This window comes from Streptomyces rubiginosohelvolus (assembly GCF_014649875.1).
In the GTDB taxonomy this organism is placed as follows: domain Bacteria; phylum Actinomycetota; class Actinomycetes; order Streptomycetales; family Streptomycetaceae; genus Streptomyces; species Streptomyces rubiginosohelvolus.
The window spans coordinates 285,259-515,944 of sequence record NZ_BMTW01000002.1 but is presented as its reverse complement, the minus strand read 5'-3'; the positions used below and the strand labels follow the sequence as shown (position 1 = coordinate 515,944).

At 72.0% G+C, this 230,686-nt stretch carries 195 protein-coding genes, 3 pseudogenes and 1 riboswitch (2 of these 199 running past the window's edge); of the genes and pseudogenes, 119 read left to right on the top strand and 79 right to left on the bottom strand.

Features of this window, described 5'->3' with window-relative positions; translation table 11 throughout:
* Together IE134_RS09585 and IE134_RS09580 are read right to left on the bottom strand one after the other, a co-directional pair.
* Positions 1–1,081, bottom strand: partial view of a trypsin-like serine peptidase gene (locus tag IE134_RS09585; RefSeq protein ID WP_030715974.1) — the 5' portion only. 92 nt of this gene lie to the left of the window's left edge; the window shows 1,081 of its 1,173 coding nt (coding positions 1–1,081); its start codon is at positions 1,079–1,081; its stop codon lies beyond the left edge, outside the window.
* A gap of 185 nt (positions 1,082–1,266) precedes the next feature.
* Entirely contained in the window at positions 1,267–2,433 is a 1,167-nt protein-coding gene (locus tag IE134_RS09580) for a trypsin-like serine peptidase (protein WP_126931587.1), read from the bottom strand.
* A gap of 355 nt (positions 2,434–2,788) precedes the next feature.
* Here IE134_RS09580 and IE134_RS09575 point away from each other — a divergent pair, with 355 nt between their 5' ends.
* The 5 genes from IE134_RS09575 to IE134_RS09555 all read left to right on the top strand — a co-directional run bounded on the left by IE134_RS09575 (position 2,789) and on the right by IE134_RS09555 (position 10,953).
* Positions 2,789–4,183: a diaminobutyrate--2-oxoglutarate transaminase family protein gene (locus IE134_RS09575; RefSeq protein ID WP_189430177.1), complete on the top strand. Its 1,395-nt coding sequence runs from the start codon at positions 2,789–2,791 to the stop codon at positions 4,181–4,183.
* A 28-nt stretch (positions 4,184–4,211) separates the two neighbouring features.
* On the top strand, positions 4,212–6,107 hold the full coding sequence (locus IE134_RS09570) for an IucA/IucC family protein (protein WP_030715982.1): 1,896 nt from the start codon (positions 4,212–4,214) through the stop codon (positions 6,105–6,107).
* 110 nt (positions 6,108–6,217) lie between these two features.
* Positions 6,218–6,943: a GNAT family N-acetyltransferase gene (locus IE134_RS09565; RefSeq protein WP_098016591.1), complete on the top strand. Its 726-nt coding sequence runs from the start codon at positions 6,218–6,220 to the stop codon at positions 6,941–6,943.
* Between the two features lie 60 nt (positions 6,944–7,003).
* Positions 7,004–8,944: an IucA/IucC family protein gene (locus IE134_RS09560; RefSeq protein WP_030715996.1), complete on the top strand. Its 1,941-nt coding sequence runs from the start codon at positions 7,004–7,006 to the stop codon at positions 8,942–8,944.
* A 38-nt stretch (positions 8,945–8,982) separates the two neighbouring features.
* Positions 8,983–10,953, top strand: a complete 1,971-nt coding sequence (locus IE134_RS09555) for an ATP-dependent DNA helicase (protein ID WP_006128058.1) — start codon at positions 8,983–8,985, stop codon at positions 10,951–10,953.
* A 124-nt stretch (positions 10,954–11,077) separates the two neighbouring features.
* On the opposite strand, the gene lexA is transcribed toward IE134_RS09555, so the two are convergent.
* Positions 11,078–11,875 carry a transcriptional repressor LexA gene (gene lexA / locus IE134_RS09550; protein WP_010072358.1) on the bottom strand — a complete coding sequence of 266 codons (798 nt, stop codon included), beginning with the start codon at positions 11,873–11,875 and terminating at the stop codon, positions 11,078–11,080.
* 543 nt (positions 11,876–12,418) lie between these two features.
* Between lexA and nrdR the strand changes: the two genes are divergently transcribed.
* The gene (gene nrdR, locus IE134_RS09545) at positions 12,419–12,931 is read left to right on the top strand and encodes a transcriptional regulator NrdR (RefSeq protein ID WP_030577138.1); all 513 of its coding nucleotides are present in this window, start codon (positions 12,419–12,421) and stop codon (positions 12,929–12,931) included.
* Between the two features lie 166 nt (positions 12,932–13,097).
* Complete coding sequence (locus tag IE134_RS09540; RefSeq protein WP_030715999.1) at positions 13,098–15,995, top strand: vitamin B12-dependent ribonucleotide reductase; 2,898 nt, start codon at positions 13,098–13,100, stop codon at positions 15,993–15,995.
* Between the two features lie 122 nt (positions 15,996–16,117).
* On the opposite strand, the gene IE134_RS09535 is transcribed toward IE134_RS09540, so the two are convergent.
* Together IE134_RS09535 and IE134_RS09530 are read right to left on the bottom strand one after the other, a co-directional pair.
* Positions 16,118–16,654, bottom strand: coding sequence for a TerD family protein (locus tag IE134_RS09535; RefSeq protein ID WP_030716002.1), 537 nt, complete (start codon positions 16,652–16,654; stop codon positions 16,118–16,120).
* A gap of 161 nt (positions 16,655–16,815) precedes the next feature.
* Complete coding sequence (locus tag IE134_RS09530) at positions 16,816–17,772, bottom strand: DUF1152 domain-containing protein (RefSeq protein WP_030716005.1); 957 nt, start codon at positions 17,770–17,772, stop codon at positions 16,816–16,818.
* Between the two features lie 88 nt (positions 17,773–17,860).
* Between IE134_RS09530 and IE134_RS09525 the strand changes: the two genes are divergently transcribed.
* From IE134_RS09525 to IE134_RS34605, 6 genes and pseudogenes are all read left to right on the top strand, one after another.
* Positions 17,861–18,466 (top strand): YdbC family protein, encoded by a 606-nt coding sequence (locus IE134_RS09525; RefSeq protein ID WP_030716015.1) that lies wholly within the window; start codon positions 17,861–17,863, stop codon positions 18,464–18,466.
* Between the two features lie 65 nt (positions 18,467–18,531).
* Positions 18,532–19,191: a histidine phosphatase family protein gene (locus IE134_RS09520; RefSeq protein WP_032789555.1), complete on the top strand. Its 660-nt coding sequence runs from the start codon at positions 18,532–18,534 to the stop codon at positions 19,189–19,191.
* A gap of 12 nt (positions 19,192–19,203) precedes the next feature.
* Positions 19,204–20,112 (top strand): ADP-ribosylglycohydrolase family protein, encoded by a 909-nt coding sequence (locus IE134_RS09515; protein WP_097985244.1) that lies wholly within the window; start codon positions 19,204–19,206, stop codon positions 20,110–20,112.
* Positions 20,113–20,302: 190 nt separating this feature from the next.
* Positions 20,303–22,060: a DUF4153 domain-containing protein gene (locus IE134_RS09510; RefSeq protein WP_189430176.1), complete on the top strand. Its 1,758-nt coding sequence runs from the start codon at positions 20,303–20,305 to the stop codon at positions 22,058–22,060.
* 186 nt (positions 22,061–22,246) lie between these two features.
* On the top strand, positions 22,247–22,957 hold the full coding sequence (gene rnhB / locus IE134_RS09505; protein ID WP_030716026.1) for a ribonuclease HII: 711 nt from the start codon (positions 22,247–22,249) through the stop codon (positions 22,955–22,957).
* A 62-nt stretch (positions 22,958–23,019) separates the two neighbouring features.
* Positions 23,020–23,671 (top strand): annotated as a pseudogene (locus IE134_RS34605) (hypothetical protein).
* Positions 23,672–23,814: 143 nt separating this feature from the next.
* Here the strand turns inward: IE134_RS34605 and IE134_RS09495 are convergent.
* Positions 23,815–24,462 carry a hypothetical protein gene (locus IE134_RS09495; protein ID WP_189430175.1) on the bottom strand — a complete coding sequence of 216 codons (648 nt, stop codon included), beginning with the start codon at positions 24,460–24,462 and terminating at the stop codon, positions 23,815–23,817.
* Positions 24,463–24,678: 216 nt separating this feature from the next.
* Entirely contained in the window at positions 24,679–26,850 is a 2,172-nt protein-coding gene (locus IE134_RS09490) for a RecQ family ATP-dependent DNA helicase (RefSeq protein WP_189430173.1), read from the bottom strand.
* Between the two features lie 110 nt (positions 26,851–26,960).
* Here IE134_RS09490 and IE134_RS09485 point away from each other — a divergent pair, with 110 nt between their 5' ends.
* The 6 genes from IE134_RS09485 to IE134_RS09460 all read left to right on the top strand — a co-directional run bounded on the left by IE134_RS09485 (position 26,961) and on the right by IE134_RS09460 (position 35,046).
* On the top strand, positions 26,961–28,355 hold the full coding sequence (locus IE134_RS09485) for a DUF4192 domain-containing protein (protein ID WP_189430172.1): 1,395 nt from the start codon (positions 26,961–26,963) through the stop codon (positions 28,353–28,355).
* Positions 28,356–28,490: 135 nt separating this feature from the next.
* Positions 28,491–29,249 (top strand): NUDIX hydrolase, encoded by a 759-nt coding sequence (locus IE134_RS09480; protein ID WP_010063447.1) that lies wholly within the window; start codon positions 28,491–28,493, stop codon positions 29,247–29,249.
* 145 nt (positions 29,250–29,394) lie between these two features.
* Positions 29,395–31,128 carry an ATP-binding cassette domain-containing protein gene (locus tag IE134_RS09475; RefSeq protein WP_030716037.1) on the top strand — a complete coding sequence of 578 codons (1,734 nt, stop codon included), beginning with the start codon at positions 29,395–29,397 and terminating at the stop codon, positions 31,126–31,128.
* A gap of 181 nt (positions 31,129–31,309) precedes the next feature.
* Positions 31,310–32,176: a FadR/GntR family transcriptional regulator gene (locus IE134_RS09470; protein WP_308431880.1), complete on the top strand. Its 867-nt coding sequence runs from the start codon at positions 31,310–31,312 to the stop codon at positions 32,174–32,176.
* A 325-nt stretch (positions 32,177–32,501) separates the two neighbouring features.
* Complete coding sequence (locus tag IE134_RS09465; RefSeq protein WP_189430170.1) at positions 32,502–34,049, top strand: RNA polymerase sigma factor; 1,548 nt, start codon at positions 32,502–32,504, stop codon at positions 34,047–34,049.
* A gap of 166 nt (positions 34,050–34,215) precedes the next feature.
* A complete protein-coding gene (locus IE134_RS09460; RefSeq protein WP_097887278.1) occupies positions 34,216–35,046 on the top strand; it encodes a S1 family peptidase in 831 nt (276 codons plus the stop codon).
* 129 nt (positions 35,047–35,175) lie between these two features.
* On the opposite strand, the gene IE134_RS09455 is transcribed toward IE134_RS09460, so the two are convergent.
* Positions 35,176–35,409 (bottom strand): DUF7455 domain-containing protein, encoded by a 234-nt coding sequence (locus IE134_RS09455; protein ID WP_006128079.1) that lies wholly within the window; start codon positions 35,407–35,409, stop codon positions 35,176–35,178.
* Between the two features lie 447 nt (positions 35,410–35,856).
* On the opposite strand from IE134_RS09455, the gene IE134_RS09450 reads away from it, so the two are divergent.
* From IE134_RS09450 to IE134_RS09440, 3 genes are all read left to right on the top strand, one after another.
* A complete protein-coding gene (locus IE134_RS09450; RefSeq protein ID WP_098016586.1) occupies positions 35,857–37,983 on the top strand; it encodes a DNA gyrase/topoisomerase IV subunit B in 2,127 nt (708 codons plus the stop codon).
* A 245-nt stretch (positions 37,984–38,228) separates the two neighbouring features.
* A complete protein-coding gene (locus IE134_RS09445) occupies positions 38,229–38,672 on the top strand; it encodes a DUF485 domain-containing protein (RefSeq protein ID WP_030716054.1) in 444 nt (147 codons plus the stop codon).
* Positions 38,669–40,261, top strand: coding sequence for a monocarboxylic acid transporter (locus IE134_RS09440; protein WP_098016585.1), 1,593 nt, complete (start codon positions 38,669–38,671; stop codon positions 40,259–40,261). The genes IE134_RS09445 and IE134_RS09440 overlap by 4 nt, the downstream gene beginning before the upstream one ends.
* A 20-nt stretch (positions 40,262–40,281) precedes the next feature.
* Here the strand turns inward: IE134_RS09440 and IE134_RS09435 are convergent, their stop codons facing one another.
* Together IE134_RS09435 and IE134_RS09430 are read right to left on the bottom strand one after the other, a co-directional pair.
* Positions 40,282–40,956 (bottom strand): response regulator, encoded by a 675-nt coding sequence (locus tag IE134_RS09435; RefSeq protein ID WP_030716059.1) that lies wholly within the window; start codon positions 40,954–40,956, stop codon positions 40,282–40,284.
* Positions 40,953–42,638 (bottom strand): ATP-binding protein, encoded by a 1,686-nt coding sequence (locus IE134_RS09430; protein WP_030716062.1) that lies wholly within the window; start codon positions 42,636–42,638, stop codon positions 40,953–40,955. Before IE134_RS09430 ends, IE134_RS09435 begins: the two co-directional genes overlap by 4 nt.
* A 218-nt stretch (positions 42,639–42,856) precedes the next feature.
* On the opposite strand from IE134_RS09430, the gene IE134_RS09425 reads away from it, so the two are divergent.
* Positions 42,857–43,876: a LacI family DNA-binding transcriptional regulator gene (locus IE134_RS09425; RefSeq protein ID WP_189430169.1), complete on the top strand. Its 1,020-nt coding sequence runs from the start codon at positions 42,857–42,859 to the stop codon at positions 43,874–43,876.
* Between the two features lie 7 nt (positions 43,877–43,883).
* On the opposite strand, the gene IE134_RS09420 is transcribed toward IE134_RS09425, so the two are convergent.
* A complete protein-coding gene (locus IE134_RS09420; RefSeq protein WP_189430168.1) occupies positions 43,884–45,173 on the bottom strand; it encodes a citrate synthase in 1,290 nt (429 codons plus the stop codon).
* 111 nt (positions 45,174–45,284) lie between these two features.
* Here IE134_RS09420 and IE134_RS09415 point away from each other — a divergent pair, with 111 nt between their 5' ends.
* Both IE134_RS09415 and IE134_RS09410 read left to right on the top strand, forming a co-directional pair.
* Positions 45,285–46,439, top strand: a complete 1,155-nt coding sequence (locus IE134_RS09415) for a citrate synthase/methylcitrate synthase (protein WP_189430167.1) — start codon at positions 45,285–45,287, stop codon at positions 46,437–46,439.
* 23 nt (positions 46,440–46,462) lie between these two features.
* Positions 46,463–47,605, top strand: coding sequence for a CobW family GTP-binding protein (locus IE134_RS09410; RefSeq protein ID WP_189430166.1), 1,143 nt, complete (start codon positions 46,463–46,465; stop codon positions 47,603–47,605).
* Positions 47,606–47,690: 85 nt separating this feature from the next.
* Here the strand turns inward: IE134_RS09410 and IE134_RS09405 are convergent, their stop codons facing one another.
* Complete coding sequence (locus IE134_RS09405; protein WP_030716079.1) at positions 47,691–50,147, bottom strand: DNA gyrase/topoisomerase IV subunit A; 2,457 nt, start codon at positions 50,145–50,147, stop codon at positions 47,691–47,693.
* A 292-nt stretch (positions 50,148–50,439) separates the two neighbouring features.
* On the opposite strand from IE134_RS09405, the gene IE134_RS09400 reads away from it, so the two are divergent.
* From IE134_RS09400 to IE134_RS09385, 4 genes are all read left to right on the top strand, one after another.
* A complete protein-coding gene (locus IE134_RS09400; protein WP_030716083.1) occupies positions 50,440–51,804 on the top strand; it encodes a M16 family metallopeptidase in 1,365 nt (454 codons plus the stop codon).
* Between the two features lie 26 nt (positions 51,805–51,830).
* Entirely contained in the window at positions 51,831–53,201 is a 1,371-nt protein-coding gene (locus tag IE134_RS09395; protein WP_030716086.1) for a M16 family metallopeptidase, read from the top strand.
* Between the two features lie 245 nt (positions 53,202–53,446).
* Positions 53,447–53,613: riboswitch (cyclic di-AMP (ydaO/yuaA leader) on the top strand.
* A 14-nt stretch (positions 53,614–53,627) separates the two neighbouring features.
* Positions 53,628–54,443: a M23 family metallopeptidase gene (locus tag IE134_RS09390; protein ID WP_030716089.1), complete on the top strand. Its 816-nt coding sequence runs from the start codon at positions 53,628–53,630 to the stop codon at positions 54,441–54,443.
* Between the two features lie 180 nt (positions 54,444–54,623).
* Complete coding sequence (locus IE134_RS09385; protein ID WP_030716092.1) at positions 54,624–55,331, top strand: GntR family transcriptional regulator; 708 nt, start codon at positions 54,624–54,626, stop codon at positions 55,329–55,331.
* 184 nt (positions 55,332–55,515) lie between these two features.
* On the opposite strand, the gene IE134_RS09380 is transcribed toward IE134_RS09385, so the two are convergent.
* Entirely contained in the window at positions 55,516–55,797 is a 282-nt protein-coding gene (locus tag IE134_RS09380; protein WP_007449776.1) for an HPr family phosphocarrier protein, read from the bottom strand.
* A 96-nt stretch (positions 55,798–55,893) separates the two neighbouring features.
* On the opposite strand from IE134_RS09380, the gene IE134_RS09375 reads away from it, so the two are divergent.
* The 4 genes from IE134_RS09375 (at position 55,894) to IE134_RS09360 (ending at position 61,428) form a co-directional block, all read left to right on the top strand.
* Positions 55,894–58,884: a bifunctional acetate--CoA ligase family protein/GNAT family N-acetyltransferase gene (locus IE134_RS09375; protein WP_030716097.1), complete on the top strand. Its 2,991-nt coding sequence runs from the start codon at positions 55,894–55,896 to the stop codon at positions 58,882–58,884.
* Between the two features lie 65 nt (positions 58,885–58,949).
* Positions 58,950–59,546 (top strand): DUF5998 family protein, encoded by a 597-nt coding sequence (locus tag IE134_RS09370; protein WP_006128099.1) that lies wholly within the window; start codon positions 58,950–58,952, stop codon positions 59,544–59,546.
* The gene (locus IE134_RS09365) at positions 59,546–60,733 is read left to right on the top strand and encodes an alkaline phosphatase family protein (protein WP_189430164.1); all 1,188 of its coding nucleotides are present in this window, start codon (positions 59,546–59,548) and stop codon (positions 60,731–60,733) included. The genes IE134_RS09370 and IE134_RS09365 overlap by 1 nt, the downstream gene beginning before the upstream one ends.
* A 44-nt stretch (positions 60,734–60,777) precedes the next feature.
* On the top strand, positions 60,778–61,428 hold the full coding sequence (locus IE134_RS09360) for a thymidine kinase (protein WP_030716103.1): 651 nt from the start codon (positions 60,778–60,780) through the stop codon (positions 61,426–61,428).
* A gap of 72 nt (positions 61,429–61,500) precedes the next feature.
* Here the strand turns inward: IE134_RS09360 and IE134_RS09355 are convergent, their stop codons facing one another.
* A complete protein-coding gene (locus tag IE134_RS09355) occupies positions 61,501–62,283 on the bottom strand; it encodes a VOC family protein (protein WP_030716106.1) in 783 nt (260 codons plus the stop codon).
* Positions 62,284–62,519: 236 nt separating this feature from the next.
* Here IE134_RS09355 and IE134_RS09350 point away from each other — a divergent pair, with 236 nt between their 5' ends.
* Positions 62,520–63,350 (top strand): sulfurtransferase, encoded by an 831-nt coding sequence (locus IE134_RS09350; RefSeq protein ID WP_098893964.1) that lies wholly within the window; start codon positions 62,520–62,522, stop codon positions 63,348–63,350.
* 114 nt (positions 63,351–63,464) lie between these two features.
* Here IE134_RS09350 and sepH read toward each other — a convergent pair whose 3' ends face one another.
* Entirely contained in the window at positions 63,465–64,562 is a 1,098-nt protein-coding gene (gene sepH / locus IE134_RS09345) for a septation protein SepH (protein ID WP_097985267.1), read from the bottom strand.
* Positions 64,563–65,051: 489 nt separating this feature from the next.
* On the opposite strand from sepH, the gene IE134_RS09340 reads away from it, so the two are divergent.
* The gene (locus IE134_RS09340; RefSeq protein ID WP_030716113.1) at positions 65,052–66,128 is read left to right on the top strand and encodes a hypothetical protein; all 1,077 of its coding nucleotides are present in this window, start codon (positions 65,052–65,054) and stop codon (positions 66,126–66,128) included.
* Positions 66,129–66,219: 91 nt separating this feature from the next.
* Here IE134_RS09340 and IE134_RS09335 read toward each other — a convergent pair whose 3' ends face one another.
* Both IE134_RS09335 and IE134_RS09330 read right to left on the bottom strand, forming a co-directional pair.
* On the bottom strand, positions 66,220–67,539 hold the full coding sequence (locus IE134_RS09335; RefSeq protein ID WP_098893966.1) for a D-arabinono-1,4-lactone oxidase: 1,320 nt from the start codon (positions 67,537–67,539) through the stop codon (positions 66,220–66,222).
* The gene (locus tag IE134_RS09330; RefSeq protein WP_030716118.1) at positions 67,499–68,743 is read right to left on the bottom strand and encodes an MFS transporter; all 1,245 of its coding nucleotides are present in this window, start codon (positions 68,741–68,743) and stop codon (positions 67,499–67,501) included. The genes IE134_RS09335 and IE134_RS09330 overlap by 41 nt, the downstream gene beginning before the upstream one ends.
* 197 nt (positions 68,744–68,940) lie before the next feature.
* Between IE134_RS09330 and IE134_RS09325 the strand changes: the two genes are divergently transcribed.
* Positions 68,941–70,068, top strand: coding sequence for a ferrochelatase (locus tag IE134_RS09325; RefSeq protein ID WP_030716120.1), 1,128 nt, complete (start codon positions 68,941–68,943; stop codon positions 70,066–70,068).
* A 45-nt stretch (positions 70,069–70,113) separates the two neighbouring features.
* Complete coding sequence (locus IE134_RS09320; protein WP_030716122.1) at positions 70,114–70,914, top strand: inositol monophosphatase family protein; 801 nt, start codon at positions 70,114–70,116, stop codon at positions 70,912–70,914.
* A 91-nt stretch (positions 70,915–71,005) separates the two neighbouring features.
* Here IE134_RS09320 and IE134_RS09315 read toward each other — a convergent pair whose 3' ends face one another.
* Positions 71,006–71,179 (bottom strand): hypothetical protein, encoded by a 174-nt coding sequence (locus IE134_RS09315; protein WP_010063409.1) that lies wholly within the window; start codon positions 71,177–71,179, stop codon positions 71,006–71,008.
* 382 nt (positions 71,180–71,561) lie between these two features.
* On the opposite strand from IE134_RS09315, the gene IE134_RS09310 reads away from it, so the two are divergent.
* From IE134_RS09310 to IE134_RS09295, 4 genes are all read left to right on the top strand, one after another.
* Positions 71,562–72,215, top strand: a complete 654-nt coding sequence (locus IE134_RS09310; protein WP_010063408.1) for a response regulator transcription factor — start codon at positions 71,562–71,564, stop codon at positions 72,213–72,215.
* A gap of 5 nt (positions 72,216–72,220) precedes the next feature.
* Positions 72,221–73,462, top strand: coding sequence for a sensor histidine kinase (locus IE134_RS09305; protein WP_098016578.1), 1,242 nt, complete (start codon positions 72,221–72,223; stop codon positions 73,460–73,462).
* Between the two features lie 403 nt (positions 73,463–73,865).
* Positions 73,866–74,162, top strand: a complete 297-nt coding sequence (locus IE134_RS09300) for a DUF4193 domain-containing protein (protein ID WP_003965732.1) — start codon at positions 73,866–73,868, stop codon at positions 74,160–74,162.
* Between the two features lie 13 nt (positions 74,163–74,175).
* Positions 74,176–75,138 (top strand): hypothetical protein, encoded by a 963-nt coding sequence (locus IE134_RS09295; protein WP_030716126.1) that lies wholly within the window; start codon positions 74,176–74,178, stop codon positions 75,136–75,138.
* Between the two features lie 27 nt (positions 75,139–75,165).
* On the opposite strand, the gene IE134_RS09290 is transcribed toward IE134_RS09295, so the two are convergent.
* On the bottom strand, positions 75,166–75,624 hold the full coding sequence (locus tag IE134_RS09290; RefSeq protein ID WP_010063403.1) for a DUF3093 domain-containing protein: 459 nt from the start codon (positions 75,622–75,624) through the stop codon (positions 75,166–75,168).
* Positions 75,625–75,682: 58 nt separating this feature from the next.
* Here IE134_RS09290 and IE134_RS09285 point away from each other — a divergent pair, with 58 nt between their 5' ends.
* From IE134_RS09285 to IE134_RS09250, 8 genes are all read left to right on the top strand, one after another.
* Positions 75,683–76,267: a PaaI family thioesterase gene (locus tag IE134_RS09285; protein ID WP_029182603.1), complete on the top strand. Its 585-nt coding sequence runs from the start codon at positions 75,683–75,685 to the stop codon at positions 76,265–76,267.
* A complete protein-coding gene (gene dut / locus IE134_RS09280) occupies positions 76,264–76,794 on the top strand; it encodes a dUTP diphosphatase (RefSeq protein ID WP_030716130.1) in 531 nt (176 codons plus the stop codon). The genes IE134_RS09285 and dut overlap by 4 nt, the downstream gene beginning before the upstream one ends.
* 1 nt (position 76,795) lies before the next feature.
* Positions 76,796–77,569, top strand: coding sequence for a DUF3710 domain-containing protein (locus tag IE134_RS09275; protein WP_030716133.1), 774 nt, complete (start codon positions 76,796–76,798; stop codon positions 77,567–77,569).
* 178 nt (positions 77,570–77,747) lie between these two features.
* Positions 77,748–78,482: an ABC transporter ATP-binding protein gene (locus IE134_RS09270; RefSeq protein WP_032767664.1), complete on the top strand. Its 735-nt coding sequence runs from the start codon at positions 77,748–77,750 to the stop codon at positions 78,480–78,482.
* A 182-nt stretch (positions 78,483–78,664) separates the two neighbouring features.
* On the top strand, positions 78,665–81,208 hold the full coding sequence (locus IE134_RS09265) for a DUF4118 domain-containing protein (RefSeq protein WP_098016577.1): 2,544 nt from the start codon (positions 78,665–78,667) through the stop codon (positions 81,206–81,208).
* A gap of 112 nt (positions 81,209–81,320) precedes the next feature.
* Positions 81,321–82,016 (top strand): response regulator, encoded by a 696-nt coding sequence (locus IE134_RS09260; protein ID WP_030716139.1) that lies wholly within the window; start codon positions 81,321–81,323, stop codon positions 82,014–82,016.
* 76 nt (positions 82,017–82,092) lie between these two features.
* Positions 82,093–82,518 (top strand): OB-fold nucleic acid binding domain-containing protein, encoded by a 426-nt coding sequence (locus tag IE134_RS09255; RefSeq protein ID WP_179255748.1) that lies wholly within the window; start codon positions 82,093–82,095, stop codon positions 82,516–82,518.
* A gap of 3 nt (positions 82,519–82,521) precedes the next feature.
* Complete coding sequence (locus IE134_RS09250; protein ID WP_189430162.1) at positions 82,522–83,313, top strand: DUF3159 domain-containing protein; 792 nt, start codon at positions 82,522–82,524, stop codon at positions 83,311–83,313.
* 72 nt (positions 83,314–83,385) lie between these two features.
* On the opposite strand, the gene IE134_RS09245 is transcribed toward IE134_RS09250, so the two are convergent.
* Positions 83,386–84,063: a potassium channel family protein gene (locus tag IE134_RS09245; RefSeq protein ID WP_010059597.1), complete on the bottom strand. Its 678-nt coding sequence runs from the start codon at positions 84,061–84,063 to the stop codon at positions 83,386–83,388.
* On the bottom strand, positions 84,063–84,731 hold the full coding sequence (locus IE134_RS09240) for a potassium channel family protein (RefSeq protein ID WP_010059595.1): 669 nt from the start codon (positions 84,729–84,731) through the stop codon (positions 84,063–84,065). Before IE134_RS09240 ends, IE134_RS09245 begins: the two co-directional genes overlap by 1 nt.
* A gap of 322 nt (positions 84,732–85,053) precedes the next feature.
* On the opposite strand from IE134_RS09240, the gene IE134_RS09235 reads away from it, so the two are divergent.
* Entirely contained in the window at positions 85,054–87,090 is a 2,037-nt protein-coding gene (locus IE134_RS09235; protein ID WP_030716145.1) for an APC family permease, read from the top strand.
* Between the two features lie 153 nt (positions 87,091–87,243).
* On the top strand, positions 87,244–88,572 hold the full coding sequence (locus IE134_RS09230) for a class I SAM-dependent RNA methyltransferase (protein WP_030716148.1): 1,329 nt from the start codon (positions 87,244–87,246) through the stop codon (positions 88,570–88,572).
* Between the two features lie 284 nt (positions 88,573–88,856).
* Here the strand turns inward: IE134_RS09230 and IE134_RS09225 are convergent, their stop codons facing one another.
* Positions 88,857–89,156 (bottom strand): hypothetical protein, encoded by a 300-nt coding sequence (locus IE134_RS09225; protein ID WP_229823450.1) that lies wholly within the window; start codon positions 89,154–89,156, stop codon positions 88,857–88,859.
* Positions 89,157–90,247: 1,091 nt separating this feature from the next.
* On the opposite strand from IE134_RS09225, the gene IE134_RS09220 reads away from it, so the two are divergent.
* Together IE134_RS09220 and IE134_RS09215 are read left to right on the top strand one after the other, a co-directional pair.
* Positions 90,248–90,745 (top strand): hypothetical protein, encoded by a 498-nt coding sequence (locus IE134_RS09220; RefSeq protein WP_229823449.1) that lies wholly within the window; start codon positions 90,248–90,250, stop codon positions 90,743–90,745.
* A 241-nt stretch (positions 90,746–90,986) separates the two neighbouring features.
* Complete coding sequence (locus IE134_RS09215) at positions 90,987–93,116, top strand: DUF2075 domain-containing protein (protein ID WP_229823470.1); 2,130 nt, start codon at positions 90,987–90,989, stop codon at positions 93,114–93,116.
* Between the two features lie 56 nt (positions 93,117–93,172).
* On the opposite strand, the gene IE134_RS34055 is transcribed toward IE134_RS09215, so the two are convergent.
* Entirely contained in the window at positions 93,173–93,301 is a 129-nt protein-coding gene (locus IE134_RS34055; RefSeq protein WP_229823447.1) for a DUF6408 family protein, read from the bottom strand.
* A gap of 257 nt (positions 93,302–93,558) precedes the next feature.
* Positions 93,559–95,430, bottom strand: a complete 1,872-nt coding sequence (locus IE134_RS09210) for a DUF2075 domain-containing protein (RefSeq protein WP_189430160.1) — start codon at positions 95,428–95,430, stop codon at positions 93,559–93,561.
* A 555-nt stretch (positions 95,431–95,985) separates the two neighbouring features.
* On the opposite strand from IE134_RS09210, the gene IE134_RS09205 reads away from it, so the two are divergent.
* Positions 95,986–96,282 carry a hypothetical protein gene (locus IE134_RS09205; RefSeq protein WP_098016576.1) on the top strand — a complete coding sequence of 99 codons (297 nt, stop codon included), beginning with the start codon at positions 95,986–95,988 and terminating at the stop codon, positions 96,280–96,282.
* A 63-nt stretch (positions 96,283–96,345) separates the two neighbouring features.
* Here IE134_RS09205 and IE134_RS09200 read toward each other — a convergent pair whose 3' ends face one another.
* From IE134_RS09200 to aztA, 3 genes are all read right to left on the bottom strand, one after another.
* Complete coding sequence (locus tag IE134_RS09200; protein ID WP_189430158.1) at positions 96,346–97,191, bottom strand: helix-turn-helix transcriptional regulator; 846 nt, start codon at positions 97,189–97,191, stop codon at positions 96,346–96,348.
* A 57-nt stretch (positions 97,192–97,248) separates the two neighbouring features.
* Entirely contained in the window at positions 97,249–98,004 is a 756-nt protein-coding gene (locus IE134_RS09195; protein WP_030716160.1) for an SDR family NAD(P)-dependent oxidoreductase, read from the bottom strand.
* 141 nt (positions 98,005–98,145) lie between these two features.
* Entirely contained in the window at positions 98,146–98,889 is a 744-nt protein-coding gene (gene aztA, locus IE134_RS09190) for a zinc ABC transporter ATP-binding protein AztA (protein ID WP_179887927.1), read from the bottom strand.
* Between the two features lie 14 nt (positions 98,890–98,903).
* On the opposite strand from aztA, the gene aztB reads away from it, so the two are divergent.
* From aztB to aztD, 4 genes are all read left to right on the top strand, one after another.
* The gene (gene aztB / locus IE134_RS09185) at positions 98,904–99,800 is read left to right on the top strand and encodes a zinc ABC transporter permease AztB (RefSeq protein WP_030716166.1); all 897 of its coding nucleotides are present in this window, start codon (positions 98,904–98,906) and stop codon (positions 99,798–99,800) included.
* 11 nt (positions 99,801–99,811) lie between these two features.
* Positions 99,812–101,050, top strand: a complete 1,239-nt coding sequence (locus tag IE134_RS09180; RefSeq protein WP_189430156.1) for a hypothetical protein — start codon at positions 99,812–99,814, stop codon at positions 101,048–101,050.
* Positions 101,047–102,006: a zinc ABC transporter substrate-binding protein AztC gene (aztC, locus tag IE134_RS09175; RefSeq protein WP_098016572.1), complete on the top strand. Its 960-nt coding sequence runs from the start codon at positions 101,047–101,049 to the stop codon at positions 102,004–102,006. Before IE134_RS09180 ends, aztC begins: the two co-directional genes overlap by 4 nt.
* A gap of 95 nt (positions 102,007–102,101) precedes the next feature.
* On the top strand, positions 102,102–103,313 hold the full coding sequence (gene aztD / locus IE134_RS09170) for a zinc metallochaperone AztD (protein ID WP_189430219.1): 1,212 nt from the start codon (positions 102,102–102,104) through the stop codon (positions 103,311–103,313).
* 30 nt (positions 103,314–103,343) lie between these two features.
* On the opposite strand, the pseudogene IE134_RS09165 reads toward aztD, so the two are convergent.
* The 3 genes and pseudogenes from IE134_RS09165 to IE134_RS09155 all read right to left on the bottom strand — a co-directional run.
* Positions 103,344–103,664: pseudogene (locus tag IE134_RS09165) on the bottom strand (NlpC/P60 family protein); the annotation flags it as partial.
* A gap of 3 nt (positions 103,665–103,667) precedes the next feature.
* Positions 103,668–104,822 carry an agmatine deiminase family protein gene (locus IE134_RS09160; protein ID WP_189430154.1) on the bottom strand — a complete coding sequence of 385 codons (1,155 nt, stop codon included), beginning with the start codon at positions 104,820–104,822 and terminating at the stop codon, positions 103,668–103,670.
* A 98-nt stretch (positions 104,823–104,920) separates the two neighbouring features.
* Complete coding sequence (locus IE134_RS09155; RefSeq protein ID WP_189430152.1) at positions 104,921–105,550, bottom strand: TetR/AcrR family transcriptional regulator; 630 nt, start codon at positions 105,548–105,550, stop codon at positions 104,921–104,923.
* 175 nt (positions 105,551–105,725) lie between these two features.
* On the opposite strand from IE134_RS09155, the gene IE134_RS09150 reads away from it, so the two are divergent.
* From IE134_RS09150 to IE134_RS09130, 5 genes and pseudogenes are all read left to right on the top strand, one after another.
* Positions 105,726–106,319 (top strand): serine/threonine-protein kinase, encoded by a 594-nt coding sequence (locus IE134_RS09150; RefSeq protein ID WP_098893978.1) that lies wholly within the window; start codon positions 105,726–105,728, stop codon positions 106,317–106,319.
* Between the two features lie 16 nt (positions 106,320–106,335).
* Positions 106,336–106,638 carry a hypothetical protein gene (locus IE134_RS09145; protein ID WP_189430150.1) on the top strand — a complete coding sequence of 101 codons (303 nt, stop codon included), beginning with the start codon at positions 106,336–106,338 and terminating at the stop codon, positions 106,636–106,638.
* Positions 106,639–106,738: 100 nt separating this feature from the next.
* Complete coding sequence (locus IE134_RS09140) at positions 106,739–107,320, top strand: TetR/AcrR family transcriptional regulator (RefSeq protein ID WP_126931614.1); 582 nt, start codon at positions 106,739–106,741, stop codon at positions 107,318–107,320.
* Between the two features lie 217 nt (positions 107,321–107,537).
* Positions 107,538–108,248, top strand: coding sequence for an urease subunit gamma (gene ureA, locus IE134_RS09135; protein ID WP_126931615.1), 711 nt, complete (start codon positions 107,538–107,540; stop codon positions 108,246–108,248).
* Positions 108,245–109,420: pseudogene (locus tag IE134_RS09130) on the top strand (urease subunit alpha); the annotation flags it as partial. The gene ureA and the pseudogene IE134_RS09130, both read left to right, overlap by 4 nt.
* 38 nt (positions 109,421–109,458) lie before the next feature.
* Here IE134_RS09130 and IE134_RS09125 read toward each other — a convergent pair.
* Positions 109,459–110,112, bottom strand: a complete 654-nt coding sequence (locus IE134_RS09125) for a TetR/AcrR family transcriptional regulator (RefSeq protein WP_098893980.1) — start codon at positions 110,110–110,112, stop codon at positions 109,459–109,461.
* Between the two features lie 161 nt (positions 110,113–110,273).
* Between IE134_RS09125 and IE134_RS09120 the strand changes: the two genes are divergently transcribed.
* Genes IE134_RS09120 through IE134_RS09090 form a run of 7 tightly spaced genes read left to right on the top strand, consistent with a single transcriptional unit; the run spans position 110,274 to position 117,794 of the window.
* Positions 110,274–111,671 (top strand): MFS transporter, encoded by a 1,398-nt coding sequence (locus IE134_RS09120; RefSeq protein WP_189430148.1) that lies wholly within the window; start codon positions 110,274–110,276, stop codon positions 111,669–111,671.
* Entirely contained in the window at positions 111,668–112,924 is a 1,257-nt protein-coding gene (locus IE134_RS09115; protein ID WP_189430146.1) for an FAD-dependent monooxygenase, read from the top strand. Before IE134_RS09120 ends, IE134_RS09115 begins: the two co-directional genes overlap by 4 nt.
* 39 nt (positions 112,925–112,963) lie before the next feature.
* The gene (locus IE134_RS09110; RefSeq protein ID WP_189430217.1) at positions 112,964–114,124 is read left to right on the top strand and encodes an NAD(P)/FAD-dependent oxidoreductase; all 1,161 of its coding nucleotides are present in this window, start codon (positions 112,964–112,966) and stop codon (positions 114,122–114,124) included.
* Complete coding sequence (locus tag IE134_RS09105) at positions 114,121–114,411, top strand: (2Fe-2S)-binding protein (RefSeq protein WP_050513710.1); 291 nt, start codon at positions 114,121–114,123, stop codon at positions 114,409–114,411. The genes IE134_RS09110 and IE134_RS09105 overlap by 4 nt, the downstream gene beginning before the upstream one ends.
* Positions 114,404–115,867 (top strand): FAD/NAD(P)-dependent oxidoreductase, encoded by a 1,464-nt coding sequence (locus IE134_RS09100; RefSeq protein WP_189430144.1) that lies wholly within the window; start codon positions 114,404–114,406, stop codon positions 115,865–115,867. The genes IE134_RS09105 and IE134_RS09100 overlap by 8 nt, the downstream gene beginning before the upstream one ends.
* Positions 115,868–115,876: 9 nt before the next feature.
* Entirely contained in the window at positions 115,877–116,791 is a 915-nt protein-coding gene (locus IE134_RS09095) for a dihydrodipicolinate synthase family protein (RefSeq protein WP_030716228.1), read from the top strand.
* A 1-nt stretch (position 116,792) separates the two neighbouring features.
* Positions 116,793–117,794: a proline racemase family protein gene (locus IE134_RS09090; protein ID WP_189430142.1), complete on the top strand. Its 1,002-nt coding sequence runs from the start codon at positions 116,793–116,795 to the stop codon at positions 117,792–117,794.
* 60 nt (positions 117,795–117,854) lie between these two features.
* On the opposite strand, the gene IE134_RS09085 is transcribed toward IE134_RS09090, so the two are convergent.
* Entirely contained in the window at positions 117,855–118,565 is a 711-nt protein-coding gene (locus IE134_RS09085) for a GntR family transcriptional regulator (protein ID WP_030716233.1), read from the bottom strand.
* Positions 118,566–118,944: 379 nt separating this feature from the next.
* On the opposite strand from IE134_RS09085, the gene IE134_RS09080 reads away from it, so the two are divergent.
* Both IE134_RS09080 and IE134_RS09075 read left to right on the top strand, forming a co-directional pair.
* Positions 118,945–121,179 carry a collagenase gene (locus tag IE134_RS09080; protein ID WP_229823468.1) on the top strand — a complete coding sequence of 745 codons (2,235 nt, stop codon included), beginning with the start codon at positions 118,945–118,947 and terminating at the stop codon, positions 121,177–121,179.
* A gap of 137 nt (positions 121,180–121,316) precedes the next feature.
* Positions 121,317–122,375 (top strand): vWA domain-containing protein, encoded by a 1,059-nt coding sequence (locus IE134_RS09075; protein ID WP_030716237.1) that lies wholly within the window; start codon positions 121,317–121,319, stop codon positions 122,373–122,375.
* 20 nt (positions 122,376–122,395) lie between these two features.
* Here the strand turns inward: IE134_RS09075 and IE134_RS09070 are convergent, their stop codons facing one another.
* Positions 122,396–123,043, bottom strand: a complete 648-nt coding sequence (locus IE134_RS09070; protein WP_030716246.1) for a LysE family translocator — start codon at positions 123,041–123,043, stop codon at positions 122,396–122,398.
* Between the two features lie 169 nt (positions 123,044–123,212).
* Here IE134_RS09070 and IE134_RS09065 point away from each other — a divergent pair, with 169 nt between their 5' ends.
* Positions 123,213–124,556: an aminotransferase-like domain-containing protein gene (locus IE134_RS09065; protein ID WP_189430140.1), complete on the top strand. Its 1,344-nt coding sequence runs from the start codon at positions 123,213–123,215 to the stop codon at positions 124,554–124,556.
* Positions 124,557–124,584: 28 nt separating this feature from the next.
* Here IE134_RS09065 and IE134_RS09060 read toward each other — a convergent pair whose 3' ends face one another.
* On the bottom strand, positions 124,585–126,102 hold the full coding sequence (locus IE134_RS09060; protein WP_098893989.1) for a cryptochrome/photolyase family protein: 1,518 nt from the start codon (positions 126,100–126,102) through the stop codon (positions 124,585–124,587).
* Positions 126,103–126,229: 127 nt separating this feature from the next.
* Complete coding sequence (locus IE134_RS09055) at positions 126,230–126,664, bottom strand: hypothetical protein (protein ID WP_030716253.1); 435 nt, start codon at positions 126,662–126,664, stop codon at positions 126,230–126,232.
* A gap of 115 nt (positions 126,665–126,779) precedes the next feature.
* Here IE134_RS09055 and IE134_RS09050 point away from each other — a divergent pair, with 115 nt between their 5' ends.
* Complete coding sequence (locus tag IE134_RS09050) at positions 126,780–127,595, top strand: helix-turn-helix domain-containing protein (RefSeq protein WP_030716258.1); 816 nt, start codon at positions 126,780–126,782, stop codon at positions 127,593–127,595.
* Positions 127,596–127,628: 33 nt separating this feature from the next.
* Here the strand turns inward: IE134_RS09050 and IE134_RS09045 are convergent, their stop codons facing one another.
* Complete coding sequence (locus tag IE134_RS09045) at positions 127,629–127,847, bottom strand: hypothetical protein (RefSeq protein WP_030716261.1); 219 nt, start codon at positions 127,845–127,847, stop codon at positions 127,629–127,631.
* A 158-nt stretch (positions 127,848–128,005) separates the two neighbouring features.
* Here IE134_RS09045 and IE134_RS09040 point away from each other — a divergent pair, with 158 nt between their 5' ends.
* The 3 genes from IE134_RS09040 to IE134_RS09030 all read left to right on the top strand — a co-directional run bounded on the left by IE134_RS09040 (position 128,006) and on the right by IE134_RS09030 (position 131,389).
* A complete protein-coding gene (locus IE134_RS09040; RefSeq protein WP_030716264.1) occupies positions 128,006–128,971 on the top strand; it encodes a DUF8832 domain-containing protein in 966 nt (321 codons plus the stop codon).
* Between the two features lie 76 nt (positions 128,972–129,047).
* Complete coding sequence (locus IE134_RS09035; RefSeq protein ID WP_030716267.1) at positions 129,048–130,028, top strand: LLM class F420-dependent oxidoreductase; 981 nt, start codon at positions 129,048–129,050, stop codon at positions 130,026–130,028.
* Positions 130,029–130,153: 125 nt separating this feature from the next.
* On the top strand, positions 130,154–131,389 hold the full coding sequence (locus IE134_RS09030; RefSeq protein ID WP_189430138.1) for a serine hydrolase domain-containing protein: 1,236 nt from the start codon (positions 130,154–130,156) through the stop codon (positions 131,387–131,389).
* Positions 131,390–131,402: 13 nt separating this feature from the next.
* On the opposite strand, the gene IE134_RS09025 is transcribed toward IE134_RS09030, so the two are convergent.
* The gene (locus tag IE134_RS09025; protein WP_030716274.1) at positions 131,403–131,894 is read right to left on the bottom strand and encodes a MarR family winged helix-turn-helix transcriptional regulator; all 492 of its coding nucleotides are present in this window, start codon (positions 131,892–131,894) and stop codon (positions 131,403–131,405) included.
* A 123-nt stretch (positions 131,895–132,017) separates the two neighbouring features.
* On the opposite strand from IE134_RS09025, the gene IE134_RS09020 reads away from it, so the two are divergent.
* Positions 132,018–132,824 carry a cyclase family protein gene (locus IE134_RS09020; protein WP_050513711.1) on the top strand — a complete coding sequence of 269 codons (807 nt, stop codon included), beginning with the start codon at positions 132,018–132,020 and terminating at the stop codon, positions 132,822–132,824.
* A gap of 97 nt (positions 132,825–132,921) precedes the next feature.
* Complete coding sequence (locus IE134_RS09015; RefSeq protein ID WP_050513712.1) at positions 132,922–133,827, top strand: class I SAM-dependent methyltransferase; 906 nt, start codon at positions 132,922–132,924, stop codon at positions 133,825–133,827.
* 69 nt (positions 133,828–133,896) lie between these two features.
* On the opposite strand, the gene IE134_RS09010 is transcribed toward IE134_RS09015, so the two are convergent.
* Positions 133,897–135,105: a cytochrome P450 gene (locus IE134_RS09010; protein ID WP_030716284.1), complete on the bottom strand. Its 1,209-nt coding sequence runs from the start codon at positions 135,103–135,105 to the stop codon at positions 133,897–133,899.
* Positions 135,106–135,164: 59 nt separating this feature from the next.
* On the bottom strand, positions 135,165–136,364 hold the full coding sequence (locus IE134_RS09005; protein ID WP_098893994.1) for an acyltransferase family protein: 1,200 nt from the start codon (positions 136,362–136,364) through the stop codon (positions 135,165–135,167).
* 222 nt (positions 136,365–136,586) lie between these two features.
* On the opposite strand from IE134_RS09005, the gene IE134_RS09000 reads away from it, so the two are divergent.
* Both IE134_RS09000 and IE134_RS08995 read left to right on the top strand, forming a co-directional pair.
* Positions 136,587–138,125 (top strand): MFS transporter, encoded by a 1,539-nt coding sequence (locus tag IE134_RS09000; protein WP_078614431.1) that lies wholly within the window; start codon positions 136,587–136,589, stop codon positions 138,123–138,125.
* Entirely contained in the window at positions 138,122–139,201 is a 1,080-nt protein-coding gene (locus tag IE134_RS08995) for a GDSL-type esterase/lipase family protein (protein ID WP_050513715.1), read from the top strand. The genes IE134_RS09000 and IE134_RS08995 overlap by 4 nt, the downstream gene beginning before the upstream one ends.
* A gap of 111 nt (positions 139,202–139,312) precedes the next feature.
* On the opposite strand, the gene IE134_RS08990 is transcribed toward IE134_RS08995, so the two are convergent.
* On the bottom strand, positions 139,313–139,726 hold the full coding sequence (locus IE134_RS08990; protein WP_050513716.1) for a DUF6841 family protein: 414 nt from the start codon (positions 139,724–139,726) through the stop codon (positions 139,313–139,315).
* Positions 139,727–139,761: 35 nt separating this feature from the next.
* Positions 139,762–140,448 carry a response regulator transcription factor gene (locus IE134_RS34530; RefSeq protein WP_050513717.1) on the bottom strand — a complete coding sequence of 229 codons (687 nt, stop codon included), beginning with the start codon at positions 140,446–140,448 and terminating at the stop codon, positions 139,762–139,764.
* Positions 140,449–140,721: 273 nt separating this feature from the next.
* Between IE134_RS34530 and IE134_RS08980 the strand changes: the two genes are divergently transcribed.
* From IE134_RS08980 to IE134_RS08965, 4 genes are read left to right on the top strand one after another with little or no spacing between them, the layout of a single operon-like run.
* On the top strand, positions 140,722–142,365 hold the full coding sequence (locus IE134_RS08980; protein WP_229823445.1) for an HAL/PAL/TAL family ammonia-lyase: 1,644 nt from the start codon (positions 140,722–140,724) through the stop codon (positions 142,363–142,365).
* Positions 142,349–143,800 (top strand): phenylacetate--CoA ligase family protein, encoded by a 1,452-nt coding sequence (locus IE134_RS08975; protein ID WP_030716305.1) that lies wholly within the window; start codon positions 142,349–142,351, stop codon positions 143,798–143,800. Before IE134_RS08980 ends, IE134_RS08975 begins: the two co-directional genes overlap by 17 nt.
* Positions 143,801–143,816: 16 nt before the next feature.
* Positions 143,817–145,649 (top strand): asparagine synthase (glutamine-hydrolyzing), encoded by a 1,833-nt coding sequence (asnB, locus tag IE134_RS08970; RefSeq protein WP_098893996.1) that lies wholly within the window; start codon positions 143,817–143,819, stop codon positions 145,647–145,649.
* Positions 145,553–146,743, top strand: coding sequence for a 3-deoxy-7-phosphoheptulonate synthase (locus IE134_RS08965; RefSeq protein WP_078614437.1), 1,191 nt, complete (start codon positions 145,553–145,555; stop codon positions 146,741–146,743). Before asnB ends, IE134_RS08965 begins: the two co-directional genes overlap by 97 nt.
* A 3-nt stretch (positions 146,744–146,746) precedes the next feature.
* Here IE134_RS08965 and IE134_RS08960 read toward each other — a convergent pair whose 3' ends face one another.
* The 7 genes from IE134_RS08960 to IE134_RS08930 form a co-directional block, all read right to left on the bottom strand.
* A complete protein-coding gene (locus IE134_RS08960; protein ID WP_030716320.1) occupies positions 146,747–147,046 on the bottom strand; it encodes an ArsR/SmtB family transcription factor in 300 nt (99 codons plus the stop codon).
* Between the two features lie 114 nt (positions 147,047–147,160).
* The gene (locus IE134_RS08955; protein WP_030716330.1) at positions 147,161–147,808 is read right to left on the bottom strand and encodes a nitroreductase family protein; all 648 of its coding nucleotides are present in this window, start codon (positions 147,806–147,808) and stop codon (positions 147,161–147,163) included.
* A gap of 63 nt (positions 147,809–147,871) precedes the next feature.
* The gene (locus IE134_RS08950; protein WP_189430134.1) at positions 147,872–149,587 is read right to left on the bottom strand and encodes a dipeptide ABC transporter ATP-binding protein; all 1,716 of its coding nucleotides are present in this window, start codon (positions 149,585–149,587) and stop codon (positions 147,872–147,874) included.
* Positions 149,584–150,459 carry an ABC transporter permease gene (locus IE134_RS08945; protein ID WP_032768947.1) on the bottom strand — a complete coding sequence of 292 codons (876 nt, stop codon included), beginning with the start codon at positions 150,457–150,459 and terminating at the stop codon, positions 149,584–149,586. Before IE134_RS08945 ends, IE134_RS08950 begins: the two co-directional genes overlap by 4 nt.
* A complete protein-coding gene (locus tag IE134_RS08940; RefSeq protein WP_098016557.1) occupies positions 150,456–151,403 on the bottom strand; it encodes an ABC transporter permease in 948 nt (315 codons plus the stop codon). Before IE134_RS08940 ends, IE134_RS08945 begins: the two co-directional genes overlap by 4 nt.
* Positions 151,400–153,046 (bottom strand): ABC transporter substrate-binding protein, encoded by a 1,647-nt coding sequence (locus tag IE134_RS08935; protein ID WP_229823439.1) that lies wholly within the window; start codon positions 153,044–153,046, stop codon positions 151,400–151,402. Before IE134_RS08935 ends, IE134_RS08940 begins: the two co-directional genes overlap by 4 nt.
* A gap of 145 nt (positions 153,047–153,191) precedes the next feature.
* A complete protein-coding gene (locus IE134_RS08930; protein WP_126931627.1) occupies positions 153,192–153,827 on the bottom strand; it encodes a response regulator transcription factor in 636 nt (211 codons plus the stop codon).
* 311 nt (positions 153,828–154,138) lie between these two features.
* On the opposite strand from IE134_RS08930, the gene IE134_RS08925 reads away from it, so the two are divergent.
* The 3 genes from IE134_RS08925 to IE134_RS08915 are packed head-to-tail and all read left to right on the top strand — an operon-like array spanning position 154,139 to position 157,343.
* Positions 154,139–155,191: an iron-siderophore ABC transporter substrate-binding protein gene (locus tag IE134_RS08925; RefSeq protein ID WP_030716345.1), complete on the top strand. Its 1,053-nt coding sequence runs from the start codon at positions 154,139–154,141 to the stop codon at positions 155,189–155,191.
* 50 nt (positions 155,192–155,241) lie between these two features.
* A complete protein-coding gene (locus IE134_RS08920; RefSeq protein WP_097880340.1) occupies positions 155,242–156,279 on the top strand; it encodes a FecCD family ABC transporter permease in 1,038 nt (345 codons plus the stop codon).
* Positions 156,276–157,343, top strand: a complete 1,068-nt coding sequence (locus IE134_RS08915) for a FecCD family ABC transporter permease (protein ID WP_030716351.1) — start codon at positions 156,276–156,278, stop codon at positions 157,341–157,343. The genes IE134_RS08920 and IE134_RS08915 overlap by 4 nt, the downstream gene beginning before the upstream one ends.
* A 100-nt stretch (positions 157,344–157,443) precedes the next feature.
* On the opposite strand, the gene IE134_RS08910 is transcribed toward IE134_RS08915, so the two are convergent.
* On the bottom strand, positions 157,444–157,896 hold the full coding sequence (locus tag IE134_RS08910; protein ID WP_030716356.1) for a PPOX class F420-dependent oxidoreductase: 453 nt from the start codon (positions 157,894–157,896) through the stop codon (positions 157,444–157,446).
* Positions 157,897–158,000: 104 nt separating this feature from the next.
* Here IE134_RS08910 and IE134_RS08905 point away from each other — a divergent pair, with 104 nt between their 5' ends.
* Positions 158,001–158,564 carry a hypothetical protein gene (locus tag IE134_RS08905; RefSeq protein WP_189430130.1) on the top strand — a complete coding sequence of 188 codons (564 nt, stop codon included), beginning with the start codon at positions 158,001–158,003 and terminating at the stop codon, positions 158,562–158,564.
* Between the two features lie 72 nt (positions 158,565–158,636).
* On the opposite strand, the gene IE134_RS08900 is transcribed toward IE134_RS08905, so the two are convergent.
* A complete protein-coding gene (locus IE134_RS08900; RefSeq protein ID WP_189430128.1) occupies positions 158,637–159,305 on the bottom strand; it encodes a DedA family protein in 669 nt (222 codons plus the stop codon).
* A 26-nt stretch (positions 159,306–159,331) separates the two neighbouring features.
* Positions 159,332–160,219, bottom strand: coding sequence for an SIS domain-containing protein (locus IE134_RS08895; protein WP_032786753.1), 888 nt, complete (start codon positions 160,217–160,219; stop codon positions 159,332–159,334).
* 246 nt (positions 160,220–160,465) lie between these two features.
* On the opposite strand from IE134_RS08895, the gene IE134_RS08890 reads away from it, so the two are divergent.
* The 11 genes from IE134_RS08890 (at position 160,466) to IE134_RS08840 (ending at position 173,302) form a co-directional block, all read left to right on the top strand.
* Entirely contained in the window at positions 160,466–161,263 is a 798-nt protein-coding gene (locus IE134_RS08890) for a DeoR/GlpR family DNA-binding transcription regulator (protein WP_030716372.1), read from the top strand.
* Between the two features lie 167 nt (positions 161,264–161,430).
* Complete coding sequence (locus tag IE134_RS08885) at positions 161,431–161,835, top strand: cell division protein SepF (protein WP_006128240.1); 405 nt, start codon at positions 161,431–161,433, stop codon at positions 161,833–161,835.
* A 171-nt stretch (positions 161,836–162,006) separates the two neighbouring features.
* On the top strand, positions 162,007–162,366 hold the full coding sequence (locus IE134_RS08880) for a nucleotide pyrophosphohydrolase (RefSeq protein ID WP_098894001.1): 360 nt from the start codon (positions 162,007–162,009) through the stop codon (positions 162,364–162,366).
* Positions 162,367–162,490: 124 nt separating this feature from the next.
* On the top strand, positions 162,491–163,006 hold the full coding sequence (locus IE134_RS08875) for a DUF6099 family protein (protein WP_098894002.1): 516 nt from the start codon (positions 162,491–162,493) through the stop codon (positions 163,004–163,006).
* 122 nt (positions 163,007–163,128) lie between these two features.
* The gene (locus IE134_RS08870) at positions 163,129–164,052 is read left to right on the top strand and encodes an LLM class F420-dependent oxidoreductase (protein ID WP_030716378.1); all 924 of its coding nucleotides are present in this window, start codon (positions 163,129–163,131) and stop codon (positions 164,050–164,052) included.
* 54 nt (positions 164,053–164,106) lie between these two features.
* Positions 164,107–165,057: a homocysteine S-methyltransferase gene (gene mmuM, locus IE134_RS08865; protein ID WP_098894003.1), complete on the top strand. Its 951-nt coding sequence runs from the start codon at positions 164,107–164,109 to the stop codon at positions 165,055–165,057.
* A 56-nt stretch (positions 165,058–165,113) separates the two neighbouring features.
* Positions 165,114–166,607, top strand: a complete 1,494-nt coding sequence (locus IE134_RS08860; protein WP_098894004.1) for a 3' terminal RNA ribose 2'-O-methyltransferase Hen1 — start codon at positions 165,114–165,116, stop codon at positions 166,605–166,607.
* Positions 166,604–169,189: a polynucleotide kinase-phosphatase gene (locus IE134_RS08855; protein ID WP_189430126.1), complete on the top strand. Its 2,586-nt coding sequence runs from the start codon at positions 166,604–166,606 to the stop codon at positions 169,187–169,189. Before IE134_RS08860 ends, IE134_RS08855 begins: the two co-directional genes overlap by 4 nt.
* A gap of 63 nt (positions 169,190–169,252) precedes the next feature.
* Positions 169,253–170,488, top strand: a complete 1,236-nt coding sequence (locus IE134_RS08850; protein ID WP_030716389.1) for an arginine deiminase — start codon at positions 169,253–169,255, stop codon at positions 170,486–170,488.
* 114 nt (positions 170,489–170,602) lie between these two features.
* Entirely contained in the window at positions 170,603–171,607 is a 1,005-nt protein-coding gene (gene argF / locus IE134_RS08845; RefSeq protein WP_189430125.1) for an ornithine carbamoyltransferase, read from the top strand.
* A 207-nt stretch (positions 171,608–171,814) separates the two neighbouring features.
* On the top strand, positions 171,815–173,302 hold the full coding sequence (locus IE134_RS08840; protein WP_189430123.1) for an amino acid permease: 1,488 nt from the start codon (positions 171,815–171,817) through the stop codon (positions 173,300–173,302).
* Here the strand turns inward: IE134_RS08840 and IE134_RS08835 are convergent.
* Positions 173,253–173,702, bottom strand: coding sequence for an ATP-binding protein (locus tag IE134_RS08835; RefSeq protein ID WP_007452262.1), 450 nt, complete (start codon positions 173,700–173,702; stop codon positions 173,253–173,255). The genes IE134_RS08840 and IE134_RS08835 overlap by 50 nt on opposite strands.
* 297 nt (positions 173,703–173,999) lie before the next feature.
* Between IE134_RS08835 and IE134_RS08830 the strand changes: the two genes are divergently transcribed.
* Both IE134_RS08830 and IE134_RS08825 read left to right on the top strand, forming a co-directional pair.
* Positions 174,000–174,827: an enoyl-CoA hydratase family protein gene (locus IE134_RS08830; RefSeq protein WP_189430121.1), complete on the top strand. Its 828-nt coding sequence runs from the start codon at positions 174,000–174,002 to the stop codon at positions 174,825–174,827.
* Positions 174,812–177,115: a bifunctional salicylyl-CoA 5-hydroxylase/oxidoreductase gene (locus IE134_RS08825; RefSeq protein WP_189430119.1), complete on the top strand. Its 2,304-nt coding sequence runs from the start codon at positions 174,812–174,814 to the stop codon at positions 177,113–177,115. Before IE134_RS08830 ends, IE134_RS08825 begins: the two co-directional genes overlap by 16 nt.
* Here IE134_RS08825 and IE134_RS08820 read toward each other — a convergent pair.
* From IE134_RS08820 to IE134_RS08805, 4 genes are all read right to left on the bottom strand, one after another.
* Entirely contained in the window at positions 177,102–177,542 is a 441-nt protein-coding gene (locus tag IE134_RS08820) for a hypothetical protein (protein ID WP_098894008.1), read from the bottom strand. The two genes, IE134_RS08825 and IE134_RS08820, sit on opposite strands and share 14 nt — an antisense overlap.
* Entirely contained in the window at positions 177,539–178,369 is an 831-nt protein-coding gene (locus tag IE134_RS08815; protein ID WP_098016546.1) for a GNAT family N-acetyltransferase, read from the bottom strand. The genes IE134_RS08820 and IE134_RS08815 overlap by 4 nt, the downstream gene beginning before the upstream one ends.
* Positions 178,370–178,431: 62 nt before the next feature.
* Positions 178,432–179,250, bottom strand: a complete 819-nt coding sequence (locus IE134_RS08810; protein ID WP_098894009.1) for a PaaX family transcriptional regulator — start codon at positions 179,248–179,250, stop codon at positions 178,432–178,434.
* A 9-nt stretch (positions 179,251–179,259) separates the two neighbouring features.
* Positions 179,260–180,972 (bottom strand): AMP-binding protein, encoded by a 1,713-nt coding sequence (locus tag IE134_RS08805; RefSeq protein WP_098016544.1) that lies wholly within the window; start codon positions 180,970–180,972, stop codon positions 179,260–179,262.
* A gap of 150 nt (positions 180,973–181,122) precedes the next feature.
* Here IE134_RS08805 and IE134_RS08800 point away from each other — a divergent pair, with 150 nt between their 5' ends.
* The 9 genes from IE134_RS08800 to mnhG all read left to right on the top strand — a co-directional run bounded on the left by IE134_RS08800 (position 181,123) and on the right by mnhG (position 189,840).
* Complete coding sequence (locus tag IE134_RS08800) at positions 181,123–182,307, top strand: acyl-CoA dehydrogenase family protein (RefSeq protein WP_030716421.1); 1,185 nt, start codon at positions 181,123–181,125, stop codon at positions 182,305–182,307.
* Complete coding sequence (locus IE134_RS08795; RefSeq protein WP_030716423.1) at positions 182,304–182,705, top strand: RidA family protein; 402 nt, start codon at positions 182,304–182,306, stop codon at positions 182,703–182,705. Before IE134_RS08800 ends, IE134_RS08795 begins: the two co-directional genes overlap by 4 nt.
* 85 nt (positions 182,706–182,790) lie before the next feature.
* Positions 182,791–183,222 carry a (4Fe-4S)-binding protein gene (locus IE134_RS08790; protein WP_098016543.1) on the top strand — a complete coding sequence of 144 codons (432 nt, stop codon included), beginning with the start codon at positions 182,791–182,793 and terminating at the stop codon, positions 183,220–183,222.
* A gap of 140 nt (positions 183,223–183,362) precedes the next feature.
* Positions 183,363–186,266 (top strand): Na+/H+ antiporter subunit A, encoded by a 2,904-nt coding sequence (locus IE134_RS08785; protein ID WP_030716428.1) that lies wholly within the window; start codon positions 183,363–183,365, stop codon positions 186,264–186,266.
* Positions 186,263–186,880, top strand: coding sequence for a Na(+)/H(+) antiporter subunit C (locus IE134_RS08780; RefSeq protein ID WP_098894010.1), 618 nt, complete (start codon positions 186,263–186,265; stop codon positions 186,878–186,880). The genes IE134_RS08785 and IE134_RS08780 overlap by 4 nt, the downstream gene beginning before the upstream one ends.
* On the top strand, positions 186,877–188,529 hold the full coding sequence (locus tag IE134_RS08775) for a Na+/H+ antiporter subunit D (protein WP_030716435.1): 1,653 nt from the start codon (positions 186,877–186,879) through the stop codon (positions 188,527–188,529). Before IE134_RS08780 ends, IE134_RS08775 begins: the two co-directional genes overlap by 4 nt.
* Positions 188,526–189,155, top strand: a complete 630-nt coding sequence (locus tag IE134_RS08770; protein WP_030716447.1) for a Na+/H+ antiporter subunit E — start codon at positions 188,526–188,528, stop codon at positions 189,153–189,155. Before IE134_RS08775 ends, IE134_RS08770 begins: the two co-directional genes overlap by 4 nt.
* Complete coding sequence (locus IE134_RS08765; protein ID WP_098894012.1) at positions 189,152–189,490, top strand: MrpF/PhaF family protein; 339 nt, start codon at positions 189,152–189,154, stop codon at positions 189,488–189,490. The genes IE134_RS08770 and IE134_RS08765 overlap by 4 nt, the downstream gene beginning before the upstream one ends.
* The gene (gene mnhG, locus IE134_RS08760) at positions 189,487–189,840 is read left to right on the top strand and encodes a monovalent cation/H(+) antiporter subunit G (RefSeq protein WP_098016540.1); all 354 of its coding nucleotides are present in this window, start codon (positions 189,487–189,489) and stop codon (positions 189,838–189,840) included. Before IE134_RS08765 ends, mnhG begins: the two co-directional genes overlap by 4 nt.
* Positions 189,841–189,858: 18 nt before the next feature.
* Here mnhG and IE134_RS08755 read toward each other — a convergent pair whose 3' ends face one another.
* Entirely contained in the window at positions 189,859–190,227 is a 369-nt protein-coding gene (locus IE134_RS08755) for a nuclear transport factor 2 family protein (RefSeq protein ID WP_189430117.1), read from the bottom strand.
* A gap of 165 nt (positions 190,228–190,392) precedes the next feature.
* Between IE134_RS08755 and IE134_RS08750 the strand changes: the two genes are divergently transcribed.
* Complete coding sequence (locus IE134_RS08750; RefSeq protein WP_126931634.1) at positions 190,393–191,130, top strand: CDP-alcohol phosphatidyltransferase family protein; 738 nt, start codon at positions 190,393–190,395, stop codon at positions 191,128–191,130.
* Here the strand turns inward: IE134_RS08750 and IE134_RS08745 are convergent.
* Positions 191,099–191,548, bottom strand: coding sequence for an FAD synthase family protein (locus IE134_RS08745; protein ID WP_010059498.1), 450 nt, complete (start codon positions 191,546–191,548; stop codon positions 191,099–191,101). The two genes, IE134_RS08750 and IE134_RS08745, sit on opposite strands and share 32 nt — an antisense overlap.
* Positions 191,549–191,699: 151 nt before the next feature.
* Here IE134_RS08745 and IE134_RS08740 point away from each other — a divergent pair, with 151 nt between their 5' ends.
* From IE134_RS08740 to IE134_RS08730, 3 genes are read left to right on the top strand one after another with little or no spacing between them, the layout of a single operon-like run.
* Positions 191,700–192,962: a glycosyltransferase gene (locus tag IE134_RS08740; protein ID WP_126931635.1), complete on the top strand. Its 1,263-nt coding sequence runs from the start codon at positions 191,700–191,702 to the stop codon at positions 192,960–192,962.
* Positions 192,959–194,650, top strand: coding sequence for an LPS biosynthesis protein (locus IE134_RS08735; RefSeq protein ID WP_030716464.1), 1,692 nt, complete (start codon positions 192,959–192,961; stop codon positions 194,648–194,650). Before IE134_RS08740 ends, IE134_RS08735 begins: the two co-directional genes overlap by 4 nt.
* The gene (locus IE134_RS08730) at positions 194,647–195,897 is read left to right on the top strand and encodes an MATE family efflux transporter (protein ID WP_030716466.1); all 1,251 of its coding nucleotides are present in this window, start codon (positions 194,647–194,649) and stop codon (positions 195,895–195,897) included. The genes IE134_RS08735 and IE134_RS08730 overlap by 4 nt, the downstream gene beginning before the upstream one ends.
* Positions 195,898–195,957: 60 nt before the next feature.
* Here IE134_RS08730 and IE134_RS08725 read toward each other — a convergent pair whose 3' ends face one another.
* Both IE134_RS08725 and IE134_RS08720 read right to left on the bottom strand, forming a co-directional pair.
* Positions 195,958–196,749 (bottom strand): hypothetical protein, encoded by a 792-nt coding sequence (locus tag IE134_RS08725; protein ID WP_098894016.1) that lies wholly within the window; start codon positions 196,747–196,749, stop codon positions 195,958–195,960.
* Between the two features lie 161 nt (positions 196,750–196,910).
* Positions 196,911–198,443 carry a hypothetical protein gene (locus tag IE134_RS08720; protein ID WP_030716472.1) on the bottom strand — a complete coding sequence of 511 codons (1,533 nt, stop codon included), beginning with the start codon at positions 198,441–198,443 and terminating at the stop codon, positions 196,911–196,913.
* A 112-nt stretch (positions 198,444–198,555) separates the two neighbouring features.
* Between IE134_RS08720 and IE134_RS08715 the strand changes: the two genes are divergently transcribed.
* Complete coding sequence (locus IE134_RS08715) at positions 198,556–199,719, top strand: glycosyltransferase (RefSeq protein ID WP_189430115.1); 1,164 nt, start codon at positions 198,556–198,558, stop codon at positions 199,717–199,719.
* Between the two features lie 9 nt (positions 199,720–199,728).
* On the opposite strand, the gene IE134_RS08710 is transcribed toward IE134_RS08715, so the two are convergent.
* From IE134_RS08710 to gmd, 4 genes are all read right to left on the bottom strand, one after another.
* Positions 199,729–200,571 carry a glycosyltransferase family 2 protein gene (locus IE134_RS08710; protein ID WP_030716474.1) on the bottom strand — a complete coding sequence of 281 codons (843 nt, stop codon included), beginning with the start codon at positions 200,569–200,571 and terminating at the stop codon, positions 199,729–199,731.
* Positions 200,568–201,299 (bottom strand): Rv1352/Rv1906c domain-containing protein, encoded by a 732-nt coding sequence (locus IE134_RS08705; protein WP_030716475.1) that lies wholly within the window; start codon positions 201,297–201,299, stop codon positions 200,568–200,570. Before IE134_RS08705 ends, IE134_RS08710 begins: the two co-directional genes overlap by 4 nt.
* A 3-nt stretch (positions 201,300–201,302) precedes the next feature.
* The gene (locus tag IE134_RS08700; RefSeq protein ID WP_098020673.1) at positions 201,303–203,561 is read right to left on the bottom strand and encodes a LamG domain-containing protein; all 2,259 of its coding nucleotides are present in this window, start codon (positions 203,559–203,561) and stop codon (positions 201,303–201,305) included.
* Positions 203,562–203,989: 428 nt separating this feature from the next.
* Positions 203,990–205,003, bottom strand: coding sequence for a GDP-mannose 4,6-dehydratase (gene gmd, locus IE134_RS08695; protein ID WP_010059488.1), 1,014 nt, complete (start codon positions 205,001–205,003; stop codon positions 203,990–203,992).
* 114 nt (positions 205,004–205,117) lie between these two features.
* Here gmd and IE134_RS08690 point away from each other — a divergent pair, with 114 nt between their 5' ends.
* The gene (locus IE134_RS08690; RefSeq protein WP_098896216.1) at positions 205,118–206,101 is read left to right on the top strand and encodes a GDP-L-fucose synthase family protein; all 984 of its coding nucleotides are present in this window, start codon (positions 205,118–205,120) and stop codon (positions 206,099–206,101) included.
* A gap of 72 nt (positions 206,102–206,173) precedes the next feature.
* Here IE134_RS08690 and IE134_RS08685 read toward each other — a convergent pair whose 3' ends face one another.
* The 8 genes from IE134_RS08685 to IE134_RS08650 all read right to left on the bottom strand — a co-directional run bounded on the left by IE134_RS08685 (position 206,174) and on the right by IE134_RS08650 (position 219,267).
* The gene (locus IE134_RS08685) at positions 206,174–207,733 is read right to left on the bottom strand and encodes an exopolysaccharide biosynthesis polyprenyl glycosylphosphotransferase (RefSeq protein WP_189430114.1); all 1,560 of its coding nucleotides are present in this window, start codon (positions 207,731–207,733) and stop codon (positions 206,174–206,176) included.
* 379 nt (positions 207,734–208,112) lie between these two features.
* Positions 208,113–210,365 (bottom strand): DUF8696 domain-containing protein, encoded by a 2,253-nt coding sequence (locus IE134_RS08680; protein ID WP_189430113.1) that lies wholly within the window; start codon positions 210,363–210,365, stop codon positions 208,113–208,115.
* An 85-nt stretch (positions 210,366–210,450) separates the two neighbouring features.
* Positions 210,451–210,987, bottom strand: coding sequence for a hypothetical protein (locus tag IE134_RS08675; protein ID WP_189430112.1), 537 nt, complete (start codon positions 210,985–210,987; stop codon positions 210,451–210,453).
* Between the two features lie 146 nt (positions 210,988–211,133).
* On the bottom strand, positions 211,134–213,866 hold the full coding sequence (locus tag IE134_RS08670; RefSeq protein WP_189430111.1) for a SpoIIE family protein phosphatase: 2,733 nt from the start codon (positions 213,864–213,866) through the stop codon (positions 211,134–211,136).
* 96 nt (positions 213,867–213,962) lie between these two features.
* Positions 213,963–214,592 carry an alpha-ketoglutarate-dependent dioxygenase AlkB gene (locus IE134_RS08665; protein WP_098896072.1) on the bottom strand — a complete coding sequence of 210 codons (630 nt, stop codon included), beginning with the start codon at positions 214,590–214,592 and terminating at the stop codon, positions 213,963–213,965.
* Between the two features lie 39 nt (positions 214,593–214,631).
* The gene (locus IE134_RS08660) at positions 214,632–216,209 is read right to left on the bottom strand and encodes a GMC family oxidoreductase (protein WP_098020394.1); all 1,578 of its coding nucleotides are present in this window, start codon (positions 216,207–216,209) and stop codon (positions 214,632–214,634) included.
* Between the two features lie 14 nt (positions 216,210–216,223).
* Entirely contained in the window at positions 216,224–217,801 is a 1,578-nt protein-coding gene (locus IE134_RS08655) for an APC family permease (protein WP_097986980.1), read from the bottom strand.
* Complete coding sequence (locus IE134_RS08650) at positions 217,798–219,267, bottom strand: aldehyde dehydrogenase family protein (RefSeq protein WP_030716505.1); 1,470 nt, start codon at positions 219,265–219,267, stop codon at positions 217,798–217,800. The genes IE134_RS08655 and IE134_RS08650 overlap by 4 nt, the downstream gene beginning before the upstream one ends.
* 466 nt (positions 219,268–219,733) lie before the next feature.
* Between IE134_RS08650 and IE134_RS08645 the strand changes: the two genes are divergently transcribed.
* Positions 219,734–220,951 (top strand): FAD-dependent monooxygenase, encoded by a 1,218-nt coding sequence (locus tag IE134_RS08645; RefSeq protein ID WP_098020397.1) that lies wholly within the window; start codon positions 219,734–219,736, stop codon positions 220,949–220,951.
* 15 nt (positions 220,952–220,966) lie between these two features.
* Here the strand turns inward: IE134_RS08645 and IE134_RS08640 are convergent, their stop codons facing one another.
* From IE134_RS08640 to IE134_RS08615, 6 genes are all read right to left on the bottom strand, one after another.
* Entirely contained in the window at positions 220,967–221,695 is a 729-nt protein-coding gene (locus IE134_RS08640) for an ABC transporter ATP-binding protein (protein WP_030716511.1), read from the bottom strand.
* A gap of 10 nt (positions 221,696–221,705) precedes the next feature.
* Entirely contained in the window at positions 221,706–222,554 is an 849-nt protein-coding gene (locus IE134_RS08635; protein ID WP_189430110.1) for an ABC transporter ATP-binding protein, read from the bottom strand.
* Complete coding sequence (locus IE134_RS08630; protein WP_189430109.1) at positions 222,551–224,635, bottom strand: branched-chain amino acid ABC transporter permease; 2,085 nt, start codon at positions 224,633–224,635, stop codon at positions 222,551–222,553. Before IE134_RS08630 ends, IE134_RS08635 begins: the two co-directional genes overlap by 4 nt.
* Position 224,636: 1 nt before the next feature.
* Positions 224,637–225,848 (bottom strand): ABC transporter substrate-binding protein, encoded by a 1,212-nt coding sequence (locus IE134_RS08625; RefSeq protein WP_030716520.1) that lies wholly within the window; start codon positions 225,846–225,848, stop codon positions 224,637–224,639.
* A 65-nt stretch (positions 225,849–225,913) separates the two neighbouring features.
* Positions 225,914–226,318: a roadblock/LC7 domain-containing protein gene (locus IE134_RS08620; RefSeq protein WP_030716522.1), complete on the bottom strand. Its 405-nt coding sequence runs from the start codon at positions 226,316–226,318 to the stop codon at positions 225,914–225,916.
* Positions 226,315–228,825: a sensor histidine kinase gene (locus tag IE134_RS08615; protein WP_189430108.1), complete on the bottom strand. Its 2,511-nt coding sequence runs from the start codon at positions 228,823–228,825 to the stop codon at positions 226,315–226,317. Before IE134_RS08615 ends, IE134_RS08620 begins: the two co-directional genes overlap by 4 nt.
* A 410-nt stretch (positions 228,826–229,235) precedes the next feature.
* Here IE134_RS08615 and IE134_RS08610 point away from each other — a divergent pair, with 410 nt between their 5' ends.
* Positions 229,236–229,862, top strand: a complete 627-nt coding sequence (locus tag IE134_RS08610; protein WP_097883517.1) for a TetR/AcrR family transcriptional regulator — start codon at positions 229,236–229,238, stop codon at positions 229,860–229,862.
* 105 nt (positions 229,863–229,967) lie between these two features.
* Here the strand turns inward: IE134_RS08610 and IE134_RS08605 are convergent, their stop codons facing one another.
* Positions 229,968–230,686, bottom strand: the end of a protein-coding gene (locus IE134_RS08605) for an ABC transporter ATP-binding protein (protein ID WP_229823436.1). Its footprint extends 739 nt past the window's final position; the window shows 719 of its 1,458 coding nt (coding positions 740–1,458); the start codon falls outside the window, past its right edge; the stop codon is at positions 229,968–229,970.

Sequence of the window (230,686 nt, the reverse complement as noted above, 5' to 3'; positions counted from 1 at the left end):
GTCCGATCGAGGTGTTGGAGACCAGCATCGACTTCCCGTCCGGCCCGGCGACGAACCAGCCGCCACCGGAGGAGCCGCCCGTCATGGTGCAGCCGATCCGGTACATGGTCGGGGTCCCCGGGGCGATCGAGAGCCGGCCGGGACGGTCGACGCACTGGTGCATCAGCAGACCGTCGTACGGCGGACCCGCCGGGTAGCCCCAGGCGCCCATGCCGCTGATCTGCTGGATCTCCGGAGCGTCGAAGGAGACCGGCAGCGCGTTGCCCACCGTCTCCTCGAGGGACTTCGTCCCGTTCTCCGGCTTCACATGCAGGACCGCGTAGTCGTACGGGGCACCGGCGCCGCCCGTCGGGCCGCCGCCGGAGATCCACTCGCCGGAGGACGCGGCCCAGTCCGCCCAGTAGGTGCCGTACGGGGCGATCTCCTGCGGCTGAGCGGTCCGCAGTTGCGCCGCGTTCTTGCCCTGGTCGTTGTACGAGGGCACGAAGACGATGTTGCGGTACCAGCCGCCGCCCGCGCCCGCGTGCACACAGTGTCCGGCGGTCCACACGAGGTTGGACTTCCCGGGGTTCTTCGGGTCCTTCACGACCGTGCCCGAGCACACCATGGAGCCCTTGGGGGAGTCGAAGAAGACCTTGCCGACCGGGGCGGCGTACCGGTGGTAGGGCAGCTTCTCCGGCTTGGCCTGCACCGGAGCGGGCTCCGGGTCGCTGACGTCCTGACCGGCGGAGAGGTCACCGGCCGCCATCGTCTTGGCGGGCTCCTCCGCCGACGCCATCCGCTCCGGCTTCCACAAGCCGTCGATGACCGGGTTGACGAAGTCCTCGGCCTTGCGGAGCCAGCCGTCCTTGTCCCAGTTCTTCCACTCGCCCTTCTTCCACTTCTCCGGGTCCACCCCGTGCTTCTCCAGGGCGTCGCCCAGATCGCCGGGAAGACCGGCGGCCGGGTCCTTCTCCGCCGCCCCGCCGGTGGCCGACGGCTTGGCGGCCGCGGAGTCCTCCTCGGGACCGCAGGCCGTGGCCGTCAGTGTGAGCGCCGCGACGAGGCCGGTGGCGGCCAGCAGCGGACGTATCGATCGCATGGAAGAGATCCCCCTGAACAGCTGATGCGTGCGATGGCGCGCGACCTCGCCCGGGCGCAGGCGCGGTGGTGTGCGGTCGCGGTCGCACATTCTGTCATGTGCTTGTCATGCGGCATGCCGGAGTCGGCCGCCGGTCGCACGCGGCCCCCGGCAGTCGACTGCCGGGGGCCGCTGACGCGCAGGCCCTACTGGCCCGCGTACTTCTCGCTCACCGCGCGGTAGATGCCCTCGGCCTCCTTGCCGAGCCGCGGACCGGCCAGCCAGCCCGCCGTGACCGGGCCGATCGAGGTGTTCGAGACCAGGGCGGGCTTGCCGTCCTGACCCGCCGCGACCCAGCCGCCGCCGGAGGAACCACCGGTCATCGTGCAGCCGATGCGGTACATCGTGGGCTGCTCCCGGAAGACCGACAGCCGGCCCGGCTTGTCCTCGCACTGGAGCAGCTTCTGACCGTCGTACGGCGGCGCGGCCGGGTAGCCCGTGGCCGTCATCTCGGCGATCTTCGGCACGGCCGGAGCGTTGAACTCGACCGGCAGCGCCGAACCGACCGTCTCCTCCAGCGACTTGCCGCCCGCGCCCTTCTCCGGCGTCACGTGCAGCACCGCGAAGTCGTACGGCGCGCCCTGGCCGCCGGTCGCGGCGCCCTGCTCGATCCACTGCTCGGAGGTCTGGGCCCACTGGCCCCACCACACACCGTAGGGAGCGATCTTCTCCTTGGGCGCGGTCTCCAGCTGGGCCAGTGACAGGCCGTCGTTGTTGTACGCCGGGACGAAGGCGATGTTGCGGTACCAGCCGCCCTTCTTGCCCGCGTGCACACAGTGTCCGGCGGTCCACACCATGTTGGACTTGCCGGGGTTCGCCGGGTCCTTCACCACGGTCGCGGAACAGACCATCGAGCCCTGCGGGCCGTCGAAGAGCAGCTTCCCGGACTCCGGGGCGTTGTCGTGGTACGGCGTCGCGACACCGGCGGCCCGGACCGGGGCCGGCGTCGGGTCCGTCACGCCGTCGTCGCCCGAGATGTCGTTGTCGACCGGGTTCTCCGGGGGCTTGTCGGCGTCCCGCATCCGGTCCGGGTCCCACAGGCCCTCGATGATCGGGTTGACGAAGTCCTTGGCCTCACGCAGCCACTTGTCCTTGTCCCAGTTCTTCCACTCCCCGTCCCGCCACTGGTCGGGGTCGATCCCGTGCTCCTTGAGGCGGTCCTTCAGGTCGTCCGGGATGGCGACCTTGCCGTCGGCCTGGCCGGCCGAAGCGCTGGGCGTACCGCCCGCGTTGTCCTCCTCCGGACCGCACGCGGTGGCGGTGAGCGCCAGCACGGCGGCGACGGCGGTCGCGGCGAGCGTGGAGGAGGGCATGCGCCGTGCGCGCCTCCCGCGGCGTGCGGTATCGGTCGGGCGAATGGGTCGCATCTCGTGATCCCCCTGGGACTTCGTCACTCGGTACTCGTGCTGCATTGCGGACACTTCGGGCGCCGGAGCAGGTGCTTCCGCGCCGCTGTGCGGCCCCCACTATGCCGGTGCCGATGGTGACGGTACGCGGCAGGTCCACGGTTCCGTCGCCGCGAGGATGTTCCGATTTACCCGTGATCCATCGCGGCCGGCGTCGTTGGTACGTACGGGGGACACCAGGACAGCGTTCACGGCCTCGGTGCGTCCGCGCGAGATCGTACCGACGTGCAACGCAACTGTTACCGCAGGAGGATCAAGAGCCGTGTCCGTGACCGAACCCGCACCGGTGGCGCCGCCCTCCGCGCACGAGGGCATCCTCCGCCGCCAGTCCCTGCGCGAATCGGCGGCCCGCACCTACGCCCGGTCCCTGCCGATCGTCCCGGTGCGCGCCCGCGGGCTCACCATCGAGGGCGCGGACGGCCGGCGGTATCTGGACTGCCTGTCGGGCGCGGGGACCCTGGCGCTCGGCCACAACCACCCGGTCGTGCTCGAAGCCATCCGGAAGGTCATCGACTCGGGTGCCCCCCTGCATGTGCTGGACCTCGCCACCCCGGTCAAGGACGCCTTCACCACCGAGCTGTTCGCCACCCTGCCCCGGCAGTTCGCCGACAACGCCCGCATCCAGTTCTGCGGTCCCGCCGGCACGGACGCCGTCGAGGCGGCGTTCAAGCTGGTCCGCTCCGCGACCGGGCGCTCCGGCCTGCTGACCTTCACCGGCGCCTACCACGGCATGACCGCCGGAGCCCTGGAAGCCTCCGGCGGCGCCACCGACGTACGGGTCACCCGGCTTCCCTTCCCGCAGGACTACCGCTGCCCTTTCGGCACCGGCGGCGAGCACGGAGCCATGCTCGCCGCCCGCTGGACCGAACACCTGCTGGACGACCGCAAGGGCGGGGTGCCGGCCCCCGCCGGGATGATCGTGGAGCCGGTCCAGGGCGAGGGTGGCGTCAACCCCGCCCCCGACGCCTGGCTGCGCCGCATGCGCCGGATCACCGAGGAGCGGTCCATCCCGCTCATCGCCGACGAGGTCCAGACCGGGGTCGGCAGGACCGGCGCGTTCTGGGCCGTCGAGCACAGCGGCATCGTTCCCGACGTCATGGTCCTCTCCAAGGCGATCGGCGGCTCCCTGCCCCTCGCCGTGATCGTCTACCGCGCTGAGCTGGATCTTTGGCAGCCGGGCGCGCACGCGGGTACGTTTCGTGGCAACCAGCTCGCCATGGCGGCGGGCGCGGCCACGCTCGCGTACGTCAGGGAGAATCAACTGGCGGACCGCGCAGCGGTCCTGGGGGCCCGGATGCTCGCCCGTCTCGGAGAACTGAGGGCGCATCACCCGGGAATCGGTGACGTACGGGGGCGTGGACTGATGATCGGCCTGGAGCTGGTGGATCCCGAGAGCGCGCCCCTGCCCGCCGAAGCCGGCGACCACGCCCCGGCCCCGCCGCCCGACCCGGCCCTCGCCCTCGCCGTCCAGCAGGAATGCCTGCGACGCGGCCTCATCGTCGAACTCGGCGGCCGGCACGGCGCCGTGGTCCGCCTCCTGCCGCCCCTCACCCTCACCGACGAGCAGGCGACCGCCGTCGTCGACCGTCTCGCCGACGCGCTGGCAGCCGCGACACGCTCCCCGCACCGTCGGACCACCGCCGGGCCGACCACCTGACCCCGGAATCCCCACAAGGAAGAACGCCGTGAACCCCACCCCCGCGCCCGAGGCCGACGGCCCCGGTAACCCCCAGCACCGAGGGCAGGACGGACCGGCCGCCCCCGGCACGGTCGAGGCGACGACCGTGCCCCGCCAGAAAACCCCGCACGACGCCGACCCCGCCGCGTACGCACCGGGGCCGGACCTCGCGGCCCGGGGCCCGGGCTTCGACGCCCTCGACGACCCGGACCCGCTGCGGGCCGCCGACGCGGCGGGCACCGAAAGCCTGCTGCGCTGCTGGACCCGGGAGAACGACCTGCCCCGCCCCGACGGCGACACCCTGCGCATCGCCTTCCCCGCCAGCGGCACCGCCCTCCTCGTCCCCGTGCACTACTGGTCCGCCACCGGGGCCCACCGCTTCGGCGCGCCCGCCCTGGAGAACGCGCCCGCCGGCGCCCCGCCCGCCGACGCCGCCACCGTCGCCGTCCTCATCGGCCGCGAGGGCGGCGAGAGCGGCGCGGGCGATCTGGTCGCCCGGGTCGCCGACTCCGTACGCCACACCGCCGGCTTCATCGAGCAGCGGCGGCGCAGCCCGGCCGACCCCGCCGATGCGGACCTCTTCCTCACCGCCGAACAGTCCCTGCTGCTCGGCCACCCCCTCCACCCCACGCCCAAGAGCCGCGAGGGCCTCTCCGAATCGGAGTCCCGCCGCTATTCACCCGAGCTCCACGGCTCCTTCCCGCTGCACTGGTTCGCCGTCGACCGGTCGCTGGCCGCCACCGACTCCGCCTGGAGCGACGGCGGTCCCGCCACCGCCGAGGAGCTGCTCGCCCCGCACGCCGCAGGGCTGAAGACGCCTCCCGGCACCGTCGCCGTGCCCGTCCACCCCTGGCAGGCCGCCGACCTGATCCACCGCCCCCAGGTCCGCGCCCTCGCCGAGACCGGCCTGCTCCACGACCTCGGCCCGCACGGCGACCCCTGGCACCCCACCTCCTCCATCCGCACCGTGCACCGGCCCGGGGCGCGGGTCATGCTCAAGCTCTCCCTCGGCGTACGCATCACCAACTCCCGCCGGGAGAACCTCCGCAAGGAACTGCACCGGGGCGTCGAGGTCCACCGCCTCCTGTCCACCGGCCTCGCCGAGCACTGGCAGCGGGAGCACCCCGGCTTCGACATCGTCCGCGACCCCGCCTGGCTCGCCGTCGACGACCCCGAGGGGACGCCTGTCAGCGGGCTCGACGTGATGCTCCGCCACAATCCCTTCGGCCCGGGCGACGACGCCGCCTGCATCGCCGGACTCACCGCGCAGCGGCCCCGGCCCGGGCGCCCCGGAATGCACTCACGGCTCGCGGAGGTCGTCTCCGGCCTGCGCGCCCGCACCGGCCTGACCGGCACCGACGTCTCCGCCGAATGGTTCCGGCGCTATCTGCACCACGTCGTGCGCCCCGTCCTCTGGCTCGACGCCCACGGCGGCGTCGCCCTCGAAGCCCACCAGCAGAACACCCTCGTCCTCCTCGACCCGGACGGCTGGCCCGTCGGCGGCCGCTACCGGGACAACCAGGGCTACTACTTCCGCGACTCCCGCCGCGCCGAGCTGGACCGGCGGCTCCCCGGCATCGGCACCGTCAGCGACACCTTCGTCTCCGACCCGGTCACCGACGAGCGGTTCGCCTATTACCTCGGCATCAACAACGTCCTCGGTCTCATCGGGGCGTTCGGGTCGCAGCGCCTCGCGGATGAACAGCAACTCCTCACCGTTCTGCGCCAATTCCTCACCGAGGTCGCGGAACTCGGCTCACCCCTCCCCGCGTATCTCCTGGAGAACCGCCAACTGCGCTGCAAGGCCAACCTGCTGACCCGGCTGCACGGCCTCGACGAGCTGGTCGGACCGGTCGACACCCAGTCCGTCTACGTCACCATCGCCAACCCGCTCCACAGCTGAACCGCCGCGCCAGAGAGACTCCGAGCGCAACCCGCACCAGAGAGACTCCGACCGCACCCGCACCGGAGAAGCTCACCGACCGCACCCGGTCCAGAGAGGAGAGCGCCACCGTGCCTCCCGCCGACGCCCCAGCGGAACCCGGCACCGCACCCGACGGCGGGAGCACCGGAGCCGAGGACACCCTCGACCTGAAGCTCACCGAGGAGCTCCTCGCGCTGATCGCCGAGGAGCGCAATGCCGGGACGCGGCGGGCCACCGTCCCCGGTGACCTGCTGGGCGACCCGGGCTCCTGGCCGCCCGCGCGGACCACGGCGGGGGAGTTCGCCCTCCTTCCCGTCCGGCTGGAGCGCGACCTCCCCGTCATCAGCCGCTGGATGAACGACCCCGCCGTGGCGGCCTTCTGGGAGCTCGCCGGACCCGAGTCCGTCACCGCCGACCACATCCGGCCCCAGCTCGAAGGGGACGGGCGCAGCATCCCCTGTCTCGGCGTGCTCGACGGCACCCCGATGAGCTACTGGGAGATCTACCGCGCCGACCTCGACCCCCTGGCCCGCCACTACCCCGCCCGCCCCCACGACACCGGTGTCCACCTCCTCCTGGGGGGCGTGCGGAACCGGGGCCGGGGCGTGGGCACCACCCTGCTCCGCGCCGTCGCCGACCTCGTCCTGGACAACCTTCCGCAGTGCGGACGGGTCGTCGCCGAACCGGACCTGCGCAACACCCCGTCCGTATCCGCGTTCCTCAGCGCCGGCTTCCGCTTCTCCGCCGAAGTGGACCTCCCCGACAAGCGCGCCGCGCTGATGATCCGCGACCGAACGTACCGAGCCCAGCTGTGACGTGCTCTCCGCACCGCCCCAACCGCTCGAACCTCATAGGTTCCCTCCGGAGGAGTCCCCGTGCCGATATCTCCCACGAGCCGTGACGCAGCCGCGTCCCCGCAGCTGTTCAGCCCTCCGGAGCTGAACCGGCAGATCTGGGACCGGGCCGCAGCGAGGCTCCTCGCCAAGATGCTCGGTGAGTTCGCCTACGAGAAGATCATCGAGCCGGTTCCGGTGCCCGGGGCCGGCGGGCGCCACCGGCTGACCCTCGACGACGGGGGAGTGCTCGCCTTCACCGCCCGGCGCGGCGTCTACGGCAGCTGGCGCGTCGACCCCGAGTCGATCGAGATCACCGCGCAGCCCCAGACCGCCCAGGCCGACGGCTCGCCCGCCGCGCGGGCCGACGGACAGTCCAACGGCTCGGTAGCGGCCCCGCGCGACGCGCAGTCCAACGGCTCGCCCGCCGCCTCCCGCCCGTTCCGTGACCCGCTGACCTTCCTCACCCGGGCCCGTGACCTCCTCGGCATCGACGGCACGACGCTGGGCCACCTCATCCGCGAGCTGACTCTGACGCTGTCCGCCGACGCCCGGCTCGACCACACCGCGTTCACCGCGGACCGGCTCGCCGCCCTGGACTACGCGGAGCTGGAAGGCCACCAGACCGGCCACCCCTGGCTGGTGGCGAGCAAGGGGAGGCTCGGGTTCTCCGCCGCCGACGCCGCCCGCTTCACCCCCGAGACCCGCAGCCCGCTCCGGCTGCCGTGGATCGCGGTCAGCACCCGCATCGCGCAGTTCCGGGGCGTCGGCCGCGTCTCCACCCCCGACCAGCTGTACGCCGGAGAGCTCGCCCCGGACGTCCGGGACGCCTTCGCCGACGTACTGCGGGCCCGGGGACACGACCCGGAGGACTACTTCTACCTCCCCGTGCACCCCTGGCAGTGGGACGAGTGGATCGTGCCGCTCTTCGCCCCGGCCATCGCCGCCGGCGACATCGTGGCCCTGCACACCGACGGCGACGCCCGCCTCCCGCAGCAGTCCATCCGCACGTTCGCCAACGTGGACCGGCCCGAACGGCACACGGTGAAGCTCCCGCTCTCCATCCTCAACACCCTGGTCTGGCGCGGCCTGCCGACCGAGCGGACCCTCGCCGCCCCCGCCGTCACCGCCTGGGTCCAGGGGCTGTGCGAGGGCGACCCCTTCCTGCGCGAGACCTGCCGGGTCATCCTCCTCGGAGAGGTCGCCTCCGTCGCCGTCGAACATCCGCTGTACGACCACCTCCCCGGAGCGCCCTACCAGTACAAGGAACTCCTCGGCGCGATCTGGCGGGAGCCCCTGCCGCCCCGCCTCGCCCCGGGCGAACGCGCCCGCACGCTCGCCTCCCTCATCCATACGGATCCGGCGGGCCGCGCGTTCACCGCGGAGCTGGTCGAGCGCTCCGGCCTCTCCCCGGAGACCTGGCTGAAGCGCCTCTTCGCCGCCCTGCTGCCGCCGCTCCTGCACTTCCTCTACCGCTACGGCACCGTGTTCTCCCCGCACGGCGAGAACGCCATCGTCGTGTTCGACGAGAACGACGTGCCCGTACGGCTCGCCATCAAGGACTTCGTCGACGACGTCAACGTCAGCGCCCGCCCGCTGCCGGAACACGCCTCCATGCCCGACGAGGTGCGCGCCGTCCTCCTCACCGAGGAGCCGTCCTTCCTCACCCAGTTCATCCACTCCGGCCTCTTCGTCGGCGTCTTCCGCTATCTCTCACCCCTGTGCGAGGAGCAGCTCGGCGTCTCCGAGGACACCTTCTGGTCACTCGTCCGGGCGGAGATCGTGCGTCACCACGCCCGCTTCCCGGAGCTGAAGGAGCGGTTCGAGCTGTTCGACATGCTCACCCCCGAGATCGAACGCCTTTGCCTCAACCGCAACCGCCTGCATGTCGACGGCTATCGGGACCGGGCCAGCCGTCCGCACGCGGCGATCCACGGCACGGTTCCCAACCCGCTGCACCCCTCCGCCCGCGTCCGGGAGTGACCGTCGTTGTCAGTGGTGCGCCGTAGGCTGGTCGGGCTATGACGAAGCCATCCCTCCCCGAGCTCCTGCACGCCGCCGTCACCGCCGTCGGCGGTACGGAACGGCCCGGCCAGGTCACCATGGCCGAAGCCGTCGCCGAGGCCGTCGACGACCAATCCCACCTGCTCGTCCAGGCCGGCACCGGTACGGGCAAGTCGCTCGGCTATCTTGTGCCGGCCCTGGCGCACGGGGAGCGGGTCGTCGTGGCCACGGCCACCCTCGCCCTCCAGCGACAGCTCGTGGAGCGCGACCTTCCGCGTACGGTCGAGTCCCTGCATCCGCTGCTGCGGCGGCGCCCGCAGTTCGCCATGCTCAAGGGCCGGTCGAACTACCTCTGCCTGCACCGGCTCCACGAAGGGGTGCCGCAGGACGAGGAGGAGGGGCTCTTCGACCAGTTCGAGGCGGCGGCCCCGTCCAGCAAGCTGGGGCAGGACCTACTGCGGCTGCGGGACTGGTCGGACGAGACGGAGACGGGCGACCGGGACGACCTCACGCCCGGTGTCTCGGACCGGGCCTGGGGTCAGGTCTCGGTCTCCTCGCGGGAGTGCCTCGGCGCGACGAAGTGCGCGTACGGCGCGGAGTGCTTCGCCGAGGCGGCCCGCGAGCGGGCCAAGCTCGCGGATGTCGTCGTCACCAACCACGCGCTGCTCGCGATCGACGCCATCGAGGGCGCGCCGGTGCTGCCGTCGCACGAGGTGCTGATCGTCGACGAGGCCCATGAGCTGGTCTCCCGGGTCACCGGCGTCGCCACCGGCGAGCTGACCCCCGCCCAGGTCAACCGGGCGGTCCGCCGCGCGGCGAAGCTGGTCAACGAGAAGGCGGCCGACGCCCTCCAGACCGCGGCCGAGGGGTTCGAGCGGGTCATGGAGCTGGCGCTGCCCGGACGGCTCGAAGAGGTGCCCGAGGACCTCGGATACGCGCTGATGGCGCTGCGCGACGCGGCGCGCACGGTGATCTCCGCGATCGGCGCCACCCGGGACAAGTCGGTCGAGGACGAGAACGCCGTCCGCAAGCAGGCCCTGGCCTCGGTCGAGTCGATCCACGGCGTCGCCGAGCGCATCACCCAGGGCTCCGAGTACGACGTCGTCTGGTACGAGCAGCACGACCGGTTCGGCGCGTCCGTCCGGGTCGCGCCGCTCTCCGTGTCGGGGCTGCTGCGCGAGAAGCTGTTCGCCGAGCGGTCCGTGGTGCTGACCTCGGCCACCCTCAAGCTCGGCGGCGATTTCAACGGCGTGGGCGCGTCGCTCGGACTGGCCCCCGAGGGCACGGCGGGCGAGGACGTCCCGCAGTGGAAGGGGCTGGACGTCGGCTCCCCGTTCGACTATCCGAAGCAGGGCATCCTCTATGTCGCCCGGCATCTGAACACCCCGGGGCGCGAGGGATCGCGTACGGACATGCTGGACGAGCTCGCCGAGCTGGTGGAGGCGGCCGGCGGCCGGACGCTGGGCCTTTTCTCCTCCATGCGGGGAGCCAAGGCGGCGGCCGAGGAGCTGCGGGGGCGCCTGGACAAGCCGATCCTGCTCCAGGGCGAGGAGACGCTCGGCGAGCTGATCAAGAACTTCGCGGCCGACCCGGAGACCTGCCTCTTCGGCACGCTGTCGCTCTGGCAGGGCGTGGATGTCCCGGGGCCGAGCTGTCAGCTGGTGGTCATGGACCGGATTCCGTTCCCCCGGCCCGACGATCCGCTGATGAGCGCCCGGCAGAAGGCGGTCGAGGAGGCGGGCGGCAACGGCTTCATGGCCGTGGCGGCGACGCACGCCGCCCTGCTGATGGCCCAGGGCGCGGGCCGGCTGGTCCGGGCGACGGGTGACAAGGGCGTGGTCGCCGTGCTGGACCCCAGGCTCGCCAACGCGCGGTACGGGAGCTATCTGCGCGCCTCGCTGCCGGACTTCTGGTACACCACCGACCGGAACCAGGCGCGCCGCTCGCTGGCCGCCATCGACGCCAAGGCCAAGGCGGACGGGGCGTAGACGGACAGGCCCTGCCGCAGGCTGTGACGTCCCGGGGCATGGCAAAGCCCCGGGACCGACGTCATGATCGACGTGCTAGGGAGTCCCGGGGCCGCAAGCCCTCCCGCCCGACGCTGCCGAGTCCTCAGACGCGGCGCAGCACCGCCACCACCTTGCCCAGGATGGTCGCCTCGTCGCCGGGGATCGGCTGGTACGCGGCGTTGTGAGGCAGCAGCCATACGTGACCGTCCTCCCGGCGGAAGCGCTTGACCGTCGCCTCGCCGTCGAGCATGGCGGCGACGATGTCCCCGTTCTCCGCGACGGGCTGGCGGCGGACGGTGACCCAGTCGCCGTCACAGATCGCGGCCTCGATCATCGAGTCGCCGACGACCTTCAGGACGAACAGCTCACCGTCGCCGACGAGCTGGCGGGGGAGGGGGAAGACGTCCTCGACGGACTCCTCCGCGAGGATCGGACCACCGGCGGCGATCCGGCCCACCAGCGGCACGTAGGACGCGGCGGGCTTGCCGGTCGTGTCGGTGGGCTGGGTGCTGGGCTGGTCCGAACCGCGCACCTCGTACGCGCGGGGGCGGTGCGGGTCCCGGCGGAGAAAGCCCTTGCGCTCCAGGGCCATCAGCTGGTGGGCGACGGACGAGGTGCTGGAGAGGCCCACCGCCTGACCGATCTCCCGCATGGACGGCGGGTATCCCCGCCGCTGCACGGAGTCGCGGATGACCTCGATGACCCGCCGCTGCCGGTCCGTGAGCCCCGAGCTGTCCGCCCGGATGCCGGGAGGCCTGCCGGGCATGGAACGCCCGGGGCGTGCGGGCTCGGGCCCGTCCGTGTTCGTGACTGAGTCATTCATGGCATGCACCGGCTCAAGTCGGCTCTGGGAGCGGTGGTCCCGGGCGGTGATGGTGGCGCTGTCTGCGGTGGTGGTCACGTCGGCCCCTCTCGAATGTTCTCCCTAGCTGGACAACGGTAGTAGCTTTCGAAAGGTTGCGCCAAACACACGTTCGAGTGAAAAACGAATAAAGGGGTGCCGCAGTGCTGCCGGCAGGTGTATGGGTGCCGTGACGAAGGGTCGTGCGGCGGCCTTCTCACGGCACCGGCCCCAGTCTTTCATCCGGACCTGTGCGCAGACATCCGGACCTGTGACCGGAGTCTTTCATCCGGGCCCGGGCACCGAAGCCCCGGCGGCCCGACGGCCCCGCGTTTCCCGTACCCTCTTCTCTGGCTTCTCCGGCCCATGTTCCCCGCTGTTCCCCGCGCGGCCTCCCGGCGAGGTCCGGCGCGCGACACGCGATGGGGTCGAAAACGCGACCCAACCCTAGATCTAGTGGTTGGATTGCCTCAGTCGCCCAGAAGTTGTGGTCTCGGTTCAATCGCGCCGTGGTCATCGCCTATGCTGGGGACTGCTTCCAGGGGCCCGGACAAGGCCCTGAAGAGGCTATTCAGTCGTGCGTGTGAAGGAGGGTTGGGAGCCATGCACTGCCCCTTCTGCCGGCACCCCGACAGCAGAGTCGTCGACAGTCGCACCACCGACGACGGGACGTCGATCCGTCGCCGCCGCCAGTGCCCCGACTGCTCCCGCCGCTTCACCACGGTGGAGACCTGCTCGCTGATGGTGGTCAAGCGCAGCGGCGTGACCGAACCCTTCAGCCGCACCAAGGTCATCTCCGGCGTCCGCAAGGCATGCCAGGGACGGCCCGTCACGGAGGACGCCCTCGCCAAACTCGGCCAGCGGGTCGAGGAGGCGGTGCGCGCCACCGGCAGCGCCGAACTGACCACCCACGACGTGGGACTGGCCATCCTCGGCCCCCTGCAGGAACTCGACCTTGTCGCATACCTGCGCTTCGCGTCCGTGTACCGGGCGTTCGATTCCCTGGAAGACTTCGAGGCCGCCATCGTGGAACTGCGTGCGCAGCGGCCTTCTGCGGAGGACTGCGGGAGCGGCGAGACCCTTGAGGTCCCCGCGCCCGCCATTGCCGCCGACTGAGCGGTACGCGCCCGTCACGGTCCGGAGTCACCTCCACCGACCGGCGGCCGGGCGAACCAAGACCTGTTCCCGTGGCCCGAGTGCGGCCCACGGGGCAACGGACACACATTGTGCCTGGGAAGATCTGGGCACTTCAGGGCGTTTTCGCCCACATATGGGAGGCGGCATGACAGAGACGGCGAGCGGCCCGGCACGAGGTTCCCGCACCAAGGGCGCCAAGGCGAGCAAGGGTCTGCGTATCGAGCGCATCCACACCAACCCCGGCGTGCACCCGTACGACGAGGTGACGTGGGAGCGCCGTGACGTCGTCATGACCAACTGGCGCGACGGCTCGATCAACTTCGAGCAGCGTGGCGTCGAGTTCCCCGACTTCTGGTCGGTGAACGCGGTCAACATCGTCACCAGCAAGTACTTCCGCGGGGCCGTCGGCACCCCGCAGCGCGAGACCGGCCTCAAGCAGCTGATCGACCGGATCGTGAAGACGTACCGGAAGGCCGGCGAGGACAACAGCTACTTCGCCTCTCCCGCGGACGCCGAGATCTTCGAGCACGAGCTGGCCTACGCTCTCCTGCACCAGGTTTTCAGCTTCAACTCCCCGGTCTGGTTCAACGTCGGCACGCCCCAGCCGCAGCAGGTCTCCGCCTGCTTCATCCTGGCCGTCGACGACTCCATGGAGTCGATCCTCGACTGGTACAAGGAAGAGGGCATGATCTTCAAGGGCGGCTCCGGCGCCGGCCTGAACCTCTCCCGTATCCGCTCCTCCAAGGAGCTCCTCTCCTCCGGCGGCAACGCCTCGGGACCGGTCTCGTTCATGCGCGGCGCCGACGCGTCCGCCGGAACGATCAAGTCGGGCGGCGCCACCCGCCGTGCGGCCAAGATGGTCATCCTCGACGTCGACCACCCCGACATCGAGGACTTCATCGAGACCAAGGTGAAGGAAGAGGAGAAGATCCGCGCCCTGCGCGACGCGGGCTTCGACATGGACCTGGGCGGCGACGACATCACGTCCGTCCAGTACCAGAACGCCAACAACTCGGTCCGCGTGAACGACGAGTTCATGAAGGCCGTCGAGGCGGGCGGCAAGTTCGGGCTGCGCGCCCGGATGACCGGCGACGTCATCGAAGAGGTCGAGGCCAAGTCCCTCTTCCGCAAGATGGCCGAGGCAGCCTGGGCCTGCGCCGACCCGGGCATCCAGTACGACGACACCATCAACGCCTGGCACACCTGCCCGGAGTCCGGCCGGATCAACGGCTCGAACCCGTGCAGCGAGTACATGCACCTGGACAACACCTCGTGCAACCTCGCCTCGCTGAACCTGATGAAGTTCCTCAAGGACGACGGCCTGGGCAACCAGTCCTTCGAGTCCGAGCGCTTCGCCAAGGTCGTCGAGCTGGTCATCACCGCGATGGACATCTCGATCTGCTTCGCCGACTTCCCCACGCAGAAGATCGGCGAGAACACCCGCGCCTTCCGCCAGCTCGGCATCGGTTACGCCAACCTCGGCGCCCTCCTGATGGCGACCGGCCACGCGTACGACAGCGACGGCGGCCGCGCGCTCGCCGGCGCCATCACCTCGCTGATGACCGGCACCTCCTACCGGCGCTCCGCCGAACTGGCCGCGGTCGTCGGCCCGTACGACGGCTACGCCCGCAACGCCGAGCCGCACCAGCGCGTCATGAAGCAGCACGCCGACGCCAACGCCAAGGCCGTCCACATCGACGACCTCGACTCCCCGGTCTGGGCCGCCGCGACGGAGGCCTGGCAGGACGTGATCCGGCTCGGCGCGAAGAACGGCTTCCGCAACGCGCAGGCCTCGGTCATCGCGCCCACCGGCACCATCGGTCTCGCGATGTCCTGCGACACCACCGGTCTGGAGCCCGACCTCGCCCTGGTCAAGTTCAAGAAGCTGGTCGGCGGCGGCTCGATGCAGATCGTCAACGGCACGGTGCCGCAGGCGCTGCGCCGCCTCGGCTACCAGCCCGAGCAGATCGAGGCGATCGTCGCCCACATCGCCGACAACGGCAACGTGGTCGACGCCCCCGGCCTGAAGACCGAGCACTACGAGGTCTTCGACTGCGCGATGGGCGAGCGCTCCATCTCCGCGATGGGCCACGTCCGGATGATGGCCGCGATCCAGCCGTGGATCTCCGGCGCACTGTCCAAGACGGTCAACCTGCCGGAGACGGCGACCGTCGAGGACGTCGAAGAGGTCTACTTCGAGGCGTGGAAGATGGGCGTCAAGGCGCTCGCGATCTACCGCGACAACTGCAAGGTCGGCCAGCCCCTCTCCGCCAAGACCAAGGAGAAGGAGAAGGAAGAGGTCACCGCGAAGGCCGAGGAGACCATCCGCGAGGCGGTCGAGAAGGTCGTCGAGTACCGCCCGGTCCGCAAGCGTCTCCCCAAGGGCCGTCCCGGCATCACCACGTCGTTCACGGTGGGCGGCGCCGAGGGCTACATGACCGCCAACTCCTACCCGGACGACGGTCTCGGCGAGGTCTTCCTGAAGATGTCCAAGCAGGGCTCGACCCTCGCGGGCATGATGGACGCCTTCTCCATCGCCGTCTCGGTCGGTCTGCAGTACGGCGTCCCGCTGGAGACGTACGTCTCGAAGTTCACCAACATGCGCTTCGAGCCGGCCGGTATGACGGACGACCCGGACGTGCGGATGGCGCAGTCGATCGTCGACTACATCTTCCGCCGCCTGGCGCTGGACTTCCTGCCCTTCGAGACCCGCTCGGCCCTCGGCATCCACTCCGCCGAGGAGCGCCAGCGCCACCTGGACACCGGCAGCTACGAGCCGACGTTCGAGGCGGACGGCCTGGACGCGGACAGCCTGGCCCAGTCGGCCCCGCTCCGCGCCGAGCCCCTGAAGGCGGTCCCGGCTCCCGCGGAGCCCGCCGCGAAGGCGGCGCCGAAGACCGCGCACACCTCGGCCGAACTGGTCGAGATGCAGCTCGGCATCAGCGCCGACGCCCCGCTCTGCTTCTCCTGCGGTACGAAGATGCAGCGCGCCGGCTCCTGCTACATCTGCGAGGGCTGCGGCTCGACGAGCGGCTGCAGCTGACCGGACGCGGAAGCGTGTGCGGAACCGCGTAGCGCTTGACTGACCCGCGGCTCACGAAGGGGACCGGCCACCGGCCGGTCCCCTTCGGCACGCCACCCCGGGTTGTCCGGAACTGACCGTTGTCAGCCTTCCGCGGCCCGGCTTCCCATCGCCGCGGCGAACGTGTCGGGCTCCCCGTCGTAACCGCGTACCACCGACCGGAAGCCCCAGAGGCCCGAGCCATCCCGGGTGAACTCCCCGACCACCGCCGCGGTGGCCCATGCCACGTCGGAGAAGTCGTTCGCCGCCAGCTTCGTGTAGCCCTCGGCGATCTCCATCGCCGTACTCCCTATGGCGCCGAAGGTCTTGTGACCGTCGCGCTGCTGGATGGCGACTCCGACGACCACCCGCCCGTACCGCTCGGCCAGCCGGTTCAGCTCGATGGTCATGACCTCGTCGAAGCCGAAGCCCTGGCCGGTCCGGCTGTCCCGGTTCAGCGTGATGGTGCCGTCCGGGGAGCGGCTGTCGAAGTGGACCAGGTAGGCGGGGGCGCCGTACGGATCGTCGGCCGGGTAGGTCGCCGCGATGATGTCGAGGTCGTTGGCCGCCGCCCCGTGCGGGCTGGGGTCCCATTTGACCCGCACTTCGACCTTCTCGATGTCCTTGTTCGGAGTGCTCAAGAAACTCCCCTCCCGGCCGACGGCCCACGGGCCGTTCTCATGACCCGATACACGACTGACCCGATCATGTACGGAACGGGCCGCTGAACCAACTGCCCCGGATTCGGACGGCGGATTCGGGCCATCCGACGGCCGCGTGTACTCCTGATCTCGCCCGCACCTCAGTGGGGGATCCTGCGCGGCGGACGCTGCCGTACCTCCTCGCGGAACACCTCGATCGCACTGCTGACCTGACGCATCAGGTGCGTGTTCTCGATCCGGTCCAGATAGAGGCACTGGGCGGCCAGCCCGTCGAGTTCGAAGGCGAAGTAGAGGGCCATCAGCGGGTTGACGAAAAGCTCGCTCCCTTTGGTGCGCGAGGTGAACTGCGCGTCCCCGAACTCCCCTCGTACGGCTGCCGCTATGGAGCCGTTGACGATGCTGGGGTGGTCCGGCGTCTGTTCCTGGGCATGGGCGACCGCGTCGAGGAACAGGGCGCCCTCCCGGCTCGTACGTGGTACGGAGAACGCCCCCAGATACGCGCCCGCGCGCTCCAGTGCCGCGATGTTCTCCAGGACCAGGCCGTGGCTGACCCCGTGGTAGGCGTCGACCCCGAACCCGATGGACACGACGAGACGTTCGGGCCCCTCGATCCCGGCGAGCGCGGCGACGCTGGTGAGGTCCTCCTCCGGGGTGCCGAGCCCCGACTCGTCCCCGCGCATCAGGATGTCCGTACCGCCGTCCACGAGGACGACCGCGTCGATGTCGTACCGCTCGATCAGCGCCCGGTACGCGGCGCGCAGCGGCTGGACCCCGACCCGGGCCAGCGCGTGCACCGTGTTCGGGTAGCCGTGCAGGGTGAGCCAGCGGGCGAGGGCGCGCTCGGGGAAGTACGGCTGGTGCGGAGAGGTGTCCGGGGTGATCACCGCCAGATCGGGGGCGGCCCAGGACTCCAGCGGAAGGCCTTCGACCGCGCTGAAGGTGAGGTTGGCGAGCTGGACCTCCTTGCCCTGGTGCATCAGCGAGAGCGCCAACGGCAGCCCGGCGTAGATGTCGAAACCTCCTCCCGCTCCCGCGACGAGGATGCGCCGGGCGGAGGCGAGCCGGTCGAACAGGGGATGGGCGTGCAGCGTCGTCATGGTGATCATTGTGGGAGCGGAACGACCGGTTCGGGTGCACTCCCCGGGACCGTGACGCGTGCCACGTTCCGCGCCGTACGATGGCGCGGTGCTGGTGAAGTGGATTCGCTGTTCCGTGGTGGACCGTCATGGTTTCGAGCGGGGGCAGCGGAAGTGGGCGGGGCTGCTCGGCGAGCCGGGGTTCAGAGGACAGAGCGGCGGGTGGAGCCGAACACGCCCCGATGTCGCCCACGTCTTCGCCTTCTGGGAGAACCGCGTCTTCTACGACTCCTTCATGGCCCGCGGGCACGACCGGCTGGCGGCCGGGCAGTCGGGCATGTTCCGCGATATGCAGGTCACGCTCTTCGAGCGCCGCTTCGACGTGAAGACGGGCTTCGAGCCCCACTTCGCGGAGGCCGACGTCGTACGGGTCGCACACAGCCGGGTCCACGAGGAGCGCGCCGAGCACTTCGTACTGATGCAGCAGCAGGTATGGAACCCCGCCATGGCCGGATCGCCCGGCATGCTGCGCGGCGTGTTCGGCGAGGCGCCGGGCAACGAGTTCCTGGCGTTGTCCCTGTGGAAGTCGAGCGCCGAGCGCGGCAAGTACCGCGCGGCGGGGGCCGAGCGGCTTGCGGCCCGCGCGCAGACCGAGACGGACGTGATCGCGCTGACGGGAGACGTCGTGGAGCTGGAACCGTCCTGGACGGTGTGACCCGCGCGGTCCTCTCCTGCCGCCCCGACCGATCGTGCGGGTCCGATCCGTTCTAGGCTCGGGACATGGCACGACCGCAGCGCATCGTCCTCGTCCGGCACGGCGAGTCCGAGGGCAACGCCGACGACACGGTGTACGAGCGGGAGCCCGACCACGCGCTCCGGCTCACCGCCACCGGTCTGCGGCAGGCCCGGGAGACCGGCCAGGAGCTGCGCGAGCAGTTCGGCGACGAGCGGGTGAGCGTCTACATCTCGCCCTACCGCCGCACCCACGAGACGTTCCGGGCCTTCGATCTCGACCCGGCACGCGTCCGGGTCCGCGAGGAGCCCCGGCTGCGCGAGCAGGACTGGGGCAACTGGCAGGACCGGGACGACGTACGGCTGCAGAAGGCCTACCGGGACGCCTATGGGCACTTCTTCTACCGCTTCGCCCAGGGCGAGTCCGGCGCCGACGTCTACGACCGGGTCGGGGCGTTTCTGGAGAGCCTGCACCGGAGCTTCGAGGAGTCGGACCACCCGGAGAACGTCCTGCTCGTCACCCACGGACTGACGATGCGGCTGTTCTGCATGCGCTGGTTCCACTGGTCGGTCGCGGAGTTCGAGTCGCTGTCCAATCCGGGCAACGGCGAGACGCGGACCCTGCTGCTGGGCGAGAACGGCCGCTACACCCTCGACCGGCCCTTTCAGCACTGGCGGACCCCCGAACCGTACGGCCGTACCGGTTAGAGTGGCTGTGCGATGACCGCTGATTCTGCTTCCGCGCGGCGCTTCGAACGCGCCCTGGCCAGCCTGCGTGGGCTGTCCGTGGGAGACGCCCTGGGCTCCCAGTTCTTCGTTCCGGCCAACTACCCCCTGCTGAAACAGCGGGCCCTGCCGCCCGGGCCCTGGCAGTGGACCGACGACACCGAGATGGCCTGCTCGGTCCTGGCCGTGCTCGCCGAGCACGGCCGTATCGACCAGGACGCGCTCGCCCGCTCCTTCGCGGAGCACCACGACTTCGACCGCGGCTACGGCCCCGCCGTCAACCGGCTCCTCCGGCTCGTACGGGAGGGCGGCGACTGGCGGGAGCTGTCCTCGGCGCTGTTCAAGGGCCAGGGCTCATGGGGCAACGGTTCGGCGATGCGCATCGCCCCGCTCGGCGCCTGGTACGCGGACGACCCGGAGCAGGCGACGCACCAGGCGGAGATCTCGTCGTACACCACCCACCAGCACCGTGAGGCCGTCGTCGGCGCGATGGCCGTGGCCGCCGCCGCGTCGCTCGCCGCCGCCCCCGGCGGGCCGCCGCGCCCCGAGGACCTCCTCGACGGCGTCATCGCGCTCGTGCCCCGCAGCGCGGTCGGCGCGGGGCTGCGCCGGGCCCGCGACATGCTGGACTACCAGGACGCCGGAACGGTCGCCGCGGTCCTCGGCAACGGCCGCCGGACCAGCGCCCACGACACCGTGCCGTTCGCGCTCTGGTCGGCCGCCAGGAGCCTCGGGAACTACGAGGAAGCGTTCTGGGTGACGGCCCAGGCGGGCGGCGACGTCGACACGACGTGCGCCATCGTCGGCGGTGTCGTCGCGTCCGGTGAGACCGGAGCACCACCCTCCGGCTGGCTGGAGCAGACGGAGGAGCCGCCGGGGTGGCTGACCCCGTCCCTGCGCTGACCCTCCGGCTGTTCCGCCTCTCTGTCACGGTCCTGCCACAGGATCACTCTGCGTGTCTGCGAACGAGAGTTCGGGACTACTCTTTCGGCCACGCCGCCCCTGGTTGATCTTGAGGGCGCGCGCCGAATGAGACACCGGGCCGGGCGTACGGCTGTGGGCCGCGCCCGGAACCGGTGGGGGGAGGGGTCCCATGTCCGATCAGCCGTCCGAGGCGTCCAGACCGCCGGGGCAGTCACCGGAAGCCGGTACGCAACAGCAACCGCAACAACAACAACCGGAACCGCAATCACCGGCGCCCGCCGCGCCCGCCGCAACCGCCGTGGCCGACCAGGCCGTCAAGGCCACCGTGACCGCCGGTGCACCGCCAGCCGGCCCCGGCAATCCCTGGCAGTACGGTGCGGGGGCGCCCGGAGCCAGGAACAGTCCGGGCGACGGAGCGACAGCCCGGCTCCGGCCACCCGCTCCGCCCCTGATCCGTCCCGCCGTGCTCTGGTCGGTCCTGGCCACCGCCGTCGTGAGTGCGCTCTTCCTGGGCGATGGACTCGGGGTGAACCTGCTGATCGTGGCGGTGCCCGCCGCGCTGGCGGCGTTCTTCGCCGCACGGTCGGCGGGCCGTCGGCTGCGGCCCTGGACCGCGACCTGGGCGGTCGGGGGCCTCGCGCTGCTCGCCGTGCCCGCGCTCCGGGACGCGGGCTGGCCCACGTTCCTCGCCGTGGTGTCCGCCTTCGCGCTCGGCTCGCTGGCACTGCACGGCAGCCGCAGCTGGCTGGGCGTACTGATCGGCTCGCTGGGCCTGTTCGACTCGGCCGTCCCCGGCATCATCTGGGGCGTACGGGGGATACGTGCCCGCGCCGACGGCTCCCGGGCGCGCTGGGGGGCGGGCCTGCGCACCACGGCGGTGGCCGTCGTGCTGCTGGTGGTCTTCGGGACGCTCTTCGCGAGCGCGGACGCGGCCTTCGCCGATCTGCTGGGCGACCTCATGCCCGACGTCTCGCTCGGCGAGGGCCCCTGGCGGATCTTCCTGTTCGCGCTCGGTCTGGCCGGTGCGCTCGCCGCCGCGTACGCCGCCGCGGCCCCGGTGCGCTGGGACGGGATCACCGTGTCGTCCGGCAAGCCGCGGGGACGGGTCGAGTGGGCCCTTCCGCTGATCGTGCTCAACCTGCTCTTCGCCGCGTTCATCGCCCTCCAGCTCGTCGTCCTCCTCGGGGGCTACGAGAAGGTGCGGGCGGAGACCGGGCTCGACCACGCCGAGTACGCCCGCCAGGGCTTCTGGCAGCTGCTCTGGGCGACCCTGCTCACCCTCCTCGTCATCGCCCTGGCCCTGCGCTGGGCCCCGCGCGGCGGTAGCCGGGACCGGACGCTGGTGCGCGCCGTCCTCGGCACCCTCTGCGTGCTCACCCTCGTCGTCGTCGCCTCCGCGCTGCGCCGCATGGACCTGTACGTCGACGAGTACGGCCTCACGAGGCTCCGGATATCCGTGGCCGCCATGGAACTCTGGCTCGGGGTGGTGCTGGTCCTGATCCTGGCGGCCGGGGTCTTCGGGGCCCGGTTCCTGCCCCGGGCCATCGCGGTGAGCGCGGCGGCCGGGGTCCTGGCCTTCGGGCTGATCTCGCCGGACGGACTGATCGCCGAGCAGAACGTCCAGCGCTTCGAAGCCCGCGAGTCCGCCGGCATCGACATCGATTACGTCAAGGACCTCTCCGCCGACGCCGTACCGGCCCTGGACCGGCTCCCCGAACCGGAACGCTCCTGTGCGCTGCGGATCATCCAGCGCGAGGTTCTCCACACCGACACCCCCTGGTACGCGACCAGCTGGGGAGAGGCGCGGGCGAAGGAGATCCTGGAGAAGCGCCCGGTGCGGGGCGACGGCCGGGACTGCTACCGCCTGGGCACGGACGGGTTCCGCGACGGCTACGAGCCGGACGACGACGGCTACGAACCGTACTGAGCAACGGCCTTCCGAGCGGCGGCGCCGCTCCGAGCCGCCACACCCTCCGAGCCCGAGGGCCCTTTGAACGCAGCTGTGTTCAAAGGGCCTTCGGTCCTGTACACCCGCCCTCGATGGCTGATTCGCAGTACGCACGGTGCCCCGGGGTGTTGCTGCCGTGGCTCTCGGCGTACGCTGGCTGGCGCCATGCCGTACGAACCACCCACGCACACCGTCGAGCGCTCGATTCGCGCTACCACCGGTGCCAGGACCGTCGCCGGTGTCGATGAGGTCGGACGCGGAGCGTGGGCCGGACCCGTCACCGTGTGTGCGGCGATCACCGGCCTGCGCCGACCGCCCGAAGGTCTCACCGATTCCAAGCTGTTGACCCCGCGGCGGCGCGCCGAGCTCGAACCCGTGCTGCGGAACTGGGTCACCGCCTACGCCCTCGGCGACGCCTCGCCGCAGGAGATCGACGACCTCGGAATGACCGCCGCGCTCCGGCTCGCCGCCGTGCGCGCCCTGGAAGGTCTTCCGGTCCGTCCCGACGCGGTGATACTTGACGGCAAACACGACTACCTGGGCGTTCCCTGGAAGGTCCGCACCGTGATCAAGGGCGATCAGTCCTGTATCGCGGTCGCGGCGGCCTCGGTGATCGCCAAGGTTCACCGGGACCGGATGATGGCCGAGCTCGGTGCCGCGTCCGAGGACTGCGGCGACTTCGCCTTCGACGCCAACGCGGGGTATCCCTCGCCCGTGCACCGGGCCGCGCTGGAGGAGCGGGGGCCCACGGCCCACCACCGCCTCTCCTGGTCGTACCTGGACGGGCTGCCCCGGTGGCAGCACCTGAAGAAGGTCCGTATTTCCGCCGAGGCGGCCGCACTCGAAAGCGGGGGCCAGCTCGGCTTCGAATTCTGATCGCGCGCACGCGCCCTTTCGACCACGCCGACGACATCGGCGTTCACCCCAGACCACTTTTCCTGCCTCTGATCTCCGAGGAGCCTCAGATTCCCGAGAGCGCCCAGGGTCCCCGCGTCACTCCGGCCGCCGGCCGCACCGCGCCGACCCTCCGTCCCGTACCCGGTCCGCGTTCAGCGGCCACCCCGCGTCCCGGTCGTCCGGGCCCCGGCCCCGCGCGCCCCGCGCCCCCGGCGCAGCGCGCCCCCGGCGCAGCGCGCCCACCCCACCCCTGCGGCTCCGGCGCCGGCCCCCGCCCGTCCGAAGCCGGCCGAGAACGGTTCCGCACCGCAGATCCAGCTGATCCCGGCCCCGGTGGCCGGTGCGCTGGACGCGGCCGAGGAAGCCGTCGACCTGCTGCTGGAGTCCGGTCGCGCACCGGGCGACATCCTGGTGCTCACCACCGGCGAACAGCACCCGTGGGCCGCCCACGAGCTGTCCTTCGGCGAAGCCGCGTACTGGGCCCAGCACGACGCGGGCGACGACGTCTTCTTCGCCGACGTCTCCGCGGCCGACCGGGCTGCGTCCCGGCCCGTGGTCGTCGTCGCGGTCAACGGTGACGCCGACGGGACCGTGGCGCGCACCCTGCCTGCCGCACGTGATCGCGCGGGCGTGCTGCTGATCGTCTGCGGAGACCCGCAGACGATCAACTCCGCACTCGGCGCCGGGGTCTGACCGGTGTCCCGGCCGCCCGCACGGGCGGCCGGGACCGTCATGGCCGGTCCTCCGGCCGTGACCGGGCCGGCCGGTTGACGATCATCCGTGACCGGGCCGCCCGGTTGAGGATCAGCGCCGTCCGGCAGGCGGTCGGCGTCCGCTCAGCGGGCCGCCGTGCGACGCAGCGCCTCCACCGCTCCGCCGCCCGACCGGGTCGGGGCGCTCCGGTGTTGGTGGGCGGAGACGGTGTCGGCCAGGAGAGAGGGCTCCGACAGCGAACTGGGCCGCCGCCCGCCCCTTCCCTCGCCGAGCACCTGCCAGCCCCCGCGGGTCAGCGTGATGTACGCGCCGCAGCGCAGCCCGTGCAGGGTGCAGGCGTCCCGGAGGCCCCACATCCACGCACCGTCCTCCTCGGTCCACCGTTCGTCGCCGTCGCGGCAGTACAGAAGGACGGCCGTACGGACCGGCGTACGGCGGCGCAGATCGTGCGGGATCACCCGCCGCAACTGCGCCAGCAGGGCGTTGCGGAACTCCCAGCCGTCCGCGGCCAGCGTCGACCGGCGGGCGAACGAGGCGCTCGCCGTGAGCCGTTCCTCATGGTCGAGGACCGCGACCACCGCGGTGGCCGGAGTCGGCCGGTGACGGGAGTGCAGGCCGCTGACGACCTCTCGGGGGCTGCGCAGCAGGGGGATCCCCGCCGAGGCCCACTCCGCCGGTTCGAGCATGCGGGCAAGGCGGTTGACGGAGTCGGCGGAAACCGAGGACGCCGATGTCGACGTGGCTGAGGACGGGGCGAATCCGAAGGTCACGGTCCTCCCTTCGCTACGCGCCCACAGTGCGGGCAGGGGTCGGGTGAGGGCGCGCCGCGGCACAGCCCTTCCGGGCCCGACGAGAACTGTGCGGGGGCGCTCCCAATTCTCCCTGGCCTACCGGCAGGCGGCAACGAGCAATTACTGCGGCTGACGGGAATCAGCCGGAATGACACTGATATCCCTGCCCAGACCCGCCCGGGATGACTCCCCCTGTCACCCTTGAACCGCGAGGACCAGCGGAAACACTCCCTGGGCTCCGGCCCGCCGCAGCAGGCGCCCCGCGACGGCCAGGGTCCAGCCGGTGTCCGACAGGTCGTCCACCAGCAGGACGGGGCCGTCGGCCGCCGCCAACGCCGCCGCCAGATCCGGCTCCACGACCAGGGACTCGTGCAGCGCCCGCACCCGCTGCGCGCTGTTGGTCTGGGACATCCGCACGTCCTCGGAGCCCGGCGCGTAGGAGACCGTCCCGAGCAGGGGCATCCGGCCGATCTCGGAGATCCGCCAGCCGAGTGACTGGACCAGCTGCGGCCTGCGGCGTGAGGCGACGGTCACCACACCGACCGGCCGGGGAGCCGCGTCCGCCGATCCGGAGGCCCAACCGCCCGGCCCCTTCGCCCAGTCGGCGAGCACGGTGACCACGGCGTCCGTGACATCGTCCGGCACCGGAGTATCCGGAGCCTGCGCCGCCAGCATCGGGCGCAGTCGGTTGCCCCAGCCGATGTCGGAGAGCCGGCCCAGCGCCCGTCCGGCGAAGGACAGCTCGCCCGCGGGGATACGCCCCTTGAGATCGACGCCCACCGCGGGCAGGCCGGTGGGCCACATCTTGCGGGGATCCACCTCGACACCGGGCCGGCCCAGCTCGTGGCGGGCTCCGTCCAGGGCGGCGGTGGAGACCTTGTCGTCGAAGCGGGCGCCCGCGCAGTTGTCACAGCGTCCGCAGGGCGCCGCCTCCTCGTCGTCCAGACGCAGCCGCAGGAACTCCATCCGGCACGCCGTCGTCGAGGCGTAGTCGCGCATCGCCTGCTGCTCGGCCTCCCGCTGCCGGGCGACCCAGGCGTAACGCTCGGCGTCGTAGACCCAAGGGGCGCCCGTGGAGATCCAGCCGCCCTTGACGCGCTTCACCGCACCGTCGACGTCCAGCACCTTGAGCATCGTCTCCAGCCTGGTCCGGCGCAGATCGACCAAGGGCTCCAGGGCGGGGAGCGAGACCGGCCGCTCCGCCTGGGCCAGCACGTCCAGGGTGCGGCGCACCTGCTCCTCGGGAGGGAAGGCGACGGAGGCGAAATACTGCCAGATCGCCTCGTCCTCCTTGCCGGGGAGCAGCAGTACCTCGGCGTGCTCGACACCGCGCCCCGCACGCCCGACCTGCTGGTAGTAGGCGATGGGGGAGGAGGGCGAGCCCAGGTGCACGACGAAGCCGAGGTCGGGCTTGTCGAATCCCATGCCCAGCGCGGATGTGGCGACCAGGGCCTTGACCCGGTTCGCCAGGAGATCGTCCTCGGCCTGCTGCCGGTCGGCGTTCTCGGTCCGCCCGGTGTAGGAGGCGACCGCGTGCCCGTTCTGGCGCAGATAGGCGGTGATCTCCTCGGCCGCCGCCACGGTCAGTGTGTAGATGATTCCGGAGCCGGGAAGCTCGCCGAGATGGTCGCCCAGCCAGGCCAGCCGGTGCGCGGCATGGGGGAGTTGCAGCACGCTCAGGCTCAGGCTCTCCCGGTCGAGCGGCCCCCGCAGGACCAGCGCGTCCGTGCCGGCGCCGGTGCCCAGCTGCTCCGCGACGTCCGCGGTCACCCGGGCGTTGGCCGTGGCGGTGGTGGCGAGCACCGGGACCCCGGTCGGCAGATCGGCGAGCATGGTCCGCAGCCGCCGGTAGTCGGGCCGGAAATCGTGCCCCCAGTCGGAGATGCAGTGGGCCTCGTCGACCACCAGGAGCCCGGTCGCCGCCGCGAGCTTCGGCAGCACCTGGTCGCGGAAGTCGGGGTTGTTGAGCCGCTCCGGGCTCACCAGCAGGACATCCACCTCACCCGCCGCCACCTCGGCCTGGACGCTCTCCCACTCCTCGGTGTTGGACGAATTGATCGTGCGGGCGCTGATCCCGGCCCGGGCCGCCGCCGCGACCTGGTTGCGCATCAGCGCCAGCAGCGGTGAGACGATCACGGTCGGGCCGCTGCCCTGGGCGCGGAGCAGCGAGGTCGCCACGAAGTAGACGGCGGACTTGCCCCAGCCGGTGCGCTGCACGACCAGAGCCCTGCGCTTGTCGGCGACGAGCGCCTCGATGGCCACCCACTGGTCCTCGCGCAGCACGGCCTTACCGCTGTCGTCGCCCACCAGGCGGGCGAGGACGGAGTCGGCCGAAGCCCTGAGCGCTGCACGGTCTGCGTTGGTCATGCCCCCATGCAACCCGATGACTACGACAAACCGCGAACGACGGCGCGAGCCTGTGGATAACGTTATCCACAGGGGTCGCGGGATTCGGCGGCTCGCGGGACCGTCGAGCCATGAGCAAGCACCACGAATCCACCGGCCCCGCCGGGGAGCAGCAGATCACCCTGCGCGGCCCCGCCGACCTCGCCGACGCCCTCCCTTATCTCATGGGCTTCTACCCCGACGACAGCGTCGTGATGGTGGCCCTGCACGGCGGCCAGGGCCGTTTCGGCGGCCGGCTCCGCCTCGGAATTCCGCAGGCGCCCGGCGAATGGGGGCCGGTCGCCGACCAGCTGGCGGAGTGCCTGGTCTCGGGAAGCGAGCGGCGCGAAGGGCGGCCCGACGCGATCGTGATCTTCCTCTGCCAGGACTCCCCGGACGGTTCGAGCGGCCGGCTGACCATGGAGCGGCTCAGGCCGTTCGCGCAACGTCTACGGACAGCGTGCGGGGCACTCGACGTCCCCGTCCTCGAAGCGCTCTGCATCTCCGACGGCCGTTACTGGTCCTACTGCTGTCCCGACCCGCGGTGCTGCCCCGACCAGGGAAATCCCCTGGCCATGCCCGGTACGACGGTGATGGCCGCGGCCGCCACCTACGCGGGCGTCCATGTGCGGGGCACGCTGCGAGACATGGAGGCGCGGCTCCAGCCCTGGCGGACTCCGGCAGCCGTACGGGCGCAGGAGATGGCCCTGGACACGACCGGACCGGCGCTGCTGCCGAGGCTTCTCGACGAGCGGGCCAGGCGGGAGGTCGCGACGGAGACCCTCGGACTGGCGCGCCGGCTCATGGACCGGATCGAGGAGGCACAGCCCGCGCCACCCGCACTCTCGGACGCCGGGGACGACCAGTTGATCGGTTCCGACGAGGCCGCCGCCGTCATCCTCGGGCTCCAGGACCGCGAGACCCGGGACAAGGCCGCAGCCTGGATGGAGGGGCCGGAAGCCCAGTCCGCCCTCCGGCTGTGGCGGACGCTGGCACGGCGCTGCGTCGGACCGTACAGGGAGCACGCCGCGGCTCCGCTCACTCTGGCCGGCTGGGTCTCCTGGTCCACGGGCGACGAGCCGGGCGCCCGGGTCGCCCTGTCGCTGGCGCTGCGCGCCGATCCGGACTACACGTTCGCCCAACTGCTGCACCGGGCCTGCAACGAAGGGCTCGATCCGGAGGCCCTGCGCCGTTGTCTGCGGGAGGCGGCCGACGCCGACGAGGAGCAGCCGGGCGCCGACGCCGAAGCGGGGGAGGCGGTGGTGGGGTCCGCCACCGACCGGGGCGCCGCCCCTCTGCACGTCCGCAAGGTCCGCCCGCTGCCCGAGGGCGGACGGCGGCGGGCGCGCGCTCTCCGGCCTCCGGGCGCCGAGCGGCGGAAGGCGTCACCCGGCTCGACCCGTCCCCGGGTCCCGGCGGCCGGGCGGCGGACGCACGAGGCCCGGCGGTACGGCCGACGCGGCAGCAGGGCGAGGCGGCATGACTGACCGTCCCGTCGACGGGCCGCTCCTGCCACGCCGTGGTGCTCCCCGCCCCGGCGATTCCGGAACAGCGGCACCCGGACTGATCACGAGCATGCTGAAGGGAGTGTTTATCGTCAGGCAGACGACTATGATCGCGGCATGCCGCCCTACGACCCGTCGACCTTCCCGCCCTTCGCAGTCACCGTCGACCTGGTCGTGCTCACCGTGCGCCGTCACGCGCTCTGCGCGCTGGTCGTCCGTCGCGGAGAGACCCCGTTCCAGGGCCGATGGGCGCTGCCCGGCGGTTTCGTCAGGCTGGACGAGGACCTGGGCTCCGCGGCAGCGCGCGAACTCGTCGAGGAAACAGGCCTCTGCGCGCACGATCCGGCGAAACCGGCCGTGGGCAACGGCGCACATCTGGAGCAGCTGGCCACCTACGGCGATCCGGCGCGCGACCCCCGGATGCGGGTGGTCAGCGTGGCCCACCTCGCCCTCGCACCGGACCTGCCCGCGCCCCGGGCCGGCGGCGACGCCAACAGCGCGCGCTGGGCGCCGGTCGAGGATCTGCTGCACCCCGGCACCGGGCGGGAGGGCGAGCAGGCGGCGCCGCTGGCCTTCGATCACGCGCGGATCCTGGCCGACGGGGTGGAGCGGGCCCGTTCCAAGATCGAATACTCCTCGCTGGCCACGGCGTTCTGCCCGCCCGAGTTCACGGTCGGCGAGCTGCGCCGCGTTTACGAAGCCGTGTGGGGTGTGGTCCTCGACCCCCGTAACTTCCACCGCAAGGTCACCGGGACGCCGGGATTCCTGGTGCCGTCCGGCGGGACGACCACACGCCAGGGCGGACGGCCCGCGCAGCTCTTCCGGGCCGGGGCGGCCACGGTGCTCAACCCGCCGATGCTGCGCCCCGAGGTCTGAGCCCTCGGACGTTCCCCCGCGCCGGTCCCGCGGAGCGCCCGTCGAACCGCCCCTGCGCCAAAAGTCTGAAATGTCGCGTTATGTTGCTGCGGTACCCCCTTGCCGCCGAGCGGTCTCACCGTCCGCGAGAGACGCGAGAGAAGCGATGCTTCAGGCCATCGGACTCACCAGCACCCCCCGTCGCGACGCTCCGCCCGCCGTGAACGATCTGACCTTCGAAGCTCCTCCCGGCCGGGTCACGGCCCTGCTGGGCGCCCCCGGCTCGGGCAGGACCACGGCCCTGCGGCTGATGCTCGAACTGGACGCCGGGCGGGGCGTCGCCTACTTCCGGGGGCGGCCGCTGCACCGCATCGCCCACCCGGCGCGGGAAGTGGGCGTGCTGCTCGGCGACGTACCGGGCCATCCCTCCCGGACCGCCCGGGGCCAGCTCCGGATGCTCTGCGCGGCCGCGGGCGTGCCCGCCACCCGGGCCGACGAGGTGCTGGAGGTCGTCGGTCTCGCCGGGCTCGGGGACCAGCGCCTGGGGACCCTCTCGGTGGGGATGGACCGCCGCCTCGGCCTCGCCTCCGCGCTGCTGGGAGACCCGCACACCCTGATCCTGGACGAACCGGCGGACGGGCTGTCCCCACGGGAGAACAGCTGGCTGTACGGGCTGCTGCGCGCGCACGCGGCCCAGGGCGGCACGGTCCTCTACACCACCGGCGACCCCAAGGAGGCGGCCCGCACCGCCGATCGCGTCGTCACCATCGGCGGCGGGTGCCTCGTCGCCGACCAGGACGTCGCCGACTTCGCCCGCACCCGGCTCCGGGCCCGCGTCGCCGTCCGCACCCCGCACGCGGCCCGGCTGGCGGCCGTGGTCAGCCGGGAGGCCCGGGCGGCGCAGCGCTCCGTCGAGGTGGTCGAGGAGGCGAGCGGCCGGCTGACGGTGTACGGCAGCACCTGCGCGGAGATCGGCGACACCGCCTACCGGCACGGCGTCCCCGTGCACCGGCTCGCCGACGAGATCGGAGACACCGGACCCGCCGACCCGGCGCCCGGGGGAGCGGAGCGGGACGACGCGGCCGCCGCCCTGTCCGAGCTGCCGCCCCCGATCCGGGTGCGCCCCGCGCGCGGCCCGCTGCGCCCCCTCCGGTACGAACTGCGACGCTCCCTCGGCGTCCGGAAAACGACCATGATCATGGCGGCCGTTCTGGTCGTGTCGGCTGCGATGTCCGTCCTGCTCGCCCGTACCGACGGCACCGCCCTTCCCCGCGTGCTCGCCGCCTGGCCCGCTCTGCTGCCGCTGCCTCCCGCCGCGCTCGGCGCGGGCCTGCTCGGGGCGCTGTCCTTCGGGGACGAGTTCCGCTATCCCGCGCTCGCCGCCGCTCGTGGCACCGTGCCCCGGAGACTCGGGCTGCTGCTGGCCAAGCTCACCGTGACCGCGGGCTTCGCCCTGCTGCTCGCGGCCCTCACCGTGGTGGGCGGAGCGCAAAGTCTCCGGCTCGTGTACGGACCGGACTTGATCGAGATCCCTTCGAACGCCTTCGCGCTGGGAGCGAGTTGGACCGGTCTGACGGTCGGCTGCGCCTGGGCGGGGCTGCTGGCCGCCGGTGTCTTCCGGGTGGCCGGTGCGGGTATCGCCGCGGTGCTGGCCGTACCGGTGCTCGTCGTTCCGCTGGTGCAGAAGATCTTCGCGGTGCCGTCCGCGCGTTCGGTTGCCGGACTCCCGGGCCGGCTGCGTGAACTGGCCGGGTGGCAGCTGCCGCAGGAGGCGGACCACTGGATCCTCGCCGTCGCGCGGGTGGTTGCGCAGCCCGTCGGGACCGCGCTCACCCTGTCGTTGTCGGCCCTGATCTGCGCGTATCTGTTCACCAGCCTTCGAGGAAAGGCGCGTTGGTGATCGCCGCCGCCCCGCGCCGGGGAGAGGGGTCCGCAACTCCCTGAAAAATGACTGGTTTGTGCGGATATGGCGTCAATTGCGGAGCGGGCGCCGATCACCCTTTCGTGTGCTTTTCACCAAAGACCTCAAGGGGTGAGCGAGCCGCGCCGACAAAGGATGCGTGAGTACCCTTGCGCACACCATGATGACCGCCGCCCGCACCGCCGATTCCGGCCTGGCCGGCTCGGGCGAACTCGACCGCTATCCCTATCCGGAGGCGCCGGCCGGCGAGCGTGCCGCGACCCGGGCCTGGGGCGGCGCCGATTCCGAGCTGGGACGGGCGAGCCGACGGGGCTCGGCCAGCCGGGGGCGCGGTCTCCACGGCCAACTCGTCCAGCAGCTGGGCCAGATGATCGTTTCCGGTGACCTCGGCGCGGACCGCCCCCTCGTACCCGAGGAGATCGGCCAGCGATTCGAGGTCTCCCGCACCGTCGTCCGTGAATCCCTGCGCGTCCTCGAAGCCAAGGGGCTGGTCAGCGCCCGTCCCAACGTGGGGACGCGGGTCCGCCCGGTCAGCGACTGGAACCTGCTGGATCCCGACATCATCGAATGGCGTGCCTTCGGCCCCCAGCGGGACGACCAGCGTCGTGAGCTGGCCGAGCTCCGCTGGACCATCGAGCCGCTCGCGGCCCGCCTCGCGGCCGGGCACGGCCGGGACGACATTCAGCAGCGGCTCGCCGACATGGTCGAGATCATGGGGCACGCCACGGGCCAGGGGGACGCGATCACCTTCTCCCGCGCCGATGCCGAGTTCCACGCGCTGCTCATCCAGGCCGCGGGCAACCGGATGCTCGAGCACCTTTCCGGCATCGTCTCGGCCGCCCTCCATGTCTCCGGCGGTCCCGTCACCGGCTGTGACCGTCCCGGCGAGACCTCCCTCGCTCACCATGCGCGCATCGCCGACGCCCTGGCATCGGGCGACGCCGGGGCCGCCGAGACCGCCATGCGTCAACTGCTCGTCGTCCATCCCGACGTCGAACGAGTGGTTCCCGCGCCGCGCGAGCACTGAACCGGCCGGGGTGACGGGACCGCGGGCCCGATGCCGCCGGGCCGCACAGGTTCGGCGGCACAATGGAAGGGGATGCAACCTTTGGTCCCGTACGCCGCAAATGGGGTGTGACTCGGGCCACGCGGATTGGCCGTAACACTCCTCGAAGCAGCGCGATGACTTAAGAGGTGAGCGCAGCGGAAGGAATACAGCAGCCCTGGGGCGCGCTGTTTCAGTTCTGAGGCCAAGCCCGCGCCGTCGACGACATTCCCAGTCGGCGGTCGTCGGTTCCAGCCCCCTCCAGGGCAGGGCCGGAAGCCGTTTCCATCGTTCCGAGAGGTTGTTCGTGTCGGCCAGCACATCCCGTACGCTCCCGCCGGAGATCGCCGAGTCCGAATCTGTGATGGCGCTCATCGAGCGGGGAAAGGCTGATGGGCAGATCGCCGGCGATGACGTGCGTCGGGCCTTCGAGGCTGACCAGATTCCGCCAACCCAGTGGAAGAACGTTCTGCGCAGCCTCAACCAGATCCTCGAGGAAGAGGGTGTGACGCTGATGGTCAGTGCCGCGGAGTCGCCGAAGCGCGCCCGCAAGAGCGTCGCAGCGAAGAGCCCGGTCAAGCGCACCGCCACCAAGACCGTCGCGGCGAAGACCACCGTGACCAGGACCGTCGCGGCCACCTCCGCCCCGGCGGCCGAGAGTGCGGACGCGGTGGCCGACGACGCCGTCGTGGCCGCTCCGGCGAAGAAGGCGGCGGCCAAGAAGACCGCCGCGAAGAAGACAGCCGTGAAGAAGACGGCGGCCAAGAAGACCGCCGCCAAGAAGTCCGGCAAGCAGGACGACGAACTCCTCGACGGCGATGAGCCGGTCGAGGAGGTCAAGGTCGGCAAGGGCGAGGAAGAGGAGGGCGAGGGCGAGAACAAGGGCTTCGTCCTCTCCGACGACGACGAGGACGACGCACCTGCCCAGCAGGTCGCCGTCGCCGGCGCCACCGCCGACCCGGTCAAGGACTACCTGAAGCAGATCGGCAAGGTTCCCCTCCTCAACGCCGAGCAGGAGGTCGAGCTCGCCAAGCGCATCGAGGCCGGTCTCTTCGCCGAGGACAAGCTGGCGAACGCCGACAAGCTCGCCCCGAAGCTCAAGCGCGAGCTGGAGATCATCGCCGAGGACGGCCGCCGGGCCAAGAACCACCTTCTGGAGGCCAACCTCCGTCTGGTGGTCTCCCTGGCCAAGCGCTACACCGGCCGCGGCATGCTCTTCCTGGACCTGATCCAGGAGGGCAACCTCGGTCTGATCCGCGCGGTCGAGAAGTTCGACTACACCAAGGGCTACAAGTTCTCCACGTACGCCACCTGGTGGATCCGTCAGGCGATCACCCGCGCGATGGCCGACCAGGCCCGCACCATCCGTATCCCGGTGCACATGGTCGAGGTCATCAACAAGCTCGCGCGTGTGCAGCGCCAGATGCTCCAGGACCTGGGCCGCGAGCCCACCCCGGAGGAGCTGGCCAAGGAACTCGACATGACTCCCGAGAAGGTCATCGAGGTCCAGAAGTACGGCCGCGAGCCGATCTCGCTGCACACCCCGCTCGGCGAGGACGGCGACAGCGAGTTCGGTGACCTGATCGAGGACTCCGAGGCGGTCGTCCCGGCCGACGCGGTGAGCTTCACGCTCCTCCAGGAGCAGCTCCACTCGGTGCTCGACACGCTCTCCGAGCGTGAGGCCGGCGTGGTCTCGATGCGCTTCGGCCTCACCGACGGTCAGCCGAAGACGCTCGACGAGATCGGCAAGGTCTACGGCGTGACGCGTGAGCGCATCCGTCAGATCGAGTCGAAGACGATGTCGAAGCTCCGGCACCCGTCGCGTTCCCAGGTCCTCCGCGACTACCTGGACTAGAGCGCGGAAGGCGGCTCGCCGAAGGGCGGAACGCCGAAGATTCACCGGCCGAGGGCCCGGAACCCCCCAGGGGATCCGGGCCCTCCGGCGTGTCTCCGGGGCCGGACACGGACTGCCTGGATCACGCTGGGTGAAACGGTTTGTCGTCTCAGTGTCAGGAGCCTCCATGCCCCGTCCCGTCGTCCGTGCCCTGACCGGGGCGCTCGCCCTGACCGCCGCCGCGGCCGTGCTGCCGCTCGCCGCGCCCTCCGAGGCGGTCGCGGAGAGCATCATCGTCGGCGGACAGCCCGCCCCCGTGGCGGACAGCCCCTGGGTCGTGGCGCTGTCGAGCCGGGACCGGTTCGGAGGCGCGCGCTCCGGGCAGTTCTGCGGCGGTGTGGCCGTGGCGCCCACGAAGATCCTGACGGCCGCCCACTGTCTGAGTGACGAGGCGCTCGGCGGACCGGCGAAGCGGGTGAAGGACCTCCTCGTCATCGCCGGCCGGGAGCGGCTGAGCGATTCCGGCGGCCGGGAGATCCCGGTCCGGCGCATCTGGGTGAACCCGGCCTACGACCCGGTCTCCAACGCGGGCGACCTCGCGGTGCTGACCCTGTCCCGCGCCCTGCCGAAGGGCGCGACCATTCCGATGGCCCGGAGCGGGGACGCCGCCTACCGGGCCGGGACCGCCGCGGACGTCTACGGCTGGGGCGATACGACGGGCAGCGGCACCTACGCCTCCGTGCTGCGCTCCGCCCGGGTCCAGGTCCTGCCGGACGGTGACTGCGCCCGGGCCTACCCGGGCGGCCGGGAGGGTACGTACAAGGCTTCGGCGATGCTCTGTGCGGGCGAGCCCGCGGGGGGCCGGGACGCGTGCCAGGGCGACAGCGGCGGGCCGCTGGTGGCCCGTGGGCGGCTCATCGGCCTGGTGTCCTGGGGCAGCGGCTGCGGGCGTCCGGGCAGCCCCGGGGTGTACACCCGGGGCTCCGCCGCGCTGGAATGGGCCGCAGGCCGCATCTGAGCGGCTCCGGGCCGTCTCGGAGCCGTATGGCCCGGTGACCGGCCACGAGAACGGGCGGCTCCCCCCGGTGGGGGAGCCGCCCGTCGGCCGGTCCTGGACCAGCCCCTGGCTCGTCGTGGATGCGAGGTGTCAGTGTTGGTCCTCGTCGGCAGCAGCCGTCTGTACGGCGGTGAGCCGATCCGTCTCATCCTGTATTTCCGCGGCGATCTTCTTGAGTTCCGGCTCGAACTTGCGCCCGTGGTGGGCGCAGAAGAGCAGTTCACCGCCGCTGATCAGGACGACGCGCAGATATGCCTGGGCGCCGCAACGGTCACAGCGGTCTGCTGCGGTCAGCGGGCTCGCGGGGGTCAGAACAGTAGTCACGTCGCCTCTTCTCTAGCTCGACGAGCTGTCGTACCAGGGTCAACATCCAACCAGGCCGAAAACGTTCCCGCTCGTGGCTTTTCTTCGAAACTTCTTCTCGGTGTGGCTGTCTGTTGCCGGTTGGCGGCGAATGTGCCGTATGCGGAGCGCTACGGTTTCGCATTGCTTGTCTTGGGGGTGGGTCCCGCCGGCCGGCTTGCCGGTTTGTTCATGAGGACGTGCCCGGAGCCTAAATGGTTCATGCGTCGAAGGGAACGTGATGTGCACGTCACTCCAACGAATGATCGAACATCCATGCGAGCCCGGATGAGGCTCGACTAGCATGAGGATTCCCCGAGGGTGGCGTTACAACCGCTCTACCAGGCCTCTGTAGGCTCTCAGCGGCAACCGACGCCCAGCCCGATACCCACGGGGGCCCCAGATGAAATTCAGCGAGGAGCGAACCGCGTGACCGCCGAAACGTCCGTGCCGTCCACCGCGATGCTGGCCGCAGCAGGAGGCGACCGGGACAGCTCCAACTACACCGCGCGGCACCTTCTCGTCCTCGAAGGCCTCGAGGCGGTCCGCAAGCGCCCCGGCATGTACATCGGGTCCACCGACAGCCGTGGCCTGATGCACTGCCTCTGGGAGATCATCGACAACTCCGTCGACGAGGCCCTCGGCGGCTACTGCGACCAGATCGAGGTCATCCTCCACGACGACGCCTCCGTCGAGGTCCGGGACAACGGCCGTGGCATCCCCGTCGACGTCGAGCCCAAGACGGGCCTCTCCGGCGTCGAGGTCGTCATGACCAAGCTGCACGCCGGAGGCAAGTTCGGCGGCGGCTCCTACGCCGCCTCGGGCGGTCTCCACGGCGTCGGCGCCTCCGTGGTCAACGCCCTCTCCTCCCGCCTGGACGTCGAGGTCGACCGCAGCAGCGCGACCCACTCCATCAGCTTCCGGCGCGGCGTCCCCGGCATGTTCACCGAGCAGGGGCCGGACAGCCCGTTCGATCCGGCCAACGGCCTGCGCAAGGGCAAGCGCGTCCCCAAGACCCGTACCGGTACCCGGGTGCGGTACTGGGCGGACCGGCAGATCTTCCTCAAGGACGCCAAGCTCAACCTGGAGACGCTCCACCAGCGGGCCCGCCAGACCGCCTTCCTCGTCCCCGGCCTCACGATCATCGTCCGCGACGAGCGGGGCATCGATGGCGAGGGCAAGACGGAGGAGACGTTCCGCTTCGACGGCGGCATCAGCGAGTTCTGCGAGTACCTGGCCCAGGACAAGGCCGTCTGCGACGTCCAGCGCCTCAGCGGCACGGGCACCTTCAAGGAGACCGTCCCGGTCCTCGACGACCGCGGCCACATGACCGCCACCGAGGTCACCCGTGAGCTCGCCGTCGACATCGCCCTGCGCTGGGGCACCGGCTACGACACGACCGTACGGTCGTTCGTGAACATCATCGCCACCCCCAAGGGCGGCACCCATGTCAGCGGGTTCGAGCGCTCGCTGACCAAGACGGTGAACGAGGCGCTGCGCTCCGCCAAGATGCTGCGGGTCGCCGAGGACGACATCGTCAAGGACGACGCCCTCGAAGGCCTCACCGCCGTCGTGACCGTACGGCTCGCGGAGCCGCAGTTCGAGGGGCAGACCAAGGAGGTGCTCGGCACCTCGGCGGCCAACCGGATCGTCGCGGGCGTGGTCGCCAAGGAGCTCAAGGCGTTCCTGACCTCGACGAAGCGGGACGCCAAGGCGCAGGCCCGGGCGGTGCTGGAGAAGGCCGTGGCCGCCGCCCGCACCCGGATCGCGGCCCGGCAGCACAAGGACGCCCAGCGCCGCAAGACCGCGCTGGAGTCCTCCTCGCTGCCCGCCAAGCTCGCCGACTGCCGCAGCGACGACGTCGACCGCAGCGAGCTGTTCATCGTCGAGGGTGACTCGGCGCTCGGCACCGCGAAGCTGGCCCGGAACAGCGAGTTCCAGGCGCTGCTGCCGATCCGCGGCAAGATCCTCAACGTCCAGAAGTCGTCCGTCTCCGACATGCTGAAGAACGCCGAGTGCGGCGCGATCATCCAGGTCATAGGAGCCGGTTCCGGGCGGACCTTCGACATCGACGCCGCCCGCTACGGCAAGGTCATCATGATGACCGACGCCGATGTCGACGGCTCCCACATCCGCACCCTGCTGCTCACCCTCTTCCAGCGCTACATGCGCCCGATGGTCGAGGCGGGACGGGTCTTCGCCGCGGTGCCCCCGCTGCACCGGATCGAGCTGGTCCAGCCCAAGAAGGGCCAGGACAAGTACGTCTACACCTACTCCGACAACGAACTGCGCCAGACCCTCCTGGAGTTCCAGCGCAAGAACGTGCGGATCAAGGAATCGATCCAGCGCTACAAGGGGCTCGGCGAGATGGACGCCGACCAGCTGGCCGAGACGACGATGGACCCGCGCCACCGCACGCTGCGGCGCATCAACATCGGCGACCTGGAATCCTCCGAGCAGGTCTTCGACCTGCTGATGGGCAACGAGGTCGCGCCCCGCAAGGAGTTCATCACCAGCTCCGCCGCCACCCTGGACCGCTCGCGCATCGACGCCTGACCCCAAGGTCCCGTCGCACGGCCCTCGCTCCGGTTCCGCCGGCGCGGGGGCCGCGTGCGTTTCCCGGGGCCTTGTCGGGGAAGCGCGCAGCAGTCCCGGATATCTGTCACCTGAAGGGGTGAAGTCGGGCGAATGACGCGCCCGGGATCCTCCCGAACCGCCCATCGTTGGCCGTGCGGCCGAAAAGGTCCGCGGATCAGGGGAGTTGTTCGGTGGAGAAGGAAGCAGGGCCTCAGACCGCGGGAGTGCGGCTCGACGACCCGTGGGACGACGTGCCGGCCCCCGGCCGGGGCGACCAGGACGGTACGGGAGGTGCCGCGGCCCTCGACGCGTCCGGTGCGGCGGAGCCGGACCCCCGGCCCAGCGCGGCCGACATCTATCTGGAGGTGCACCGCAGCGACGCCTTCCGCGAGGTGCGCCGCCGCTACCGCCGCTTCGTGGCCCCCGCCGCCCTCGCCTTCCTGCTCTGGTATCTCGCCTACGTCGTCGCAGCGACCACCGCTCCCGCTCTGATGGCCCGCCCGGTCGCCGGAGCGGTGAACGTAGCGATGGTGGCCGGTCTCGGCCAGTTCCTCACCACGTTCCTGCTCACCTGGGCGTACGCACGGCACGCGCGGCTGCGCAGGGACCGGGCGGCGCTCGATCTGCGCTGGGACACCCAGGAGATGACGAGAGGGCTCGGACGGTGAAAGGAGACCACCAGACCCTCGCCCTGCTGCTGTTCAGCGCGTTCATCGCGGTGACGCTCTTCATCACCACCTGGGTCGGCCGCAACCGGCAGGGCTCCGCCGAGGAGTTCTACGCCGGCGGACGCCTGTTCTCGCCCATGGAGAACGGATTCGCCATCGCCGGGGACTACATGTCGGCAGCCTCCTTCCTCGGCATCTCCGGGCTGATCGCCCTCTTCGGCTACGACGGCATGCTCTATTCCGTCGGCTTCCTCGTCGCCTGGCTGGTCGTTCTGCTGCTCGTCGCCGAACTCGTCCGCAACTGCGGCCGGTTCACGCTGGCCGACGTGGTCGCCGCGCGGATGGCGGAGCGCCCGGTGCGTACCGCCGTCGGCACCTCGTCCGTCACCGTCTCCGTGCTGTATCTGGTCGCCCAGATGGTCGGCGCGGGCAGCCTGGTGGCCCTGCTGCTCGGCGGTACGAGCGACGCGGCCCGGTCCTGGACCGTCGTCGGGGTCGGCGCGCTCATGGTGATCTACGTGTCCTTCGGCGGTATGCGCGCCACCACCTGGATCCAGATCGTCAAGGCCGTCCTGCTGATGGCCGGAGCCGTCGCGCTCACCGTGCTCGTCCTGGTCCACTTCCACGGGAACATCAACAGCCTGCTCAACACCGCGGCCGAACGCAGCGGCCACGGCAAGGACTTCCTCGCCCCCGGCCTGCGGTACGGAGGGGACTGGACCTCGCGTTTCGACTTCATCAGCCTGGGCGTGGCCCTGGTCCTCGGCACGGCGGGGCTGCCGCACATCCTGTCGCGCTTCTACACCGTGCCCACCGCCCGCGCCGCGCGCCGGTCCGTCGTCTGGTCCATCGGCCTGATCGGCAGCTTCTACCTGATGACGATCGTGCTCGGGTTCGGCGCCGCCGCACTCGTCGGCTCCGCCGAGGTCCGTGCGTCGAACGCGGCGGGCAACACCGCGATCCCGCTGCTGGCCCTCGATCTGGGCGGCGGCGAGGGCTCCACCGGTGGAACGATTCTCTTCGCCGTGGTCGCCGCCATCGCCTTCGCCACCATCCTGGCCGTCGTCGCGGGCATCACGCTCGCCTCGTCCGCCTCGGTCGCCCACGACCTCTACGCCTCGCTCCGCCGCCCCGGGCGCAAGAAGCGCAGCGAGGTCGCCGTGGCGCGTACCGCCGCCGCCGGGATCGGTGCGGTCGCGATCGGTCTCGGGCTGCTCGCCCAGGACCTCAACGTGGCGTTTCTCGTCGGCCTCGCCTTCGCCGTGGCCGCTTCGGCGAACCTCCCGGTCCTGCTCTACTCGCTGTTCTGGCGCAACTTCACCACCCGGGGCGCGGTCTGGGCGGTGTACGGCGGCCTGGTCCCGGCGGTCGTCCTGGTGCTGGTCTCACCCGTCGTCTCGGGCAGCCCGACATCCCTCTTCCCCGGCGTCGACTTCCAGCTCTTCCCCCTGGAGAACCCGGGCCTGGTCTCGATCCCGCTCGGCTTCTTGGCCGGCTGGATCGGTACGGTCATCTCGCCCGAGCCGCCCGACGAGGCCAAGCACGCCGAGGCCGAGGTGCGGGCGCTGACGGGGGCCGGGGCGGCATAGGGCGTGGGCGGGCCGTGGGCTCAGCCCGCGGCCCAGGCGTACCGGTGTTCCGGGCGGCCCGTCTCGCCGTACCGCAGCGTCAGCCGGACCTTGCCGGTGCGCTCAAGCAGCTTCAGATAGCGCTGGGCCGTCTGCCGGCTCATCCCCGCACTGTCGGCGATCTCCTGCGCGGACAGCGGGCCGTCGGCGCCGCGCAGGGCCCCCCGGACGAGTTCGGCCGTGGTGGGGGAATGGCCCTTGGGGAGGGCCGGCTCGCCCGTCGCCCACAGCGCGCCGAAGAGCCGGTCCACCTCAGCCTGCTCGGCCTCCCCGCCCCCGTCGAGCGTCTGCCGCAGCGCCGCGTACGCCTCCAGCTTCGCGCGCAGACCGGCGTACGTGAACGGCTTCACCAGGTACTGGAGCGCACCGTGCCGCATCGCGTCCTGCACGGTGGCGACGTCCCGGGCGGCCGTCACCATGATCACGTCGACCTGATGGCCGAGGCGGCGCAGCTCCCGCACGACGGCGAGGCCGTTGCGGTCGGGCAGATAGTGGTCCAGCAGGATCAGGTCGACCGGGACCTCCTCGACCGTCGCCAGTGCCCCGGCCGCCGAGTGGGCCTGGGCGGCCACCCGGAAGCCGGGGACCTTGGCGACGTACGCAGCGTTGATCTGCGCCACCCGCACGTCGTCGTCGACGATCAGGACCTCGATCACCGCTGCTCTCCCGTCGTCGCCGGTTGCGTGGGGTGCGGCGGACGGTCTTCCGGGGAGCCCGCGGGGGGCTCCGCCAGCGCCTCCGGCAGCACGACCGTGAACACCGCGCCGCCGCCGTCCGCCCCGGACACCGTCACACTGCCTCCCTGGCGCTCCGCGAGCCGTCGTACGAGGGCGAGCCCGAGGCCGCGCTTGCCGTGCGCCGGGACGTCCTTGGTGGACCAGCCCTCCGTGAAGATCGACGCGTGCTGGTCCTGCGGGACGCCGGGGCCGCTGTCGCGCACCCCCAGGATCACCGTACGGCCCTCGGTCCGCAGGCCGACCTCGATCCGCGCCCCGTCCGATCCGGCCGCCGCGTCCGTGGCGTTGTCGACGAGGTTGCCCACCACCGTCACCAGACCCCGGGGATCGACCACCCGGTCCGGTAGCAGCGTGCCGGGAGCCAGTCGCAGCGAGACACCGCGCTCGGCGGCGACCGTCGTCTTGCCGACGAGGAGGGCGGCCAGCAGCGGGTCCTGGACCTTCTCGGTGACCTGCTCGGCCGTCGCCCGGTGCACGCCCACCACCTCGGTCACGAACTCCATCGCGTCCTCGTGCATCTCCAGCTCCAGCAGCCCCAGCAGGGTGTGCAGCCGGTTCGCGTGCTCGTGGTCCTGGGCGCGCAGGGCGTCGATCAGCCCCGTGGTGGAGTCGAGCTCGCGGCCGAGGTGCTCCAGCTCGGTCCGGTCGCGCAGGGTCACCACGGCTCCGCCGTCGTCCGTGGGCATCCGGTTGGCCAGCAGCACCCGGCTGCCCCGTACCGCCAGCAGGTCGTCGCCGACCACCCGCCCGGCCAGCACGTCCGTGGTCCTCCCGTCGCCCAGCACCTCCTCCAGCGGCCGGCCCGCCGCTTCCGGGCCCAGCCCCAGCAGCCGCTGCGCCTCGTCGTTCAGCAGCCGGACGCGGCCGGCCCCGTCGAGGGCGACGACCCCCTCGCGGATGCCGTGCAGCATGGCCTCGCGTTCGGTCAGCAGCGCGGAGATGTCGGAGAACGCCAGGTCATGGGTCTGCCGCTGCAAGCGCCGGGAGATCAGATACGCGGCGAGCGCACCGACGGCCAGGGCCCCGCCCGCGTACGCGAGCAGCCCCGGGATCGCCGCGAGGAGCCGGGCGCGGACACTGTCGTACGCGATACCCACCGACACCGCGCCGATCACCTCGCCGGACGGGCCGAACAACGGCACCTTGCCCCGCGCCGAGCGGCCGAGGGTGCCGCTGTCGATCTCCATCACCTCCCGGCCGCGCAGCGCCTCACCGGGGTCGGTGGAGACGACCGCGCCGATCCGGTGGGTGTCGGGGTGCGACCAGCGCACCCCGCGCTGGTTCATGACGACGACGTACTCCGCGCCGGTCGCCCGCCTCACCCGCTCGGCGGCCGACTGGACCGGGCCCCCGTCCGACGGGTCCGTGCTGCTCAGGTGCTCCACGATGTCCGGGTCGGCGGCGGTGGACTGGGCGATGGCCAGGGCGCGGCGCATCGCCTGGTCGTCCAGCTGGTCGCTGAGCGGGGCCAGGAAGAGGCCGGTGACCAGGATCGTCACACCGGTGATGATGGCCAGCTGCATCAGCAGGACCTGGGAGAAGACCCGCTGAGGCCAGCCGAACCGGCGCGGTCCCCGGCCGGGGGTCGGTGGGGCGTTCATCAGAGAGACGGTAAGGGCCGGGCGGCCGGGGCGGAAATCTCGTCGCTCGGCGCCCGGGAATTCGAGGGTTCGAACCGCGCGGCTCTTGCCTCCGGCCGCCGCGTCTGTGAGCGTTTCAGCGGCGCCTCCGTGAGGGATTCAGCGCTGCTTCCGTGAGAGGTCCCGGGAGTTCGCCATCAACGCAATCTTCTTGCGTTTCTTGCGCTAATCTTGCGTTCATGACGCGACGACTTGCTCAAGTGGCCCAGAAGGTGGGAGTCAGCGAGGCGACGGTCAGCCGGGTGCTGAACGGCAAGCCGGGCGTCTCCGACGCCACCAGGCAGGCCGTCCTCTCCGCGCTGGACGTCCTCGGCTACGAGCGCCCGACCCAGCTGCGCGGCGAACGCGCCCGGCTGGTCGGCCTGGTCCTGCCGGAGCTGCAGAACCCGATCTTCCCGGCCTTCGCCGAGGTGGTCGGCGGCGCGCTCGCCCAGCAGGGGCTGACCCCGGTGCTCTGCACCCAGACCAAGGGCGGCGTCTCCGAGGCCGACTACGTCGAGCTGCTCCTCCAGCAGCAGGTCTCCGGCGTGGTCTTCGCGGGCGGCCTCTACCACCAGGCCGACGCCCCGCACGACCACTACAAGGTGCTCGCCGACCGCAAGATCCCCGTAGTTCTGATCAACGCGGCCATCGAACACCTCGGCTTCCCCGGCGTCTCCTGCGACGATTCCGTCGCGGTCGAGCAGGCCTGGCGTCACCTCGTCTCGCTCGGCCACGACCGCATCGGACTCGTCCTCGGACCGTCCGACCACGTGCCGTCGCAGCGCAAGCTCGCCGCCGCCCGGGTGCTCGCCGAGGAGGCCGGAACGAGCATCCCCGACGAGTGGGTGGCCCGGGCCATGTTCTCGCTGGAGGGCGGGCAGGCCGCCGCGACGCGGCTGCTGGAGCGCGGTGTCACCGGCATCATCTGCGCCAGCGACCCGCTCGCGCTGGGCGCCGTGCGCGCCGTCCGCCGCCGGGGGCTCTCGGTGCCCGGCGACGTGTCGATCGTCGGCTACGACGACTCGGCCTTCATGAACTGCACCGAGCCGCCCCTCACCACCGTCCGCCAGCCCATCGAGGCCATGGGGCGCGCGGCCGTGGAGCTGCTCTCGGTGCAGATCGGCGGGCGGGCCGTGCCCTCGGACGAGCTGCTCTTCGAGCCGGAGCTGGTGGTGCGCGGATCCACCGCCCAGCCGCCGCGCGAGAATTCCCTGTGATCCGTAGCTAATTTGCGCTGCCCGGCCCTTGGTCCGGACCTGATCCGTCCCGGGGGAGGGGCTGGGGCGGCCGGGGCCCGGAGTACTGCCCGCTCGGCCGGATCCGCAGCGGGCGCTCCCCGTACTCCTCCAGCGCGTGGGCGATCCAGCCCGCCGTACGGGACACCGCGAACACGGTCTCGCCCGCGTCCGCCGCCATCCCCCGGGAGACCGACAGGACGGCCAGCGCCAGGTCGATGTTGGCGTGCAGCGGAGCGTGCCGCGCCGTCGTCGCCACCACCTCACGGGCCGCCGCCAGCGCCCCGGCCGCCTGCGGCACCTCCGCCAGCAGCTCGAACAGGACGGTCGCCCGGGGGTCCTCGCCCCGGTAGATCCGGTGGCCCAGGCCGGGCACCCGCCGCCCGGTCCGCAGATGGTCGGCGACCACGGGGACCGCGCTGCCCCGGTCCACCGCTTCCCGGAGCAGCCGGTGCGCCAGGCCGCTCGCCGCACCGTGCAGCGGCCCCTCCAGCACGCCGAGGCCCGCCGAGACCACGGCGTACGGATGGGCCCGAGCGGAGGCGGCGACCCGGGCGGCCAGGGTGGAGGCCGCCAGGTCGTGGTCGACCAGCAGCGCCAGGGCCGCGTCCAGCACGGCGAGGGACGGGGCATCGGCCGACTCCGCGGTGAGCCGCGACCACAGCTCCGCCGCCAGCGAATCCCCTTCGGCCGCCGGACCGCCCAGCACGGGCAACGCGCCCACCAGCGTCGGAATCAGGCCGCGCGCACTGTTCAATACCGCCGCCGGCGACAGGTCGAACCGCAGCGGATCCGTGGCCGCGGCAGCCGTCACCGCCACCCGCAGCCGGTCCGTCGACCCGCTGTGCGCGGGCAGCGCCTCGACCGCCCTGCGGGTCGCCGTGAGGGTCCCGTCGGGTGCGGCGAACCGGGCGCCGGGCCGTAGCTCCCCCGTCCACAGCCACTCGGCGACCTCCTCGTAGCCGTAGCGCCGGGCCAGCTCCGTCGCGTCGACCCCGCGGAAGTAGCAGCGGTCGTCCTCGATGAGCGTGATGCCGGTCCGGAAGGCGAGGTCACCCCCGGCCGGAGACGGGTCACGGCGGCCCGAACGCCGCGCCAGCGCCCGGACCTCCTCGGCGTCGAACGTGCTGCCCCGCCCTCCGGCGGCCCGCACGCTGCTGAGCTGACCCCGGCTGACGTAGGCGTACACCGTCTCCGGCTTCACGCCCAGCAGCTCGGCCGCCTGCCGGGTGGTGAGCCGGGGCGCGTCGTGCTGCTCGGGCTCTGGTTGATCCGTCATGGAAACCACCGTATCCACTCTGCACATGCATTGATTCAATCAACATTGACAGATCTCAAGTCAAGCATGGACAGTCGAATCAATGTTGCATGCACGGAGGAGAGAGCAGCCATGACCACCACCCCTGTCGTCCCCGCCGTCCCCCGTGGCCTCGCTGGTGTCGTCGTCACCGACACCGCCCTCGGTGACGTCCGCGGCCGCGAAGGCTTCTACCACTACCGCCAGTACTCGGCGATCGAGCTGGCGCAGACCCGCGGCTTCGAGGACGTGTGGTACCTGATGTTCCACGGGGAGCTGCCCGACCGGGCCGAGGCCGCCGACTTCGCCGCCCGTACGGCGAGCCTGCGCACGCTCCCCGCCGATGTGACCGAGGCCCTGCCCGCCATCGCCCGCGCGAGCGCCGTCTCGGGCCCCCTCGCGGGACTGCGCACCGCGCTCTCCCTGCTCGGCGCCTCGGCCGGCTTCCGCCCGGTGTACGACATCGACGCCGGGCGCCGACGCGAGGACGCACTCGCCGTCTGCGCGGCCGTGCCCACGATCCTGACCGCTCTCCACCGCCTCGGCCAGGGCCTGGAGCCGGTCGCACCCCGCGCCGACCTGCCGCACGCCGCGAACTACCTGTACATGCTGACCGGTTCGGAGCCCGGACCCGACCAGGCCAGGGCGGTCGAGCAGTACCTCGTCTCGACCGTCGACCACGGCTTCAACGCCTCCACCTTCACCGCCCGCGTCGTCGCCTCCACCGGAGCCGACCTGGCCGCCTGCCTGGTGGCAGCGGTCGGCGCGCTCTCCGGACCGCTGCACGGCGGAGCCCCCAGCCGGGCCCTGGACACCCTGGACGCCATCGGCACCCCCGACCGGATCGACGGCTGGATCCGCGAACAGGTCCTGGCCGGCCGCCGCATCATGGGCTTCGGCCACCCCGTCTACCGCACCGAGGACCCGCGCTCCCGGATGCTCAAGTCGATCGCCCAGAGCTTCGGCGGCCCCCTCGTCGACTTCGCCGTCGAGGTGGAGGCCCATGTCGAGGCGATCCTCGCCGAGCTCAAGCCGGGCCGGGAGCTGCACACCAACGTGGAGTTCTACGCCGGGGTGGTCATGGAGCTGTGCGGGCTGCCGCGCGCGATGTTCACCCCCACCTTCTGTGCGGCGCGGGTGATCGGCTGGAGCGCCAATATCCTGGAGCAGGCGGAGGACTCGAAGATCATCCGCCCGGCGGCCCGCTACGTCGGCGCACCCCCGCCGCAGCCGGTCCCGGCACTCTGACGACGTTCCCAGGAAGGCTCCCGTTGACCCCGCCCCGTATCCCGCAGATCCCGGTCGTCGTCCTGGCGGGCTTCCTCGGCTCCGGCAAGACCACGCTCCTGAACCATCTGCTCCGCAACCGGGCGGGCACCCGGATCGGCGTGATCGTCAACGACTTCGGGGCCATCGAGATCGACGCCATGACCGTCTCGGGGCAGGTCGGCTCGACGGTCTCGCTGGGCAACGGCTGCCTGTGCTGCGCCGTGGACGCGAGTGAACTCGACACCTTCCTGGAGTCCCTGACCCGGCCGTCCGCCCGGCTGGACGTGATCGTCATCGAGGCGAGCGGACTGGCCGAACCCCAGGAACTCGTCCGCATGCTGCTGGCCAGCGACAACCCGCACATCCTGTACGGGGGTCTCGTCGAGGTCGTCGACGCGGCGGAGTTCGACGCCACCCGCCGACGGCACCCCGAGCTCGACCGCCATCTGGCCGTCGCCGACCTCGTCGTCCTGAACAAGACCGACCGGGTGGGGGAGGCCGAACGGGAGCGGCTGCGGGCGACGGTCGCGGAGCTGAGCGGCCCCGCCGCCGTGATCTCCGCCGAGCACGGGCGGATCGACCCCGAGCTGCTCTTCGACCCCGCGCTGCGGCCGGACGGCGAGGAGATGGCGGGGCAGCTGAGCTTCGAGGACCTGCTGCGTCAGGAGGAGTGCGACGAGCACGAGGAGTGCGACGGGCACGGGCACGCCGACCACCTCCACGCGGCGTACGAGAGCGTCGACTTCACCGCCGACGTGCCGATGGACCCGCGCCGCTTCATGGCCTTCCTCGACTCCCGGCCCGAAGGGCTCTACCGGATCAAGGGGTTCGTCGACTTCGGCGCGGGGGACCGCGACAACACCTACGCGCTGCATGCGGTCGGCCGGTTCCTGCGCTTCGTGCCCCGGCCGTGGGCGCGCGGCGAACAGCGGCTCACCCAGCTGGTCATGATCGGCGCGGGCATCGACGCCGCAGCGCTGCACGAGGGGCTGGCCGCCTGCCGCGCGGAGCCGGGGCCCGACGCACCGGACATCGAACGTGCCATGTGGGGCGTGCTCCGCTACGCACCGGAGCCCGCCCGTGAAGGGGATGCGGAGGCCGACGAGGCGGAGGTCGACGTACCGGAAACGGCCGCAGAGGTGTAACCGGGAAGCGGCCGCGGAGGCGTAACCAGAAAGCGGCCACGGAGGCGTCATGCCCGCGCGGCCGCTCCCCGTCGTCCGGCAGCGGTCAGTACAGCGGCGGTCCCGCGATCACGGCCACCTTCTCCAGCAGCGGTGTGCCCGAACCGTCCCGCCTCGGGTCCGGCTCCGGGAGCTTCGCCGGGGTGCCGTTCTTCTGGGCGGCCCGGGCCGGGACGGGGCCCGCCCAGGCGAACACCAGGACGTCCTCGCCCTTCAGGAACCGCTGGCAGCGCACCCCGCCGGTCGCCCGGCCCTTGCGCGGATACTGGTCGAACGGGGTGAGCTTGGACGTCAGCACCGAATCGTCCAGCGTGCCGTGCGAGCCGGCCACCGTGAACACGACCGCCTCGGCCGCCGGGTCCACCGCCGTGAACGACAGCACTTCGGCCCCGGCCGCCAGCTTGACGCCCGCCATGCCTCCGGCGGGCCGCCCCTGCGGACGCACCGAAGCCGCCGGGTAGCGGAGCAACTGGGCGTCGGAGGTGATGAACACCAGGTCCTCCTCGCCCGTCCGCAGCTCCGTCGCGCCCACGATGCGGTCACCGTCCTTGAGGGTGATGACCTCCAACTCGTCCTTGTTGGCCGGGTAGTCCGGCACGACGCGCTTCACCACGCCCTGGAGCGTGCCGATCGCGAGACCCGGCGAGTCCTCGGCCAGCGTCGTGAGGCAGATCAGCTCCTCGTCCGCCTCCAGCGTGAGGAACTCGGAGATCTGCGCCCCGCCCGAGAGATTCGGCTCCGCGTGCGTGTCCGGCAGCTGCGGCAGGTCGATCACCGAGAGCCGCAGCAGCCGGCCGGTCGACGTGACCGCCCCGACGTCGCCGCGGGCCGTCGCCGCCACCGCCGACACGATCACGTCGTGCTTGGTCCGCCGGGCGTCCTCGGAGATCTCGACCGGCTCCGCGTTCGCCGTACGGGCCAGCAGGCCGGTCGAGGAGAGCAGCACCCGGCACGGGTCGTCCGCCACCTCCAGCGGCACGGACGCGATCTGTGAACCGGCCGACTCCAGCAGCACCGTGCGCCGGTCCGTGCCGAACTTCTTCGCCACGGCCGCCAGCTCCGAGGAGACCAGCTTGCGCAGCTCCGCGTCCGACTCCAGGATCGCGGTCAGCGCCTCGATCTCGCCGTTCAGCTTGTCGCGCTCGCTCTCCAGCTCGATCCGGTCGAAGCGGGTGAGGCGCCGCAGCGGGGTGTCCAGGATGTACTGCGTCTGGATCTCGCTCAGCGAGAAGTGCGCCATCAGGCGCTCCTTCGCCTGGGCGGAGTTGTCGCTGTCCCGGATGATCCGGATGACCTCGTCGATGTCGAGGAGGGCGACGATCAGACCCTCGACCAGGTGCAGCCGGTCGCGCCGCTTGGTGCGGCGGAACTCGCTGCGCCGGCGCACGACCTCGAACCGGTGGTCGAGATAGACCTCCAGCAGCTCCTTGAGGCCCAGGGTGAGCGGCTGGCCGTCGACCAGCGCCACGTTGTTGATGCCGAAGGACTCCTCCATCGGCGTCAGCTTGTAGAGCTGCTCCAGCACCGCTTCCGGCACGAAGCCGTTCTTCACCTCGATGACGAGGCGCAGCCCGTGCGCCCGGTCGGTGAGGTCCTTGACGTCGGCGATGCCCTGGAGCTTCTTCGCCGAGACCAGGTCCTTGATCTTGGCGATCACCTTCTCCGGGCCGACGGTGAAGGGCAGTTCGGTGACGACGAGGCCCTTGCGGCGGGCGGTCACGTTCTCCACGGAGACGGTGGCGCGGATCTTGAACGTGCCGCGGCCCGCGGTGTACGCGTCCTTGATGCCGGTGAGCCCGACGATGCGGCCGCCGGTGGGCAGGTCGGGGCCCGGGACGAAGCGCATCAGCGTCTCGACGTCGGCGCCCGGGTGCTTGATCAGGTGCCGGGCGGCGGCGATGACCTCGCCCAGATTGTGCGGGGGCATGTTGGTGGCCATGCCCACGGCGATCCCGGAGACCCCGTTGACCAGGAGGTTGGGGTAGGCGGCGGGGAGGACGACCGGCTCGCGCTCCTGGCCGTCGTAGTTCGACTGGAAATCGACGGTGTCCTCGTCGATCGCCTCGGTCATCAACGACGTGGCGTCAGCCATCCGGCACTCGGTGTACCGCATGGCGGCCGGCGGGTCGTCGTTGCCCAGGGAGCCGAAGTTGCCGTGGCCGTCGACCAGGGGGAGGCGCATCGAGAACGGCTGGGCCATGCGGACCAGGGCGTCGTAGATCGAGGCGTCGCCGTGCGGGTGCAGCTTGCCCATGACCTCGCCGACGACCCGGGCGCACTTCACATAGCCGCGGTCGGGGCGCAGTCCCATCTCGTTCATCTGGGACACGATGCGGCGGTGCACCGGCTTCATGCCGTCGCGGGCGTCGGGCAGGGCCCTGGAGTAGATCACCGAGTACGCGTACTCGAGGAAGGAGCCCTGCATTTCGTCGACGACGTCGATGTCGAGGATCTTCTCCTCGAAGTCGTCCGGCGGCGGGGTCTTCGTGCTACGGCGGGCCATCGCGGCTGCGACTCCTTCACGGATTCTGTTCGGGCGACCTGAGCTTGTTCGGGACAACACGTGCTGCTGACGCGGTCCATTGTGGACCGCCCCACTGACAACGCCGACCTCGACCCGTCCGAAGGCCTGTCCGAAGGACGGTCCGAACCCGCCCGGGCGGCACGCCGTCGAGGGTGTTCGCGACACCATCGACGGAAACATCCACCGAACGGGAACTTCGCCAGGTGCCGGTGCGCTTGCTTAGAGTGGCAGGTCTGGCAGGAAGTCCAGTATCGCGATCGAAGGGACGTACATGCCCATGGGTCACACGGCCACCGCACAGGCCGGCTCCGGCGGCTTGACAGCGACCGAGCACCGCCTGGCCAACGGCCTGCGTGTGGTGCTCTCCGAGGACCATCTGACCCCGGTCGCCGCGGTCTGCCTCTGGTACGACGTCGGTTCGCGCCACGAGGTCAAGGGACGCACCGGCCTGGCTCACCTCTTCGAGCACCTGATGTTCCAGGGCTCGGGCCAGGTCAAGGGGAACGGTCACTTCGAGCTCGTCCAGGGGGCCGGCGGCTCGCTCAACGGAACGACCAGCTTCGAGCGGACCAACTACTTCGAGACCATGCCCACCCATCAGGTGGAGCTCGCCCTGTGGCTCGAAGCCGACCGGATGGGCTCCCTCCTCGCCGCGCTCGACGAGGAGTCCATGGAGAACCAGCGTGACGTCGTCAAGAACGAGCGCCGTCAGCGCTACGACAACGTGCCCTACGGCACCGCGTTCGAGAAGCTGACCGCCCTCTCCTACCCCGAGGGCCACCCCTACCACCACACCCCGATCGGCTCCATGGCCGACCTGGACGCGGCCACGCTGGAGGACGCCCGCGCGTTCTTCCGTACGTACTACGCGCCCAACAACGCGGTGCTGTCGGTGGTCGGCGACATCGATCCCGAGCAGACCCTCGCCTGGATCGAGAAGTACTTCGGCTCCATCCCTTCGCACGACGGCAAGCAGCCGCCGCGCGACGGGACGCTGCCCGAGATCATCGGCGAGCAGCTGCGCGAAGTGGTCCACGAGGAGGTCCCCGCTCGCGCCCTGATGGCCGCCTACCGCCTCCCGCACGACGGCACCCGCGCCTGCGACGCCGCGGACCTGGCGCTGACCGTGCTGGGCGGCGGCGAGTCCTCCCGGCTGCACAACCGCCTGGTCCGCCGCGACCGTACGGCGGTTGCGGCGGGCTTCGGCCTGCTGCGGCTCGCCGGGGCGCCCTCGCTGGGCTGGCTGGACGTGAAGACGTCCGGCGGCGTCGAGGTGGAGACGATCGAGGCCGCCGTCGACGAGGAGCTGGCCCGGTTCGCCGCCGAGGGGCCCACCCCCGAGGAAATGGAGCGGGCCCAGGCGCAGTTGGAGCGCGAGTGGCTCGACCGGCTCGGCACGGTCGCCGGCCGCGCCGACGAACTGTGCCGTTACGCCGTCCTGTTCGGCGACCCGCAGCTCGCCCTGACCGCCGTGGGCCGCGTCCTGGACGTCACCGCGGAGGAGGTGCGCGCGGCGGCCGCGGCGGCCCTGCGCCCCGACAACCGGGCCGTGCTGGTCTACGAGCCCATCGAGCCGGCCGACGAGGCCGCCGAGGGCGAAGAGGGCACCGACGCGCACGAGGGGGCGGCCAAGTGAGCGACGCCGCCGTGACTGGAGTAGCCATGGAGTTCCACCCGCAGCCCACGCCCGGCACGGCCCGCCCCTGGGCCTTCCCGGCACCCGAGCGCGGCGCTCTGCCCAACGGGCTGACCGTGCTGCGCTGCCACCGCCCCGGCCAGCAGGTCGTCGCCGTGGAGATCTTCCTGGACGCGCCGCTGGAGGCCGAGCCCGAGGGCCTCGACGGCGTGGCCACGATCATGTCGCGGGCGCTCTCCGAGGGCACCGACAAGCGCAGCGCCGAGGAGTTCGCCGCCGAGCTGGAGCGCTGCGGCGCCACGCTCGACGCGCACGCCGACCACCCGGGCGTCCGGGTCTCCCTGGAGGTCCCGGCCTCCCGGCTGGCCAAGGCGCTCGGACTGGTCGCCGAGGCGCTGCGGGCCCCGGCCTTCGCCGAGAGCGAGATCGAGCGCCTGGTGGGCAACCGCCTCGACGAGATCCCGCACGAGCAGGCCAACCCGTCCCGGCGCGCCGCCAAGCAGCTCTCCAAGGAGCTGTTCCCGGCCACCGCCCGGATGTCCCGCCCGCGCCTGGGCACCGAGGAGACGGTCCGGCGGATCGACCAGGCCGCCGTGCGCGCCTTCTTCGACGCCCACATCCGTCCGTCCACCGCGACGGCCGTGATCGTCGGCGACCTGACCGACATCGATCTGGACGCGCTGCTCGCGGAGACCCTCGGCGACTGGTCGGGCAACACCGCCCAGGCCCGCCCGGTGCCGCCCATCACCGCGGACGACACCGGCCGCGTGGTCATCGTGGACCGCCCCGGCGCGGTCCAGACCCAGCTGCTGATCGGCCGTATCGGCGCGGACCGGCACGAGCGCGTCTGGCCCGCGCAGGTGCTCGGCACGTACTGCCTGGGCGGCACGCTCACCTCCCGGCTGGACCGGGTGCTGCGCGAGGAGAAGGGCTACACCTACGGCGTACGCGCCTTCGCCCAGGTGCTGCGCTCCTCCGGCCCCGACTCGGGCGGCGCGGCGATGCTCGCGATCAGCGGCTCGGTGGACACCGAGTCCACCGGACCGGCCCTGGACGACCTCTGGAAGGTCCTGCGGACGCTGGCCGCCGAGGGGCTGACCGACGCCGAGCGCGAGACGGCCGTGCAGAACCTGGTGGGCGTCGCCCCGCTGAAGTTCGAGACCGCCGCCTCCGTCGCGAGCACGCTGGCCGACCAGGTCGAGCAGCACCTCCCCGACGACTACCAGGCCCACCTCTACGCCCGGCTCGCCGAGACGGGCACCGTGGAGGCGACCGCCGCCGTGGTCAACGCCTTCCCGGTCGACCGGCTGGTCACGGTCCTCGTGGGGGACGCCTCGCGGATCGCCGAGCCGGTGAAGGCCCTCGGTATCGGAGAGGTGACCGTCGTCACCGGCTGACACCGCCTGCGGAGCGCACGGCCGCCACCGCGCGACCACTGCCGCGAACAGGACCCCGGCGAAAGAGATTTCGTCGGGGTCCTGTGCTTTTGCCTGCTTGGTCCGCTTCACACCCTTTGGGGTAGTGGTTGCCTGTCTGCCCTGTGGGATGCGCGACAAATCGCCTTGTCCGTTTGGTGATGGGAAGTCGCCCCGCCTAGCGTCGGCCCGGCTGTCCGTCACCCGTATGCCGCAGCCGCGGCGCCGGGCAGTCATCGCCGAGTCCCCGTCAGGCGCGAGCCTGGGGAGCCGGGGACCCACGCAGTCCCTGGGGTGAATCGGAGGCCCGTGCCGCGAACCGGCGCGGGGATCCGTAGGAGACCTTCCTGCTCCGAACCCGTCAGCTAACCCGGTAGGCGAGAAGGAAGGAAAGGAACCAGCCCCTCCATGGCGTTCACCCGTGCCACCGGGAAGCACCGTGCCCCGAGCCGCCTCACGCGGCGGAGCGCCCAGGCCGCCGGCATCGCGGCCCTGGCCACCACCGGAGTCCTCGGCTCGCTGTCCTCCCCGGCCCTCGCCGCGGACTCCGAGGCCGCCAAGGTCGCCGACACCGGCCTCACCCAGGCCATCTCCCTCGACACCACCCTCGCCGAGCAGATCGACGCCCAGGCCCACGCCCAGCAGCGGCAGGCCGACGCGGTCGCGAAGGCGAAGGCCAAGGCAGCCGCCGAGGCCCGCGAGAAGGCCGCCAAGGCCAAGGCGAAGGCCGAGGCCGAGCGCAAGGCCGAGGCCCGCGCCAAGGAGGTCCGCGAGGAAAAGGCCCGCGCCGCCCGCGCCGCCGAGCGCGCCCGGCTGAACGCCTTCCACCTCCCGGTCGCCGGCTCCCACGTCACCACCGGCTACAACACCGGCGGCTCCCTCTGGTCCTCCGGCAGCCACTCCGGCGTGGACTTCCAGGCCGCCTCCGGCAGTTCCGTCGTCGCGGTCGGCGCCGGCACGGTCGTCGAGGCCGGCTGGGGCGGCGCGTACGGCAACAACATCGTGCTCCGGATGGCGGACGGCACCTACACCCAGTACGGCCACCTCTCCTCGATCGGCGTCTCCGTCGGCCAGAGCGTCTCCTCCGGCCAGCAGATCGGCCTCTCCGGTTCCACCGGCAACTCCACCGGCCCGCACCTGCACTTCGAGGCCCGCACCACCCCCGACTACGGCTCCGACATGGACCCCGTCGCCTACCTGCGCTCCCACGGTCTGAACGTCTGACCCCACCCCGCGCGAGTCACCGTCCGAAGGCCCCGGCGCCCGCCGGGGCCTTCGGCAATTCCCGCGTGAAGATATCCATGGATTCCGACCTGCCATCGGAAATTCCAGCGGATTGTCATAGAGTCACGGAACAGACGTCGGGCGGCCGCGTTTCGCGGGGATCAAGGCGGAGGTTCGGATATGCGCATTCCCGCGCATTCGGTATGCACGGCGATCCGTGACGACATCGTCTCCGGTGTCTACGAGCGCGGCAGCCGCCTCACCGAGGAGTTGCTGGCCCGCCGCTACGGGGTCTCCCGCGTCCCGGTCCGCGAGGCGCTGCGCACGCTGGAGTCCGAGGGGTTCGTGGTCACCCGCAGGCACGCCGGCGCCTGTGTCGCCGAGCCCACCGTCCAGGAGGCCGCCGACCTTCTGGAGGTGCGGATGCTCCTGGAGCCGCTGGGCGCGGCCCGCGCCGCCCAGCGCCGTACCGAAGCCCATCTCAAGGTGCTCCGAGGTCTGGTCAGGCTGGGCCAGGAGCGGGCCCGCCGGGGCGAGGGCGAGGATCTGCGCTCGCTGGGCGGCTGGTTCCACGAGACCCTCGCCCAGGCCTCCGGCAGCCCCGGGCTCATCGCGCTGCTGACCCAGCTCCGGCACAAGATCGCCTGGATGTACGCGGTCGAGCAGCCGGCCCGCCCGGTCGAATCCTGGGCCGAGCGCGGCGCGATCGTGGACGCCGTGGCGCGCGGCGACGCGGAACGGGCGAGGGCGCTCACCGCCCAGCACGCGGAACGCTCCACCGCCGAGCACCGGCTCCGCCGCCCGGATCTCCCGGGGCGTCGCGCCGCCCCGGTTCCCCCGGTGAGAAGTTCGCAACATGGCGTAAACACGGCGAGTGTCCGGCATTAACAAAAGCGCCGTATACAAAGAGAAGTAATTTCGGAGCGCTATTTCACGCTGCCCGCATTATCAAGGTGCGGATCTTTCCCGGGTCTTTCCCGATTCCCGGAAACGGAAGAGCCGTGACCTGTGAAGGGATCACGGGTCACGGCTCTCGCGCGGGTCGTATCCGGACGGACCGGAGACGGAGGGGTCAGACGGTCTCCGGAAGCTCTTCCAGGCCCTCGGCGACCAGCTTCGCCAGCCGGTCCAGAGCGGCCTCGGCGTCGTCCGCGTCGGACGCGAGCACGATCTCCTCGCCACCCTGCGCGCCCAGACCGAGCACGGCCAGCATGGAGGCGGCGTTCACCGGGTTGCCGTCGGCCTTGGCGATCGTCACCGGGACGCCGGAGGCCGTGGCGGCACGGACGAAGATGGAAGCGGGGCGGGCGTGCAGGCCCTCGGCCCAACCGACGTTTACGCGGCGCTCAGCCATGGTTCTGCCCTTCACATATCAACGGTTGTCTAGACCAGTCTCTCATGCAGTGCGTGGTGCTGTGCCCGGCCTCCCGTCCGGCCGTAGGCTTCGGCCATGGAGCCCACGCCGGAACAGAGTCCGCATCACGCGTACCCCGACCACTGGGAAGCGGACGTGGTGCTCCGCGACGGGGGCACCGCGCGCATCAGGCCGATCACCACGGACGACGCCGAGCGACTGGTCAGCTTCTACGAGCAGGTGTCCGACGAGTCGAAGTACTACCGCTTCTTCGCCCCGTATCCCCGCCTATCCGACCGGGACGTGCACCGCTTCACCCATCACGACTACGTCGACCGGGTGGGACTGGCGGTCACGATCGGGGGCGAGTTCATCGGGACCGTCCGCTACGACCGCATCGACGACCGGGGCCGCCCCGCCTCCGCCCCCGCCGACGAGGCCGAGGTCGCCTTCCTCGTCCAGGACGCCCACCAGGGCCGCGGCGTCGCCTCGGCGCTGCTCGAACACATCGCCGCGGTCGCCCGCGAGCGCGGCATCCGGCGCTTCGCCGCCGAGGTGCTCCCCGCCAACAACAAAATGATCAAGGTGTTCCGGGACGGCGGGTACACCCAGCGCCGCAGCTTCGAGGACGGCTCCGTCCACCTCACCCTCGACCTCGAACCCACCGAGAAGTCCCTCGCCGTCCAACGAGGCCGCGAACAGCGCGCCGAGGCCCGCTCGGTGCAGCGCCTCCTCGCCCCCGGCTCCGTCGCGGTCATCGGCACCGGCCGCACCCCCGGCGGCGTGGGCCGCACGGTCCTGCGCAACCTCCTCGCCGCCGGCTACACCGGCCGCACCTACGCCGTGAACCGCGCCTTCGACGAGGGCCTCGCCACCCTCGACGGGGTGCCCGCCCACCGCTCGCTCGGCGAGATCGACGAACAGGTCGACCTCGCCGTCATCGCCGTCCCCGCCCACCGCGTCCCCGAGGCCGTCGCCGACTGTGGCGAGCACGGGGTCCAGGGCCTGGTCGTCCTCTCCGCCGGTTACGCCGAGCGGGGCGCCGAGGGCCGCGAGCTCCAGCGCGAACTGGTCCGCCAAGCCCGCTCGTACGGCATGCGAATCATCGGCCCGAACGCCTTCGGCATCATCAACACCGCCGAGACCGTCCGGCTGAACGCCTCCCTCGCCCCCGAGTCGCCCGCCCGCGGCCGGATCGGTCTGTTCACGCAGTCCGGCGCGATCGGCATCGCCCTGCTTTCCGGCCTCCACCGGCGCGGTGCGGGCCTGTCCTCGTTCATCTCGGCGGGCAACCGGGCCGACGTCTCCGGCAACGACTTCCTCCAGTACTCCTTCGAGGACCCGGACACCGACGTCGCCCTGCTCTACCTCGAATCGCTCGGCAACCCCCGCAAGTTCACCCGCCTCGCCCGCCGCACCGCCGCCGTCAAGCCCGTCGTCGTGGTGAAGGGCGCCCGGCACAGCGGCACCAACCCGCCCGGCCACGCCGTCCCGGTCAGCCGCATCCCCGACACCACGGTCTCCGCGCTGATGCGCCAGGCCGGCGTCATCCGGGTCGACACCGTGACCGAGATGGTCGACGCCGGACTCCTGCTGGCGGGCCAGCCCCTCCCGGCCGGCCCCCGGGTCGCCATCCTCGGCAACTCCGAGTCCCTCGGCCTGCTGACGTACGACGCCTGCCTCGCCGAGGGGCTGCGCCCGCGCCCGCCGATCGACCTCACCACCGCCGCCTCCCCGCAGGACTTCCGCGACGCGCTGGCCGAGGCGCTCGCGGACGGCACCTGCGACGCCGTGATCGTCACCGCCATCCCGTGGGTGGGGGAGAACGGGGAGGCCGAGACCGGCGACGGCCAAGTGCTGGCCGAGGCCCTGACCAAGGCGGTGGCCGGGGGGTCGGCCAAGCCGGTGGCCGTCGTCCACGTCGAGATCGGCGGCCTCGCCGAGGCACTGGCCGCCGCGAGCAGCACGGCGACCCCGCGCCCCCGGACGGCGGCGTCCCGGACCGTATCGCCGGAAGCGGGCGCGGACCGGGCAGCGGCCACCGCCTCGGAAGCGACCAACGACCGGGCCGGGACCACCACCCCGGCCACGGCCACCGCCCGCACAGGACCCACCGCCCCCGGAACCGCGACGGCCACGGCCGCCCTCGGAACACCCGCCTCCGGAACACCGGCTGACGCGACAGCCGACCCCGAGACCCCGCCCCGCCCCGGCCGTATCCCCGCCTACCCCGCCGCCGAACGCGCCGTCCGCGCGCTCGCCGAGGCCGTGAAGTACGCCCAGTGGCGCCGGCAGGCGGCCGTGCCCGGCAAGATCCCCGAGTTCCTCGACGACACCATCGACGAGGCGGGGGCCGCCGCCCTGATCGAAGCACAGCTCGCCACCGCCCCCGACCCGCGCGGGCGCCCGCTCACCCACGACGAGGCCCGCGAGCTGCTCGGCCGCTACGGCATCGACGTACGCCCCACCCTCCCCGCCCCCGACCCCGAGGCGGCCGTCGCCGCGGCGGCCCGGCTCGGCTACCCGGTGGCCCTCAAGACCACCGCGCCCCACCTGCGCCACCGCGCCGACCTCGGCGGGGTCCGCCTCGACGTCGCCGACGAGGAGGCGCTGCGCCGGGCGTACGGAGAGCTCACCGACCTCCTCGGCAAGCCCGCCGAACTGCTCCCCGTCGTCCAGGCGATGGCCCCGCGCGGCGTGGACACCGTCGTGCGGGCCTCCATCGACGCGGCGGCCGGGGCGATCCTCTCCTTCGGCCTCGCGGGAGCGCCCTCCGAACTGCTCGGCGACACCGCGCACCGGCTGGTCCCCGCCACCGACCGGGACGCCGCCGAGCTGATCCGGTCCATCAGGGCGGCCCCGGTGCTGTTCGGCTGGCGCGGCTCGGCCCCGGTCGACACGGCCGCGCTCGAAGAGCTGCTGCTGCGGCTGTCCCGGCTGGTCGACGACCACCCGGAGGTGGTCTCCGTCGCCCTCGAACCCGTCGTCGTCGCCCCGCAGGGACTCACCGTGCTCGGCGCGAGCGTCCGGCTCGCCCCGCCGCCCGCCCGGAGCGACGTCGGCCCCCGCCGCCTTCCGAACTACTGAGACCCAGCGGCCGGTGGCCCCCGGGGCGTCCCCGGCAGTCACCGGCCCGCCGTAGGATGGTGCTCATGGCAAAGACCGGTACGACGACCAAGGGGCTGCGCGCGGCGATCGAGCGCAGCGGCTACTACCCGGCCCTCGTGGCCGAGGCGGTGGAGGCCGCCGTCGGCGGGGAGCCGGTCGCTTCGTACCTGGTCCACCAGGAGACCACGTTCGACTCCAACGAGGTCCGCCGTCATGTGACCGTCCTCGTCCTGACCGAGCACCGGTTCATCGTCAGCCACACCGACGAGCAGGCCGCCGACACCAGCTCCCCGACGCCGTACGCCACCACCTCCACCGAGTCGGTGAAGCTGGAGCGGATCTCCTCCGTCGTCGTCAGCCGCGTGGTGGCCAACCCGGAGAAGTACGTCCCGGGCACCCTGCCCCGCGAGGTCGTCCTGACCATCGGCTGGGGCGCGGTCTCCCGGATCGACCTGGAGCCCGCCGCCTGCGGCGACTCCAACTGCGAGGCCGACCACGGCTACACCGGCAGCTCCACCGCCGACGACCTGAGCCTGCGGGTCAGCGAGGCCGGCGACGGCCCCGACGCCGTGCGCCAGACCCTCGCCTTCGCCCAGGCGCTCTCCGAGGCCACGGCCGCCACCGCGGCGAGTGGCCGCTGATGGCCCAGCCCGCCTGGCAGGACCCCGAGCCGCTGGCCCTCGACACCGCGCCCGTGCCGGAGTATGGCAGCGGCTCGCTCGCGGACCTGCTGCCGACGCTCGCCGCCGGACTGGAGGTGCCGGGCTTCACCGCCGCGATCCCCGAGCTGACCCCGGCGGACCGCAACTGCGTCTTCCTGATCGACGGCCTCGGCTGGGAGCAGATCAAGGCCCACCCGGACGAGGCCCCCTTCCTGCACTCCCTGCTCCCCACCTCGCGCGGTGGCACCGGCCGCCCGCTCACGGCGGGCTTCCCCTCCACCACCGCGACCTCCCTCGCCTCCGTCGGTACGGGGCTGCCGCCCGGCGAGCACGGCCTTCCCGGCTACACCGCGCGCAACCCGCAGACCGGCGAGCTGATGAACCAGCTCCGCTGGAAGCCGTGGACCGAGCCGAAGGCCTGGCAGCCGTACCCCACGGTCTTCCAGCTCGCCGACGCCGTGGGCGTCCACACCGCGCAGGTCTCCGCGCCGATGTTCGAGCAGACCCCCCTGACCAAGATCGCGCTCAGCGGCGGATCCTTCCTCGGCCGGCTCTCCGGCGAGGACCGGATGGACGTCGCCGCCCAGCGCCTGGCCGCGGGCGACCGTTCGCTCGTCTACACGTACTACAGCGAGGTCGACGGCAAGGGCCACCGCTTCGGCACCGACTCCGACGCCTGGCGCGGCCAGCTGATGTACGTGGACGGGCTCGCCCGCCGCCTCGCCGAGCAGCTCCCGCCGCGCTCCGCGCTCTACATCACCGCCGACCACGGCATGATCGACATCCCGTTCGACGATCAGTCCCGGATCGACTTCGACGAGGACTGGGAGCTGAGCGCGGGCGTCGCCCTCCTCGGCGGTGAAGGCCGCGCCCGCCACGTCTACGCGGTGCCCGGCGCCCAGGCCGACGTCCTGGCCGTCTGGCGCGAGGTCCTCGGCGAGCAGTTCTGGATCGCGAGCCGGGACGAGGCGATCGCGGCCGGCTGGTTCGGCCCGACGGTCGACGAGCGGGTGTACGGCCGGATCGGCGACGTGGTCGCCGCCGCCCACGACGACGTGATCATCACGGCCTCCGTCAACGAGCCGCACGAGTCGGCGATGGCGGGCGTGCACGGCTCCCTGACCCCCGTGGAACAGCTCGTCCCCCTCCTCGAAGTACGCTCGTAACCCTTCCTGCCGTACCGCCCCCTCCGAAAGGTGCTCGACCCCTCATGCCCGAGCTGGTGTTCTTCTCCGGAACCATGGACTGCGGAAAGAGCACGCTGGCCCTGCAGATCGGTCACAACCGCTCGGCCCGCGGCCTCCAGGGCGTGATCTTCACCCGGGACGACCGCGCGGGGGAGGGCAAGCTCTCCTCCCGGCTCGGCCTGGTGACGGACGCCGTCGAGGCCGAGGAGGGCATGGACCTGTACGCGCACATCGTGGACCGGGTCAGCCGGGGCGGCCGGGTCGACTACGTCATCGTGGACGAGGCGCAGTTCCTCGCCCCGGACCAGATCGACCAACTGGCCCGCGTGGTCGACGATCTGAAGCTCGACGTCTTCGCCTTCGGCATCACCACGGACTTCCGCACCAAGCTGTTCCCGGGCTCCCAGCGGCTGATCGAACTGGCCGACCGCATAGAGGCCCTCCAGGTCGAGGCGCTCTGCTGGTGCGGGGCCCGCGCCACGCACAACGCCCGGACCGTGGACGGCGAGATGGTCGTCGAGGGGGCCCAGGTCGTCGTCGGCGACGTCAACCGGCAGGCGGGCGAGGTCGGTTACGAGGTGCTGTGCCGCCGCCACCACTGCCGCCGCATGACCGCGGAGACCGCCCGCGCGGGCGCGCTCTCGCCCGATGTCCTGCCGGTGTCCTCCGTCTGAGCCGTACGGGCGCCGGATCCAACCCCCGCAGCGCCGGGCCGGGCGTCGCCGGGACCGTCGTACCAGGACGTGTCAGGCGGTGTCCGAAGCGGACCGGATGACCGTGAACACGGCCCCCTCCGGGTCCGCGACCGTCGCCAGCCTGCCGCTCGACCCCTCGCGCGGCGGCTGCAGGACGCGCCCGCCCAGCTCCACCACCCGGGCCGCGGCCCGGTCGGTGTCGGCGACCTCGAAATACGTCATCCAGTGCGGCCCCCGGTCGCGCGGCAGCGCGTGGCCGACCCCGTGCAGGGCCGCCACCGCCACGTTGTCCAGGTGCAGCGTCTGGTAGTCGAAGTCGGCGGAGAGCACCGCCTCCGTCTCGTAACCGAAGACCGTCTGGTAGAACTTCGCGACCATCGAGGTCTCCCGCGTCACCAGCTCGTTCCAGACGGGGGTGCCGGGTACGCCCGCCGTCATCGTGCCGATGTGTTCCGAGCCCTGCCAGATACCGAAGACCGCCCCGCTCGGGTCCGAGGCGATGGCGAGCCGCCCGGCCTCGCCCGCGTCCAGCGGGCCGACCGCGACCGTCCCGCCGCAGGCGCGGATGGCCTCCGCGGTGACGTCGGCGTCGTCCGTGGCGAGGTAGGTGGTCCAGGCGATCGGGAGATGCCGGTCGGGCGGCAGCTGGCCGATGCCCGCGACCTCCTCGCCGTGCAGCAGCCCGCGGACGTAGGGGCCCAGTTGTTCGGGGCCCGGCCGGAACTCCCAGTCGAACAGGGCTCCGTAGAACTCCTGGGTCGCGGTCAGGCCGTGCACGATCAGACTCACCCAGCAAGGTGTTCCGGGCGTGCGCCGGGCGGGGGCCTCGGTCATCGTCTTCTCTCTCCTCGGACCGTTGTGGTGGCCGTGCGGGGGAACGGGACAGCGGAGCCGTCCCGGGTCAGGACGTGGTCCGCGTGCCCCGTGCAGATGCTTGCACCCCCCGGCGCGGGAGGCGCACCGGCCGCGCCGCGTCGTCCGGGTTCTCGACGAAGGACGGCCGGATTCCCGCCGGCCGTCCCGTCCGATGCTGTTACGGGTGCCGGCCCCGCTGCGCGAGGATGGCACCCATGAAGCCCATCATCACCGCATCCGAATGCGCCAGCGAGTCGGCCGGGTCCCGGCCCCCGGTGCTCCTGGACGTCCGCTGGCAGCTCGGCGGCCCGAACGGCCGCCCCGACTACGAGGCCGGCCATCTGCCCGGCGCGGTCTTCGTCGACCTCGACACGGAGCTGGCCGGACCGGCGGGCGACGGCGGCCGCCACCCCCTTCCGGACCCGGAGGCCTTCGGTGCCGTGATGCGCCGGGCCGGGGTCGGCCAGGACACCCCCGTCGTGGTGTACGACGGCGGGCAGGGCTGGGCGGCGGCCCGCGCCTGGTGGCTGCTGCGCTGGACCGGGCACCGGGACGTACGCGTCCTGGACGGCGGGCTCGCCGCCTGGACCGGTGACCTCACCACGGAGATCCCGCACCCCGCCGAGGGCGATTTCCGGCCGAAGCCGGGGGCCCTGCCGACCCTGGACGCGGAAAGGGCGGCGGCCTTCGCCCGGTCGGGTCTGCTGCTGGACGCCCGGGCGGCCGAGCGCTACCGGGGCGATGTGGAGCCGATCGACCGCGTCGGCGGCCATATCCCCGGGGCCGTCTCCGCGCCGACCACGCAGAACGTCGACGCCGACGGCCGCTACCTCCCGGCCGAGCAGCTGGCCGCACGGTTCGCCGGGCTGGGGGCGGAGGCCGGCACCGAGGGCGTGGGCGTCTACTGCGGCTCCGGGGTCTCCGGCGCGCACGAGGTGCTGGCCCTGGAGATCGCCGGCTTCACCGGTGTCCTTTATCCGGGCTCCTGGTCCGAGTGGTCCTCGGACCCCTCCCGGCCGGTCGCCACGGGGCCCGAGCCCCAGTAGTCCCGCAGCGCGGGTCCGGCCGATCCCGACCGGGGCCGCGCCGGACCACGGCGAAGGAGCGGGGGCCGTACGCCATCGCGTACGGCCCCCGCCCCCACCGGTGGTCATCCCCGGTCAGTCCTGCTTCTTGCGCCGGGTGCCGAAGACGATCTCGTCCCAGCTCGGCACGGCGGCCCGGCGGCCCGGCCGGACCCCGTCCGCCTCCGCCTGACGGTCCGTCGTCCCGGTCAGCCGGTCGCGATGACCGGCCACCGCGCGCGGCATCAGCACATCCGCGTAAGCCGACCCGGCACCGGCCGAAGCGGCGGCGGCCGGCGGCTCGTCCGCCTCCGCCTCCTCCGCCGGTTCCAGCGCGGGCGGCTCGGGCTGCGTGGGCCGCTCGGGCACGACCATGTCGCCCCGGAAGCTCGGCACCGCCTCCAGCAGGCTGGTCAGCGAGTCACGCTCACCGGCCGACGCGCTGCTCACGTACTCCTCGGGCTCGGCGACCGGCGCGGGCCGCTCGATCTGCCGGTCCAGGGCCCGGTCCAGCGGGCGCTCGCGGTCGGCCTGCCGGTCGAGGCTCCGGTCCAGCGGCCGGTCACGCGGCAGCCGGGCGATCCGGGGCACGAACGGGAAGCTCGGCTCCGGCGCGGCGACGTCGTCGGTCTCGCCGATCAGCGAGCGCGCCTCGTCGTCCAGCGCCTGGACCAGCCGCCTCGGCGGGTCGTACGTCCAGCTCGCCGAGTGCGGTTCGCCCGCGACCCGGTAGACCAGCAGGACTTCCCAGGTGCCGTCGTCACGGCGCCACGAGTCCCACTGGACGGTTTCCTTGTCGGCGCCGCGCAGCAGGAGACGTTCCTGCACCGCCTCGCCGAGCTGGGGGCCGGTGTTCTCGCCGGGACGGCGCACAGGAGTCTTCCGGGCCCGCTCGGCCATGAAGGCGCGCTCCGCGAGCACGGGGCCCTCGAAGCGGCGTACACGGTCGACGGGGATGCCCGCGAACTGGGCGACCTCCTCCGCGGAGGCACCGGCCCGTATGCGGGCCTGGATGTCGCGGGGCCGGAGGTGGCTCTCCACCTCGATCTCGATCTGGCCGAGCCGGGCGCGGTCGTTGCGCACGGCGGCGCGCAGCCGCTCATCGATCGGAAGCGTGTACTCCGTGCTGTCCGCAGCCTTGAGCACCAGTCGTGTGCCGTCGTTGGAGACGGCCACGACACGCAGTTCGGGCATGGGGACCTCCCGGGTGGTGCCTGCCGACGTCACGTGCGTCGCTGCTTCCGCTAGTCGAGTGTGACCTGCCCGGGTGCAGCCTGCCACAACCTTGCCAAATTGCCCGGCGTGGCGGGCGCTCGCCCCGGTTCGCCCACCTAGGGTGCCGCCGTGGCCCCCTCCGGTAGCTGCGGATTCCCACGTCGGAGTCCGCCCCAGGGCTCGTCACAGTACTCCATTCGGGCCACCGGGGTGGACCGGCGCGCCGCCGAAGTTCTCGCGGGCTGCGGGAGTTGAGGTACCCAGTTCTCCGCGAAATGCCCCTGATGCGTGTTGTGCTTCACACAATCACCAGAATCGGAACTATCCACTTCGCTCATTTGTCCCTTCCTGTTGCATGGTGGGAGAGATGTCAAGCAGGGGCTGGTAATGGTTCAGAAGCCGGAAAGTGACGCAGAACCCAAGGAAAGGCGCATAGATCTGAGTCTCCCGCAGGTCGCCGGGAGCGCCGTGGCGGCCGTCGCGGCAGCGGTGCTGGCCTCGCAGTTGGGCGTGTACGGGACGATCGCCGGCGCGGGCGTGATGAGTGTCGTCGCCACGTGCGGCGGCTCGGTCTTCCAGCACTTCTTCCGCCGCACCGGCGAGCAGATCCGTGAGGTGACGGTCCAGGTGACCCACCCGGAGGGCCGCCAGGTGACCGTGCACACCAAGGAGACGACGCCCGCCGGGCGCAGAGCCGCCGCGCAGCGGACGGAGCCGGAGCCGACGGGGCCGCAGCCGGCGGACGACGCCACCACGGTGCTGCCCACGGTCGGCCCGGGCACGGTCCCGGAGGTGATCCCGGACGCGGAGAGCACACAGGTGCTGAGGCCGCTCGACACGGACCGGACGCAGTTGCTGAACCTCGGCGACGAGCGGACCCGGATGCTCCGCGTCCCACCGGCCGGAGGCCCCGGAGCCGGAGCCGACGCGGACCGTACGCAGATGATCCCGCGCGCCGACGACCGTACGCAGATGCTCCCGCAGGCCGGAGCGGACCGGGCCGCCGGTCCCGACGAGGCGTTCGGCGAGGGTGTCACGCACGGCACGCGGCTGCGCGGCTGGAAGCGGCCCGCGCTGGCGGCCGCCGCGGTCTTCGCGGTCTCGATGGCCGGGATCACCGCGTTCGAGCTGATCTCGGGCAACGACCTCAGCGGCGGCCAGGGCACCACCCTCAGCTCCGTCGTGCGCGGCGGCGACCGGGACCCCGGGCCCGCGGACCCCGCCCCCTCCGGGGACACCGGCCAGGACGGGGGAGCGGACGAGCAGTCCCCGACCCCGGGCGACGGCACCGGATCCTCCCCCGCCACGGATGGCGGCGACGGCAGTGGCACGAGCCCGGACCCGGGCAGGAGCACCGGCGGTGAGAACCCGACCACCGGGCCCACCCCCACCCCGACGCCCTCCGGATCCGCCGGTGAGCCCACGCCCGAGCCGACGCAGCCGACTCCGTCGGACCCCGGCACCGGCGAACCCTCGACCGGCACGGGCGTCGCCCCCGGGCAGGGCGAGCAGGCCCCGCCCGGCGCGGGCGCCGACGCCGAGTGACCCACCGGCGTACCGCGCACAGCACATCGGCCCCGGCCCGCTCCGCCACGGAGAGGACCGGGGCCGACGTCGTACCGGAGGCGGGCCGGACTCAGTCGCCGAGCACGCGCCGCAGATAGTCGTTGCCGAACAGGCGGTCCGGGTCCAGCCGGTCGCGCAGCGCGGTGAACTCACCGAAGCGCGGGTAGACCTCCGCCAGGTAGGCCGCGTCCCGGGTGTGGATCTTGCCCCAGTGCGGCCGGCCGGCGTGCGCCGTCATGATCCGCTCGACCGCCGTGAAGTACGAGCGATGGGGCGTGCCCTTGTAGAGGTGCACGGCGATGTACGCGCTGTCGCGGCCGGACGCGGTCGACAGGGCCATGTCGTCGGCCGGAGCGGTGCGCACCTCGACCGGGAAGCTGATCTTCAGCGGCGACCGCTCGACCATGGCCTTCAGCTCCCGCAGCACCGTCACCGCCTGTTCTCGCGGAACGGCGTACTCCATCTCCACGAACCGCACCCGGCGCGGGCTCGTGAACACCTTGTACGGGATGTCGGTGTACGTACGCGCCGACAGCGCCCGGCTGGAGAGCCTGGCGATCGAGGGGATCGTCGCCGGGACCGCGCGGCCGAGCGAACAGGCCACCTGGAAGACCCCGTTGGACAGCAGCTCGTCGTCGATCCAGCTGCTCACCCGGCCGGGCGGGGCGGCCGGTCCGGCGCTGCGGTTGTTGCGCTTGGTGTTGCAGTTCCCGGTGTGCGGGAACCAGTAGAACTCGAAGTGCTCGTTCTCGGCCACGAGCTGGTCGAAGTCCTCGGTGACCCGGTCGAAGCCCATCGGCTCCTCGCGGGCCGTCAGCAGGAAGATCGGCTCCACGGCGAGGGTGACGGCGGTGATCACCCCGAGGGCGCCGATCCCGACCCGGGCCGCGGCGAAGATATCCGGGTTCTCCTCGGCCGAGCAGACCAGGACCGTGCCGTCGGCGGTGACCAGCTCCAGCGCCCGGATCTGCGCGGATATGGAGGCCGATTCGCGGCCCGTGCCGTGCGTGCCGGTGGAGGTCGCCCCGGCGATCGTCTGCTCCATGATGTCGCCCATGTTCGTGAGCGACAGGCCCTCGCGGGCGAGAGCGGTGTTCAGCCGCTTGAGCGGAGTGCCCGCCTCCACCGTCACGGTCATCGCCTCACGGTCGATGCCCCGGATCCCGGTGAGCAGATCGGGGCGTATCAGGACCCCGTCGGTGGCGGCCGCCGCCGTGAAGGAGTGGCCCGCGCCGACCGGCTTCACCCTCAGGCCGTCCGCGTGCGCCCGGCGCAGCACGTCCGCGAGCTCGTCCACGGACGCGGGTGACTCGGTGCGGGCAGGCCGGGCGGTGACGGTGCCCGCCCAGTTACGCCACGCGCTCGTCGTCCGTGCGTAGGTGTCGGTCATCTTCCCCGCGCCCTCCCGTCGCAGCCGGCCCGGCCAGCCGGCGATATCCCAGGAACGCCACCGCCGCCGCGAGCGCTCCCGCCACGACGGGCACCGCGTACCCCGCCTTCGCCCCGGCGGCGTCGACCACCCAGCCGGCGGCCGAGGAGCCGAGCGCCACTCCGACCGCGAGCCCGGTACTGGTCCAGGTCATGCCCTCGGTCAGCTTGGTGCGCGGTACGTGCGCTTCGACGAGGGCCATGGTGGTGACCATCGTCGGTGCGATGGCGAGGCCCGCGACAAAGAGCGCCACGGCCAGCAACGGAAGGTTCCCGGCCAGTAGGAGGGGGATCATACTCACGGCCATCGCGCCGACACCCACCAGCCACCTGGTCGCGGGGTTCCCCTTCAGGTGCAGCAGCCCGAACACGGCCCCCGCGAGACACGAGCCGAGGGCATAGACGGCCAGCACCAGGGAGGCCGCGGCCTTGTGGCCGCGCTCCTCGGCGAAGGCCACGGTCACCACGTCCACACCCCCGAAGATCGCGCCGGTCGCCACGAAGGTGGCCACCAGGACCTGGAGCCCCCGCGAGCGCAGCGCCGAGCCCCCGGTGTGCTGCGACTTCGGGTGCGGCATCGGCTCGGTCGCGCGCTGCGCGGTCAGCCAGAAGACGCCGACCAGCAGGAACGCGGCGGCGATCAGCGGCCCGGCCTCCGGGAACCACGCGGTGGAGAGGCCGATGGAGATGATCGGGCCGAAGATGAAGCACACCTCGTCGACGATCGACTCCCACGAGTACGCGGTGTGCAGATCCCGGCCGGAGCCCCGGTAGATCTCCGCCCAGCGGGACCGGACCATCGAACCCACGCTCGGCACACAGCCCGCGCCCACCGAGAAGACGAACAGCGTCCACTCCGGCGCCCCCTGCTGGGCGCAGACCAGCAGACCCGCCACCGCCGCCACCGCGACCAGCGTGACCGGGCGCAGCACCCGGCGCTGCCCGTAACGGTCGACGAGCCGGGAGACCTGGGGGCCGCAGACCGCGGCCGACATCGCCAGGGTCGCCGACAGCGCCCCGGCCAGTCCGTAGCGGCCGGTGAGCTGGGAGACCATCGTGACGACGCCGATGCCCATCATGGACAGCGGCATCCGGCCGAGGAAGCCTGCGGCGGAGAACCCCTTGGTACCGGGGGCGGAGAAGATGGCGCGGTAGGGGCTGGGCAAGGGGTACTCCGGTCGTGCCTGTCAGGCGTATAGCTGGCCCATACAGCTTACGGGCGTGCGGAGGCCCGGGACACCGGATTCCGGACGGACCGGGGGAGCGGTTCCGGCGGGTTCCCCACCAGCGGTTCCACGCTTTCCCGACGGACCGTCGGATGTCGGTTGCCGCCCCGCCGGAGACGGGTGGCAGGATCGACGGCATGTCCGATCTGCGCGATCCCGCTCCCTACGACGCCCTGCTGCTGCTCTCCTTCGGCGGCCCCGAGGGCCCGGACGACGTGGTCCCGTTCCTGGCGAACGTGACCCGCGGCCGCGGCATCCCCGACGAACGCCTGAAGGAGGTCGGTCAGCACTACTTCCTGTTCGGCGGGGTCAGCCCGATCAACGCGCAGAACCGCGCCCTGCTCGACGCGCTGCGCAAGGACTTCGCCGACCACGGCGTCGACCTGCCGATCTACTGGGGCAACCGCAACTGGGCCCCGTACCTGACCGACGCCTTGCGCGAGATGACCGCCGACGGACACCGCCGGATCGCCGTCCTCGCCACCAGCGCCTACGCCTCCTACTCGGGCTGCCGCCAGTACCGTGAGAACCTCGCCGAGTCGCTGGCCGCCCTGGAGGCCGAGGGCCTCGATGTGCCCCGGGTCGACAAGCTCCGCCACTACTTCAACCACCCCGGCTTCGTCGGCCCGATGGCCGACGGCGTCCTCGCCTCGCTCGCCGACCTCCCCGAGGGCGTCCGGGCGGGCGCGCACATCGCGTTCACCACCCACTCCATCCCGACCTCGGCCGCCGACGCCTCCGGCCCGGTGGAGGCCCACGGCGAGGGCGGCGCGTACGTGGCCGAGCACCTCGACGTGGCGCGGCTGATCATCGACGCGGTGCGCGCCGAGACCGGTGTCGAGCACCCCTGGCAGCTCGTCTACCAGTCCCGCAGCGGCGCCCCGCACATCCCGTGGCTGGAGCCCGACATCTGCGACCACCTGGAGACCCTGCACGGCGAGGGCGTCCCCGCGGTCGTGATGGCGCCCATCGGCTTCGTCTCGGACCACATGGAGGTGCTGTACGACCTCGACACCGAGGCCACCGCCAAGGCCGCCGAGCTCGGTCTGCCGGTCCGCCGCTCCGCCACGGTGGGCGACGACCCGCGCTTCGCCGCCGCCGTACGGGACCTGGTCCTGGAGCGTGCCGCGAGCGAGCGCGGCCGGGCGGTCGAGCGCTGCGCGCTGGGGTCGCTGGGGCCTTCCCACGACCTCTGCCCCGTCGGCTGCTGCCCCGCCAGGGCCCCGAAGCCCGCCGCCGCGGGCGCCGACAGCCCGTACGTGTAGCCCGTACGACCACCCGACCGCGCGCACCGATCACCTGGGAGCACCGTGACCGACCCCGCCCTGTCCGAACTGCTCGGCCTCGCTCTCGAAGCCGCCCGCCGCGCCGGAGCCCTGCTGCGCGACGGCCGCCCCGCCGACCTGGGGGTGGCCGCGACCAAGTCCAGCCCCATCGACGTGGTCACCGAGATGGACATCGCCGCCGAGAAGCTGATCACCGGCTACCTCACCGACTTCCGCCCCGACGACGGCTTCCTCGGCGAGGAGGGCGCCAGCTCCCCGGGCTCCACCGGTATCCGCTGGGTGATCGACCCGCTCGACGGCACGGTGAACTACCTCTACGGCCTGCCGACCTGGGCCGTCTCCATCGCCGCCGAGCGCGACGGGGAGCGGGTCGTGGGGGTCGTCGAGGCCCCGATGCGCCGGGAGACGTACCAGGCGGTCCTCGGCGGCGGTGCGTTCGCGAACGGCGAAGCGCTGCGCTGCCGGCCCACCGCGCCGCTGGACCAGGCCCTCGTCTCGACCGGCTTCAACTACGTCGCCCACGTCCGCGCCCACCAGGCGGACGTCGCCCAGCGGCTGATCCCCAGGCTCCGCGACATCCGGCGCAGCGGTTCGGCCGCAGTCGACCTCTGCGATGTGGCGGCGGGCCGTCTCGACGGCTACTACGAGCGCGGGCTGCACCCCTGGGACCTGGCCGCGGGTGACCTCATCGCCCGGGAGGCGGGCGCGCTGACCGGCGGCCGCCCGGGGCTGCCCGCCGACGGCGACCTGACGGTGGCCGCCACCCCCGGCGTCTTCGAGCCGCTGCAGGCCGCACTCGACGAGCTGGGCGCCTGGCACGACTGACCCGAAGCCCCTGGTGGGGCCCTGGGAGCCCGACGGCACAGCACAGGGCCCCGGATGCCTGGACAGCATCCGGGGCCCTGTGGCGTACGGCTCAGACGCCGGCGGCGCCGACCTGTACGCCGTGCTCGGCGGCGAGACGGTGCAGATCGTCCAGCTCGCCCTGCTCGACATCCGCGAGGAAGTCGTCGCCGTCCTCGCGCGCCCGCGTGAGGTCGGACTCGGTCGTCTTGATGCGTTGCAGCAGACCTGCGGTGAAAGCGTCCATGATGCGCCCCCTCATCGTGGGTCGGTGGCACGGGGGTGTGCCCGGGATACCCCCGGCCGGGGAGCCGGAGGAGCGGGTGATCGCGCCGCCGCTCCGAGGAAAAAGAGGCGGACCGTGGCAGGCCACGGGACAGGCGTGATCGCGGGTGTGAAGCCCTCTTCCCCATGCCGCAGCTCAGAGAAACCTCAACTGGCCCGGGAAACCGACCGTTTCCCCGCGGAAGGCCGCCGGAAGGCCCGGCCCGCCGCCGTCTTACCGCCGGTTTATGCGCGTTGAGGGCAGGATGGAGGTACACGGTCGGCTCTGCTGCCCGTGTCCGAGCGGCCCCGTGTGGGCCGCTCGCTCTGTGAACCCGACGAAGGACCGAAGGAAGGACTGCGCCGTGCGCGTACTCGTCGTCGAGGACGAGCAGCTGCTCGCCGATGCGGTGGCCACCGGACTGCGCCGGGAGGCCATGGCCGTCGACGTCGTCTACGACGGTGCCGCGGCCCTGGAGCGCATCGGGGTCAACGACTACGACGTCGTCGTGCTGGACCGGGACCTCCCGGTGGTGCACGGGGACGACGTCTGCCGCAAGATCGTCGAACTCGGCATGCCCACCCGGGTGCTCATGCTCACCGCCTCCGGCGACGTCAGCGACCGGGTCGAGGGCCTGGAGCTGGGCGCCGACGACTATCTGCCCAAGCCCTTCGCCTTCAGCGAGCTGACCGCCCGGGTGCGTGCGCTGGGCCGCCGTACGACGGTGGCGCTGCCGCCCGTCCTGGAGCGCGCCGGCATCAAGCTCGACCCGAACCGCCGCGAGGTCTTCCGCGACGACGTGGAGATCCAGCTCGCCCCGAAGGAGTTCGCGGTGCTGGAGGTCCTCATGCGCAGCGAGGGCGCGGTCGTCTCGGCCGAGCAGCTGCTGGAGAAGGCCTGGGACGAGAACACCGACCCCTTCACCAACGTGGTGCGGGTCACGGTGATGACCCTCCGCCGCAAGCTCGGCGAACCGCCCGTCATCGTCACCGTGCCGGGCTCCGGATACCGGATCTGAGGACCATGGCCACCACACCGGAGCCGCCCGCGGCGCCACCGAAGCCCACCTGGGAGCCCAAGCAGCCGGACCCCCCGTACCCCTGGCTGCGCCCGACCATCCGGATACGGCTCACGCTGCTGTACGGCGGGATGTTCCTGATCGCGGGCATCGTGCTGCTGTCGATCATCTACATGCTGGCCGCGCAGGCGCTCCACGACGCGGGGAGCGTGGCCTTCCGGGTCGCCGGGACCAATGTCCAGATCACCAGCGACACCTGCCCGCAGCTGGGCGCCGCCCTCAACAACGACCAGCTGAACGACGCGATCAAGGCCTGTACGTCGGCCCAGCGGCAGCAGGCGCTGGACAGCCTGCTCAACCGGGCCCTCCTCGCCCTGGTCGGCCTCAGCGTGATGGCCTTCGCCTTCGGATACGCCATGGCCGGACGCGTCCTGTCCCCGCTCGGCCGGATCACCCGGACCGCGCGCCGGGTGGCCGGCACGGACCTCACCCGGCGGATCGAGCTGGACGGCCCGGACGACGAGCTGAAGGAGCTGGCGGACACCTTCGACGACATGCTGGACCGGCTGGAGCGGGCCTTCACCGCACAGCAGCGGTTCGTCGGCAACGCCTCGCACGAGCTGCGCACCCCGCTGGCGATCAACCGCACCCTGCTGGAGGTCCATCTCTCCGATCCCGGGGCCCCGCCGGAGCTCCACCAGCTCGGCAAGACCCTCCTGGCGACCAACGAGCGCAGCGAGCAGCTCGTCGAGGGCCTGCTGCTGCTGGCCCGCAGCGACAACCAGATCGTCGAGCGCAAACCGGTCGACCTGGCGGAGGTCGCCGAGCGCGCCATCGACCAGACCCGGGCGGAGGCGCTGGCCAGGAAGGTCGAGATCCGCGGCGAGCGGGATTCGGCCACGGTGCAGGGCAACGGCGTCCTGCTGGAGCGGATCGCGCTGAACCTCGTGCAGAACGCCGTGCGCTACAACGTGCCCGAGGACGGCTGGGTGGAGGTCACCACCGAGATGTCGGACGGGCAGGCCCTGCTCGTCGTCTCCAACACCGGCCCGGTGGTCCCGGCGTACGAGATCGACAACCTCTTCGAGCCCTTCAGGAGGCTGCGTACGGAGCGCACGGGCAGCGACAAGGGGGTCGGGCTCGGCCTGTCGATCGCGCGGTCCGTCGCGCGGGCCCACGGAGGCCGTATCATCGCGGAGCCCCGCGAGGGCGGCGGTCTCGTGATGCGCGTCACTCTGCCGGTCTGAGAGGCTGCACGATGTGACTCCGTACCGAATCTTCATGTTCGCTTTGGGCGGAATTTTCAGGACCCGTTCCCGGGCGGGTCGTGTGTGATCGATCACAGGGCCGATTTTCCGCCCATCTACTCTCCGTGATCACGACTCTGTCGGAAAGCCGGTAATCGTCCGGGTTTTCGGGGATCGTTATCACGGGAAGTACACGGGGTGGCGCCCGTGAACTGCGCAGGCGGGACCGTGTACGGTCCCCATCGCCACCCAAGCCGAGCCTCGCCGAGGCGGCCGGTTGGGTGTCGATTGAGTAACAGACCTTGATGTGAGGCAAAATCTCCGCCTCAGGTCGGGCACAAGTCCGGCCTCTCACGCGTTACGTGCGCTGAGACACCTAGACACCCAAGAGGGGGAGAGCGACATGGCAACGGATTACGACACCCCACGCAAGACCGACGACGACGTGGACCAGGACAGCCTCGAAGAGCTCAAGGCGCGTCGGAGCGACAAGACGGCTTCCGCCGTCGACGTCGACGAGTTCGACGCGGCCGAGGGCCTCGAGCTGCCCGGCGCGGACCTCTCCAACGAGGAGCTGGCCGTCCGGGTGCTGCCCAAGCAGGCCGACGAGTTCACCTGCATGAGCTGCTTCCTGGTGCACCACCGCAGCCAGCTGGCCCGCGAGAAGAACGGTCAGCCCATCTGCCGCGACTGCGACTGAGGTCGAGTCGACCGTGGCAGGCGAGACACCGTTCCGGAAGCGGCGCCCCTGGCGTCGGCACGGCCAGCAGGCACCACAGGACGGTACCGGCGGCACAGGCCCGGCAGAAGGCGGTCACGCGTCTGCCGAGCGGTCCGCCGCCCCGCCGGATCACTCCGGCGGTCCCGACGACGAGCGAGGCCGTTCGGCCTCGCTCGAAGTGGCCGGGTCGGCAGCACTGCCGGACCTGGCCGCGCAGCGGGAACAGCAGGACCGGGCGGAGCCCCAGGCCGGGGGCCGCCTGCACGCAGTGAAACGGGGCGTACGCAAGAGCGGCGAGAGCGCGAAGGCACTGGCCGCACAGCTGGCCGACCGCATCATCGACACGGCTCCGCGCGTGCCGGTGCGCGACCTCGCCACCCTGCGCAGGCAGTTTCCGGGCCTCGGGCCCGAGGAGCTGGCCGACAAGCTGGTCACGGGAGCCTGCCGGGGCACCGCGACCGTCGGCGCCGGTATCGGGGCCGCCGCGATGATGCCCGTACCGCCCGCGATGCTCGCCGAGCTGGCGGCGGAGGTCACCGGCGTCGCCGCGATCGAGATGAAGCTCGTCGCCGAGCTCCACGAGGTCTACGGCCGTCGGCCCCCGGGCAATCTCGGCCAGCGCAGCACCGCGTATCTGACGTCGTGGACCGAGGAGCGCGGCATCGACGTCACCCGGCCCACCACGCTCAACGCCGCCCTCGGCGGCCAGATGAAGCGTGAGCTGCGGCAGCAGATCATGAAGCGCATGGCGCGCAATCTGCCCAACCTGATCCCGTTCATGATCGGCGCCGCCGTCGGCGCCACGATGAACCGCCGCGACACCCGCAAGCTCGCCGACCGGGTCAGGGACGACCTGCGCAAGGACCAGATCCCTTGGGACCGGCTGCCCGCGCTGCCGCCGCTGGAGCAGCCGCTGAACCCGGCCGAGCTGCCCAAGGAGATCGAGGGCCCCTGAGGGCACCCGGCCGGTCCGGCGAACGGCTCAGGCGGTCCTGGCGCCGCTCAGCGCCGCCGCCAGGCCCCGCGGGTCCCGGGTGGACAGATAGACGTACGGAGTCGGGTCCTCCGGGTCCGTGACCTCCACCCGCACCGCCGTCTCGACATAGCCGCGCAGCAGCATGAACGCACGGGCGTCCGCCTTGTGCGTGCGCCACGCCCGCGCCTCCTCCGCGTCCAGCACCTCGGGCTCACCGAGCGCCGACAGCGGGATCCGGGCCTCGCCGGCGACGAGGGACCCCGCCACCACCCGGATCCGGGCCGAGCCGTAACCGCTCACCACGAGGGCCGCCGCGGCCGTCCCGCCGACCAGCCCCGCGAGCATCGGCAGCGTGCCCAGCGGCAGCAGCATCAGAGCACAGGCGACACCGACCCCGAAGGCGATGAACCACCAGGAGCGGGGCGCGGTGAGACGTTCGTCGAAGGGCGGGGCGGAAGGCTGCATGGCACCAAGCTTGGCACGGCGCGACCCGCACCCTGCCGCGCGGGTAAGGTCTGCGCCTGTGAGTGGAACATCAGCAGCTCTGACACCCCCGGCCGACGCCGTCGCGCCGGTCCGGCACCCCGACGCGCCCGCCCCCGGCGAGCTCCTCGGAGCGCACTACGAACACTGTTTCGGCTGCGGCGGGGGACAGCCGCACGGACTGCACCTGATGGCGCGCGCCGGTGAAGGCGTGAGCGTCACCGCCGAGTTCACCGTGCAGCCCGCCCATCAGGGTGCCCCCGGCCTCGCCCACGGCGGCGTGCTCGCCACGGCGCTGGACGAGACGCTCGGCTCGCTGAACTGGCTGCTGCGCACCATCGCGGTGACCGGACGGCTGGAGACCGACTTCGTCCGCCCCGTCCCCGTGGACACCGTGCTGCACCTCGACGCCCGGATCACCGCCGTGCACGGGCGCAAGATCTACTCCACCGCCACCGGCCGGATCGGCGGCCCCGAAGGCCCCGTCGCGGTCCGGGCCGACGCCCTCTTCATCGAGGTCAAGGTCGACCACTTCATCGACAACGGCAGGCCCGCCGAGATCCAGGCCGCCATGTCCGACCCCGACCAGGTCCGCCGCGCCCGCGCCTTCGAGGTGAACCCGTGACCCGCAACCCCGTCGACGTACTGATCCGCCGGACCGACCCGGATGTGCCGATTCCGGCGTACGGGCACCCGGGCGACGCCGGTGCCGACCTGGTGACCACCGAGGCCGCCGAACTCGCCCCCGGCGAGCGCGTGGTGCTGCCCACCGGGGTCTCGATCGCCCTGCCCGACGGGTACGCCGCGTTCGTGCACCCGCGCTCCGGCCTCGCAGCCCGCTGCGGAGTGGCCCTCGTGAATGCCCCAGGGACGGTTGATGCCGGGTACCGTGGGGAGATCAAGGTGATCGTGGTCAACCTCGATCCACGCGAGAGCGTGCGATTCGAACGGTTCGACCGGATTGCCCAACTGGTTGTCCAGCAGGTCGAGAAGGTGCGCTTCCACGAGGTGGCGGAACTTCCCGGCTCGGCGCGGGCCGAAGGGGGCTTCGGGTCCACCGGCGGCCACGCGTCGGTGGACGGCGCCGAGGGCGGGATCACCCACGGTGGGAACAGCTACGCTTCGGTCGTATCCGACCGGGAAGGACAGTGACGTGTTCGGACGTCGCAAGAAGAGTGGTTCCGCCGAGGACGCGGCGGACGAGGTGCGCGAGGCCGAGCAGGTCGCCGACGAGCCCGAGAGCGGCGACGCCGCCGCCGGGGGCACGCGTCGGATGAATCTTCCGCCGGCCCCCCGGCCGGACGGACCCTGGGACAGCTCCGAGGTCTCCCAGCCCGGCGAGGGCCGGGTCGATCTGGGCGGCATCTTCGTCCCCGGGGTCGAGGGCATGGAACTGCGCGTCGAGGTGGCCGGGGACGCGATCGTCGCCGCCACCGTGGTGCTGCGCGACAGCGCGGTCCAGCTGCAGGCCTTCGCCGCCCCCAAGAAGGAGGGCATCTGGGGCGAGGTCCGCGACGAGATCGCCTCGGGCATCACCCAGCAGGGCGGCGTCATCGACGAGGTCGAGGGCCCGCTGGGCTGGGAGCTGCGCGCGCAGGTCCCCGTACAGCTCCCGGACGGCACGGGCGGGGTGCAGCTCGTGCGCTTCGTCGGCGTCGACGGTCCCCGCTGGTTCCTGCGCGGAGTGATCTCCGGCCAGGGCGCCGTCCAGCCGGAGGCCGCCGGACTGCTGGAGACGATCTTCCGGGACACCGTGGTCGTCCGCGGCGACGGCCCGATGGCCCCCCGCGACCCGATCGTCCTCAAGCTCCCCAACGACGCCCAGATGGTGCCCGAGGGTGTGCAGCAGGAGGACCAGGAGAGCTCCCGGTTCTCCGGCGGCATGGGCCAGCTCCAGCGCGGCCCCGAGATCACCGAGGTCCGCTAGCGGCACCTCGCGGAACTCCACAGCTACGGCCGGTGGGCCGCACCCCTTCCCGGGTGCGGCCCACCGGCCGTCGCACGTACCGGCCCCGGCCATTGCCCGGCCGTGTGCCGTACACACATACTTGGCGGGCGACGACGCGGGTCAGACGCGGGCCATGTACGTACGACGGGGGAGCAGCATGACCGAGAGCACCAGCGGGCAGTCCGGCACGGCCCTCGCCGAGGACCCGGCCCGCAGCGCCATGGTCACGGTCGAGGACCTGCACCGTTCGTACGGCAGCGGAGCGGCGGCCGTGCACGCCCTGCGCGGCGTCTCCTTCGAGATCCCGCGCGGCGAGCTGGTCGCGCTCAAGGGCCGCTCCGGCTCCGGCAAGACCACCCTGCTCAACCTGGTCGGCGGCCTGGACACCCCCGACAGCGGCCGGATCACCGTCGACGGTACCGAGCTGGCGGGCCTCGGCGAGAAGGGCCTGCTGGAGCTGCGCCGGGACCGGGTCGGCTTCATCTTCCAGTCCTTCGGCCTCATCCCGATCCTGACCGCCGCCGAGAACGTCGGCGTACCGCTCCGGCTGCGCAAGGCCGACCCGGCCGAGCGCGACGAACGGGTCGCCCTGCTGCTCTCCCTCGTCGGCCTCGCCGACCACGCCGAGCAGCGGCCCGGCGAGCTCTCCGGCGGCCAGCAGCAGCGTGTCGCCATCGCCCGCGCCCTCGCCAACCGCCCCGCCCTCCTGATCGCCGACGAGCCCACCGGACAGCTCGACGCCGAGACCGGGCTCGCCGTGATGGAACTGCTCCGCGCGGTCGTCCGCAGCGAGAACGTCACCGCCCTCGTCGCCACCCACGACCCCCAGCTGCTGGGCCTCGCCGACCGGGTCCTGGAGCTGAGCGACGGCCATATCGTCGAACAGTCCTGAGCCCCCGGGCCCACCCTTCCGGCTCTCCCGGCGCGCATCAGAGTTCCGTCAATACGCCCCTCACCTGCACTCCCCGGACCGAACCACGGCCCGCGGCGGAGTAGCGTCGATGGCGGCAGCCGCACCGGGCGCGCCACCGGCCCTCCGCAGGACACGGCCGGACGGAAGAAGACAATGGGGCCATGGGACGCGGCATACTCCGGATCTACCTGGGCGCGGCACCGGGCGTCGGCAAGACGTACGCGATGCTCTCCGAGGCGCACCGCCGGGTCGAGCGCGGCACCGACTGCGTGGTGGCCTTCGTGGAGCACCACGCCCGGCCGCGCACCGAGGTGCTGCTGCACGGCCTGGAGCAGGTCCGGCGCAGCGAGATCAGCTACCGCGGCGCCGTCTTCACCGAGATGGACGTCGACGCCGTCCTGGAGCGCGCCCCGGCCGTGGCCCTGGTCGACGAGCTCGCCCACACCAACGTCCCCGGCTCCCGCAACGCCAAGCGCTGGCAGGACGTCGAGGAGCTGCTCAAGGCCGGCATCGACGTCATATCCACGGTCAACATCCAGCACCTGGAGTCGCTCGGCGACGTCGTCGAGTCGATCACCGGCGTCCGGCAGCGCGAGACCGTCCCCGACGAGGTGGTCCGCCGGGCCGACCAGATCGAACTGGTCGACATGTCGCCCCAGGCGCTGCGCCGCCGGATGGCGCACGGCAACATCTACCAGCCCGACAAGATGGACGCCGCCCTCTCGAACTACTTCCGCCCCGGCAACCTCACCGCCCTGCGCGAGCTGGCCCTGCTGTGGACCGCCGACCGGGTCGACGAGTACCTCCAGCAGTACCGGGGCGAGCACAACATCCGCACCACCTGGCAGGCCCGCGAACGCATCGTCGTCGGGCTGACCGGCGGGCCCGAGGGCCGCACCCTCATCCGCCGTGCCTCCCGGATGGCCGCCAAGGGCTCCGGCAGCGAGATCCTCGCCGTCTACATCGCCCGCAGCGACGGCCTCACCTCCGCCTCCCCGAAGGAGCTGACCGTCCAGCGGACCCTGGTCGAGGACCTCGGCGGCACCTTCCACCACGTCATCGGCGACGACATACCGGCCGCCCTGCTGGAGTTCGCGCGGGGCGTCAACGCCACCCAGATCGTGCTGGGCTCCAGCCGCCGCAAGACCTGGCAGTACATCTACGGCCCCGGGGTCGGCGCGACCGTCGCCCGCGAGTCCGGACCCGACCTCGACGTCCACATCGTCACCCACGAAGAGGTCGCCAAGGGCCGCGGTCTGCCCATCGCCCGCGGCGCCCGGCTCGGCCGCGCCCGGATCATCTGGGGCTGGCTCGTCGGCGTCGTCGGCCCCGTCCTGCTCGCGGTGGTCCTGCGCTCCATGGAGGACGCTCCCGGCCTCGCCAACGACGTCCTGCTCTTCCTCTTCCTGACGGTGGCCGCCGCCCTGCTCGGCGGGCTGAGACCCGCGCTGGCCTCGGCGGCCGTCGGCTGCCTGCTGCTGAACTACTGGTTCACCCCGCCCACCCACACTCTGACCGTCCAGGACCCGGAGAACCTCGTCGCCATCGTGATCTTCTTCGCGGTGGCGGTGGCGGTCTCCTCCGTGGTCGACCTCGCGGCCCGGCGCACCCACCAGGCGGCCCGGCTGCGCGCCGAGTCGGAGATCCTCTCCTTCCTGGCCGGCAGCGTGCTGCGCGGCGAAACGGCCCTGGACGCCCTGCTGGAGCGGGTCCGCGAGACCTTCGCCATGGAGTCCGTCGCCCTGCTGGAGCGCAGCAGCGACGTCGAGCCGTGGACCTGCGCCGGATCCGTCGGCCCGGCCCCGGTCGCCCGCCCCGACGACGCCGACGTGGACATGCCGGTCGGCGACAACCTGGCCCTCGCGCTCTCCGGCCGGGTGCTGCCCGCCGAGGACCGCCGGGTGCTCGGCGCGTTCGCCGCCCAGGCAGCCGTCGTTCTGGACCGCCAGCGCCTGGTCGGGGAGGCCGAGCAGGCCCGCAGACTCGCCGAGGGCAACCGGATCAGGACCGCCCTGCTAGCCGCCGTCAGCCACGACCTGCGCACCCCGCTGGCCGCCATCAAGGCCGCCGTCAGCTCACTGCGCTCCGACGACGTCGCCTGGTCCGACGAGGACGAGGCGGAGCTTCTGGAAGGCATCGAGGACGGCGCGGACCGGCTGGACCACCTCGTCGGCAACCTGCTGGACATGTCCCGCCTCCAGACCGGCACCGTGACGCCCCTGATCCGCGAGATCGACCTCGACGAGGTGGTCCCCATGGCACTCGGCGGCGTCCCCGAGGGCAGCGTCGACCTCGACATCCCGGAGACGCTGCCGATGGTCGCCGTCGACCCCGGGCTCCTGGAGCGGGTCGTCGCCAACATCGTCGAGAACGCCGTCAAGTACAACCCGGGCCGGGAGCCCGTCGCCGTTGCCGCCAGCGCACTCGGCGGCCGGGTCGAGCTGCGGGTGGTGGACCGGGGCCGGGGCGTCCCCGACGAGGCCAAGGAACGCATCTTCGAGCCCTTCCAGCGGTACGGGGACGCCCCGCGCGGCGCCGGAGTGGGGCTCGGCCTCGCCGTCTCCCGGGGCTTCGCCGAGGCCATGGGCGGCACGCTGGACGCCGAGGACACCCCGGGCGGCGGGCTGACCATGGTCCTGACGCTGGCCGCGGCACCGGGCGGCGTCCGGGCCGACCCAGAGCTTCCGGCCCGGGTCACCTCGTGACCCACCCCCGGGCGCACTCCGCCCGCCCCGACGTGTTCCCCAGCTCCTCCCCGTACAACCCGGGCAGCCAGTGCAGCCCATACAGCCCGAACAGCAGAAAGGCAGGTCCGCGATGACCAGGGTGCTTGTGGTCGACGACGAGCCGCAGATCGTCCGCGCCCTCGTGATCAACCTGAAGGCCCGCCAGTACGAGGTCGACGCCGCGCCCGACGGGGCGACCGCCCTCCAACTCGCCGCCGCCCGCCACCCCGATGTCGTCCTCCTCGACCTCGGGCTGCCCGACATGGACGGGGTCGAGGTGATCAGGGGCCTGCGCGGCTGGACCCGGGTCCCGATCCTGGTCCTCTCCGCGCGCCAGACCTCCGACGAGAAGGTGGAGGCGCTGGACGCCGGCGCCGACGACTACGTCACCAAACCGTTCGGCATGGACGAGCTGCTGGCCCGGCTGCGCGCCTCCGTACGCCGGGCGGAGCCGGTCGGCCAGGAGGGCGGCACCGAGGACATCGCCCTCGTCGAGACCGCCGGCTTCACCGTCGACCTGGCGGCGAAGAAGGTGCACCGGGCCGGCCGCGACGTACGCCTCACCCCCACCGAGTGGCACCTGCTGGAGGTCCTCGTCCGCAACGCCGGCCGCCTGGTCAGCCAGAAACAGCTCCTCCAGGAGGTCTGGGGCCCCTCCTACGGCACCGAGACCAACTATCTGCGCGTCTACATGGCCCAGCTGCGCCGCAAGCTGGAGGCGGACCCCTCGCACCCCCGCCACTTCGTCACCGAACCGGGCATGGGGTACCGGTTCGAGCGCGACTGACCCCGCACCGGCTCACCCTTTCGAGTGATCATCGCGGCCCCGCGTGTACCGCCCGCAGGACCGGTACTCTTCGGGTATGAGTGCTGTTTCCCGATCCGAGAAAGCCGGGAAGGCCGGGAAGGCGGCGAAGCCTTCCGGGCGCTTCCGCCGTATGCTCGACCGGCTCTCCAGTTCCCAGGAGGACCTGGAGTCCCAGGAGCTGCGGGAGGACGCGCAGGCCACCGGGTGCACCCGGATCTCCGAGTGCTCCGACCGGCAGATCGTGAAGGTGGCTGGTACGTTGCGGACCGTCACCCTCCGTCCCCGGGCCGGAGTGCCCGCCCTGGAGGCGGAGCTCTTCGACGGCACCGAGCCGCTGGACGTGGTCTGGCTCGGCCGTCGTTCCATCGTCGGGATAGAGCCCGGCCGCAGGATCATCGCCTCGGGGCGGGTCGCCATGAGCCACGGCCGCCGGGTGCTGTTCAACCCCACATACGAACTCCGACCGCTCGGCAAGGAGTAGCCGGTGACGTCTCTCGACAAGCCGACGTCCGACACGGACAAGTCCCACCGCACCGACCCGCGGCACACCGGCGGGAGGCACGCCGCCCAGCAGGACGCGGAGTCGAGGACCGTCACCGAGGCCGCCCTCTTCGAGGCCTTCGGCGGGGTGCGCGGCATGGTGGAGACAGTCCTCCCCGGGCTGCTCTTCGTCACGATCTTCACCATCAACAAGAACCTGAACGCCTCGGCCATCGCGGCCCTGGCGGTGTCCCTGGTCCTCGTCGTCGTCCGGCTGATCCGCCGGGACACCGTCAAGCACGCCTTCAGCGGCGTCTTCGGGGTGGCCTTCGGCGTGCTCTTCGCCAAGATGACGGGCGACGCCAAGGACTTCTATCTGCCGGGCATGCTCTACACCCTGGGCCTGTCGGTCGCCTACATCGCCACCGCCGCCGCCGGCGTACCCCTGATCGGTCTGATCCTCGGCCCGGTCTTCAAGGAGAACCTCTCCTGGCGGACCCGTAACCCCGGCCGGAAGAAGGCGTACACCAAGGCCAGCTACGCCTGGGGCTTCATCCTGCTGGCCAAGTGCGCGATCCTCTTCCCGCTCTACTGGTGGGCCGACACCACCCAGTTCGGCTGGGTGCTCATCGCGCTGAAGATCCCGCCGTTCCTGCTCGCGGTCTACCTGACCTGGATCTTCCTCGCGAAGGCGCCGCCGCCCATCGACGTCTTCGCCGAGATGGAGGCCGAGGAACAGGCCGAGAAGGAGCGCAAGGCGCAGGCCGCCGCCGCGGTCCGCGAGCCGGAGGCCTGACCTCCGCACGCTGCACGGGAAGGGGCCCGGAACCGCTGAGCGGTTCCGGGCCCCTTCCTTATGCTGGCCGGCTCAGTCGTCCTCAGGACTACGCCGGACCGACAGCAGATCCTCCAACTGCTCCTCGCGCGCCTGGGCGGCCACGAACAGCAGCTCGTCCCCGGCCTCCAGGGACTCCTCGGGGCTGGGCGTCAGCACCCGCGTACCTCGGATGATCGTCACCAGCGAGGTGTCCGCGGGCCAGGCCACATCCCCGACGCGGATGCCGGCCAGCGCCGACTCCGGCGGCAGGGTCAGCTCCACCAGGTTGGCGTCGCCGTGGCTGAAGCGCAGCAGCCGGACCAGATCACCGACGCTCACCGCCTCCTCGACCAGGGCCGACATCAGACGCGGCGTCGACACGGCGACGTCCACGCCCCAGGACTCGTTGAACAGCCACTCGTTCTTCGGGTTGTTCACCCGGGCCACCACGCGCGGCACGCCGTACTCGGTCTTGGCGAGCAGCGAGACGACCAGGTTCACCTTGTCGTCCCCGGTCGCGGCGATCACCACGTTGCACCGCTGCAGCGCCGCCTCGTCCAGCGACGTGATCTCACAGGCGTCCGCGAGCAGCCACTCGGCCATCGGGACCCGCTCCACCGAGATGGCGGTCGGCGCCTTGTCGATCAGCAGCACCTCGTGCCCGTTCTCCAGCAGCTCGGCGGCGATGGAACGGCCCACCGCGCCCGCCCCGGCAATCGACACACGCATCAGTGACCGTCCTCCTCGGGACCCTGGGCGAAGGCCTCTTCGACCTGGGCGATCTCGTCCGTACGCATCATCACGTGGACCAGGTCGCCTTCCTGGAGAACGGTCTGCGAGGTCGGCAGTATGGCCTCGCCCAACCGGGTGAGGAAGGCCACCCGGACCCCCGTCTCCTCCTGGAGCGTGCTGATCTTGTGGCCGATCCAGGACGGCGTGGTGTGCACCTCGGCGAGCTGCACACCCCCGCTCGGATCGCGCCACAGCGGCTCCGCGCCCGAGGGCAGCAGCCGCCGCAGCATCTGGTCCGCCGTCCAGCGCACCGTCGCCACGGTGGGGATGCCGAGGCGCTGGTAGACCTCGGCGCGCCGGGGGTCGTAGATGCGCGCCGCGACGTTCTCGATGGAGAACATCTCGCGGGCCACCCGGGCCGCGATGATGTTGGAGTTGTCGCCGCTGCTGACCGCGGCGAACGCACCGGCGTCCTCGATCCCCGCCTCGCGGAGGGTGTCCTGGTCGAAACCGACCCCGGTGACCCGGCGACCGCCGAATCCGGACCCCAGGCGGCGGAACGCCGTCGGGTCCTGGTCGATCACCGCGACGGTGTGCCCCTGCTGTTCGAGGGTCTGTGCGAGAGCGGCACCGACGCGCCCGCAGCCCATGATGACGATGTGCACTGTGCGCCTACCCCGCCGTCCTGGTCATCCGGCTGACCTGCGAAAACACGCTGCTCACACTTCTCTCTCGGCTTGCTGGGCAAACAACGCGGCACACACCCGTGGTGTGGCCCGAAGACGAGCTTAAGCGCCGGGGAAGCCACTCCCTCATCCGAGTCTCCGCTTCCTCTCGCGCTCCGGTAAAGGGAAAGTAAAAAAGGGAGAATCAGCGCAAGGATTGCGTTAAAGAATGCAGAGACGTTCTCCTCCGACCGCAGGAGATTGCGGGGCCACGTCGAAAGGCCGTGCGTTTCGGCCACGGGCTCCGCTTACGATCCTCAGCGTGTCCAAACTGACCGACCTGCCCAAACGGATCCTGATCGGGCGAGCGCTGCGCAGCGACAAGCTCGGGGAGACCCTGCTCCCCAAGCGCATCGCGCTGCCCGTCTTCGCGTCCGACCCGTTGTCCTCGGTGGCGTACGCACCCGGAGAGGTCCTCCTCGTGCTGTCCATCGCGGGGGTGTCGGCGTACCACTTCAGCCCCTGGATCGCCGTCGCGGTCGTCGTCCTCATGTTCACGGTCGTCGCCTCCTACCGGCAGAACGTCCACGCCTACCCGAGCGGCGGCGGCGACTACGAGGTCGCGACCACCAACCTCGGCCCCAAGGCCGGACTGACCGTCGCCAGCGCCCTGCTCGTCGACTACGTCCTCACCGTCGCCGTGTCGATCTCCTCCGGCGTCGAGAACCTCGGTTCCGCAATTCCGTTCGTCATCGAGCACAAGACGCTCTGCGCCATCGGCGCCATCGTCCTGCTCACCCTGATGAACCTGCGCGGAGTGAAGGAGTCCGGGAAGCTCTTCGCCATCCCCACCTATCTCTTCGTGGCCGGCGTCTTCCTCATGATTCTCTGGGGCGCCTTCCGCGGACTGATCCTCGGCGACTCCATGCACGCCCCCACCTCCGACCTGGAGATCAAGCCCGAACACGAGGGGCTGGCCGGCTTCGCGCTCGTCTTCCTGCTCCTGCGGGCGTTCTCCTCCGGCTGCGCCGCCCTCACCGGCGTCGAGGCGATCAGCAACGGGGTGCCCGCGTTCCGGAAGCCGAAGAGCGGTAACGCCGCGACGACCCTCGCCCTGATGGGCCTGTTCGCCGTCACCATGTTCTGCGGCATCATCGGCCTGGCCCTGGTCACCGACGTCAAGATGGCCGAGAACCCGGCCGTCGACCTGATCCGCGACGGTGTCCCGGTCGGCGCGGGCTTCACCCAGGACCCGGTCATCGCCCAGGTGGCCGAGGCGGTCTTCGGCCACGGCTCCTTCCTCTTCATGGTCCTCGCCGCCGCCACCGCGCTGGTCCTCTTCCTGGCCGCGAACACCGCGTACAACGGCTTCCCGCTGCTCGGCTCGATCCTCGCCCAGGACCGCTACCTGCCGCGCCAGCTCCACACCCGCGGCGACCGCCTCGCCTTCTCCAACGGCATCGTGCTGCTCGCGGGCGCCGCGATCCTGCTCGTCGGGATCTACGGAGCCGACTCCACGAAGCTGATCCAGCTCTACATCGTCGGGGTGTTCGTCTCCTTCACCCTCAGCCAGACCGGCATGGTGCGGCACTGGAACCGCCTGCTGGCCGACGAACGGGACCAGGCCAGGCGCCGCCACATGATCCGCTCCCGCGCCATCAACGCCTTCGGCGCGTTCTTCTGCGGCGTGGTCCTGGTGATCGTCCTGGCCACCAAGTTCACCCACGGCGCCTGGGTGGCCCTGCTCGGCATGGTCATCTTCTACGGCACGATGACCGCGATCCGGAAGCACTACGACCGGGTCGCCGCCGAGATCGCCCCCGACGAGACTCCCGCCGACGAGAGCGTGCGCCCCTCCCGCGTCCACGCCATCGTCCTCGTCTCCAAGCTGCACCGCCCCACACTGCGCGCCCTCGCCTACGCCCAGCTGATCCGCGCCGACCAGCTGGAGGCGCTCTCCATCAGCGTCGACCCGGACGAGACGAAGGCACTGCGCGAGGACTGGGAGCGGCGCGCCATCAACGTCCCCCTCAAGATCCTCGACTCGCCCTACCGCGAGGTGACCCGCCCGGTCATCGAGTACGTGAAGGGCCTGCGCCGCCAGAGCCCGCGCGACGTGATCAGCGTCTACATCCCCGAGTACGTGGTCGGGCACTGGTACGAGCACCTGCTGCACAACCAGAGCGCCCTGCGCCTGAAGGGCCGGCTGCTCTTCACGCCCGGGGTCATGGTGACGTCGGTCCCGTACCAGCTCCAGTCCTCGGAGGCGGCGAAGAAGCGGGCCCGCAAGCGCGCGGACTGGAGCGCTCCGGGGTCGGTGCGCCGGGGGCCGGTGGAGCGGGGGAACCGCAAGGGGTGAGGGCGAGGGAGAGAGGGGAGGGGGCCAGACGGAGAGTCGGGGGCTTGCTCGTGGTCACCACCCCCACCAGTCCCACGTAGACTGGTGGGCTGTTGTCCGGCAGCAGCTCGACCACCTGCCCCTTCCTCCCTTTCCTCTCTGGAGCCTCCCCTCATGCAGAACGAACCCACGTCGTCGCTGGTCGGGGAGGAGTACGAGGTCGAGGTCGGGCCCGTCGCACACGGCGGCCACTGCATCGCCCGGACCGCTGAGAACCAGGTGCTCTTCGTCCGCCACACGCTCCCCGGCGAGAAGATCATCGCCAAGGTGACGGACGGCGACACCGACTCCCGCTTCCTGCGGGCCGACGCGGTACGCATCCTCGAACCGTCCAAGGACCGCGTCGAGGCGCCCTGCCCGTACGCGGGCCCCGGCATGTGCGGCGGCTGCGACTGGCAGCACGCGAAGCCGGGCGCGCAGCGCAGGCTCAAGGGCGAGGTGATCGCCGAGCAGCTCCAGCGCCTGGCGGGCCTGACCCCCGAGGAGGCCGGCTGGGACGGCACGGTGATGCCGGCGGACGGCGACAAGCTGCCCGCGGGCGAGGTGCCGGCCTGGCGGACCCGCGTCCAGTACGCCATCGACGCCGACGGCCGGGCGGGCCTGCGCAAGCACCGCTCGCACGACGTGCAGCCCATCGACCACTGCCTGATCGCGGCGCCGGGCGTCTCGGAGCTCGGCGTGGAGAAGCGGGAGTGGCCGCAGATCGCCGCGGTGGAGGCGATCACCGCCACCGGCTCGAACGACCGCCAGGTCATCCTCACCCCGAAGCCCGGCGGTCGGCTCCCCCTGGTCGAGCTGGACAAGCCGGTCTCCGTGCTCCGCGTCGACGAGAAGGACGGCGGCGTCCACCGCGTCCACGGCCGCGCCTTCGTCCGCGAACGCGCCGACGACCGCACGTACCGCGTCGGCTCCGGCGGCTTCTGGCAGGTCCACCCGCAGGCGGCCAACACCCTGGTCCGCGCGGTCATGCAGGGCCTGCTGCCCCGCAAGAACGACACGGCCCTCGACCTCTACTGCGGCGTCGGCCTCTTCGCCGGCGCCATCGGCCAGCGCCTCGGCGAGAAGGGCGCGGTCCTCGGTATCGAGTCCGGCAAGCGCGCGGTCGAGGACGCCCGGCACAACCTGAAGGACCTGGACCGGGTCCGCATCGAACACGGCAAGGTCGACCAGGTCCTGCCCCGCACGGGCATCACGGAGTGCGACCTGATCGTCCTGGACCCGCCGCGCGCGGGCGCGGGCAAGCAGGTGGTCAAGCACCTGTCGGGCCTGGGCGCCCGCAAGATCGCCTACGTTGCGTGCGACCCGGCGGCCCTGGCCCGGGACCTGGCGTACTTCCGGGAGGGCGGGTACCGGGTACGGACGCTGCGGGCGTTCGATCTGTTTCCGATGACGCATCATGTGGAGTGTGTGGCGATCCTGGAGCCGGTGAAGAAGGACGCCTGACCTGCGGTTTTTCCGAGTGTGCGTTATGGGCGTTACGTGCGCTAGGTGCGATATCTTGACGCAAATCTGACGCACGTGACGCACGTTTGACGCACGGACGGCACGGTTTCTGATGGCTCGTCATGCGTATTTGTCAACCGCCGGCTGGAGCCCTCGGGGGCGTGGTCGTAGGAGCCTTGAGGTGGCTGAGGCGCTGGCTGCCGAGCTGTTGGCTGCCACTGTCTCATCCGCTTCTCGGTAGTGACGTTCCGTGACGCTCGGTGGGGTGTCCGGTGCGTGTTGTGTCAGGGGCCGTAGGGACTCCAGTGCCCGAGAAAGGGCCTGAGATCGTCGGCTCGTGGTTCGGGGATGTCGGGCAGTCGCGGCGGTGTGTTCAGAGGGTCGAGGCGCTCCACGCGGGCTGCTGCCCAGTCGATCCACGCTTCGGCTTCGCTCCTGTCCTGGCCTGGGGGCATGGCCTCGACCCGAGTGCGTACGGCGCTCACGTACTCCGTCAGTCGGATGGCTTGGCGCCATGCGGCTTCCTGCGCCTCGAAGTGCCTGACGCGGTACGCCTCGGCGTACTGGACGCGCGCTTCCTCCATGGCGGCTTCCCAGCGGACGCGTTTCTGACGCCCTGCTTCGATCTCGTCCAGACGTCTGCGTTCGGCGGCTTCGCCGCGAAGGGTGACCTCCTGCGCGATCTCGGCGAGCTGGTCTTCGAGGGAGCGGCCGGGGGGTGTCGGCCCATTCGCTCGCCCGGTGCGGGTGGCCGCCGCTGAGGACGAAGCGGAGGCGTTCGGACGGGGTGTAGTCGAAGCGGGGGATCCTGATCCAGGAGTTCTTCTTGGCCTCGGCGAGTTCCTTCTCGGTAGCGACGTGCTCCGTCCGGTCCTGCTCCTGGAGGACAAGGAACCCCACTGCCTGGCCCTGTGCCGTGATGGTGAAGTGGGGATCTGCCCTGCGGCGGCGATGGGACGGGGGCGCGGAGCCAATCTGTCCTGCCGAACTGGAATGTCCTTCGTTCTCGGCAGTGATGATCAGCGCCTGGATAAGCCTGAGGGCGCGTCCTTGGACGGACTTGGTGAGGCCCAGCGGCTGGGGTTCGTTCTGCATGGCCCGGACCACGGTGTGCGGCCGCGCGAGCCGGGAGGGCACGGGGACGGGTTCGAGGACGGCGAGGCGCCAGGCGGGGATGTCGACGAGTTGGATCTCGTACCCGCCACGGCACCAGCCCCCGTGTAGCTCTTTCGCCTCCGGGACCCTTCCGGACCTGCGTGCCGCGGCGACGCGGGACGGCCACTTCTCCAAGCCCGGACCGCTGCCGCTCTTGACGATCCTGCCGCCGGCCTCCGCGAGCTCTTGCAGCAACTGCTCCGTGAACGTCACGCGAGGCTGTGGGGGAGGGCTTGGCTTTCGCTCGGCTGCCGGAGTCTCCAGGGCTCGGGTGGGCGGCGGTTGCGGAGTGGCGACCTGGGTCTTCCGCGGGCGGGACCCGCGTGGAGGGTAGGTGCCGTGTGCCAGGTAATGCTGGCCAGCAGCCGTCAGGACGACGTTCCACTGCCAACCCTTTCGGGAGACCGTGACCAAGCCCCGGCTCTGCAGTGCCTGGCACGTGGTCTTGTAGGAGCTGGTCTCCCAAACACCGGCAGGGGACCCGGTTCCCACCCACTCCAGTACCGCAAGCTGACGCTCATTGACCTGCCGCTCCAAATGGCCCGCCTCCAACTCGCTGCTGGGCGCAGATCCACCCGTCAAACTCACGCAGCGGGCGGTCCGGTCCCTGAGTGAAGCGCGTGAGCACTTCCTGGAGCGGGTGCATCAGGGAGGCACGCTCATCATCCGGGATGCTGATGGTCGCATGCGCTGGTGGACGTGGGCGGGGCACCGGGCCAATGCCACACTGGCGGCCACCCTCGATGAGGTGGCGGTGCCGGGCCAGCGCGTCAACGATCACTGGATCCGGCTGCGTGAGGACATGACACCGGCGTCCTGGAAGAGTCACACCGCCGGTGCGGCCGACCGGCTCTGTCTTCCCGCAGTCGATGAGCGGGCCGTACGAGGTCTGAAATTCGCCGAGGCTCTGCCGCCGAGGCTGGCGGAAGCGACGCTTTCGGCCCGTCTGGCCGGCTCGGAGTCTGCGGTTGCCGTGTTGTCCGAACCTGTGCGATTCGTCTCGATCGCTGGGCAATGAGACTGCCTGGGATGGGACGTCAATTTCCGTGTTGCCGGGCCTCAAGGGGTACCCAGTGACCCGCACCGCGTGATCCAGCCACGATCGCCAAAGTTCCGGCCGGCAGCCATCGTGATGTTTTCGGCAGGCCAGGCCTTACCTAAGATCACCACAACCGAACTGCGGCCCGACGGGCTTCCTGGACAGGACATGCCCCCACCCGCACGAGTCACTCGTGCCCTGGGGGAACCACCTCGTGTCCATGCTCCTTCTGAGACTGTCGGCTCAGGATCTGCTCACTCTCGACTCGCGCGACCGGATGGTGCCGCATCTTGCCGCCCGGTGGCGGTACTTCCGGGGAGCGGACGCCTCGGAGTCGGAGCGCTCCGCCTGGGCGGAGAGCCTGGTGAGCCTCGCCATTGACCTGGTCGCAGCGGGACGGGGGAACGTGGAGATGATCGTCGAGTGTGCGGCCACCCTCGACGAGGCGGTCTGTCCCGGCGATCCCCGCCTTATCGACGTCGTTCTGGTGGGGCGCCATCCAGAGCGCCACGTGCCCTCCGTGCAGTTGGTCGAGTTGAAACGTTGGTCGACGGTGAGCCGGGTGGAACTGGCGACCGCGGACCTTTTGCATGTGCCGGGAATCGAAGAGAAGAAGAAGCATCCGGCGCTGCAACTGGGCGCAAACTATGAGGCGTTCACGAGCCCTCAAGGTCCGTTCCAGGGTACCGACTTCGAATGCGGCGGTTTCGCTTACCTGCACAACGCTACCGACGAATCCGTAAGAACCCTGATCGACGTGGACGCGCCGACAGGGGCCTACGCCCGCGTCTACACGAGTGACCGCCGCGAGCAGTTGTTGTCCGACCTCAGGATGAACTTCGCGGAGGTTGGTGCGGCCTCCACGGCAGAGCGGATGCTGCAGAGCATGGGCCTGCGCAATACTCCGCTGCTCGATGCCATGATTTGGTCCCGCGGAGCCGACACCGTCTTCACTCTGCGAGGGCGGCAGAAGGAGGTCGCGGATCAAGTTCTGGAGACTGCTTCGAGGGTCCTACCGGATCCTCGGCATCCCGCCCTGGTACCGGACGAGCGGCGTGTGGTCTTCCTCGTGACGGGTGGGGCGGGAACCGGGAAGAGCGCGATCGGCCTGCAGATAAAGGCGGAGCTGGAGGCTCAAGGCCGTACGGTCAAGTACGCCAGCGGCAGCCGGGCTTTCAACGGGGCCCTCCAAGAACACGTCGGCTACGGGGATCGGCAGTTCAGGGAGACGTTCACCTACTTCAGCAGCTTCGTCACTCCACCTGACCCGCTCCTGGACGTGCTGATCTGCGACGAGGCTCACCGGCTCCGGGATCGGTCGACCAGCCGATTCTGGAAACCCGAAGAGCAGGGCACAGGACCGCAGGTCGACGAGCTCCTGGCTGCATCCCGTTTGACGGTGTTCTTTCTGGACGAGGGACAGTCCGTGAGACCGAACGAGGTCGGAACGGTCGATCTGATCAAGGACGCAGCCGAGCGGCACAACGCTCTCGTCATTCCTTACAAGTTGAGGGAACAGTTCCGATGTGGGGGCAGCGACGCCTACGTCCGGTGGGCGAAGGCGTTGCTCGGCGTGACGGACGAGGAGCCCGGCAAGTGGCGCCCCGACGGACTGATGCACATTGAGGTGGCAGACACCCCGGAAGAACTCGAGCAGATCATTCGGACAGAAGTACGGGCCGGTGCGTCCGGGCGCATGGTCGCCGGCTACTGCTGGCCATGGACGAAGCCGCTCGGCAAGGAGCGACGACTGGAGGCCGATGTCCGCATCGGTGAGTGGCACCGGCCGTGGAACGCGGACAGCGAAAGCTTCTGCGAGAACGAGGCTCCGCCGTCGAGGATCTGGTCCGTGCACGAGAATGGTCTGGGTCAGATCGGCTGTGTCTACACCGCGCAGGGACTCGAATGGGACTGGTGCGGGGTGCTCATGGGTGACGACATGGTGCGCCGCGGTGACCGGTGGGTCTTTCGACGGGGCAAGGAACTCAAGACCGCGGATCCGGGCATCAAGCGGGTTGCAGAGCCCGGTTCGTTCGATCCCAAAGTGAAGGCCGGCAGTGTCGATGACGACGAGTTCGCGCGTCTCGTCCGGCACGCTTATCACGTGTTGATGACCCGGGCCAGTCGTGCCACGGTGCTCTATTCCACGGACCAGGAGACCCGGGACTATCTCAAGAGTCTCGTCGGCAAAGTCGAGATTCATGGGCTGCGTCCCACTTGGGAGAACCTTCCAGTGGAGGCGCGTACGCCGCATCTTCCCAGGCCTGGCCGAGGACGGGGGCGGGGCAGGAACAAGGGGAAGAGTCGGAAGAGTGGGGGGTCGCAAGCCTCTGAAATGAGACTGTTCTGACAAGAGCTGTCGTATGAGTGAGGTGGCGGACTCACCGGGCCCGCCACCGGCCTGCACTAGAAGAGCAGACCTGCCATCGCCATCAGGGCCGTCACCAAGAGATTGGAGACGACTGCGGCGGCGATCTCGATCAGGATCTCGCGGATCCGTTCACGACGCGCAGGCTTGCACTCGACCGAGGTCATGGCCACTCCAAAGCAGTGAGATCGGAATGGCAGGGGGACGCCCTACCGGGCATCCACGCTCGCGTCGCATGTCACCACACGACGGGCACAACCATTCCTCACCCGCAACTCACTGGGGTGAGCTCAGGAACCGCAGCCTCGTACCCTCCGGGAAGGTGCGCAGCGCGATCATGCTATCTCGTCGAGTCGACGCGGAGTGTGGATTCCGCAGTCGCAGTCGCATGCGCGGACTAGACATGACCGGGTGCTTGCGACGGTCAGAGCGTCGGGGGGACCAGTGAGCGGAGCTTTTCACGGGTTTCCGGGTCCGTCGAGTAGATGATCGTGCCGATCATGCCCCGGGTCAGCAACACCTTGTACGTGTTGCGGACCAGACGGTCGACGTCCTCGTCCGCGGTGGCCTTGGTGAAGGACGGGTCCTTGGAAGCGCTCCGGTCCACCACCCATCGGTCCGTACGCCAGACGAGGTCCGGACCAATGATCACGCCGGACCAGTCGTACTCGAAGCCCTGCGCGGTGTAAACGCACCCGACCTGTCCGAACCCTGCCGGGTCGGTGGCCCAGAGGGGTGCCGGCGGGGCGCCGAGCAGGGCGCGGTCGCCAAAGAGGTTCCACGGCCTGGCCCAGTCGCCGATGACCACGTCGGTGGGCAGGGTGTGCATGCTGGAAGTGATCTTTGTCGTCCACTTCCAGCAGTAGCCCGCGGACATGCGCGCACCGTAGCCCTCGGACCGTCGGGCAGCCAGGAAGTCCTCCAGCTCCTGGGGGGTGTCCGCGGTCAGGAGCTGTACCTTGTCGTCCGACTCCCACACGGTGGGCGCGTTTCCTTCGAGCCCCAGCAGGTCGACCACCCAGCGCAGGTAGGCGTCGCTGCCACCGCACCGGAACTGGCTGTCGAGTTTCACCACCGTGCAGTCCAGACCCTGTTCGGCCGCGGCTGCTTGGATCTGTTCCACGGTTCCCATCTCGCCCGGACGCACCACTTGGTGCTGGTCCAGCAGGAATACCGGAACCCGCGCGGCGTCCATCAGCTCCGCCACCTGCGGTCGGCCGGTCCGCAGAGTCGCCTTTGTGTAGCGGTTGGCGGAGGTCTTGCGCAGCCGGTGCGCCTCGTCGCAGACCAGCACGTCGAGGTCGTTCGGCTCAGCCTCCATAAAGCTGTTGAAGTAGCGGAAGAGCCGTTGGACCTCGGGCTTGTGGGCACCGGCGACCTTGCGCATCGTCTTGGTGAAGGACTGCGAACCGGTGGCGTGCAGGGCCGGTACCCCGCGCCGGTAGAGGTCGCCCAACAGGGAGAGGGCGATCACGCTCTTGCCGGAGCCTGGTCCGCCGGCCACGACGACGACCTGCTTGTGGTTGGACCGCCGAGCCTGTCGGACTGCCGACATGACCGTTTCGTAGGCGAGCCGCTGTTCGTCCAGCAACACGAACTGCTCCCGGTTACGCACCTCTTCGGCGGCAACGGCCATTAGCTGCCTCGACGGCCGCACCTTGCCCTGCAGCAGGGCGTCGGCTGCCTCGGCACCCGGCTTCGCCGCCAGCCTGGAGCGGAGGTAGCCGAGGAAGGCGCCACGCTGGTCGCCGGTGAACATCCGGCCCCGATCGTCCTCGGTGACGGCGCGGAGCCCCGCCACCCCGAAGTCGGTCGCGTTGTGCAGGTAGGCGACCCCCGCGACCGAGTCGGGGATCCGCTCCAACGCTCCGTTGAACGAGATGAGGTAGTCGCAGTAGCCGCGCACCTGCTCGATCGGGTTGAGGACCGGATCCGGGTAGGCGTCGATGCGGCACAGCAGCGGATCGTCCTCCTCCGGGTAGGCCTCGCTCCACTGCTTCAGCTCGACCACCACGTACGAGGGCTCTCCGGTACTCGGATGAACACCGGCAAGTATCACGTCCGCGCGCTTGCTGGTCAGGGGCAGCGCGTACTCCAGCATCATCTCGACTTCACCGAGCCCGGCTTCGACGAGCGCGTTGGTGAGAGCCGGGATACTCCGCTCCCAGGAGCGCACCTCCGACGGCTGGGGTCGATGACGGTGTTCGTGCAGGAAGTTCTCGGTCAGGAGCTCGGTCAGCTGTCCTTCAAGGTGGGTGCGGTTGGCCAACGACGCCGCGGACTCACGGAACAGCAAGGAAGTGCCCCCAGGCAGCACGAAGTAGCTCGTGCGGGTGGGGGCATGTCCTTCGGTTCCACGGAAGTGGAGCGGAAGCCCGTCGGGCCGCTGAGATGGTCTTCGCCATCCTAGAACAGGCTATGGATCTGGCGCCTGAGCTGGTCGACAACCTCGTATGTGGGGGAGCTGGTGACGCTCCTCTGACGCACACAGTTCCCTTGCGTCAACGGAATGGGGACTCTGGCCGGTGATTCTGCCCGGTCCCTTGTTTCTCAATGCGTTCTCAGGGACGCATCATGTGGAATGCGTGGCGATCCTTGAGCCTGCTGAGAAAGGCCGCTGACCTGAAGTTTTGGCGAGTTTGCGTTACGGGCGATATCTGACGCACGTGACACACGTTTGACGCATGCTCTGATGAGGCGCCAGGTGCTGGTGTGGAAGGTGGCGCGCCATCAGGACGTCTCGGGAAGCGCGTCTGCGGCCGGCAGGCCTGAGAAATCCCGCCAGCCGCCTGGCGGGATTTCTCAGGCCCGGCGGACCAGCGCGCAGCTCATCGGTCTGCTGCGAGCCCGCGTGGAGGTCCAGCTGAACGCCTACGGACGGGTCGCCGCGTCCGGGCGCCCGGAGGGCGAGCACCTGGCCGTCGACGACATCGCCCAGCTCATGACCGCGCTCGACCAGGGGGTCTCCGTGCTCCGGTTGAGCGGCATCGCCTCCGTGGACGGCGCGCTGATGCGCACCGGGCTGCGCCGCCTCCTCGACCCGGAGAGCGCCGCTGTCGAACCGTCACCGGTTCGGAGCGGCCATGCCCCCCACATGCCGGACATCGAGTGGGTCCGCAGGCTCACCCGGGACACCCCGGACGCCTGAACCGGCACGCCGCAGATGCGCGTGCCGGGGCCCGCGAGCCCGCCCTGATCCGAACGACAGGCCCTAGGTGCCCACCGGCCGTGCTCCCAGCACCGGCAGCAGGCGCAGCTTCTCGTCGTCGGCCGAGCCCGGGGCGGCCGTGTACACCAGCAGCGTCTGGTTCTGCTCCGGGTCCACCAGCACCTGGCACTGCAGGGTGAGGACTCCGAGCTCGGGATGGCGCACGCGCTTGGGATCCACGCGTGGAGCGTCGATCTCGTGCGCGCTCCACAGCGAGGCGAACTCATCGCTGCGTTCCAGGAGCCGGTCGCGCAGCTCCTCGGCGCGTCCGCCCGTTCCCTGCCGGGAGTAGGCGGCGCGCAGGCCGGAGGTGAAGAAGCGGCTGTGCAGCGGGTGGTCCTCCTCCGGATACAGCAGCCGGGTGGCGGGGTCGGTGAACCACCGGTAGGTGAGGCTGCGCCCGGGACCCGTGTACCCCGTCTGGTCGCCGAGGAGCGCTCCGGCCATCGGGGTCTGGGCGAGGGTCTCCGCCACGTCGCTGACCACCTGCGCGGGGGTGTCGTCCAGCCGTCCCAGGATGCGCATCAGGCCTGGCGTGATGTGGTCCGAGCGCAGATCGCCGGGGCGGGAGGGCGTGTTGTGCCCGGCGATGCGGAAGAGGTGATCGCGTTCGGCCAGCGACAGGCGCAGGCCGCGGGCGATGGCTGCGAGCATCGGCTCCGACGGCTGCGGTCCGCGCTGCTGTTCCAGCCGGCTGTAGTAGTCGGTGGACATGCCGCTCAGCGCCGCCGCCTCTTCCCGGCGCAGGCCGCGGGTGCGACGTCGCGGGCCGCGGGGCAGGCCCACGTCTTCCGGTTGCAGGGCTTCCCGGCGGGTGCGGAGGAAGTCCGAGAGTTGTGCTCGGTCCACGGTTCCAGTCTCCCTCATGCCCCGTACCCGAGGTCGGGGTGGTGTGCGGGTGGGGCGTCAGAGCAGCATGCCGCCCGACGCCTCGATGCGCTGCCCGGTGACCCAGGAGGTGCCGTCGGCGAGCAGCGCGGCGGCTGCGGCGCCGATGTCCTCGGCCTCACCGGGGCGGCCCATGGCCGTGACGCCGCTCAGCATGGAGCGCATCTCCTGGTTGTCACGGACTCCGCCGCCGCCGAAGTCGGTGCCGGTGGCACCGGGGGCGAGGGCGTTGACCGCGATACCGCGCGGGCCCAGTTCCTTGGCCAGGTACCGGGTGAGGATCTCCACCGCGCCCTTGGCCGCCGCGTACGCGGCGGTGGGCGCGGCGATGAAGCGGGTCAGACCGGTGGAGACGTTGAGGATGCGCCCGCCGTCCTTGAGCAGTGGCAGCAGCGCCTGCGTGAGGAAGAAGACCCCCTTGACGTGGACGTCCATCAGGCCGTCGAACTGCTCCTCGGTGGTGTCCTCGAAGAGCGCGTGCACGCCGTGTCCGGCGTTGTTGACGAGAACGTCGAGGTCCTCGCGGCCCCACTCCTGGGCCAGCGTCGCCCGCACCTGTGCGGTGAAGTCCGGGAACGCGGCGGTGTCTCCGGTGTCCAGCCGCAGGGCGACCGCCCTGCGGCCGAGCTTCTGGGCCTCCTCAACGACGGCCTGCGCCTCCTCGGCGTGCGAGCGGTAGGTGAGGATCAGGTCGGTGCCCGCTTCGGCGAGGTGCAGGGCGGTGCTGCGGCCGAGGCCGCGGTTGGCGCCGGTGATCAGGGCGATGCGCGTCATGGTGGGCTCCCTTTCCGTGAGGTGCGGGCAGGACCGCCGGTCCGCCGCCTTCCCGTCAACGGTGTCGCAGGCCGAAGGACGGATGAAGGCCGCAGTGATCCAGGGATCGCCGATCCCCCCTTACGGGCTCCCGCCATCGCCTCACCCCGCCTGCCAGACGCGGGACAGAGCCGTCGCCGTGAGCACTTCCTCGGGCGGGCCCTGGCCGATGAGCCGTCCGTCGGCCAGGAGCAGGCAGGCGTCGGCCGAGCGGGCGGCCTCCAGGTCGTGTGTGGCCTGGACGACGGTCGTGCCGTCGGCGACCAGGTCCGCCAGCAGGGCCGTGATCCGGTTCCTGGCCTCGGGGTCGAGGCCGGTCGTCGGCTCGTCCAGGAGTAGCAGGTCGGACTGTTGGGCCAGGCCCTGGGCGATCAGTACGCGTTGGCGTTGGCCGCCGGACAGCTCGCCGAGCTGGCGGGCGGCGAGATCGGCGACGCCCAGGCGTTCCATGGCGGAGTCCACCACGGTTCGGTCCTTCCGGGTCAGTTTCCGCCAGAGGCCCCGCTCTCCCCAGCGGCCCATCTCCACGGTCTGCCGTGCGGTGAGGGGGAGTGCGTCGCCGACGGCGCCTCGCTGCGGGACGAAGGCCGGCGGGCTGCCCTCCGCGTACCGGAGCTGTCCTGATGTGGCATCGATCACTCCGGCCAGCACACCGAGCAGCGTGGACTTGCCGCTGCCGTTCGGGCCGACCAAGGCGGTCATGTCCAACGCCGGTATGCCCGCAGTGAGTTGGTGGAGTACCTGACGGCCGGGATAGCCCGCGTTCAGGTCGTGGAACCGGATGCGCTCGCTCCGTGGTTCGTCGCCGGGCGGTGTCGTCCCGCTGTTATTGAACATGATTGTCATTGTAGGGTCATCGCATGGAGTGGTTGACGGCCCCCTTCGAGGTGGCCTTTGTGCAGCGTGCCCTGTGGGCCGGGGTCCTGGTGTCGGCGATATGCGCCCTGGCCGGAACGTGGGTGGTGCTGAGGGGGATGGCCTTCCTCGGTGACGCCATGTCCCACGGACTTCTGCCGGGCGTCGCCGTCGCCGCGCTGCTCGGCGGCAACCTCCTGGTGGGAGCGGTGGCGAGCGCCGCCGTCATGACCGTCGGCGTCACCGCCCTCGGCCGCACCCCACGGCTGTCCCAGGACACCGGCATCGGCCTGCTCTTCGTCGGGATGCTGTCCCTGGGCGTCATCATCGTGTCGCGCTCGCAGTCGTTCGCCGTGGACCTCACCGGGTTCCTCTTCGGCGACGTACTCGCCGTGCGCGAGAGCGATCTGGTCCTTCTCGGGGTGGCGTTCCTGCTGGCGCTGGCCGTCTCCGTGCTCGGCCACCGCGCCTTCCTGGCCCTCGCGTTCGATGAGCGCAAGGCCCGGACGCTCGGCCTGCGCCCCCGGCTCGCACACGCCGTGCTGCTCGGCCTGCTGGCCCTCGCCATCGTCGCCTCCTTCCACATCGTGGGCACGCTGCTCGTCCTCGGCCTGCTCATCGCCCCGCCCGCGGCGGCCCTGCCCTGGGCGCGAAGTGTCCACGGCGTCATGGCCCTTGCCGCGGTTCTCGGCGCGGCTGCCACCTTCGGCGGCCTGCTGCTCTCCTGGCATCTGCGCACAGCGGCCGGCGCGACCGTCTCGGCCCTCGCGGTCAGCCTCTTCTTCCTGTCCCACCTGGCGTCCGGGCTCCGCCACCGACGTCGTACGCGCAGCACCGGCGCCCCCGCCCGTGCCGTCACGTTCACCCCGAACGCCCCCACGACCCGACCGAACGAAACCTGAGGCGATCCCCCTTGTCCGTCCGAACGCATGGCGCGCCCCTGGCGTCCGCACTCCTGTCCGTGGTCCTGCTGACCGCAGGCTGCGCGGGGCAGGACGACGCCAAGTCCCCGTCCGACAGCACTGATACGCCGGCCGTTCCCCACGGTTACGTCGAAGGCGCCGCCGAAGCCGCCGAGCAGCAGTCCCGGCTCCTCCTCGGTGACGCCGAATCAGGCGACACGCGCGTGCTGGACCTGATCACCGGTAAAACCCACGACACCGCGCGCAGAGCCGGTGTCACCGCACTCACCACGGACGGCCGCTTCGGCTTCTTCCACGGCGCGGACCGCACCCAGGTCCTCGACAGCGGCGCGTGGATGGTCGACCACGGAGACCACGTGCACTACTACCGCGCGAAGATCAAGCAGGTGGGCGAGCTCCAGGGCGGCGCCGGTACGAGCATCCGCAGCGACAAAGGCGTCACCGTCGTGACAGCGGCCGACGGGAAGGCGGGGGCGTACCACCGCGCGGAGATGGAGAAGGGCACCCTCGGCACTCCGGACCAGCTCCCGGGCACCTACGGCGGACCCGTCGTGCCGTACGCCGAACACCTGGTCACCCTCACGCGCGACGGCGACGCCCCCGCGAAGGTCGTCGTCCTCGACCGGTCCGGCAAGCGCGTCGCCGCTCCGGAGTCCACGTGCGAGAACCCGAAGGGCGACGCGGTCACCCGGCGGGGGGTCGTCCTCGGCTGCGCCGACGGAGCGCTGCTCGTACGCGAGGACGACGGCACCTTCACCGCCGAGAAGATCCCGTACGGCGAGGACGTGCCGGAGACGGAGCGGGCCGCGGAGTTCCGGCACCGCCCGGGCAGCACGACGCTCACGGCGCACGCGGGCAGGAACGCCGTCTGGGTCCTCGACATCACCGAGCGGGCCTGGAAACGCGTGGAGACCGGGCCCGTGGTCGCCGCCAACACCGCGGGCGAGGGCGCTCCGCTCATCGTCCTGGAGCGCGACGGAGCCCTGCACGGCTACGACATATCCACCGGCGAGGAGACCACCGCCACCGCGCGTCTGCTCAAGGACGTCCCCCGCACCGCCGGCAGCCGTTCCGGGGCACCGGTGATCGAGGTCGACCGGAGCCGGGCCTACCTCAACGACTCCCATGGCAAGCGCGTGTACGAGATCGACTACAACGACGACCTCCGGATCGCCCGCACCTTCGACCTGGACATCCGGCCGTCCCTGATGGTGGAGACGGGCCGATGAGCGTACGCGTGACGACAGCGCGGCTGCGCGCCCTGCTGCTGACCCTGGTCACCTTCCTCGTCGTCGCCGGTACGGCGACCGGCTGCGGCCCGGGCGACGACCGGCCCCGGATCGTCGTGACGACCAACATCCTCGGCGACATCACCCGGGAGATCGCCGGAGACGAGGCGGAGGTCAGCGTCCTGATGAAGCCCAACGCCGACCCGCACTCGTTCGGCCTGTCGGCCGTGCAGGCCGCCGAGCTGGAGAACGCGGACCTGGTCGTCCACAACGGCCTCGGCCTGGAGGAGAACGTGACGCGGCACGTGGAGGCCGCCCGGGAATCGGGAGTGGCCACCTTCGCCGCGGGTGAGGCGGCCGACCCCCTGACCTTCCACGCCGACGAGGAGGGCGGCCCGGGCGACGGGGCCGGAGCGCCCGACCCGCACTTCTGGACCGACCCCGATCGCGTGCGCAAGGTGGCCGGCCTGATCACCGACCGGATCATCCAGCACGTGGACGGCGTGGACGAGAAGGCCGTACGGGACAACGCCGAGCGCTACGACGGTGAACTCGCCGCCCTCTCCACCTGGATGGAGAAGTCCTTCGCGGTCATTCCCGAAGGCCGCCGCGCCCTCGTCACCAACCACCACGTCTTCGGCTACCTCGCCGACCGCTTCGGCTTCCGTGTGATCGGCGCGGTCATCCCCAGCGGTACGACACTCGCCTCGCCCAGCTCCTCCGACCTGCGCTCCCTCACTCGGGCCATGGAGAAGGCCGACGTACGCACCGTCTTCGCCGACTCCTCCCAGCCCACCCGGCTCGCCGACGTCCTGCGCCGGGAGATGGGCGGTGACGTGAACGTCGTCCCGCTGTACTCCGAGTCGCTGACCGAGAAGGGCGGGGGCGCCGGCACCTATCTGGAAATGATGCGCGCCAACACCTCGGCCATGGCCGAAGGTCTCACCGGCAACTGACCGCTCCCCGAGGGCCGGATCACCGACGACCGGCCACCCCACCTACCCCACCATCCCGTGCCCGCAGGGCCGGAGAGGACATGCACACCATGAAGATGAACAGCTCGATACGCGCCCGCATGCTCACGGGCACCACCCTCGCTCTGACGGCGTCCCTGGTGCTGGCCGCCTGTGGCGGCAGCGGTGACACAGCGTCCGAGGCCGAGCCGAAGCAGGCGGAGCAGGCGAAGAACGGCAAGGCCGCCACCACGGTGAAGAACCCGCTGGTCGCCTCGTACGACGGGGGTCTGTACGTCCTCGACGGCGAGACCCTGAAGCTCGCGAAGACCGTCGAGCTGCCCGGCTTCAACCGGGTCAACCCGGCGGGCGACGAGGACCACGTCGTCGTCTCCACCGACAGCGGCTTCCGGGTGTACGACGCGGCCCGGCAGACCTTCACGGACGCCGAGTTCAAGGGTGCGAAGCCCGGCCATGTCGTCCGGCACGGCGGCAGGACGGTCCTGTTCACCGACGGCACCGGCGAGGTGAACGTCTTCGACCCCGCCGACCTGGCCGGCGGCAAGCGGCCCGAGGGACGCAGCTACACGTCCGCGAAGCCCCATCACGGTGTCGCCATCGAACTGGCCGGCGGAGAACTCGTCACCACCCTCGGCACCGAGGAGAAGCGCACCGGAGCCCTCGTCCTGGACAGGAACGACAAGGAGATCGCGCGCGCCGAGAACTGCCCGGGAGTCCACGGCGAGGCCGCCGCCCAGGGCGAGGTGGTCGGCTTCGGCTGCGAGGACGGCGTCCTGCTCTACAAGGACGGCGAGTTCACCAAGGTCGACGCCCCCGGCGACTACGCCCGTACCGGCAACCAGGCCGGGAGCGACGCCTCCCCGATCCTGCTCGGCGACTACAAGACCGACCCCGACGCCGAACTGGAACGCCCCACCCGGATATCCCTGATCGACACCCGTACGGCGAAGATGAAGCTGGTCGACCTCGGGACCAGCTACTCCTTCCGCTCGCTCGCCCGCGGCCCGCACGGCGAAGCCCTCGTGCTCGGCACCAACGGCATCCTCCACGTCATCGACCCGGAGACCGGGGAAGTGGAGAAGAAGATCGAAGCGGTCGGCGACTGGACCGAGCCCCTGGACTGGCAGCAGCCCAGGCCCACCCTGTTCGTCCGGGACCACACGGCGTACGTCTCCGAACCGGGCAAGCGCCAACTGCACTCCTTTGACCTGGAGTCGGGGAAGAAGGGCACGTCCGTGACGCTGCCGAAGGCCACCAACGAACTGTCCGGGACGGTGGACGGTCACTGACCGGTCCACCTGCCCCAGGACACCGTCAGGTCACAGCCGCTTCGCGCTGCGCAGGGTCTTCGCGTAGTAGCCGTTGCCGTCCAGCCGGGAGACCCCGCCGACGTCGCCGATGGTCGGGCCGTTGACCTCCTCGCGGCTGGAGACGAAGATCAGGTGGCCCTCGGTGTCGTAGCCGAGCACGATGCCGACGTGGTCGAGCCGCTCCTTCGTGCGGGCGTCCAGCTTGAAGAAGACCAGGTCGCCCGGCTGGAGCTGGTCGATGGCGGACGGCCGGTCGTCGGGGCCGACCCCGGTCAGCGGGAGCACGTCGGCGCCCTCGCCGGAGCGGGCCATGCCGTTGGCGGTGCGCGGGCGTCAGTCGACCGGCTCGCCCGGCTGGTCGTGGGTGGCGCAGTGGATGCCGCCGCCCCCGGAGGCGACGGTGTCGATCACGACCGGGACGACGTCGCGGTCGGGGAACTGTTCCTGGAGGATTCCCCGGGCCCGGTCGTCCGCCTTGCGGTCGCCGAACCTGGGCATGAAGACCGAGTCGTTGGCGACGTAGAAGTTGGCGTAGGTCGACACGAAGTCGTCGCCCTCGCCGGTGATCTCGTACAGGTCGGGCTGGGGCAGGTCGATGATCTCGAAGGGGCGGCCCTTGGCGTCGGTCGCCTCGCTGAGTACGGCCTCGGCCTGGTCGGCGGCGCGGGACCAGGAGTCGGCGGGGGTGTCGGGGTGTGCCCGGTCCAGCAGCACCACTCCCGGCGCGGTGAAGCGGACGAGGCTGTCCACATGGGCGTCGGTGATGTCCTGGCCGCGTACGCCCTTCAGCCACACCACCTTTTCGACGCCCAGGGTCTCGATGAGGTCGGCCTCGATGTCGTCGCGGCTCAGGCCCGGGTTGCGGTTCCCGTTGACGATCGAGCTCTCGGTGATCAGCAGCGTCCCCTCCCCGTCCGTCTCAAAGGAGCCGCCCTCGGCGATGAGAGGGGCCTCGACCCGCGGGATCTTGTACTTCGACAGGAGCGTACGGCCGACGCGGGCGTCGTTCGTGTGGTTCTGCTTCTCGCCCCAGCCGTTGAAGTTGAAGTCGACCCCGATGACCTCGCCGCCCTCCTCGACGAAGACCGGGACCGTGTCGCGGGCCCACATGTCGTCGACCGCGAGGGGGATGACCTCGACCTGCGAACCGCAGGCCCGTTGGGCGGCCTTCTGCTGGTCGGGCCTGGCCATCATGACGACGTACTCGTACTCCGCGATGGCCCGGGCGATCCGGGCGATGTCCTCGCGGACGTACCGGAGGTCCTCGCCCCAGACCGATTCCAGCGCGGGCCACGACATGAACGTGCGCGCGTGGCTGTCCCACTCCGCGCCGAACCGGCGCTCTCCCTCGGAGGCGCGGGCGGCGCCGGCGCCGGAGGCGAGGGAGGAGGGATCGTCCGGGCTGCAGGCCGTGGCGCCGAAAGCGAGGACGGCGAGCCCGGAGAGGGTCCGGAGGGCCGTACGGCGGGTGGGGGGAAGGTGGGACACGCGTGCTCCGATCATGAACGTTCAAGACTGCCCGGCGGCCCCGGGGTGTGGGTGCGGCGCGGGCCGGTGCTACCAGCACTGTGACACTGACTGAAAAGTCAGTCAAGGTTGGCCCGGCTCGGCGTGTCCTCCGTCGAGGGCTCGGCCGCACGCCGGGCCAGGTGAGCCACCTCCACCGCGATGCCCTCGCGCATCGCGGTGCGCGCGTCCGGCAGGGGCAGGATGCCGCAGAGCCACCGGGCGCTCAGGCCCTCCAGCAGAGCGGTCAGCCGTTCGGCGGAGGCGACGAGCGCCGATTCGGGCGCCGTCGGCCGGACCTCGCCCAGTTGGTCGGCCACCTCCCGGATCCAGATCACGCTCGCGAGGGCCAGTTCACTGCGCAGCTCCGTCTCGAACACGGCGCTCGCGCGGAGTTCGCCCCAGGCGGTGCTGTTCTCCCGTACGTGGGGGAGGTCCTGGAGTTCCAGCAGGAGCGCCTGTTCCAACCTCCGGAGCGGGCCGGCCGACGGGTCCGCGGCCTCCTGCTCGGCGGTGTACCGCTCGGCGCGGTTGTTGACGAAGGCCAGAGTCCGCCGGAGCAGGCCGGCGCGATCGTCGAAGTGGTAGTAGATCAGCGCCTTGGAGACGCCGGCCTCCTCCGCCAGCTCCTCCACCCGTAGGCCCCGTACGCCACGGCGGGCGATGACGGTCGCCGCCGCTTCGAGAATGGCCGTCCTGCGGTCGCTCAACGCGTGCTCCTCCTGCTGGGGCGCCCTCGGCGGGGCGCCGGTCGACGCCGGTAGCGTGTTGACTGAAACTTTAGTCAAGTGCACGATCGTCCGACCGGTCAGGTGCGCTCGCGTCCCCCGCGGACGCCACCGGCCCGCCCGCCGACCCCTTCCGTCTCGCCGAAAGAGCCAGCGCATGTCCACTCAGCCTCCCGGGACGCACCCGGTCCGCATGGCGCTGTCAGCCGAAGACCCGCGGGAGATCGGCGGCTACCGTCTCCAGGCCCGGCTCGGCTCCGGGGGCATGGGTGTGGTCTACCTCGCCCACACCCGGGGCGGTCGTCCCATCGCTCTGAAGGCGGTACGGGAGGACTTCGCTGCGGACCACGGATTCCGCCTGCGGTTCGCCGACGAGGTCGCCAGCGCCCGCCGTATCCACGGACTGTTCACCGCCCAGGTGATCGATTCCGGGGTGGACGATCCGGTCCCGTGGCTCGTCACCGCCTACGTCCCCGGCCCGTCCCTGGAGCAGGCCGTCCGGCACCACGGCCCGCTCCCGCCGCGTACGGTCCTGCTGCTCATGGCCGGGATCGCCGAGGCGCTGCAGGCCATCCACGGTGCCGGCGTCGTCCACCGGGACCTCAAGCCCGCCAACGTCCTGCTCGCCGAGGACGGTCCCCGCGTCATCGACTTCGGCATCGCCCGGGCGGCCGACGCCGCCGCCCGCCCGGTACGAGCAGGCCTACGCGGACGCCGAACTGACCGCCCCCGACGAGAGTTACGAGTTTGATCTCCAGGCCGGGGAGGTGGTCCCCGCCGAGACGTCGGACTGGTTCCTGGCCCGGAGCGGGGACGCGTTCGTCCTGCCGGAGGGCAGCGACGCCTTCGTCGGCGCCGGGTACGTCCTCGGCCCGGCGGACTGCGAGCGCGGCATCGGGACGGAGCCCGTCACGGAACTGTTCCTCGACGACCTCGCCGACGAACGCCCGTTCTGCGTCCGGAGCCCGGACGGCGAGGAGCTCGTGATCGTCCGCCTCGTGCACCCCGGGACGGAGGAGGACGACGGCTCCGTCACCGTCGTCCTCAGCCGCTACACCCGGGGCGGCTGACCTCCCTGACGCGTCACGGGACCCGATCGCCGCCGTTCGTCTCCCGCCGACGGCCGACCGGGCGCGAGGGGGTGCGGTCGGCCAGATAGGGTTGCTGGTCATGGCGTCCCGCAATACCCGGATTCTCGAAGCGGCCGCGCGGGTGATCGCCCGGCGCGGTGTCCGCGGCCTGCGTGTGGAGGAACTCGCGGCCGAAGCGGGGGTGTCCACGGGGCTGATCTACTACCACTTCAAGGACCGCACCGGGATCCTGCGCCACACGCTCGAGTTCATCAACGACCGGGCTGAGCGCTACACGAACGCCCGTGACCCGGAGGCGCCGCCGCTCGGCCCGCGCGAGGAGCTCCAGCAGGTCCTGCTGCTGGAGTTGCAGGACTCCGAGGAGGTCCGGGAGAACAGCGCGGCCTGGGGCGAGCTGCGGGCGAGCGCCGTCTTCGACCCGGCTCTGCGCGAGGACCTGGCCCGGGCGACGCTCGTCTGGGTGCAGGAAGTGGCGGCCCTGCTGGGTCAGGTGCGGCCCATGGCGCCCGCCGTGAAGCTGGCCGCCGCCGCCGAACGGCTCACCGCGCTGCTGGAGGGGCTGAGCATGCGCTGGCTCAGCGGCGGCGTCGGCATCGACCACGCCAGGGCCCTCATGGAGAGCGGCATCGAAGCGGAACTGGCAGGCCTGGAGCAGCGGTAGAGGGCGGCCTCCATCGGCAGGAGGGGCTCCCTCCGTTCATTGCGTCTCATCTATTGACTGAATTTTCAGGCAGTGCCACAGTGAGGCCATCGAGGACCCGGTGAGCCTTCCGAGGGCTGACGCGTGGATCGACCCCCGAACGAAACCCCCGGAGGAAGAGCGTGTTCCTGACAGTGGTGATCCCCATGCGGGCCCAGGTGGTCCGGCAGAGGCAGTCATGCCGCTGACGCCCACCGAGCGGGACCGGCTGCTGCTGTTCACTGCGGCCGAACTGGCCCGCGCCCGCCGTGCCAGGGGCCTGCGCCTCAACGTCCCCGAAGCGACCGCGCTGATCGCGGACACGGTGTGCGAGGCGGCCCGCGACGGGCACCGGCTGGCCGTGGCGCTGGAACGCGGCCGCTCCGTCCTGACCCCCGACGACATCCTGCCCGGCGTCGCCGACGTCGTCACCGAGATCCATGTCGAGGCCGTGTTCGAGGACGGCACCCGGCTCGCGGTCGTCAGCGACCCCTTCGGCGGAGGCCACTCGGGCGACAGCGCCCCCGGCGCCGTGCTGACCGGCCCGGCCGACGCCGTCCCCGAGCCCGAGCTGGTGCTCACCGTGCGCAACACCGCTTCGGTGCCGATCAGCGTGACGTCCCACTTCCACTTCTTCGAGGCGAACCCGCGCCTCAGCTTCGACCGCGCCGCCGCGTACGGCATGCGGCTCGCCGCCCCGGCGGGCGTGTCGACCCGCTTCGACGCCGGAGGCACCGCCGAGGTCGGCCTCGTACCGATGGGAGGAGCGCGGACGGCGATCGGCTTCGCCGGTCTCGTCGACGGTCACCTCGACGCCCCCGGCGCCAAGGAGGAGGCCCTGCGCCGGGCCGCCGCCCGCGGCTACCTCGGAGCCGCCGAGGCGCACGGACCCTCAGGAGCGACCCGATGAGCAGACCCACCCGCCACAGCGACCACTGCGCGCCCGCCGGCCGGCACATCGACCCCCAGGAGTACGCCTCCGTGCACGGCCCCCGCGCGGGTGACCGGGTCAGGCTCGGCGACTCCGGGCTCGTCGTGCGCGTCGAGTCCGACAGCCAGCGGCCCGGCGACGAGTTCCTCGCCGGTTTCGGGAAGACCGCGCGTGACGGCCTGCACCTCAAGGCCGCCGCGGTGTCGGAGACCTGTGACGTGGTGATCAGCAACGTCCTGGTCATCGACGCGGTCCAGGGCATCCGCAAGGTGTCCGTCGGCATCCGGCAGGGCCGCATCCACGCGATCGGCCGCGCCGGGAACCCGGACACGCTCGACGGGGTGGACGTCGTCGTCGGCACCGGCACGACGATCGTCTCGGGGGAGGGGCTGATCGCCACCGCGGGCGCCGTCGACACCCACGTACACCTGCTCTCGCCGCGGATCATGGAGGCGTCCCTCGCCTCCGGTGTCACGACGGTCATCGGCCAGGAGATCGGGCCCGCCTGGGGTGTCGGCGTCAACTCGCCCTGGGCGCTGAAGCACGCCTTCAACGCCTTCGACGCCTGGCCGGTCAACATCGGCTTCCTGGCCCGGGGTCCGTCCTCCGATCCCGCCCCCCTGGTGGAGGCGCTGGCCGAAGGCGGGGCCTGCGGCTTCAAGGTCCACGAGGACATGGGGGCCCACGCCCGGGCCCTGGACACCGCCCTGCGGGTCGCCGGCGAACACGACGTCCAGGTCGCCCTGCACAGCGACGGCCTCAACGAGTGCCTCACCGTCGAGGACACCCTCAGCGTGCTGGACGGCCGGACCATCCACGCCTTCCACATCGAGGGCTGCGGTGGCGGACACGTCCCGAACGCCCTCAAGATGGCCGGCGTGCCGAACGTCATCGGCTCCTCCACCAACCCGACGCTGCCGTTCGGGCGGGACGCGATCGACGAGCACTACGGCATGATCGTCTCGGTCCACGCGCTCAAGACGGACCTGCCCGGAGACGCGGCCATGGCCCGTGACCGGATCCGGGCCGGGACCATGGGGGCGGAGGACGTCCTGCACGACCTCGGCGCCATCGCCATCACCTCCTCCGACGCGCAGGGCATGGGCCGGGCCGGCGAGACGATCCGGCGCACCTTCGCCATGGCGGGCAAGACGGCGGGCAGCTCCGCCGAGGTCCCGGCCGCTCGGCGTCAGGCCGCGCCGCCCGTACCCCGACCGGCCCGGTACGCCCGCAGGAATGTCCGTACGCCCTCGACGACGAGCGGCCGTACGCGGGTGTCCCGCGCGGCGTTCGCGGAGCCGAGCCGGTCCAGTGCGACGCCGAAGGTCAGCGCCAGGAACTGGTCGGCCGCCAGACGCGGGTCGGGGACGTCGAGCAGTCCGGCGTCGGCGAAGGCGGCGAACCGCTCCGCGATCGCCTCGTCAGGCGTGTTCGCCATGGGGTTGTAGTCCTGCTGCGCCAGGTGGCCGGAGTCGGACCGCAGCAGGCGCTGGAGGGTCGTGTACTCCGCCGAGCCGAGCATCTCCGTCGCGATGCGCATCGAGAACGCGACCAGGGCGTCCTCCAGTCCGGCGGCCTCCGTCCGGTCCGTCAGGGTCTCGTCGAGCGTGCGCCGGACCGTCGTGACCAGCGCGTCGCCGACGGAGTCGACGACCGCCCGCAGCAGGGTGCGCTTGTCGCCGAAGTAGTCGTAGACCGTCCGTTTGGACACCTCGGCCCGGGCGGCGACCGCGTCGACGCTGGACCGGTCGAAGCCGTCGGCGAGGAACAGTTCCCGGGCCGCGGTGAGGATCGCGGCCCGCTTCTGTGCGGACCCCTCGCGCAGGGTCTTGGTGGTCGGCATGGGCTCATCCTAACGGAACTACACTGCACGGTGTAGTGTAGTTTGGGTTCGGTGCGTGCCGTACCCGTACAGCCGTGTGCGGCCGCTCCGTCCTGTCGGCCGTCTCGTGTCGGCCACCCCCTGCCGGCCCTTTCGGCCGGGCCGCGACGGAAAGGACGTCCATGACCACGACCCACGCTCCCGCGCGCCCCATCGGGAAGGCCGCCGTCGGAGCCCTCGGCGCCCTGGCGGTGGCCACCGGAGCCCTGGAATCGGTGGTGACGCCGACGCTCCCGCTCCTCCAGCGCGAGCTGGACATGAGCCCCGCCGAAGGGGCGTTGCTCAGCATCGTGCTCCTGGTCACCGGTGCGCTCATCACGCCGATCGCGGGCACGTTAGGCGACCGCTACGGCGGGAAACGGGTCGTCGTCCGGCTGATGGCGGTGGTCTGCGCCGGCGGTCTGGTCTCCGCCCTGGCGCCGAACCTGCCGGTACTGCTGCTCGGCCAGGTGCTGCAGGGGGCGATGGTGGGGGCGCTGCCCCTGTCGTTCATCCTCGTGCGCGCACACCTGCCCGCCGGGGAGTCCAAAGTGGCCATCGGGGTGGTCAGCGGGCTGTTCGTCGGGGGCGCCATGGCGGGAACGCTGGCGGCTGGGCCCGTCGCCGAAGGGCTGTCCCGGCACTGGATGTTCGCGCTGCCGACGTTCGCCGTCATCGGGGCCACGGTGCTGGTGCACCGGCTGATGCCGCAGGATCCGCCGCGCCGCCCGGACGGCACCGGGATCGACTGGCCCGGCCTGGTCCTCCTGAGCGGCACGCTCGTCACGCTCATGCTCGTCCTCGGTCTGGGGGCCGACCTGGTCACCCAACCCCTCGTGCTCCTCGGGCTCGTCGTGCTGCTGGCCGCCTTCGGGACCGGCTGGGTGGCCGTCGAGCGCCGTGCGGCCTCGCCGATGGTCGATCTGCGCATGCTGACCCGGCCCGCGGTGGGGAAGTCCTGTGTGCTGACGTTCCTGATCTGCGTCGGCACCTCGGCGGCGACCTACCTCGTCCCGCAGCTCTTCGCGGTCCCCGCCGACACCTACGGATTCGGGGCGAGCGCCACCGCGATCGGCTTCTTCCTGCTGCCCGGCGCCCTGGCCGCGTCGCTGGCCGGCCCGATCAGCGGCATCGGGGTGCGGCGGCTCGGCTCGCGGGCCGTGGTCACCGCCGGGGTGCTGCTCATGGCCGTCGGCCTCCTGGGCCTGGCGGCCGCGCACACCGAGATCTGGCACCTCGTCGTCGGCAAGGCGCTGGTCGCGCTCGCCAACGGGCTCTGCGTCACGGCGATGGTGACCAGGACCGCCACCTCCGTCGACCTGGGGGACACCGGCATCGCCACCGGTCTCGTCCTGGTGACCCGTGTGATCGGTTTCGCCGTGGGGGTGCAGGTCACCGGGGCGATCCTCACCGCCGGAACACCCTCCGGGTCGAAGATCCCGGCCGAGTCGGCCTTCGTCGCCGGCTTCATCCTGGCCGCCGTCGTCACGGTGCTGTCCCTGCTGGTCGTCCGCACCATGAGCAAAGGAGTCAAGGAATGATCCGCACCGATGAGTTGAGGCACGTCCCGGGCGGCCGGAGGCGTACGGTCCTGATATCCGGGGCCAGTATCGCGGGGCCCGCCCTCGCGTTCTGGCTGAACCGCTACGGGTTCACCGTCACGGTGGTCGAGAAGGCGGGGGCGCTCCGCGACGGCGGCTACCCCATCGACGTACGCGGCACCGCGCTCGACGTCGTCCGGAGGATGGGGATCCTGCCCCGGCTGCGGGACGCGCACATCGACCTGCGCCGGCTGACCTTCCTCGACGAGGACGGCGCCGAGGTGACCTCCCTCGCCCCGCACACCGTCACCGGTGGTGTCGCAGGGGCGGACCTGGAGGTACGACGCGGAGCCCTGGCCAACGCCCTTCACTCGGCGGTCCGTGACGACGTGGAGTTCCTGTTCGACGACTCCATCGACACGCTCGACCAGCACCGCCACGGGGTCGACGTCACCTTCCGCCGGGGCGGCAGCCGGACGTTCGATCTGGTGGTCGGTGCGGACGGACTGCACTCCCACACCCGAGGGCTGGTGTTCGGCCCCGAGGAGCGGTTCCACCGGTACCTCGGCTACTGCTTCGCCGGATTCACCCTGCCCAACACCTTCGGGCTCGTCCGTGAGACCACCCTGTGGAACGCCCCCGGCCGGGCAGCGGTGCTGTACGCCGTGGGGGACGGCGACGACGCCGTGCACGGCTTCCTCACCTTCGCCCGCCCGCAACCCCCCTTGGGCGCCTTCCGTGACCCGGAGGCCCAACGAGACCTGGTCGAGAGGGTCTTCGCCGACGCGGGGTGGGAAGTCCCGGGCTTGCTGGCCGCGATGCGCACGGCGGACGACCTGTTCTTCGACGTGGTCAGCCAGATCCGCATGCCCCGCTGGGCCAACGGCCGGGTCGCGCTGGTGGGCGACGCCGCGTACGCGCCCTCGTTCCTGACCGGCCAGGGCTCCAGCCTCGCGCTCGTCGGGGCGTACATGCTCGCCGGTTCCCTGGCGGCCGAACGGGACCACACCGCGGCGTTCGCCGCCTACGAACGCGACAGCCGTACGTTCGTGACCCTCAACCAGGACCTGGTCGGCACGGGCGACGCTCTGCTGTTCCCCACCAGCGCGCGGGCCCTGGAGGAGCGCAACGCCCTGCTGCGCGGTCTCGCCGCCACACCCCCGGCAGTGGAGGGGCGACCGGCCCACGCGGCCCTGGTCCTGCCCGAGTTCACGCCGACGGCGGCATTGTCCTCGGGCCGGACCGATGTATAGCCTGAGCAATGGCATGTGACATTGCACCTGGAGGTGGCGGTGGACATCGTGGTCATCGGCGCGGGCATCGTGGGCGCCGCCTGCGCGTTCCACGCCGCCTCCGCCGGTCTCGGTGTCACGGTGCTCGACCGGGGCCCGGTCGGTGCGGGCACCACCAGCCGAGGGGAGGGCAACATCCTGCTCTCCGACAAGGAGCCCGGCCCGGAGCTGGAGCTGGCCCGGCTCAGCCGTGACCTCTGGGACGAGGCGGGCGAGGAACTCGGCCCAGGAAAAGTCGAGTTCGAGAACAAGGGCGGCCTGGTCGCCGCGAGCACCCCCGAAGGCCTCGCCGCCCTGCACGCGTTCGCCGCACGCCAGGCGGCGGCCGGAATCCAGACCGAACGCGTCGACCGCCTCGACGCGTTCGAGCCGCACATCGCACCCGGCCTCCCCGGCGGCGTCCACTACCCGCAGGACGCCCAGGTGCAGCCCGTCCTCGCGGCGTCCGGACTGCTGCGGGCCGCCGTCCGGCGCGGCGCCCGGGTGCGTACCGGCGAGGCCCTCGCCGCCGTCACCGGAACCGACGGTCGGGTCACCGGAGTTCGTACGGCCGACGGCGCGGTGCTGGCCGCCGACGCCGTGGTCAACGCGGCCGGGACGTGGGGCGGCGAGGTCGGCCGCCGCCTCGGGGCCCCCGTCGCGATCCTGCCGCGCCGGGGCTTCGTCCTCGTCACCGAACCGCTGCCGCCGATGATCCGGCACAAGGTCTACTCCGCCGACTACGTCGCCCATGTCGCCTCCAGCGACGAGGGCCTGGAGACCTCGTGCGTCGTCGAGGGCACCCGCGCGGGCACCATCCTGATCGGTGCCAGCCGCGAACGCGTCGGCTTCGACACCACGATGAACCCGGCCGTGGTGGCGCTGCTCGCCGCGCAGGCGTGCCGCCTCTTCCCGTTCCTGCGCGACGTCCATCTGATCCGCGCCTACCGGGGGTTCAGGCCGTACTGCCCCGACCACCTGCCCGTTGTCGGCCCGGACCCCCGGGTCCCCGGCGTCCTCCACGCGTGCGGCCACGAAGGCGCGGGCATCGGCCTCGCCCCCGGCACCGGCGCCCTGATCACCGCCCAGCTGCTCGGCCGCCCGTGGCGCGGAGCCGATCCGGCCGCCCACACCGGCCTCCTGCCCGACCGATTCCTCACGACCGGAGGTGTGCCGAAGTGACCGGAGCGGCCGCGGAGACCGACGTACCCGCAGGACCCACCGTCACCGTGGACGGCGAACCCCTGGCGTTCGTCCCCGGGCAGACCCTGGCCGCCGCGCTCGTGGCCTCGGGCCGGGTCGCCTGGCGGACCACCCGGGGTGGGCAGCGGCCCCGGGGCGTCTTCTGCGGCATCGGCGTCTGTTACGACTGCCTCGTCACCGTCGACGGAAAGCGCGGGCAGCGCGCCTGCCTGGTGCGGGCCCGGGCGGGCATGGCCGTCGCGACGGGGGAGGGCGACGATGTATGAGCCCCAGGATGTCGTCGACCTCGTGGTGGTGGGCGCCGGGCCCGCCGGTATGGCGGCCGCCGTCACCGCCCTGGACGGCGGGCTGCGGGTCGTCCTCGTCGACGCGGGCTCCGCGCCGGGCGGCCAGTTCTGGCGCCACCCCCCGGACCACCCGCGCGAGGCCCTTCCCACCGAGGACCTGCACCACGACCTGCGCACCTACCGGGCGCTGCGCGCCGCCCTGGCCGCCCACGAGCGCACCGGACGGCTGACCCTCCTGCTCGACCATCCCGTATGGACCACGGCCCGCGCGGCGGACGGTTTCACCGTCCACGCCGTGGACCGAAGCAGGCCGCCCGAGGAGCGGGCCGTCGTGCTGCGCGCACCGGTCCTGCTCGTGGCGACCGGCGCCTACGACCGCCAACTCCCCTTTCCCGGCTGGGACCTGCCCGGTGTGCTCACCGCGGGCGGACTCCAGTCGCTGCTCAAGGGCGGGGGAGTGGTGGCCGGCCGGCGCGTGGTCCTCGGCGGCACGGGCCCCTTCCTGCTGCCCGTCGCCGCCGCCCTCGCCGCACGCGGGGCGGAGGTCGTCGCGGTGTGCGAGGCGGCGGCGCCCTCGGCCTGGCTGCGCCACCCCGCACCCCTGTTGCGTAACCCCGCCAAGTGGGCCGAAGCCGCTGGTTACGCGGGCACGCTCGCCCGGCACCGGATCCCGGTCCGCACCCGCACCGGCATCGTCGGCGCCGAAGGGGAGGAGCGGGTCGCCGTCGTACGCACCGCAGCCCTGGACGCCGACGGAGCACCGCTCCCGGGTACCGAGCGGCGGATCGAGGCCGACACGGTGGGCGTCGGCTGGGGCTTCGTCCCCCAGCTCGACCTGCTGCTCCCGCTCGGCTGCGACCTCGCCGACGCGGGCGACGGCACCATGGCCGCCGCCGTGGACGCCGGACAGCGCACCACCGTGCCGGGCCTCTACGCGGCGGGCGAGGCCTGCGGGGTCGGCGGGGCGGCGCTCGCGCTGAGCGAGGGGCGCGTGGCGGCGGTCTCGGTGCTCACCGACGTGTCCGCGCCGGGCCGGCCGGGCCTCCGCGCCTTGGCCGCGGAGCGCCGGGCGGTGGCCCGGCACCGCTCCTTCGCCCACGCCCTGGCCCGGGCACACCCCGTGCCGCGGAACTGGCCCGCCTGGCTGACCGACGACACCACGGTCTGCCGGTGCGAGGAGGTCACCGCGGGGGCTGTCCGCGCCGCCCGCGCCGACGGCTCGGCATCCGACCACCGGCAGGTCAAACAGCTGACCAGGGCGGGCATGGGCTGGTGCCAGGGCCGGATGTGCGGGCCCGCCGTGCACTGCCTCGTCGCCGCCCGCGCCGAGCCCTACACCCCAGCCGAACGGCTGATCGCGACCCCGATCACGCTCGGCGCGCTCGCCGATTCGGCCCATCCCTCCACCGGCGACACCCCGTCCGAACCCACCTGAGGAGTCCCCATGAACCGCGTGGACCGCACGGCCCCCGCCCGTACGCCCTGGCACGGTGTCATCGTCGCGACGAGCCTCCCGTTCGGCCGGGACCTCGCCGTCGACCACGGCGCGTACGGGGACAACGTCGCCTGGCTCGCCGAACAGGGCCTGCACGGCGTCGCCCCGAACGGGTCGCTGGGCGAGTACCAGACCCTGACGTACGAGGAACGCGACCGTGTCGTCGAGACCGCCGTCGCCCACGCCCCCGAGGGCTTCACCGTGATGCCGGGCGTCGGCGCGTACGGCGCGATCGAGGCCAGGCGGCACGCGCTCTTCGCCAGGGACGCCGGCTGCCAGGCCGTCATGTGCCTGCCGCCCAACGCCTACCGGGCCGACGACCGCGCCGTCCTGGAGCACTACGCGATGGTCGCCTCCGCCGGACTCCCCGTCACCGCGTACAACAACCCCATCGACACCAAGGTCGACCTCCGCCCCGAACTGCTGGCCAAGCTGTACGCCGAGGGGTTCATCGTGGGCGTGAAGGAGTTCTCCGGGGACGTACGGCGGTGCTACGCCATCAACGAACTCGCCCCCGGGCTCGACCTGATCATCGGCACCGACGACACCCTCCTCGAAGTCGGCGTCGCCGGGGCCAAGGGCTGGGTCGCCGGGTACCCCCAGGTCTTCCCGCGCGCCTGCCTCGATCTCTACGACGCCGCGCTGGCCGGCGATCTCACCACCGCGCTCCCGCTCTACCGCCGGCTCCACTCCGTACTGCGCTGGGACAGCAGGACCGAGTTCGTCCAGGCGATCAAGCTCGGCCAGGACATGATCGGCCGGACCGGCGGCGTCTGCCGGCCGCCCCGCCAGGCCCTGGACCCGGAAACCGAGGCCGTCGTGCGCTCCGCCACCCAGGCCCTCATCGACGCGGGGGTGAACTGACATGCGCTCCACGGTCTGTTACCACGCGGTCGACTCGCACACCGAGGGCATGCCGACCCGGGTGATCACCGGCGGGGTGGGTGTCCTGCCGGGCGCGACCATGGCGGAGCGGCGGCAGCGGTTCATGGCCGAACGGGACGGGCTGCGCACCCTGTTGATGTGCGAGCCGCGCGGGCACGCCTCCATGTCCGGCGCGATCCTCCAGCCCCCGACCCGGCCGGACGCCGACTTCGGCGTGCTGTTCATCGAGGTCTCCGGCTGCCTTCCGATGTGCGGCCACGGCACCATCGGCGTGGCGACGGTCCTGGTGGAGACGGGCATGGTCGAGGCGGTCGAGCCGGAGACCCTCATCCGCCTCGACACTCCCGCCGGCCTCGTCACGGCACGGGTCGCCGTGCGCGACGGCCGCGCGGAGTCCGTCACCCTGGAGAACGTCGCCTCCTACAGCCATGCGCTGGACCAGGTCGTGGAGGTGGCGGGGTTCGGACCGGTCCGCTACGACATGGCGTACGGCGGCAACTTCTACGCGATCGTACGCACCGAGGACCTCGGCATCCCCTTCGACCGGGCGCAGAAGGACCGGCTGCTCGACGCGGGCCTGGCCGTCATGCGGGCGGTCAACGAACAGAACCCGGTGGTCCATCCGGAGAACCCCGCTATCGACGTCTGCCACCACGTCTATCTGGAGGCCCCCGGCTCCAGCGCCGAGCACTCGCGGCACGCCATGGCGATCCACCCCGGCTGGTTCGACCGCTCGCCCTGCGGGACGGGGACCAGCGCTCGGATGGCCCAACTGCACGCGCGGGGACTGCTGAAGACCGGGCAGGACTTCGTCAACGAGTCCTTCATCGGCTCCCGTTTCACCGGCCGGATCCTGTCGGAGACCACGGTCGGCGGCCGGCCCGCCGTCCTGCCCTCCGTGACCGGCCGCGCCTGGATCACCGGGACCGCGCAGTATCTGCTCGACCCGGCCGACCCCTACCCGGAGGGATTCACCGTGTGACTGCCGGTCCGCACATCCCGCCTCGGGGCCAACACCGGCTCTGCCGAAGCGACTTCGATGTCAGCGCGCGCCGAGCCTGCGGGACGGGGCCGCGCGTTCGGCCTCCCGCTTCCGGGCCGCCCACAGGGTCCGCACATGCGCGAGATGGCGGCGCATGTGCTCCTCGGCCGCCTCCGCGTCGCCCTCGATCATGATGTCCAGCAGCGCGGTGTGCTCCTGGGCCGAACCGACCAACGACCCTTCCTGGGAAAGGTCGGTGAGCCCGTACAGCCGGGAGCGCTTGCGCAGGTCGGCCACCGTCTCGACGAGACGCGCGTTCCCCGCGAGGGCGAGCAGGTCGAGGTGGAAGCGGCGGTCCGACTCCAGGTAGCCGATCAGGTCGCCCCGCTGGGCGGCGTCCACGATCTCCTGGGCCACCGGGCGCAGCGCCTCCAACTGCTCTCGGGAGGCGGTGCGGGTCACGCGGCCGATGGTGGGGATCTCGATGAGCGCGCGGATCTCGGTGTACTCGTCCAGGTCGCGCTCGGAGAGTTCGGTGACCCGGAAGCCCTTGTTGCGCACCGCCTCGACCAGGCCCTCCCGGGCCAGGTCCAGCATGGCCTCGCGCACGGGTGTGGCCGAGACGCCGTACTCGGCGGCCAGGGTGGGCGCCGAGTAGATCACGCCGGGCTGGAGTTCCCCCGCTATCAGCGCGGCCCGCAGGGCGTTGGCCACCTGGTCACGCAAATGCTCCTGCACCGAGATGAGTTTGCGGGACTTCAGCTCACCCATGCGTTCCCCTTCAGATATGTCACCGCACCATACAATGTCACGTTGCGCGGTGAGTCCGCCTCCTTCCCTCCTCTTTCTGTCGCCTGCGAATTTCCCGAAACGGGCAGTCCCGGGGCGGAGTTCGGTCATGAGCCTTCCCTGTGAAGTGTGACCTGTGCCATTGTACATGTCACAGGGCGTGGACATGCCAAGTCTGGACATCGACCCCATCCCGTCCGGCCGACAGCACGGCATGACGACATCCCCGAGCCGCGCCCTGTCCGTCCCATCGGTCACGCGAGCGCGTGGCCCGATCCCTCATGGGAGGAAAACCAACGTGAGAACCACACTCGTCCGCCGAGGTGTGGGTGCCGTTCTGCCGCTGGCTCTGGCCGGGGCGATGGGCGTCGCGCTGCTCGCGCAGCCGGCCCAGGCGCAGCCGAACTCCCCTTCGGCCGCCACGGCATCGAACGCATCGCAACCGACCCGCACCGCCGGATCGGCCGACCCCGCGCCGCAGGCGCAGCAGTCCTCCGCACCGGACACCGGTCACCGGACCGAAGGCCGGCGATCGGTATCCCAGCTCCCCCCGCTGAGCGCCGACAAGTCCGCCCTCAGGGAGGCGTACGGCGACCACGACGCCCCGTTATCGGCGAAGGCCGCCGGCTGCGACCCGGCCGACTTCACCGGCCGCACCGGGGCCGAACTGGTCCGCCAGATCAAGGCGTCCGCCACCGACTGCGTGAACACGCTGTTCAGTCTGACGGGCAACGACGCCCGACTCGCCTTCCGCGAAGCCCAGATGGCCTCCGTGGCGTACGCGCTGCGCGACAACTCCGCGTACTACCCGGGCGACGGGAGCACCGGCACCCCGCAGCTCGTGCTCTACCTCCGGGCGGGGTACTACGTGCAGTGGTACAACCCGGAGGTCGTCGGCCCGTACGGAAGCGCCCTGCGGACCGCCGTCCGCTCGGGGCTCGACAGCTTCTTCGCGAGCCCCCGGTCGCGTGACGTCACCGACGAGAACGGCGAGACGCTGTCCGAGGCGGTCATCCTGATCGACAGCGCCCAGGAGAACGCGCGCTATCTGAACGTCGTCAAGCGGATGCTGGCGGACTACGACTCCTCCTGGAACGGCCTCTCGCGGATGCTCGCCGCGGTTAACGGCGTGTACACGGTGACCTTCCGGGGTCACCAGGTACCCGAGTTCGTCAGCGCCGTCGAGGCGGACCCGAGCCTCCTCGACTCGCTGCACCGCTTCGCCGCCGACCACCTCTCCCTGCTCGACGGCGACCACGCCTACCTCACCTCCAACGCCGGGCGGGAGCTGGGCCGCTTCCTCCAGTACCCGAGCCTGCGGGGGAAGGCCCGGCCCCTGGCCACTGACCTGCTCGGCCGCGCTTCGATCACCGGTCCCACCGCCCCGCTCTGGGTGGGCATAGCGGAGATGGCCGACTACTACGACCGCGCGAACTGCTCGGCGTACGGCGTCTGCGACCTCCAGGAACGCCTCAAGCGGGAGGTCCTGCCGGTCCGTCACACCTGCAGCCCGGGCATCCGGATCCTGGCTCAGCAGATGACGTCCGCCGAGCTGAGCGCGTCCTGCACCAGCCTCATCGAGCAGGACGCCTACTTCCACCGGGTCGCGAAGGACGACGGCCCGGTCGCCGACGACCGCAACACCAGCATCGAGGTGATCGCCTACGACTCCAGCGCCGACTACCAGACGTACGCCGGCGCGATGTACGGGATCGACACCAACAACGGCGGCATGTACCTGGAGGGCGACCCTTCCGTCGTGGGCAACCAGCCCCGCTTCATCGCCTACGAGGCGGAGTGGCTGCGGCCGGACTTCCACATCTGGAACCTCAACCACGAGTACACGCACTACCTGGACGGCCGCTTCACCATGTACGGCGATTTCGCCGCGGGCATGAGCACCCCCACCGTCTGGTGGGTGGAGGGCTTCGCGGAGTACATCTCCTACCATTACCGGGGCGAGCCCTACACCGCGGCGATGACCGAGGCGGGCAAGGGCACCTACGCCCTGAGCACTCTCTTCGGAACCGACTACAGCCACGACACCACCCGCGTGTACCGCTGGGGCTACCTCGCCGTGCGGTACATGCTGGAGAAGCACCCCGCCGACATGGACACGGTGCTCGGCCACTACCGCACCGGTCGGTGGGCCGCCGCCCGGACCCACCTCACCAGCACCATCGGCACGCGGTACGACAGCGACTTCCGGACCTGGCTGGCGGGGTGCGCCGCCGGTGACTGCGGCGACGGCTCCACCACCCCCGTCACCGAGTGCACCGACCCCGATCCCCGCGTCCTGGGCGAGAACTGCCGTCGCGGCAACCTCTCCGCCACCACCGGCAACTACGCCTACCACTACCTGTACATCCCGGCCGGCACCGACCAGCTCAAGATCACCGTCAGCGGCGGCACCGGCGACGCGGACCTCTACTACAGCGCCACCGGCTGGGCCACCACCGCCTCCCACACCAGCCGGGACACCGGCCCCGGCAACACCCACACTCTGACGGTCACCAACCCGCCTGCCGGCGCGAACTACATCAGCCTGCACGCGGCGAGCACCTTCGGCGGAACCACCGTCACGACCGCCTACTGATCCGCCCACCGCACCTTCCGCCCGGGGCCGGGCGCCACGCGCGCCCGGCCCCGCTGTCAGTGCCTCCCCATAGGGTCGAAGACATCGCTCGGGGAACCCCCGGGGGGTTCGGGGAACACCGGAGAAGGAGCACCGCCATGTCCGCCAACAGGATCCAGCACAAGGTGAATCACGTCGCTCTGGTCGTGGACGCCTCCGGTTCGATGTACCAGCACCAGGGTCAGCTGATCCGCGTCGTCGACGAGTTCGTGGCAGGGCTGAAGGCCGAGTCGGACAGCCTCGGCCACGAGACCCGGATCAGCCTCTACTCCTTCGACCACCGGGTGGAGAACCTGGTCTGGGACATGGATGTGAAGCACCTCCCGTCGATGCGCGGCCTCTACAAGGTCAACAACGGCGCGACGGCGCTGATCGAGGCCTCGCTGAAGTCCCTGGACGACCTGGGCCACATCTGGGAGGAGTACGGCGAGCACAGCTTCCTCCAGATCGTCGTGACGGACGGCGAGGAGAACGCCTCCGGCGGCGACCGGCGCCACGACGGCGACATGACCATCCTCGGCCCCTGGCTCGACCGGATCACCGCGAAGATGAACGGGCTCCCGGGGCACTGGACCTCCGCGATCCTCGTGCCGAACTCCCTGGCCAAGCGCACCGCCCAGAACTACGGCTTCCCGGCCGGCAACATCGCGATCTGGGACGCGGACTCGCAGAAGGGCGTCGAGGACGCGATCGGCACCGTGCGCGCCGCCGCCACCAGCTTCCTGCGCGGCCGGGAGCAGGGCGTGCGCGGCACGAAGAACCTGTTCGCCGTCGGCCAGGACATATCCGTGGACGACGTGCGGGCCACCCTCGAACCGGTCGCGGCCGACAAGTACCGGCTGCTGAAGGTCGACAAGGAGACGGAGATCCGCGCCTTCGTCGACTCGCACCCGGGCGTCACGTACGAACGCGGCTCCTGCTACTACCAGTTGGGTTCACGCGTCCAGGTGCAGCCCGACAAGGAGGTCATCGTCGTCGAGAAGGACACCGACCGCGCCTACACGGGCGAGGCGGCGCGCAACCTCCTGTTCGGCGCCGGAGTCCGCGGGACCGTCTCGGTGAAGGCGGGCAACAACCCCAAGCTGGAGGTCTATGTCCAGAGCCGTTCGGTGAACAGGAAGCTCAAGGCCGATACGCGTCTGCTCATCATGCTCTGAACCCTGTCCCGGACGGTCGTTCAGCCCGAGGCCGCCGGTGCCGAGGTGTCCGTCGCGACCGACACCGCGAGCACGCCCAGGGCGGTGCCCATCAGATAGCGTTGGGCGCGGAGCCAGGAAGGGCGCCGGGCGAGAAAGACGGCGATCGCTCCCGCCGCGAGGACGATGCCCAGATTGACGGTGAGGGCCACCACGATCTGGACGGAGCCCAGCACGAAGCCCTGGAGAAGCACGTTTCCCGCCTCCAGACTGATGAACTGCGGGATGAGGGACAGATACATGATGGCGATCTTCGGGTTGAGCAGATTCGTCATCAGGCCCATCGTGAACAGCTTGCGCGCGGAGTCGTGCGGCATCTCCTTGGGCGCGAAGACGGAGACGCCGCCGGGCCTCAGGGCCGTCCAGGCCAGATAGGCCAGGTAGCCGGCCCCGGCCAGCTTCACCGCCACGTACAGCTCGGGCACCGCGAGGAAGACCACCGACAGACCGAGATTCGTGGCCACCAGATAGACGAGGAACCCCACGGCCACACCGCCGAGGGAGACCACCCCTGCGCGTCGCCCCTGAGTGATGCTCCGGGAGACGAGATAGATCATGTTCGGCCCCGGGGTGAGCACCATGCCCAGGGCGATCATCGCGACGCCCAGCACTCCGCTCAGCTCAACCATGCCTGTCCGCCGCCCTGTTCATGCCCTCGGTCCCGACCGCATCGCCCGGTCCCGCCCCCGTTGCTCGGTGCAATCGGAGTCTAGGTTCGCCTTTCGAGTCGGTTCAATAGCGGACATTGCACTCGGTGCAATGATGTGTTTCGATGCGGCGACCAAGGAGGTGAGGCCCGTGAAGGACTTCCGGTCCGTCGCGGACACCGTGGCGGCGGAGATCGCGTCCGGCCGGCTCGGGCCGGGGCAACGCCTGCCTCCGCAGCGGGAGTTCGCCCGGCTCCACGCCATCGCCGACTCCACCGCCTCGCGCGTCTACCAGGAGCTGGCCCGCCGGGGCCTCACCGTCGGCCACGTCGGCCGCGGCACGTTCGTCGCGGCCGCGCCCGGCGCGCCCACTCCCGCCCCGGCCCTCTCCGAGCCCGCCGCCCACCGGGTCGACCTGGAGCTCAACCACCCCGTCGTCCCCGAACAGGCCGCGCTGCTCGCCGCCGGCCTGGAGAAGCTGGTGCGCTCCGACGACCTGGAGTCGGTGCTCCGCCCGGTCGGGCCCGCCGGTACGCCCGCCGCCCGCGAGGCGGCCGCCGATCTCCTGGCGCGGGGCAGCGGGCGGCCCGACCCGGACCGTGTCCTGTTCGCCGGAAACGGCCGGCAGGCCATCTCCGCCGCCGTCGCCGCACTGACCCGGCCGGGGGCTCGGCTGGGCGTCGAGGAGTACACCTACCCCGTCCTGAAGGCCATCGCCGCCCGGCTCGGCGTCACCCTCGTACCGCTGGCCATGGACGAGGACGGGCTGATCCCCGAGGCGGTGGAGGAGGCGCACCGCGCCGAACCGCTGCACGCCCTCTACGTACAGCCGGTCCTGCACAACCCGCTGTCGCTCACCATGCCCGCGCGACGGCTCGACCAGCTGGCCGACGTGCTGCTGACATCGGGGATCCAGGCGATCGAAGACGCGGTCTGGGCCTTCCTCCGGGACGACCTGCCATCCCTCGCCGCGCGGGCCCCCGAGCACACCGTCCTCGTCGACAGCCTCTCCAAACGGCTCTCCCCGGGCCTGTCCCTCGGGTTCGCCGTGGCCCCCGCGGCGCTGGAGGGCCGGGTCACGGCGGCCGTGCGCTCCGGCGGGTGGACGCCCATGCGGTTTCCCCTGGAGGCGATGGTGCGGTGGCAGGAGGACGGTGCCGTCGCCACGCTCGTACGGGCCAAACAGCGGGAGGCCGCGGCGCGTCAGGAGATCGCGCACCGCCACCTCGGGGACTTCCGCACCCGCAGCGACCCGTCCTCGTACCACCTCTGGTGGGAGCTGCCCGCCCCCTGGCGCTCCGACACCTTCGTCGCCGCCGCCGCGCGGCACTCCATCGCGGTGACCCCGGCCGCGGCGTTCTCCGCAGGCCGCCCCCGTGGCCCGCACGCGATCCGCCTCGGGCTGGCGTCCCCCACGAGGGAGGTGCTCTCCCGGACCCTCGCGACCCTCGCCGGCCTCGCCCGGTCCGCTCCGGACGACCTGGCCGGGGACTGAGACCTCGGGCCCTGGGAGCCGACGGGTGTCAGGGCGCGCGGTCGCCGCGTGCCGCGATCTCCTCCAGGAGCCCGTCGAGATCCTTCAGCCGGTCCAGGCCCTTGACCGCCCTGGCCATGCGGTGGTTGGCGCTCAGTGGCTCGCGGTGGCGGTGGAGGAAGGCCCAGTAGCCCGCCGTGTACGGGCAGGCGTGCTCGCCGGTGCGGTCGGTGGGGCGGTAGGCGCAGGGCTTGCACAGGTCGCTCATCTTGTTGATGTAGGCGCCGCCGGAGGTGTACGGCTTGGTCGTCATCCGGCCGCCGTCCGCGTACTGCGACATGCCGACGACATTGGGCAGCATCACCCAGTCGTAGCCGTCGACGAAGCACCGGTGGAACCAGTCGGTCACGGCGGCCGGGTCCCAGCCGTCCTGCAGGGCCCGGCTGCCCAGGACCATCAGCCGCGGGATGTGGTGCGTCCAGCCGGTGTCGCGGACCTGGGCCAGCACCGTGGACAGACAGTTCGCGGTGACCGCGTCGGCGTCCAGGTCGAGGAACCAGTCGGGCAGCGGAGCCCGGTGGCGCAGCGCGTTGCGGGTCCGGTACTCCTCGCCGAAGTGCCAGTACAGCTGCCACACGTACTCCCGCCAGCCCGCGATCTGCCGGACGAAACCCTCGACGCTGTTGAGCGGCGCCTCGCCCGCGCGCCACGCCTGCTCGGCCCGCTCCACGCACTCGGCGGGGTCCAGAAGTCCCAGGTTGAGGGGGACGGACAGCAGGCTGTGGCTCATCACGGGGTCGGCCGCGAGCATCGCGTCCTCGTACCGCCCGAAGTCGGCAAGGCGGTGGGAGACGAAGCGCCGGAGTGCGGCCAGTGCCTCCCGCCGGGTGACGGGGAAGCGGCGGGGGCCGTCGCGGCCGACGAACGTGACCTCGCCGTCCCGCTCCCACCGGTCGAGATCGCGGCGCACCTCGTCGTCGATCTCGTCCTCGTGCGGGCGGTAGGGCGCGGGGACGTCCAGGGTCTTCACGCCCTTGGGCGGCGGCTCGCGGTTGTCGTGGTCGAGGTTCCACGTTCCGCCGGCCGGTTCGTCGCCGTCCATGAGCAACTCGTGCTCCCGGCGCACCCATCGGTAGAAGCCCTCCATCCGCAGCCGGTCGCCCCCGTGCTCCTTCGCCCACGCCCCGAACTCCTCCTGGTCCAGCAGGAAGCCCCGGGCCGGAAGCACGTCGATGCCGTCCCGGCCGGTCACGAAGTCCAGCGCGGCCCGGGACGTCGGGTGGCATACCGTCAGACGGTCGCCCCCACCGTCGAATCCCGCCTCCGCCAGCCCTTCCGTGTAGGTCCGGGCCTGTACGTAGCGGACCCGGTCGCCCAGCTCGGCCGCCCGGTGCCGCATCGCGGAGAGGACGAGGTGGGCCTTGGCCCGGTGGAAGCGGCGCCGGCGCAGGACGGACCTGGCCTCGATCATCAGGAGGGGGGCGTGGGCGTCCGGGCCGCCGTGGCGCGGGTCCAGGAAATGGGGGCCGAGCTGGTCGCCGAAGAGCCAGTGGGTGCGTGGTGCCATGAGGTGCGTCTGTCCTGCCGTCGGAGGTCCCGCCTCCGCCACGCTAGGGAGGGCGAGGACGGCTCCCGCGACGCCACGCCGCGCAAGCAGGACGCGTACGGTCGCCGGTGCGCTCTGCGGAGCCCGCTCAGGCCGTCGCGGCGGTCATCCGCCGCAGCCCCGTGTACTGGAGTGCGGTGTAGACCGTCACGATCAGCGCGCCGATCAGCAGGAACACCACCCCGGCCCCGTTCAGCGGTACGAAGTCGGCGAAGGCGATCACCACGCACCCGACCGCACACACGGCGTTGACCGCCACGACGGTCCTGGCCAGGGCGGGAGGGATCACCGGATAGCCCGCGATCAGCGCGAGGCAGCCCGCACCGCCCAGCTGGAAGATCCCGAACGCGACGGAGAAGGCCACCGGCATCCCGGTCAGCGAGCCGAGCGGCGCGGCCGCCGCGACGAGGACGAGGCCCATCACGGCGGTGCTCACGCTGTCCACGCGCAGCACCAGGCGGAGGAAGCGGGAGGTGTCCCGGTCCGGGGCCGTCGCTGCGGACGGGGCGAGGGTGTACGTCATCTCGGATCTCCTTCGTGCGGCGGGTCGACGCCACCGTGCCACGCGCGGGGGCCGGGACTCCATGACCTCCCAGGTCAAGAACGCCCCGGCGGTGCTCCACGGGTACGGTGGGATCATGGAGACCCAAGAGCCGCCCCGGATAGGCCCGTTGCTCCGGTCCTGGCGTCGCCGCCGCAAGCTCAGCCAGCTCGACCTGGCCCTGCGTGCGGACTCCTCCACCCGCCACCTCTCCTGCGTGGAGACGGGCCGCGCCCGGCCGAGCCGCGATTTCGTGCTCCGGCTCGCCGAGCACCTCGACATCCCGCTGCGGGACCGCAACGGCCTGCTGCTGGCGGCCGGTTACGCCCCCGCGTACCGGGAGTCGCCGCTCGACAGCGACCGGATGGCGATGGTCCGCTCGGCGATCCGGGCGATGCTGGCCGGGCACGAGCCCTACCCGGCCGCCGCGATCGACCGGATCTGGAACATCGTCGACCGCAACGACGCGATGTCCCTGCTGCTCGGCACCGTGCCGCCGCATCTGACCGAGTCGGGCGGCAATGTGATGCGGCTGATCCTCCACCCGGAGGGGCTCGCCTCCCAGTGCCTGAACTTCGCCCAGGTCCGCGCCCACGCCCTCGGCCGGCTGCGGCACCAGGTGGAGACCACCGGCCACGACGAGCTGCGGGAGCTGTACGAGGAGGTCTCCGCCTACCCGGTCCCGGCCGACCTCGACGCCGACCCCGGCCCGGTGGACCCGACCGGCATCGTCGTCCCGTTGCGCATCCGTACGCCGCTCGGCGACATGGCGTTCTTCAGTACGATCGCCACCTTCGGGGCCCCCGCCGACGTGACCCTCTCGGAACTCGCGGTGGAGTCGTTCTTCCCGATGGACGAGCAGACCGACACCCTGCTGCGCACCCTGGCCGCGCTGGGCGGCGGGGGCCGGTAGCCGGTCGAACCCAGGCCCGCCGGGCGGCGGGGGTCAGTGGCGGCGCGGCCCCGAGCCCGGCCTGCCGTGTGGGTGGGCCCGGAAATCCCGTCCCTCGCTCCGCGACTGCTGGGCCCGCAGCCGGGCCGCCTGCTCGATCAGCAGCCCGTCCGCGTTCTCGGTGGCGCCGCGACGCCCGCGCCGGATCAGCACCACCGCGCACCACGCGGACACCGCGCCGATCCCTGCCAGTAGCGCGACGAACGCCCCCATGAATCCCCCGCTTCCCCGTGCCGCGCCGGACCGGCGGGCTTCACTCTCCGTGTCCCCGTATCGCCCCGCAAGATCGCCTCCGGTTGACTTCATACCCCTGGGGGGTATCTTGAGTGGTGAGTGGTCGCGATCCGGCGGCCTTGACGAGGGAGTGGGCCATGCAGACCGGTCTCAAGATCACGGCCTTCGCCGCGGGGCTCGCGGCGACCTTCGGGTCGGCGTACGCGGTGGGCGGCGCGCTGGATCCCGTGGCCGCGCCGAAGGAGCCGTCCCACCAGGAGAGCGGGGAGGGCCACGGCGAGAAGGAGGGCCCGGCGACGGAGAAGGGTGCGGGGGAGGCGTCCGAGCTTCCCGGTGGCCTGCAGGTCTCGCAGGGAGGCTTCACCCTCGACCTCGACACCCCGCGCGTCGAGGCGGGCGAGCCCGCCGAGCTGCGCTTCGCCGTCGTGGACGAGGACACCTCCCGCAACGTGACCGCGTTCCGCCGCGAGCACGGCAAGGAGCTGCACCTGATCGTGGCGTCGAGCGACCTCACCACCTACCGGCACCTGCACCCCGAGCGGGCCGCCGACGGCACCTGGTCCACCCCCGTCGAGCTCCCCGAAGCCGGCGGCTACCGGGTCTTCGCCGACTTCACCCCGGAGGAGAGGAACGCCGAGGGCGTCACCTTGGGCGCTGACCTCGCCGTCTCCGGCGACGCCCGCCCCGAGCCGCTCCCGGAAGCCGAGCGGACGGTGACAGTCGACGGGTACGAGGTCACGCTCGCCGGTGTGCTGCGTCCCGGGGCGGGCAGCGAACTGAAGCTTGAGGTCGAGAAGGACGGCAAGCCGGTCAACGACCTCCAGCCCTACCTCGGTGCGTACGGCCACCTCGTCGCGCTGCGCGCCGGCGACCTGGCGTACCTCCACGTCCACCCGAACGGCGAACCGGGCGACGGGCGTACCGAGTCCGGGCCTGAGGTCTCCTTCACCGCGACGGCCCCGAGCAAGGGGGCCTACCGCCTCTTCCTCGACTTCCGGCACGAGGGGAAGGTCCGTACGGCCGCCTTCACCGTGCACGCCGGGGGCGCTGCTCCCGAGAAGCCCGCGCCCGAGGGCGGCGAGTCCGCCGATCACGGGCACTGAGGGCGTTGACACACTCCGCGCACCCCTCAATACTTCGACGAACGTAGAACTTTCGAACCGTTCGTGAGGGGTCGCGATGCAGCGCCACGGTGTGACCATCCCGCTCAACTCCGTACCGCTGTCCGCGCATCGGCGGATCATCGAGGAACTGCCCGACCTCGGGTACACCGACGCCTGGTCGGGCGAGGCCGCTGGATACGACGGGTTCACCCCGCTGGCGCTCGCCGCCGCCTGGGCCCCGTCGCTGCGCGTGGGCACCGCCGTGGTGCCCGTGCAGACCCGGGGGCCCGCGCTGCTCGCCATGACGGTCGCGACGCTCGCCGAGGCCGCCCCGGGCCGGGTCGCCGTGGGGGTCGGCTCGTCGGGGCCCCCGTTCGTCACCCGGATCAACGGCATCCCCTTCGAACACCCCTACCGGCACGTCCGCGACACCGTCCGCTTCCTCAAGGCGGCTCTCGCAGGCCGCTCGGTGCGCGGGGTCTTCGACTCGTTCACCATCGAGGACTACCGCCCCGCCCTGCACCCGGATCCGGTGCCGCCCGTGCTGGTCGGCGCGCTCCGCCCGCAGATGCTGCGGCTCGCCGCGCGGGAGGCGGACGGGCTGGTCACCAACTTCCTCGCCGTGGAGGACCTGCGGCCGGTCAAGGAGGCGATGGGCCCGGAGGGGGCGGGCAAGGAGATCGTCGCCCGGCTCTTCGTCTGTCCGACCGGCGACCTCGCCCACGCCCGGGCGCGCGGCCGGGCCCTGCTCGGCCCGATCCTCAACGCCCGTACGTACTCCGCCTTCCACTCGTGGCTGGGCCGCGACGACGAGCTGGCCGCCTCCCGCCGGGCCTGGGCCGCGGGGGATCTGCTGGGTGCGGGAGGCGCGCTGCCCGACGCGCTGGTGGACGCGCTCCTGGTGCACGGGAAGCCGGAGGAGTGCCGGGAGAAGGTGGCCGCCTATGTCGCGGCGGGGGTGACGACGCCGCTGCTCGCGGTGCTCCCCGCGCCCGAGTTCGGTGCGGGCCCGGATGGGACCCTCGCCGCCCTGCGGGCCCTGGCTCCGACCGGCTGAGGTCCGTCTCAGCACTCGATGACTCCCTTGTTGTGCAAGGGAGTTGCTCCTATAGTTCTATGGATCGCGAACTATCAAATAATGTCGAGCCGTATGGCTGCCCGCATGCCCACCCAGGAGGAGCAGTGTCCCGTATCAAGACCGAGGTGGATCCGGCGGAGGTCGGACTGAGCCCCGACCGGCTCCACCGCATCGACGCCCATCTCTCCGCCTATGTGGACGACGGGCGGCTCCCGGGCTGGCAGCTCGCCGTCACCCGCGACGGCAAGGTCGCCCATCTGTCCTCGTACGGTTCGCGCGACCGGGAGAACGACCTCCCGGCGGCGGGCGACACCCTCTACCGGGCCTGGTCGATGACCAAACCGGTGACCTCCGTCGCCGCCATGATCCTTGTCGAGGAGGGGGTGATCGGCCTCCAGGACCCGGTCTCCCGCTACATCCCCGCCTTCGCCGACGTACGCGTGTACCAGCGCGGGCCCGCCGACCGGCCGGTCACCGCACCCGTCACCGAGCCGATCCGGGTGCGGCACCTGCTCAGCCACACCTCCGGGCTCACCTACGGCTTCCACCGCGCCCACCCCGTCGACGAGATCTACACGAAGAACGGCTACGAGTGGGCCACCCCGCCCGGCCTCGACCTCGCCGCCTGCTGCGAGCACTGGGCCTCCTTCCCGCTGCTCTTCGAGCCCGGCACCGCCTGGAACTACGGCGTCTCCAGCGACGTCCTCGGCCGGGTCGTGGAGGTCGCGTCGGGCCAGAGCCTCGACGCGTTCTTCGCGAGCCGGATCCTGGAGCCGCTCGGCATGGAGGACACTGCCTTCTCCGTCCCGCCGGAGAAGGCCGACCGGCTCGCCGCCTTCTACACCGCCGACCCGGCGACCGGCCGCGCCACCCGCAACGACGGCCTCGGCGCCGGCGCCCTGCACCGGCCCGCCGCACTCTCCGGCAGCGCGGGCCTGGTCACCACACTGGCCGACTACCACCGCTTCACGCAGATGCTGCTCGGTGAGGGCGTCCACGAGGGGCAGCGCATCCTCGGCCCCCGCACCCTGCGGCACATGCTCCGCAACCATCTGCCGGGCGGGGCCGATCTGAACAGCGTCGGCCGCCCGGTCTTCTCCGAGATGCCCACCGCCGGCGTCGGCTTCGGGCTCGGCTTCGCCGTCGTCGAGGACCCGGCGCAGGCCGGGGTGGTGGCGAGCCCGGGGGAGTACGGCTGGCACAGCGCGGCCGGAACCATCTTCTGGGTCGACCCGAAGGAGCGGCTCACCGCCCTCTTCTTCACCCAGCTCATGCCCTCCAGCGCCCACCCCCTGCACGGGCGGCTGCGGCAGCTGGTCAACCAGGCCGTCGTCGACTGAGCCCGTGCGGGCCTCAGTTCACCTCAAGGATCTTGCCCACCAGCCGGGCCAGCGTCCGCCGCTCGGCGGCCGTCAGCGCACCGAAGGCCCGGTCCAGCAGCCGCGGCACCCCGCCCTCCGCCTCCGCCAGTGCCGGTCCCGCCTCCGGGGTCAGCGTCACCGCGTAGGCCCGGCGGTCCCGGGGGTGACGCTCACGCCGTACGAGACCGGAGTCCTCCAGGCCGTCGATACAGCCGACCATCACGCTGCGGTCGATCCGCAACTGCTCGCTCAGCTCCTGCTGCGAACAGGGGCCCACGTCGTCCAGCATCTTCAGCACCAGGTGCTGGGCCACGGTCAGCCGGTGCCCGGACAGCTCCTCGTCGATCGTGCGCGCCACCAGCGTCGTCGCCCGGCACATCGCGATGTCGGGGCGCTCCTGGGCCAGCTTGGAGAAGTAGCCGCGGGTCCCACCGTCCTGCTCCCGGCTCGGCGATGTGAGGCGGGAAGGCTGCGTGGCGGTCATGACTGCTCCTCCTGCGGTCCAGGACGGCGGGCCATCCGGTGTGTCGAGATTATCCATCCCCAGAACGTCTTCCCTCCCCAGTCTAGCGCCGGCTCCCGCGAGCCGGCGGATCGGAGCTGCCCCGTGTGCAACCCCCAGACCATCGCCGCCTCCCTCCCCCCGGAGCAGGGGAAGTCCGGCTCCCAGGACCCCGCCGGTCCGGCGGAGCGGCCCGCCCCGCGCGTCACCCTGCCGACCGGCTCCGTCCGTGACCTCACGCATGTCGTCGGCCCCGACTGGCCGGTCTTCGACCTCTACGTCAAGCCCATGGAGATCCGGCGGCTCGCCAACCTCGCCGAGCACGAGTACAACGCGCTGGAACTGACGTACAACGAGCACATCGGCACCCACATCGACGCCCCGCTCCACTTCGACGACGACGGGCTGTCCGTGGAGCGGATCCCGGCCGACTCCCTGGTCGCCCCGCTCGCCGTCGTCCGGATCGGGGACCGCGCCGCCCGCGACCACGTCACCGAGCTGACCGTGGACGACCTGGTGCGCTGGGAGAGCCGCCACGGCCGGATCCCGGACCGCGCCCTGCTCGCCGTCGACAACGGCTGGGCGGCACGCATCAACACCCCCGGCGCCTTCCTCAACTTCGACGAGAAGGACGGGCTCTACCGCTTCCCCGGCATCTCGGTGGAGGCCGCCGCCTTCCTCGTCGAGGAGCGCTCCGTGGTCGGCGTCGGCACCGACTCGCCGAGCCTGGACCCCGGATCCCGTCCGGCCGACCCGTACACCCACCGGGTCATCCTGCCCGCGGGCCGGTACGGCGTCGAGTGCCTCGCGGGCCTCGACACCGTCCCTGACGTCGGCGCGGTCGCCGTCGTCGGCGCACCCCGCCACGCGGGCGGCACGGGCGGCCCTGCCCGGGTGCTGGCCTTCCTGTGACCCGCCCGACCGTCCCGCCGACGCCACCCCCGCCCGTCCGCACCGCGCACCGCCGCCATCCCGTTCCGCGCACCGCCACAACCGAGGAGACCCGGACATGAGCAGCTCACCCGCCCCCGGAACGACCGAGACCCCGGACGGAGGGGCACCCGCGCCCGAGACGAACCAGGCCCCGGCAGCGGAGGAACCCGCCACCTCCGGCGAACGCTGGGAGTGGAACCAGGAGCGTTACCGCGACGGCGTCTTCAGCCACGCCGTCGCCACCGAACGCGAGCGGCTGACCCTGCTGGAGTCGGTCCTCGACCACCACACCCGCGCCCGCTTCGAGGCTCTCGGCCTCACCACGGGACACCGGGTCCTGGAGGTCGGCGGCGGGGGCGGATCCGTCGCCCGCTGGCTGGCCGGACAGGGCGCCGAGGTCACCGTCACCGACCTGGACACCACCTTCCTCGACGAACTGGCCGACGAGGGCGTCCGGGTGCTGCGCCACGACGTCTACACCGAGGACTTCCCGCCCGGCTCGTTCGACTTCATCCACGCGCGTTACGTCGTGATCCATCTGCCCGACCCGGAGAAGGCACTGGCCCGGCTCGTCGAGTGGCTGGCCCCCGGTGGGATCCTGGTCCTGGAGGAGCCCGCCTTCTTCCCGATCAAGGACTCGCCGCACCCGGCCTACCGCAAGGTGATGCGCGCCTTCCGGACCCACCTGGAGTCCGCCGTGGGCACGGACACCGAGTGGGCCCGCACCTTCCCCGTGCCGTTCGAGGGCAAGGGCCTCGGTCGCATCGGCTACGACGCGCGCTTCCAGCGGATCCGCGGCGGCGACGACGAGGCCCGCTGGTGGCAGCTGACCCTGGAGCAGACCCGGGAGGCGGTCGTCGCCGAAGGACTGGCCACCGACGAGGAGTTCGCCGCCGCCTACGCCGACCTGGACGACCCGTCCTTCCACGACCTCTCCCTCGCGGTCTTCACCGCCTGGGGCGTCAAGGAGTCCGGCGGCTGACCCGCCCCCGCCCCACGCGAAGGAGCGCCGGACGATCCCGTCCGGCGCTCTTTCACGTACGAGCCCCGCTCACCACTCCACGGGCAGCGCCTTCGGCCGGAGGGTCAGCAGTCCGCCCAGCCACTCGACGTCCTCGGCCGGCACGGCGAGCCGCAGCGTGGGCAGCCGCCTCGCCAGCACCCCGAACGCGACCTGGAGCTCCATCCGGGCCACGCCGACACCGGGGCAGTAGTGCGTCCCGTGGCCGAACGCGGCGTGCACCGCGTCGTCGCGGGTGATGTCCAGCTCCTCGGGGCGCGAGACGTGCCGGGTGTCGCGGCCCGCCGCGTGCATCACCGGGATGACCCCCTCGCCGGCCTTGATGGTGGTGCCCGCCAGCTCAACGTCCTCGGTGGCGATCCGCATGAAGCCGATCTCGGAGGGCGGTGCGTAGCGCAGGAGTTCCTCGGTGGCGCCGGGAACCAGATCCGGGTTTTCGGTGAGCAGCTTCCACTGGTCGGGGTGGCGCAGCAGCTGGTACAGCGCGCGGACGATGGCGCTGACCGTGGTGTCGTGCCCGGCGACCAGCAGATTGATCCCGAGCCAGACCAACTCCCGCTCGTCCAGGCGGTCGTTGTCGTCGCGGGCGGTGATCAGGGCGCTGAGCAGGTCGTCGCTGGGAGCTTCCCGGCGGCGGGCGATGAGTCCGGCGACGTACTGGGCCGACTCGGAGCGGGCGGCGAGCCGTTCCTCGGGGGTGTGGGCGGTGATGCTGACGAGGCGGTCCGTCCACTCCTGGAGCCGTTCGCGGTCCTCCACCGGGGCGCCGACCATCTCCGAGATCACCCAGACGGGCAGGACGGCCGCGAAGTCGTGGTGCAGGTCCGCCGGGCGCGGCCCCGCCTCCAGCCGGTCGATCAGTTCGTGGGCGATCTCCTCCACCCGGGCCCGCCACTTCTCAGCCTTGCGCGGGGTGAACGCGGGGGCGATGAGCCGGCGCAGCCGGTGGTGGTCCTCGCCCTCCTGGTTGAGGAGGTTGTAGGGGTTGTCGGAGAAGTCCTCGCCCTTGACCGTGCGGACGGCCCCGGGCTCGCGCAGCGCCGCCCGGGACAGCCTGCGGTCGGCCATCGCGGCGATGACCTCGTCGTAACCGGTCACCATGTGGGCGGTGTCGCCGCTCGGCAACTGCACCTGGGTGACGGGGCACTTGGCGCGGAGCTCCGCGTACGCCTCCGGTGGCTCGGCGAACGGGCGGACCGGGAACGGGTACTGAGGAAGCGTCAGGGGCGTGTCAGTCATCGGAAGTGCCTCTCTGGTGAGGGGGCGGTACCGGTGGGGGCCGGGGGACGTCGGGGTCCTCAGGCGGGCGCGCCGCCGCCGGTCCCGGGCAGGGCCGGGGCGGCGCCGGTCGGTGCGGGAGCCGCGGGTGATGAGGGCGGCGGGGCCGGGGCGTCGGGGCGCGAGCGGCCGAGGTACTTCATCGCGGGCCGCTCGACGGCGATGTGCAGCAGCCAGGAGATCGCCAGCGACAGGGCGAACGCGGCCCCGAGCAGGGCGACGGCCGCGGGGGTGGAGAAGGTGCGGCCCTCGCCGAGCAGCCGGTGGCCGTGCTGGAGGAGCAGCCGGTGGGTGAGGTAGAAGGCGAACGACCACTCGCCGAGCCGTACGAGGACGGGCCCGGCGAGGAAGGAGCCGCGCCCGGCGACGTCCCGTCGGGCGACCGCGACGATCAGCAGCCCGATCGGTACGACCGTTGCGCTGGTGAGGCCGTAAAGGAAGGGGAGTCGCAGCGATATCGCGTAACCGACTGCCAACAGGGCGACCGCGACGGGCACGTTGACCGGGATGCGCCGGCCCGTCAGAACCATCCGGGCCAGCAGGATGCCGAGGACGAACTCCAGGGTCCGGCCGATGGGCAGGACGTAGGTGAACCAGAACTGCTCCTCGGAACCCGAACCGAAGGGCAACGGATCGCCCGGCGGCAGTAGTTCGGAGAGCAGCGGCAGCAGGGGTACGGCCGCGGCCGATGCGACGGCCCACAGCCACAGCCGCTCGGGGGCGATCCGGCGGACGGCGAGGATCAGCAGCGGAAAGGCGAGGTAGAAGAAGACCTCGGCGGAGAGCGACCAGCTGACGTCGTTGAGGCTGGAGAAGACGTCCCGGTCGGGCACCCAGGTCTGGACGAGGAAGAGGTTGGGGACCGCCTGGCGCACTCCGGCGGGGGTGCCGGCCGAGGCGAGCAGGGCCAGTGCGGCCCCCCAGGTCACGATGTGCAGGGGGTAGACCTTGGCCGCGCGGCGGCGCCAGAAGCGGCGGGCCGTGTCGTCGGGGCGGGCCGACCAGGTCAGGACGAAGCCGCTGAGCACGAAGAAGAAGCTGACTCCCAGCCAGCCCGCGTTCGCCGTGAGTTCCGCGTACGCCGAAGCCAGTCGGGCGTCGGCGAAGGGCGCTTGGAGGGAGGCGTGGAACGCGAAGACGAAGAGGACGGCGACGAAGCGCAGTCCGGTGAGGGAGGGGAGGCGTGACCGGTTCGCGGACCGGGATGGATCCGTGGGCATGACGTGCTCCGGGGATGAGACACCGAGAACTTTTATAGTTCGTCAACTATCGAATCATAGGGTCGGCCACGTTCGACCCACAAGGGTCGGTGCCCCTGGAGTGCCCCGTTTCGACTCTCACTCTCCGTCAAGATTGTTTGCCGCAAGACGATTTCACTGCTACGTTCATCGGAAATCGTTGGCTAGCAGACTGTTGTCTGCCGGATCGAATGGCGGCAAACGATGTCGGACCCACAGGTGACCTCGCGTACGGCGGGAACACTGGGCGGTCGCAAGCAGATCGCCCTGCTCGTGCTCTGTGCGCAGCTGTTCCTGGACTCCATGGACGTCTCGCTGATGGGCGTCGCCCTGCCCGAGCTCAAGGACGATCTGGGGCTGAGCGCCGAAGAGCTGCAATGGATCATCTCCGGCTACGCGGTCGCATACGGAGGGTTCCTGCTGCTCGGCGGGCGCGCCGCCGACCTCTTCGGCCGACGGCGGATGTTCTTCTGGGGCACCGCGGTCTTCGCCGTCGCCAGCCTGGCGGGCGGCTTCGTCTCGGACGGCACCCTGCTGATCGTCAGCCGGGTGATCAAGGGCGTCGCGGCGGCGTTCATCGCCCCGGCCGCGCTCTCGATCATCATGACCACCTTCAAGGAGGGCCCGGAGCGAAACCGCGCGGTGGGTATCTTCTCCCTCACCGGGGCCAGCGGTTACGCGGCCGGGCTCGTGCTCTCCGGTGTGCTCACCGAACTCAACTGGCGGCTGACCTTCTTCGTGCCGTTCGTCATCGCCGCTCTGGTCCTGGCCGCCGTCCGCTACGCGGTCTCGCCCGACCCGGTGCGGGACGGCGAGCGCCCGGGCTTCGACGCCTTCGGCGCGGTGACCGCGACCGGCGGTGTGCTGCTGCTGGTCTTCGCCCTGACCCGGGCCCCCGAGGTGGGCTGGGGCTCGGTGACGACCGTGCTCTCGCTGGTGGCGTCCGTCGCCCTGCTCGTCGCCTTCGTCATCATCCAGAACCGCCGGGCCGAACCCCTTGTCCAGCTCTCCATCTTCCGTTCGCGGACCCTGTCCACGGCCAATGTCGTCGGGCTCACCTGGGCCTGCGCGACGATCGGCTGGCAGTTCGTCGCCCTCCTCTACCTCCAGCAGGTGCTGGACTACAGCGCCCTGGGCGCGGGCGCCGCGATCGTCCCGATGGCCGCGGCCATCCTCGTCACGGTCAATGTCACCCCGCGCGTCATCAACCGCTTCGGGCTGCGCGTCCCGGCCGTGGCCGGGCTGCTGCTCCAGGGTCTCGGCATCCTGCTCTTCCTGCGCGCCGACGAGAGCAGTAACTACGTCACGGTCCTGCTGCCCGCCCTGGTCCTGCACGGCATCGGCAACGGGCTCAGCTTCCCCAGCTTCAACGTCGCGGGCGTCAGCGGGGTCGCCGACGAGCAGCAGGGACTGGCCACCTCCCTCATCCAGTCCGCCCTGCAACTGGGCGGCGGGCTCGGGGTCGCGGTGGCCGCCGCGGTCCTCGCCACCGGCGGCGACGAGGGTGGACTCGCCTCCTACCACCGGGCGTTCCTGGCCGTGGGCCTCTTCTCGCTGGCCGGCGCGCTGGCCGCCGCGCTGGGGCTCGGACCGGCCCGTACACCGGAGCCGGACGGCGCGGCGGACGCCCCCGACGCTGACGACGCGGCGGACGGACCCCAGGGCGCCCCCGGCGCGACGGGCGCCCGTAAGGGAACGGCCGACGGCTCCGATCCCGCGGTCCTGGAGCGTGAGGGCGCATGACCACCGGTACCGCCCGCGCCCCGGGCGCCGCCGTGGAGCGGCTCGTCCCCGGCGATCCCCGGCTCTCCTTCGACGGGATCGCCGGCTGGGACCGGGGCAGCGGCGCCCGGCTGCCCCTGCGGATGCCGGTGGACCGGCTCGCCACCGCCATGTCGGCCAACTTCTCCCGGCTGGCCCGCACCACCGCCGGGGTCCGCTTCGCGGTCCGCACCGACGCGACAGCCCTGGAGCTGGAGGTGGATCTCGACCCCGGCGGCTCACCCCTGGACATCCGGGTCGACGGCATCCTGGCCCACCGCTGGACCGGCGGCCCCGGCCGCCACCGGGTCGCCTTCCCGCTGCCCGTCACCGACGGCACCCCCGCCGACGTCGAGGTCTGGCTTCCGCACCTCGCCGTCACCCGGATCGGGGCGGTGACCCTGCGTGGCCACCGCCACCTGCTCGCGGCGGCGCGCACGGGCCGCCGGCTCCTGGTCCACGGCAGCTCACTGACCCACTGCATGTACGCCGCAGGGCCCTCCGAGACCTGGCCGGCCCTGGTCGCGGCGGAGCACGGCTGGCGGCTGCGCAACCTAGGGTTCGCGGGGGAGGCGTACCTGGACCCGGTGGTGGCCCGCACGATCCGGGACACCCCGGCCGACCTGATCACCCTGGAACTCGGCATCAACGCCTACATCCGGGGCGCGTTCACCGCCCGCAGCTGGGGCCCGGCCGTCTGCGGGTTCCTCGACACCGTCCGCGACGGCCATCCGGACACCCCGGTCGTGGTGCTCACCCCCTTCTCCTCGCCCGATCGTGAACGGGCCGTCAACAGTGCCGGGTTGACCCTGGAGGGCGCCCGGTCCCTGACCGCGGAGGCGGTCCGGGTCCTGCAACGGCTGGGCGACCGCCACCTCCACCTGCTGGACGGGCTCGCCGTCGCACCCGTCGCGGACGCCGGGGAGCTGTACGCCGACGGCCTCCACCCCACAGCCGAGGGCGAGCATGTCCTCGCGGGCCGGATCGGGGCGGAGCTCGCGAGCATCCCGCCGGGCCCCGCAGCCGCACCCGAGTCCGACGAGGACGCCCCTGGCTGAGCGACGCCCGCCGCCCGGACCCGGCAGAGGCCGCCCCCGGTTCCGTACCGCACACAGCAGAGGCCGCCCCCGGTACGGAACCGGGGGCGGCCTCTGCCGTGTGACCGGCCGTCAGCCGGCCGTGAAGCCGATCCGGGCCAGCACCCCCCAGCGGCCCTCCTGCCGGGTGAGCACATAGACCGACTCGAACGAGCCGAGCGGACGGTCCTCGGCGTCGTAGCGGGCGAACCGGACCTGGGCGTGGACCTGGTCGGCCGAGGTCTGGATCAGCTCGACCTTCTCCCAGCCGCTGTGGTCCCAGCCGGTGGCCACCAGCTGAGCCACCTCGGGCGTGGCGCTCTCGACGTAGATATCGGGCGTCTCCCAGACGGTGACCGCACCGTCGTGGATCCGCAGATGGGGGAAGTGCAGCGTCCGCGTCCAGGCGGGCACGGAACGGCTGTTGAGGGCGGCGAGGAACGCGTCGAGGGCCGCGCGGGCCCCCTCGGTGTCCTGGACGGCGGGCGGGACGGCGGGTGCGGACAACGGGAAGCCCTTCGGTTCGGGTGGGATCGGTCCGGTCAGGCCGAGACACAGGGGACTCCGCGGGTACGGACCACCGCCTGGATGCGGTTCTTCATTCCGAGTTTTCGCAGAATGTTGGACACATGGAATTTTACGGTCTTTTGGCTGAGCGAGCAGGCGTCGGCAATCTCAGCATTCGAAATTCCCGACGCCATGAGATTGAATATCTCCCGCTCACGGGGAGTGAGTTCGGACACGCTCGGCGACGGCCCGGGGTCAGGGCGCGGCAGATGCGGGAGAATTCCTTCGATGATCAGGGCCGCAATCCCGTAGGGCAGGAATGCCTCGTTCCGGAAAACTACCCGCACCGCGGTCACCAGCTCACGCAGCGGGGCGTTGTGGCAGACGAACCCCCGCACGTCCGACCGGAGATAGCCGAGGATCCGATCGACCCGGTCGTCGCGCAGCATCACGATGATCCGGGGCCGCCGGGCGTCCGGCGGGCCGGCCGTCAAAGGCGCCGGCAGGAGGGCGATCACCTCGTCGACCGGCACGCCGGGCGCGTCCTCCACCAGCACCACATCCGGTTCCTCCCGGGCTGCCTGACCGGTCGTCAGGAGCCGGATGCCGGGAGTGCGGCCGAGGGCGGAGGCGATCCCGGCGGTGAACAGCGAGCTGTGACCGGGGGCCAGGAGAACCCGCACGGTCCCGTCGGGCCGCGGGGCCGGACCGGTGGAAGACATCGACAACCTCCGGGTGCTGGAAGACCTGAACCGTGCCAGTGGCGAGAATAGGACCCAGAGAATCGGAACTCCAAAGATTCCGGCAGTGAAATGTTCTTGTAACTCTGTTCACAGTGCCGTGACAATACGGCGGGCCACGTCGGAGGTCCGGGCCGATACCCGGTCTCCGGACCAGGGTCCACCCGGTCCGTCGGCAGAAGAAATTCGGCAGTCCGCCGGCGAAGTATGGGGGTGTCATCAAAAAAAGTCCCCGGTACCCCTGGAGTTGTGAAGGTGAACGACTGGACCGCCCCTTCCCGTATCGCGCTGGACGGCAGCTCCCTGACCCTCCGCGACATCGTGCGCCTCGCCCGCCCCGAGGAGGCGCGGCCACCGGTCGCCGCGGTGCTGGACCCGGCCGCCGCCCGGGCCGCCGAGGCCAGTGTCGGGCTGCGCGACCGGCTGATGGCGGAGCGCAGACCGATCTACGGCGTCACCACGGGGTTCGGCGACAGCGTCACGAACCAGATCAGCCCCGAGCGCGCCGCACAGCTCCAGCACAACCTGATCCGCTACCACCTCAACGGGGTGGGCCCGAACGCGCCGGCCGACGTCGTCCGCGCGACCCTCCTCATCCGCGCCAACTGCCTGGCCCTCGGCAACTCCGGCATCCGCCCCCTGGTCGTCGACCGCCTCCTCGCCCACCTCAACGCCGACATCCTCCCGCTCGTCCCCGAACGCGGCTCCCTCGGCGCCAGCGGCGACCTCGTCCCCCTCTGCTACGTCGCCGCCACGCTCCTCGGCGACGGGGACGCCCAGGTCGGCAAGCACGTCCTGCCGGTCGCCGAGGCCCAGCGCGAGGCGGGCATCGCACCGGTGGCGCTGGAGGCCAAGGAGGGCCTCGCCCTCATCAACGGCACCTCGTTCACCACCGCGTTCGCCGTGCTGGCCGCCCACGACGCGGCCGGTATCGCCACCGCCGCCGAGATCGTCACGGCCTTCGTCAGCGAGGCGCTCCTCGGCAACGCCTCGCACTTCGCGGAGTTCCTGCACCGGGCCAAGCCCCACCCCGGACAGGTCGCCTCGGCAGCCCACCTGCGCCGGCTGCTCGCCGGGTCGCGGCTCTCCACCACGTACGAGGAGATCCTCGCCGAGGCCGGACGCCTGGAGGACCGCGACTTCCGGGAGCTGGAGGTCCGCATCCAGGACCACTACTCGGTGCGGTGCGCGCCCCAGGTGATCGGGGTGCTCCGCGACACCCTGTCCTGGGTGGAGCCCTGGCTGACCACCGAGGTCAACGCCTCCACGGACAACCCGCTCTTCTCCGTCGAGGAGGAACGCCCGCACCACGGCGGGAACTTCTACGCGGGCCATGTCGGCCAGGCGATGGACAGCCTGAAGACCGCCACCGCCAACATCGCCGACCTGCTCGACCGGCAGCTCGCCCTGATCATCGACCCGAAGTTCAGCGGCGGCCTGCCCGCCAACCTCGTACCGCCCGAACTCAGCGCCGAGGCCGGGCTGCACCACGGATTCAAGGGCATGCAGATCGCCGCGTCCGCCGTCACCGCGGAGGCCCTGAAGACCGCCCTGCCCGCCACCGTCTTCTCCCGGTCCACCGAGGCGCACAACCAGGACAAGGTCAGCATGGCCACCACCGCTGCCCGCGACGCCCGCACGGTCAACGAACTGACCGGTCAGGTCGCCGCCATCGCCCTGCTCGCCGCCGCCCAGGCGCTCGACCTGCGCGGCCTCGACCGGGCGGCACCGCGCACCCGCGCCGTGCACGCCCTGATCCGCGCCCACGCTCCGTACGCCGACCGCGACCGCCGGATGGACCAGGACATCGCGGCCGTCGCCCGCCTCATATCCGACGGAAGCCTGGCCCGCGCGGCCGGCACCGCTGACGAGAGGGAACCCCATGCTGCTGCTTCGTGACACCACAACCACCCGGGAGATCGCCGACACCGTCCGCGACCACACCGCACTCGTCCGCGACAGCCACGCGGGCCACCCCGACCGGGCCCACCTGGGGCGGAAGTTCACCGCCACGCTGCGGGCCGCCGCCGGGTCCGGGCTCTACGACACCATCCTGGACGCCGCACTGGTCGCCGACGCGGACGGCACCGAACCGGAGAAGGCCATCGACGCGCTCCTGGGGAAGCTGCCCTTCCTGCCCAAGCAGGCGCTGAGCGAGGGCGGGCACCGTGCCTTCACCCGGGGACTCTCGGAGTTCCTGCACTACTACGAGTCCTCCGGCACCACCGGCAACCCGGTCGCCGCCCCCAAGGCCCTGGACGACCTCGTCGCCAACACCATCAACATCGGGGAACTCTGGGCCCGCATCCTCTCCCCGGCCGACCGCGCCCTCATCCTCATCAACGCACCCTTCGCCCCGGCCGCGTACCAGTTCGAGAAGGTTCTCGAATACCTCCAGGTCCTCTCGCTGCGCCCCTGGGTCGACAACATCACCGGCGACTACACCCGCGTCCTGCGCCTCACCCGCGAACTCGGCGTCAACGTCTTCGTCGGACCGCCCTCCCGGCTGCTGGAGATGATCCAGTTCGCCTACCGCAACGACGAGCCCGTGCCCGCCTTCGACAAGCTGTTCCTGATGGCCGAACAGACCGGGCCCGCCTTCGTCCGCCACCTGGAACGCCTCACCGGGGCCCGCGCCTACGTCGCCGCCTACGGCTCGTCCGAGACCGGCACCACCGCCGTCACCTGCGAACACCGCAACCTGCACCTCCAGACGCAGAGTTACGTCCTCGAACTCGACGACCCCGAGCGGGGACCGCGCAGGGTCGACGGCACCCCCGACCGGGGCGAACTCGTCGTCACCACCCTCGACATCCTCGCCCGCCCCCTGCTGCGCTACCGCACCGGCGACCTCGTCGAGATCACCGGGACCGAATGCCCCTGCGGGGTCGCCACCCCGCTGCTGCGTACCCTCGGCCGCTCCCAGGACCTCATCACCCTGGAGGGCAACGGCATCCGGCAGAACGACGTCGAGTCCGCCCTGTGGGCCGAACTCCCGGACGGTGACCCGGGATCGGGCGTCCAGGTCCTCAACTACATGCTCGTCGTGCAGGACCGGACGATCCTGTGCCTGGCCACCACCACGGGCCCGGCCGACGACACCTGGCGCGAGGCCACCGCGAGACGCCTCGCCGGACTCTTCCCCGGCTTCGAACTCGCCCTGCGGACCGTCGAGAAGCTCCCGCCGCTCGCCTCGCTCGGCCAGTACCTCGGCTGGAAGCTCTCCCGGGTCCTCGACCTCAACGACGAACGCAACTGGGACCGGCTGCCCGCCCCCATCCGGGGCGTCGTCGAGACCACGCTCGCCGAGTACGCCTCCACCCCCCGCGGCTGACGAGAGAGGGACGACCATGTGTGGCATAGCAGGGTGGCTCGACTGGGAACGCGACCTGACTCGCGAGAGCGGAACCGTCCGCCGCATGGCGGACACCCTCGCGCGCCGCGGCCCCGACGACTCCGGGGTCTGGACGGCGACGCGCATCGGCCTCGGACACCGCCGCCTCGCCGTCATCGACCCGGAACTCGGCCGCCAGCCCATGACCGAGCACGGCGGCGACGACGGGCGCGAACGCGCCGTCGTCTCCTTCAGCGGCGAGATCCACAACTACCGCGAACTGCGCACCGAACTCACCGCCCGCGGACACCGCTTCCGTACCGCGTCCGACACCGAGGTACTGCTCGCCGCCCACCGGGAGTGGGGCCCGAGGGCCATCGAGCGGTTCGCCGGGATGTTCGCGTACGCCCTGTGGGACATCGCCGAACAGACCCTGTACCTCGGCCGCGACCCCCTCGGCGTCAAACCCCTCTACTACGCCGAACACCCCTCGGGCCTGGTCTTCGGCTCCGAACCCAAGGCCCTCTTCGCCTCCGGCCTGATCCGCCCCGAGGTCGACGCCGAGGGCCTCACCGACGTGTTCACCGTCGCCGCCAGGCGCCCCGGCGACGCCGTCTACCGCGGGGTGCGCCAACTGCTCCCCGGCCATCTCCTCACCGTCCGCCGGGGTGCCACGACCGCCCGCCGCTACTGGCAGCTCACCACCGCCCCGCACGAGGACGACGAGGCCACCACCGTCGCCACCGTCCGCTCGCTGCTGGACCGGATCGTCGGCGAACAGACCGTCGCCGACGTGCCGCTCGGCGCGCTGCTCTCCGGCGGCATCGACTCCAGCGCCATCACCGCGATCGGCGCGCGGGCCCTGGCCGCCGACGCCCGCGGACCGCTCGCCACCTACTCCGTCGACTTCGCGGGCAGCGAGGAGGACTTCCAGGCGGACGCCCTGCACGTCTCCCGCGACGCGCCCTACGTCCGGGCCGTCGTCGACCACGTGGGTACGAAGCACAGCGAAGTCCTCGTCGAACCCGCCTCCCTGCTCGCGGAGTCGGGCGTCACTCTGCGCGCCCGGGACTACCCCGGCGTGGGCGACCTCGACGTCTCCCTCTACCTCCTCTTCCGCGAGGTCCGCCGGCATCTCACCGTCGCCCTGTCCGGCGAGGGCGCCGACGACGCCTTCGGCGGCTACCCGTGGTTCGCGAGCGAGGCGGCGCGCCCCAGCGGAGGATTCCCCTGGTCCGCCGGGGTCAAGGACCGCAACGCCGTCCTCTCGCCCGAACTGCGCGGCCACCTCGACCTGCACGAACGCCTCGACGCCCGCTACCGGGAAGCCCTGGACGAAGTCCCGTACCTCGACGGGGAGAGCGACGTCGACCGGCGAATGCGCGAGGTCTACTACCTCCAGCACACCCGCTTCCTGCCCTTCCTCCTCGACCGCAAGGACCGGATGAGCATGGCCAACGGCCTGGAGGTGCGCGTCCCGTTCTGCGACCACCGCCTGGTGGAGTACGTGTGGAACGTGCCCTGGCGGCTCAAGCGCCTCGGCGGCAGCGAAAAGGGGCTGCTGCGCGCCGCGGTCGAAGACGCCCTGCCCGCCGAGGTCGTCCACCGGCCCAAGAGCGGCTTCCCCGTCGGCCAGAGCCCCGAGTACCTGGAGTCCGTGCGCACGGCGGTCTCCGACATGATCGAGTCCGACGGGCCCGCGATGCGCCTGCTGGACGCCGGCACCCTGCGCGCCATGGTCCGCGACCAGGCCTGGGTGAACGGCACCTTCACCCCGCCGCCGATCCTGCCGCGCGCGCTCCAGCTCAACGACTGGCTGACCGCCTACGACGTACGGGTCGTGCTGTGAGCCGTCCGGACGCCGGCCTCGCCCAAGCCCCGCCGCTCGTCTTCGCGGGCGAGGTCGACCAACTGCGCGACCGGCTCGCCGCCGTGGCGCGCGGTGAGGCCCTCCTCCTCCAGGCCGGCAACGGGTCCGGGGCGGCGGCCGGGCTCTCCGCCTCCGCCGTCCGGGGCACCCTGCAGACCCTCCTCCAGATGAGCGCCGTCCTGACCTACGCGGCCTCGGTGCCGGTGGTGAAGGTGGGCCGGATCGCGGGCCACTACCCCGCGCCCCGCACCGGCGACCCCGGGCTGCCGACACGCACGTACCAGGCGGCCGCCTCGACGCTGAACCTGGTGCGGGCCTTCACCACCGGCGGCGAGGCCGATCTGAGCCAGGTGCACGCCTGGAACCGGGAGTTCGTCACCGCCTCCCCGGCCGGGCAGCGGTACGAGGCGGTGGCCCGCGGGATCGACAGGGCACTGGCCTTCATGAAGGCGTGCGGCACCGACCCGGCGGAGCTGCGGTCGGTCGAGTTCTACGCCGCGCACGAGGTGGAGCGGCTGGACTACGCGGCGGCGCTGACCCGCACCGACTCCCGTACGGGTGCGCCGTACGCCACCTCGGGCCACCTGGTCCGGATCGGCGACGGAGACCGGCCACCGGGGGAGGACCACGTCGGCTTCGCCGCCCGGATCGCCAACCCGGTCGCGGTACGGCTCGGCCCGGCCGCCACGGTCGACGAGGCGCTCGGGTACGTCGACCGGCTGGACCCGGACCGCGAACCGGGGCGGCTGACCTTCGCGTTACAGCTGGGCGCGGACCGGGTCCGCGATCTGCTGCCCGAACTGGTGGAGAAGGTGACCGCATCCGGCGCCCGCCCGGTCTGGGTGACCGACCCGGAGACGTCCTCGGGGGTGCCCGGCTTCGACGACGTCCTCGACGAGGTGCGCGGCTTCTTCGAGGTGCACCGGAGCCTGGGCACCCACCCGGGCGGCATCCGCACCGAGCTGACCGGCGACGACGTCACCCGGGACCGGGAGCGCTCGCTCGACCTGGCGTTCCGGGTCGCGGAGTTCGCCCGAAGCCGAGAGCCCGGAGCCCCGAGCCCGGGGCTGTGAGCGTCAGGCGGCCTTCAGCGCCACGTCGAGCAGCCCGGGGAACCGGGCGTCGAGGTCCTCACGGCGCAGCGACATGTAGCGGTGGGTGCCCTCGATACGGGTGTGGGTCACGCCCGCGTCGCGCAGCACCTTCAGATGGTGCGAGAGCGTCGACTTGGAGAGCGGGATGTCCAGGGCCCCGCAGGACTGCTCGTCGACGCCGACCAGGCCGCGGACGATGGAGAGCCGCGTGGGATCGCTCAACGCGTGGAAGACCGCGGTCAGCTCGATGTCGGACCGGGCCGGGTGGCTGAGGGTACGCACGAAACCCTCTCCTCTCGCTGGTCTTCGTAGGTTCGCACATCATCGAACCATGGGCAACCGCGCCCGGGGACGGCGCGGTTGCCCACCGACGGCGAACGCACGGCCGCCCGGCTGCTACCAGGCGTCCCAGTGCGCGATCTCCTTCGCCTCGACCCGGGGGCCCGGCCGGAAGTCCGTGCCGATGGTGTGCGCGAGCGGGATCAGCGCGGTCTGGAGCACCGTCTCGTACGGGATGCCGAGCAGCTCGGCGGCCTCCTTCTCGTAGTGCAGGTGCGGGGTGGTCCAGGCGGTGCCGAGCCCCCGGGAACGGGCCGCCAGCATGAACTGCCAGACGGCCGGGAGGATCGATCCCCAGGTGTTGGCCTGCCCGACGTGCGAACCGTTCTCGTGCCGGCCCTGGACCCGGATGCACGGGACGAGCAGCACCGGCACCTCGTGCAGATGGTCGTAGAGGTACTGCGCGCTGTCCGCGATCCGCTGCCCGCGCACCAGATCGCCCCGGTTCACCCCGTCCCGGACGACCTGCTGCCGCGGCCGGGCGAGCCCCAGCCGGTAAAGGTTCGCCAGCGCGGCGCGCTTCTCGGGGTCGGTGACCAGGACGAAGTCCCAGCGCTGCCGGTTGCGGCCGGTGGGGGCCTGGGTGGCGAGTTCGAGGCACTCCTCGATCAGCTCGCGTTCCACCGGCCGGTTCAGATCGAGCCGTTTGCGTACCGCCCGGGTGGTGGTCAGCACTTCGTCGGCGGTGAGGTCGAGCGGGGGCATGGAGCTCCGTCCGTGGGGAGAGGGGGATCAGATGCGTACGGGAAGGTTGGCGCGAGGAAGAGTTCAGGAGGCGTGGTCCGGCAGGCGCGGCACCGAGGCGAGCAGCGTGCGGGTGTACGGGTGGGCCGGCGCGCCCAGCACCTCGGCGACCGGCCCCTGCTCGACGACCACACCGTCGCGCATCACCAGCACCCGGTCGCTGACCTGCTGCACCACCGCCAGGTCGTGCGAGATGAACAGCATGGCCAGCCCGTAGGTCTCCCGCAGCCGGGCCAGCAGCTCCAGCACCTGCGCCTGCACGGTCACGTCGAGCGCCGAGACCGGCTCGTCGCAGACCAGCAGCCGGGGCCCGGTCGCCAGGGCGCGGGCGATGGCCACCCGCTGCCGCTGGCCCCCCGAGAGCCGGGCGGGCCGGCGCTCCAGCAGCTCCGGGTCCAGACCGACCTGGTCCAGCAGCTCGGCGGCCCGTTCCCGCCGCCGCACCGCCCGTGCGGGCCCGGCCACCGACAGGGCTTCGTCCAGGATGCGCCGTACGGTGAACCGCGGGTCGAACGAGCCCAGCGGGTCCTGGTGGACCAGCTGGATGTCCCGGCGCAGCGGGCGTCTGCGCCGTTCGTCCAGCGCGCTCCACGGCCCGCCGTCGAGCAGCACCTCGCCCTCGTCGGGAGCGAGCAGCCCCATCGCCAGCGCGGCCAGGGTGCTCTTGCCCGACCCGGACTCGCCCACCACGCCCAGTGTCTCGCCGGGGGCCACCGTGAAGTCGACGTGGGAGACGGCCGTGCGCCTCCCGCCGCCGGGGGAGGCGTACCGCTTGACCAGACCCGTCCCCGACAGCAGCGGCCGTACGTCGCCCTCGCCCGCCGGGGCCCTGGGCGCGGGCTCCGGTGGCCTGCGGCCGGGCACCGAGGCGATCAGCGTCCGGGTGTACGGGTGGACGGGCGCGCCCAGCACGTCCGCCGCCGGACCGGACTCCACCACCCGCCCGTCCGTCATCACCGCGATCCGGTCCGCGAGCTGCGCCACCACCGCCAGGTCGTGGCTGATCAGCAGCAGCGCGGTGCCCGACTCCTTGAGCTCCCGCAGGAGTTCCAGCACCCGGGCCTGGACCGTGACGTCGAGGGCGGTCGTCGGCTCGTCCGCGACGATGACCCGGGGGCCGCCCGCCGTCGCCGAGGCGATCAGGGCCCGCTGCCGCAGCCCGCCGGAGAGCTGATGCGGATACTGCCGCGCCCGCACCTCGGGCTCCGGCACCCCGGCGCCCGCGAGCAGCGCGTTCACCCGGCCCGGGACCTCGGCGCGGGTGGCCAGGGAGTGGACGAGGAGCGGTTCGGCGACCTCGGCGCCGATCCGGCGCAACGGGTCGAGGGCCCCGAGCGCGTCCTGCGAGACGAGCCCGACGACCCGGCCGCGCACGGTCCGCCAGTCGCGCTCCCGGAAGCCGGTGGCGTCCCGCCCGTTCACCCACAGGCCCTCGGCACGGACCGCCGCGTCGGGCCCGGCGAGGCCGATGAGGGACCGGGCGGTGACGCTCTTGCCGGAGCCCGACTCGCCGACGAGCGCCAGGCATTCGCCGGGGGCGAGGGTGAGCGAGACGTCGTGGACGACGGTACGACGGCGGCGGCCGTGGCCGAAGGAGACGGTGAGCGAGCGGACGGCAAGGGCCGAGGCGGTCGGATCGGGAGGGCTCGCCGCATCGGGCCCATCCGGCGCGTCCTCCGTGTTCGCCGCGTCAGCCGGGTCCGGCGCGTCCGGCGCGGGCTCGGTCGTGGATACGGTCATCTGCCGGGCCTGCCTTCGAGTCCGATGTGCAACTGCCGTCCGACGACGGTGACGGCCACCACCGACAGGGTGATCGCCGCCCCCGGGAACACCGCGATCCACCAGGCGCTCTGGAGCGCGTCCCGGCCCTGGGCGAGCATCGCCCCCCACTCCGGGGTGGGGGCCTTCGGGCCGAGGCCGAGGAAGCTGAGCGCGGAGCCGGCGATGATCGCCGTGCCGACCCCGAGCGTCGCGGGCACGACCAGCGGGCCGAGGGTGTTGGGCACCACATGGCGCAGCACCACGGTCCGGCGGCGCAGCCCGAGCCCGATCGCCGAGCGGATGTACTCCGCCCGGCGCACCACCTGGGCCTGCCCCCGGACGAGACGGGCGTACCCGGGCACGGAGGAGACCGCGATGGCGAGCGCCGCGTTGACCGAACTGGGGCCCACGACGGCGATCACCAGCAGCGCCAGCAGCAGTTCGGGCAGCGCCAGCATCACGTCCATGGACCGCATCGCCACCTGGTCCGCGAACCGGCCGAGCAGCGCCGAGGGCAGCCCGATCAGCAGACCCACCAGCACTCCGAGCGCGGTGGCTCCGACGCCGAGCAGCAGCGAGTGGCGAGCCCCGTGGACCACCCGGGCGTACACGTCGCGGCCGAGCTGGTCCGTGCCGAACCAGTGCTCCCCGCCGGGCGGCAGCAGGGCGGCCACCGGGTCGGCGTCCGTCGGGGAGGCCGGGGCCAGCAGCCCGGGCGCGACGCAGGCGAGCGCCGCGACGACGAGGACCGCCACGGACAGCAGCAGTCCGGGCCGGAACGTCGCCAGCCGTTCCCGCAGCGGTACGAAGGAGGGCCGGGCGATGGCCGCTTCGGTGGGAGGTGAGGTCATGCGGGGCTCCTGAGCCGCGGGTCGGCCCACAGGCACAGCAGATCCGCGAAGGCGTTGACGACGAGGTAGACGGCGGCGGACAGCAGGACGAGCCCCACGACCACGGGGATGTCCCGGTTGGAGATGGCGTCCAGCGCCACCCGGCCGAGCCCCGGCCGGGCGAACACGGTCTCCACCATCACCGTTCCGCCCAGCAGCCCGCCCGCCAGCCATCCGCTGAGTGTCACGGCGGGCACGGCGGCGTGCCGCAGGGCGTGCCGCAGCCGCAGGGCGGTGCCGCTCAGCCCCCGGGAGCGGGCGGTGAGCGCGAACGGCTGGTGCAGGGCGGCCTCCATGCCCTCCCGGAGCACCTGCGCGAGCAGCGACCCGAAGGGCACCGCCAGCGTCACGACGGGCAGCACCAGGGACCGCCAGTCGCCCGCACCGGCCACCGGGAAGAGGTTCAGCCGGAACGAGAACACCGTCAGCAGCACGATCCCGAGCCAGAACGCGGGGGTGGAGACGGCGACCAGCTCGGCCCCCGACACCGCCCCCCGCACCCGGCGCCGGCGCCCCGCGGTGGCGGCGGCCGTGACCAGTGCCCCCGCCACCAGCAGGACCAGTGCGCTCAGCGACAACTGGGCTGTGTCGCCGAGCTGTTCGCCGATGATCAGCGAGACGGGCTGCTGCTGCTGGTAGGAGCTGCCCAGATCGCCGGTGGCCAGCCGCCCGAGGAACGCGGCGTACTGCACGGCCAACGGGTCGTCCAGGCGGTACTCGCGCAGGATCTCCTGGCGCAGCGCCGCCGAGTCGGTCGCCGAAGCCCCCAGCAGCGTGGTCACCGGGTCGCCGGGAACGAGGTGGAGCACCAGGAAGGCCAGGCTCGCCGCGCCCCACAGCACCAGCACGGCCCCGACGGCCCGGTGCAGCAGCCAGCGGGCCGCCGGTGGGAGGCGCCGGTTCACCTCGTGGTCTTCCAGACCCCGGCGAACTGGGGCCAGGCGTTGGCGTCGAACGTCAGCCCGTCGGCCTTGCGGGAGACGCCGACGGTGGTCACCGGCACGTACAGGGGGAGCACGGTGGCGTGGTCGACGGCCCAGCGCTCCACCTTGGCGTACGACTTCTCCCGCTCGGCGGGCCGGGACTCTGCCGCACCGGCCCGCAGCCAGGCGTCGACCTGCTTGTCCCGGGTGCGCGAGACGTTCTGGCCGCCGGCCGACGGCAGGTTGGTGGAGAGGTAGAAACCGGCCAGGATCGCCGGGTCGGCGCGGACCCAGGCGTTGTCCCACACGTCGTAGTCGCCCTTGCCGTACCGCTCGAAGTAGGCGCCGGTCTCCACCGGGTCGCGGACCAGGTCGATGCCGTTCTTCTTCAGCTCGGCCTGTACCGCCTCGCCGAGCACATCGCGCTGGTCGCGCACCAGCGCGCCGATGAACGGCCAGTGCAGGGAGAGCCGTTCACCGTCCTTGACGCGGTAGCCCTGGGCGTCCTTCTTGCTCCAGCCGGCCTCGTCGAGGAGTTTCGCGGCGGCGGCCGGGTCGTGGCTGATCGCCCCTTCGATGGCGCCGTCGTAGGCGGCGGGGGTGGTGGGGCCGAGCGGGCTCCAGGCGCGCTCGTACTCGCCCCGGTAGATGCTCTTGATCAGGGCGCCGACGTCGACGGACTGCTGGAAGGCCCGGCGCACCCGCTCGTCGCGCAGCGGGCCCCGGTCGGTGTTGAGGTAGAGGGAGTACGAGGCGCCGGGCGCCTGGCGCCGGTTCAGCCGCAGCGAACTGTCGCGCTGGACGGCCTTGGCGGAGGTGACCGGCAGGGCCGCCGCGTCGACCTGGCCGCTGGTCAGGGCGCCGGAACGGACGGAGTCCTCCGGCAGGAAGCGGACGACGAGCTTGTCCAGGAGCGGCGGGCCCTGGTGCTTCGCGCCCGCGGGGGACCAGGCGTAGTCGTCGTTGCGGGCGAACTCGGCCCGGTCGTTCTTGACGTACCGCACCGAGCGGAACGGGCCGGTGCCCACCGAGTACTTCCCGCCCGCGCACAGCTGGTCCTTGAACTTCGTCAGCGAGGTGGGCGAGGCGATGCCGAGGTAGGGGGTGCTGGCGGCCTGCAGGAAGGGGATGTTGGGCTCGGAGAAGGCGATCTCGATGCGGTGCTTGCCGAGCACCTTGCTGCCGCTGTAGGGGCCGAGCAGCGCGGAGGCGTAGAGCGACTTGGTGGCGGGGGCCTTGATGTGCTCCAGGTTGGCCTTGACGGCGGCGGCGTCGAAGGGGGTCCCGTCGTGGAAGGTCACGTCGTCGCGGAGTTCGAAGGTGTAGGTGCGGGCGTCCTTCGACACGGTCCAGGACGTCGCGAGCCAGGGGTGGAGCTTGCCGTCGCCGTCCAGCTGGACCAGCGAGTCGAAGACGTTGCGCTGGACGACGGCGGTGATGTCGCCGGGGCTGGTGTGCGGGTCGAGGCACGAGGTGCCCACGGCGGCGGCGTAGGTGAACGTGCCCCCGCGCACCGGCTCGCCGCTCTTCCCCTCGCCCTGCTCGCCGCCGCCTCCACAGGCGGTCAGGGAAACCAGCAGGGCGGTCGCGGTGGCGGCGGTGGTCGCGGCGGGTCGTCTGGGCATGTGCCTCTCCATACGTGTGGTGCGAAGCGCGGGTGGGCGGAGCGGGGCTCCCGCGGGTGCTGTCACGGGGCCCGGGGCACGGGCCGTCGCGGGACCGGCGTCGGAGCCGGTCCCGTCACGGGCGTGCTGAACACCCCCTGGGGGGTCAGGCGGCCGTTTCCCGGCCGCGCGACTGCGCGGCGTGGACGACGGCCTGGATGCGGTTGCGCATGCCGAGTTTGCGCAGGATGTTCGAGACGTGGAACTTCACGGTCTTGCTGCTCAGGCCGCAGATCTCGGCGATCTCCGCGTTGGAGCGGCCTTCCGTGAGCAGGAGATGGATCTCCCGTTCCCGGACGGTCAGCGGTGCGGTTCGGGGCGGCAGTTGTGCGGGCGGGGCGAGCGGGGATTCCAGGGACACGTCGTCGGGTCCGTGGGGCAGGGCGGTTTCTATGACGCGCCGGGCCACGTCATGGGTGAGGAACGCCTCGCCGCGGGCGGTGGCCCGGAGGGCGGAGAGCAGGACGTCCGGGGCGGCGTCGACCGAGACGAACGAGCGGACGCCCAGGCGGAGATAGCCGAAGACGCGATGGGCGCAGGCGGTTTCCATAACGATCAGCGCGCGGGTGGCGCGCGTCTCGCCGTACGGGCGGAGGGCCCTGCCGACGGCTTCGGCGACCGGGACGGTGGGGACGTCCTCGATCAGAACCACGTCGGGAAGGACCGGACGAGGAGCCCGGCCCGCCGCCCGGCGGACCACGAGCATCTCGAAACCGGGCTCCTCCTGGAGTAATGCCGTCATGCCGGCGGTGAGCAACGACGTTGTGCCGGGGGCCAGTACGCGGATCGCACTTCGCCCCCGTGGCGATGCCTCGAAGTGCAACATGAGGCTCGACGGTACGAAATTTTCGTCTGTGAGTCAATCATCTAGGTGCAGATTAAATGTTGCGCGATTGTGTCGACTCCCCGGTTTCCTGTGCGTTCCGCGACGGCTTCTGCTAGGGCGTCGGCCGCGTCTGTGGCTGGTGGTGACGGAGGGGTGTGTTTGAGCCACCGACCCCTCTCGCTTAGGCTTGCCTAACCTTCATTGCTCGGCCAACCTGAGGACCCTCCATGCTCGGCTTCACCCGCGTGCGCCGCCACACTCTCGCCGCCACGGCCACCACCGTCGCTCTCGCCGTCGCCCTGGTCGGCTGCTCCTCGGACGGCGACGGGGACAAGAAGGACGGGGCGAAGGACTCGGCCAAGAGCGGTGGCGCCTTCCCCGTCTCGATCAAGAGCTCGCTCGGCACCGCGAAGATCGAGGAGAAGCCCGAACGCATCGTCACCCTCGGCCAGGGCTCCGCCGAGACCGCGATAGCCCTCGGCCAGACCCCGGTCGGCATCGAGAGCTACCCGTGGGGCAGCGACAAGTCCGGCTACCTGCCGTGGATCAACGAAGCCGTCAAGAAGTCCGGCGACAAGCTCCCGAAGCAGTTCACGGGCGGCGAGGAGATCGACTTCGAGGCGATCACCGAGCTGGAGCCGGACGTCATCCTCGCCCCCTGGTCGGGCATCACGCAGAAGCAGTATGACGTCCTCAAGGACATCGCCCCCACGGTCGCCTACCCCGACCAGGCGTGGAGCACCGACTGGGACCAGCAGATCGACATCATCGGCAAGGCGCTCGGCCGCACCGAGGACACGAACGGTCTCAAGACGAAGATCGAGAAGCAGCTCGCCGACGCCGCGGCCACCCGGCCGAACTACAAGGACGTCACCTTCTCGTACATCTACAACTCCGGCCCCGGCACCCTCGGCGTCTTCAAGCCCGAGGAGCAGCGCGTCAAGATGGTCTCCTCGCTCGGCCTGAAGGTCGACCCGGTCGTCAACGGCTTCAAGGAGACCCCCGGCACCGACTCGGCCCTCATCGGCCTGGAGAACGCCGAGAAGCTCAAGGACAGCGACCTCGTCTTCACGTTCTACACGGACGCGAAGAACCGCAAGGAGATCGAGGGCCAGAAGCTGTACGGCGAGATCCCCGCGATCAAGAAGGGCGCCGTCGTCGCGAGCAACGACAACTCCTTCGTCACCGCCTCCTCGATCATCAACCCGCTGACCGTGCCGTGGACGATCGAGCGCTACCTGCCGCTCATCGACGAGGCCGTCAAGACCGCCGGCAAGTAACCCCGGCCGGGTATCCGGACCGCCGAGCCCACAAGGCACACTCCACTCCCATGGCAACCACCACGGTCGCACCGCCGAGCGGCGCCGGTACCTCGCGTACCGGCGCCGCCCGGTCGGCGTTCCTCCTGCTCCTCGGCCTGGCCGCGCTGGCACTCGCGCTCAGCGCCAGCGTCATGTTCGGCAGCCGCTCCACGTCGTTCGGCGATGTCCTCGACGTCCTGCGCGGCACCGCCGACCCCAACATCACCACCATCATCGAGAGCCGCTACCCCCGCACCGTCCTCGGCGTCCTCGCCGGGGTCTGCCTCGCGGTCGCGGGCACCCTCATGCAGGGCGTCTCGCGCAACCCGCTGGCCGAACCGGGCCTCCTCGGCATCAACGCCGGCGCCTCCGCGAGCATCGTCGCCGCGACCGCCTGGCTCGGGGCCTCCGGCGCCACCGACACCATGTGGTGGGCGCTGCCCGGAGCGCTGATCGCGGGCGTCCTCGTCCACGTCATCGGCTCCGCCGGTACGGGCACGAGCGTGGTGCGCCTGGTGCTCGCCGGAGCGGTGCTCACCGCCGTCCTGATGGCGTTCATCCAGGCGGTGACCCTCAGCAAACCGCAGGTCTTCGACAGCTACCGCTACTGGGTCGTCGGAGCGCTCGGCGGCCGGGACTTCGAGGTCTTCTGGTCCGTCCTGCCGTTCGCCGCCGCCGGCTTCCTGATCGCCCTCGCCCTCGGCCCCGGCCTCAACGCCCTGGCCCTCGGCGACGCGACCGCCGTCGCCATCGGCTCGCACCCCGGGCGCACGAGGGGCGCGGGACTGCTCGCCGCCACCCTGCTCAGCGCCGCCGCGACCGCCGCGGTCGGCCCGATCGCCTTCGTCGGCCTCGCCGTCCCACACGTCGTACGGGCCCTGGTCGGCGTCGACTTCCGCGCCCAGGTCCTCTTCTCCGCCCTGATGGGCCCCACCCTCCTGCTCCTCGCGGACGTGGTGGGCCGGGTCGTCATGCGCCCCACCGAACTCATGGTCGGCGTCGTCACCGCCTTCATCGGCGCACCCGCGCTGCTCATCGCCGTACGCAGGATGCGGGGCACCTCATGACCGTCACCGACCGCACCGCCCCCGTCCGCAAGGCGCCCCGGGGCTATCTGACCGTCGGCAGCACCGTGGCGATACCCGTGCGCCGGGCCTCCGTGTTCGCGGCCGCCGGGCTCTTCGTGCTCCTCCTCGCGGCCGCCGTCACGACCCTGGCCTGGGGACGCCTCGGCATCGACCTCGCCGACCTGCCCGCCGCCCTCGTCGGGGACGCCGAGGGCAAGGACCGGTTCGTCTTCAACCGGCTGCGCGGGCCCCGCCTCACCGTCGCCATCGGCGTCGGCGCGGCGCTCGGCCTGTCCGGCGCGCTGTTCCAGTCCGTCACCCGCAACCCCCTCGGCAGCCCGGACGTCATCGGGCTCTCCGCCGGGGCGGGCGCGGGCGCCGCGTTCTGCGCGCTGATGTTCCCCGACACGGTCCCGGTGCCCGTCGGCGCGCTCATCGGCGCCATCCTCGCGATGGCCCTCGTGTACGTCTCCACGGGCACCGGCTTCCGCAACCCCGCCCGGCTCGTCATCGCGGGCATCGGGGTCGCCGCGATGGGCGCGGCCGTCACCCAGTACGTCGTCTACGCCCTGGAACGCGACAAGGCCTCCGTCCTCACCGCGTACGTCAACGGCAGCCTGACCGCCCGCTCCTGGACCGACGCCACGACCGTCTGGCTGGTCCTGGCCGCCGCCGCCCCGCTGGCCGCGCTGATCTCGCGGCGGCTCGACATCGGCGAGATGGGCGACGACATCGCCGAGGGGCTCGGCTCCGAGCCGAAGAAGGCCAAGACCCTCGCCGTGCTCCTGGCCATCGCCCTCTCGGCCGCCGCGGTCAGCGTCTCGGGCCCGATCGCCTTCATCGCCCTGACCGCCCCCCAGATCGCCCGGCGCCTCACCCGCGGCTCCGGCCCGCACCTGCTGCTCTCCGCCCTCACCGGCGGTCTGCTGCTGGTCCTCGCGGACCTCTGCTCCCAACAGCTGCCGCTCTTCGACGACCTGCCGGTCGGGATCTACACGATGGCGATCGGCGGGGCGTACCTGGGCTATCTGCTGGTACGGGAGTGGCGCAAAGGCGTGCTCTGAGGACCGGGTGTGGCGAGGGGCGGGCAGGCGGGGCAGGGCAGGCGGGGCCGGGCTGCCCTGAGGCCCCGGCCGCCCCCTCCTCTTGCCGTTCCTTTTGCCGTCAGACGTCGAGCGCCGTGCCGTACAGCCGGTCCACCTTCAGCCGGATGACCACCCGGCGCTCGGCGACCAACTCCTCGAAGAACGCGGCTTCGTCCTCGGGCCTCCCGGCCTCCGGCACCATCGCGAGCAGTTCCTGCCCGACCGCGTCCCCGGGCTCCGTCGTGCTCCCGGAGACCTCGGCCTCGCCCTCGGCGACGGCGAACGACCACACGTCGCCGCCCGGCACATGCAGCGCCGCACGGGGATCGCGCCGCAGATGCTTGATCTTGACCCGGTCGGCCGTGGTAGAGAACCGCACGATGCGGGCCTCGGGGTCCCAGCTGTAGACCATGGTCGTCAGATGGGGGTGGCCGCTGCGCTTGTTCGTGGCGAGCGTGCCGAACTGCTGCCGGGCGAGGAGGCCGGAGAGGGCTTCGTCGGACAGGGTGCGAGGTCCTGGGCGTTGGGTCATGAAGGGGTCAACCCCCGTGGCCGCACGGTAATTTCCGGCACCACTCGGCCGACCGGAGCAGTGGCGACTGGTCACGTACAGGTTCGTCGACCATACTGCCCGCCGTGGAGCAGAGCATAGATTCGAACAAGAAGCCCGAGTTCGCCGCAGGCACCGACCCGGCGTTCATCCCCCTGCCCGGACTGGCGGCGCCCGCCGGAACCCGCAAGCCGGAACCGGAAGCGGAGTCGGAGGCCGGCCCGGAGGCGGCGGAGATCCGCGACGACGTGGCCAAAACGGCGGCCGCGGAGGGTGACGCCGACCGGGAACCGGAAGCGGAGGTCGACGCCGCGGCGGTCGACGGCGAGACCGAGTCTCAGGCCGATGCCGATGCCGATGCCGAGGTTGGGGACGGCCCCGTTTTCGAGGTCAGCGACCGGCGCGGTTCGATCCGGGTGGCCCGGGAAGGCGTCCGGTTCCGGCTGGACGACCAGGAGGCCGAGTTCGGCTGGGACGAGATCGGCGCGGTGGAGACCACCCCTGCCCGGTTCGGCCGCAGGTTCACGGTGACCGTCCACCTGTCGAGCCGCCGCTGGTTCAACGCCGAGGTCGAGGCGGCCAGCCGCAGCGAGCTCAAGAGCTGGCCGGCCGAGCTGGACAAGGCCCTGGACGCCCACTTCGAGGAGTGACGCCCCGTCGAGCCGTGAGCGGTCGCGCGCGGGACACCCCCGACGGGGTGTCCCGTCGACCGCCCCGTACCGTCAGGGCTTCTCGCGTCTCCGGCCCCGGATCCGCATCGTGACGTAGACGGCCAGGGCGACGACGGCCAGGCCCAGGACGACCTTCGACACGACGCCGACGTACGCCCCGACGACGTCCCACTGGTCGCCGAGCCAGTATCCGGCCATCACGAGCACGGTGTTCCACACCAGGCTGCCCGCCGTCGTCAGCGCGACGAACACCGGCAGTGGCATGCGCTCCACACCCGCGGGCACCGAGATCAGGCTCCGGAACACCGGCACCATCCGCCCCAGCAGCACCGCCTTCGTGCCGTGCCGGGCGAACCACGCCTCCGTCCGTACCAGGTCGGAGGCCTTGACCAGCGGCAGCTTCGCCCACCAGGCGTGCATCCGCTCCCGGCCGAACACGGCGCCGACGCCGTACAGGACCACCGCGCCCACGACCGAGCCGAGCGTCGTCCAGAACAGCGCCGAGGCGATGCTGAGCACGCCCTGCGAGGCGGCGAACCCCGTCAGCGGCAGGATGACCTCGCTCGGCAGCGGCGGGAACACGTTCTCCAGCGCGATGGCCGCACCCGCGCCGGGCCCGCCGAACGTCTCGACCAGACCGGCGGCCCAGCCGGCGATACCCCCCTGCGGCTCCGAGGCCGCCGACAGCCGGTGGGCCGCGGCGTCCAGGGTCAGGTGCATGTCTCCATGGTCGCGCAGCCCCCGCCTCAGGCCCCGTCGAGAACCACCGAGCGGCTCAGATGGCGCGGCAGATCGGGGTCGAGCCCCCGGGCGGCCGCCCGGGCGAGGGCGAGACGCTGGACGCGTACGAGATCGGCCAGCGGGTCGAGGGAGCCGTTCACCCACCGGGCGCCCGTGGCGCGGACCTGCTCCGCCAGGCCCTCGGGGGCCTCGCCGAACATCCAGGTCGTGGTGCCGGTGGTGGAGATGCTGATCGGGCCGTGGCGGTACTCCATCGCGGGGTACGACTCCGTCCAGGACAGCGACGCCTCCTTCATCTTCAGCGCCGCCTCGTGGGCCAGACCGACCGTCCACCCCCGGCCGAGGAAGGAGAACTGGGTGCTCCGCAGCAGTTCGTCGGGCAGCGGCTCGGCGAGCGCGGCCTCCGCGTCCGCGACGACCGCGTCGGAGTGCAGCCCGAGGTGGGCCCGCAGCAGGGTGAGGGCGGTCGTGGCGAAGCGGGTCTGGACGACGGACCGCTCGTCGGCGAAGTCCAGGACGACGAGATCGTCGGCCGCCGCCCTGACCGGAGTCCGCGGATCCGCCGTGACCGCCACCGTGCGCGTCGTGCCGCGCAGCCGGTTGAGCAGCTCCAGCACCTCCGTCGTGGTCCCCGAGCGGGTCAGTGCGACGACCCGGTCGTAGCCGCGCCCGAAGGGGAACTCGGAGGCGGCGAAGGCGTCCGACTCGCCCTGCCCTGACCCCTCGCGGAGCCCGGCGTAGGCCTGCGCCATGTAGAAGGAGGTGCCGCAGCCGACGACCGCGACGCGCTCGCCCGCGACGGGCAGGGCGACGGCCTCGGGGCCGCCGGCCAGGTCGGCGGCGCGCCGCCAGCAGGCGGGCTGACTGGCTGTCTCGGTCTCGGCATACGACACGTCTGCACTCCACGGGAACGAGGTGGACACGGGAACGAGGTGGACCACGGGAACGGGGCTGAGCGGGGCCGAACACCCCGCGTGTAGAATTCTGCACGTTACATGCAGTTATCGAGCAAAAACAAGCAAGGTGCAGGTGGGGGGAGGGCTCCCGGCGAGCCCTGTGCGACGCTTGCGGCGGTCCGGCCCCCGGCGACCGCGTTCCCGCGAAACGCGGTGCCCGCGCCGGACGGTGAGGAGACGCTCTTGTCCAGGGACGCCCGGTGGGACGCGCTGCTGGAACTGGTCGGCAAGCACGGCAGGGTGGACGTCGAGGAGGCGGCGACGGCGCTCGACGTGTCGGCCGCCACCATCCGCCGCGACCTGGACCAGCTGGCCGAGCAACACCTGCTCACCCGCACCCGGGGCGGCGCGGTCGCGCACGGGGTCTCCTACGAACTGGCGCTCCGCTACAAGACGGGCCGCCACGCACCGGAGAAGCAGGCCATCGGCCGTGCGGTGTCCGGCCTCGTGGCCGTCGGCCAGGTCGTCGGCCTGACCGGCGGGACGACCGTGACGGAGGTGGCCAGGGCGCTGGCGGTACGCCCGGACATCGTGGGCGAGACGGCGGTGGCGGGCGGCCAGCCGACGCTGACCGTGGTGACCAACGCCCTCAACATCGCGAGCGAGCTGGCGATCCGCCCGCAGATCAAGATGGTCGTGACGGGCGGCGTCGCGCGACCTCAGTCGTACGAGCTGACGGGCCCGCTCGCCGTCGGCGTGATGAACGAGATCACCCTCGACGTCGCAGTCCTCGGGGTGAACGCCATCGACATCGAACGCGGCGCGTACGTCCATCACGAGGGCGAGGCCAGCGTCAACCGGCTGCTCGCGGAACGGGCCCAGCGGGTAGTGGTGGCGGCCGACTCGTCGAAGATCGGCAAGCGTGCCTTCGCGCGCGTCTGCGACCTGGGCCTCGTCGACATCCTGGTCACCGACTCCCACATCGGGGCGGAGGCGCGGGACCGGTTCGGCGAGGCGGGGGTCCAGGTCATCACGGTCTGACGGGGCCCGTTCGTCATGAACCGACGCCTGCCGGGTATCGGATGCGACACGGAGGCGGACTTCGCCGTGTCGCTGGTACGCCGAACGGGTGAGGGGCGAGAGGATTGCCCGATGAACAGTGAGTGCAGCCGGTGCCCATCCGACCGGCTTGACGACGGGGTGAACCGGTGAGCAGGTACGACAGGTATGACAGATACGACGCCACCGACGAACAGTGGGAGGGTCTCGCCCAGGTCGTACCCCTGCGCGGCCGTGACGAATGGCCGTCCCGGATCGACCACCGCACCGTCCCCGACGAGCGCGCCGCCGAACAGCGCCGCCTCGTCGTCCTGCGGGTGCAGGTGTTCGCGGACGCCCGGGAGGTCGCCGAGTACCTCGTCGCCCAGGTTCCGGTACTGCTCGACCTGACGGCGGCGGAGACGGACGTGGCGAAGCGGATCCTCGACTTCAGCAGCGGCGTGGTCTTCGGCCTCGGCAGCGGAATGCACCGCGTCGACCGCAACGTCTTCCTGCTCGCGCCGGTCGGCATGGAGGTCGAGGGGGTCACACCCGCGGGCCTCGCCCAGTCGTAGGAAGCGGCAGTCGGGAAGGCGGCCGGGAGCGGCGGCAGTCGGTCGGGACCGCCGCCCCGGCCGCCGTCAGGAGTCCACGGTGTGCGGGAGCCGCGCGGGGGGCGGGTGTGCGGGAGGCGTGCCTCGAACGTGCGGGAGGCACTGTCGGTGGCCGGTGATAGACCTGGTGCCGTGACGGACACCGATGTGGCAGAACTCCAGCGTCGGCTGGCCGCGTTCGCGGCGGCACGGGACTGGGGGCAGTACCACACCCCGAAGAACCTGGCGGCCGCGCTCAGCGTCGAGGCCTCCGAACTGCTGGAGATCTTCCAGTGGCTGACGCCCGAACAGTCGGCCGCGATCATGGAGAACCCCGAATCCGCCCACCGGGTCGCCGACGAGGTGGCCGACGTGCTCGCCTATCTCCTGCAGTTCTGCGAGGTGTTGGGCATCGACCCGACGGCGGCACTGGTGGCCAAGCTGGAGCGGAACGAGAAGCGCTTCCCGCTGCCGAGCGCTGCCGAACCACCCGATCGTCACTCTTCGGAGTGATCGAGTTATCCACATTCGACTTCGTGTCCACAGATTTCCGATTTCCTCTGGCCTTACGGTGCTGTCTACCTCACTGTGGGTAATGAATGAGGTGAGCGGGTTTTCGTACGGACGGGGGAGACAGATGGAAGCGGAGCGACTCATCGAGGCGGGCCGGCGGGCTCTGGCCGACAGCCGGGGCGCGCTGGACGTCATGGCGGAGGCCTGGCAGGCGCAGGCGCTCGCCCGGGCGGTCGGCAGTCGGCTGGCGCTGTGCGGGCCGATGGAATTACGGAGCGAGGCGCGGGCGCTGGGGGAGATCGGCGCCGGATGCTCGGCGCTGGACCATCCGGCGGTGATCTCCGGCGGTGCCAGGGCCGCCCAGTTGTCGGGGATCGGCGAGGTCCGGCCCGCCCTGGCCGGGCTCGCGCTGCTGCTCGGCGAGGCCGGGATCGCGCTGGTCGGGGTGGCCTGCGACACGGGCGAGGACGGGCTCTACTGGCAGTGCATCGAGGCGATGGACGCGGCGGACGAATCGCTCGACCGTGTGCACGGGATGCTGAGACGCCTGGCGGAAAGGGAGCGGGAGCCGGAGCGCGCGAGGGAGCGCGACGGCCCCTACGGCATACGAGGCCCCGCGCCATCGGCCGCGGGACCCTGAGCGGAGGCACGGGCTTCTGTGGCGCTCCGGGGGAGCGGCGCTAGCTCCGACGAGGGAAGGCGCGGGGTGGTCCGGGGGAGGCGAGGGCCGGGCCACGGCCTCGGGAGAGGCAGGATGGAGGCATGGATCTTCGCATCTTCACCGAGCCCCAGCAGGGGGCCGACTACGACACCTTGCTCACCGTCGCCAAGGCCACGGAGGACCTGGGCTTCGACGCCTTCTACCGCTCCGACCACTATCTCCGCATGGGCTCCGGTGACGGCCTGCCCGGGCCGACGGACGCCTGGATCACCCTGGCCGGACTGGCGCGCGAGACCCGGCGGATCCGGCTCGGCACGCTGATGACCGCCGGCACCTTCCGGCTTCCCGGAGTGCTGGCCATCCAGGTGGCCCAGGTCGACCAGATGTCCGGTGGCCGGATCGAACTGGGCCTCGGCGCGGGCTGGTTCGAGGAGGAGCACAAGGCCTACGGCATCCCGTTCCCGAAGGAGAAGTTCGGCCGCCTGGAGGAGCAGCTCGCGATCGTCACCGGGCTGTGGGCGACGGAGGTCGGCAAGACCTTCAGCTACGACGGGACCTACTACCAGCTCACCGACTCGCCCGCGCTCCCCAAGCCCGCCCAGGCCAAGGTGCCCGTCCTGATCGGCGGCCACGGGGCGACACGCACCCCTCGCCTCGCCGCGCAGTACGCCGACGAGTTCAACATCCCGTTCGCCTCGCTGGAGGACAGCGAGAAGCAGTTCGGCCGGGTCCGGGCCGCCGCGCAGGCGCACGGGCGCTCGCCGGACGACCTCGTGTACTCCAACGCGCTGATCGTCTGCACGGGCAAGGACGACGCCGAGGTCGCCCGGCGCGCGGCGGCGATCGGCCGGGATGTGGAAGAGCTCAAGGCGAACGGCCTGGCCGGATCGCCCGCCGAGGTGGTCGACAAGATCGGCCGCTACGGGGCGATCGGGGCGTCGAGGATCTACCTCCAGATCCTCGACCTGGACGACCTGGACCATCTGGAACTGATCTCCTCGCAGATCCAGTCCCAGCTGACCTGACCTGACCTGACCTGACCTGTCCTGACCTGACCTGACCTGACTGAGGAGGCTGAGGTGGCCGCGAGCACGGGCAGTACGCTCGCCGACGCGCTGGACGCCGGGCCCGTCCTGCTGGACGGCGGGCTCTCCAACCAACTCGAGGCGCAGGGCTGCGATCTGACCGACGCGCTGTGGTCGGCCCGGCTGCTGGCCGACGCGCCGGAACAGATCGAGGCCGCTCACCTCGCCTATCTCCGGGCCGGGGCGCGGGTGCTCATCACGGCCAGCTATCAGGCCACGTTCGAAGGGTTCGGGAGGTACGGACTCGACCGGCCCGGGACCGAGGCCCTGCTCGCCCGCAGCGTGGAGCTGGCCCGGGGCGCCGCCGACGCGGCGCGCCGGGCCGGCCCCGGGCGGGAGACCTGGGTCGCCGCGTCCGTCGGACCGTACGGGGCGATGCTCGCGGACGGCAGTGAGTACCGGGGGCGTTACGGGCTGAGCGTCGGTGAGCTGGAGCGTTTCCACCGCCCCCGGGTGGCGGCGCTCGCGGCTGCCGGGCCCGACGCCCTGGCGCTGGAGACCGTGCCGGATCTGGACGAGGCGGAGGCCCTGGTCCGGGTGGCCGAGGAGACCGGGCTGCCGTACTGGCTCTCGTACAGCGTGGCCGGCGGCCGGACCCGGGCCGGGCAGCCGTTGGAGGAGGCGTTCGCGGTGGCGGCCGGGCGGACGTCCGTCCTCGCGGTCGGGGTCAACTGCTGTGACCCGGACGAGGCGCAGGAGGCGGTGGAGCTGGCGGTGGCGGTCACGGGGAGGCCCGCCGTGGTCTATCCGAACAGCGGCGAGGGCTGGGACGCCGGGGCGCGGGGGTGGACCGGGGTCGGCACCTTCGACCCGGGCAGGGTGCGGGCCTGGACGCGGGCCGGGGCCCGGCTCGTCGGGGGCTGCTGCCGGGTGGGGCCCGACCTCATGGCTGAGCTGGCCGGTCGACTGGAGGAGCCGGGGGAGCCGGAGAAGCCGGAGAAGTAGGCAGGCGGGGCGAAAATGCCTGGTGGGGGCAGGGGGTGAGGATCATACTCGGACAGGTGTTCCTGACAATCGGTACGACCGGCACCCAAGAGCGTCCCGCCACTGATCTGGGCTTCCTGCTGCACAAGCATCCCGACAAGGCGCAGGCGTTCTCCACCTCGCACGGCTCCGCGCACGTCTTCTACCCCGAGGCGTCCGCCGAGCGCTGCACGGCCGCACTCCTGCTGGAGGTGGATCCGGTGGCGCTCGTGCGGCGCGGCAAGGGCAAGGGCCGGGGAGGCGCGCCCGACGCGGCGCTCGCGCAGTACGTCAACGACCGCCCCTACGCGGCGTCCTCGCTGCTGTCCGTCGCCCTCGCCGCCGTGTTCAAGTCCGCGCTCGGCGGGGTCTGCCGGGCCATGCCCGAGCGGGCCGAGAGCCCGCTGCCGCTGCGGATCGAGGTGCCCGCCCTGCCCGCCCGGGGCGGCATCGAGCTGGTGCACAAGCTGTTCGCGCCGCTCGGCTGGGAGCGTGTCGAGGTCACGGCCGTACCACTGGACGAGCAGTTCCCCGCGTGGGGCGACTCGCGCTACGTACGGCTGGTGCTGGAGGGCGAGTTGCGGCTCGCCGACGCCCTGCGGCAGCTCTATGTCCTGCTTCCGGTGCTCGACGACGCCAAGCACTACTGGGTCGCGCCCGACGAGGTGGACAAGCTGCTGCGGGCCGGGGAGGGCTGGCTGGCCGACCACCCCGAGCGGCCACTGATCACCCGGCGCTATCTGTCCCACCGCTGGGGGCTCACCCGCCAGGCCGACCAGGCCCTGGAGCTGGTCCGGCTCGCCGAGTCGGACGACCTCGACGTGGACAGCGTCGACAACGCGGTGGACGAGAGCACCGACACCGAGGAGAAGCCGGTCCCGCTCGCCGAGCACCGGCGGACCGCGATCCTCGACGCGCTGCGCGCCGCCGGGGCGAGCCGCGTGCTCGACCTCGGCTGCGGCCAGGGCCAGTTGGTGCAGGCGCTCCTCAAGGACGTGCGCTTCACCGAGATCGTGGGCGTCGACGTCTCGATGCGCGCCCTCACCATCGCCTCGCGGCGGCTCAAGCTGGACCGGATGGGGGAGCGCCAGGCCGACCGGGTCACCCTGCGGCAGGGCTCGCTGACCTACACCGACAAGCGGCTGACCGGGTATGACGCCGCCGTGCTCAGCGAGGTCGTCGAGCACCTGGACCTGCCCCGGCTGCCCGCCCTGGAGTACGCGGTGTTCGGTGCCGCGCGCCCCGGGACGGTGCTCGTGACCACACCGAACGTCGAGTACAACGTCCGCTGGGAGACCCTCCCGGCCGGACACGTCCGGCACGGGGACCACCGCTTCGAGTGGACCCGGGCCGAATTCCGGGACTGGGCCGGGCAGGTCGCCGAACGGCACGGATACACCGTCCGGTACGTGCCGGTCGGGCCGGACGACCCCGAGGTGGGGCCGCCGACCCAGATGGCCGTGTTCACCCGGGCCGAGACCACCACGACCACCACGACCACCGAGAAGAAGAAGGAGGCGGAAGCCGCATGAACAGAGGCCACAGCACGACCGGCGCGGAGACCGCCGCCGCCCCGACCCCCGGACGCACCCTGCCGGTGACCGACCTCTCCCTCGTCGTCCTCATCGGCGCCAGCGGATCCGGCAAGTCCACCTTCGCCCGCAAGCACTTCAAGCCGACCGAGATCGTCTCCTCGGACGTCTGCCGGGGCCTGGTCGCCGACGACGAGAACGACCAGAGCGCCAGCCGTGACGCCTTCGACGTGCTGCACTACATCGCGGGCAAGCGCCTGGAGGCCGGGCGGCTCACCGTCATCGACGCCACCAGCGTCCAGCCCGAGAGCCGCAAGCAGCTCGTCCAGCTGGCCAGGAAGTACGACGTCCTGCCCATCGCCATCGTCCTCGACCTCCCCGAGGAGGTCTGTGCAGCCCGCAACGCGGCCCGGCCTGACCGCGCCTCCATGCCGCGCCACGTCATCCAGCGGCACCGCCGCGAGCTGCGGCGCTCGTTGCGCGGCCTGGAGCGCGAGGGCTTCCGCAAGGTGCACATCCTGCGCACCGAGGAGGAGGCCGAAAGCGCCGAGGTGGTCCTGGAGCGCCGCTACAACGACCTGCGTCACCTCACAGGACCGTTCGACATCATCGGCGACATCCACGGCTGCAGCTCCGAGCTGGAGACCCTGCTCGGCACGCTCGGTTACGTGGACGGCGCCCACCCCGAGGGGCGCACCGCCGTGTTCGTCGGCGACCTCGTCGACCGGGGCCCCGACAGCCCGGGCGTGCTGCGCCGCGTGATGTCCATGGTGGCGTCGGGCGACGCCCTGTGCGTCCCCGGCAACCACGAGAACAAGCTCGGCCGTTATCTCGCGGGCCGCAAGGTCCAGCTCACCCACGGGCTCGCCGAGACCGTCGAGCAGCTGGAGCGCGAGGACGCCGAGCACCCCGAGTTCCGGGGCCAGGTGCGGGAGTTCATCGACTCCCTCGTCAGCCACTACGTCCTGGACGAGGGCAAGCTGGTGGTCTGTCACGCCGGGCTGCCCGAGAAGTACCACGGCCGCACCTCCGGCCGGGTCCGCTCGCATGCCCTGTACGGGGACACCACCGGCGAGACCGACGAGTTCGGCCTGCCCGTGCGCTACCCGTGGGCCGAGGAGTACCGGGGCCGCGCCACCGTGGTCTACGGCCACACCCCCGTCCCCACCACCTCCTGGATCAACAACACCATCTGCCTGGACACCGGTGCCGTCTTCGGCGGAAAGATGACCGCGCTGCGCTGGCCCGAGCGCGAACTCGTCGACGTACCCGCCGAGAAGGTCTGGTACGAGCCCGTCAAGCCGCTGGTGACCGAGGCGCCCGGAGGCCGGGAGGGCCGGCCGCTGGACATCGCCGACGTCCAGGGCCGCCGGGTCGTGGAGACCCGGCACATGGGGCGCGTAGCCGTGCGCGAGGAGAACGCCGCCGCCGCGCTCGAGGTCATGAGCCGGTTCGCGGTCGACCCGCAGCTCCTCGCCTACCTCCCGCCCACCATGGCCCCCACCGCCACCTCCCGCGAGGACGGCTTCCTGGAGCACCCGGCCGAGGCGTTCGCGCAGTACGCGGCGGACGGCGTCGAGCGGGTCGTGTGCGAGGAGAAGCACATGGGCTCCCGGGCCGTGGCCCTGGTCTGCAAGGACGCGGAGGCGGCGACCGCGCGGTTCGGCACGGCGGGTCCCACCGGCGCGCTGTACACCCGCACCGGCCGCCCCTTCCTGGACGACCCGGCCCTGACCGAAGGGATCCTGGACCGGCTCCGTACGGCCGTCACCGCCGCCGGGCTCTGGGCGGAGTGGGACACCGACTGGGTCCTCCTGGACGCCGAGCTGATGCCGTGGTCGCTGAAGGCGGGCGGGCTGCTGCGCTCGCAGTACGCCGCCGTCGGCGCCGCGTCCGGTGCGGTCTTCCCGCCGGCCGTCGCCGCCCTGGAGCAGGCGGCCGCCCGGGGCGTCGAGGTGGCGGGCCTCGCCGGACAGCAGCGGGCCCGCGCGCAGGACGCCGCCGCGTTCACCGAGGCGTACCGGCGCTACTGCTGGCCCACCGAGGGACTGGAGGGGGTGCGCCTGGCCCCCTTCCAGATCCTCGCCGTCCAGGGCCGCTCCCTGGCCGCCGTCCCGCACGACGAGCAGCTCGCCTGGCTCGACCGGCTGGTGGAGCACGACCCGACCGGGCTGCTCCAGGTCACCCGCCGGCTCGTCGTCGACGCCGGCGACGAGGACTCGGTCCGCGCGGGTGTGGACTGGTGGCTGGAGATGACCGGACGCGGCGGCGAGGGCATGGTCGTCAAGCCGCTCGGCGCCCTCGTCCGGGACGCCAAGGGCCGCCTCGTCCAGCCCGGCATCAAGGTGCGGGGCCGGGAGTACCTCCGCATCATCTACGGCCCCGAGTACACCCGCCCGGAGAATCTGGAGCGCCTGCGCTCCCGGTTCCTCGGCCACAAGCGCTCGCTCGCGCTGCGGGAGTACGCACTCGGTCTGGAGGCGCTGGACCGGCTGGCGGAGGGCGAACCGCTGTGGCGGATCCACGAGGCGGTGTTCGCCGTCCTGGCCCTGGAGTCGGAGCCGGTGGACCCCCGGCTCTGAGACCGGTCCAACCGGTAGGCGATTCGCCGGGTGAACGGTGCTCCGCGCGGTGAGGATGAAGGCATGGGATTCCATGTCGACTCCGAAGCCGGGCGGCTGCGCCGCGTCATACTCCACCGCCCCGATCTGGAGCTGAAGCGGCTCACCCCCAGGAACAAGGACGCGCTGCTGTTCGACGACGTCCTGTGGGTGCGCCGCGCCCGGGAGGAGCACGACGGGTTCGCGGACGTCCTGCGCGACCGGGGGGTCGCCGTGCACCTCTTCGGCGATCTGCTGCGCGAGTCGCTCGACATCCCGGTCGCGCGGCGACTCGTGCTCGACCGGGTCTTCGACGAGAAGGAGTACGGCCCGCTCGCCACCGAGCATCTGCGGGCCGCCTTCGAGCAGCTGTCCGCCGCGGAGCTGGCGGAGGCGCTGGTCGGCGGCATGACGAAGCGGGAGTTCCTGGAGCGGTACAGCGAGCCGACCTCCGTCCGCTTCCATGTCATGGACCTGGACGACTTCCTCCTCGGCCCGCTGCCCAACCACCTCTTCACCCGGGACACCTCGGCCTGGATCTACGACGGGGTCTCCATCAACGCCATGCGCTGGCCCGCCCGGCAGCGCGAGACCGTCCACTTCGAGGCGATCTACCGCCACCACCCGCTCTTCACCGGCCCGGAGGCGGGCGCCTTCCACCACTGGTCGGAGGGGCAGGACGACTACCCCTCCACCATCGAGGGCGGTGACGTCCTGGTCATCGGGCAGGGCGCGGTCCTGATCGGGATGAGCGAGCGGACCACCCCGCAGGCGGTGGAGATGCTGGCCCGCGGGCTCTTCGACGCCGGTTCGGCGCGCACGATCGTGGCGCTCGACATGCCCAAGGCCCGCGCGTTCATGCACCTGGACACGGTGATGACGATGGTCGACGGCGACACGTTCACCCAGTACGCCGGTCTCGGCATGCTCCGCTCGTACACCATCGAGCCCGGCAGCGGCCCCCGCGAACTGAAGGTCACCGACCATCCGCCCGAGCACATGCACCGCGCCATCGCCGCCGCCCTCGGTCTCGACGCGATCCGGGTGCTCACCGCCACCCAGGACGTGCACGCCGCCGAGCGCGAGCAGTGGGACGACGGCTGCAACGTGCTCGCGGTCGAGCCCGGCGTCGTCGTCGCGTACGAGCGGAACGCGACCACCAACACCCATCTGCGCAAGCAGGGCATCGAGGTGATCGAGATCCGGGGCAGCGAGCTGGGCCGGGGGCGGGGAGGGCCGCGCTGTATGAGCTGCCCGGTGGAGCGGGACCCCGTGGCATGAGCGGCCGAAGGAAGGTGGACCCATGGCCCTGTATAGAGATGCGATGCATCGTATAGACTTCCACCCCTGCCGCGCGCAGTGCGCCGATCCCCGCCCGACCCAGGAGCAGTCATCATGGCCATAGACCTCACCGGCCGCCACTTCCTCAAGGAGCTGGACTTCACCTCCGAGGAGTTTCTCGGCCTGGTCGCACTGGCCGCCGAGCTCAAGGCGGCCAAGAAGGCCGGGGTCGAGGTCCAGCGGCTGCGCGGCAAGAACATCGCGCTGATCTTCGAGAAGACCTCGACCCGTACGCGCTGCGCGTTCGAGGTCGCCGCCGCCGACCAGGGCGCCTTCACCACCTACCTCGACCCCGCGGGCTCCCAGATGGGCCACAAGGAGTCCGTGAAGGACACCGCCCGGGTGCTGGGCCGGATGTTCGACGGGATCGAGTACCGGGGCGACAGTCAGCAGGCCGTCGAGGAGCTGGCCGCGCACGGCGGCGTGCCGGTCTTCAACGGGCTCACCGACGACTGGCACCCCACCCAGATGCTCGCGGACGTCCTCACCATGACCGAGTGCCGCGAGGGCCCCCTCGCGGGGACGGCCTTCGCCTACCTCGGCGACGCCCGCTTCAACATGGGCAACTCCTACCTGATCACCGGCGCCCTGCTCGGCCTCGACGTCCGGATCGTCGCCCCCGAGGCGTACTGGCCGGACGAGGCGGTCGTGGCGCGGGCCCGGAAGCTCGCCGAGGTCAGCGGCGCGATGATCACCCTCACCGGCGACGTGGCCCAGGGCGTCTCGGGCGCCGACTTCGTCGCCACCGACGTCTGGGTCTCCATGGGGGAGCCCAAGGAGGTCTGGGCCGAGCGCATCGCCGCCCTCGGGCCCTACGCCGTGACGATGGACGTCCTGCGGGCCACCGGCAACCCGGACGTGAAGTTCCTGCACTGCCTGCCGGCCTTCCACGACCTCGGCACCCAGGTCGGCCGGGACATCCACGCCCGGTACGGACTGACCGAGCTGGAGGTCAGCGACGAGGTCTTCGAGTCGCCGCACTCCGTCGTCTTCGACCAGGCGGAGAACCGGATGCACACGATCAAGGCCGTCCTGGTGGCGACGCTCGCCGGGAAGTAGCCGCGCGAGCCATACGCATACGGGGCAGGGGTTCGCATGCTCATACACCCGATTGGGTGAACATGCGTGCTGGTGGCTACGATGTCGGCTCTTGGTGGGGTTCGGACCCGGGGAGACCCCTGCGGGACCCGAACCCCTTACCTGTGCCGCCGCACCCGGCGCACGGGCCGTCCCCCCACTGCACCACCAGAGATGAGAACGTCCCGCATGAGCACCGGTCTGCCGCGATCCGGCACCCCGAAGCCCGCCGGCCCCCACCTGTCGGGCCTGCGCCGCAAGAGCCCCGAGCAGCTCATCGCCGAATCCGGCGGCGACCTGGAGGGCCACGGCCTCAAGCGCACGATGGGCCTCTTCCAGCTTGTCTGCTTCGGGGTCGGCGCGATCGTCGGCACCGGCATCTTCGTCGGACTCTCCGACAGCGTCGCCGAGGCCGGCCCCGCCGTCGTGATCTCGTTCGTCCTCGCGGCGATCACCTGCATCTTCACCGCCCTGTCCTTCGCGGAGCTGGGCAGCGCCATCCCGGTCTCCGGAAGCTCGTACTCCTTCGCCTACGCGGCGCTCGGCGAGCGCACCGCCTTCCTCGTCGGCTGGTGCCTGCTGCTGGAGTACGGCGTCTCGGTCTCCGCCGTCGCGGTGGGCTGGAGCCAGTACGTCAACGAGCTGCTGAACAGCCTGTTCGGCTGGGAACTGCCCGCCGCCCTGTCCGCCGGGCCCGGTGACGGCGGTGTGGTCAACCTGCCCGCGATCGTCGTGATCGCCATGGCCGCCACCCTGCTGGTGCGCGGCGTCCGGGAGAGCGCCACGGCCACCGCCGCCATGGCGGTCCTCAAGATCGGCATCCTGGTCGCGTTCTGCGCGGTGGCGTTCAGCGCGTTCCAGGACGACAACCTCATGCCGTTCGCCACCCACGGGCTCGGCGGGATCACCGCGGGCGCGTCGCTCGCGTTCTTCTCCTACATCGGCTTCGACGCCATCACCACCGCCGGCGAAGAGGTCAAGAACCCCCGCCGCAACATTCCGATCGCCATCCTGATCTGCATCGGCGTCGTCACCCTGCTCTACTGCGCCGTGGCGCTCTCCGCCATCGGCGCGATCGGCTCGGACGACGTGGCGAACAAGAGCGCCGCTCTCTCGATCGCCGTCAACGAGGTCACCGACTCCTCGGTGGGCGGCGGCATCATCGCCTTCGGCGCGGTCGTCGCCATCGCCTCGGTGGTGCTCGCCGTGATGTACGGGCAGACCCGCATCCTGATGTCGATGTCCCGCGACGGTCTGATTCCGCGCGTCTTCGAGCGGGTCTCTCCCAAGACCCACACCCCGGTCGCCAACACCTGGATCGTCGCCTGTGTCTTCGCGGTCCCGGCCGCGTTCGTCTCGCTCGACGTCGTCGTGAACCTGACGACCATCGGCACGCTCGCCACGATGGTCGCCGTCAATGTCGCGGTGGTGGTGCTCCGGCGCCGCAACCCCGAGCTGAAGCGGACCTTCCGGGTCCCGCTCTACCCGGTCAGCCCGCTGCTGGGCGTCGCCTTCTGCCTGTACCTGATGTACGGGACCGGCTGGACGACCTGGGTCCAGTTCGCGGTCTTCCTGGCCGCCGGCTCGCTCCTCTACGCCGGATACGGCCGCAAGCGCTCCCGGCTGGTCAGCTCCCCGGTGACGGACCCGGCTGCGCCGGTATCGCCGGAAGCGTGAACCAGACGGCCTTGCCGTGCTCCGTGGTGCGGTGACCGCACGCGGAGCTGAGGGTCCGGATCAGCAGCAGGCCGCGGCCGTGCTCCTGCCAGGGATCGACCTCGAAGCCCGGCTGCGGCCGGGACAGGTCGCCCGGCGGGGCGGGGTCGCGGTCGTGCACCTCGACCTGGCAGCCGGTGGGCAGCAGCTCCACGACCAGCTCGATGGGCTCGCCGCCCAGGGTGTGCTCGACCGCGTTGGCCACCAGCTCGGCGGTCAGCAGTTCGGCGGTGTCGCTGTCGGCCGGGGCGTCGATGTCCGACAGGGCCGTACGGATGAGAGCCCGGGCGATCGGCACGGCCGCGGTGGAGTGCGGCAGGGCGATGCGCCAGGAAGCGGGGACGGGGACATCGGGCGGCACGGCAGGGTTTCCGTTCGGGAGCGGGTCTACCTGAAGCGGGAGGTCTCGGCTCTCGGGCAGTCGTCTTTTCGGGTTCACGTCGTACTCGTGCCGAGACTTCCTGGTTTCAACCTTACGAACCGCTCCGGCCCAGCCATAGGGGCGGTCGGCCGGAGCAAAGGGGACTTTCGCCACAACAGTCTCACGGATGCCGTATTGCGACCTCGTGACGGCGGTCACGCCTGAGTGATAACTTCGGAGGCGGAACGCGACCCGCGCACGGCCGGCACCCGCCCGATCGCTGAAGGGGACCCCTCCATGAGCCCGTTTCCCAGCTCGGCCCCGAGCACCGAGGAATGGCGTCATCTCCGGCTGACCCGGGACGGCGGTGTGGCAACCGTCACATTCTCCCGTCCCGAAAAACTCAACGCGCTCACCTTCGGCGCCTACGCCGATCTGCGCGACCTCCTCGCCGAGCTCTCCCGGGAACGCTCCGTGCGCGCCCTCGTCCTCGCCGGGGAGGGGCGCGGCTTCTGCTCCGGCGGTGACGTCGACGAGATCATCGGCGCCACCCTGGCCATGGACACCGCGCAGCTCCTCGACTTCAACCGGATGACCGGACAGGTCGTCCGGGCCCTGCGGGAGTGCCCCTTCCCCGTCGTGGCCGCCATCCACGGGGTCGCGGCGGGCGCCGGAGCCGTCCTGGCCCTCGCCGCCGACTTCCGGGTCGCCGACCCCTCGGCCCGCTTCGCCTTCCTCTTCACCCGGGTCGGCCTCTCCGGCGGCGACATGGGCGCGGCCTACCTGCTGCCCCGGGTCGTCGGCCTCGGCCACGCCACCCGGCTCCTGATGCTCGGCGACGCCGTCCGCGCTCCCGAGGCGGAGCGGATCGGCCTGATCAGCGAGCTGGCCGAGGAGGGGAAGGCCGACGAACGCGCCGCCGAGCTGGCCCGCCGCCTCGCCGACGGACCCGCCCTGGCGCTCGCCCAGACCAAGGCCCTGCTCACCGCCGAGCTGGACATGCCGCTGGCCGCCTCCGTCGAGCTGGACGCCAACACCCAGGCCCTCCTGATGCACGGCGAGGACTACGCCGAGTTCCACGCCGCCTTCACCGAGAAGCGGCCGCCGAAGTGGCAGGGGCGGTAGCCGTGGCCGGGTCATCCGTGCGGCGCATCGCGGTCATCGGCGGCGGCCCCGGCGGGCTCTACGCCGCGGCCCTCCTTAAGCGCCTCGGCCCGGACCGCGAGGTCACCGTCTTCGAGCGCAACGCCCCCGACGACACCTTCGGCTTCGGCGTCGTCCTCTCCGACGAGACCCTCGGCGGCATCGAGCACGCCGACCCCGAGGTCTACCGCGCCCTCGGCCGCGAGTTCGTCCGCTGGGACACCATCGACATCGTCCACCGCGGCCGCACGCACACCTCCGGCGGCCACGGCTTCGCCGCCCTCGGCCGCCGCCGGCTCCTGGAGATCCTGCACGAGCGCTGCGCCGGCCTCGGCGTCGACCTCCGCTTCCGCGCCGTGGCTCCGCCCGCCGCCGAGCTGGCCGCCCACCACGACCTGGTCATCGCCGCCGACGGGGTGCACAGCGCCACCCGGGCGGCGCACGCCGACGCCTTCGGCCCGAGCGTCACCGAACACCGCAACCGCTACATCTGGCTCGCCGCCGACTTCGCGCTCGACGCCTTCCGCTTCGAGATCGCCGAAACGCCCTACGGCGTCATGCAGTTGCACGGCTACCCGTACGCCGCCGACGCCTCCACCGTCATCGTCGAGATGCGCGAGGAGGTGTGGCGCGCCGCCGGACTCGACACCTGCGACCCGGCCGAATCCACCACCCGCTGCGCCAAGTTCTGCACCGAGGCCCTGGACGGCCGCCCCCTGCGCGGCAACCGGTCCTCCTGGCTCGCCTTCCGTACGGTCACCAACTCCCGCTGGTCCCACGGCAACACCGTGCTCATCGGCGACGCGGCCCACACCGCCCACTTCTCCATCGGCTCCGGCACGAAGCTCGCCGTCGAGGACGCCCTCGCGCTCGCCGCCTGCATCGAGGAGCAGCCCGACCTGCCGTCCGCGTTGACGGCGTACGAGGCCGAGCGCCGCCCGGTCGTCGCCTCGACCCAGCGCGCGGCCGCCGCCAGTCTGCGCTGGTTCGAGGAGCTGGCCCACTACGTCGACCAGCCGCCCCGGCGCTTCGCGTTCAACCTGCTCACCCGTAGCCGCCGGGTCACCCACGACAACCTCAGGCTGCGCGACGCCTCGTTCACCGCCGCCGTCGAGGAGGAGTTCGGCTGCCCGCCCGGCACCCCGCCGATGTTCACCCCGTACCGGCTGCGCGGTCTGGAGCTGCGCAACCGCGTCGTCGTCTCACCCATGGACATGTACTCCGCCACCGACGGGCTCCCCGGCGACTTCCACCTCGTTCACCTCGGGGCCCGTGCGCTCGGCGGCGCCGGACTCACCATGACCGAGATGGTCTGCGTCAGCCCCGAGGGCCGCATCACCCCCGGCTGCACGGGCCTGTGGAACGACGAACAGGCCCTGGCCTGGCGGCGGATCACCGACTTCGTGCACACCTCCGCCCCCGGCGCGGCCATCGGCGTCCAGCTCGGCCACTCCGGCCGCAAGGGCTCCACCAAGCTCATGTGGGAGGGCATCGACCAGCCCCTGGACAGCGGCAACTGGCCCCTGACGGCTGCCTCCCCGCTCCCGTACGCCCCCGGCGTCAGCCAGGTCCCGGCCGAGCTGGACCGGGCCGGACTCGACGCCGTACGCGAGCAGTTCGTGGCGGCCGCCCGGCGCGCCGCGAGCAGTGGCTTCGACCTCCTCGAACTGCACTGCGCCCACGGCTATCTGCTCTCCGGCTTCCTCTCCCCGCTCACCAACCACCGCACCGACGCCTACGGCGGATCCCTGGCCGGCCGCCTCCGCTTCCCCCTCGAAGTCTTCGACGCCGTGCGCGAAGTCTGGCCGCAGGACCGGCCGATGACCGTGCGGATCTCCGCCACCGACTGGGCCGAGGGCGGCACCGACGCCGAGGACGCCGTCACGATCGCCCGCGCCTTCGCTGAGCACGGGGCCGACGCCATCGACGTCTCCACCGGCCAGGTCGTGCCCGAGGAGCGCCCCGAGTTCGGCCGCTCCTACCAGACCCCGTACGCCGACCGGATCCGCAACACCGTGGACGTTCCCGTCATCGCGGTCGGCGCGATCTCATCCTGGGACGACGTCAACTCCCTGCTCCTGGCGGGCCGCGCCGACCTCTGCGCCCTGGCCCGCCCCCACCTGTACGACCCGCACTGGACCCTCCACGCTGCCGCCGAACAGGGCTACACGGGACCGGGCGCGCCCTGGCCCCTCCCGTACGGCGCGGGCAGCCGCACCCCGCCCACCGGCCGCACCGACGGACCGAAGCCCCGGCTCACGCTGGGGTGACCAGGCACGTGTGGCAGAGGCAGGGCGTGGGGTGGGGTGCGCCGTGGTGGGTCTCGCGGTACTCGGCGGCGAGCCGCTCCAGCAGGCCGGCCAGCTCCTCGGCCTCCTCCCGGGACCGCAGGCGCACCCCGACCGCTCCGGCCCGTCGCAGCACGGCTGGTGCATACGCCAACTTCGCACGAAACGTGTGCAGATGGCGCGAACCCGTGTCGACGGTGATCCAACGGCCGGTGCGGGAACGCCCGATGGTGGTCACCTGCTCGTGTCCCATGCCCGGGTAGGTGTCGACGACGTACACCTTCGCCCCGCCCCGGTACGCCTTCGTCCCCGGCCGCAACTCCTGCCCGCCGTCCCCGTACCGCCGCCACCGCACCACGTTCGCGGCGACGAGCCACAGCGGCTCGGGCGGCACCGTCTCCGTGATCACGTGTCTCTCCTCAACTGCACCCGGTCCGCCACCGGCTCGTAACCGATGCGCAGATACACGCCGTTGCTCGTCGGGTTGGCGAGGTCCGTGAAGAGCAGCACCTCCGCCGCGCCCTCCGCCAGGGCGGCCCGCGAGGCCTCGGCCGTCACGGCGGCCCCGTACCCCCGGCCGCGGAACTCCGGCGGGGTGTACACCGACGTCACCCGCACCATGCCCGCCAGCATCAGCGAGCGCCCCGCCAGGGCCACCGGCGTACCGCCGCTCTCCCAGAGGGCGAGCGACCCGCGTTCCGTGCCCTCGTCCACCAGCCACTCCGCCGAGGACTTGGACTGCCCGGTCGCCTCCGCGAACCCCTCCACCCATGCCACCAGCAGCGCCCGGTCCGCCCGCGTCGCCGCCCTGGCCCGGCCCTCCGGCGCGGGGGAGGGCGGTCGCAGCGCGCCCAGCCGGTACAGCCGCTGCTCCTGCACGGTCCGGTAGCCCAGCAGCCGGGCGGCCAGCAGCGCCGCGATGTCCCGGTCCGCGTTGACACCGTCGAGGTCGGGACCCGCCCCCAGGGCCTCCACCAGCGGCTCCACCGCCTCCACGGGCACGGCGCTGAGCATCGCCCCATGCGGCGGCGTGCGCACGAGCGTTCCCGCCACCGCCCCGTCCGCCCCGCGCCACCAGCCGAGGACCGGATCGCCGTCGCCGTAGTGATGCGCGCCCGAGCGCCTCAGCCGCTCGGTGACGCTCAGCACCACCGTGTGCTCCACGGGCCGAGCGGCGAGCGACGGGCCGGCGGCGGCGAGGAACACGTCGACGTCGTCGGTGAAGGTCCAGGTCATGCCTCATCCTGCCCGGGGGCGGGAGGCCGGGGCACCCGGATTTCCCCGTCGTGCCACGGGCCTCACTCCCGTACGAACAGCTCCCCGGCGTCCCGCAGCCGCTCGTGCAGCCGGCCGAACACCTCCGCCGAGCGGCCGCCCGGCCAGTCCGCGGGCAGCAGCTCGGTCGGCAGACCCGGGTCCGCGTACGGGAGTTGGCGCCAGGAGTCCAGCGCCAGCAGATAGTCCCGGTAGGCGGTCTGGGGGCGGGGCGGGCCGTCGGCACCGGATGCCTCCCAGTCCCGCAGCACCGGCTCGTGCAGTTCCAGGAAGTCGTGGTGCAGGCGTGCCACCGTGTGCAGGTCCCACCAGCGGGCGACCGCCTCGCGGGTGGCGGCGAAACCGAGGTGCTCGCCCCGGAACAGGTCCACGTACGGGTCGAGTTCGAGCCGTTCCAGGGTGTGCCGGGTCTCCTCGTACAGCCCGCCCGGCGCGATCCACACCCCGGGCGCGGCCGTGCCGAAGCCCAGCCGGGCCAGCCGGGAGCGCAGCACATGGCGCTTGCTGCGCTCCGCCTCGGGCACGGAGAACACCGCCAGCACCCAGCCGTCGGCGAGGCTCGGCGCGGGGTGCCGGTAGATCCGCCGGTCCCCGTCGTCCAGCAGCTGCCGGGCGTCGGGCGACAGCGCGTATCCCGCCGAGCCGTCCCCGGCCCGGGCGGCCACCAGCAGCCCGCGCCGTTTCAGCCGCGAGACGCACGAGCGTACGGACGGGGCGTCGACGCCCACGGCGTGCAGCAGGCGGATCAGCTCCGACACCGCGAACGGCGCACCGTCCGCCGGACGGCCGTAGGCGCCGTAGAGCGTGATGATCAGGGAGCGGGGGGTGCGCAACTCGGCCACGTGATCACTCTAGGCTCTGTCCTTCCCGAGGTCCTCCCGGAGGTCTTCCCGGAGCAGGAACCGCTGGAGCTTGCCGGTCGCGGTGCGCGGCAGGGACTCCTCGAACACGAAGACGCGCGGGCACTTGTGCGGGGCCAGGTTGGCCTTCATATGGGCGCGCAGCGAGTCCGCCGTCTGCTCCGAGCCCTCGGTCAGCACCACGTGCGCCACCACGATCTCGCCGCGCAGTTCGTCCGGCCGGCCCACCACGGCCGCCTCCGCGACCTCCGGATGGCGCAGCAGGGCGTCCTCCACCTCGGGGCCCGCGATGTTGTAGCCGGAGGAGATGATCATGTCGTCGGCGCGGGCCACGTAACGGAAGTAGCCGTCGGGTTCGCGGACGAAGGTGTCGCCGGTCAGATTCCAGCCGTGCCGGACGTAGTCCGTCTGCCGCGGGTCGGCGAGATAGCGGCAGCCGACCGGGCCGCGCACGGCGAGCAACCCCGGCTCGCCGTCCGGCAGCTCATCGCCGTGCTCGTCCACCACCCGGGCCTGCCAGCCCGGCACGGGCACCCCGGTCGTCCCCGGCCGGATCGCGTCGTCGGCCGCCGAGATGAAGATGTGCAGCAGTTCGGTGGCCCCGATGCCGTTGATGATGCGCAGCCCCGTGGCGTCGTACCAGGCCCGCCAGGTCGCCTCCGGCAGGTTCTCGCCGGCCGAGACGCAGCGCCGCAGCGCCGACAGGTCGTGGCCGTTCAGCTGGCCGAGCATCGTGCGGTAGGCCGTCGGCGCGGTGAACAGTACCGAGACCCGGTGGTGGACCAGCGCGGGCAGCAGATGCTGCGGACCCGCCTGCTCCAGCAGCAGGGTCGAGGCCCCGGCCCGCAGTGGGAAGACCAGCAGCCCGCCCAGGCCGAACGTGAAGCCCAGCGGCGGGCTGCCCGCGAACACGTCGTCGGGCGAGGGGCGCAGGACATGGCGGGAGAAGGTGTCGGCGATGGCCAGGAGGTCCCGGTGCAGATGCATACAGCCCTTGGGGCGCCCGGTGGTCCCCGAGGTGAACGCGATGAGCGCGACCTCGTCGGCGGCCGTGTCCACCGCCCGGTACGGACCGGTTCTGCCCTCCACCAGCCGGGTGAGGTCGTCGGGCCCGTCCCCGCCGAACAGGGTGATCCGCAGCCCGTCCACGTCCGCCTTCGCCAGGTCCTCCGCGGACCGGGCGTCGCACAGCGCGTGGCTGATGCGCGCCAGCGAGCAGATGGTGGCCAGCTCCGTGGCGCGCGCCTGCGCCAGTACGGTGACGGCGACCGCGCCCGCCTTCATGACGGCCAGCCAGCAGGCGGCCAGCCAGGGCGTGGTCGGCCCGCGCAGCAGCACCCGGTTGCCCGGCACCACCCCCAGGTCCTCCGTCAGCACATGGGCGATGCGGTCCACGGTCTCCCGCAGCTCGCCGTAGCTCCAGACGACGCCGTCGCCGGAGCGCAGTGCGGGACGGTCGGCGCCGTACTCCTCGACGGTGCGGTCCAGCAGCTCGTGTCCGCAGTTCAGCCGGTCGGGGTAGCGCGGCGCCGGATCGTCCAGGAGGAGTTCCGGCCACTGTTCCGGCGGCGGGAGATGGTCGCGCGCGAAGGTGTCGGTGTGGGCGCCGGTGGCGCGCCCGGTCGGCTCGTGAGGCGCGCCGGGGACGCGTACGGACGCGTCGGCGGCGGCTGTGGGCGTGTTCGGCGAGGAATTCGGCTCCATGAAGGATCGCCCCCTTGTCGCCTCTGGAGCGTATCGTTTGGGTGACGGTAGTCAACGGTCCGCGATAAGCCATGGCGTGCGAAGCGATGCGACGAGATGCCACCCGACGCGACGGGGCACGCGACACGACGCGACAAGAGAGGCGCCGCCATGACGGCATTCTCCCTCGAACCGGAACAAACCGCCTGGTGCGAGGAGCTCCGTACGCTCGCCGTGCGGGAACTGCGCCCGCTGGCGGAGAAGGGGGAGCCCGGGCGGGTCAACCGTCCCCTGCTGGCCGCACTCGGCGAGCTGGGCCTCCTCGGCCGGATGCTGGGCTCCGGCGCGCTGGACCTGTGCCTGCTGCGGGAGTCGCTGGCCCGCGGCTGCACCGAGGCCGAGACCGCGCTCGCCCTCCAGGGCCTCGGCACCACCCCGATCGTCCAGGCGGGCACCCCCGCCCACCGTGAACGCTGGCTCCCCGAGGTCCGGGCCGGGCGGGCCGTCGCCGCGTTCGCGCTGAGCGAGCCGGGGGCCGGCTCCGACGCGGCGGCCCTGAGCCTGACCGCCGAGCCGACTCCGGCGGGCTGGGCGCTGAGCGGCGAGAAGTGCTGGATCTCCAACGCCCCCGAGGCCGACTTCGCCGTGGTCTTCGCCCGCACCACCCCAGGCGCCGGATCCCGGGGCATCACCGCGTTCCTGGTCCCGTCCGACCGCCCCGGACTCACCGGCTCCGCCCTCGACATGCTCTCCCCGCACCCCATCGGCACCCTGGAGTTCGACGGCGTGCCGGTCACCGCCGACGACGTCCTCGGCGAACCCGACCGGGGCTTCCGGGTCGCCATGAACACCCTCAACCTCTTCCGCCCCAGCGTCGGGGCCTTCGCCGTCGGGATGGCCCGCGCCGCCCTCGACGCGACCCTGGACCACACCGCCCACCGCACCGCGTTCGGCGGCCCGCTGAGCGACCTCCAGGCCGTCTCGCACCAGGTCGCGGAGATGGCCACCCGCACCGAGGCCGCCCGCCTGCTGGTGTACGCGGCGGCAGCGGCGTACGACGCGGGGGAGAGCGGGGTGCCGCGCCGCGCGGCGATGGCCAAGCTGTACGCCACCGAGACCGCGCAGTACGTCGTCGACACCGCCGTCCAGCTGCACGGCGCCCGCGCCCTGCGCCGGGGCCATCTGCTCGAACACCTCTACCGCGAGGTCCGCGCGCCGCGCATCTACGAGGGAGCGAGCGAGGTGCAGCGCACCATCATCGCCAAGGAGCTGTACGCGAACACCGCCCAGCGCCCCGACTCCCATGAGCCGTCCGCCGAGCCGTCCGAGCCCCTGACCCAGGAGCCGCCCGTATGAGTCCGTCGCACCGGATCAACCCGTCCGAACTCTCCCCGCCCACCGGCTTCAGCCACGCCGTCGTCGCCACCGGCGGGCACCTGGTCTTCCTCGCCGGGCAGACCGCGCTCGACCCGGAGGGCAAGGTCGTCGGAGCCACCCTGCCCGAGCAGTTCGCGCTCGCGCTCGGCAATCTGCTCACCGCTCTCCACGCGGCCGGCGGCGCCCCCGCCGACCTCGCCCGGGTCACCGTCTACGCCACCGACGTGGACGACTACCGATCCCACTCCGCCGAACTGGGCCGGATCTGGCGCAGGCTCGCGGGGCGCGACTACCCGGCGATGGCCGTCATCGGGGTAGCCCGGCTCTGGGACGAGCAGGCGATGGTCGAGATCGACGGGGTCGCGGTTCTCCCGTGAGAGCCCCGGCCCCGAGTGGCGGAGGCGGGGCGCCGGGGCGAGGCTGAAGGGGTCCGGATGCCGAGCCGAGCCGGGAGAGCCAGCGGTGACCAGCCAGCCGCCCCCGCGCCCCGCCGCCAAGTCCTACGACGGCGAGGGCATCGTCGTCGGCTTCGACGCGCACCGCTGCCTCCACGCCGCCGAGTGCGTCCGCGGGCTCCCCGCCGTCTTCGACGTCGACCGCCGTCCGTGGGTCCAGCCCGACAACGCCCCCGCCGACGAGGTCGCCGAGGTCATCCACCGCTGCCCGAGCGGCGCCCTCCAGTACCACCGCACCGACGGCATGCCCGACGAGGTCCCCGACGTCCCCACCCATGTGTCGCTCCACGCCGACGGCGTACTGCACCTGCGCGGGGACCTCGAAGTCGCCACCCCGTACGGCCCCCGCCACGAGACCCGGGTGATGCTCTGCGGCTGCGGCGCCACCGCCAACACGCCCTACTGCGACCACAGCGGGCCCTGCGCCGGACACGGCTGAGACGGCCGGACCCCGAGGGGGCGAACGCAGCGGACCGGGCCGTGCGCGGCGCGCCGGACGGGTGAATCGCCCCAGGGGATATATCTGTATTTAGTGCCCTTTATTCCGGATGCCCCGCCGCCCGCCCCGGACACCCCGCTGTGATCGCGCTCATCGTCGCCCACTTCGCGCTGGCGGCCTGCGCGGGTCCGCTGGTGCACCGGCTCGGCCGGCGGGGCTTCGTCGTGCTGGCGCTGCCTCCGGCCGCCGCCACCGTCTGGGCCTTCACTCGCTGGAACACCGCCGCGTCCGGCGGCGCGGACACCTGGACCTGGGAGTGGATCCCGGACTACGGGGTCACCCTCGATCTGCGGCTGGACGCGCTGGCGGAGCTGATGGTGCTGCTCGCCGCCGGGGTCGGCGCGCTCGTCCTGCTCTACTGCGCCTCCTACTTCACCGACGACACCCCGCAGTTGGGCCGGTTCGCCGGGAACCTCCTCGCCTTCGCGGGCGCGATGCTCGCCCTCGTCCTCGCCGACGACCTGATCACGCTCTATGTGTTCTGGGAGCTGACCACGGTCTTCTCCTACCTGCTGATCGGCCACGGCAGCGAACACCGGCACAGCCGCCGCTCCGCCCTCCAGGCGCTCGTCGTCACCACCTTCGGCGGCCTCGCCATGCTCGTCGGCTTCCTGATCATCGGTCAGGCCGCGGGCACCTACCGGATCTCCGCGATCGTCGCCGATCCGCCCGAGACGACCCTCGCCGTGTCCGTCGCCGTCGTCCTCGTGCTGTGCGGGGCCCTGTCGAAGTCCGCCATCTGGCCGTTCTCCATGTGGCTGCCGAACGCCATGGCCGCGCCGACCCCCGTCAGCGCCTATCTGCACGCCGCCGCGATGGTCAAGGCCGGCGTCTACCTGGTCGCCCGGCTAGCCCCCGCCTTCGCCGACGTCCCCGTCTGGAAACCCGTCGTCCTCGTCCTCGGCGGCGCGACCATGCTGCTCGGCGGCTGGCGGGCGCTGCGCCTGAACGACCTCAAGCTGGTCCTCGCCTACGGGACCGTCAGCCAGCTCGGCTTCCTCACCCTGCTCGCCGGGACCGGCAACCACGACGCCGCGCTCGCCGCCTTCGCCATGATCCTCGCCCATGCCCTCTTCAAGGCCCCGCTGTTCCTCGTCACCGGGATCGTCGACCATGCGGCCGGCACGCGTGACCTGCGTAAACTCTCCGGAGTCGGGCGTTCCCTGCCGTACGTCGCCGGGGTCGCGGCGCTGTCCGCCGCCTCCATGGCCGCCCTGCCTCCGCTGCTCGGCTTCGCCGCGAAGGAGGCCGCCTTCGCGGCGCTGCTCCACGGCTCCACCGCCGACCGGTGGGCGCTGGTTGCCGTGGTCGCGGGCTCCGCGCTGACGACCGCGTACACCCTGCGGTTCTTCTGGGGCGCGTTCCTCCGCAAGCCCGGCGTCCCCGACACCCCCGTCCACCGGGTGGGCCCGGCCTTCCTCGCCCCGCCCGCGCTGCTCGCCGTGCTCGGCCTCATCCTCGGCCCGGCCGTCAGCTGGACCGACCGGCTGCCGAACGCGTACGCCGACATGTTCCCGGCCGAGCCGGACCCGTACCACCTCGCCCTCTGGCACGGATTCGGCCTCGCTCTGCTCCTGTCGGCCGTCGCCTGGGCGGCGGGCACCGTGCTCTTCCTCGGCCGGACCCAGGTGACCCGGCTCTCCCGGCGGATCGCCTGGCCCACCGCCGACAGCGTCTTCGGCCATCTGCTGCTCGGGCAGGAACGTCTCGCCCTCCAGGTCACCGGCTTCATCCAGCGCGGTTCCCTCTCCGTCTACCTCGCCACCACGCTGCTCGTCATGCTCGGCGGACAGCTCGCCGTCCTCATGGTCGACACCCCCTGGGTCGGAGCCGTACGGCCCCGGCTCTGGGACAACCCGCTCCAGGGCGCCGTCGCCGCGCTGACCTGTGCCGCCGCCCTGCTCTGCCTGACGGTCCGGCGGCGTATGAAGGGCGTCGTCCTGGCAGGCCTCACCGGCTACGGCACCGCCCTGCTCTTCGTCGTCCAGGGAGCGCCCGACCTGGCGCTCACCCAGTTCTGCATGGAGACCGTCGCGATGATCGTCTTCGTGCTGGTGCTGCGCCGGATGCCCGTCCACTTCCAGGAGACCGTGAGCATCTGGCGGCGGGCCAGCCGCATCCCCGTGGCGCTCGCCGCGGCCGCCACCGTCGGCGTCGGGATGTGGGTCGCCGCCGCCGCGCGCACCGCCGAACCGGCCGGCACCGCCATGGTCCAGGAGGTCGCCGACCACGGGCTCAAGGACGTCGTGGCGACCATCCTCGTCGACCTGCGCGCCTGGGACACGATGGGGGAGTCCGCCGTGCTCGCCGCCGCCGCGATCGGCGTCACCAGCCTCATCTACCTGCACCGCCGCAGTGAAGGCTCCATGGCCCAGGAGGAGTTGCAGGGCCGCACCGCCTGGTCCCTGACCGCCCACCACTCCTCCCGGCTGCCGCAGGGCGACGACGCGGCCCCCGAACGCGACTGGCTGGCCGCCGGGGCCACCCTCGCCCCCGAACACCGCTCGATCGTCTTCGAAGTGGTGGCCCGGCTGCTGTTCCACCCGATCCTGGTGCTCTCGGTCTATCTGCTGTTCTGCGCCGAGTCCCTGCCCGGCGGCGGCTTCGTCGCCGGGCTCGTCGCCGGGGTCGCCCTGATCACCCGCTACCTGGCGGGCGGCCGTTTCGAACTCGCCGAGGCGGCCCCGCTTCAGCCCGGTCTCTTCACCGGCCTCGGACTCTTCATCTCCACCGGGGTGGGCCTCCTCGGACTCGGCGAGGGCACCGTCCTGCACGCCTTCACGTACTACGGACATCTGCCGGTCTTCGGCACGTACCACCTGAGCACCTCGGTCCTCTTCGACTTCGGCGTCTACCTGCTGGTCCTCGGCGTCGTCCTCGACATCGTGCGGGCCCTCGGCGCCAAGGTCGACCGGCAGATCGAACGGGCCGCGGGCGTCCTCACCCCCGACGGCGGCCCCGAGGCGGGAGGGCCCCTGCGATGATCGTCAGCGCCTCGCTCATCACCACGGCCGTCGTCCTCTGCGCCGTCGGCGGCATCCTCATGCTCACCCGCCCGCTGACCCGCATCCTGCTCGGCGCCGTCATCCTCGGCAACGGCATCAACCTGCTGGTGCTCTCCTCGACCGGCCGGGCGGGCGCCGCACCCCTGCTCTACGGGGTCTCCCTGAGCCGGGTCACCGACCCGCTGCCCCAGGCCATCGCGCTGACCGCCATCGTCATCACCCTGGCCACCACCGCGTTCCTGCTGGCCATGGCCTACCGCAGCCACCAGATCACCGGCACCGACGAGGTCCACGACGACCTGGAGGACCGGCGCATCGTGCTGCGCGCCGAAGTGCTCTCCGAGCGCGCCCAGTTGCGCGAGGAGTTCCGGTCGGGAGCCGAACCCACCGCCGAGGAGCGCGAACGCTACCGCGAGGAGCGCCGCCGGCTCCGTGACCGCCTCCGCGCCGACCGGGCCCGTCAGGCCCGGGGCCGCGACGCCTCCGGCAACCTCTGGAACGACGTGCTCGGCGCGGACCCGGAGGACTACGCCCGCGACGGCGACGCCAAGGCGGACGACCGCTACCCCCGTGACCGAGGAGCCGACGGATGAACGCGCTCGTCCCGCTGCCGGTGCTGTTGCCCCTGTGCGCCACCGGACTCAGCCTCGCCTTCGGCACCCGGCTGGGGCGCTTCCAGCGTTTCATCAGCGTCGCCGTGCTCACCGCCGTCACCGCGCTCTCGGTGATCCTCATGGTCGCCGCCGACCGGCAGGGCCCGCTCTCCGTCCACCTCGGCGACTTCGCCCCGCCGCTCGGCATCACCCTGGTCGCCGACCGGCTCTCCGGGCTGATGCTCACGGTCTCCTCGGCCGTCACGCTCTGCGTGCTCGTCTACTCGCTGGGCCAGGGCATGACCGACCGGGACAAGGAGACCCCGCTCGCCGTCTTCCACCCCGCCTACCTGATCCTCGTCGCCGGGGTCTCCTGCACCTTCCTCGCGGGCGACCTCGTCAACCTCTACGTCGGCTTCGAGATCATGCTGGTCGCCAGCTTCGTCCTGCTCACCCTCGGCGGCACCGGACCCCGCATGCGGGCGGGCTCCACCTACGTGATCATCTCGCTGTTCTCCTCGATGCTCTTCCTCACCGCCATCGCCATGACCTACGCGGCCACCGGCACCGCGAACTTCGGCCAGCTCGCCGTGCGTCTTGCCGACCTCCCCATCGGCGTACAGACCCTGATCCAGGCGCTGCTGCTCACCGTCTTCGCCATCAAGGCCGCCGTCTTCCCGCTCGCCGCCTGGCTCCCCGACTCCTACCCGACCGCCCCGGCCCCCGTGACCGCCGTCTTCGCCGGACTGCTCACCAAGGTCGGCGTCTACTGCATGCTGCGCACCGAGACCCTGCTCTTCCCCGGCAACCGCATCGGCGACCTCCTGATGGCCATCGCCCTGGCCTCCATGGTCATCGGCATCCTCGGCGCGGTCGCCCAGACCGACCTCAAGCGACTGCTCTCCTTCACCCTGATCAGCCACATCGGCTACATGGTCTTCGGGATCGGCCTCGCCACCCGCGAGGCGTACGGCGGGGCCATCGTGTACGTCGCCCACCACATCACCGTCCAGACGACGCTGTTCCTCGTCGCCGGGCTCATCGAACGCCGCGGCGGCACCACCGAGCTGACCCGGCTCGGCGGCCTGGCCAGGGCCGCGCCGATGCTCGCCGCGCTGTTCTTCGTCCCCGCGATGAACCTCGCCGGGATCCCCCCGCTCTCCGGTTTCATCGGCAAGCTCGGGCTGATGCGCGCGGGCGTCGCCGACGGCGGCGGCTGGGCCTGGGTCCTGGTCGCCGGCTCGGCGGCCACCAGCCTGCTCACCCTGTACGTGGTCGCCAAGGTCTGGAACCTCGCCTTCTGGCGCGCCGCCCCGCCGGGCCAGGCCGCCGCCGGCACTGTCCTGGAGGCCGGTGACGACAGCGACGACGACAGCGACGCCGGACCCGACCGCATCCCCGGCACCGGCGACGAGGGCATCGGGACCACGCCCCCGCCCGCCGGACAGGCATCGGCCGCGACCCTGCACGGACGGGCCGTCACCACTACCAGCCGACTGCCCCACCCCATGGTCGCGGCCACCGCCGCCACCATCGCCATCGGCCTCGCCTTCACCGTGTTCGCCGACCCGCTCACCGCCTACACCGACCGCACGGCCGCCGAACTCCTCCAGCGGGCGCCCTACATCCAGGAGGTGCTGGGCCGGTGAAACGCGTTCTGGGCTTCTCCTTCCGCAACGCCGATCTGCCACCCCTGAGCTTCGAGTTCGGCACCCGTCGGCGGCGGGTGCTCGACCTGCCGCTGATCGCCTGGCTCACCGTCATCTGGGTGCTGCTCTGGTCCACCCTCACCTGGGCCAACGTCCTGACCGGCCTGGTCGTATCGGTCGCCGTCTGCCTCGCCTTCCCGCTGCCCCGGGTCGACCTCGGACTGCGGCTCCACCCCTGGGGCATCCTGCGCCTGGCCGGTTACCTCTTCTACGACATGTACACCTCGGCCGTGAAGGTCACCCGCCAGACCCTGTTCGGCCTGCCGCACCGGGCCGCCGTGATCGGCGTCCCCCTGCGCTGCCGCAGCGACCTGATGCTCGCCGCCACCGCCGTCGCCGTCTCCAACGTCCCCGGCGGATCGATCATCGAGGTGCGCCGGGCGACGGCCACCGTCTTCGTGCACGTCCTGGACGCCGACCGGCCCGAGGAGCTCGAAGCCGCCCGGCGTCAGGTCTGGCGCGTGGAGGAACTGACCGTACGGGCCTTCGGCACCCGTGACGAGATCGCCCGGGTCGCCGAACCCCCGCCACCGCCCCAGCTCGCCGCCGGGAGGCCCGCACCGTGACCGCACCCGAACGGGTCGACCAGGCCCTGCTTACCTGCGCCGTCGTCCTGATCCTCATCGCCGGGGCACTGCTGCTCGCCCGGATCTGGCGAGGCCCCTCCATGCTCGACCGGGCGATCTCGCTGGACGTCTGCGCCGCGCTGATCATCGCCGGTCTGGCCGCCAAATCGGCCTTCGCCCGGGACCCGTTCTACTTCCCGATCATGCTGGTGCTGGCGTTCCTCGGCTTCACCGGCTCGGTGGGCATCGCCCGCTTCATCGCCGTACGCGACCGGCCCCGCGATCCGAACGGCTCGCCTCCGCACTCCGACGACGCCCAGGAGGGCCCGCGGTGAACCTCTGGCTCCAGATCGTCGACACGGCCGGCGCCGTCCTGCTCCTGATCGGCGCCGCGACCTGTCTGCTCGGGGTGATCGGCATGCTCCGGCTGCCCGACGTCCTCTCCCGCAGCCATGCCGCCACCAAACCGCAGACCCTCGGCATGATCCTGGTGCTGGCCGGGGTGGCGCTGCGGCTGCGCGGCGGCATGGAACTCGCCACCCTCGCCCTCATCGCCTTCTTCCAGATGCTCACCGGACCGGTCGCCTCGCATCTGGTGGCCCGCTCCGCCTACCGCACCGGCCAGGTCGACCACAGCGAGCTGCTCTTCGACGAGCTCGACGAGCAGCTCACCGGCGGGAAGTGACCGTGGTGCGGGGCGGGTTCACGCCGCCGGTACGCGGTCCAGGAATCCGCTCACCGAGCTGATCCGGCCGTCCTCGGCCAGCCGGGCCACGTCGAACCCGGCCACCGGGGCGGAGCCGTCCGCCGAGGAGACCAGCTCCCAGGAGAACCGGACCAGGTCGTGGTGCCCGTCCGGTGTGCCGGTCAGTGTGAAGCGGAAGCCGGGGAACTGCTCGTGCACGCCGCCGATCAGGGCCGCGAGCCCCTCGTGCCCGCGCACGTCGGCCTGCGGGTCGGTGTAGCCGGCGTCGTCGGTGAACGCGGCGGCCACCGCCTTCGCCCGCTCCTCGGACCCGGTCGTGTTCCAGGCGGCGAAGTAGCGCTGGACGGTCTCGTCGTACGCGGTCATGGCGGGTCCTCTCCGTGGGCGCCCCGGCGGTCCGGGGCGGTGCACCCACCTTGGTCCCGGGGCCCCGGCGGCGTCGATTACCCCGGAGGTAAGGAGATCCAAAGACCCCACAGGTCCGGTGTCCGCGTGCCATGATGCGGGCACTGCCGGACGCTGGGGGGCGTAGTGGGAAGCACGGGCACCGTGCTGCGCGAATTGCGCGGCGCACAGAAGAGCGCCAAAGGCGTCTCGCTCTACTCGCGGTACGTGAACCGGCCCGCCGGCCGCGTGCTCGCGGCCGGGGCCTACCGGGCGGGACTTACGCCCAATCAAGTGACTGTGATCAGCGCGCTGTTCACTTACGGTGCGGTGGCGTCGGTGGCGCTCGTCGAGCCGTCCTGGACGCTCGCCGTCCTGGTCTACGCGGCCCTCGCGCTCGGTTTCGCCTTCGACTCCGCCGACGGGCAGCTCGCCCGGCTCACCGGCCGGGGCGGGCCCGACGGGGAGTGGCTGGACCATGTCGTGGACTGCGGGAAGCTGCTGCTCGTCCACACCGCGGTCCTGATCTCCTTCTATCGCTTCGGTGAACTGCCCTCGGATGCCTGGCTGTTGCTGCCGCTCGGCTTTCAGCTGGCCGCCGTGGTCACCTTCTGCGCGGGGCTCCTGCGCGAACACCTCGGCAAGGCGGCGGCGAGTGGCCGGGGCCCGTCCTGGGCGGCGGCGCCGGCGGGGCCCGTCTCGCGGGTACGGGCCGTGGCCCTGCTGCCCGCCGACTACGGGGTGTTCTGCCTGGTGTTCCTGCTGCTCGGCGCACCCGGGGCCTTCCGCGCCGGGTACGCCGTGCTCGCGGTCGTGCACACGCTGTTCCTGGCGGCCTTCCTCGCCAAGTGGTTCAGGGAGCTGAAAGCGCTCCGGGCCGGCTGACGAGGACGTCCAGCGCCCGGCGCAGCTGAGTGCTGGACGTATGCACGGTGTACGGGAAGTAGACGACCTCCACGCCCACTTCGGCGAAGTCGCGCTCCAGCTTCATCCCCTTCTCCGTGCCCCGCCAGTCGTCGCCCTTGAAGATCACGTCGAACCGGACCTGCTGCCAGGTCTCGACCTTGTCCGGCACGGTCTCCACGAACGCGGCGTCCACGAAGCGCACGCTGCGGACGATCTCCAGTCGTTCGCGGAGCGGGATCATCGGTGTATGGCCCTTGGCGAGCGCGGCCATCTCGTCCGACACGACCCCCGCGACCAGGTAGTCGCACTGACTGCGGGCATGACGCAGGATGTTGAGGTGCCCGACGTGGAACAGGTCGTACACCCCGGGTGCGTAACCCACCCTGTGCTGCACCATCCGTATCTCTCCCCCCACGGTGAACGTGATCCGGTGATGTTCCAACGACCTTACTGTGAAGAACACTTGTGCAAGCCGTGAACGGATAAGCTCGATGGGGGCTGTTCCTCGCCGGGAACAGCGGCTGTCGTGGGGGGAAGGCGATCGTCCGATGTCCGATGCTGCAAGGCCGGGTCCGATCCGGGGCCGCCGACTTCTGCTGGTCTCGACCAACTATGCGCCGGAGCTCACCGGCATAGGCCCGTACGCCACCCAACTCGCGGAGCACTGGGCCTCGTCCGGCGCCCGAGTCCGGGCGCTCACCGGCATGCCGCACTACCCCTCCTGGCGGCTGGAGGAGAGCTACCGGGACGTGTGGCGGACGGTGGAGATACGCGGCGGCGTCGGCGTGCACCGACGCCGCCATTATGTGCCATCCCGTCAGACGGCCCTGAAGCGCGCCGCTTTCGAGGCCAGCATCCTCGCCACGGGACTGATCGCACCGCCGCCCGGCCGCCCCGACGTCGTGATCTCCCAGATGCCCAGCCTCGCCGGCGGAGTCATCGGAGCCCGCCTCGCCCGGCACCACCGCGTGCCCTACCTCCCCGTCGTCCAGGACCTGATGGGCGCCGCCGCCGCGCAGAGCGGCATCCGGGGCGGGGGCCGGGCCGCCGCCGTCGCCGCGGCCGCCGAGCGGTACGCACTGCGCGGGGCCGCCCTCGTCGGGGTCATCCACGAGAGCTTCGTCCCCGGCGTCCGGGCCCTCGGCGTCGACCCCGGCCGCATCCGCCTCGTCCCCAACTGGACGCATGTGCAGGGCCCCACCGCCGACCGGGCCGCGACCCGGGCCCGGCTCGGCTGGCCCGACGGCGTCCCGGTGATCCTGCACTCCGGCAACATGGGCCTCAAGCAGGGCCTGGAGGTCCTGGTGGAGGCCGCCCGGCTCGCCCCCGGCGTCCGCGTCGTCCTGATGGGCGACGGCAACCAGCGCGACGCCCTGCGCGCCCGCGCCGAGGGGCTCGGCAACGTGGAGTTCCTGGAGCCCGCGGGGGCCGAGGAGTTCACCGACGTGCTGGCCGCCGCCGACGTCCTCGCGGTGACCCAGCGCGCCTCGGTCCTCGACATGAGCGTCCCCTCCAAGCTCACCTCCTACTTCACCTCCGGCCGCCCCGTGGTCGCCTCCGTCGCCGACGAGGGCGGCACCGCGGACGAGGTCCGCCGCTCCGGCGCCGGAGTCCTCGTCGCCCCCGAGGACCCGGCCGCCCTGCTGGAAGCCGTGCAGAAGTTCGCCGCCGACCCGGCCGCCGCCGGCGCCCTCGGGGCCGAGGGGCCGCGGTACGTCGCACGCCATCTGAGCCGGGAGGCGGGACTCGCCCGCTTCGACGACCTGCTCGCCGAGGTCCTGCGGGACGGACAGGACAGTGGCCGCCGATGACATCTGTGAACCGGGTCCTGGACGACCACGACGAGCCGGCGCTCCTGCGCGACCAGTTCCGCCAACTCCTGCGCTACCGCGCCCTGCTGGCCGTCGGCGTGGTCGTCGGACTGCTCGGCGGCGGCTATCTCGCCCTCGGCGGCGAGAAGACGTACACCGCCACCGGCGAGGTCCAGGTCCGGTCCGCCATCTCCGACCCCTTCGCCGCCGGAGCCACCGCCGACAAGGGCATCAACATCGGCTCCGAACGCCAGACCGCCGTCAGCGACACCGTCGGCACCCTGGCCGCGGGCACCCTCCTCAAGGCGGGCGACGACGTCACCGCCCGCAAACTGCTCGCCGGACTCCAGGTCACCAACCCGCCCAACACCCTCACCCTCCGCTTCTCCTACACCGGCGCCACCCCCGAACAGTCCCGCGCCCGCGCCGAAGCCCTCGCCAACGCCTATCTCGCCCACCGCAAGGCGCGCACCGAGGAGAGCATCGAGAACATGGCGGGCGGCTACCGTGCCCAGCTGAAGCCGCTGGAGGAGAAGCGCGACCTGCTGGAGGAGCAGGCCGGCGGGGGAGCGGCCGACGACGTCACCAGCGCCCGCGCCAACATCATCGTCTCCATCTCCGAGCTGAGCCGGAAGATCTCCGAGCTGAAGGCCCTGGACACCACCCCCGGCTACCTCAACAAGAAGCCGGTCGCCCCGACCTCGCCCACCGGAGCGGGCCTGCCCCTGCTCCTCGGCCTCGGCGGTGTCGTCGGCCTGGCGCTCGGGCTGCTGCTGTCCTGGGTGCGGCTCGTCTTCGACCCCGCCGTACGCTCCGACCGCGAGCTGGTCCGCTCGCTCGGCGCACCCCTGCTGGGCACGCTGCCCCGGGAGCGCGCCGCCGGGGCAGGGCTGCTCGCCATCGGCCGCGGCGGCTCCCGGCTCGCCGAGGAGTACCGCGCGGTCGCCTTCCGGCTCGCCTACGACCCGTCGTTCGCCGAGAGCCGCCGCCTGCTGGTCACCGCCCCGCGCGGGGACAACGCGGCGGCCGCCGCCGCTGCCGCCAACCTCGCCGCCGCCTTCGCCGAGATGGGCCGGGACGTCCTGCTCGTCGAGGCCGACCTGCGCACCCCGGCCCTCGCCCGGGAGCTGGGCTCCGCCGCCCACGAGACGCGTTCGCCGCGCTGGGCCGCCGAGGAGGGCGACGGCAGCTGGCCCACCGGCACCCGCTCGGGCGTGGACGTCCCCGGCTCCGGGGCCTTCACCCTGATCCCCGGCGCCACCGTCGACAACGTCCCGCGCGCCCTCACCTCCCCGCCCGTCGGCCGGATCGTCGGCGAGGCCGACAGCCCGGGCACCGTCGTCATCGTGCTCGCCCCGCCCGTCCTCTCCTACGCCGACGCGGTCGCCCTCGTCGACCGGGTCACCGGCGTCATGATCGTGTGCGACCCGCGCGAGGTGCACCGCAGCGACCTGGAGCGCATCCGCGAGATCATCAGCGCCTCCGGCGGCTCCGTCCTCGGCGCCCTGCTCCACCCGTCCCGGGGCCGGCTGCGTCGCGCCGAGCGCCGCCCGAAGTCCGCCCGCCGGCGTTCCGGGGGCGGCGGACCCACCGCCCCCACAGCGGAGCCGGACAGTCCCGAGACCACGGGAGACCCCACCGAGACCCTCGGCCTGCGCTCCCTGACCCTTCCGGCATCCCGCCGGTGAGAGCCCGCACCGCCGTCCTCTGCTCGGTTGCGGACCAGGGCGTGGCGGCGCTCACCAACATCCTGGTGCTGGTGGCCGCCGCCCGGCTCTCCACCCTCGCCGACTTCGCCCGCTTCTCCGCGGTCTACCTGGTCTTCACGGTGCTGCTCGGCGTCTCGGGGGCGTACGCCGGACAGCCCCTGGTCCTCAAGCGCGGCGCGGGGGAGGAGACCCGGGGCGCCTGCCGGTCCGCCGTGGCCTTCACGGTGCTCGCCGCCACCGTGCTCGGCGCGCTGCTCGCGGCCGTCTGCGCCCTCGTCCCCGGCGACACCGCCCGCGCCCTGCTGATGCTCGGCCTCGTCCTGCCCGTGGTGCTGGGACAGGACGCCGTACGGTACGCCTTCTCCACCCTCCAGCAGCCCCATCTCGCCCTGACCTCGGACCTGCTGCGGCTGGGCTGTGTGCTCGGGGCCCTCTCCGTACAGGACTACGGGGCGTCCCCGGCCCGGCTGATCGCCGTCTGGGGCCTGTCCGCCCTCCCCGCGCTGCTGCTCTCCGCCGCCCTCCTGCACCGCGCCACTGCCGGGGCCCCGCTGCGGCTGCGTCCGATGCTGCGGCGCGGCCACCTCGGGCAGCGCTTCACCGTCGAGTTCGGGGTCGGCAACGCGACCGGCCAGCTGTCCGTCCTCGGCCTCGGCGCGGTCGGCAACCCCCTCCTGGTCGGGGCGCTGCGCGGGGCGACCACCCTGTTCGGACCGCTCAACGTGCTGTTCACCTCGGCCACGTCCTTCGGTCCGCCGATCCTCGGCCGCATCGGCGACGAGCGCCGCCGGATCCGGGCCACCGCCGCGCTCGCCGCCGTCCTCGCGGGGACCGCCGTGCTCTGGGCCACGGTGCTCGCCCTGCTGCCCGACTCCGCAGGGCACCAACTCCTCGGCGACACCTGGCCGGTGGCCGCCGACCTGCTCCCGGCGACCGGCAGCCAGTACGCGGCGATGGCCGTCGGCACCTGCGGGCTGCTCGCCCTGCGCATGCTCGACCCGCGCACCACGCTCGCCATCCAGGTCGTCTTCTCGCTCACCGCCGTGGCGCTCCTCGCGGGCGGTTACGTCGTCGGGGGCGTCCCGGGCGCCGCCTGGGGGCTGTTCCTGGGCTCGCTCTGCAAGGCCACCGCCACCTGGATCAGAGTGGCCCGGCTGCGTCGGCGCACCGTGGCGCCCGACCCGGCCATGGCGGTCGCCGAGGACGCGGTCGGCGGGCGGGCCTGAAACGGAGGCCGGGCGAGCGTGGCCGGCCCACCGGGAGGGGGCAGGGAAAACGGCCGTCCGTCAGCGCCGCTCCACCGCGTAGCCAAACGCTTCCCGGTGCTCGTCGACGCTCTCCACCCCGTCCCGTGCGCGCAGGACGAGGTCACGGGCCAGGCAGCGGGCAAGCTCGCGCAACTCGGCGTGCGGGGTGTCCCCCTCCACGTACTCCAGGAGTTCCGTCAGGGCCCTCAGCTCGCCGGTGTGCAGCGCCACGTCGACGATCTCCTGACCGGGCGCGGTCAGGGCCTCCACCGCATGCCGCTGGGAGGCGGAGCTCCGCAAACAGGCGAACCGGCTGTTCCCGGACCACGGCTCCGTGCACTCCTCCGACGTGTCGAAGGCCCTGAGCCGCATGAGGAGGGCGTCCGGCTCGCTGCGGGGAGCACGGTAGAAGGGCCGCTCGCCGCTCCCCGCGTTGCGGGCGTCCAGCCGTGCCTCCGAAAGGAAGGCCGCGACGCGCCTGGGCTCGGGCGTCAGTCCGCCCCCCATCCAGCGGGCGGTCTCCAGGAGGGACCGGCCCGAACCCTCCGGTATGTGGAAGAAGCACCATCCGGAGACGCCGCACCAGAGCAGACCCGCGTCTCCGCCGTCGCCGAGAAGTCGTCTCCTGAAGGCGTCCGCGAACTCCACGCTCCCTTCGACATCTCCCGCGAAGTCGTCCTGGCTCGGATCGTCGAAGTCTCCGTACGCCGAGATGGAGGTCACCGGAACCTCTTCGTCGAGCAGAACTCCGGCCACGGCCACCATGTAGCCGCCGATGGCGGCTTCGAGGTCGCCCCGCAGCTCGGATGCGCAGTCTTCGGTGTACGTCACGACGATTCTCCTCGGTCACCTGCGACGGGGTATCCGCCATGATCGCCGTTGCCCGGAAAACGCCTGTTCACACGGGTGAAGGCGGTTTCCTCTGGCTCCGGGCGGGCGACACCTGGACACGCATCGAGGTCTGAACCCCCGTCTCGGGCACGGCGGCGCGCTCACCGCCGACGCCCTGCCCGCCGTTCCCGGTACGTACTGATCGCGACCAGACACAGCGCGGCGATGGCCAGCTTCCCCGCCGCCTGCAGGAGCGGGCCGCGCAGCAGGATGAAGGTGTATCCGGCGATCAGCGGCGCGGCGATGGCCAGCACACTCCCCGGGCCGGGCCCCGCCCGGGTGACGGCCAGGGCGTAGCGGCGGTCGGTGCGGGCCGACCCGTAGCCGATCAGGGCCATCCCGCCGATCATGCCGGCCGCACCGAGATCGACCCAGAACTCGGTCCACAGCGGCGCCGACAGGTTGGTCATCCGCAGCCCCATCCACTGCCCGACCCGGACCCCGGTGTCCTCCGGCTTCCCGCTCCACACCGCGCGCGGCACGAAGAACAGCCCGGAGCCCGCCAGTTGGCGGCCGTAGGTGTGGCCCCGGGTGTCGACCCAGGAAATGGTGTTGGCGAACATCACCATCTGGTCGTAGTCCTTGGTCACCAGCGGATCGAAGACCGAGGCCGACTGCACGGACCGCTGGCTCCCCTCCTCGTACCGGAACCTGTCCGCGTACGGGAACAGCACCAGCGCCCCCACCACGCCCGCCGTCAGGACCGTCCGGTAGACCGCCGCACTGCTCGGGAACGCGGCGAACACGAACGCCACCACCACTGTCAGGAACCAGTAACGGGCGTTGGAGACCGGGTTGTTCACCAACAGGTTCAGCGCTGCCAGCGCCACCCACACCAGCACCGTCGACGGTCTGCGCCGGGCCCGGTAGGAGGTCGCCAGACGGCGGGTGTAGAAGAGCAGCGCCAGCAGCGCCGGGACCTGCCCGAAGCCCTTGAGGAACGCCGAGCCCACATTGGACCCCTCCGTGACCACCCCGCTCGCCGCGACGGTCTCGTTGATCTCCTGCCGGCTCGCGAAGAAGACCGAGGGGCCGCCCAGCTTGAGCACGTAGAAGGCGCTCGCCGTGAACGCCAGCAGCACCAGCAGCCGCAGCCGCAGCGGATGGGCGACCGCCGGCCCGCTGACCGCCCCCCGCGCGGAGGGCGCCCGGCGGCGCAGCGGCCGCCGGGAGGCCAGCAGCGCCCCCAGGTCGTAGGCGGCACACCCCACCAGAACCATCGCGATGGCCGTGACCAGGTCCTGGCGCGGCCCCACCATCGGCGTCGGCGTCTGCCCGATCACCACCTGGGCGAACGGTGCCACGCCCATCGCGATGTACACGAACATCCAGAAGACGCCCTGGAGCAGCCGCCGCCGGGTCGAGAGGATCATCGTCGCGAGGCGGGCGCCCGCGTAGGAGGTCAGCACCAGCTGGAGCCAGTACGCCGTGTCCCGGACCCCGCTGCCGGGCTGGGCGGCGATCACCGCGGGCAGGAAGCAGACCAGGCCCAGGATGAGCGGCACGGACAGCGCCCGCGACAGCATCGACCAGGCGATCGGGCGCTCCGGAGGGCCACCGGGACCCCCGGGCCCCCGTGGGCCCGTGACGGTGGGAGCGGCCTGCTCCCGCGCCGACGTGTGCACCGACGTCATGCGCCCCCCCCCCCGGGATCAGTGAACCGCTGAACACTCTAACGAATCAGCCCACTTGAGGGGGGCCGATGACTACGCTGTGAATACTTGGCCATAGTCGAGGGGAACTCTGGTGAAAATCCTGCACGTTGTCACGCTCCACACCCCGGACCACGCCTTCGGCGGTCCGACGCGAGTGGCGTTCAACCTCTCCAAGGTCCAGCGTGCGCACGGTGACGACGCACGTGTCATGGCCCTCGGTGACGGCTTCCCCGATGGCGAACTGCCCAGCGAAGTCGAAGGAGTTCCGGTCCACCTCTTCCAGGCCCGGCACATCCTCCCGATGTTCGAGGTCAGCGGCATCACCTCCGCCGGGCTGCTGAACACCGCACGCCGCATGATGCGTGGCGCCGACCTCGTCCACGTGCATCTGATGCGCGACCTGGTGACCCTGCCCGCGGCGCTCCTCGCACTCGCGACCCGTACGCCCCTGGTCGTCCAGACCCACGGCATGATCGACCCCACCGAGAAGAAGGTCGCCCAGCTCACCGACCTCCTCGGGGTCCGCAAGGTGCTGCGCGAGGCGGACGCCGTGCTGCACCTCACCGAGATGGAGCGCGTCGACGTGAACGCCGTCGCCGCGCCCGTCCCGCTCACCCGCACCGTGCGGCTGGTCAACGGGGTCCGCCCGCAGGAGCGCAAGCCCGCCCGCGAGCCCGGCCGCCCGCCCACCGTGCTGTATCTGGCCCGGATCCAGGAGCGCAAGCGGCCCGAGGACTTCGTCGCCGCGATGCCGCACGTCCTCGCCCGCCACCCGGACGCCCGCTTCGTCCTGGCCGGTCCCGACACCGGCGCCCTCGCCGGCACCCTCGGGCTCGCCCGGCAGCTCGGGGTGGCCGAATCCCTCGACCATGTCGGCCCGTTGGAGCGCGACGAGGTGCTGGCCGCCGACCGCGAGGCCGATGTGTATGTGCTGCCCGCGATCGAGGAGCCGTTCCCGGTCTCGGTGCTGGAGGCGATGTCGGTCGGCACCCCGGTCGTCATCACCCGCACCTGCGGACAGGCCCCCGACGTGGCCGGGGCGGGCTCGGGGCGGGTCATCGACAGCCGGGTCGGCGAGGACGCGGCCAACGCCCGCAAGGTCGCCGACGCGATCCTGGAGCTGCTGGAGCCCGAGGCCGCCGAGCAGGCGGGCAAGGCCGCCTGGGAGCTGGTGAACGAGCAGTTCACCATCGAGGCCGTCACCGCCACCCTCCGGCGGACCTACGAGGACGTGGTCCGCCGGAGGCGAGGGTGAGCGGCTGACTCATCGACGTACGGGCTTCTCGCGGGATTTGAGCGCGATCTGCCAGCGGTAGAAGCTCATCGCCAGCGCGAAGTCGAAGCCCGCCCGGCCGTCCAGGAATCCCCGCTTGTAGAGGTACATGTAGGCGAAGGACACCACCGGCTTGAACGGCGCCTTGTGGAACAACTGCCCCTGGCGCGACTTCACCTGGCGCACCTGCTCCTTCACCCGGGGGTGGTGCTCCAGCCAGGCCTCCCAGTCCGAGTAGCGGTTGTGCCGCTCGAACCAGGCGGTCACCGGGTCGAGGTCCTGGTGCTCGATCGGGTGGGTGAGGGTGCCCGCGCTCGCCGCGACCGGCTGGTAGTGGCCCTCCACCTCCCCGATCCCCGGCGCGTCCAGGTCCCCGACCTCCGGGTAGTGGCAGCGGGTCCGGTCGGTCAACGACCGCTTGCGGATGGTGTATCCGTGCCGCAGCCGCTTCCCGGAGAACCAGTAGCCGAGCGGTATGTCGTACGCGGCCGGCTTCGGCGCTTCCGGGTTCCGGAAGGTCTCCCGCAGCTCGGCCAGCAGCCCGGGGCTGAGCCGCTCGTCGCCGTCGAGCAGGAGGATCCAGTCCAGGTCGGTGCGGACGTTCTCCAGGCACCACTGCTTCTTCCGGGGGTGGCCGCCGTCCCAGGTGTAGGTGACCACCTCGGCCCCGCACTCCTCGGCGATCTTCACGGTGTCGTCGGTGCTGTGGGAGTCCACCACGACGACCGCCTCGAAGTGGCCGAGCACCGATTTCACCGCCTCCGCGATGTTCAGCCCCTCGTTCTTCGTGGGGATCGCCACGGCTATCGGGAGTTTCGGCGTACCTGCGGTCATCCCGCGGCTCCTTCGGGCAGCCAGGCGTAGCAGCCTGTGGATGTGAACGTAACGGCGGAATCGGGGATGGTGATCTTCCGGGACTTCCCGGTGTCGGAGGCGCCGGAGGCCAGCTCCTTACCGCCCGCCCCCTCGATCTGCCAGGAGCAGTCCGTGGTGGGCGAGGCCGAGCGGTACACGCCCGGCCGGAGCTTCTTCCCGGTGTGCTTGCCGTCCGGGTAGCCGTACGCCGCCTCGTCGACCAGGGCCTGGTGCTGGGTGCAGAGCCCGGCGACCGCGTCCTTGGCGTCGGGGATCTCGCCCGTCACGATCGCCCCGACCGCCGTGTCCCGGTCGGCCTTGACGAGATAGCGCAGCTTGTCGCAGGTCTCCTGGCCGGTCTGGAGCACGGCGGCCGGGTCCATGCCCTTCGGCACCCGGTCCTTCAGATACTCCTTCTGCTTCTTCGTGAACGTCCCCGTGGCCGGGGTGATCTCGTCGGCGGGCGTCTTCGGGCCCTCGGCCGTGGCGGCCGGAGCGGACGCCCCCGGGGCCGACGGCTCCTCGGTGGGCGGCGCGGCCGGCTCGGTGGCCGGGGTGCCGGACGGTCCGGGGGCGGCGGGCCCGGAGGCCGCGGGGCGCTGGGCGCCCGCGGCCTCCGGGTCGTTCCCGTCCGCGGACGAGCCGCAGGCGGCCAGCGCCGCCGCCGTCAGGACGACGGCGGCGCAGGCCAGGAACGGGTTTCTCATCGCTCAGCCGTTCCTCAGGGCGTAGTGCGCACTGATGGTGGATCCGCTCAGCGCGGTCGGGTAGATGGCGGTCTCGTCGATCTGCCCCTCGAAGAAGTTGCTGGTGGGGCGGTTCGGCCAGCCGGACAGGTTGTCCCCGCCGACCCGCCAGTAGCCCGGCTGGCTCTCGTTGCCGGAGACCAGGATGTTCGACGCGCGCAGCTGCCCGTCGACGTACAGCGACATGCCCTGACCCAGCGGGCCCTGGGTGGCGACGACGTGGTGCCACTGGCCGTCGTTGTACGCCCCCGAGGTGGCGACGGTCCGGGCCCCGCCGCTCTGGACGCCGAACACGAGGCGCCCGTCGTTGCGCATGTAGATGTGCTTGTCGTGACGGGTGCTGTTCTGCTGGGTCATGTTGCCGAAGCCGACGATCTTCCCGCCCCGGGTCGTGGTCGTCTTGATCCACGTCTCGATGGTGAAGCGGGCCGGCTGGCTGTGCAGCCGGTTGCTGTACGCGTACTCGTCGGTGCCGTTGAACCCGATCGCCGTCGAGGGCCCGGCGACCGCCGCCGGGGTCTGCCGGTAGGCGGGGCCGTTGCGCAGGAAGCCGTTGTTCAGATTGCCGCTGCTGTCGTGCGCGAACGTGGACGTGCCCTCGTCCCAGCGCCAGTAGAGGCTCGCGCCGTCGGACCTGACCCGCGCCGGGTACGCCTCCGTCGCGCTCGCCACGGTGGCGGACTGGGCCGGGGACTTGGTGCTGGTGTTGGTGCCGTCGCTCGCGGTGATCCGGTACGAGTGGGTCTCGCCCGGGGCGACGTCGGTGTCCGTCCAGGTCAGCTGCGGGCGGTCCCAGAAGACCGAGTAGCCGGTCGTCGTGTGGATCGGGGTGTTGGAGCCGTCCTTGTAGATCCGGTAGGTCAGCTCACCGTCGTCGGTGTCGAAGCTGGTCTGCCAGTTCACGTCGATCCGCCCGGGCGTCAGCGTGGAGAGGCTGACGTTGGGCACCCAGGGCGCGCCCGTGTCCGGGCCGTCCGCGAACCGGGTCAGACCCTGCTGCGGCTTGGTGTTGACGGTGGTGAACTCGCCGCCCACCCACATGTAGTGGCGCCCGCCGCTGCTCGTCTGGGCCATCACACGCGGCCCGACCGGCTCCCCGATCCCGTCGTTGGTGTCCGGGAACCAGGGCAGCAGCTTCGGGTCGTCGACCGACTGGGCCAGCAGGTGCTTGCGCGGCTGGTCCGGGAACGCGCCCATGCTGGCGCAGTCGTGGGCGTGGCTGCCGCTGTACAGCACCCCGGAGTGCACCAGCACGGACTGGGTCGCGCCCAGGCAGGTGTCCCGCCAGCGCTGCTCGAAGTTGTTCAGGTTCAGCGCGATGCGTCCGTCGAACACGCCGCCGCCGGTGCCCTCGTTGCCCGTGTAGAAGCCGCCCGCGTCCGTGGTGATGTCCTGGACCGTGGAGTTGTTGTGGATGAACCCCGGGTAGGACTTGGTGAGCTGGCCGGTGGTCGCGTCGACGACGGCCAGGGCGTGGGTGTTCGTGCCGTTGATCCGGAAGAAGTCCCCGCCGAGCAGCACGTTCTGCCCGTCCGGAGTCACCTCGACGGCCCGTGCGACCTCGTCGGCGTTGGCCGTGAAGGGCAGCAGTGAGGCTCCGGTCGTGACGGCGGCGAAGTGGCTCCTGGTCTGCCCGCCGACCGTGGTGAAGTCGCCCGCCAGATAGACCGTGTCGTCGGTGACGGCGAGACCCCGCACGGTCGCCGACACCCCGATCTTGAAGGTGTTGCTGACGGTGCAGGTCTCGGTGTCGATCGCCGCGATGTTGCTCACGCCGACACCGTTCACCGCGCCGAACTGGCCGCCCGCGTAAAGGGTTTCGCCGTCCGGCGAGAGGGCGAGGGACCGGACGGTCGCGGTCCCCGAGGAGATGGTGAAGGACAGCGAGCAGTCGGTGGGCGCCCCGGTCGCCGCGTCGAACGCGGCGAAGTTCACCGCGGGCTGCTCGTTCGTGCCGGGGGCCGCGGTGGGGGGCCGCAGGGTGGAGAAGGTGCCGCCCGCGTAGACGACCCCGTCGCCGGCGGCCATCGACCAGACGATGCCGTTGGTCTGCCAGGTGGTGAGGTCGTCCGCGGTGAGGGCGACCGGCGGTGTCAGCGCCGCGGCCGGAGAAGCCCCGACCGTGGTCGCGGTCAGGACTCCGGCCAGCAGGCCGAGAGCGGCGGAGGCGGCCCGCACACGGCCGCGCCCTCCGCTTCTGCGCCCCGTACTTCCGTTCATCATTCAGCTCCGAAGGTGAGATGCGCGCTGCGGCCCGAAAGCCGCGGATGCTGCCTCGCCCGACCGGCCGCGGGGACGGTGCGTCCCCGCGAGGGCCGGGGCGAGTGGGGAGGCGGGGCCGGGGCCCCGCCCGTGGCCGGCGCCCTGAGCTCCACCGAGCGGTCGGTGGAGATCGGCGGAGGCGCCGGTGATCTTCCCGGGCATGGACGCGGCGAGCGCCGGCCGGGAGTCATGGGTGGCCGCCGGCCCGGTGCGGGCGTCGGCGGTCGCACGGTCCTGCCGGCCCGGTAAGGGGACGGCGGGCCGGTGGCGGAGTGGGCCGGCCCGGCCGCCGGGGGAGCGGCGCGCGTCACGGCGACGCCGTTCCGTCGGCCCGCCCGGACCGCCGGCGGACCCGTTCACCGGCCCACGGGCACGGCGGTCCTGCCCCGTCACCGGTCCACCCGGACGGCGGCCCCGGACAACTGGTCGGCCAGCTTGCGGATATCGGCGTCGACCATGATCCGGGCCAGCTCCCGGGACTTCACCTCGGGCTTCCACCCCAGCAGCTCCTCGGCCTTCGAGGCGTCGCCGATCAACGCGTCGACCTCGCTGGGGCGTTCGTACTTCGGGTCGTAACGCACGTGCTCGCGCCAGTCGAGGCCCGCGTGCTCGAAGGCGTACTCAAGGAAGTCCCGGACGCTGACGCCCTCGCCCGTGGCGATCACGAAGTCGTCGGGGGTGTCGCACTGGAGCATGCGCCACATGGCGTCCACGTACTCCGGCGCGTACCCCCAGTCCCGGACGGCGTCCAGGTTGCCCAGGTGCAGCCGGTCCTGGAGCCCTGCCTTGATCCGGGCGACGCCCCGGGTGATCTTCCGGGTCACGAAGGTCTCCCCCCGGCGCGGCGACTCATGGTTGAAGAGGATCCCGTTCACCGCGAACATGTCGTACGCCTCGCGGTAGTTGACCGTGGCCCAGTAGGAGTAGACCTTCGCCACGCTGTACGGGCTGCGCGGGTGGAACGGGGTCTTCTCGTTCTGCGGGGGCGGGCTGGCGCCGAACATCTCGGAGGACGAGGCCTGGTAGATCCGGGTCTGGATACCGCTGGCCCGGACCGCCTCCAGGAGCCGGATGGTGCCGAGCCCGGTGACGTCACCGGTGTACAGCGGGGCGTCGAAGGACACCCGCACATGCGACTGCGCGCCCAGGTTGTAGACCTCGTCGGGCTGGATGTCGCGCAGCAGGTTCACCAGCGCCACACCGTCGGACAGGTCCGCGTGATGCAGGACGAAGGAGCGCTCCGGCTCCTCGGGACCCTGGTAGATGTGGTCTATCCGCTCGGTGTTGAAGCTTGAGGAACGGCGTATGAGCCCGTGCACCGTGTATCCCTTGTCGAGCAACAACTCGGCCAGATATGAACCGTCCTGGCCTGTCACCCCGGTGATGAGCGCGGTCTTCGCCACGATTCCCCCTTCTCTGCTGATCGCCTCGGCGGCGATGTTCACCGATATTCCGGAATTGGAGCGTTCTGCGGCGAAGCGTCACCGCAGTCCCTTTCTGCTGGCACAATCCGAGCCATGACGACCGAACTCCCCGTCCCGTCCCAGGAATCCGCCCGTTCCCTACTGCGGCCCGGCTCCCGCATATTCGTCGCGGGACACCGCGGCCTGGTCGGCTCGGCGGTGGCCCGCCGCCTCTCCGACGACGGCCACGAGGTGCTCACCCGCGGCCGTGACCTCCTCGACCTGCGCGACGCCGCGCGGACCGAGACGTATCTGAAGGAGGTCCGCCCGGACGCCGTGGTGCTGGCCGCCGCCAAGGTGGGCGGGATCATGGCCAACAGCACGTACCCGGTGCAGTTCCTGGAGGACAACCTGCGCATCCAGCTCAGCGTGATCGCGGGGGCTCACGCGGCCGGGACGCAGCGGCTGCTCTTCCTCGGCTCGTCGTGCATCTACCCCCGCCTCGCGCCCCAGCCGATCCGCGAGGAGTCGCTGCTCACCGGGGAGCTGGAGCCCACCAACGAGGCGTACGCCCTCGCCAAGATCGCCGGCATCGTCCAGACCCAGTCCTACCGGCGGCAGTACGACGCCTCCTACATCAGCGCCATGCCGACCAATCTCTACGGGCCCGGCGACAACTTCGACCTGGAGACCTCGCACGTCCTGCCCGCGCTGATCCGCCGCTTCCACGAAGCGCGCAGGGACGGGGCCCCCGAGGTCACCCTGTGGGGCTCCGGCTCGCCGCGCCGGGAGTTCCTCCACGTCGACGACCTCGCCGCCGCCTGCGTGAGCCTGCTGGAGGCCTACGACGGCGACGAACCCGTCAACATCGGCTGCGGCGAGGACCTCACCATCCGCGAACTGGCGGAAACCGTACGGGATGTGACGGGCTACGAGGGGCGCATCGCCTGGGACACCTCGAAGCCCGACGGGACCCCCCGCAAGCTGCTCGACGTCACCCGCCTGAACGCCCTCGGCTTCACGCCGAAGATCCCGCTGCGCGACGGCATCGCCCGCACCTACGCCTGGTGGCTCGGGCAGCTCCCGCCCGGACAGTGACCGCCCGCCGCCGGGAGAAGCCTCCCGGCGGCGCACCGGTGGTGCTCCTCGCATCCGTCCGCCCGCCGCCATTCAGTACGCCCCGCGGCCGTCGGTGACGGCGCGCACGGTGCGGGCGAGGAGTCCCATGTCGGCGGCGACCGACCAGTTGTCCACGTACCAGAGGTCGAGCGAGACGGTCTCCTGCCAGCTCAGGTCGGAGCGCCCGCTCACCTGCCACAGGCCCGTGAGCCCCGGCTTCACAGTGAGCCGGCGATGCTCCTGCTCGTCGTAGCGGGACGCCTCCTCCGGCAACGGCGGCCTCGGCCCCACCAGCGACATGTGGCCCAGCAACACATTGACCAGTTGCGGGAGTTCGTCGATCGACGTACGCCGCAGCATCCGGCCGACCGGAGTCACCCGGGGGTCGCTGCGCATCTTGAAGAGCGGCCCGTCGACCTCGTTGACCACGGCGAGCTGCGCCTTGAGCTGCTCCGCGTCCGCCACCATCGTGCGGAACTTCCACATGGTGAACGGCCGGTTGTGCTGCCCCTGCCGCACCTGCCGGTGGAAGACAGGACCCCGCGAGGACAGCCGGACGCTCAACGCGACCGCCAGCAGCAGCGGTGCCAGGGCCAGCAGTCCGAACAGGGCGCCCGTACGGTCCAGCACGTTCTTGACCATCGCCTGCGGCCCCCCGCGCAGCGGCGGCGCGATGTGCAGCAGGGTGAGCCCGGCCGCGGTGACGGGACGCACCCGCTCGGCCGCCACGCCGGACAGCTCGGAGAGCACGGACAGGGCGACGCCCCGGTCGTGCAGCCCCCAGCCGAGACGCCGCAGCCGGTCGCCGGTCAGCTGGGGCCCGGGAGCCACCAGCACCAGGTCGGCCTCATGGGCGTAGACCCCGCCGAGCACCGTCGACACATCGTCGTCGGCCGGGCAGGCCGCGAGGTGCCCCGCCACCTGTACGCCCTCCAACTCCAGCCGTGCGGCGCCCACGGGAACGGCGGCGACCAGCGTGTAGTCGTGATCCGTACGGGAGTTGAGCAGCCCGGCCGCCCGGTCCACCCCCGGCGCCTCGCCGACCAGCAGCACCCTGCGGACCCGGCCGGCCCGCCGGGCGGAGCGCGGCCACCGCCGCAGCCCCGCCACCGCGGCGGCGATCAGCAGCCCCGGCGCGACGGCCACGACGGCCGTGGCCGGGTCCACCGGACTCCCCGCCGCCGTGTGCAGCACGGCCAGCAGGCCGATGAGCACGAGCCAGTCGCCGACCGCCCCGACCGCGCGGGCCGCACCGCCGGATTCGGTCCGCAGCCGGTCGGTGTACCGCCCCCGCGTGCCGCGCAGTCCGGCCCACAGCAGCCCCGCGACCGCGGCGGCCGCCAACGGGCGGGGCTGGTCCCCCGCGCGCAGCAGCAGCCAGGCCGGACCGGCCAGACCCAGCAGGTCGGTCAGTGCGGCGAGGACCGGGCCGCGCGCGGGCAGCCGCCGGGCCGGCGCCGGGCCGACCGGGTCGCGCTGAGCCGTCGGGGCCCTCCAGAGTTGCTCCAGGGCCGCCGTGCGATTCCGGGAGGCGGCGGTGCGAGGGCGCGGTGCGCCCCGGAGCCCCACCGGTCCGGATAGGTCGGTATCAGGTATTTCGACATGCCCCATGAGCCCCCCAGCCACAGTTGCACCCCCACAAACGGGACGCATCCGCCGATCCCATGGACTGACGGATGCGCCCTCGCTCGGTGCACGATATCCACACACGTGCCATTTCGCTGGAGTTCTCGTGAAGTTCAGACGGCTCGGTCCAGACATCTCCGATCGGCCGGAACCGTCCGATGTGGGCTGGTGAGCAAGGATATTGATGGAGTGCCAGCTGTGTAAGCGCTTGTGTCCGGTGGTGCCGAGGGGCGGTTCGCGGAGGGGCCGGCCCGGCCGCGCACGGGTGGGAGATGCGTGAACCCCCTGGCGGGCGGTGTGCCCGGCCAGGGGGTTCACGCATCTCCCCCTCAGGGCCCCGAGGGGTGCGGGGGCTGCTACGACGTCAGAGTGCGCCCTCCGTGCGCCTCCTGGCGCGCCGGTGGACCAGTACCCCTGCGCCAACAAGCCCCGCTGCCGCGAGAGTTACCGACATCACAGTGACCCCGGTGGCCGCCAGGCCGCCGCCACCGGACGTGGCGGCGGTCCCGGTGCCGCCCGCGACACCCCCGCCGACCGTGGCACCGGAGCCGTCGGACGTACCGGTGGAGCCTCCGGACGTACCCGTGGATCCGGAGCCTCCGGTGGAGTCGGAGTCGCCCGTGGTGGAGCCGCCGCTGGACTGCGTGCCGCCGTCGCCACCTGTCGAGCCGTCACTTCCCTGACTGCCACTGCCATTCGAGGCATCGCCGTTGCCGCCGACGTCGCCGCCCGTGTCCCCGCCGGTTGCCGGGGTGACGGTGAGCTTCACGGCGGCGGTGCGGGTGGTGCCGACGTCGTTGCGGAACTCGGCGCGGTAGCGGTAGCCGTCCTGCGCGGTGCGCGCGGTGAACGTGAGGGCGGACTCCGTCGCGCCCTCGACGTCCTTCCAGGTCTGCGCGCCGTCGGTGCTGACCTGCCAGCGGGCCGTGGGCTCCGGGGTGCCCTCCGCCTCGGCGCCGAGGGTGACCTCCTCGCCCTCCTTCGCCGTGAGGTCGGCGGGCGCGCGGGTCACCAGGGGCGAGACCTGCCGGACCAGCTTGGTGATCTTCCCCTCGGCGGGGCTGGTCACGAAGACGGTGGCCCCGCCCGCTTCGACGGCGAGTGAGGCCGCACCGGCCTGGGAGTGGTTGCCGGGCAGCGACAGGTCCTGGGCGGCCACGGCGAAGTCCTCGCTGCTGTACACGGTCAGCGTGCCGTTGTTGTCGTTGGCCGGGTCGGAGGGGTCCCCGCCGTCCTGCCAGACGACATAGGCCCGGCCCGACGCCGTGTCGAAGGCGGCGTCACGGGCCAGGTCCTTGCCGACGAGCGTCTTGACCAGGGTGCCCGCGGCGTCGAAGACCAGTACCGACCGGCCGACCCCGACCCACACCGCGCCGGTGGCCGGATCCGTCTCGGTGAATCCGGCCATGCCCCCCGACCCGCCGGGCAGGTCGAAGGAGCCGCTGACGGTGAACGACGCGAGGTCCACGCGGTGCAGTTTCCCGGCCGTGAAGTCGGTGTACCAGAGCGCGCCCCGCTCGGGGTCGGCGGCGAACTGGGTGCCGCCCGGCAGGGTGAGGGTCCGGGTCGCCGTGCCGGTGGCCCGCTCGATCTCGGAGAGCGTCGCGCCCTGGGCGACCAGGACCGTGTCCGGGGTCGTACCGGGGGCGATGTCGGTGATCGTGGACCCGGCGAGCCAGACGCCCGTGGCGGCCTCGTCGCCCGACTTGGCGCTGCCGACGCCCCGCAGCGGGTAGTTGTAGACGACGCCGTCGCCCGGCAGCGGTCCCGCGATGCGCGCCGCGGCCGAGGCCCGCAGCGCACCGGTGGAGCCGGGGGCCTGGCTGATCCAGCTCTCGGACGTCCCGTTCTCGGGGTTCAGCACATGGAGTCCGCGCTCGTCGACGTCGGCCGTGTCGGGGAGGTTGTCCGCACCGACGTACAGCTTCTTCGAGTCGGGGTGCAGCAGCAGGTCCAGCGGCTTGCCGGCCGTGGTGAAGTCGGCGGCGGACTTGTACGAGACGGTCCCCGCGGGGACGTCGACACCCTCGCCGCCCCCGTCGCCGGGATCCTGGCCTGCGAAGGCGACGGGTATGCGCACGTCCTGCGTACGGTCGCCGGCGGCGCGGTGGTCGGCGCGGGTGACGACGGAGCAGGCCACCTCGGCGCAGTCGAGGCCGTCGCCCTTCTGCGCGATCTCGATCTCCACGTCGAAGGTCCCGCCGGGCCCGAAGGCCTGCGCGAGATCGCCCTCGTACGGGTCGCCCGGGGGCACGATCCACTGCGAGGTCTTCGAACCGCCGCTCATGTCCGCGCCGCCGAGGCAGGGGGAGGGCACGCGGTTGTCCCCGTTGTCCTTGCACAGGGCGACGTAGATGCCGGTGGTGAGGCCGTACCCCTCGCCCTGGACCCGGACCTTCTGCTGGGCCGCGTCCAGGCCGGTGGTGGCAGAGACGGTGAGCTTCTGTCCCTGGGGGCCGGTGGCGGTCTTCGGGGTGCCGGCGTCGGCGCTGACCGCCGCGCCGACGGGGATCCCCGCGAGCAGCAGGGCGGCGACGGCGGCCGTGCCCGCGCGGCGTCTCAGCCTGCTCCGGCCGCCGGGCGGGGTGCCGGGAGCGGTGCCCGGAGTGGATGTCATGTCATTCCTCGTCAGGACGCGTGGGAGCCCGGCCCCGGCACGTACGGCCGGGACCGGGCAGAGGGGATGGAGAACTCGTCCGGTGCTACACGAAGTTGATCGGAGCGTGGATGTCGTACTTGCGGTCGTTGGTGTCGGTGTGGTCGGCGCGGGTCACGACGGCGCACTCGACGGTGTCGCCGCAGACGTTGCCGCCGCCGAGGTCGGCCTTGACGTGTATCCGGACGCTGAAGGTGCCGCCCGCGCCGAACGGCGAGGTGTTGGGGAGGCCGCCGCCCAGACCGGAGACCCAGTGCGAGGCGCCGGTCGTGCCGGACTCGTCCTGGCCGCCGAGACACGGCGACGGCTTGTTGGCGCCCTGGGCGCCGTCCACCACGCACAGGCTCACGTAAACGCCCTGGGCGGTGTTGTAACCGCTGCCGGTGACGGTGATGTTGGCGCCCGAGGCGGCCGCGCTGTCGGGGGCCGTCAGCGACAGGTTGTAGGTGGTACCGCCTTCGGTGACGGTACGGGTGCCGGTCGCGGCGGCGGCGGGGGAGGCGAAGGTCACGGCCAGCGCGGCTGCGGCGAACGCGGCGAGGCTCGTACGGGCGACGGTACGGGTGGAGGGAACAGCACTCACGGGATGAGCACCTTTCTCGGCGTCGGTAACCAGAACCACGGACACCCAGTCGACTTAGGTAAGGCACACCTAAGTCGAAGTCTGTTGGGTTGTCAACAAAGTGGCTCACGCGGCCCGTACGGAGACTCGGCCCGTACGGAGAGTGGTCAGCCTCCGTCGGCCGGCGGCAGCGCCTGCTCGGTCCAGATGGTCTTTCCGGTCGGGGTGTACCGGGTGCCCCACCGCTGGACGAGCTGCGCCACGATGAACAGGCCGCGCCCGCCCTCGTCGTCCTCCGCGCTGTGCCGCAGGTGGGGGGAGGTGTGCCCGGTGTCCGCGACCTCGCACACCAGGGTGCGGTCCCGGATGAGGCGGAGCCCCAGCGGCCCGCCCGCGTACCGGACCGCGTTGGTGACCAGCTCGCTGACGACGAGCTGGGTCGCGAACACCAGCTCCTCCAGGCCCCAGGCCTCCAGCTGCCCGGTGGCCAGCTCGCGGGCGCGGCCCACCGACACCGCCTCCGCGCTCAGCTCCCAGTGGGCGACCCGCTCCGCGTCGAGCTCACGGGTGCGGACCAGGAGCAGGGCCGTGTCGTCGGCGCTCGTACCGTCCGGCACCAGCTCGGACACCGCCCGGTCGCACAGCTCCTCCAGCGACGCGGAACGGTCGGCGAGCACCCGGCCCAGCGTGTCGAGGCCGTGGCTGATGTCGTGGTCCCTGGCCTCGACCAGGCCGTCGGTGAACAGGGCCAGCAGGCTGCCCACCGGCAGCTCGAACTCCATCGACTCGAACGGCAGACCGCCGAGGCCCAGCGGCGGCCCGGCGGGCAGGTCCGGGAACGACACCGCGCCGTCGGGGTCGACGACCGCCGGCGGCAGGTGCCCGGCCCGGGCCATGACGCACCGCCGGGAGACCGGGTCGTAGACCGCGTACAGGCAGGTCGCCCCGGTGGTCACGTCGTACGTCTCGACGGCCCCGCCATACGCGTCCGGCGGCTCCTCCGCGGGCTGCCCCACCAGGTCGTCCAGCCGGGTCAGCAACTCGTCGGGAGGCATGTCCAGCTGCGCGAAGGCCCGTACGGAGGTGCGGAGCCGTCCCATGGTGGCGGCGGCCTGGAGGCCGTGCCCGACCACGTCCCCCACCACCAGGCCGACCCGGGTCCCGGACAGCGGGATCACGTCGAACCAGTCCCCGCCGACGCCGGTCACATCGTCGGCGGGCAGATAGCGGTAGGCGGTCCGGACCGCGGACTGCGGCGGCAGGTGGTGCGGCAGCAACTGCCGCTGGAGGGCGAGGGAGGCGGTCCGTTCGCGCGTGTAGCGGCGCGCGTTGTCGATGCAGACCGCGGCCCGGGCCGCCAGTTCGTCGGCGAGGGCGACCTCGCCGTTGTCGAACGTGGTCGCCCGGTCGGGGGCGGGCGGCCGGCCCGAGGCGTCGGGTCCCGCGCACCGGTCGAAGGTGACGAGCCCGAGGATGCCGCCCCCGGCCCTCAGCGGGACGACGAGGGTGCCCTCGTCGAGGACGAGCCCGCCGGAGGAGAGGCTGCGGTGCTGGGGGGATCCGGGCGGATAGACGACCGGCGGATACGGGTGCCGGTCCTCGCCGACCGAGTTCGCGGACCCGGACACGCCGCGCGAGCCGCCCTCCGCGTCTGCGGAATCCAGCGGTCCGGGGTCCGCGACGACCGGGCCGGGCGGGCCGGTCTCCGGGCCTCCGGAGTCCAGCAGTCCGGGCCCGGGGACGCCCGGGCCGGGCCGGCCGGGGTCGGGCCCTTCCGCGTCCGGCCGGTCGGCGTCGCGCGGGGCCGGGTCCGGGAGGCCCGGGTCCGGGGTGGCTGCCCCCGGCTCCGAGCGGTCCGCGACCCGGAGCAGCGACATGTCCGCCGCGCTGCCGACCGCCGCGGTCTCCCCGGTCATCGCGGCCCGCGTGACATCGACCCGTACGGTCGCGGCGAAGTCCGGCACGGCCACCTCGGCGATCTCCTCGGCGGTGGTGGCCACGTCCAGGACGGTGCCGATCCTGCGGCCGGCCTCGACGAGGAGGGCCAGCCGCTCCTGGACCCGGTAGCGGTCGGTGACGTCGAACGCGTCCTCGCACACGCCGAACACGTGCCCGTGGGCGTCCTCCAGCCGGTAGTAGGCGCAGGACCACAGATGGTCCCGCCCCGGGTCGCTCGGCTGCTGCGCCCTGAAGTTCAGGTCGAGGACCGGCTCGCCCGTGTCGAGCACCTGGTGCATGACGCCGTCGAGCGTCTGCGGATATCCGGGGGTCACGAACGAGCCGCCGCCGTACAGTTCGTCGGCCCGCATGCCCCGGAACGCGGCCAGTGGCTGCCCGATCTCCCGTTCGTAGGCGGTGTTGCACCAGGTCAGCCGCAGATCCGTGTCGTAGATCGCCAGCCCGACGGGCGACTGGGTGGCCAGCCCCTGGAGCAGGGCGAGCCGCGACTCCCAGTGCCGCAGTTCCCCCACCTCGGCCGCCACCAGGATCCGGTCCGGCGCGCCGGGGCCACGGTCCGCCGCTCCGCCCGGCAGCGGGCACGTCGCCGTCGCCACCAGCAGCTCCCGGCCGTCCCGGGCGTGGGCCACGTGGATCTCGTTGCCGACGAGGGAGGGCGGGCCGACGCCGGTGGAGACGGGCGCTCCGGACACGCCGGAGGCCTCGGGAACTCCGGACGCTTCGGCTGCTGCGGCCGGGGGAGTGCCGCCGACCGGGTGCACCGAGAGGAACGCGCTCAGCGGCCGCCCCAGGGCCTCGGCGGGCTCGTAGCCGAGGAGCTCGGCCGCCGTGGGACTCCAGCCGATGACGGTGCTCTCGGCGTCCAGAACCACCGTGGCCGCCCTGGTGATGTCCAGGGGTCCACGGAAATCGGCGCTCTCCGCCGTGTTCGCCGCGCTCACGGCGCGACCCCGGCCCGGTTCATTACTCTCAGAATCCGCCCTGCCCGGGACCCGCACAACCGCGGTGGCCCGGGGTGCGGCCCCGGAAAGCCGGGGTCAGCGCACCCCGTCGGGCCGGAACTGCACGCTGACGCGCGGCCCGACGGCCCGCGCGGTCTTGGGGACCGCGTGCTCCCAGGTGCGCTGGCAACTGCCGCCCATGACGATCAGGTCGCCGTGGCCGAGCGGCCTGCGGACGGGGGCGGGGCCCGGGCGGCGCGGCCGCAGTGCCAGCTGCCGGGGCGCTCCCAGCGAGAGGATCGCGACCATCGTGTCCTCGCTGCTTCCCCGCCCGACGGTGTCCCCGTGCCAGGCGACCCCGTCCCGCCCGTCGCGGTAGAAGCACAGCCCCGCCGTGGTGAACGGTTCGCCCAGCTCGGCGGCGTAATGCTCGCCGAGCTCGATGCGGGCGGCCTCCAGGGCCGGATGGGGCAGGGGGGCGTGGCGGCCGAAGAACGCCAGCAGCCGGGGGACCGCCACCACACGCTCGTACATCACACGCTGCTCGGCCCGCCAGGCGACGTCGCGCACCAGCGTCTCGAACAGCGTGTCCGCTCCCTGGAGCCACTGCGGCAGGACGTCGATCCAGGCGCCATGGCCGAGATCGGTGCGCCGCAGTCCGCTCAGGGGGCGGGTGCCGACCTCGGCCTCCTGGTCGAAAAGCGAGCTTTGCAGGTGTACGGCCATGAGGAGAGCGTAACGCTATTCGAGCACGTGTGCGAATAGCTATCGGGTGACAGGGGTGGGGCCTTCCTTGATCAGATCGGCGCACTTCTCGCCGATCATCATCGTGGTGATGCACGGATTGACCGCGGGAAGGAACGGCATGACCGACGCGTCGGCCACCCGCAGCCCGGTGACGCCCTTCACCCGCAGCTGGGGGTCGAGCGGCGAGTCCGGGTCCTCCGCCGGGCCCATCCGTACGGTTCCGGCCGGGTGGTAGACGGTGTTGTGCGTCTCGCGGATGTAGTCGAACAGCTCCGCGTCCGTGGTCGCGCCGGGTCCCGGAGCCAGCTCGGCCCCCGCCCACGCGGCCATCTCCGGCTGCGCCACGATCTCCCGCGCCAGCCGCAGCCCGTACGTCATCACCCGTACGTCGTGCTCGTCGGTGAAGTAGCGCGGATCGACCCGGGGCTTGTCCCGGAAGTCCCGGGTCCGCAGCCGCACCGTGCCCAGGGAGCGGGCGCGGGTGACGTTCGGGGTCAGGCAGAACGCGTTGTCGGAGGTCGGGTAGCCGCGCCGGTAGGTGTTCATGTCGAACGGCACCGAGCCGTAGTGGAACATCAGGTCCGGCCGGTCGAGCCCGGGCTCGGTGTCCGCGAAGATCCCGATCTCCCACCACTGGGTGGACGCGGTGACCATGGGCTGTTTCGCCTCCCACATGATCACCCCCTCCGGGTGGTCCTGGAGGTGCGAGCCGACGCCGGGGGAGTCCACCCGCACGTCCACCCCGGTCTCCCGCAGATGCCCGGCCGGCCCGATCCCGGACAGCATCAGCAGCTTCGGGGAGTCGATCGCCCCGCAGGAGACGACCACCTCGCGCCGCGCGTGCACCGTCCCGCTGTGCACGGTGTCGGGCTCCAGGTACTCCACCCCCGTGCACCGCTCGCCGTCGAACAGCAGCCGCTTCGCCTGGAGCCCGGTCCGTACCTCCAGGTTGGGCCGCTTCCCCAGCACCGGGTGCAGATACGACACCGAGGCCGAGGAACGGGTGCCGTCCTCGCGGGCGTTGATCTGGAACCAGTGCGCGCCCCGGATCACGGTGGAACCCGTGTTGAACGGGACGGTGGGGATGCCCGCCGTCGCGCAGGCCTCCAGCAGCGCCGTACCGCACGGGTCGCGGGGCGGCACCGTCCGGATGGTGACCGGGCCGGAGCGGCCGTGGTGGTCGCCGGGCGCGTCGTTGGTCTCCAGGCGCTGGTAGAGCGGGTAGCAGTCCGCCGCGCTCCACCCGGTGCAGCCGAGCGCCGCCCACTCGTCGAGGTCCTCGGCCGGGGCCCAGAAGGCGATGCAGGAGTTGTGGGAGGAGCAGCCGCCGAGCACCTTGGCGCGGGCGTGCCGCATGAAGCTGTTGCCCCGCTCCTGCGGTTCCACCGGATAGTCCCAGTCGTATCCGGACTCCAGCAGCGCCATCCACCGGTCCAGCCGCAGGACGCTGTCGTCCCCGACGTCCGAGGGGCCCGCCTCCAGTACGCAGACGGTGACGTCGGGGTCCTCGGTGAGCCGGGCCGCGATGACGGCACCGGCCGTACCGCCGCCGACCACGACGTAGTCGAACGTGGGTACGGAGCTCTCTTCGGGCATCAGGTCTCCAGGGTTCAGGCGGCCGGCGGAGCCGTGGGCGGGGGAGCGGTGGGGTCCGCGGACTCGACACGGTGCTCGGCGAGTACGCCGGTCCGGTGCCGCTGGACGAACCAGTAGTAGGCGAAGCCGCCGAGCGCGACGACGCCGATGAACAGGAACGCGCCCCAGCGCAGATACCAGTGCTGCGGGCCGGTCGCGTTGTACACCTCGGCGCGCGGCCAGGCCAGGTTGAGCGACATGGCCGTGCCCCAGAGCACGGCGGCGATGTTGACGGGCAGCCCCCAGCGGCCCAGCGAGAAGGCGCCCTCGCGCGGCTGCCAGTCGCCGCGCAGCCGGCGCAGCAGCATGGGCACGGTGACCAGCAGATACGCCACGTAGATCATGATGATCGCGATGCTGGTGATCACCGAGAAGATCTGCGGCTGGTTGATGTTGACGACCAGGATGACGACGCCCACCACCCCGATCAGCACGGCGGGCACCACGGGCGTTTTGAACCGGGGACTGACCCGGGCCAGCATCGATCCGGCGGGCAGGTTGTTGTCCCGCGCCATGGCGAACATCAGCCGGATCCCGGCTGCCTGCACAGCCAGCACGCAGACCGTGATCGCGACGACCACCGCCCAGAGGAAGATCTCCCCGATGGTGTCGCCGAGCGTCGCCAGCACCACGTACTGGAGGCCGCCGGTGGAGAGCTCCTCGGCCTTGAGGTCCGGCACCGAGAGCAGTGCGAAGAGCAGGATGAACGCGCCGATCAGGAAGGACGCGATGAGCGCCCGCAGGATGGCGCGGGGTGCGTTGCGGCCCGGGTTGTGCGACTCCTCGCCGAGTGAGGACGCGGTGTCGAAGCCGTACATCACATAGGCGGAGGCCAGCGACGCGGTGAGGAACGCGCCGAAGTAGCCGAGCGACTGGCCGCTGCCCAGCCCGTACGTCTCCGTCAGCGCGGTGCTGGGGCCCCGGGTGATGTGCGCGGCCAGGAAGATGATCAGGGCGACGGCGGCGATCAGCTCGATGAAGACGCCCGCGGAGTTGATCCGGGCCATCAGCTTGACGCCGAACGCGTTGACCAGTGTGGAGAACAGGATCAGCACACTGCCGAGCAGGACGGCGTTGGCCGCCTGGTCGTTCTTGCCGCTCCCGTCGCCCACGAACTGGAACCAGTCGTCGATCTGCGGCAGCGTGATCTGGTAGGCCAGCGCCACGGCCGACAGGGTGACCATGGTGGCCGTCATCATCATCCAGCCGCCGAGCCAGCCGACGTGCGGACCGCCCATCTTCTTGGCCCAGTTGTAGACCGAACCGGCCACCGGATAGCGGGCGGCCAGCTCGCAGAAGCACAGGGCCACCATCAGCTGCCCGCAGAAGACCATCGGCCACGACCACCAGTAGGCGGGACCGCCGAAGCTGACGCCGAAGTAGAACAGCTGGAAGGTGCCGGTCAGGATCGAGATGTAGCTGATCCCGGCGGCGAAGGTGTGGAAGTTGCCGAGCGTGCGCTTCAGTTCGGGCTTGTAGCCCAGCTCGCCGAGCGCGTCGTCGTCGTGACCGCTGTCCGCCGCCTGCCCCTCGGGCCCCTTGGCGCGGTTCACTCGAACCACCGCTGCGGGGTCGCGGCGGCATTGCGCCAGATGTGCTTGGCCTCCTGGTACTCGGCGAGTCCCGCGGGCCCCAGCTCACGGCCGAAACCGGACTGCTTCATCCCGCCCCACTCCGCCTGCGGTACGTAGGGGTGGAAGTCGTTGATCCACACGGTGCCGGCCCGCAGCCGCGACGCCACCCGGTGGGCCCGCCCGCCGTCCTGCGTCCAGACCGCGCCCGCCAGCCCGTACACGGTGTCGTTGGCCAGCCGGACCGCGTCGTCCTCGCCCCGGAACCGCTCCACGGTGAGCACCGGACCGAACGACTCGTCCCGCACCACGGACATCGAGGTGGCGCACTCGTCCAGCACGGTGGGCGGATAGTAGAAGCCGTCCGCCAGCGCCGGATCGTCGGGCCGCGCCCCGCCGCAGCGCAGCACCGCGCCCTCGGCGATGCCCTCCGCCACGTACGCCTCGACCTTGTCGCGGTGCGCGGCGGAGATCAGCGGCCCGCTGCGGGCGTCCTCGTCGAACGGCCCGCCGAGCTTGATCCGGCCCGCCCGCGCCACCAGCTCGTCCACGAACCGGTCGTGCAGCTCGTCCTGCACGAGGAGCCGCGCCCCGGCGGAGCAGACCTGCCCCGAGTGCAGGAACACCGCCATCAGCGCGTAGTCGACGGCGGTCTCGAAGTCGGCGTCGGCGAACACGATGTTGGGATTCTTGCCGCCCAGCTCCAGGGCGACCTTCTTCACGGTGGGCGCGGCGGCCGCCATGATGCGCCGCCCGGTCGCCAGCCCTCCGGTGAACGACACCAGATCGACCCGCGGATCCTCGGTCAGCGGCGCCCCCACCACACCCCCCGCCCCGAGCACCAGATTGGCGACCCCGTCCGGCAGTCCGGCCTCGGCCAGCAGCCGCATCAGCAGGACGGCGGTGTGCGGGGTCAGCTCGCTCGGCTTGAGGACGAACGTGTTGCCGGCCCCGAGCGCGGGGGCGACCTTCCAGGCGGTCTGGAGCAGTGGATAGTTCCACGGGGTGATGAGCGCGCACACCCCGACGGGCTCGTACACGATCCGGCTGTCGACGTCCGCGAGCCCGGTGTCGACGACCCGCCCCGCGTCCCCGGCCGCGACGAGGTTGCCGAAGTACCGGAAGCAGTTCGCGATGTCGTCCATGTCGTACGCGCTCTCGACGAGCCGCTTGCCCGTGTCCAGCGACTCGGCCCGCGCGAAGGCGTCCTTGTCCCGCTCCAGCAGCTCCGCCACCCGCAGCAGGAGCCGCCCCCGCTCGGCGGCGGGCGTCCCCGGCCAGGGCCCCCGGTCGAACGCGGCCCGGGCGGCGGCGACGGCAGCGTCGGCGTCCCTGGCCCCGCCCTCGTCGACGGTGGCCACCAGCGTGCCGTCGGCCGGACAGCGGATCTCCCGCGTCCGCCCCTCGGCGGCAGCGGTCCACTGGCCATCGATGAACAGCTCCGGCATGGGCTCCTCCTGTACGGGGCCGGGACGGGCGCCCCGCCGGGCGCGGGTCCCGACGCCGACCGGCTCCCTGCGCGACGACGTCAGCACAGACGGTAGGAGCGGCGGGGCGGGCGCGCACGGCGGGCGCGGCCGATCGGGGCAGGGACGTGTACGGGAGCCATCGCCCACGCGGTGCGGCGCGCGATGGGCCCCCGGTGGCTGGCGCCGCCGCTGATCCTCGGTGCGATCGCGGCGACCCGGTGGGTCCTGGGCGGCTGAGGGGAGTGCCCCACGGTGGCCGGTGCTGCCGAGGGCTCGGGTCGGCCGGCGCGCGCCCGATAGGATCCAGCCCGGGTCCTGACCGCAGGTTTCGGGTCAACAGTCGCTGATACAGGGCGATTTACGGCCGGTCGCGCCGCCGCCACGACAACGGTGTCGCGTCCGGCGGCCGCAACGCCCGGAACACCGAGTGAGTGGAGTGCCAGTCATGCGTGGAGGCAGCGTCGCCGTGGTCGGCGGCAGCATAGCGGGGTGTGCGGCGGCTCTCGCCGCGTCGCGCGGCGGGGCCGAGCGGGTCACCGTACTGGAGCGCGCCGACGACCGGCTCCGTGACAGAGGCGTCGGAATCGCCCTCCACAGCGACCGGTACGACGAGCTGCGGGAAGCCGGGTACGTGGCCCCGGAGATGCCCTGGGCGCCCCTGACCCGGCGGGTGTGGAGCGTGCGCGACGGGGAGGCCGACCACGGGCGGGTCGTCGGCGAGCAGCCGTTCCCCTTCCGGGCCTACAGCTGGGGCTCGTTGTGGAGCGAGCTGCGGCGCCGGGTGCCCGACGGGGTGTCCTACCGGTCCGGGGCCGTCGTCACCGCCCTCGAACCGGACGCCGACGGCGCGACGTTGCGGCTCGCGGACGGGTACGAGGAGCACTTCGACCTCGTGATCGGCGCCGACGGATACCGCTCCGTCGTCCGCGAGGCCATGTTCCCCGGCGCGGACGCCACGTACGCCGGATACATCGGCTGGCGCGGCACGTCGCCGGACGTCGCCGACCTCCCGTCGGACGGCGACGACGCGCACAACATCGTCTTCCCCGGCGGCCATTGCATGATCTACCGCATCCCGGACGGCCTCGGCGGGCACCGGCTCAACTGGGTGCTCTACACCGCGCCCCCGCAGACCGACGGCCTCCACCCGGACCTGCGGACCCCCACCTCCCTGCCGCCCGGCCGCCTCAACTCCGAACTCACCGCGCACCTGCGCGCCCTGGTCGCCGACCACTTCCCGCCGTACTGGGCGGCCCGCGTGCTCCGCACCCCCGCCGAGACCACCTTCATCCAGCCCATCTACGACCTGGAGGTGCCGCACTACACCTCGGGTCGCCTGGTGCTCGTCGGCGACGCCGCCAGCGTCGCCCGGCCGCACATCGGCGGCGGCAGCGTGAAGGCGCTCCAGGACGCCACGGCGCTGGAGGCCGCGTGGGTGGCGGGGGAGAGCTGGAAGGAGGTCCTGGAGGGTTACGACGAACGGCGCGGGGCCGTCGGGGCCGCCATGGTCGCGCTCGCCCGCAGGATGGGCGACGCGCAGGTCGAGAACACCCCCGACTGGACCGCCATGGACCAGGCCGGGTTCGACGCGTGGTGGCAGGCGCAGAACAGCGGCTCCGACCGGCGCAGCGGCTTCGGCGGGCACAGCATGAAGGCCGGGTAGGGCCGGAGGGGCCTCTCAGGCTCCCGTAGCCGTCAGTTCCAGCGCCGCGTGCAGCTCCGTCGCGTCGGCGCGGGCGTCATCCCCGGCCAGACGCAGCGTCATCCGCCCCGAGGTGAGGACCGTGAGCGTACGGGCGCACGCGACGGCCTGGGCGGGGCTGGGGGACACCAGCAGGACGGCGATGCCCTCGGCCGCCAGCGTGGTCACCAACGCGTCGATCTGGCGTACCAGTACGGGGGCGAGCCCCTCCGTCGGCTCGTCGAGCAGCAGCACCCGTGGCGAGCCGAGCAGGGCGCGGGCCAGCGCCAGCATCTGCTGTTCGCCGCCGGACAGGTCCGCACCCCGGTTGCCCCGGCGCTCGCCCAGCCGGGGCAACAGCTCCAGGACCCGCGCGGGGGTCCACACGCTGGGGCGGGTCGTGTCGCCCCGGCGCGGCGGACGGTAGGACAGCCGCAGGTGCTCGTCGACCGTGAGCCCGGCGAACACCCGGCGGCCCTGCGGTACGAGACCGATGCCCGCCCGGGCCGTCCGGTGGGCCGGCTGCCCGGTCACGTCACGGCCGTCCAGGCGTACGGTTCCGGCGCTCGGCCGCATCAGCCCGGCGACGGTGTGGACGAGCGTCGTCTTGCCCGCGCCGTTGTGGCCGACCACGGCATGGACCGTGCCGGCGGGCACCGACAGGTCGAGGCCGTGCAGGACGGTGCCGCCGTGGTAGCCCGCGGTCAGGCCGGTGAGTTCGAGCATCGGGCGTCGGTCATCCTCTCGCGTCGGTGGGAAACGGGCAGGCGGTCGGGACCGCCTCGGCCCGCGCGTCGTCCGGGCCCGTCGACGGGGCGGTGCCGTGGTACGCCTCGCGGACCTCCGGGTGCGCCAGCACCTCCTGGGTCGGTCCGTCGACCAGCACCTTCCCCGCCGCCAACACCGTTACAGAAGTGGCGAGTTCGGCGACGACTTCGACATGGTGCTCGACCAGGACGACCGCGACGCTCGACGGCAGCGCGCCGATGATGCCGAGCAGCCGGCCGATGTCGCCGTCGGTCAGCCCGGCCGCCGGCTCGTCCAGGAGCAGCAGCCGGGGATCGCCCGCCAGCGCGGCGGCGAGGTCGAGCATGCGGCGCTGCCCGTGCGAGAGCGTGGCGGCGGGCCGCTGGGCGAGGTCCGCGAGGCCGACCGTCTCCAGATGGCGGCCCGCGGACTCCTTGAGCAGCCGGTGGCGGGACGGCCTGCGCCATGCTCCGCGACGCTGGGGATGGTGCGGCCAGCCCGCCAGCACCACATTGTCCAGCACCGACAACTCCGCGATGACCGAAGGCTGTTGGAAGCTGCGGGCGATACCGAGACGGCTCCGCTTCGCCGTGGGCTTGCGGGTGATGTCGGCGCCGTCGAGTGCGATCGTGCCGTGGTCGGGCCGGTCGGTGCCCGCGATGAGGTTGAGCAGGGTGGTCTTGCCCGCCCCGTTGGGGCCGATGACGGCGTGCCGGGCCCCCGCCGGCAGCCGCAGGCTCACGTCGTCGACGGCGGTGAGCGTGCCGTACCTGCGGGTGAGCCGGTCGAGGGCGAGGACGGGAGGGGGCGTGGTGGTCGGGGCGGGTGTCGGTGTCATGGGGAGGCCTTCCCGGCGGGGGTCGGGGCGGGCGCGGACGGGGGCTGGTCCTCGGCCCGGGGAGTGTCGGAGGTCCCGGGCGCCCCCGGTGCTCCGGGAGAGCCTGTCGGATCGGAGGGCGGTCCGCCCTGCCCGCCGCCCCCGGATCCACCGCCCCGCAGACCCGCGAGCCCGCGCGGCAGCACGTACACCGTCGCGACGAACAGCACGCCCAGCAGCAGCGGCCCGTGGCCCGGCCAGGAACCGGCGACCCAGTCCCGGGTGGCGACGATGAGCCCGGCGCCCAGCAGCGCGCCGATCACCGACGTCGTCCCGCCGATGACCACCGCCAGCAGGGCGAACGCGGCGATCTCGAACCCGACGTCGGCGGGGGAGAGGTACTGCTGGACCGTCACCATCAGCGAACCGCCCACACCGGCCAGCGCGCCCGCGCAGATGTGGGCCACCAGCAGGTACCGCCCCACCGGGTGCCCGGAGGCGCGCATCCGGGCCTCGGCGCCCCGGGTGCCGGTCAGCAGCTTTCCCGCCGGGGAGCGCAGGACGAGCAGGGTGAGAGCGACGGCGACGACGGCCACGACGAGCACGTAGTTGTACAGCTCGCTCTCCTCCAGCATCCCCTCCCCGCCCCACAGCGCCTGGGTGGCCGGGAATCCGACGAGGCCGTCGGCGCCGCCGGTGACGGACTTGAGCTGGTTGACGACCGCGCCGGTCAGCTCGCCGATCGCCAGCGTGATCATCAGTACGGTCGTGCCGCGGGCCCGGATCACCGCGGGCCCCACCACCGCCGCGAAGACGGCTGCGGCGAGCGCGGACAGGACGATCTGGACGGGGCCCATGGTCCACCCGGCGTCCGCGAGGTTCGCGGTGGCGTACGCGCCCACGGCGAACGGCGCGGTCTGCCCGAGGGTGGGCAGTCCGGCGTACCCGGTGAGGACGGTGACGCTGACCGCGAGCAGCCCCAGTGCCAGGGCGGAACCGGCCAGCGAGATGCTGTACGCGTCGAGCAGGGCGGGCAGGGCGATCAGCACCCCGAGCAGGACGAGCAGCGGGGCCGCCCGCCACCACGCGGCCCTGCCGGGCAGCCGGGCGAGCCACGCCGGGGCGCGGTTCCGCCTGGGGAGCCGGTCCCGCCACACCGAGGAGCGCTTCAGGCCCGCCAGCCGGCCCCGGAGCCGGGCGACCGGGTCCGGCCCGGATGCCGCGGAGCCGTGCCCCGCCCCCGCCGGCTCCGCGAAGCGGGAGCGCAGCACCAGCACCGCCGCCATCGCCGCGAACAGCAGATACGGTGCCAACTCCGGCGCCACCGAGACGCCCAGCGTCTGCACCTCGCCCACGGCGACCGCCGCCGCGAACGTCGCCCACAGCGAGCGCAGCCCGCCGAGCACGACCACCACGAGGGAGAGCATCAGCACGTTCTCGGACGTACCGGGCCCGGGACCGATGATCGGCGCCCCGAGCACACCCGCCGCCCCGGCCAGCGCACCCGCCGCCGCGAGGACGCCGGTGTGCACGGCCCGGGGGCTGTGGCCGGTGGCCGCGAGCATCTGCGGATCGTCGGCGGCGGCCCGTACCGCCGCACCCATCCGGGTCCGGGTCAGCACCCACGTCCCGAACGCCGCGAGCAGCACGGCCATCACGATGAAGCAGAGCCGGTACGCCGGATAGCGGTGCCCCAGCAGCGTCACGGAGGAGTCGAGCACTTCCGGTACGCGGACGGGGAGTTCGTCCGCACCGAAGAACTGGATGAGCAGATCACCGCCGATCAGGGCAAGACCGAACGTCAGCAGCGCCTGCGCGAGATGCCCACGCCGGGCGAGCGGAGCCGTCGCCGCGGACAGCCCCGCCCCCGCCACGCACGCCGCCGCCGTCCCGGCGGCCAGGCCGAGGGCGAGTCCGCCCCACGTCCCGTCGCTCAGCTCGGCCCCCGTGTACGCGCCGATCGCGTACAGCGTGCCGTGCGACAGATTCAGCACACCCGCCGTGCCGAAGGCGAGACTCAGACCGGCGGCGACCACGAACAGCAGCAGCCCGAAGGCCACGCCGTCCACCGCCGGTACGAGGTGGGCATCCAGGAGCTCCATGTCAGCTGCCGAGCGTCGCCAGGTCCTGGACCATGACGTTCGCCAACTTGGATCCGTCCGGCCGCACTTGGCGCAGGTACCAGGTCTGCACCGGCGAGTGGGCCTTGTCGCCGAACTCCCAGGCGCCGCGCGGGCTGTCGATCTGGCCGAGTCCCGCGATGGCCTTGTTGATGGTCTGCGGGGTGACGTCGCCGTCCTTCGCCGCGTCGGCGATCGCCTTGTCCAGCACGGCCGCCGCGTCGTACGACGCCATCGCGTAGGTGGTGGGCTGCGTGTCGTGCTCGGCCGTCCAGTCGGCGGCGAACGTCCGGTTGGCCTCGTTGTCCAGGTCGGCCGCGTAGTTCAGGACGGAGTAGATGTCCTTCGCGGCGGGGCCCTGCGCCTGGAGCACGCTGCCCTCGGTGACGAAGGCCGTGTACAGCGGCAGGTCGGCGATGTCCGACTGGGCGTACTGCTTGGCGAAGTCGATCGCGGCCTTGCCGGCGTAGAAGCAGTACACCGCCTTGGCGTCCGTCTTGGCTATCTCCGCGAAGTACGGCATGAAGTTGGTCGTCTTCGGGAACGGCGTCCAGGTGGTCTCGCCGTCCGGATTGGCGAGCTTGCCCTTCACCCGCTTGAACTCCTCGGTGAAGCCGCGGAGTTCGTCGTGACCGCCCTGGTAGTCGGGGCCGATCGCGTAGACCGGGCCGTCGACCTTCTCCTTGATGTACGGGGCGATGGCCTTGCCCGGTTCGTCGGACAGGAAGCTCGTGGTCCACACGTACTCGATGTCCTTGACCGGCGGGCGGGCGTTCGACCCCAGGAAGGGGATCTTGGCCTGTTGGATCAGCGGCAGCACGCCGTTCACCGAGCCACCGCCGACAAGGCCCGTCAATACGTCGACCTTGTCCTTCTTGACCAGCTTGGTGGCCGCGGGCACGGCGGTCGGCGGGCCGTCGCCCTCGTCCGCCACGATCAGCTCGACCTTGCGGCCGCCCAGCTTGTTGCCGTGGGTGTCGAGATACAGCTTGAAGCCGTCCCGCAGCTCCGTGCCGACCGGTTCGTAGGTGCCCGACAGGGAGGCCACCAGGCCGATCTTCACGGTGTCGTCGGCGGAGCCGCTGCCGCCGCCGCTGCAACCGGTGACGGCGGCAAGACCGAGGGCGAGGGCGGCGGCACCGGCCGGGCGGAGGCGGACTCTGCGGCGGGGGGTGGAGGGGGCGAAGGGAAGCATGAGGACTCTCACTGGGGGGAGGGGGCGAAGGGGCGGTGAGGGAGGGGGCGGTCGGGAGAGGGCGTTCAGCGCGCGGGCGGAAGGCTCGGGTCGCGCACCTCGGGCGACAGCGAATCGCCGACCTGGTTGATCAGTTCGGACATCATGTAGCTGACCTCGCCGATGTCCGCGTCCCTGGTGGTGGTGACGAGCAGCGAGGCGCCGCTGGAGACCGCCATCGAGAACATGTAGCCGCCCTCCATCGCGGTGAGGCTGTGCTCCACCGGGTCGGTGGCGGTCAACTGGGCCGCCGCGGAAAGCAGGTTGACGACGCCGGACGCGATGGCGGCCAGCCGCTCCGCGTCGTCGCGTTCCACGCCGGTGTACGCCAGCGCGAGTCCGTCCACGGACACGGCTATCGCCTGGGTGACTTCCGGGAGGCGCCCGGCGAAATCGCTCAGGATCCAGCTCAGGTCGGAGGAGGTGGTCATTTCTCGGTCCGTTCGGTGTGGTCGTCCGGGGCGGAACGCCCCCGGTGGTTCGTGCTTCTGTTGATCCCCTGGGCATAGGCCGCCAGGACGTCGGAGACCTGACGGGAGTCCCGGCGGCGGGGCGACGGCCGCGGGGAACCGGCGCCGGGGCGCTGTTCGGCGCCGTCCCGTCGGTTTGCGGCGGGCCACTGCTGGGGCGCTCGGCGCTGGCGCAGGGGCAGCCCCGAGGAACTGACACCCGCTACCCGTGACACCGGCTCGTCGCGCGTGGGGCGCGACGCGGGCGTCGTGCCGTGTCCCCGGTCCCGCGCGCCGTCGCGCGACCCGCCGTCGCGGGGCCGCTCGTGGCCGGGCGGGGCTTCCCGGTCGCCGCCGACCGCCGGTGCGTCGGCCCCGGCGGCACCGCCGCCCGTACCCACACCCGTACCGATCCCCGCGCCCACGCCCGTACCGGCGCTCGCGCCGATCCCCGCGCCGACCGGGGTGCCGTGGTGGCCGGGCCGTTCGCCCGCCCGGGCCGGCTGCCTGCGGCCCTGCGGTCCCGGGGGTGTGATCGGCTGGGGCGTCTCGTAGCCGACATCGTTGCCGAGGGTGCCCTGCGACGGCCCCCGGTCCTCCGTGAAGTCCAGGGCCAGCACCTTCGCGGGCAGCGTGACCTCGGCGATGGTGCCGGGTCCCGAGGAGTCGCGCAGTTCGACAACGATGCCGTGGCGCGCGGCGAGCCGCGCCACCACATGCAGGCCCATGGACCGTACGTCGCCGATGCCCGCCTGCGGTTCGAGCAGCGCGGCGTTGTGGACCGCGCGCCGCTCCGCCGTCATGCCCACCCCCTCGTCGACGATCTGCACGACCGCCCGGTCCCACAGCCGCCAGACGGCGACCCCGACCTGCTTGTCCGGGGGCGAGTACCGGGTCGCGTTGTCGAGCAGCTCCGCCAGGATGTGCGCCACGTCGTGGACGGCGCGGGCGGTGATGCCGATGCCCGACTCGATCACGCCGAGCGAGACGCGGTCGAACCGCTCGATCTGCTGGGCGGCGGCCACGATGACGGTGGAGCACCCCACATCGGCCGAGCGGACCCGGGCGTTCCCGTAACCGCCCAGCACCAGAAGGTTGTTGGTGTTCCGCTCCATGCGCACCGCGAGGTGGTCGAGAGCGAAGAGGGTCTTCATCCGTACGGGGTCGGCCTCGTCCCGCTGCACGGTGTCCAGCTCGGAGACCATGACCGCGGTGAGCCGGGCTCCCCGGCGCGCGACACCGACCAGTGTCTCGGCCAACTGCTCGTGTGCATGCGCCTGTTGTGCGGCGAGGCGGACGGCTTCGTGGTGGACGGCGTTGAACGCCTCACCGACCTCGCCGATCTCGTCCTGACCCGTGGTCCTGACCGGGTCGCCGGTGCGCCGGGCCACTTCCTCGGGCGTCGCGCCGCGCAGCGCGCCGGGCTGGGACAGTTCCCTCATCACGGTGGGCAGCCCGGAGTGGGCGACCTCGTGCGCGGCGTTGCGCAGATCGCGCAGCCGCCGGATCATGACGCGCCCCAGGCGGATCGCGACCACGACGACGCCGACCAGGGTCAGCACCACCAGGGCGACCTCGGCCCCGGCCGTCCAGACGAGGGTGGTGCGGACGTCGGAGACCTGGGCGCGCACGGCCGCGTCGACCCGCTTCTCCACCGAACGCAGCAGTTCCTGGCGGTCGTTGGCCGCCTTCTGCCACTCCTTCGGGGTGACCGTGATGTCCTTGCCGGTGCCCGTGCGCCCGATCTCGTCCTCAAGACGCCGGGCCTCCAGGGCCTGCGCTCCGGAGAGGGTGCGTTCCAGCCAGGTCCGCCAGGCGCCCGGGCCGAGGTCGAACATGGCGCCGATCGACTCGGTGTAGCCCATCCGGCCGGCGTCGAAGGTTCGCTGGGAGGCGGTCGTGAACCCGCCCGCGGCCTGCGCCCTCGCCACCGTGACCTGTTGTTGGGCGGTGTGCTCGGCGGCCTCGGACAGGGCGGCCGCGGCGCGGATCCGGTCCGCGATGTCGGCGTCGACGCCGTCGGCCTGCGCGATGCCGTCGCGGTAGCTGTTGAGGTCGGCGATCACGATCCGGTAGCCGAAGGCGAGCGCGGAGACGGTGCTGCTTCCCGAGCGGACCTGGGCGCGCAGCCCGGGCATCTCCTCCGCGAAACGCTCGATACGGTCCAGAGCGCCCCTGGCGCTGCCCGGTACGGCGGAGAGCCCCTCGGCCCGGCCGCGGAATCCGGCGATGCTCCGGTCGGTCTCCTCCGTCCGTAACCGGAACTCCTCCGCGTCTCCCTGTTCGGAGACCAGGGCGGTGGCGGCAGCCCGCTCGCGCTGCAGCCGGTAGGTCAACTCACTGGCCCGGTCGGCGACTTCGACCATCGAGGTCAGCCGTCCTGCCTGGAGCGCCTGATTGGTCGCGGGGGCGAGGGCCAGTACGGAGAAGGCGACGGCCACGGTGAGCGGTGCGGTGACGAGGAGGACGAGGCGACGATTGATTTTCACTGCGCGGCTCCATGGCCGGAACCGGGCTTGAGTATCGGTGACACGCGGATACCTGTTAACGGGTTGTGGGGGGTCCGGTGGGGGTGTCGGCGACGGCGTGCCGTTGGGGGGAGTGAGGCTGGTGGTACGGAAGGGGCCCCCGGGGCACGCGCGGCATGATCCTATGCCGTAAGGCGCGCTTTCGGATGGGTAAAGCATCGAAAAGATGCACACCGATCGCACAGCGGTGAGTCTTCTTCGCTCACAAGTGAGCAGAAAACAAAGCGCTTTGAGGGTCTGCGGCCGGTTCGGTGCCGGTCAGGTGTCCCATGATGACGTGCACACCTGCCGTCGATCCGGCGCGGGCCCGACGGTGCGGGAGGGCCACCCCATCGCCGGTGCGCCCCCGCCCCACACGTAAACTCCGTGGCATGAGTGTGCGCCGAATCACCCCTGGCCGCCCGCGAACCAAGCCCGCCGAGGAGCGGCGTGCCGACCTCCTGGACGCGGCCGAGGGAGTCTTCGCCGAGCGAGGAGTCGATGCTGCTCGGATCGACGAGATCACGGAGCGCGCCGGCGTCGCGATCGGCACCTTCTATCTGCACTTCAGCTCCAAGCGCGACATCATGCTCGCCGTACAGGCCCGGTTCGTCGACCGGCTGGTCGAGCGGCAGCACGCGGCGGTGCAGAACCTGCCCGCCGACGACTGGACCGGACGCGTGGACGCCTGGCTCAGCGACGCGGTCCGCGCCTATGTGGAGCATGCCGAACTGCACGACGTGCTGTACGGCCACACACCGATCAACGCCACGACGGAGATTCAGGTCAGCCCCGAGAACGCGCATGTCGAGGCGTTCCGGCGGCTCATCACCGAGCGCCCCGATCCGCCGGCGGACGCCCCGAACCCCGCCATGGCGGCGCTGCTGATCTACAGCGCCTGGTACGGCGGCACCCATGCCCTGCTGCACCACGAGGCCGACGACATCGACCGGATGGCCGACGAGCTCATCGCCGACATCACCGACCTCGCCCATCGCTATCTGCGCTCCGACGTCTGAACCGCGCCGCCGACGCTCCTGGCTGTGGACCGCCGGCAGCGGAACGGTTCGGGGACGCGCCTCGCCGGGGCGCAACCCCGGTCGGGCGCCGTCAGTGGCTACCGGTCAGTGACTTCCACCGGCGATGCGCCAGTGCCGTGCCCGTTCGTACTGGGAACTCAGCCGCGCGAACGTTCCCCCCGTGCCCAGCAGTTCCTCCCGGGTCCCGGACTCCACGACCCGGCCTCCGTCGAGTGAGACCACCAGGTCGGCGGCCTCCAGGGTGGCGGGGCGGTGGGCGATCACGATCACCGTACGGTCGGGGTCGGCGCCCAGGTTCGCGATGGCCCGGGTGATCGCCGCCTCGTTCTCCGGGTCGAGAGCGGAACTGGCCTCGTCGACGAGGACGATCCGCGCCCGCTTGAGCATCGCCCGGGCGATCGCGACGCGCTGGCGTTCGCCGCCCGACAGCTGCGCGCCGCCCTCGCCCACCCGGGTCTGCCAGCCGGCGGGCAGCCGCTCGATCACCTCGTCGAGCCGCGCCGCGGTGGCCGCCTCCCGCAACTCGTCCCAGGTGGCCTCCGGGCGGGCCAGCCGCAGGTTGTCCTCGATGGTGTCGTCGAACAGATAGACGTCCTGGAAGACGATGGCGATCTCGTCGAGCAGGCTGGTCGGGTCGAGCCGGCGCACATCGACGCCACCGATGCGCAGCTCGCCCGAGTCGATGTCGAAGAAGCGGGCGATGAGCCGGGTCGCCGTCGTCTTCCCGGACCCCGACGGGCCGACGAGGGCGGTGGTGCTGCCCGCCGGACAGCGCAGGGAGACGTTCCGCAGCGCGGGGGTGT

Coding starts and splice junctions, on each gene's coding strand:
- sepH (WP_097985267.1), bottom strand. CDS start 64,562: ATGCCCGAACTGCGTGTCGTGGCCGTCTCCAACGACGGCACACGACTG.
- nrdR (WP_030577138.1), top strand. CDS start 12,419: ATGCACTGCCCCTTCTGCCGGCACCCCGACAGCAGAGTCGTCGACAGT.
- IE134_RS08755 (WP_189430117.1), bottom strand. CDS start 190,227: ATGACCGCGTACGACGAGACCGTCCAGCGCTACTTCGCCGCCTGGAAC.
- IE134_RS09000 (WP_078614431.1), top strand. CDS start 136,587: ATGTCGGACCCACAGGTGACCTCGCGTACGGCGGGAACACTGGGCGGT.
- IE134_RS09540 (WP_030715999.1), top strand. CDS start 13,098: ATGACAGAGACGGCGAGCGGCCCGGCACGAGGTTCCCGCACCAAGGGC.
- IE134_RS09405 (WP_030716079.1), bottom strand. CDS start 50,147: ATGGCCCGCCGTAGCACGAAGACCCCGCCGCCGGACGACTTCGAGGAG.
- IE134_RS09580 (WP_126931587.1), bottom strand. CDS start 2,433: ATGCCCTCCTCCACGCTCGCCGCGACCGCCGTCGCCGCCGTGCTGGCG.
- IE134_RS09050 (WP_030716258.1), top strand. CDS start 126,780: ATGGAGACCCAAGAGCCGCCCCGGATAGGCCCGTTGCTCCGGTCCTGG.
- IE134_RS09005 (WP_098893994.1), bottom strand. CDS start 136,364: ATGCCCACGGATCCATCCCGGTCCGCGAACCGGTCACGCCTCCCCTCC.
- IE134_RS08900 (WP_189430128.1), bottom strand. CDS start 159,305: ATGCACCTGACCCTGGACGCCGCGGCCCACCGGCTGTCGGCGGCCTCG.
- IE134_RS08955 (WP_030716330.1), bottom strand. CDS start 147,808: ATGCCCCCGCTCGACCTCACCGCCGACGAAGTGCTGACCACCACCCGG.
- IE134_RS08610 (WP_097883517.1), top strand. CDS start 229,236: ATGAGTGTGCGCCGAATCACCCCTGGCCGCCCGCGAACCAAGCCCGCC.
- IE134_RS09375 (WP_030716097.1), top strand. CDS start 55,894: ATGGAGCCCACGCCGGAACAGAGTCCGCATCACGCGTACCCCGACCAC.
- IE134_RS08710 (WP_030716474.1), bottom strand. CDS start 200,571: ATGACCGCAGGTACGCCGAAACTCCCGATAGCCGTGGCGATCCCCACG.
- IE134_RS08870 (WP_030716378.1), top strand. CDS start 163,129: ATGGATCTTCGCATCTTCACCGAGCCCCAGCAGGGGGCCGACTACGAC.
- IE134_RS09260 (WP_030716139.1), top strand. CDS start 81,321: ATGACCAGGGTGCTTGTGGTCGACGACGAGCCGCAGATCGTCCGCGCC.
- IE134_RS08995 (WP_050513715.1), top strand. CDS start 138,122: ATGACCACCGGTACCGCCCGCGCCCCGGGCGCCGCCGTGGAGCGGCTC.
- IE134_RS08685 (WP_189430114.1), bottom strand. CDS start 207,733: ATGGGGCATGTCGAAATACCTGATACCGACCTATCCGGACCGGTGGGG.
- IE134_RS09140 (WP_126931614.1), top strand. CDS start 106,739: ATGGCGTCCCGCAATACCCGGATTCTCGAAGCGGCCGCGCGGGTGATC.
- IE134_RS08910 (WP_030716356.1), bottom strand. CDS start 157,896: ATGACCCAACGCCCAGGACCTCGCACCCTGTCCGACGAAGCCCTCTCC.
- IE134_RS09100 (WP_189430144.1), top strand. CDS start 114,404: ATGTATGAGCCCCAGGATGTCGTCGACCTCGTGGTGGTGGGCGCCGGG.
- IE134_RS08855 (WP_189430126.1), top strand. CDS start 166,604: ATGAACAGAGGCCACAGCACGACCGGCGCGGAGACCGCCGCCGCCCCG.
- IE134_RS08700 (WP_098020673.1), bottom strand. CDS start 203,561: ATGATGAACGGAAGTACGGGGCGCAGAAGCGGAGGGCGCGGCCGTGTG.
- aztA (WP_179887927.1), bottom strand. CDS start 98,889: ATGACAATCATGTTCAATAACAGCGGGACGACACCGCCCGGCGACGAA.
- IE134_RS09515 (WP_097985244.1), top strand. CDS start 19,204: ATGACCGCTGATTCTGCTTCCGCGCGGCGCTTCGAACGCGCCCTGGCC.
- aztD (WP_189430219.1), top strand. CDS start 102,102: ATGAACAGCTCGATACGCGCCCGCATGCTCACGGGCACCACCCTCGCT.
- IE134_RS09425 (WP_189430169.1), top strand. CDS start 42,857: ATGACGCGACGACTTGCTCAAGTGGCCCAGAAGGTGGGAGTCAGCGAG.
- IE134_RS09290 (WP_010063403.1), bottom strand. CDS start 75,624: ATGCAGCCTTCCGCCCCGCCCTTCGACGAACGTCTCACCGCGCCCCGC.
- IE134_RS09125 (WP_098893980.1), bottom strand. CDS start 110,112: ATGCCGACCACCAAGACCCTGCGCGAGGGGTCCGCACAGAAGCGGGCC.
- IE134_RS09485 (WP_189430172.1), top strand. CDS start 26,961: ATGAGCAAGCACCACGAATCCACCGGCCCCGCCGGGGAGCAGCAGATC.
- IE134_RS08840 (WP_189430123.1), top strand. CDS start 171,815: ATGAGCACCGGTCTGCCGCGATCCGGCACCCCGAAGCCCGCCGGCCCC.
- IE134_RS09510 (WP_189430176.1), top strand. CDS start 20,303: ATGTCCGATCAGCCGTCCGAGGCGTCCAGACCGCCGGGGCAGTCACCG.
- IE134_RS09215 (WP_229823470.1), top strand. CDS start 90,987: ATGCTCCTTCTGAGACTGTCGGCTCAGGATCTGCTCACTCTCGACTCG.
- IE134_RS08630 (WP_189430109.1), bottom strand. CDS start 224,635: ATGGAGCTCCTGGATGCCCACCTCGTACCGGCGGTGGACGGCGTGGCC.
- IE134_RS09520 (WP_032789555.1), top strand. CDS start 18,532: ATGGCACGACCGCAGCGCATCGTCCTCGTCCGGCACGGCGAGTCCGAG.
- IE134_RS09365 (WP_189430164.1), top strand. CDS start 59,546: ATGGCCCAGCCCGCCTGGCAGGACCCCGAGCCGCTGGCCCTCGACACC.
- IE134_RS08875 (WP_098894002.1), top strand. CDS start 162,491: ATGGAAGCGGAGCGACTCATCGAGGCGGGCCGGCGGGCTCTGGCCGAC.
- IE134_RS09475 (WP_030716037.1), top strand. CDS start 29,395: ATGCTTCAGGCCATCGGACTCACCAGCACCCCCCGTCGCGACGCTCCG.
- IE134_RS34055 (WP_229823447.1), bottom strand. CDS start 93,301: ATGACCTCGGTCGAGTGCAAGCCTGCGCGTCGTGAACGGATCCGCGAG.
- IE134_RS08640 (WP_030716511.1), bottom strand. CDS start 221,695: ATGCTCGAACTCACCGGCCTGACCGCGGGCTACCACGGCGGCACCGTC.
- IE134_RS09265 (WP_098016577.1), top strand. CDS start 78,665: ATGGGACGCGGCATACTCCGGATCTACCTGGGCGCGGCACCGGGCGTC.
- IE134_RS08780 (WP_098894010.1), top strand. CDS start 186,263: ATGATCGTCAGCGCCTCGCTCATCACCACGGCCGTCGTCCTCTGCGCC.
- IE134_RS09300 (WP_003965732.1), top strand. CDS start 73,866: ATGGCAACGGATTACGACACCCCACGCAAGACCGACGACGACGTGGAC.
- IE134_RS09150 (WP_098893978.1), top strand. CDS start 105,726: ATGTCCACTCAGCCTCCCGGGACGCACCCGGTCCGCATGGCGCTGTCA.
- IE134_RS08795 (WP_030716423.1), top strand. CDS start 182,304: ATGAGTCCGTCGCACCGGATCAACCCGTCCGAACTCTCCCCGCCCACC.
- IE134_RS08680 (WP_189430113.1), bottom strand. CDS start 210,365: ATGACATCCACTCCGGGCACCGCTCCCGGCACCCCGCCCGGCGGCCGG.
- IE134_RS08830 (WP_189430121.1), top strand. CDS start 174,000: ATGAGCCCGTTTCCCAGCTCGGCCCCGAGCACCGAGGAATGGCGTCAT.
- asnB (WP_098893996.1), top strand. CDS start 143,817: ATGTGTGGCATAGCAGGGTGGCTCGACTGGGAACGCGACCTGACTCGC.
- IE134_RS09195 (WP_030716160.1), bottom strand. CDS start 98,004: ATGACGCGCATCGCCCTGATCACCGGCGCCAACCGCGGCCTCGGCCGC.
- IE134_RS08735 (WP_030716464.1), top strand. CDS start 192,959: ATGACATCTGTGAACCGGGTCCTGGACGACCACGACGAGCCGGCGCTC.
- IE134_RS09395 (WP_030716086.1), top strand. CDS start 51,831: ATGGAGTTCCACCCGCAGCCCACGCCCGGCACGGCCCGCCCCTGGGCC.
- IE134_RS09120 (WP_189430148.1), top strand. CDS start 110,274: ATGACCACGACCCACGCTCCCGCGCGCCCCATCGGGAAGGCCGCCGTC.
- IE134_RS09490 (WP_189430173.1), bottom strand. CDS start 26,850: ATGACCAACGCAGACCGTGCAGCGCTCAGGGCTTCGGCCGACTCCGTC.
- IE134_RS09025 (WP_030716274.1), bottom strand. CDS start 131,894: ATGACCGCCACGCAGCCTTCCCGCCTCACATCGCCGAGCCGGGAGCAG.
- IE134_RS09400 (WP_030716083.1), top strand. CDS start 50,440: ATGCCCATGGGTCACACGGCCACCGCACAGGCCGGCTCCGGCGGCTTG.
- IE134_RS08775 (WP_030716435.1), top strand. CDS start 186,877: ATGAACGCGCTCGTCCCGCTGCCGGTGCTGTTGCCCCTGTGCGCCACC.
- IE134_RS08660 (WP_098020394.1), bottom strand. CDS start 216,209: ATGCCCGAAGAGAGCTCCGTACCCACGTTCGACTACGTCGTGGTCGGC.
- IE134_RS08930 (WP_126931627.1), bottom strand. CDS start 153,827: ATGACGGCATTACTCCAGGAGGAGCCCGGTTTCGAGATGCTCGTGGTC.
- IE134_RS08935 (WP_229823439.1), bottom strand. CDS start 153,046: ATGCCCAGACGACCCGCCGCGACCACCGCCGCCACCGCGACCGCCCTG.
- IE134_RS09095 (WP_030716228.1), top strand. CDS start 115,877: ATGAACCGCGTGGACCGCACGGCCCCCGCCCGTACGCCCTGGCACGGT.
- IE134_RS09420 (WP_189430168.1), bottom strand. CDS start 45,173: ATGACGGATCAACCAGAGCCCGAGCAGCACGACGCGCCCCGGCTCACC.
- IE134_RS08920 (WP_097880340.1), top strand. CDS start 155,242: ATGGCAACCACCACGGTCGCACCGCCGAGCGGCGCCGGTACCTCGCGT.
- IE134_RS09470 (WP_308431880.1), top strand. CDS start 31,310: ATGATGACCGCCGCCCGCACCGCCGATTCCGGCCTGGCCGGCTCGGGC.
- IE134_RS09090 (WP_189430142.1), top strand. CDS start 116,793: ATGCGCTCCACGGTCTGTTACCACGCGGTCGACTCGCACACCGAGGGC.
- IE134_RS09555 (WP_006128058.1), top strand. CDS start 8,983: ATGACGAAGCCATCCCTCCCCGAGCTCCTGCACGCCGCCGTCACCGCC.
- rnhB (WP_030716026.1), top strand. CDS start 22,247: ATGCCGTACGAACCACCCACGCACACCGTCGAGCGCTCGATTCGCGCT.
- IE134_RS09325 (WP_030716120.1), top strand. CDS start 68,941: ATGTCCGATCTGCGCGATCCCGCTCCCTACGACGCCCTGCTGCTGCTC.
- aztB (WP_030716166.1), top strand. CDS start 98,904: ATGGAGTGGTTGACGGCCCCCTTCGAGGTGGCCTTTGTGCAGCGTGCC.
- IE134_RS08805 (WP_098016544.1), bottom strand. CDS start 180,972: ATGGAGCCGAATTCCTCGCCGAACACGCCCACAGCCGCCGCCGACGCG.
- IE134_RS09390 (WP_030716089.1), top strand. CDS start 53,628: ATGGCGTTCACCCGTGCCACCGGGAAGCACCGTGCCCCGAGCCGCCTC.
- IE134_RS09380 (WP_007449776.1), bottom strand. CDS start 55,797: ATGGCTGAGCGCCGCGTAAACGTCGGTTGGGCCGAGGGCCTGCACGCC.
- IE134_RS09480 (WP_010063447.1), top strand. CDS start 28,491: ATGCCGCCCTACGACCCGTCGACCTTCCCGCCCTTCGCAGTCACCGTC.
- IE134_RS08635 (WP_189430110.1), bottom strand. CDS start 222,554: ATGACACCGACACCCGCCCCGACCACCACGCCCCCTCCCGTCCTCGCC.
- IE134_RS08915 (WP_030716351.1), top strand. CDS start 156,276: ATGACCGTCACCGACCGCACCGCCCCCGTCCGCAAGGCGCCCCGGGGC.
- IE134_RS09085 (WP_030716233.1), bottom strand. CDS start 118,565: ATGGGTGAGCTGAAGTCCCGCAAACTCATCTCGGTGCAGGAGCATTTG.
- IE134_RS08850 (WP_030716389.1), top strand. CDS start 169,253: ATGGGATTCCATGTCGACTCCGAAGCCGGGCGGCTGCGCCGCGTCATA.
- IE134_RS09355 (WP_030716106.1), bottom strand. CDS start 62,283: ATGACCGAGGCCCCCGCCCGGCGCACGCCCGGAACACCTTGCTGGGTG.
- IE134_RS08740 (WP_126931635.1), top strand. CDS start 191,700: ATGTCCGATGCTGCAAGGCCGGGTCCGATCCGGGGCCGCCGACTTCTG.
- IE134_RS09015 (WP_050513712.1), top strand. CDS start 132,922: ATGAGCAGCTCACCCGCCCCCGGAACGACCGAGACCCCGGACGGAGGG.
- IE134_RS09080 (WP_229823468.1), top strand. CDS start 118,945: ATGGGCGTCGCGCTGCTCGCGCAGCCGGCCCAGGCGCAGCCGAACTCC.
- IE134_RS09230 (WP_030716148.1), top strand. CDS start 87,244: ATGCAGAACGAACCCACGTCGTCGCTGGTCGGGGAGGAGTACGAGGTC.
- IE134_RS08620 (WP_030716522.1), bottom strand. CDS start 226,318: ATGACCACCTCCTCCGACCTGAGCTGGATCCTGAGCGATTTCGCCGGG.
- IE134_RS09370 (WP_006128099.1), top strand. CDS start 58,950: ATGGCAAAGACCGGTACGACGACCAAGGGGCTGCGCGCGGCGATCGAG.
- IE134_RS08720 (WP_030716472.1), bottom strand. CDS start 198,443: ATGACGTCGGTGCACACGTCGGCGCGGGAGCAGGCCGCTCCCACCGTC.
- IE134_RS09385 (WP_030716092.1), top strand. CDS start 54,624: ATGCGCATTCCCGCGCATTCGGTATGCACGGCGATCCGTGACGACATC.
- IE134_RS09415 (WP_189430167.1), top strand. CDS start 45,285: ATGACCACCACCCCTGTCGTCCCCGCCGTCCCCCGTGGCCTCGCTGGT.
- IE134_RS09245 (WP_010059597.1), bottom strand. CDS start 84,063: ATGCGTGTGTCGATTGCCGGGGCGGGCGCGGTGGGCCGTTCCATCGCC.
- IE134_RS09115 (WP_189430146.1), top strand. CDS start 111,668: ATGATCCGCACCGATGAGTTGAGGCACGTCCCGGGCGGCCGGAGGCGT.
- IE134_RS09255 (WP_179255748.1), top strand. CDS start 82,093: ATGAGTGCTGTTTCCCGATCCGAGAAAGCCGGGAAGGCCGGGAAGGCG.
- IE134_RS09305 (WP_098016578.1), top strand. CDS start 72,221: ATGGCCACCACACCGGAGCCGCCCGCGGCGCCACCGAAGCCCACCTGG.
- IE134_RS08975 (WP_030716305.1), top strand. CDS start 142,349: ATGCTGCTGCTTCGTGACACCACAACCACCCGGGAGATCGCCGACACC.
- IE134_RS08950 (WP_189430134.1), bottom strand. CDS start 149,587: ATGACCGTATCCACGACCGAGCCCGCGCCGGACGCGCCGGACCCGGCT.
- IE134_RS09360 (WP_030716103.1), top strand. CDS start 60,778: ATGCCCGAGCTGGTGTTCTTCTCCGGAACCATGGACTGCGGAAAGAGC.
- ureA (WP_126931615.1), top strand. CDS start 107,538: ATGCCGCTGACGCCCACCGAGCGGGACCGGCTGCTGCTGTTCACTGCG.
- IE134_RS08800 (WP_030716421.1), top strand. CDS start 181,123: ATGACGGCATTCTCCCTCGAACCGGAACAAACCGCCTGGTGCGAGGAG.
- IE134_RS09270 (WP_032767664.1), top strand. CDS start 77,748: ATGACCGAGAGCACCAGCGGGCAGTCCGGCACGGCCCTCGCCGAGGAC.
- IE134_RS09060 (WP_098893989.1), bottom strand. CDS start 126,102: ATGGCACCACGCACCCACTGGCTCTTCGGCGACCAGCTCGGCCCCCAT.
- IE134_RS09530 (WP_030716005.1), bottom strand. CDS start 17,772: ATGACGACGCTGCACGCCCATCCCCTGTTCGACCGGCTCGCCTCCGCC.
- IE134_RS09010 (WP_030716284.1), bottom strand. CDS start 135,105: ATGACTGACACGCCCCTGACGCTTCCTCAGTACCCGTTCCCGGTCCGC.
- IE134_RS09075 (WP_030716237.1), top strand. CDS start 121,317: ATGTCCGCCAACAGGATCCAGCACAAGGTGAATCACGTCGCTCTGGTC.
- IE134_RS08925 (WP_030716345.1), top strand. CDS start 154,139: ATGCTCGGCTTCACCCGCGTGCGCCGCCACACTCTCGCCGCCACGGCC.
- IE134_RS09315 (WP_010063409.1), bottom strand. CDS start 71,179: ATGGACGCTTTCACCGCAGGTCTGCTGCAACGCATCAAGACGACCGAG.
- IE134_RS09045 (WP_030716261.1), bottom strand. CDS start 127,847: ATGGGGGCGTTCGTCGCGCTACTGGCAGGGATCGGCGCGGTGTCCGCG.
- IE134_RS08665 (WP_098896072.1), bottom strand. CDS start 214,592: ATGGCCGTACACCTGCAAAGCTCGCTTTTCGACCAGGAGGCCGAGGTC.
- IE134_RS09460 (WP_097887278.1), top strand. CDS start 34,216: ATGCCCCGTCCCGTCGTCCGTGCCCTGACCGGGGCGCTCGCCCTGACC.
- IE134_RS09040 (WP_030716264.1), top strand. CDS start 128,006: ATGCAGACCGGTCTCAAGATCACGGCCTTCGCCGCGGGGCTCGCGGCG.
- IE134_RS09070 (WP_030716246.1), bottom strand. CDS start 123,043: ATGGTTGAGCTGAGCGGAGTGCTGGGCGTCGCGATGATCGCCCTGGGC.
- IE134_RS09225 (WP_229823450.1), bottom strand. CDS start 89,156: ATGGAGGAAGCGCGCGTCCAGTACGCCGAGGCGTACCGCGTCAGGCAC.
- IE134_RS08945 (WP_032768947.1), bottom strand. CDS start 150,459: ATGACCTCACCTCCCACCGAAGCGGCCATCGCCCGGCCCTCCTTCGTA.
- IE134_RS08650 (WP_030716505.1), bottom strand. CDS start 219,267: ATGCCGGAGCTGTTCATCGATGGCCAGTGGACCGCTGCCGCCGAGGGG.
- IE134_RS08745 (WP_010059498.1), bottom strand. CDS start 191,548: ATGGTGCAGCACAGGGTGGGTTACGCACCCGGGGTGTACGACCTGTTC.
- IE134_RS08815 (WP_098016546.1), bottom strand. CDS start 178,369: ATGACCTGGACCTTCACCGACGACGTCGACGTGTTCCTCGCCGCCGCC.
- IE134_RS09335 (WP_098893966.1), bottom strand. CDS start 67,539: ATGACCGACACCTACGCACGGACGACGAGCGCGTGGCGTAACTGGGCG.
- IE134_RS09055 (WP_030716253.1), bottom strand. CDS start 126,664: ATGACGTACACCCTCGCCCCGTCCGCAGCGACGGCCCCGGACCGGGAC.
- IE134_RS34530 (WP_050513717.1), bottom strand. CDS start 140,448: ATGTCTTCCACCGGTCCGGCCCCGCGGCCCGACGGGACCGTGCGGGTT.
- IE134_RS09430 (WP_030716062.1), bottom strand. CDS start 42,638: ATGAACGCCCCACCGACCCCCGGCCGGGGACCGCGCCGGTTCGGCTGG.
- IE134_RS09350 (WP_098893964.1), top strand. CDS start 62,520: ATGAAGCCCATCATCACCGCATCCGAATGCGCCAGCGAGTCGGCCGGG.
- IE134_RS08705 (WP_030716475.1), bottom strand. CDS start 201,299: ATGAGAAACCCGTTCCTGGCCTGCGCCGCCGTCGTCCTGACGGCGGCG.
- IE134_RS08625 (WP_030716520.1), bottom strand. CDS start 225,848: ATGCTTCCCTTCGCCCCCTCCACCCCCCGCCGCAGAGTCCGCCTCCGC.
- IE134_RS08690 (WP_098896216.1), top strand. CDS start 205,118: ATGACGACCGAACTCCCCGTCCCGTCCCAGGAATCCGCCCGTTCCCTA.
- IE134_RS09035 (WP_030716267.1), top strand. CDS start 129,048: ATGCAGCGCCACGGTGTGACCATCCCGCTCAACTCCGTACCGCTGTCC.
- argF (WP_189430125.1), top strand. CDS start 170,603: ATGGCCATAGACCTCACCGGCCGCCACTTCCTCAAGGAGCTGGACTTC.
- IE134_RS08645 (WP_098020397.1), top strand. CDS start 219,734: ATGCGTGGAGGCAGCGTCGCCGTGGTCGGCGGCAGCATAGCGGGGTGT.
- aztC (WP_098016572.1), top strand. CDS start 101,047: ATGAGCGTACGCGTGACGACAGCGCGGCTGCGCGCCCTGCTGCTGACC.